The 230,686-nt window shown below is 32.8% G+C and carries 212 protein-coding genes, 1 other RNA gene and 2 pseudogenes (1 of these 215 cut by a window edge); 107 read left to right on the top strand and 108 right to left on the bottom strand.

Features of this window, described 5'->3' with window-relative positions; genetic code table 11:
• Together DKT72_RS03015 and DKT72_RS03010 are read left to right on the top strand one after the other, a co-directional pair.
• Positions 1-263: the final stretch of an NAD(P)H-dependent oxidoreductase gene (locus DKT72_RS03015; protein WP_111307244.1), read on the top strand. Its footprint begins 367 nt before the window's first position; 263 of the gene's 630 nt are visible here — the last part of the coding sequence; its start codon lies beyond the left edge, outside the window; it ends in the stop codon at positions 261-263.
• A gap of 16 nt (positions 264-279) precedes the next feature.
• Complete coding sequence (locus DKT72_RS03010) at positions 280-1,479, top strand: DegT/DnrJ/EryC1/StrS family aminotransferase (RefSeq protein WP_111307243.1); 1,200 nt, start codon at positions 280-282, stop codon at positions 1,477-1,479.
• Here DKT72_RS03010 and ribB read toward each other — a convergent pair.
• The 6 genes from ribB to tpx form a co-directional block, all read right to left on the bottom strand.
• The gene (gene ribB, locus DKT72_RS03005) at positions 1,476-2,633 is read right to left on the bottom strand and encodes a 3,4-dihydroxy-2-butanone-4-phosphate synthase (RefSeq protein WP_370445566.1); all 1,158 of its coding nucleotides are present in this window, start codon (positions 2,631-2,633) and stop codon (positions 1,476-1,478) included. The two genes, DKT72_RS03010 and ribB, sit on opposite strands and share 4 nt — an antisense overlap.
• A 19-nt stretch (positions 2,634-2,652) precedes the next feature.
• Positions 2,653-4,641 (bottom strand): LptF/LptG family permease, encoded by a 1,989-nt coding sequence (locus tag DKT72_RS03000; RefSeq protein ID WP_111307241.1) that lies wholly within the window; start codon positions 4,639-4,641, stop codon positions 2,653-2,655.
• 11 nt (positions 4,642-4,652) lie between these two features.
• Positions 4,653-5,297, bottom strand: a complete 645-nt coding sequence (lolA1, locus tag DKT72_RS02995; RefSeq protein ID WP_111307335.1) for an outer membrane lipoprotein periplasmic chaperone LolA1 — start codon at positions 5,295-5,297, stop codon at positions 4,653-4,655.
• Between the two features lie 8 nt (positions 5,298-5,305).
• The gene (locus tag DKT72_RS02990; RefSeq protein WP_111307240.1) at positions 5,306-7,702 is read right to left on the bottom strand and encodes a DNA translocase FtsK; all 2,397 of its coding nucleotides are present in this window, start codon (positions 7,700-7,702) and stop codon (positions 5,306-5,308) included.
• Between the two features lie 63 nt (positions 7,703-7,765).
• On the bottom strand, positions 7,766-8,137 hold the full coding sequence (locus tag DKT72_RS02985; RefSeq protein WP_111307239.1) for a diacylglycerol kinase: 372 nt from the start codon (positions 8,135-8,137) through the stop codon (positions 7,766-7,768).
• Positions 8,127-8,636 (bottom strand): thiol peroxidase, encoded by a 510-nt coding sequence (gene tpx, locus DKT72_RS02980; protein WP_111307238.1) that lies wholly within the window; start codon positions 8,634-8,636, stop codon positions 8,127-8,129. The genes DKT72_RS02985 and tpx overlap by 11 nt, the downstream gene beginning before the upstream one ends.
• A 238-nt stretch (positions 8,637-8,874) precedes the next feature.
• Here tpx and DKT72_RS02975 point away from each other — a divergent pair, with 238 nt between their 5' ends.
• The gene (locus DKT72_RS02975) at positions 8,875-9,453 is read left to right on the top strand and encodes a fasciclin domain-containing protein (RefSeq protein ID WP_111307237.1); all 579 of its coding nucleotides are present in this window, start codon (positions 8,875-8,877) and stop codon (positions 9,451-9,453) included.
• 81 nt (positions 9,454-9,534) lie between these two features.
• On the opposite strand, the gene DKT72_RS02970 is transcribed toward DKT72_RS02975, so the two are convergent.
• The 4 genes from DKT72_RS02970 to nhaC form a co-directional block, all read right to left on the bottom strand.
• A complete protein-coding gene (locus tag DKT72_RS02970; protein ID WP_111307236.1) occupies positions 9,535-9,792 on the bottom strand; it encodes a DUF6952 family protein in 258 nt (85 codons plus the stop codon).
• A complete protein-coding gene (locus tag DKT72_RS02965; RefSeq protein WP_111307235.1) occupies positions 9,773-10,084 on the bottom strand; it encodes a thioredoxin family protein in 312 nt (103 codons plus the stop codon). Before DKT72_RS02965 ends, DKT72_RS02970 begins: the two co-directional genes overlap by 20 nt.
• Positions 10,085-10,100: 16 nt before the next feature.
• On the bottom strand, positions 10,101-10,739 hold the full coding sequence (locus DKT72_RS02960; protein WP_111307234.1) for a peroxiredoxin: 639 nt from the start codon (positions 10,737-10,739) through the stop codon (positions 10,101-10,103).
• Positions 10,740-10,881: 142 nt separating this feature from the next.
• On the bottom strand, positions 10,882-12,363 hold the full coding sequence (gene nhaC / locus DKT72_RS02955; RefSeq protein ID WP_111307233.1) for a Na+/H+ antiporter NhaC: 1,482 nt from the start codon (positions 12,361-12,363) through the stop codon (positions 10,882-10,884).
• Positions 12,364-12,452: 89 nt separating this feature from the next.
• On the opposite strand from nhaC, the gene DKT72_RS02950 reads away from it, so the two are divergent.
• From DKT72_RS02950 to DKT72_RS02930, 5 genes are all read left to right on the top strand, one after another.
• Complete coding sequence (locus tag DKT72_RS02950; protein ID WP_111307232.1) at positions 12,453-13,079, top strand: CPBP family intramembrane glutamic endopeptidase; 627 nt, start codon at positions 12,453-12,455, stop codon at positions 13,077-13,079.
• Positions 13,080-13,171: 92 nt separating this feature from the next.
• Positions 13,172-13,687 (top strand): hypothetical protein, encoded by a 516-nt coding sequence (locus DKT72_RS02945; protein WP_111307231.1) that lies wholly within the window; start codon positions 13,172-13,174, stop codon positions 13,685-13,687.
• Between the two features lie 74 nt (positions 13,688-13,761).
• Positions 13,762-14,298, top strand: a complete 537-nt coding sequence (locus DKT72_RS02940) for a hypothetical protein (protein WP_111307230.1) — start codon at positions 13,762-13,764, stop codon at positions 14,296-14,298.
• Positions 14,299-15,006, top strand: a complete 708-nt coding sequence (locus tag DKT72_RS02935; RefSeq protein WP_111307229.1) for a hypothetical protein — start codon at positions 14,299-14,301, stop codon at positions 15,004-15,006. It abuts the gene before it with no gap.
• A gap of 31 nt (positions 15,007-15,037) precedes the next feature.
• Positions 15,038-15,835 carry a sensor histidine kinase gene (locus DKT72_RS02930; protein WP_235841588.1) on the top strand — a complete coding sequence of 266 codons (798 nt, stop codon included), beginning with the start codon at positions 15,038-15,040 and terminating at the stop codon, positions 15,833-15,835.
• A 3-nt stretch (positions 15,836-15,838) separates the two neighbouring features.
• On the opposite strand, the gene DKT72_RS02925 is transcribed toward DKT72_RS02930, so the two are convergent.
• From DKT72_RS02925 to DKT72_RS02915, 3 genes are all read right to left on the bottom strand, one after another.
• A complete protein-coding gene (locus tag DKT72_RS02925; RefSeq protein ID WP_111307228.1) occupies positions 15,839-16,531 on the bottom strand; it encodes an RluA family pseudouridine synthase in 693 nt (230 codons plus the stop codon).
• A 269-nt stretch (positions 16,532-16,800) separates the two neighbouring features.
• A complete protein-coding gene (gene panB / locus DKT72_RS02920) occupies positions 16,801-17,619 on the bottom strand; it encodes a 3-methyl-2-oxobutanoate hydroxymethyltransferase (protein WP_111307227.1) in 819 nt (272 codons plus the stop codon).
• A 67-nt stretch (positions 17,620-17,686) separates the two neighbouring features.
• Entirely contained in the window at positions 17,687-19,108 is a 1,422-nt protein-coding gene (locus tag DKT72_RS02915) for an L-serine ammonia-lyase (protein WP_111307226.1), read from the bottom strand.
• Positions 19,109-19,280: 172 nt separating this feature from the next.
• Here DKT72_RS02915 and dnaK point away from each other — a divergent pair, with 172 nt between their 5' ends.
• The 7 genes from dnaK to DKT72_RS02885 all read left to right on the top strand — a co-directional run bounded on the left by dnaK (position 19,281) and on the right by DKT72_RS02885 (position 25,510).
• Positions 19,281-21,185, top strand: a complete 1,905-nt coding sequence (dnaK, locus tag DKT72_RS02910) for a molecular chaperone DnaK (protein ID WP_111307225.1) — start codon at positions 19,281-19,283, stop codon at positions 21,183-21,185.
• A gap of 139 nt (positions 21,186-21,324) precedes the next feature.
• Positions 21,325-22,272 carry an NAD(P)H-dependent flavin oxidoreductase gene (locus DKT72_RS02905; RefSeq protein WP_111307224.1) on the top strand — a complete coding sequence of 316 codons (948 nt, stop codon included), beginning with the start codon at positions 21,325-21,327 and terminating at the stop codon, positions 22,270-22,272.
• 223 nt (positions 22,273-22,495) lie between these two features.
• Complete coding sequence (locus DKT72_RS18155; RefSeq protein ID WP_162623225.1) at positions 22,496-22,636, top strand: hypothetical protein; 141 nt, start codon at positions 22,496-22,498, stop codon at positions 22,634-22,636.
• 452 nt (positions 22,637-23,088) lie between these two features.
• Positions 23,089-23,907 (top strand): RNA polymerase sigma factor, encoded by an 819-nt coding sequence (locus DKT72_RS02900; protein ID WP_220628068.1) that lies wholly within the window; start codon positions 23,089-23,091, stop codon positions 23,905-23,907.
• Between the two features lie 38 nt (positions 23,908-23,945).
• Complete coding sequence (locus DKT72_RS02895) at positions 23,946-24,455, top strand: SRPBCC family protein (protein WP_111307222.1); 510 nt, start codon at positions 23,946-23,948, stop codon at positions 24,453-24,455.
• Between the two features lie 22 nt (positions 24,456-24,477).
• Positions 24,478-25,146, top strand: coding sequence for a DUF2461 domain-containing protein (locus tag DKT72_RS02890; RefSeq protein WP_111307221.1), 669 nt, complete (start codon positions 24,478-24,480; stop codon positions 25,144-25,146).
• Positions 25,147-25,150: 4 nt separating this feature from the next.
• Complete coding sequence (locus tag DKT72_RS02885; protein WP_111307220.1) at positions 25,151-25,510, top strand: TfoX/Sxy family protein; 360 nt, start codon at positions 25,151-25,153, stop codon at positions 25,508-25,510.
• 147 nt (positions 25,511-25,657) lie between these two features.
• On the opposite strand, the gene DKT72_RS02880 is transcribed toward DKT72_RS02885, so the two are convergent.
• The gene (locus tag DKT72_RS02880) at positions 25,658-27,823 is read right to left on the bottom strand and encodes an endonuclease MutS2 (protein WP_111307219.1); all 2,166 of its coding nucleotides are present in this window, start codon (positions 27,821-27,823) and stop codon (positions 25,658-25,660) included.
• Between the two features lie 168 nt (positions 27,824-27,991).
• Between DKT72_RS02880 and sppA the strand changes: the two genes are divergently transcribed.
• From sppA to arsC, 4 genes are read left to right on the top strand one after another with little or no spacing between them, the layout of a single operon-like run.
• Positions 27,992-29,752 carry a signal peptide peptidase SppA gene (sppA, locus tag DKT72_RS02875; RefSeq protein ID WP_111307218.1) on the top strand — a complete coding sequence of 587 codons (1,761 nt, stop codon included), beginning with the start codon at positions 27,992-27,994 and terminating at the stop codon, positions 29,750-29,752.
• Between the two features lie 30 nt (positions 29,753-29,782).
• Entirely contained in the window at positions 29,783-30,892 is a 1,110-nt protein-coding gene (prfB, locus tag DKT72_RS02870) for a peptide chain release factor 2 (protein WP_111307217.1), read from the top strand.
• A gap of 5 nt (positions 30,893-30,897) precedes the next feature.
• A complete protein-coding gene (locus DKT72_RS02865) occupies positions 30,898-31,515 on the top strand; it encodes an HAD family hydrolase (RefSeq protein ID WP_111307216.1) in 618 nt (205 codons plus the stop codon).
• Entirely contained in the window at positions 31,515-31,856 is a 342-nt protein-coding gene (gene arsC, locus DKT72_RS02860; RefSeq protein ID WP_111307215.1) for an arsenate reductase (glutaredoxin), read from the top strand. Before DKT72_RS02865 ends, arsC begins: the two co-directional genes overlap by 1 nt.
• Here the strand turns inward: arsC and DKT72_RS02855 are convergent.
• On the bottom strand, positions 31,853-32,560 hold the full coding sequence (locus tag DKT72_RS02855; protein ID WP_111307214.1) for a hypothetical protein: 708 nt from the start codon (positions 32,558-32,560) through the stop codon (positions 31,853-31,855). The genes arsC and DKT72_RS02855 overlap by 4 nt on opposite strands.
• A gap of 154 nt (positions 32,561-32,714) precedes the next feature.
• Positions 32,715-33,317 carry an acyl carrier protein phosphodiesterase gene (locus DKT72_RS02850; protein ID WP_111307213.1) on the bottom strand — a complete coding sequence of 201 codons (603 nt, stop codon included), beginning with the start codon at positions 33,315-33,317 and terminating at the stop codon, positions 32,715-32,717.
• 75 nt (positions 33,318-33,392) lie between these two features.
• Between DKT72_RS02850 and glmM the strand changes: the two genes are divergently transcribed.
• Both glmM and DKT72_RS02840 read left to right on the top strand, forming a co-directional pair.
• Positions 33,393-34,781: a phosphoglucosamine mutase gene (gene glmM, locus DKT72_RS02845; protein WP_111307212.1), complete on the top strand. Its 1,389-nt coding sequence runs from the start codon at positions 33,393-33,395 to the stop codon at positions 34,779-34,781.
• Between the two features lie 234 nt (positions 34,782-35,015).
• A complete protein-coding gene (locus DKT72_RS02840) occupies positions 35,016-36,146 on the top strand; it encodes an erythromycin esterase family protein (RefSeq protein WP_111307211.1) in 1,131 nt (376 codons plus the stop codon).
• On the opposite strand, the gene DKT72_RS02835 is transcribed toward DKT72_RS02840, so the two are convergent.
• Positions 36,147-37,040: a lysophospholipid acyltransferase family protein gene (locus DKT72_RS02835; RefSeq protein ID WP_111307210.1), complete on the bottom strand. Its 894-nt coding sequence runs from the start codon at positions 37,038-37,040 to the stop codon at positions 36,147-36,149.
• Between the two features lie 55 nt (positions 37,041-37,095).
• Between DKT72_RS02835 and DKT72_RS02830 the strand changes: the two genes are divergently transcribed.
• The 3 genes from DKT72_RS02830 (at position 37,096) to cmk (ending at position 41,205) form a co-directional block, all read left to right on the top strand.
• Positions 37,096-37,746 carry a rhomboid family intramembrane serine protease gene (locus DKT72_RS02830; protein WP_111307209.1) on the top strand — a complete coding sequence of 217 codons (651 nt, stop codon included), beginning with the start codon at positions 37,096-37,098 and terminating at the stop codon, positions 37,744-37,746.
• 154 nt (positions 37,747-37,900) lie between these two features.
• Positions 37,901-40,351: an endopeptidase La gene (lon, locus tag DKT72_RS02825; RefSeq protein ID WP_111307208.1), complete on the top strand. Its 2,451-nt coding sequence runs from the start codon at positions 37,901-37,903 to the stop codon at positions 40,349-40,351.
• A 158-nt stretch (positions 40,352-40,509) separates the two neighbouring features.
• Positions 40,510-41,205, top strand: a complete 696-nt coding sequence (cmk, locus tag DKT72_RS02820; protein WP_111307207.1) for a (d)CMP kinase — start codon at positions 40,510-40,512, stop codon at positions 41,203-41,205.
• A 28-nt stretch (positions 41,206-41,233) separates the two neighbouring features.
• Here cmk and DKT72_RS02815 read toward each other — a convergent pair whose 3' ends face one another.
• Entirely contained in the window at positions 41,234-41,614 is a 381-nt protein-coding gene (locus tag DKT72_RS02815) for a LysM peptidoglycan-binding domain-containing protein (RefSeq protein WP_111307206.1), read from the bottom strand.
• 296 nt (positions 41,615-41,910) lie between these two features.
• On the opposite strand from DKT72_RS02815, the gene rpsA reads away from it, so the two are divergent.
• The 6 genes from rpsA (at position 41,911) to DKT72_RS02785 (ending at position 48,261) form a co-directional block, all read left to right on the top strand.
• Positions 41,911-43,761, top strand: a complete 1,851-nt coding sequence (gene rpsA, locus DKT72_RS02810; protein ID WP_111307205.1) for a 30S ribosomal protein S1 — start codon at positions 41,911-41,913, stop codon at positions 43,759-43,761.
• A 191-nt stretch (positions 43,762-43,952) separates the two neighbouring features.
• Complete coding sequence (locus DKT72_RS02805; RefSeq protein ID WP_162623224.1) at positions 43,953-45,263, top strand: hypothetical protein; 1,311 nt, start codon at positions 43,953-43,955, stop codon at positions 45,261-45,263.
• Between the two features lie 209 nt (positions 45,264-45,472).
• Complete coding sequence (gene pyrR / locus DKT72_RS02800; protein WP_111307203.1) at positions 45,473-46,012, top strand: bifunctional pyr operon transcriptional regulator/uracil phosphoribosyltransferase PyrR; 540 nt, start codon at positions 45,473-45,475, stop codon at positions 46,010-46,012.
• Positions 46,013-46,021: 9 nt separating this feature from the next.
• A complete protein-coding gene (locus tag DKT72_RS02795; protein WP_111307202.1) occupies positions 46,022-46,951 on the top strand; it encodes an aspartate carbamoyltransferase catalytic subunit in 930 nt (309 codons plus the stop codon).
• 3 nt (positions 46,952-46,954) lie between these two features.
• On the top strand, positions 46,955-47,287 hold the full coding sequence (locus tag DKT72_RS02790) for a ribonuclease Z (protein ID WP_111307201.1): 333 nt from the start codon (positions 46,955-46,957) through the stop codon (positions 47,285-47,287).
• A 68-nt stretch (positions 47,288-47,355) separates the two neighbouring features.
• Positions 47,356-48,261 carry a ribonuclease Z gene (locus DKT72_RS02785; protein WP_111307200.1) on the top strand — a complete coding sequence of 302 codons (906 nt, stop codon included), beginning with the start codon at positions 47,356-47,358 and terminating at the stop codon, positions 48,259-48,261.
• Here the strand turns inward: DKT72_RS02785 and DKT72_RS02780 are convergent.
• Positions 48,258-48,671: a hypothetical protein gene (locus DKT72_RS02780; RefSeq protein WP_111307199.1), complete on the bottom strand. Its 414-nt coding sequence runs from the start codon at positions 48,669-48,671 to the stop codon at positions 48,258-48,260. The genes DKT72_RS02785 and DKT72_RS02780 overlap by 4 nt on opposite strands.
• A gap of 91 nt (positions 48,672-48,762) precedes the next feature.
• Here DKT72_RS02780 and pdxH point away from each other — a divergent pair, with 91 nt between their 5' ends.
• On the top strand, positions 48,763-49,407 hold the full coding sequence (pdxH, locus tag DKT72_RS02775) for a pyridoxamine 5'-phosphate oxidase (protein WP_111307198.1): 645 nt from the start codon (positions 48,763-48,765) through the stop codon (positions 49,405-49,407).
• A gap of 165 nt (positions 49,408-49,572) precedes the next feature.
• Positions 49,573-50,067 (top strand): CAP domain-containing protein, encoded by a 495-nt coding sequence (locus DKT72_RS02770; RefSeq protein WP_111307197.1) that lies wholly within the window; start codon positions 49,573-49,575, stop codon positions 50,065-50,067.
• A 565-nt stretch (positions 50,068-50,632) separates the two neighbouring features.
• Here DKT72_RS02770 and DKT72_RS02765 read toward each other — a convergent pair.
• The 4 genes from DKT72_RS02765 to DKT72_RS02750 form a co-directional block, all read right to left on the bottom strand.
• Positions 50,633-52,546 carry an OmpA family protein gene (locus DKT72_RS02765; protein WP_111307196.1) on the bottom strand — a complete coding sequence of 638 codons (1,914 nt, stop codon included), beginning with the start codon at positions 52,544-52,546 and terminating at the stop codon, positions 50,633-50,635.
• A gap of 69 nt (positions 52,547-52,615) precedes the next feature.
• Complete coding sequence (locus DKT72_RS02760) at positions 52,616-54,532, bottom strand: OmpA family protein (protein ID WP_235841587.1); 1,917 nt, start codon at positions 54,530-54,532, stop codon at positions 52,616-52,618.
• 17 nt (positions 54,533-54,549) lie between these two features.
• Positions 54,550-55,470 (bottom strand): PorP/SprF family type IX secretion system membrane protein, encoded by a 921-nt coding sequence (locus tag DKT72_RS02755; RefSeq protein ID WP_111307195.1) that lies wholly within the window; start codon positions 55,468-55,470, stop codon positions 54,550-54,552.
• Positions 55,471-55,482: 12 nt separating this feature from the next.
• Positions 55,483-59,214 carry a T9SS type B sorting domain-containing protein gene (locus DKT72_RS02750; RefSeq protein WP_111307194.1) on the bottom strand — a complete coding sequence of 1,244 codons (3,732 nt, stop codon included), beginning with the start codon at positions 59,212-59,214 and terminating at the stop codon, positions 55,483-55,485.
• 562 nt (positions 59,215-59,776) lie between these two features.
• Here DKT72_RS02750 and DKT72_RS02745 point away from each other — a divergent pair.
• From DKT72_RS02745 to DKT72_RS02730, 4 genes are all read left to right on the top strand, one after another.
• A complete protein-coding gene (locus tag DKT72_RS02745) occupies positions 59,777-60,262 on the top strand; it encodes a SixA phosphatase family protein (protein WP_111307193.1) in 486 nt (161 codons plus the stop codon).
• Between the two features lie 56 nt (positions 60,263-60,318).
• Complete coding sequence (gene ppk1 / locus DKT72_RS02740; protein WP_111307192.1) at positions 60,319-62,382, top strand: polyphosphate kinase 1; 2,064 nt, start codon at positions 60,319-60,321, stop codon at positions 62,380-62,382.
• Between the two features lies 1 nt (position 62,383).
• Complete coding sequence (locus tag DKT72_RS02735) at positions 62,384-63,289, top strand: Ppx/GppA phosphatase family protein (protein ID WP_111307191.1); 906 nt, start codon at positions 62,384-62,386, stop codon at positions 63,287-63,289.
• 180 nt (positions 63,290-63,469) lie between these two features.
• Positions 63,470-64,000 carry a porin family protein gene (locus tag DKT72_RS02730; RefSeq protein WP_111307190.1) on the top strand — a complete coding sequence of 177 codons (531 nt, stop codon included), beginning with the start codon at positions 63,470-63,472 and terminating at the stop codon, positions 63,998-64,000.
• Here the strand turns inward: DKT72_RS02730 and DKT72_RS02725 are convergent.
• Genes DKT72_RS02725 through dnaX form a run of 3 tightly spaced genes read right to left on the bottom strand, consistent with a single transcriptional unit; the run spans position 63,997 to position 66,897 of the window.
• Complete coding sequence (locus DKT72_RS02725; RefSeq protein ID WP_111307189.1) at positions 63,997-64,578, bottom strand: MiaE family protein; 582 nt, start codon at positions 64,576-64,578, stop codon at positions 63,997-63,999. The genes DKT72_RS02730 and DKT72_RS02725 overlap by 4 nt on opposite strands.
• Positions 64,579-64,580: 2 nt before the next feature.
• Positions 64,581-65,153: a hypothetical protein gene (locus DKT72_RS02720; protein ID WP_111307188.1), complete on the bottom strand. Its 573-nt coding sequence runs from the start codon at positions 65,151-65,153 to the stop codon at positions 64,581-64,583.
• Between the two features lie 10 nt (positions 65,154-65,163).
• Complete coding sequence (gene dnaX, locus DKT72_RS02715; protein WP_111307187.1) at positions 65,164-66,897, bottom strand: DNA polymerase III subunit gamma/tau; 1,734 nt, start codon at positions 66,895-66,897, stop codon at positions 65,164-65,166.
• Positions 66,898-66,999: 102 nt separating this feature from the next.
• Here dnaX and rnpB point away from each other — a divergent pair.
• Positions 67,000-67,326, top strand: an RNA gene (gene rnpB / locus DKT72_RS02710) — RNase P RNA component class A.
• Between the two features lie 35 nt (positions 67,327-67,361).
• Here rnpB and rsmD read toward each other — a convergent pair.
• The 3 genes from rsmD to DKT72_RS02695 are packed head-to-tail and all read right to left on the bottom strand — an operon-like array spanning position 67,362 to position 69,461.
• Positions 67,362-67,910, bottom strand: coding sequence for a 16S rRNA (guanine(966)-N(2))-methyltransferase RsmD (rsmD, locus tag DKT72_RS02705; protein ID WP_111307186.1), 549 nt, complete (start codon positions 67,908-67,910; stop codon positions 67,362-67,364).
• Positions 67,910-68,737, bottom strand: coding sequence for a DUF3822 family protein (locus DKT72_RS02700; RefSeq protein ID WP_111307185.1), 828 nt, complete (start codon positions 68,735-68,737; stop codon positions 67,910-67,912). Before DKT72_RS02700 ends, rsmD begins: the two co-directional genes overlap by 1 nt.
• Positions 68,721-69,461 carry a hypothetical protein gene (locus DKT72_RS02695; RefSeq protein ID WP_111307184.1) on the bottom strand — a complete coding sequence of 247 codons (741 nt, stop codon included), beginning with the start codon at positions 69,459-69,461 and terminating at the stop codon, positions 68,721-68,723. The genes DKT72_RS02700 and DKT72_RS02695 overlap by 17 nt, the downstream gene beginning before the upstream one ends.
• Before the next feature lie 130 nt (positions 69,462-69,591).
• On the opposite strand from DKT72_RS02695, the gene DKT72_RS02690 reads away from it, so the two are divergent.
• From DKT72_RS02690 to DKT72_RS02670, 5 genes are all read left to right on the top strand, one after another.
• A complete protein-coding gene (locus DKT72_RS02690; RefSeq protein WP_111307183.1) occupies positions 69,592-71,016 on the top strand; it encodes an ATP-dependent DNA helicase in 1,425 nt (474 codons plus the stop codon).
• A gap of 14 nt (positions 71,017-71,030) precedes the next feature.
• Positions 71,031-71,591 carry a DUF4126 domain-containing protein gene (locus tag DKT72_RS02685; RefSeq protein WP_370445564.1) on the top strand — a complete coding sequence of 187 codons (561 nt, stop codon included), beginning with the start codon at positions 71,031-71,033 and terminating at the stop codon, positions 71,589-71,591.
• A gap of 48 nt (positions 71,592-71,639) precedes the next feature.
• Positions 71,640-72,368, top strand: a complete 729-nt coding sequence (kdsB, locus tag DKT72_RS02680; protein WP_111307181.1) for a 3-deoxy-manno-octulosonate cytidylyltransferase — start codon at positions 71,640-71,642, stop codon at positions 72,366-72,368.
• A complete protein-coding gene (locus tag DKT72_RS02675) occupies positions 72,359-73,063 on the top strand; it encodes an HAD family hydrolase (RefSeq protein WP_111307180.1) in 705 nt (234 codons plus the stop codon). Before kdsB ends, DKT72_RS02675 begins: the two co-directional genes overlap by 10 nt.
• Positions 73,064-73,137: 74 nt before the next feature.
• On the top strand, positions 73,138-74,220 hold the full coding sequence (locus tag DKT72_RS02670) for an iron-containing alcohol dehydrogenase family protein (RefSeq protein ID WP_220628067.1): 1,083 nt from the start codon (positions 73,138-73,140) through the stop codon (positions 74,218-74,220).
• Between the two features lie 163 nt (positions 74,221-74,383).
• On the opposite strand, the gene DKT72_RS02665 is transcribed toward DKT72_RS02670, so the two are convergent.
• Entirely contained in the window at positions 74,384-76,984 is a 2,601-nt protein-coding gene (locus tag DKT72_RS02665) for a zinc-dependent metalloprotease (RefSeq protein WP_111307179.1), read from the bottom strand.
• Positions 76,985-77,177: 193 nt separating this feature from the next.
• Here DKT72_RS02665 and DKT72_RS02660 point away from each other — a divergent pair, with 193 nt between their 5' ends.
• Positions 77,178-77,906: an NYN domain-containing protein gene (locus tag DKT72_RS02660; RefSeq protein WP_111307178.1), complete on the top strand. Its 729-nt coding sequence runs from the start codon at positions 77,178-77,180 to the stop codon at positions 77,904-77,906.
• 9 nt (positions 77,907-77,915) lie between these two features.
• Here DKT72_RS02660 and DKT72_RS02655 read toward each other — a convergent pair whose 3' ends face one another.
• The 16 genes from DKT72_RS02655 to thrA all read right to left on the bottom strand — a co-directional run bounded on the left by DKT72_RS02655 (position 77,916) and on the right by thrA (position 95,855).
• Positions 77,916-78,932: a ThuA domain-containing protein gene (locus DKT72_RS02655; protein ID WP_111307177.1), complete on the bottom strand. Its 1,017-nt coding sequence runs from the start codon at positions 78,930-78,932 to the stop codon at positions 77,916-77,918.
• Between the two features lie 24 nt (positions 78,933-78,956).
• Entirely contained in the window at positions 78,957-79,943 is a 987-nt protein-coding gene (locus tag DKT72_RS02650; protein ID WP_111307176.1) for a Gfo/Idh/MocA family protein, read from the bottom strand.
• 176 nt (positions 79,944-80,119) lie between these two features.
• Positions 80,120-80,839 (bottom strand): YebC/PmpR family DNA-binding transcriptional regulator, encoded by a 720-nt coding sequence (locus tag DKT72_RS02645; RefSeq protein ID WP_111307175.1) that lies wholly within the window; start codon positions 80,837-80,839, stop codon positions 80,120-80,122.
• A gap of 95 nt (positions 80,840-80,934) precedes the next feature.
• On the bottom strand, positions 80,935-81,231 hold the full coding sequence (locus tag DKT72_RS02640; protein ID WP_111307174.1) for a 4a-hydroxytetrahydrobiopterin dehydratase: 297 nt from the start codon (positions 81,229-81,231) through the stop codon (positions 80,935-80,937).
• Positions 81,232-81,280: 49 nt separating this feature from the next.
• Complete coding sequence (locus tag DKT72_RS02635) at positions 81,281-82,117, bottom strand: sugar nucleotide-binding protein (RefSeq protein WP_111307173.1); 837 nt, start codon at positions 82,115-82,117, stop codon at positions 81,281-81,283.
• A 29-nt stretch (positions 82,118-82,146) separates the two neighbouring features.
• Complete coding sequence (locus tag DKT72_RS02630; protein ID WP_111307172.1) at positions 82,147-83,064, bottom strand: glutaminase; 918 nt, start codon at positions 83,062-83,064, stop codon at positions 82,147-82,149.
• Entirely contained in the window at positions 83,064-84,146 is a 1,083-nt protein-coding gene (gcvT, locus tag DKT72_RS02625; RefSeq protein WP_111307171.1) for a glycine cleavage system aminomethyltransferase GcvT, read from the bottom strand. Before gcvT ends, DKT72_RS02630 begins: the two co-directional genes overlap by 1 nt.
• 194 nt (positions 84,147-84,340) lie before the next feature.
• Complete coding sequence (locus DKT72_RS02620) at positions 84,341-85,579, bottom strand: cation:proton antiporter (RefSeq protein WP_111307170.1); 1,239 nt, start codon at positions 85,577-85,579, stop codon at positions 84,341-84,343.
• Between the two features lie 97 nt (positions 85,580-85,676).
• Positions 85,677-86,168, bottom strand: a complete 492-nt coding sequence (locus DKT72_RS02615) for a CIA30 family protein (RefSeq protein WP_111307169.1) — start codon at positions 86,166-86,168, stop codon at positions 85,677-85,679.
• The gene (locus tag DKT72_RS02610; protein ID WP_111307168.1) at positions 86,168-87,271 is read right to left on the bottom strand and encodes an aldose epimerase family protein; all 1,104 of its coding nucleotides are present in this window, start codon (positions 87,269-87,271) and stop codon (positions 86,168-86,170) included. Before DKT72_RS02610 ends, DKT72_RS02615 begins: the two co-directional genes overlap by 1 nt.
• 244 nt (positions 87,272-87,515) lie before the next feature.
• Complete coding sequence (locus tag DKT72_RS02605) at positions 87,516-88,898, bottom strand: GH1 family beta-glucosidase (RefSeq protein WP_111307167.1); 1,383 nt, start codon at positions 88,896-88,898, stop codon at positions 87,516-87,518.
• A 21-nt stretch (positions 88,899-88,919) separates the two neighbouring features.
• On the bottom strand, positions 88,920-90,530 hold the full coding sequence (locus DKT72_RS02600; RefSeq protein WP_111307166.1) for an MFS transporter: 1,611 nt from the start codon (positions 90,528-90,530) through the stop codon (positions 88,920-88,922).
• Positions 90,531-90,713: 183 nt separating this feature from the next.
• Positions 90,714-90,950, bottom strand: coding sequence for a CBU_0592 family membrane protein (locus DKT72_RS02595; protein WP_111307165.1), 237 nt, complete (start codon positions 90,948-90,950; stop codon positions 90,714-90,716).
• A 4-nt stretch (positions 90,951-90,954) separates the two neighbouring features.
• Positions 90,955-92,247, bottom strand: a complete 1,293-nt coding sequence (gene thrC / locus DKT72_RS02590) for a threonine synthase (protein WP_111307164.1) — start codon at positions 92,245-92,247, stop codon at positions 90,955-90,957.
• A gap of 159 nt (positions 92,248-92,406) precedes the next feature.
• The gene (locus tag DKT72_RS02585; protein WP_111307163.1) at positions 92,407-93,327 is read right to left on the bottom strand and encodes a homoserine kinase; all 921 of its coding nucleotides are present in this window, start codon (positions 93,325-93,327) and stop codon (positions 92,407-92,409) included.
• Positions 93,328-93,410: 83 nt separating this feature from the next.
• Complete coding sequence (gene thrA, locus DKT72_RS02580; RefSeq protein WP_111307331.1) at positions 93,411-95,855, bottom strand: bifunctional aspartate kinase/homoserine dehydrogenase I; 2,445 nt, start codon at positions 95,853-95,855, stop codon at positions 93,411-93,413.
• A gap of 338 nt (positions 95,856-96,193) precedes the next feature.
• Here thrA and DKT72_RS02575 point away from each other — a divergent pair, with 338 nt between their 5' ends.
• Positions 96,194-97,732 carry an NAD(P)H-hydrate dehydratase gene (locus tag DKT72_RS02575; RefSeq protein ID WP_111307162.1) on the top strand — a complete coding sequence of 513 codons (1,539 nt, stop codon included), beginning with the start codon at positions 96,194-96,196 and terminating at the stop codon, positions 97,730-97,732.
• 3 nt (positions 97,733-97,735) lie between these two features.
• Here DKT72_RS02575 and DKT72_RS02570 read toward each other — a convergent pair whose 3' ends face one another.
• The 5 genes from DKT72_RS02570 to DKT72_RS02550 all read right to left on the bottom strand — a co-directional run bounded on the left by DKT72_RS02570 (position 97,736) and on the right by DKT72_RS02550 (position 102,024).
• Positions 97,736-98,776: a TlpA family protein disulfide reductase gene (locus tag DKT72_RS02570; protein WP_111307161.1), complete on the bottom strand. Its 1,041-nt coding sequence runs from the start codon at positions 98,774-98,776 to the stop codon at positions 97,736-97,738.
• Between the two features lie 87 nt (positions 98,777-98,863).
• Entirely contained in the window at positions 98,864-99,727 is an 864-nt protein-coding gene (locus tag DKT72_RS02565) for a nucleoside phosphorylase (protein WP_111307160.1), read from the bottom strand.
• Positions 99,717-100,658, bottom strand: a complete 942-nt coding sequence (locus tag DKT72_RS02560; protein ID WP_111307159.1) for a DUF1835 domain-containing protein — start codon at positions 100,656-100,658, stop codon at positions 99,717-99,719. Before DKT72_RS02560 ends, DKT72_RS02565 begins: the two co-directional genes overlap by 11 nt.
• 3 nt (positions 100,659-100,661) lie before the next feature.
• Positions 100,662-100,991, bottom strand: a complete 330-nt coding sequence (locus DKT72_RS02555) for a translation initiation factor (protein WP_111307158.1) — start codon at positions 100,989-100,991, stop codon at positions 100,662-100,664.
• 82 nt (positions 100,992-101,073) lie between these two features.
• Positions 101,074-102,024 carry an isopenicillin N synthase family dioxygenase gene (locus DKT72_RS02550; protein WP_111307330.1) on the bottom strand — a complete coding sequence of 317 codons (951 nt, stop codon included), beginning with the start codon at positions 102,022-102,024 and terminating at the stop codon, positions 101,074-101,076.
• Between the two features lie 133 nt (positions 102,025-102,157).
• On the opposite strand from DKT72_RS02550, the gene DKT72_RS02545 reads away from it, so the two are divergent.
• Positions 102,158-104,161, top strand: a complete 2,004-nt coding sequence (locus DKT72_RS02545; RefSeq protein WP_370445563.1) for an alpha-ketoacid dehydrogenase subunit alpha/beta — start codon at positions 102,158-102,160, stop codon at positions 104,159-104,161.
• Positions 104,162-104,200: 39 nt separating this feature from the next.
• On the top strand, positions 104,201-104,674 hold the full coding sequence (locus DKT72_RS02540) for a 3D domain-containing protein (protein ID WP_317048415.1): 474 nt from the start codon (positions 104,201-104,203) through the stop codon (positions 104,672-104,674).
• An 11-nt stretch (positions 104,675-104,685) separates the two neighbouring features.
• On the opposite strand, the gene DKT72_RS02535 is transcribed toward DKT72_RS02540, so the two are convergent.
• Both DKT72_RS02535 and DKT72_RS18585 read right to left on the bottom strand, forming a co-directional pair.
• Complete coding sequence (locus DKT72_RS02535) at positions 104,686-105,243, bottom strand: ExbD/TolR family protein (RefSeq protein ID WP_111307157.1); 558 nt, start codon at positions 105,241-105,243, stop codon at positions 104,686-104,688.
• 68 nt (positions 105,244-105,311) lie between these two features.
• Positions 105,312-105,446, bottom strand: coding sequence for a hypothetical protein (locus DKT72_RS18585; RefSeq protein ID WP_262510062.1), 135 nt, complete (start codon positions 105,444-105,446; stop codon positions 105,312-105,314).
• A 429-nt stretch (positions 105,447-105,875) separates the two neighbouring features.
• Here DKT72_RS18585 and DKT72_RS02530 point away from each other — a divergent pair, with 429 nt between their 5' ends.
• A complete protein-coding gene (locus tag DKT72_RS02530) occupies positions 105,876-106,550 on the top strand; it encodes a hypothetical protein (RefSeq protein WP_162623223.1) in 675 nt (224 codons plus the stop codon).
• A 292-nt stretch (positions 106,551-106,842) separates the two neighbouring features.
• Here DKT72_RS02530 and mgrA read toward each other — a convergent pair whose 3' ends face one another.
• A complete protein-coding gene (gene mgrA / locus DKT72_RS02525; RefSeq protein WP_111307155.1) occupies positions 106,843-107,856 on the bottom strand; it encodes an L-glyceraldehyde 3-phosphate reductase in 1,014 nt (337 codons plus the stop codon).
• Positions 107,857-108,023: 167 nt separating this feature from the next.
• Between mgrA and DKT72_RS02520 the strand changes: the two genes are divergently transcribed.
• The 23 genes from DKT72_RS02520 (at position 108,024) to DKT72_RS02410 (ending at position 133,801) form a co-directional block, all read left to right on the top strand.
• On the top strand, positions 108,024-109,577 hold the full coding sequence (locus tag DKT72_RS02520) for a DEAD/DEAH box helicase (protein ID WP_111307154.1): 1,554 nt from the start codon (positions 108,024-108,026) through the stop codon (positions 109,575-109,577).
• Between the two features lie 177 nt (positions 109,578-109,754).
• Positions 109,755-110,204: a cold-shock protein gene (locus tag DKT72_RS02515; protein ID WP_111307153.1), complete on the top strand. Its 450-nt coding sequence runs from the start codon at positions 109,755-109,757 to the stop codon at positions 110,202-110,204.
• Between the two features lie 63 nt (positions 110,205-110,267).
• Positions 110,268-111,038 (top strand): polyphosphate kinase 2, encoded by a 771-nt coding sequence (ppk2, locus tag DKT72_RS02510; protein WP_111307152.1) that lies wholly within the window; start codon positions 110,268-110,270, stop codon positions 111,036-111,038.
• Between the two features lie 26 nt (positions 111,039-111,064).
• Positions 111,065-111,979, top strand: coding sequence for an EamA family transporter (locus DKT72_RS02505; RefSeq protein WP_111307151.1), 915 nt, complete (start codon positions 111,065-111,067; stop codon positions 111,977-111,979).
• 16 nt (positions 111,980-111,995) lie between these two features.
• Positions 111,996-112,817, top strand: coding sequence for a DMT family transporter (locus tag DKT72_RS02500; RefSeq protein ID WP_111307327.1), 822 nt, complete (start codon positions 111,996-111,998; stop codon positions 112,815-112,817).
• A 108-nt stretch (positions 112,818-112,925) separates the two neighbouring features.
• Complete coding sequence (locus tag DKT72_RS02495) at positions 112,926-113,933, top strand: glycosyltransferase family 9 protein (RefSeq protein ID WP_235841586.1); 1,008 nt, start codon at positions 112,926-112,928, stop codon at positions 113,931-113,933.
• 67 nt (positions 113,934-114,000) lie between these two features.
• Positions 114,001-115,107, top strand: coding sequence for an alkene reductase (locus DKT72_RS02490; protein WP_111307149.1), 1,107 nt, complete (start codon positions 114,001-114,003; stop codon positions 115,105-115,107).
• Between the two features lie 105 nt (positions 115,108-115,212).
• Positions 115,213-115,632 (top strand): OsmC family protein, encoded by a 420-nt coding sequence (locus tag DKT72_RS02485; RefSeq protein WP_111307148.1) that lies wholly within the window; start codon positions 115,213-115,215, stop codon positions 115,630-115,632.
• Between the two features lie 510 nt (positions 115,633-116,142).
• Positions 116,143-116,745 (top strand): dioxygenase family protein, encoded by a 603-nt coding sequence (locus DKT72_RS02480; protein ID WP_111307147.1) that lies wholly within the window; start codon positions 116,143-116,145, stop codon positions 116,743-116,745.
• A gap of 177 nt (positions 116,746-116,922) precedes the next feature.
• Positions 116,923-117,477: a DUF4251 domain-containing protein gene (locus DKT72_RS02475; RefSeq protein ID WP_111307146.1), complete on the top strand. Its 555-nt coding sequence runs from the start codon at positions 116,923-116,925 to the stop codon at positions 117,475-117,477.
• Between the two features lie 221 nt (positions 117,478-117,698).
• Positions 117,699-120,839 carry an arabinofuranosidase catalytic domain-containing protein gene (locus DKT72_RS02470; RefSeq protein WP_111307145.1) on the top strand — a complete coding sequence of 1,047 codons (3,141 nt, stop codon included), beginning with the start codon at positions 117,699-117,701 and terminating at the stop codon, positions 120,837-120,839.
• A gap of 103 nt (positions 120,840-120,942) precedes the next feature.
• Positions 120,943-121,887, top strand: coding sequence for a hypothetical protein (locus tag DKT72_RS02465; RefSeq protein ID WP_162623222.1), 945 nt, complete (start codon positions 120,943-120,945; stop codon positions 121,885-121,887).
• Positions 121,888-122,088: 201 nt separating this feature from the next.
• Complete coding sequence (locus DKT72_RS02460; RefSeq protein WP_235841585.1) at positions 122,089-123,861, top strand: helix-turn-helix domain-containing protein; 1,773 nt, start codon at positions 122,089-122,091, stop codon at positions 123,859-123,861.
• A 100-nt stretch (positions 123,862-123,961) separates the two neighbouring features.
• Positions 123,962-125,041 carry a serine hydrolase domain-containing protein gene (locus DKT72_RS02455; RefSeq protein ID WP_111307142.1) on the top strand — a complete coding sequence of 360 codons (1,080 nt, stop codon included), beginning with the start codon at positions 123,962-123,964 and terminating at the stop codon, positions 125,039-125,041.
• 29 nt (positions 125,042-125,070) lie between these two features.
• Positions 125,071-125,547, top strand: a complete 477-nt coding sequence (locus tag DKT72_RS02450; protein ID WP_235841584.1) for a hypothetical protein — start codon at positions 125,071-125,073, stop codon at positions 125,545-125,547.
• A 25-nt stretch (positions 125,548-125,572) separates the two neighbouring features.
• Positions 125,573-126,433: an SDR family oxidoreductase gene (locus DKT72_RS02445; protein ID WP_111307325.1), complete on the top strand. Its 861-nt coding sequence runs from the start codon at positions 125,573-125,575 to the stop codon at positions 126,431-126,433.
• 164 nt (positions 126,434-126,597) lie between these two features.
• Complete coding sequence (locus DKT72_RS02440) at positions 126,598-127,230, top strand: CatB-related O-acetyltransferase (protein WP_111307141.1); 633 nt, start codon at positions 126,598-126,600, stop codon at positions 127,228-127,230.
• Between the two features lie 206 nt (positions 127,231-127,436).
• Entirely contained in the window at positions 127,437-128,081 is a 645-nt protein-coding gene (locus tag DKT72_RS02435) for a hypothetical protein (RefSeq protein WP_111307140.1), read from the top strand.
• 454 nt (positions 128,082-128,535) lie between these two features.
• The gene (locus DKT72_RS02430; protein WP_111307139.1) at positions 128,536-130,749 is read left to right on the top strand and encodes a DNA cytosine methyltransferase; all 2,214 of its coding nucleotides are present in this window, start codon (positions 128,536-128,538) and stop codon (positions 130,747-130,749) included.
• Positions 130,746-131,924 carry an MvaI/BcnI family restriction endonuclease gene (locus DKT72_RS02425; protein ID WP_111307138.1) on the top strand — a complete coding sequence of 393 codons (1,179 nt, stop codon included), beginning with the start codon at positions 130,746-130,748 and terminating at the stop codon, positions 131,922-131,924. Before DKT72_RS02430 ends, DKT72_RS02425 begins: the two co-directional genes overlap by 4 nt.
• A gap of 28 nt (positions 131,925-131,952) precedes the next feature.
• Positions 131,953-132,612, top strand: coding sequence for a hypothetical protein (locus tag DKT72_RS02420; RefSeq protein ID WP_111307137.1), 660 nt, complete (start codon positions 131,953-131,955; stop codon positions 132,610-132,612).
• A 137-nt stretch (positions 132,613-132,749) separates the two neighbouring features.
• Positions 132,750-132,953 (top strand): hypothetical protein, encoded by a 204-nt coding sequence (locus tag DKT72_RS02415; protein ID WP_111307136.1) that lies wholly within the window; start codon positions 132,750-132,752, stop codon positions 132,951-132,953.
• A 182-nt stretch (positions 132,954-133,135) separates the two neighbouring features.
• Positions 133,136-133,801, top strand: coding sequence for a hypothetical protein (locus tag DKT72_RS02410; protein ID WP_111307135.1), 666 nt, complete (start codon positions 133,136-133,138; stop codon positions 133,799-133,801).
• A gap of 307 nt (positions 133,802-134,108) precedes the next feature.
• Here the strand turns inward: DKT72_RS02410 and DKT72_RS02405 are convergent, their stop codons facing one another.
• Positions 134,109-134,573 (bottom strand): hypothetical protein, encoded by a 465-nt coding sequence (locus DKT72_RS02405; RefSeq protein ID WP_162623221.1) that lies wholly within the window; start codon positions 134,571-134,573, stop codon positions 134,109-134,111.
• Positions 134,574-134,907: 334 nt separating this feature from the next.
• On the opposite strand from DKT72_RS02405, the gene DKT72_RS02395 reads away from it, so the two are divergent.
• From DKT72_RS02395 to DKT72_RS02370, 6 genes are all read left to right on the top strand, one after another.
• Positions 134,908-135,957: a helix-turn-helix domain-containing protein gene (locus DKT72_RS02395; RefSeq protein WP_111307132.1), complete on the top strand. Its 1,050-nt coding sequence runs from the start codon at positions 134,908-134,910 to the stop codon at positions 135,955-135,957.
• A gap of 129 nt (positions 135,958-136,086) precedes the next feature.
• Positions 136,087-136,569 (top strand): YciE/YciF ferroxidase family protein, encoded by a 483-nt coding sequence (locus DKT72_RS02390; protein ID WP_111307131.1) that lies wholly within the window; start codon positions 136,087-136,089, stop codon positions 136,567-136,569.
• A gap of 12 nt (positions 136,570-136,581) precedes the next feature.
• The gene (locus DKT72_RS02385; protein ID WP_111307130.1) at positions 136,582-137,034 is read left to right on the top strand and encodes a DUF2383 domain-containing protein; all 453 of its coding nucleotides are present in this window, start codon (positions 136,582-136,584) and stop codon (positions 137,032-137,034) included.
• A 410-nt stretch (positions 137,035-137,444) separates the two neighbouring features.
• A complete protein-coding gene (locus DKT72_RS02380) occupies positions 137,445-138,062 on the top strand; it encodes a YqaA family protein (RefSeq protein WP_111307129.1) in 618 nt (205 codons plus the stop codon).
• Between the two features lie 65 nt (positions 138,063-138,127).
• The gene (locus tag DKT72_RS02375; protein ID WP_111307128.1) at positions 138,128-138,424 is read left to right on the top strand and encodes a DUF3817 domain-containing protein; all 297 of its coding nucleotides are present in this window, start codon (positions 138,128-138,130) and stop codon (positions 138,422-138,424) included.
• Complete coding sequence (locus DKT72_RS02370) at positions 138,417-139,679, top strand: mechanosensitive ion channel family protein (protein WP_111307127.1); 1,263 nt, start codon at positions 138,417-138,419, stop codon at positions 139,677-139,679. The genes DKT72_RS02375 and DKT72_RS02370 overlap by 8 nt, the downstream gene beginning before the upstream one ends.
• 193 nt (positions 139,680-139,872) lie before the next feature.
• On the opposite strand, the gene leuB is transcribed toward DKT72_RS02370, so the two are convergent.
• The 5 genes from leuB to DKT72_RS02345 all read right to left on the bottom strand — a co-directional run bounded on the left by leuB (position 139,873) and on the right by DKT72_RS02345 (position 145,708).
• Entirely contained in the window at positions 139,873-140,931 is a 1,059-nt protein-coding gene (leuB, locus tag DKT72_RS02365; protein ID WP_111307126.1) for a 3-isopropylmalate dehydrogenase, read from the bottom strand.
• A gap of 12 nt (positions 140,932-140,943) precedes the next feature.
• Entirely contained in the window at positions 140,944-142,467 is a 1,524-nt protein-coding gene (locus DKT72_RS02360; protein ID WP_111307125.1) for a hydroxymethylglutaryl-CoA lyase-like TIM-barrel protein, read from the bottom strand.
• A complete protein-coding gene (gene leuD, locus DKT72_RS02355; RefSeq protein WP_111307124.1) occupies positions 142,468-143,064 on the bottom strand; it encodes a 3-isopropylmalate dehydratase small subunit in 597 nt (198 codons plus the stop codon).
• Between the two features lie 47 nt (positions 143,065-143,111).
• A complete protein-coding gene (leuC, locus tag DKT72_RS02350; protein ID WP_111307123.1) occupies positions 143,112-144,506 on the bottom strand; it encodes a 3-isopropylmalate dehydratase large subunit in 1,395 nt (464 codons plus the stop codon).
• 314 nt (positions 144,507-144,820) lie between these two features.
• A complete protein-coding gene (locus DKT72_RS02345; protein ID WP_111307122.1) occupies positions 144,821-145,708 on the bottom strand; it encodes a DUF72 domain-containing protein in 888 nt (295 codons plus the stop codon).
• 128 nt (positions 145,709-145,836) lie between these two features.
• On the opposite strand from DKT72_RS02345, the gene DKT72_RS02340 reads away from it, so the two are divergent.
• Together DKT72_RS02340 and DKT72_RS02335 are read left to right on the top strand one after the other, a co-directional pair.
• A complete protein-coding gene (locus DKT72_RS02340) occupies positions 145,837-146,253 on the top strand; it encodes a glyoxalase (protein ID WP_111307121.1) in 417 nt (138 codons plus the stop codon).
• Positions 146,254-146,259: 6 nt separating this feature from the next.
• Positions 146,260-146,706 carry a hypothetical protein gene (locus DKT72_RS02335; RefSeq protein WP_111307120.1) on the top strand — a complete coding sequence of 149 codons (447 nt, stop codon included), beginning with the start codon at positions 146,260-146,262 and terminating at the stop codon, positions 146,704-146,706.
• On the opposite strand, the gene DKT72_RS02330 is transcribed toward DKT72_RS02335, so the two are convergent.
• The 14 genes from DKT72_RS02330 to hisG form a co-directional block, all read right to left on the bottom strand.
• Positions 146,699-147,376, bottom strand: coding sequence for a DUF2461 domain-containing protein (locus DKT72_RS02330; RefSeq protein ID WP_111307119.1), 678 nt, complete (start codon positions 147,374-147,376; stop codon positions 146,699-146,701). The two genes, DKT72_RS02335 and DKT72_RS02330, sit on opposite strands and share 8 nt — an antisense overlap.
• 83 nt (positions 147,377-147,459) lie before the next feature.
• Positions 147,460-148,008, bottom strand: a complete 549-nt coding sequence (locus tag DKT72_RS02325) for a hypothetical protein (RefSeq protein ID WP_111307118.1) — start codon at positions 148,006-148,008, stop codon at positions 147,460-147,462.
• Between the two features lie 122 nt (positions 148,009-148,130).
• Positions 148,131-148,907, bottom strand: coding sequence for a tRNA pseudouridine synthase A (locus tag DKT72_RS02320; protein ID WP_111307117.1), 777 nt, complete (start codon positions 148,905-148,907; stop codon positions 148,131-148,133).
• 29 nt (positions 148,908-148,936) lie between these two features.
• Positions 148,937-149,899, bottom strand: coding sequence for a DUF6807 domain-containing protein (locus DKT72_RS02315; protein ID WP_111307116.1), 963 nt, complete (start codon positions 149,897-149,899; stop codon positions 148,937-148,939).
• A 16-nt stretch (positions 149,900-149,915) separates the two neighbouring features.
• The gene (gene hisIE, locus DKT72_RS02310; protein ID WP_111307115.1) at positions 149,916-150,509 is read right to left on the bottom strand and encodes a bifunctional phosphoribosyl-AMP cyclohydrolase/phosphoribosyl-ATP diphosphatase HisIE; all 594 of its coding nucleotides are present in this window, start codon (positions 150,507-150,509) and stop codon (positions 149,916-149,918) included.
• A gap of 104 nt (positions 150,510-150,613) precedes the next feature.
• Positions 150,614-151,369, bottom strand: coding sequence for an imidazole glycerol phosphate synthase subunit HisF (hisF, locus tag DKT72_RS02305; protein WP_111307114.1), 756 nt, complete (start codon positions 151,367-151,369; stop codon positions 150,614-150,616).
• A gap of 71 nt (positions 151,370-151,440) precedes the next feature.
• Positions 151,441-152,175 (bottom strand): 1-(5-phosphoribosyl)-5-[(5-phosphoribosylamino)methylideneamino]imidazole-4-carboxamide isomerase, encoded by a 735-nt coding sequence (gene hisA / locus DKT72_RS02300; protein ID WP_111307113.1) that lies wholly within the window; start codon positions 152,173-152,175, stop codon positions 151,441-151,443.
• 46 nt (positions 152,176-152,221) lie between these two features.
• Entirely contained in the window at positions 152,222-152,590 is a 369-nt protein-coding gene (locus DKT72_RS02295) for a four helix bundle protein (RefSeq protein WP_111307112.1), read from the bottom strand.
• A gap of 14 nt (positions 152,591-152,604) precedes the next feature.
• A complete protein-coding gene (gene hisH, locus DKT72_RS02290; RefSeq protein ID WP_111307111.1) occupies positions 152,605-153,198 on the bottom strand; it encodes an imidazole glycerol phosphate synthase subunit HisH in 594 nt (197 codons plus the stop codon).
• Positions 153,199-153,265: 67 nt separating this feature from the next.
• Entirely contained in the window at positions 153,266-154,399 is a 1,134-nt protein-coding gene (gene hisB / locus DKT72_RS02285) for a bifunctional histidinol-phosphatase/imidazoleglycerol-phosphate dehydratase HisB (RefSeq protein ID WP_111307110.1), read from the bottom strand.
• 138 nt (positions 154,400-154,537) lie between these two features.
• Complete coding sequence (gene hisC, locus DKT72_RS02280) at positions 154,538-155,590, bottom strand: histidinol-phosphate transaminase (RefSeq protein WP_111307109.1); 1,053 nt, start codon at positions 155,588-155,590, stop codon at positions 154,538-154,540.
• A 53-nt stretch (positions 155,591-155,643) separates the two neighbouring features.
• Positions 155,644-156,927 carry a histidinol dehydrogenase gene (gene hisD / locus DKT72_RS02275; protein WP_111307108.1) on the bottom strand — a complete coding sequence of 428 codons (1,284 nt, stop codon included), beginning with the start codon at positions 156,925-156,927 and terminating at the stop codon, positions 155,644-155,646.
• 11 nt (positions 156,928-156,938) lie between these two features.
• Positions 156,939-157,331 (bottom strand): GNAT family N-acetyltransferase, encoded by a 393-nt coding sequence (locus DKT72_RS02270; protein ID WP_235841583.1) that lies wholly within the window; start codon positions 157,329-157,331, stop codon positions 156,939-156,941.
• A 52-nt stretch (positions 157,332-157,383) separates the two neighbouring features.
• The gene (gene hisG, locus DKT72_RS02265; RefSeq protein WP_111307324.1) at positions 157,384-158,241 is read right to left on the bottom strand and encodes an ATP phosphoribosyltransferase; all 858 of its coding nucleotides are present in this window, start codon (positions 158,239-158,241) and stop codon (positions 157,384-157,386) included.
• A gap of 311 nt (positions 158,242-158,552) precedes the next feature.
• On the opposite strand from hisG, the gene DKT72_RS02260 reads away from it, so the two are divergent.
• On the top strand, positions 158,553-159,071 hold the full coding sequence (locus tag DKT72_RS02260) for a thioredoxin family protein (RefSeq protein WP_111307106.1): 519 nt from the start codon (positions 158,553-158,555) through the stop codon (positions 159,069-159,071).
• Between the two features lie 57 nt (positions 159,072-159,128).
• Here DKT72_RS02260 and DKT72_RS02255 read toward each other — a convergent pair whose 3' ends face one another.
• From DKT72_RS02255 to DKT72_RS02210, 10 genes are all read right to left on the bottom strand, one after another.
• Complete coding sequence (locus DKT72_RS02255) at positions 159,129-159,944, bottom strand: prohibitin family protein (protein ID WP_111307105.1); 816 nt, start codon at positions 159,942-159,944, stop codon at positions 159,129-159,131.
• Positions 159,945-159,956: 12 nt separating this feature from the next.
• Positions 159,957-161,990 (bottom strand): VWA domain-containing protein, encoded by a 2,034-nt coding sequence (locus tag DKT72_RS02250; RefSeq protein ID WP_111307104.1) that lies wholly within the window; start codon positions 161,988-161,990, stop codon positions 159,957-159,959.
• 17 nt (positions 161,991-162,007) lie between these two features.
• Positions 162,008-162,754: a 3-oxoacyl-[acyl-carrier-protein] reductase gene (fabG, locus tag DKT72_RS02245; protein ID WP_111307103.1), complete on the bottom strand. Its 747-nt coding sequence runs from the start codon at positions 162,752-162,754 to the stop codon at positions 162,008-162,010.
• 192 nt (positions 162,755-162,946) lie between these two features.
• Positions 162,947-163,819, bottom strand: coding sequence for a succinate--CoA ligase subunit alpha (sucD, locus tag DKT72_RS02240; protein WP_111307102.1), 873 nt, complete (start codon positions 163,817-163,819; stop codon positions 162,947-162,949).
• Between the two features lie 63 nt (positions 163,820-163,882).
• Positions 163,883-164,827 carry a UDP-3-O-(3-hydroxymyristoyl)glucosamine N-acyltransferase gene (locus tag DKT72_RS02235; RefSeq protein ID WP_111307101.1) on the bottom strand — a complete coding sequence of 315 codons (945 nt, stop codon included), beginning with the start codon at positions 164,825-164,827 and terminating at the stop codon, positions 163,883-163,885.
• Positions 164,828-164,901: 74 nt separating this feature from the next.
• The gene (gene efp, locus DKT72_RS02230; protein ID WP_111307100.1) at positions 164,902-165,468 is read right to left on the bottom strand and encodes an elongation factor P; all 567 of its coding nucleotides are present in this window, start codon (positions 165,466-165,468) and stop codon (positions 164,902-164,904) included.
• Between the two features lie 101 nt (positions 165,469-165,569).
• On the bottom strand, positions 165,570-166,355 hold the full coding sequence (lpxA, locus tag DKT72_RS02225) for an acyl-ACP--UDP-N-acetylglucosamine O-acyltransferase (RefSeq protein ID WP_111307099.1): 786 nt from the start codon (positions 166,353-166,355) through the stop codon (positions 165,570-165,572).
• A gap of 46 nt (positions 166,356-166,401) precedes the next feature.
• Complete coding sequence (locus tag DKT72_RS02220) at positions 166,402-167,808, bottom strand: bifunctional UDP-3-O-[3-hydroxymyristoyl] N-acetylglucosamine deacetylase/3-hydroxyacyl-ACP dehydratase (protein ID WP_111307098.1); 1,407 nt, start codon at positions 167,806-167,808, stop codon at positions 166,402-166,404.
• Positions 167,795-168,823, bottom strand: coding sequence for a UDP-3-O-(3-hydroxymyristoyl)glucosamine N-acyltransferase (gene lpxD, locus DKT72_RS02215; protein ID WP_111307097.1), 1,029 nt, complete (start codon positions 168,821-168,823; stop codon positions 167,795-167,797). Before lpxD ends, DKT72_RS02220 begins: the two co-directional genes overlap by 14 nt.
• A 57-nt stretch (positions 168,824-168,880) precedes the next feature.
• Entirely contained in the window at positions 168,881-170,107 is a 1,227-nt protein-coding gene (locus DKT72_RS02210; RefSeq protein WP_111307322.1) for an HD domain-containing protein, read from the bottom strand.
• Positions 170,108-170,143: 36 nt separating this feature from the next.
• Here DKT72_RS02210 and porX point away from each other — a divergent pair, with 36 nt between their 5' ends.
• The 4 genes from porX to DKT72_RS02195 all read left to right on the top strand — a co-directional run bounded on the left by porX (position 170,144) and on the right by DKT72_RS02195 (position 173,008).
• The gene (gene porX, locus DKT72_RS02205; protein ID WP_111307323.1) at positions 170,144-171,706 is read left to right on the top strand and encodes a T9SS response regulator signal transducer PorX; all 1,563 of its coding nucleotides are present in this window, start codon (positions 170,144-170,146) and stop codon (positions 171,704-171,706) included.
• A gap of 81 nt (positions 171,707-171,787) precedes the next feature.
• Positions 171,788-172,237 (top strand): tRNA (adenosine(37)-N6)-threonylcarbamoyltransferase complex ATPase subunit type 1 TsaE, encoded by a 450-nt coding sequence (gene tsaE / locus DKT72_RS02200; RefSeq protein WP_111307096.1) that lies wholly within the window; start codon positions 171,788-171,790, stop codon positions 172,235-172,237.
• 155 nt (positions 172,238-172,392) lie between these two features.
• On the top strand, positions 172,393-172,524 hold the full coding sequence (locus DKT72_RS18580) for a hypothetical protein (RefSeq protein WP_262510060.1): 132 nt from the start codon (positions 172,393-172,395) through the stop codon (positions 172,522-172,524).
• Complete coding sequence (locus DKT72_RS02195; protein ID WP_235841582.1) at positions 172,487-173,008, top strand: hypothetical protein; 522 nt, start codon at positions 172,487-172,489, stop codon at positions 173,006-173,008. Before DKT72_RS18580 ends, DKT72_RS02195 begins: the two co-directional genes overlap by 38 nt.
• Here the strand turns inward: DKT72_RS02195 and DKT72_RS02190 are convergent.
• The gene (locus DKT72_RS02190) at positions 173,005-175,446 is read right to left on the bottom strand and encodes an outer membrane beta-barrel family protein (RefSeq protein WP_111307094.1); all 2,442 of its coding nucleotides are present in this window, start codon (positions 175,444-175,446) and stop codon (positions 173,005-173,007) included. The two genes, DKT72_RS02195 and DKT72_RS02190, sit on opposite strands and share 4 nt — an antisense overlap.
• A 170-nt stretch (positions 175,447-175,616) precedes the next feature.
• Here DKT72_RS02190 and DKT72_RS02185 point away from each other — a divergent pair, with 170 nt between their 5' ends.
• Both DKT72_RS02185 and DKT72_RS02180 read left to right on the top strand, forming a co-directional pair.
• A complete protein-coding gene (locus DKT72_RS02185) occupies positions 175,617-176,816 on the top strand; it encodes an alanine dehydrogenase (RefSeq protein ID WP_111307093.1) in 1,200 nt (399 codons plus the stop codon).
• A gap of 38 nt (positions 176,817-176,854) precedes the next feature.
• Positions 176,855-177,229 (top strand): DUF4258 domain-containing protein, encoded by a 375-nt coding sequence (locus DKT72_RS02180; RefSeq protein ID WP_111307092.1) that lies wholly within the window; start codon positions 176,855-176,857, stop codon positions 177,227-177,229.
• A 117-nt stretch (positions 177,230-177,346) separates the two neighbouring features.
• Here DKT72_RS02180 and DKT72_RS02175 read toward each other — a convergent pair whose 3' ends face one another.
• Positions 177,347-178,522: a proline dehydrogenase family protein gene (locus DKT72_RS02175; RefSeq protein WP_111307091.1), complete on the bottom strand. Its 1,176-nt coding sequence runs from the start codon at positions 178,520-178,522 to the stop codon at positions 177,347-177,349.
• A 193-nt stretch (positions 178,523-178,715) separates the two neighbouring features.
• On the opposite strand from DKT72_RS02175, the gene aroB reads away from it, so the two are divergent.
• Together aroB and DKT72_RS02165 are read left to right on the top strand one after the other, a co-directional pair.
• A complete protein-coding gene (aroB, locus tag DKT72_RS02170; protein WP_111307090.1) occupies positions 178,716-179,783 on the top strand; it encodes a 3-dehydroquinate synthase in 1,068 nt (355 codons plus the stop codon).
• A 60-nt stretch (positions 179,784-179,843) separates the two neighbouring features.
• A complete protein-coding gene (locus DKT72_RS02165; protein WP_111307089.1) occupies positions 179,844-180,590 on the top strand; it encodes a tyrosine-protein phosphatase in 747 nt (248 codons plus the stop codon).
• A 34-nt stretch (positions 180,591-180,624) separates the two neighbouring features.
• On the opposite strand, the gene DKT72_RS02160 is transcribed toward DKT72_RS02165, so the two are convergent.
• Genes DKT72_RS02160 through DKT72_RS18150 form a run of 3 tightly spaced genes read right to left on the bottom strand, consistent with a single transcriptional unit; the run spans position 180,625 to position 183,582 of the window.
• On the bottom strand, positions 180,625-181,395 hold the full coding sequence (locus tag DKT72_RS02160; protein WP_111307088.1) for a polysaccharide biosynthesis/export family protein: 771 nt from the start codon (positions 181,393-181,395) through the stop codon (positions 180,625-180,627).
• 37 nt (positions 181,396-181,432) lie between these two features.
• Positions 181,433-183,370 carry a polysaccharide biosynthesis protein gene (locus tag DKT72_RS02155; protein ID WP_111307087.1) on the bottom strand — a complete coding sequence of 646 codons (1,938 nt, stop codon included), beginning with the start codon at positions 183,368-183,370 and terminating at the stop codon, positions 181,433-181,435.
• Positions 183,367-183,582 carry a hypothetical protein gene (locus tag DKT72_RS18150; protein WP_220628066.1) on the bottom strand — a complete coding sequence of 72 codons (216 nt, stop codon included), beginning with the start codon at positions 183,580-183,582 and terminating at the stop codon, positions 183,367-183,369. The genes DKT72_RS02155 and DKT72_RS18150 overlap by 4 nt, the downstream gene beginning before the upstream one ends.
• Positions 183,583-184,175: 593 nt before the next feature.
• Between DKT72_RS18150 and DKT72_RS02150 the strand changes: the two genes are divergently transcribed.
• Positions 184,176-185,171 (top strand): SDR family oxidoreductase, encoded by a 996-nt coding sequence (locus tag DKT72_RS02150; protein ID WP_111307086.1) that lies wholly within the window; start codon positions 184,176-184,178, stop codon positions 185,169-185,171.
• A 16-nt stretch (positions 185,172-185,187) separates the two neighbouring features.
• The gene (locus DKT72_RS02145; protein ID WP_111307085.1) at positions 185,188-186,468 is read left to right on the top strand and encodes a nucleotide sugar dehydrogenase; all 1,281 of its coding nucleotides are present in this window, start codon (positions 185,188-185,190) and stop codon (positions 186,466-186,468) included.
• Positions 186,469-186,530: 62 nt separating this feature from the next.
• Here DKT72_RS02145 and DKT72_RS02140 read toward each other — a convergent pair whose 3' ends face one another.
• Positions 186,531-187,010 carry an Lrp/AsnC family transcriptional regulator gene (locus DKT72_RS02140; protein WP_111307084.1) on the bottom strand — a complete coding sequence of 160 codons (480 nt, stop codon included), beginning with the start codon at positions 187,008-187,010 and terminating at the stop codon, positions 186,531-186,533.
• 70 nt (positions 187,011-187,080) lie between these two features.
• Entirely contained in the window at positions 187,081-188,232 is a 1,152-nt protein-coding gene (locus DKT72_RS02135) for a M14 family metallopeptidase (protein WP_111307083.1), read from the bottom strand.
• 290 nt (positions 188,233-188,522) lie between these two features.
• On the opposite strand from DKT72_RS02135, the gene DKT72_RS02130 reads away from it, so the two are divergent.
• Complete coding sequence (locus tag DKT72_RS02130; RefSeq protein WP_111307082.1) at positions 188,523-188,900, top strand: helix-turn-helix domain-containing protein; 378 nt, start codon at positions 188,523-188,525, stop codon at positions 188,898-188,900.
• Positions 188,901-188,942: 42 nt separating this feature from the next.
• Positions 188,943-189,317 carry a DNA topoisomerase IV gene (locus DKT72_RS02125; RefSeq protein ID WP_111307081.1) on the top strand — a complete coding sequence of 125 codons (375 nt, stop codon included), beginning with the start codon at positions 188,943-188,945 and terminating at the stop codon, positions 189,315-189,317.
• Here the strand turns inward: DKT72_RS02125 and DKT72_RS02120 are convergent.
• Together DKT72_RS02120 and DKT72_RS02115 are read right to left on the bottom strand one after the other, a co-directional pair.
• The gene (locus DKT72_RS02120; RefSeq protein ID WP_111307080.1) at positions 189,314-189,814 is read right to left on the bottom strand and encodes a hydrolase; all 501 of its coding nucleotides are present in this window, start codon (positions 189,812-189,814) and stop codon (positions 189,314-189,316) included. The genes DKT72_RS02125 and DKT72_RS02120 overlap by 4 nt on opposite strands.
• A 9-nt stretch (positions 189,815-189,823) precedes the next feature.
• On the bottom strand, positions 189,824-190,585 hold the full coding sequence (locus tag DKT72_RS02115; RefSeq protein WP_111307079.1) for an MBL fold metallo-hydrolase: 762 nt from the start codon (positions 190,583-190,585) through the stop codon (positions 189,824-189,826).
• Positions 190,586-190,793: 208 nt separating this feature from the next.
• On the opposite strand from DKT72_RS02115, the gene DKT72_RS02110 reads away from it, so the two are divergent.
• On the top strand, positions 190,794-192,272 hold the full coding sequence (locus DKT72_RS02110) for a TonB-dependent receptor (protein ID WP_111307078.1): 1,479 nt from the start codon (positions 190,794-190,796) through the stop codon (positions 192,270-192,272).
• A gap of 28 nt (positions 192,273-192,300) precedes the next feature.
• Here DKT72_RS02110 and bcp read toward each other — a convergent pair whose 3' ends face one another.
• A complete protein-coding gene (gene bcp, locus DKT72_RS02105; protein ID WP_111307077.1) occupies positions 192,301-192,753 on the bottom strand; it encodes a thioredoxin-dependent thiol peroxidase in 453 nt (150 codons plus the stop codon).
• Positions 192,754-192,788: 35 nt separating this feature from the next.
• Between bcp and DKT72_RS02100 the strand changes: the two genes are divergently transcribed.
• Positions 192,789-193,451: an endonuclease III domain-containing protein gene (locus DKT72_RS02100; RefSeq protein ID WP_111307076.1), complete on the top strand. Its 663-nt coding sequence runs from the start codon at positions 192,789-192,791 to the stop codon at positions 193,449-193,451.
• A 23-nt stretch (positions 193,452-193,474) separates the two neighbouring features.
• On the opposite strand, the gene DKT72_RS18340 is transcribed toward DKT72_RS02100, so the two are convergent.
• Together DKT72_RS18340 and DKT72_RS02095 are read right to left on the bottom strand one after the other, a co-directional pair.
• The gene (locus DKT72_RS18340; RefSeq protein ID WP_220628065.1) at positions 193,475-193,621 is read right to left on the bottom strand and encodes a hypothetical protein; all 147 of its coding nucleotides are present in this window, start codon (positions 193,619-193,621) and stop codon (positions 193,475-193,477) included.
• Positions 193,622-193,684: 63 nt separating this feature from the next.
• On the bottom strand, positions 193,685-194,269 hold the full coding sequence (locus tag DKT72_RS02095; RefSeq protein ID WP_111307075.1) for an RNA polymerase sigma factor: 585 nt from the start codon (positions 194,267-194,269) through the stop codon (positions 193,685-193,687).
• 235 nt (positions 194,270-194,504) lie between these two features.
• Here DKT72_RS02095 and uvrA point away from each other — a divergent pair, with 235 nt between their 5' ends.
• Positions 194,505-197,288, top strand: a complete 2,784-nt coding sequence (uvrA, locus tag DKT72_RS02090; protein ID WP_111307074.1) for an excinuclease ABC subunit UvrA — start codon at positions 194,505-194,507, stop codon at positions 197,286-197,288.
• Between the two features lie 6 nt (positions 197,289-197,294).
• Here uvrA and DKT72_RS02085 read toward each other — a convergent pair whose 3' ends face one another.
• Positions 197,295-198,389, bottom strand: a complete 1,095-nt coding sequence (locus DKT72_RS02085; protein WP_111307073.1) for a DUF3667 domain-containing protein — start codon at positions 198,387-198,389, stop codon at positions 197,295-197,297.
• A 302-nt stretch (positions 198,390-198,691) separates the two neighbouring features.
• On the opposite strand from DKT72_RS02085, the gene DKT72_RS02080 reads away from it, so the two are divergent.
• A complete protein-coding gene (locus DKT72_RS02080) occupies positions 198,692-199,312 on the top strand; it encodes a hypothetical protein (RefSeq protein ID WP_111307072.1) in 621 nt (206 codons plus the stop codon).
• A gap of 113 nt (positions 199,313-199,425) precedes the next feature.
• On the opposite strand, the gene DKT72_RS02075 is transcribed toward DKT72_RS02080, so the two are convergent.
• Positions 199,426-200,310, bottom strand: coding sequence for a sugar phosphate isomerase/epimerase family protein (locus DKT72_RS02075; RefSeq protein WP_111307071.1), 885 nt, complete (start codon positions 200,308-200,310; stop codon positions 199,426-199,428).
• A gap of 234 nt (positions 200,311-200,544) precedes the next feature.
• Between DKT72_RS02075 and DKT72_RS02070 the strand changes: the two genes are divergently transcribed.
• Positions 200,545-201,798 (top strand): hypothetical protein, encoded by a 1,254-nt coding sequence (locus tag DKT72_RS02070; RefSeq protein WP_220628064.1) that lies wholly within the window; start codon positions 200,545-200,547, stop codon positions 201,796-201,798.
• Between the two features lie 82 nt (positions 201,799-201,880).
• On the opposite strand, the gene DKT72_RS02065 is transcribed toward DKT72_RS02070, so the two are convergent.
• The 3 genes from DKT72_RS02065 to DKT72_RS02055 form a co-directional block, all read right to left on the bottom strand.
• Positions 201,881-203,167 (bottom strand): glycosyltransferase family 4 protein, encoded by a 1,287-nt coding sequence (locus tag DKT72_RS02065; RefSeq protein WP_111307070.1) that lies wholly within the window; start codon positions 203,165-203,167, stop codon positions 201,881-201,883.
• Positions 203,168-203,238: 71 nt separating this feature from the next.
• On the bottom strand, positions 203,239-205,647 hold the full coding sequence (locus DKT72_RS02060; protein ID WP_111307069.1) for a YfhO family protein: 2,409 nt from the start codon (positions 205,645-205,647) through the stop codon (positions 203,239-203,241).
• A gap of 28 nt (positions 205,648-205,675) precedes the next feature.
• Positions 205,676-205,957: a DUF4834 family protein gene (locus DKT72_RS02055; RefSeq protein WP_111307321.1), complete on the bottom strand. Its 282-nt coding sequence runs from the start codon at positions 205,955-205,957 to the stop codon at positions 205,676-205,678.
• Between the two features lie 157 nt (positions 205,958-206,114).
• Here DKT72_RS02055 and DKT72_RS02050 point away from each other — a divergent pair, with 157 nt between their 5' ends.
• Both DKT72_RS02050 and DKT72_RS02045 read left to right on the top strand, forming a co-directional pair.
• A complete protein-coding gene (locus DKT72_RS02050; protein WP_111307068.1) occupies positions 206,115-207,119 on the top strand; it encodes a transporter in 1,005 nt (334 codons plus the stop codon).
• 20 nt (positions 207,120-207,139) lie between these two features.
• On the top strand, positions 207,140-208,255 hold the full coding sequence (locus DKT72_RS02045) for a GNAT family N-acetyltransferase (RefSeq protein WP_111307067.1): 1,116 nt from the start codon (positions 207,140-207,142) through the stop codon (positions 208,253-208,255).
• 50 nt (positions 208,256-208,305) lie between these two features.
• On the opposite strand, the gene capB is transcribed toward DKT72_RS02045, so the two are convergent.
• The 3 genes from capB to DKT72_RS02030 form a co-directional block, all read right to left on the bottom strand.
• On the bottom strand, positions 208,306-209,565 hold the full coding sequence (gene capB / locus DKT72_RS02040; protein ID WP_111307066.1) for a cysteate-C-fatty acyltransferase: 1,260 nt from the start codon (positions 209,563-209,565) through the stop codon (positions 208,306-208,308).
• Between the two features lie 223 nt (positions 209,566-209,788).
• Positions 209,789-210,829, bottom strand: a complete 1,041-nt coding sequence (capA, locus tag DKT72_RS02035; RefSeq protein WP_111307065.1) for a cysteate synthase — start codon at positions 210,827-210,829, stop codon at positions 209,789-209,791.
• 81 nt (positions 210,830-210,910) lie between these two features.
• Entirely contained in the window at positions 210,911-212,971 is a 2,061-nt protein-coding gene (locus DKT72_RS02030) for a S9 family peptidase (RefSeq protein ID WP_111307064.1), read from the bottom strand.
• 84 nt (positions 212,972-213,055) lie between these two features.
• Here DKT72_RS02030 and DKT72_RS02025 point away from each other — a divergent pair, with 84 nt between their 5' ends.
• Together DKT72_RS02025 and DKT72_RS02020 are read left to right on the top strand one after the other, a co-directional pair.
• Positions 213,056-213,379 (top strand): YbaB/EbfC family nucleoid-associated protein, encoded by a 324-nt coding sequence (locus DKT72_RS02025; protein ID WP_111307063.1) that lies wholly within the window; start codon positions 213,056-213,058, stop codon positions 213,377-213,379.
• A gap of 186 nt (positions 213,380-213,565) precedes the next feature.
• Complete coding sequence (locus DKT72_RS02020) at positions 213,566-216,082, top strand: TonB-dependent receptor (protein WP_111307062.1); 2,517 nt, start codon at positions 213,566-213,568, stop codon at positions 216,080-216,082.
• Positions 216,083-216,159: 77 nt separating this feature from the next.
• Here DKT72_RS02020 and DKT72_RS18335 read toward each other — a convergent pair whose 3' ends face one another.
• Both DKT72_RS18335 and DKT72_RS02015 read right to left on the bottom strand, forming a co-directional pair.
• Positions 216,160-216,333, bottom strand: coding sequence for a hypothetical protein (locus DKT72_RS18335; protein WP_220628063.1), 174 nt, complete (start codon positions 216,331-216,333; stop codon positions 216,160-216,162).
• A 94-nt stretch (positions 216,334-216,427) separates the two neighbouring features.
• Positions 216,428-217,070, bottom strand: a pseudogene (locus tag DKT72_RS02015) (peroxiredoxin).
• 201 nt (positions 217,071-217,271) lie between these two features.
• On the opposite strand from DKT72_RS02015, the gene fumC reads away from it, so the two are divergent.
• On the top strand, positions 217,272-218,657 hold the full coding sequence (fumC, locus tag DKT72_RS02010; protein ID WP_111307061.1) for a class II fumarate hydratase: 1,386 nt from the start codon (positions 217,272-217,274) through the stop codon (positions 218,655-218,657).
• 325 nt (positions 218,658-218,982) lie between these two features.
• On the opposite strand, the pseudogene DKT72_RS18865 reads toward fumC, so the two are convergent.
• Both DKT72_RS18865 and DKT72_RS02005 read right to left on the bottom strand, forming a co-directional pair.
• A pseudogene (locus DKT72_RS18865) lies at positions 218,983-219,081 on the bottom strand (IS982 family transposase); the annotation flags it as partial.
• Between the two features lie 552 nt (positions 219,082-219,633).
• Positions 219,634-220,338 (bottom strand): RNA polymerase sigma factor, encoded by a 705-nt coding sequence (locus tag DKT72_RS02005; protein ID WP_111307060.1) that lies wholly within the window; start codon positions 220,336-220,338, stop codon positions 219,634-219,636.
• 127 nt (positions 220,339-220,465) lie between these two features.
• Here DKT72_RS02005 and DKT72_RS02000 point away from each other — a divergent pair, with 127 nt between their 5' ends.
• The 6 genes from DKT72_RS02000 (at position 220,466) to DKT72_RS01975 (ending at position 230,511) form a co-directional block, all read left to right on the top strand.
• Positions 220,466-221,629, top strand: coding sequence for a FecR family protein (locus DKT72_RS02000; protein WP_111307059.1), 1,164 nt, complete (start codon positions 220,466-220,468; stop codon positions 221,627-221,629).
• Between the two features lie 223 nt (positions 221,630-221,852).
• Positions 221,853-225,320, top strand: coding sequence for a SusC/RagA family TonB-linked outer membrane protein (locus DKT72_RS01995; protein ID WP_162623219.1), 3,468 nt, complete (start codon positions 221,853-221,855; stop codon positions 225,318-225,320).
• Between the two features lie 27 nt (positions 225,321-225,347).
• Complete coding sequence (locus tag DKT72_RS01990; RefSeq protein ID WP_111307057.1) at positions 225,348-226,739, top strand: RagB/SusD family nutrient uptake outer membrane protein; 1,392 nt, start codon at positions 225,348-225,350, stop codon at positions 226,737-226,739.
• A gap of 6 nt (positions 226,740-226,745) precedes the next feature.
• Positions 226,746-227,864, top strand: a complete 1,119-nt coding sequence (locus DKT72_RS01985; RefSeq protein ID WP_111307056.1) for a TlpA disulfide reductase family protein — start codon at positions 226,746-226,748, stop codon at positions 227,862-227,864.
• A gap of 260 nt (positions 227,865-228,124) precedes the next feature.
• Positions 228,125-229,252, top strand: coding sequence for a TlpA disulfide reductase family protein (locus tag DKT72_RS01980; RefSeq protein WP_111307055.1), 1,128 nt, complete (start codon positions 228,125-228,127; stop codon positions 229,250-229,252).
• A gap of 8 nt (positions 229,253-229,260) precedes the next feature.
• Positions 229,261-230,511 carry a thioredoxin family protein gene (locus DKT72_RS01975; RefSeq protein WP_111307054.1) on the top strand — a complete coding sequence of 417 codons (1,251 nt, stop codon included), beginning with the start codon at positions 229,261-229,263 and terminating at the stop codon, positions 230,509-230,511.
• Positions 230,512-230,686 lie beyond the last annotated feature (175 nt).

The raw sequence follows: 230,686 nt of genomic DNA, 5'->3' as shown, positions 1-230,686 counted from the left end.
CTGCTAAAGAACAACAACAATGGTCCATGAATCAAGCCTATATCGCGTTAGGAAATTTAATGACCGTTTGTGCTATTGAAGGTATAGATTCTTGCCCAATGGAAGGATTCATTCCCGAGAAATATGATGATGTTCTTAATCTGAAAGAAAAAGGGTTAAAATCTGTTTTATTATTGCCTGTCGGCTACAGAGCTGAAGATGATATGTTTGCAGGGTTTAAAAAAGTGAGAAAAGCTATCTCAGATACCGTTTTTGAATTATAATTTATAAAAATATATTATGCCAGGATTTGAATTATTTGGTGACGCAGAAAGAAAAGAAGTAAATGACGTTTTAGAGAACGGGGTTTTAATGCGTTATGGCTTTGACGGCATGCGTAATGGGCATTGGAAAGCAAAAGAATTAGAGATAGCATTACAAAAATCATTTAAAACTAAATATGCACAACTCGTGTCTAGTGGTACGACGGCTGTAACACTTGCATTGGCATCTGCTGGAGTTGGGGCAGGTGATGAGGTGATTATGCCTACGTTCACATTTGTAGCCAGTTTTGAAGCCATCATGGCGTTAGGAGCCATTCCTGTTTTGGTTGATATTGATGAAACCTTAACATTAAGTCCAAAGGCAGTCGAAGCTGCTATCACATCCAAAACGAGAGCCGTTATGGTGGTTCAAATGTGTGGTAGCATGGGAGATATGACTGCATTGCAAAAAATATGTCATGAACACAAATTACTTTTAATTGAAGATGCTTGCCAGGCCATTGGAGGAACCTATAATAACAAACCTTTGGGCAGTATTGGTGATTTGGGCTGCTTTTCTTTTGATTTTGTTAAAACCATTACCTGTGGAGAAGGGGGAGCTGTTATTACTAATAATGAACAGTATTACACCAATTGTGACCATTACAGCGATCATGGTCATGACCATATAGGACAAGATAGGGGGGCAGAAACACACCCATTTTTAGGATATAATTATAGGATATCAGAATTGCACGCTGCTGTAGGTTTAGCGCAAATAAAGCGCCTGCCAGAGTTTTTATACCTTCAAAAGAAAAACTATGGTATGCTTCGTGAAGCATTATCTCAAATTCCGGAAGTTGTTTTTAGAACGGTTCCAGAAGGCGGTGAAGAAAGCTATGCCTTTTTAAACTTCTTTTTACCAGATTTAGAAACCGCGACTCAAGTAGCGCAAGAGTTTAAAACAAGTGGCATAGATGGTTGTTTTCATTATTATAACAATAATTGGCATTATATAAAAAAATGGGATCATTTAAAAGAATTAAAATCGCTTTTCCCAATTTCGGCTGAAGTTAGAACAGGATTAGAATATCTAAAAACTAAAGAATTTCTTCAATCTGACCATTATATTGGTAGAAACTTATCTTGTTTAATTAAACTATCTTGGACAGAAGAAGAAGTTAAAATGAGAGCAAATAAAATGGTAGAGGTTATTAAAAAGGTTTTAAATACTTAATAAGTAACATAATCCACAATTTCTAATCCATAGCCAATCATACCCACACGCTTGGTTTGCTGGCTATTGGATATTAATTGTAGCTTGTGGATGTTTAGGTCGTGTAATATTTGGGCACCAATCCCAAAATCTCTGATATCCATATTGATTTTTGGTGCTTTTGTGACAATATTATTTTTTTGATTTTCTTTTAAAAAAGTTAATCGGCTTAATATATCAATAGACTGAATTTCTTGATTAATAAAAATAATAGCCCCTTTCCCAGCATCATTAATGACTTTAAACATATTGTTTAATTGCTGGTCAACATTGTTTGTTAAGGTTCCTAAAACATCATTATTAACCAACGTAGAATTTATTCTGGTTAATACAGCTTCATTAGTTTCCCACAAACCTTTTGTTAAAGCAATATGTATTTGATTATTAGTAGTTTGTTTATAGGCTCTTAATCTAAAACTTCCAAAGCGAGTTTCAATATCAAAATCTTCTTTTTTCTCAATTAATGAATCATGTTGCATTCTATAGGCAACTAAATCTTCTATAGAAACTATTTTAAGGTTTAGCTTTTTAGCAACTTCAATTAAGTGAGGTAAGCGGGCCATGGTACCATCTTCATTCATGATTTCTACAATAACTCCTGCAGGTTTTAATCCTGCTAACCTCGCAAAATCTATGGCAGCTTCGGTATGCCCCGTACGCCTTAATACACCACCTTCTTTGGCAACTAAAGGAAATATATGGCCTGGTCTAGATAAATCGTGTGGCTTGATATCTTCATTTATTAAAGCCTTTACTGTTTTGGCTCTATCGCTTGCGGAAATACCTGTAGTTACACCTTGTCCTCTTAAATCAACAGAGACCGTAAAAGCCGTTTCCATATGGTCTGTATTTACGCTGACCATCATATCCAATTGTAATTCTTTACAACGTTTTTCTGTAAGAGGTGCGCATATAAGACCTCTTCCGTGAGTGGCCATAAAGTTTATCATTTCAGGAGTCGCTTTATCTGCGGCGGCTATAAAATCACCCTCATTTTCTCTATTGGCATCATCTACAACTATAATTACTTTACCATTTCTAATGTCTTCAATGGCATCATGTATGGTATTAAGTTTAAACTGTTTCGAGCTATATGTGGTTTCAGTTTCAATCATCATAATACAAAGATATTGCTTATTTTAAAGACTCTAAACAATTTTGTTTTAGATCTTCTTTGATTTTAGATTTTAAAAAGGGATAGGTTATCATATATAATGGTAATCCAACTATCAATAAAATCAAATGTGATATTTTTAATTTCTTATTAATGTACTTATAAAAGTTGGATAAATTCAACATGGATTTCAAGTAGTAAACCACAAATAAAAACAATGATATTAAGCTTAATTGTATAGATGCTGACGCCAAAGATGGTAACTTATTATTTCTAAAAACAAAAAACAATACCAATAAAATAACGCCTATACTATAAAGCACAATTGAAAATTTTGAGTGTACATTAAAATTTTTGACTATAGTTTGAGACATACCAAAATTCTTATTGAATTTAATGTTGTCATTTAAATCTTCAGTTTTAATGCCTCTACTGTTCAATAAATTAATAGCTTCAAACCGAATACCTTCTTGATACCCCAATGCCTCATAATTATTTATGGCGTCTTTAAGCCTATCGTTAGTAAACGAGTATAGAAATTTATAGTCTACACTATCACTATCTTTTATGTTCAACATTTTCTTTATAGGATCCATAATGCTGTCCATTTCAAACAAACCTCTATCTTCGGTTGCCCTTTTAGTAAAATATACACCTAAGGGTAACATGATTAATGTTGAAAACCAAGGGGCTAATACGGGATTTAATCCCCCACTTTTAGCACTATTGGTGGCGAAAATACCAATAAAATGATAGGTTAAAAAAATCAAAATAGCTACTATCATAGGGAGTCCAATACCTCCTTTTCTAATCAAAGCACCTAAGGGAGCACCAACAAAAAATAAGATAATACAAGCAAACCCTAATGCTAATTTCTCATGTAATGAAATAATATGCCTGTTGTAATTAATAGTATCAGTTTTTATATTATTTTTTTTAGTTTCAATAAATTGTTCAACACTACTTATGGTGCTAACTGATGTTCTAAGAAATTGAACTTTTTTATTTGTAGGATACAAATCTAAAATGTTTCCTGTAAAGATGGAATCAGATTTTACTTGTTCTTTGTTCTCTGGAATTGAGCTTATAACATCTGAACTGTGATTTTTCTCAATATTACTCCGTTGATAGAGGGATTTAGAAAATAGTTCCTGATTTTCTTGGTGTTTTTTAGAAAGCGAATCTAAAGTATAATTCAATCCGCTTATATTAAGCATGTTATATTTGTCAGTTAAAGATTTATCGTCAAGGTCTACATTATCTACTTGAGATAAATCTATGTTGATGGTATATGTTTCAAAGGTGCTTTTTGCGAAAGGCTTTTTTTGTCTTTCAGTAATATCCTTAGGTTGTAGATCATTATAATAGTTACCATCTTTAAGAACCAATTTTAAAACATTCGATTTTTCACTACTTATAAGTTCACCTGTTTTTGATTTTATGGTTTCAGCATACCTTGTACCATTGGCAGCTTTAATGTGAATGATCACATTCTTAAGATATTGGCCTTTATCCCCACTTTTATTATCCACTTTAATATTATAGTCCCCAACTTCATTAAATTGTCCTTCGGCAATAGCCATAGCAGGTTTTAGTTTTGCAATATTTTTACGAAGATTGAATGAGTTAAATTCTGCCCATGGAATCACATTATTTGCAAATAAAAAGGTGGTAAAACCGAGTATAACTATAAAAACACTTAATCCAGACATGGCTCTTTGTAAAGAGATTCCGGTAGATTTCATAGCGGCAAACTCGTAATTTTCTGCAAAACTCCCAAACACCATAATGGAAGCTAATAATATAGTAAGTGGTAATACTAGGGGAATAAGTTTAGGTAAAAAATAAATTAAAAATTTAATTATAACAGCAATATCTAAATCTTTTCCAGCTAACTCCCTAATATATAGCCAAATGGTTTGTAGCGCAAAAATTAGTATGAGAATAGAAAACACACTAATAAAAGTTTTAAGATACGTTGTTAGTATGTAACGGTCTAATATTTTCACACGAAATTTACCTAATCTAGTTTATTGATGTAATAGTCTTTGTACTTATTGGCATCAAAGGTAAATAAGGTTTTTGATAAAGGCTCATTTGTTTTAAAAGAATTAACGGTAAGTGTTGTTTTAGTACCATTTTTTCCTATTTGTATGAGTGAGTAGATATGTTTTGTTTGTGCATCTATTCCTAATAGGATATATTTTATTTCAGAATTTGAGTCTATAGGCGTGAGCTTGACATATTGAATTTTTCTGCCTTGTACATTTTGTTCAATATCTAAAGCATAGGTATAACCATCTTCATAAAAAGACAGCATTTTACTTGGTGTTATATTGTCTTCTGAATCTTCATTATGTGATGAAATGGTCACTTCTTCATCTTCTGGGCTAATACTGTAAAGCTTTTTACCATCAAAAAGACGTGTAGTACCTAATATATTTAATTTATATTTTTCCCCTTGTAAAACCACATCTCCTCGAGTTTCTTGCTTTATTTTTTCTGCGGTATTCTCTAAAACATATTTGAAATCAATAGAAATGTTTTGATAGCTTTTTACTTTTTGGGATACTTCATTTAAAAGTGCTTTTCCTTTATTTTGTGAAAAGGAACTACTAATCGTAATTGATAGTAATAAGAATGTTATGATGTTTTTAATTTTCATTTTTATCATTATATGTTTTCATTTTCTAAAAACTTATCTAAAGTCGTTAAATCTGTTATTAATACTTGTCTAGCTTTACTGCCCTCGAACGGACCAACAATACCCGCAGCTTCTAATTGATCAATTAATCGCCCTGCTCGGTTATAACCTAATTTTAGTTTACGTTGGAGTAGGGAAGCAGAACCTTGTTGCGCTTGAACTATGACAATGGCTGCATCTTTAAAGAGTTTATCTCTTTCCGATATATCTATATCAATACTCATGCCACTTTCTTCTCCAATATATTCTGGTAACGCATAGGCTTCAGGATAGGCCTTTTGTGATCCAATAAAGTCTGTCAATTTTTCAACTTCTGGTGTGTCAATAAATGCACATTGCACCCTAGTCACATCATTTCCTTGTGTAAATAGCATATCACCACGACCAATAAGTTGGTCAGCCCCCGAACTATCCAAAATAGTTCTGGAATCTATTTTTGATGTTACTCTAAAAGCTATTCTAGCAGGGAAATTAGCTTTTATAATACCTGTAATCACGTTTACAGAAGGTCTTTGTGTAGCAATAATTAAATGGATGCCAATGGCACGTGCTAATTGTGCTAATCGTGCTATTGGGGTTTCAACTTCTTTTCCAGCCGTCATAATTAAATCTGCAAACTCATCCACCACCAACACAATGTATGGTAAAAATTGATGACCTTCATTAGGATTTAATTTCCGTGCTTTAAATTTTACATTATACTCAGCAATGTTTCTGCAAAGAGCATTTTTAAGTAATTCATAGCGATTATCCATTTCAATACATAAAGAATTTAATGTATTGATAACCTTAGTGTTATCTGTGATGATAGCATCTTCGCTATCGGGTAGCTTGGCTAAATAATGGCGCTCAATTTTATTGAAAAGTGTAAGCTCTACTTTTTTGGGATCAACTAATACAAACTTAACTTCTGCTGGATGTTTTTTGTAAAGTAACGACGTTAAAACAGCGTTTAATCCAACCGATTTTCCTTGGCCTGTAGCACCTGCCATAAGTAAATGGGGCATTTTTGCTAAATCGACCACCAGTGTTTCATTGCTAATGGTTTTTCCCAACGCGATAGGCAGTTGCATATCTGAACTTTGAAACTTCTTTGAAGCAATCACTGAACGCATGGAAACTACAGTAGAGTTTTTATTTGGTACTTCAATACCTATAGTTCCTTTTCCTGGAATGGGTGCTATAATACGAATACCAAGTGCTGAAAGAGATAATGCAATATCATCTTCTAAATTTTTAATTTTAGAGATACGAATCCCAGCATCTGGAACAATTTCATAAAGCGTTACCGTTGGGCCAATAGTAGCTTTAATATTGGCAATACCTATACTGTAATTTTTTAAGGTATCTACAATTTTATTTTTATTGTCTTCTAATTCTTCTTGGTTAATGGTGATGCTCTCCGAATCGTATTTTGTCAAAAGGTCTAGAGGAGGAAATTGATAGTTAGCAAGCTCTAAAGTGGGATCAAATTGTCCAAAATCTTCAACCAATTTATTGGCTAAATTATCGGTCTCAGAAAGTTCTTCTTTAACTTTAACAACTTTCATTTCCAAAGATTCTAATTCTATATCTTCCTCATCTTCAATAATATTTACTTTTAAAGGGGAAATATTATCTCTTGTATTAATTTTTTGCTTAGTAGGTAATTCTTCGTTATCTAAAGATAAATCAAAAGCAGATTTAATATCTTCCGCTTCAGCCGATAAATTATTATCAAAAATTATGGATGGTTCTTTTTCCTCACTATCGGAAAACTCATCCTTAATATTTTTTTTAGCAGAAGTAAATAGTTTGGCAAAACTTTCAAAAGTTAATTTAAAACGAATAGCCAAATAGGTTATTAAGCAAAATAGAAGTAGAAGTACAATACCAATAACACCTATGTAATCTTGCAAATATGAATTTACCTCAAAACCAATAACACCACCAAGATTATCATTTAGATTAACAAAAAAACCAAAGAAAATTGAAAGCCAGATAATTACTAAAAGCCCCCAAAACCAATGGCTTCTTAATTTAGCTTTATTAAGATCCATTAAGACATAAACGCCAGAAAGAAAAATAAGTATTGAGAGTATAAATGAAGAAATTCCAAATCCACGATGTATAAAAAAATCACTCAACCAAGCACCACATTTACTTAACCAATTTTTTGATACCGTGTCCCTTGATGTAAAATCAGACAAGCTACTTTGATCTGCTTCTCCAGTAAAAAAGAATGACACAAAGGAAATGAATAATAATATACCAAATATAGCTAAAAAGCTACCTAACACCAGTTTTTGTTGGTTAGACAACTTAAAGCTTGGCATTTTAAAAGGTTTTTTAGGTGATTTTTTAGTTTCGGTTTTTTTCTTCGCCATTAATGCGCTGTTAGTTTAAACAAAAATACAAATTACTAACGTTTATCCTAAAGGTAATAGTATTTAAAAAAATTTAGGAATGTATATAATTAAACCAATAGCTATAGCGAATAAAGAAGCTATAAAAACGGCACCAGCTGCTATATCTTTTATAATACCTATTTTTTTGTGATGCTCTGGATGGATAAAATTTGCCATTTCTTCAATGGCAGTATTAATACCTTCCATACTCATAACCAATCCTATAGCTAAAAATTGAATGATCCATTCCATATTAGTTATATGGTTATAAAAACCTGCAATTGTTACTAAAATACCAATAGCAAATTGCACTTTAATACTAGCTTCTGTTTTTAAAAGGAGCAAAGCACCTTTATAGGCATAACCAACACTTTTAATTCTATTAGCTAAAAAAGATTCTTTTTTATGCCTCATTTTTTATCGCTTTTAAAGCTGCTTCATAATTTGGTTCTTGACCAATTTCAGGGACTTGCTCTGTATAAATAATGGTTCCTTTATTATCAATTACTATAATACATCTTGAATGTAAAGCATCAAAAATACCAGTAGTTATAGTTAAGCCATAAGTTTTACCAAAAGCGCCTGTTTTAAAATCTGACAGCATAATAACATTTTCAATGCCTTCGGCAGCACAAAACTCTTTTTGCGCAAAAGGTAAATCTCTAGAAATACATAGTACTTTTGTATTATTTAAAGAAGCAGCATCTTTATTAAATGTTCTAACAGACGCTGAACAAACTCGAGTGTTAACACTTGGGAAAATATTTAAAATAAGGTAACTTCCTTTAAAATCTTCCATTGTTTTTGTAGAAAGGTCAAGTGATACCAATTCAAAATTTGGGGCTTTAGTTCCAACATATGGTAAGTTTCCCGATGTTTCTATTTGATTTCCTCCTAATGTTATAATAGCCATATTGATGTTTTTAAGGTCTAAAATTAGACATTACTACTTAATAAACAGATTTTTTTAAAAAAATATTTAATTCCGATTTTATAGGGATTATACATTGTAAAAATTGTATGTATTTAAATCATGATTTTTCCAATCTGTCAACTTAATGTAAATAAATGTACTTTTTTAAAACCGATATTTAAAATTTTTCGTTTGTCTAGGTATAATCTAAAATTGTTTAATAAAAAAATTAAAAATCATGAAAACATTAAATGTATTAAAATCAAGCGTATTCACAATCGTCCTTATTGCTTCAATATCTGTTTTTTCACAAACAAAAATGATGAAAGAAGATACTAAAATGGTTGGGGGTGCCGCTATGTATCCAACCAAAAATATTGTAGAAAATGCTGTAAACTCAAAAGATCACACAACTTTAGTTGTTGCTGTTAAGGGTGCCGATTTAGTGGATGTTTTAATGAGTGAGGGACCTTTTACTGTATTTGCTCCAACGAATGCAGCTTTCGACAAATTACCTAAAGGAACTGTGGAAACATTGGTTAAACCAGAAAACAAAGAAACTTTACAAAACATTTTAAAATATCATGTTGTGGCTGGTAAATGGAATGCCAAAGATATCCTCAACATGATTAAAGACGGACATGGTAAAGCCATGATAAAAACTGTAAGTGGTGGTACATTAACAGCTTGGTTAAAAGGTAAAGATGTTTATATTACTGATGAAAATGGTCATTCGGGAATGGTTACTATAGCGGATGTTTATCAATCTAATGGTGTTATCCATGTTATTAATGCCGTTCTTTTACCAAAATCATAAGACCTTACATTTGAATTTAGTTAATAGCAAAAAGCCACTTCAATTTATTGAAGTGGCTTTTTGCTTATCTGTTTTTTTTAATTATTTATCAATAGACCCTAAAACACGCTGCATAAAAGCATTTAAAGCCTCTTTTTTTGGCGTGCCTTCTTTTATCATTTTATGGACTTCAATAGCACCATACATATTCGATATGAGTTCACCTATAACGTCTAGTTCTTCATCTTTAAGTGAAGGTACTTCTGTTAAAGCTTCCAATGTTTCAATGGTTTCCCCCACAAAGTCCTCGTCATTATCCTCAATAAATTGAGTCAAATGTTTAATTACTGGTAACTTCATCTACTAGTTCTTTTAAAACCTCAAACTTATTTGTTTGAACTTGATTTAAGAATGTACCATTTTTAAAAGTGGCAAAGGTTGGTAAATTGTCTACTGTTGCTAATTTTCTAGATTCTGGAAATTTCTCAGCATCAGCTATTACAAATTTAGCATTCTCATGTTCTGAAGCTAATTTTTTGAATTTAGGCTTCATGATTCTACAGTTTCCACACCAAGTTGCCGCATATTGTACCACAACTAAATCATTATTATTTATGATATCCTGTAAGTTATCTTCTGATAATTCTTCCATTTCCTTAATTTGTTTTTTAGTGATTTGCTAAATAATTAGCCACACCACTTCTGTTAGCACTCATAGCATCTTTACCTTCTTCCCAGTTTGCAGGACAAACTTCACCATGTTTTTGATTATGGGTCAATGCATCAATAAGACGTAAATACTCATTTACATTTCTCCCTAATGGCATGTTGTTAATACTTTCATGTTGAACTAGACCATCTTCATCAATTAAATAAGTAGCTCTATAAGTGACATTATCACCTTCTAATTCTAAAACTCCGGTTTCTTCGTTATAATTTTCGCCAGTGATATCTAGAATACCTAACGCACTTGAAAGATTTCTGTTGCTATCTGCCAAAATAGGATAAGTAACGCCTTCTATACCTCCATTGTCTTTAGATGTACTTAACCATGCAAAATGTACCTCTGGAGTATCACAAGAAGCACCTATTAAAAGCGTGTTGCGTTTTTCAAATTCCCCGATAGCCGCTTGAAATGCATGTAATTCAGTTGGACAAACAAAGGTGAAATCTTTAGGATACCAGAATAATAATACTTTTTTCTTGTTTTTAACAGCCTCTTCCAGAACGTTTACTTTAAAAGTATCGCCCATTTCGTTCATTGCGTCTACATTCAAATTTGGAAATCTTTTACCTACTAATGCCATGTTTTTTTATATTTATTTGTTATTAATTTTTTACAATACAAATATAAAAGAGAGATAACGATTAAATGAGAAACTAAAATTCTTATTATTTATTTTATTATAGATTTTTGTTATTGATTTAATGATACCTCATAATTTTATTCTATTTAGAGGCTAGTTGCTTTATTTTAATTGAAAAAGCGGCAAATAATAGTGTCATAAACGGACTTAACCAATTGAAAATAGCATAACCAGCATAATGTAATGTATCCACCCCTAATACACTGCTTTGGTAGGCACCACAAGTATTCCATGGAACTAATACGGATGTTACTGTGCCACTATCTTCTAATGTTCTCGAGAGGTTTTCTGGAGCAAGTCCTTTATCCCTAAAGGCTTTCTCATACATTTTCCCCGGTACTACAATAGCCAAATATTGGTCACTTGCGGTAATGTTTATGGCCAAACAACTAGCAACAGTACTTGCAAATAACCCAAAGGTAGTATGGAATAATTTTAAAAGGGCTTTACTGATGGTTGTTAGTGCGCCTATGGCATCCATAATACCACCAAACGCCATGGCACATAGTATTAACCATATGGTTCCCATCATTTTAGCCATACCTCCAGAAGTAAATAATCCTTTTAAAGCTTCATTATCTGTAGGTATTGATGTTTCAACCGTTATAGCATTCATGATACCTTTATATCCAGTAGAAAAATCTAAATGGGTTCCTCCACCGATGATTGTTACAATATTAGGTTGAAATATAAGTGCAGCTATACCTCCTAATAAAGTACCTATTAGTAATGCGATCAATGGAGATGTTTTTTTTACAATTAAAAAAATAACTATTACAGGAACTAAAAATAGCCAAGGACTCACATTAATGGATTTTTCAAGAGCTTCTAAAATAATATGGGTATCTGCAACACCTTTTGTTTCTAGATTAAGACCAATCATGATAAAAGCTATTAAAGTAATTATAATGGTTGGCGTTGTGGTGTAAAGCATATATCGAATATGCGTAAACAAATCGGTTCCAGCCATAGCGGGTGCCAGATTGGTGGTATCACTCATTGGTGAAATTTTGTCACCAAAATAAGCTCCAGACAAAACGGCTCCTGCAGTCATCCCTAGTGGAACTCCCAAAGCTTCAGCAATACCTATTAATGCGATACCAACGGTTGCAGAAGTAGTCCAACTACTTCCGGTAGCTACTGATATAATAGCGCAAATAATAACACAGGCGGCCAAAAATATGGTAGGATTTAAAACTTGTAAACCGTAATAAATCATGGTTGGAATAATGCCGCTAATAAGCCAAGTGCCTGCTAAGGCTCCAACCATTAAAAGAATGAGTAAAGCTCCAGCTGTAGATTTTATATTTTCAGCAACCTCTTCCATCATTTGGTCAAAACTAACTTTATTGAAAAAACCAACAATAGCTGCAACGGCACCTCCCAATAATAATATAAATTGGTTAGAGCCACTCAAAGCATCATTTCCAAAAACGAATACATTATAAGCAAGCATTCCCACAAGTATAAATACAGGTATTAATGCTTCCCAAATATTTAGTTCTTTGTTCTCTACAATATGTTCGTCTTGTGGTTGTGTAGGCTTAATATCTTGGCTATCCATATAATTGAAAATTTATAATTGTAATAATACGATTTTCATGAACGCTACGCAAATGGAAATAGTTCCTTACTTTTACTAATAAATGCAATATGAGATCAATAAGTTATAAGTGGATTGAATTTTTGATTTTATTTATATTCATTCCAATAAGCTATACTTTTAATTACCACATTGTTATTAAAATGATTATTGGCATTTTAGGTTTTGTCTATGTTATTTACATCCTTTTAGAGATTGAGAAAAAAGCATTTAAAATGTCTAGGAATATTAATTGGAAATTATTTCTAAAAGAAACGCTTTTAAAATTCTTAATTATTGCTGTTTTAACTACTTTGTTTGTTTATTTTAATAACAAATCATTATTATTTAGTGTTATGCTTAGCAAACCTTTATTGTGGGTTTTTATGCTATTTGTTTATAGTTTTTTATCTGTATATCCACAAGAATTAATTTATAGAACCTTATATTTCCAGCGATATAAAAGTTTATTTAAATGTCAACACGTTTTCATTTTAATAAATGCGCTCGTTTTTGCTATGGCCCATATGTTTTTTAAAAACTCTTTGGTTTTAGTTATAACTTTTTTGGGAGGACTTTTATTCGCGATAACCTATTATAAAACAAAATCTACTCTTTTAGTATCCATAGAACATGCCATGTATGGATGCTGGTTATTTACTGTGGGAATGGGAGGGATGTTAGGTTTTCCAACATAACCTTTATTTAAGAAGATGTTCTTAAAATAATATCTTTGGAATCTTTTTATTATTTTTAGCCAACTGAATATTTAATCTAACCAAAATTAATTATGAAACAATTAAGCTACATTATTTTAGGGCTTATTATCGGTGCTCTTTTAACTTATTATTTTTGTCCAAGAATGATCAATCAACCTCCAGGTAAAATTGTAAAACCAAAAGGTGTTATTACCGTAGAACAAGCGAAAGCATTAAACGATAACTGGACTAAATACCGAAAACAAGCTGTAGATTCTGCTGCTAAAGAGCAAGGGAGGGAAGAGGACGACCGTTCTACGTATTGGTCTTTAGAAGATATTGAAAACTATTTAGATTATGCTAAACATTACTCTGATAGTATAGGGTATAACATGACTGGTATTCGGGTGTATCTTGGAGTATATGGCGAAAATGCGGGGCAAACTAAAAAAAACCTAACGACCATGTTTATGGTGCCCACTTTACAAAAAGCGAAATCCCTGGCTAGCAGTTTTTATATAAATATGCAAGGTGGAGGTGGCTCCAATGTACCGCCATTGAATGAGGGAGCAGGCGGTCAAGGTGGATATATTCCACATAATGATTAATGAACCCTTTATTTTACAACGTATATTTGTTTGTAGGTTAAATATTATTTTTTCATAAATTAAAAATTTAATTTATGAAACAAACAATGAATTTAAAGATGGTGCTTATATACGGATGTATGTTTGCACTAATATATGTTGTAGCTTCTAGTTTTAAAACAGAAGGTACTAAAATGTCAAACACGTCTAAATTTTATAAGCCTTCTGGGGTCATTACCCAAGAAAGAGCTATTGAATTAAGAAAAACTTGGCATTCCAAAAATGAAGCTTTATTTAATAAAGCAGGTCATGCTAAATTTGATGATGAAATAATCTCATTAGGATGGTCATTAGAGGATTTGCGTAACTATTTAGACTATGCGGAACATGAAGCAAAAGAAAAAGGGTATAACATGACGGGGGTAAGGGTTTACTTTGCAGCATATCCAGAAAAGGGTGGCCAAAACACGCTCTTTTTTGCACCGACAGGCTATAAATCTGCCTCGCAAGCATCTGTGTTTGGTTCGCTCTTTACGGCAGATGATGAAGCGGTTATACCTGTTTCTCCTTTAAATAAGGGTACAGGGGGGCAAGGTGGAGATGACCCACCGCCACCACCGCCAAATGATTAAATGAATGAATTTTTATTAGAATACAATAATACCATTACATTTTGTGTGGAAATTTTAGCAGCTGTTACAGGTTTAGTGCTTTATAATAAGTATAAACCAACAGCTGCTACATATTTTATCTACTTTTTGGCGTATTTGTCTATTTGCGATGTATTTAATACCTATGTGTATTATATAAAAGATGGTTTTTTGTATTTTTTGAGAGGTACTGTTTTTATTAGAAATTTTTGGTGGACTACTTTGTATTGGAAAATCGGAGCGATTCTATTTTTTTCATTTTATTATCATGGCATCTTAGCGAATAAAATATTTAAAATGATTTTAAAATACAGCGGTTATTCCTTTTTGATATTTTCTAGTATTTACGTATTGTATAATTGGGATGCTTATTTTGTTCAATTTTTCCCCATAATAAGTATTCTAGGAGCGGTCATTGTTTTTTTATGTACAGCATTTTATTTTTTTGAAATATTAAATAGCGAAAAGATATTAACGTTTTACAGATCCATTAACTTTTACATTAGCGCGGCTATTTTTATTTGGTGGCTTATTATTACGCCTTTGGTGTTTTACGATATTTATAATTCCCGTTACGATTGGAATTTTATCTTCTTAAAATGGCAAATCTATTTGTTTGCAAATATAGTGATGTACTTAACGTTCACATTTGCATTGATTTTTTGTAACCCTGACATTGATATCCAATAAAATGAATCAATTTATATTAAAAATAACATTAATGCAAGAACCTGAACGATTAGTTAGTACCGCTGCCGAGCGTTATTTGCTAATTTATATGATTGCTGTTTTAGTGATTGTAACCTCATTGGTTATCTTGTTTTTTGTGGTCTTTTTAAAACGAAAAAATAAATTGCTTTTAGACCAAATTAAACAACAACAAGCTTTTGAAGCTGAAATTGCCCAAGCTCAAACAGAAACTCAAGAACAAACCTTAAAAAATATTGGTTGGGAACTTCATGATAATGTAGGGCAGTTACTATCGTTTGCCAGTATGCAATTGAGTATTTTAAAAATGCAAGTTGCTGATGATGTAAAAGAAAAATTTAAAGAAACGTCAGATGCTCTGCGAGATAGTTTAGCAGAAGTGCGACAACTTTCTAAAACATTAAATAATGAAGTTATTTTAAATATTGGTTTTGAAAAATCGATTACCAATGAACTTAATCGATTGAAGAAAATGAAATTCACCACAGCGGAACTTGATATTATTGGTGAAAGTGTTGAGTTTAAGGACAGGAAGCATGAGATTATTATTTTCAGAATTCTTCAAGAATTTTTATCCAATTCCGTCAAGTATTCCGAAGCTCAAAACTTAAATGTTATTTTAAACTATCAAACAGACAATTTGGTGATAACTATGAAAGATGATGGCAAAGGGTTTAATATGGATGAAGTTGAAAAAGGTTCCGGCTTGATAAATATGAAGAGTAGGGCCGCTTTAATTAATGCTAAATTAGAACTTACTTCTAAACCTAACGAAGGTGTTACTTTAATTTTAATTTATCCATTTAACTAATTTCTAGCAAGCATCCCAAATGATATCTTTTGGTAAAGGAGCGGTTATCTCTATGATCTCATTTTTTACAGGATGCATAAAACTAATATGTCTAGCATGAAGATGAATACTCGCATCTGGATTGCTTCTATCGAACCCATATTTTAAATCCCCTTTAATGGGGCAACCTATACTTGAAAGTTGTGAACGTATTTGGTGATGTCTTCCTGTTTCTAAATTAACCTCTAGCAAACAATAATTATGTAGTTTTTTTAAAACTTTATACTGAAGAATCGCTTTTTTACTTTCGGGAACTTCCTTTAAATGCGCAACGGACTTGTTGTTTTTTTGATTCTTTTTTAGCCAATGAATTAAAGTGTCACTTATTTTTGGAGGTTCATTTTTAATGATCGCCCAATAGGTCTTATGAATATCCTTAGAAACAAATAGTGCATTAAGTCTCGGTAAAACTTTACTGGTTCTTGCAAAAATTACAAGACCAGTGGTTGGTCTATCCAATCTATGAACAACACCTAAATAAACATTGCCTGGTTTGTTGTGTTTTTCAGCAATATATTCTTTTACAACGTCGCTTAAAGGCATATCACCCGTTTTATCACCTTGAACAATATCACCAGCACGTTTGTTGACTATTATAATGTGATTGTCTTCGTAAAGAACTTGTAAATTAGACTTATTAGATAAAATCTTAGACATTTTTAACTAGTTAGATTTTTAGAGTTGATTTGACTTTGGAAATCATTTTAATCATTTATTCCAATTGTTTGGAAGTTTTATTTAATTCAATGACTGTTATAAACGTCAAGCCCAAAGCAATTAGCAACTATGTTTTATTAGCATGGCTCTAAAGTAATTTCTAAAAACCTTGAAAAATCTTTATTTGATTTTCGTGAATACCCATCTTCAACTCTTTAAATCTACGCATTTAAAAATCTAATAATTCTAACCCCTCTAAGAAGCTTGAACTAATATTGCTCATTTTCATTAGGAAAGTCGACCGATTTCACATCATCAACATATTGTGTGATGGCGGTAGTCATATCATCATATAAATTCATATATCTTCGTAAAAATCGAGGATGGAATTCATGCGTCATGCCCAACATATCATGAAGCACTAAAACCTGTCCATCAACACCATGTCCAGCACCAATGCCAATAATAGGGATACTGACGCTTTTAGCAACTTCTTCAGCCAATTTAGCAGGTATTTTTTCAAGTACAATTCCAAAACAACCAATACGTTCCAACATTTTTGCATCTTCAATCAAATCTGCAGCTTCTTGTTCTTCTCTTGCTCTAACGGTGTAAGTTCCAAATTTATAAATAGATTGCGGTGTTAATCCTAGATGTCCCATCACAGGAATACCAGCATGTAGAATACGTTTTATAGATTCTTTAATCTCTTTGCCACCTTCCATTTTTACGGCATGTCCACCACTTTCCTTCATAATTCTAATTGCAGAACGCAACGCTTCTTTTGGATCACTTTGATAACTGCCAAAAGGTAAATCAACCACTACCAACGCCCTATCTATAGCACGAATTACAGAAGATGCATGGTAAATCATTTGATCCAAGGTAATAGGCAATGTTGTTTCATGTCCAGCCATGACATTGCTGGCAGAATCACCAACAAGAATAACATCGACACCGGCGCCATCCACAATTTTCGCCATGGTATAATCATAAGCCGTTAGCATCGATATTTTTTCACCATTGGCTTTCATATCAACTAAGGTTTTAACAGTAATGCGTTTATATTCTTTTTTAGCAGTAGACATAATTATTTAGTTTATTTTGACAGAGAGCAAAAGTAATAAAACAAATTTGAAGGAATAAAAATATAAGCTAACAATCTGACATGTTTACTCCGATTGCCAACCCGCCTTTAGAGGTTTCTTTGTATTTAGAGTTCATATCTTTTGCAGTTTCCCACATGGTATTTACAACTTTATCCAATGGTACTTTTACATTTTTTGGATTGGTTTCCAAAGCCAATTCTGCGGCATTAATAGCTTTAATGGCTCCCATGGAATTACGCTCGATACAGGGGACTTGTACCAAACCACCAATAGGGTCGCAGGTTAAACCAAGATGATGTTCCATAGCAATTTCGGCAGCCATTAATACTTGTTCCGGTGTGCCTCCTAATAATTCTGTTAACGCACCAGCAGCCATGGCAGACGATACACCTATTTCTGCTTGACAACCACCCATAGCCGCTGAGATGGTAGCACCTTTTTTGAAAATACTTCCAATCTCTCCTGCAACCAATAAAAATTTTTTAATATGCTCAAAATTTGCATCGTGGTTTTCAATAACCATATAATACATGAGTACTGCTGGTATGACACCAGCACTTCCATTTGTTGGTGCAGTAACAACTCGACCCAAAGAGGCATTAACTTCATTAACACTTAACGCAAAACAGCTTACCCATTTTAATATCTGTCTAAATTTAACTTCAGATTTACGAATAGTTTCTAGCCATTCTTGGGGATTATTATAGGTTGCATCGCTTATTAAATTTTTATGGATATCGTTTGCGCGGCGTCTTACGTTCAATCCGCCAGATAAATTGCCTTCCGTATGGCAACCAATATACATGCATTCTAGCATGGTATTCCAAATCCGTTTTAGCTCAAAATCTATAGTTTCATTAGTTCTTAATGATTTTTCATTTTCTAAAACAACTTCAGAAATTGACATATTAAGATTTTTACAATAGGAGAGTAATTCTGTCCCTAACTGAATAGGGTAAGGAAATGTTTTAAATATTTCTTTATTCTTTTTAGCATTTTTACGTTCTTCTTTAACTACAAAACCACCACCAATGGAGTAGAAGGTGGATTTTTGCTTTCTATCATTAATCATTGCTGTGAAAATTAAACCATTGGCATGAAATGGTAGAAATTTTTTATTGAAAACAATTTGGGTTTCTGGATTAAAAAGGATGCTAAATTCATTATTAAAAACAATTATGTGTCTCTCTTTGATAGTACTAATAATTGAATTAATCGATGCTATAGGAATTAATTCTGGATTTTCACCGCTCAGTCCTAGCATAATAGCTAAGTCTGTAGCATGTCCTTTGCCTGTTAAAGATAAAGAGCCATATAAATCGACTTGTATTTTTTCAATCTTATTAAAATTATTGGATTCTTTCAATTCTTTAATCCAGCGTTCGGCGGCACGCCAAGGGCCTAATGTATGGGAGCTGGAAGGTCCAACACCTATCTTAAGCATATCAAATACCGAAATACATTCCATGGTTAACTGATTTGAGTCAAATATAAGATGTTTTAAATATTAGGTCGGTTAACTAGTAGGTAAAATTAAAAATAATGACATGATGTCATATTTTTTGTCATGGCATAATCATTGACATATTGAACTTGAATTTAAAAACGAATATTAAACACAATTAATAAAATATACTATTATGAGTAAAATTATTGGAATCGATTTAGGAACAACCAACTCTTGCGTTTCTGTAATGGAAGGTAATGAGCCTGTTGTAATCCCAAACGCAGAAGGTAAGCGTACTACGCCATCGGTGATTGCTTTTGTAGAAGGAGGCGAAATTAAAGTTGGTGATCCAGCAAAACGTCAAGCAGTAACAAACCCTACAAAAACAGTTTATTCAATTAAACGTTTTATGGGAAATAAATATTCTGAATCTAAAAACGAGGCAGAACGCGTACCATATAAAGTTGTAAAAGGAGATAACGACACGCCAAGAGTTGATATTGATGGACGTTTATATACGCCACAAGAATTATCAGCTATGATTCTTCAAAAAATGAAGAAAACAGCTGAAGATTATTTAGGAACTACAGTAACAGAAGCTGTTATCACAGTACCTGCTTATTTTAATGACTCACAACGTCAAGCAACTAAAGAAGCTGGTGAAATTGCTGGTCTAAAAGTTCGTAGAATTATCAATGAACCTACAGCTGCGGCATTAGCTTATGGATTAGATAAAAAAGGTAAAGATCAAAAAATTGTTGTATTTGACTTCGGTGGAGGAACACATGACGTCTCTATCCTTGAGTTAGGAGACGGTGTGTTTGAAGTGCTTTCTACCGACGGTGATACCCATTTAGGTGGTGATGATGTGGATGAGAAAATCATTGGTTGGCTAGCAGATGAGTTTAATGCTGAAGAAGGTATAGATTTACGTAAAGATCCTATGTCTTTGCAACGTTTAAAAGAAGCTGCTGAAAAAGCTAAGATTGAATTATCATCTTCGGCTCAAACAGAAATTAATTTACCATATATCACGGCTACTGCTAGTGGACCAAAACACTTAGTACGTACTTTAACACGTTCTAAATTCGAACAATTAATTGATGATTTAGTAAAACGCACGATTGCGCCTTGTGAATCCGCTTTAAAAGCAGCAGGTTTATCAAAAAGTGATATCGATGAAATTATATTAGTAGGAGGTTCTACGCGTATTCCTGCAGTACAAGCTGCTGTAGAGAAATTCTTTGGAAAAGCTCCAAGCAAAGGAGTGAATCCAGACGAAGTAGTATCTTTAGGTGCTGGTATTCAAGGGGGTGTGTTAACAGGAGATGTTAAAGATGTATTGCTTCTGGACGTGACGCCATTATCATTGGGTATTGAAACCATGGGGAACGTTATGACAAAACTTATTGAAGCGAATACGACCATTCCTACTAAAAAATCGCAAGTATTCTCAACAGCAGCTGATAATCAACCTTCTGTAGAAATACATGTATTGCAAGGGGAACGTGCTATGGCAGCTGATAACAAAACAATCGGACGTTTTCACTTAGATGGTATTCCACCAGCAAGAAGAGGAACGCCTCAAATTGAAGTAACGTTTGATATTGACGCTAACGGAATTATTCACGTAACAGCAACAGATAAAGCAACTAATAAAACGCAAAATATCCGTATTGAAGCATCTTCTGGATTGACAGAGGAAGAAATCAAAAAAATGAAAGCAGATGCAGAAGCCAATGCAGAAGCGGATAAACAAGCGAAAGAAAAAGCAGAAAAATTAAATGCTGCTGATGCTATGATTTTCCAAACCGAAAGTCAGTTAAAAGAATTTGGTGATAAATTATCAGATGATAAGAAAAAACCAATCGAAGAAGCATTAGAAGAACTTAAAAAAGCTTACGAAACTAAAGATATCGCTGTTATAGAGCCTGCTTTAGATAAAATAAACGAAGCTTGGAAAGTGGCTTCTGAAGAAATGTACAAAGCACAAGCTGATGCACAACAAGGTGGTGCAGCTCCAGGACCAGATGCTAGCCAAAACGGACAAGCAGAAGGTAGCGATGTTGAAGACGTTGACTTCGAAGAAGTAAAATAAATTATCTTTCCTGTGAAGGCAAGACTCCATAAAAAAAGCAACCAGAAATGGTTGCTTTTTTTATGGAGTCAAATTTAAGAATAAAACAATCTATCATGCATGCTTGCTATTTTAGTATATTTGTGTAAATAGAAGTTCCATGTCATCTAAACTTTCACAATTATTACAAATTGAACATCCTATAATCATGGCTCCCATGTTTTTAGTTTCCAATACGGCTATGGTTAAAGAAGCCATGAAAAGTGGCATTGCCGGCTGTATTCCTGCATTAAATTACAGAACGTTGGAAGAATTAAGAAGTGCATTAAGAGAACTCAAAATGGCTAAAGTAGCAGGTGGGGCATTTGGTTTTAACTTGATTGTAAATAAATCCAATTTAAAATTTAAAGAGCAATTACGAGTCATTTGCGAAGAAGGCTGTGATTTCATCATTACATCACTTGGAAGCCCTGAAGATGCTATAAATGAAGCATATAAACATCATATAAAAGTATTCTGTGATGTGGTGGATTTAAAGTTCGCACAAAAAGTAGAAGGTTTAGGAGCCGATGCCATCATCGCGGTTAATAATGAAGCGGGTGGGCACAGAGGTAATATAAGCCCCAAAGATTTAATCACTGATTTGGTGGCACATTGTAACATTCCCATTATATCAGCAGGTGGGGTTGGAAGTAAAGCAGACCTAGATAAGATGCTTGGTTATGGGGCAGCAGGCGTTTCGGTTGGGAGTCCATTTATTGCTTCTGTTGAATCCAGCGTAACTAATGAATACAAACAAGCTTGTGTAGATTATGGTGCTAAAGATATCGTCATGACCGAACGTATTTCTGGAACACCTTGCACGGTTATCAATACACCGTATGTTCAAAAAGTGGGAACAAAAGCCACTTGGTTAGAATCTGTTTTGAACCGACATAAAAAATTGAAAAAATGGGTTAAAATGATTCGGTTTGCTAAAGGCATGAGAGACACTCAAAAAGCAGCCAATGAAGTCACTTATAAAACGGTTTGGGTGGCAGGACCAAGTATTGAGCAGACAAAAACCGTTTTGTCTGTGAGTGATATAGTGAAAAAATTAATTGTGTAGGCATTTATTGTATTTTTAATTTGAATGGATTTACAGCTTTAAGTTGTAATCTTTATGAAAAAAAATCTGATAATTTTAGTTGTTCTTATTTCAAATTTTGCTGAAGCACAGTTTATCAAGGAAAAATCAATAAACGTTCAAATAGGTTACGGGCTTAGACGTACCCTATTACAGCGTAGCTGAAATTGTTGATGATGGTTTTTTTGTGCAAGTGGATTTAGTTATGAAAGTAGCAGGGTGGTTTGAAATTCGTCCATATGCCGGTTTTATATTAACAAGTTCAAATAGAAAAGATTTTCACGACAACCCAACAGATGAAATGGCTGAATCGAAGGCTTTTTTATTGGGAGGTAAAGTACGTTAAGGGCTCCAATTCCTTGGGTAGCACCTTATGCAGAAATAGGAATAGGAACTTCCATTGGGAGATTTGAACTTCGACATATTTCAGCAATTTTGATAAAAGTGGTATCATTTATCATATTCCTTTCTCATTTGGTTTGGAGCTGGGGAGAAATAATAATGTAGATTTAGGAATTGTGTATTACTTTCAGCCTTCTGTTCAACTATATGTTGAAGCTTTTGCGGTTGGTGTAACCATTACATTAAAAAATTAATATAATTGGTTATATCTATTTCTTCACTTATTTTAATCACCTATAATTTTAGATAATTTAGCAGGATTGTTTATAACTTTCTTAAGTTGTTTATACTACATGTTGACTTGCAGGATTTAAAAAATTAACTTCGCTTATCACTACATATGAATCATTGCAACGATTTCATATCATAATAATTGGCGATAATTAAAACTAAATTTTGAAAGAACAATACGAAATAGAATTTATATCCTTTAAAGATAAATTATCCTCTTTTATCTTCAGGCTTGTTACAAACAGACAAGACACAGAAGACATTGTTCAAGAAACCTATCTCAAAGCATTTGAAAAGCTAAATACCTTTAGAAAACAATCATCTTTTAAAACGTGGGTATTTACTATTGCTATGAATACGGCTAAAAACCATTTGGAAAAACAAAAAAGATGGCAGGAAAACGCGCAAGACTATGGAGCCAACCTGCATTCAAAATCCCCCGAATACTGGGAAAGGTTTCAGCATGTTTTTAAAAGCACCCCTGATCAAGAGTATGACATAAAAGAACATATTAGTTACTGTTTCAACTGCATTAATAAAACCTTGCCATTAAAGCAACAGGTGTGTTTATTGCTAAAAGAGGTTTACCATTTTAAGGTGGATGAGATCATACAAATTACCAACTTGACTGAGGGAGTTGTAAAACATGCTTTAGCGGATGCACGTAAAAACATGATTCGCATTTTTGATGGTCGGTGTGCTTTTGTCAATAAAAATGGAGTTTGCCATCAATGTACAGAGCTAACAGGAATATTGAACTCAAAACAAAATGCGTATATCAAAGCCCAAGAAGTGAAAATGGTACAAGAGGGCAATTCAGTAGACAAGGAATATTTGCTGGATTTACGATTGGAATTAGTGAAGGGAATAAATCCTTTAAATTCAAAAAACACTTTAGTAACGACATACTTTTTAGAACACTCTGAAAAATGGGTAATCGAAGGAAAATTAAAAAAAGTTTTAAAAAAACCGTCCGAAAAGTAAATCTAGTTTGTCTAAATACTAAAAAACTCTAAAAAAGTATGCAGACAAAACTAAAAGCACCTCTACAATTAAACCAGAAAATCACCGTCAAGGCTTCAAAAGACAAGGTCTGGAGAATATTTAATGACCAATCTCTTTTACCCAAATGGACACAAGATGTTCAAATATCCCATTATGATGAAGTAATGGCTTCACCAGGTCAATTAAGAAAAAACGAATGCATTGTAAATGGCAAAAAAGGAACCATTGAAACAAGATGTGTTGCCATGTATGGAAAAGACAGAGCCGAGTTTTTCGTAGAAAAAGACACTTTTGGAATGACCAAAATGTTGCTAAATATGTCATTTGCAGCGGAGTTTAGGGAAATTTCTGAAAATGAAACAGAATTTGTAATGCAATCTCATTTCACACCAAAAAACGTATTACTGAAACTGATGAATCCAATTATCAAAAAGAAAATGAGAAAAGAAGTTGATATCATGATTAAAGGATTAAAAAGTTTTATTGAAACAGGAAAGTTGAATCCGTTAAACCCAGCAAATCAATGATTACTATCCTAAAAAAAATACAATGAAATATTTTACTCCAGATTTTGTAGAATTCTTCATGGATTTAGCAAAAAACAACCACAAAGATTGGTTTCACGAAAACAAAAAAAGATATGAATTGAGTGTAAAAAAACCGTTCACACTTTTTTTAACAGACTTGATCACAGAAATTCAAAAATTCGATCCAACATTGGCTATTGAATCCAAAGACTGCATTTTAAGGATTAACAAGGATATTCGTTTTTCAAAAGACAAAACACCCTATAATTTATATTATACTGCATTTATTTCAGCAGGTGGGAAAAATGACAAAAGTATTCCTGGTTTGTTCTTAAGATTTAGCCCAGAAGAAATTGGCATTATGGCAGGTTGTTACGGTGTTTCGGCAACACAACTTTTAGGAATTAGAAACACCATTCAAGCAGACATTGCGATATTCAAAAAGTTGTATACTGATAAAAAATTGATTGACAAATTCGGCTCCATTCAAGGCGAAGAACTGAAACGTATTCCAAAAGAATTTCAGGCAACTTATGAAAAAGAACCTTTGATCGCAAAAAAGCAATTCTACGTTGTAGCCATGCGGGAACCAGAACTATTGACGAGCGACCATCTAATCAATGAAATAATGTTGTATTGGCATACGGCAAGACCATTCAATGATTATTTAACAAAAGCAATAAAATCATAGGGAAATGGCGCATGATGAATTTTTAGCAGACCGGGTAAGACAAGCCTTTAATGAAAGTAACACCTCTTTTGAAGAAAAGAAAATGATGGGAGGTTTGTGTTTTATGGTCAATGGCAAAATGTGCATTGGCGTTGACATTGATAAAAACACAGGAAATTCAAGAATAATGGCAAGAATTGGAGAAGATCATTACCAACAAGCCTTGCAAAAGGATGGGAGTTCTGAATTTAACCTCACCGGTCGACCAATGAAAGGTTTTGTTTTTGTTTCTGCAGAAGCAATTGACAGGCAAGAAGATTTAGCATATTGGATTCAACTGTGTTTGGATTATAATCCATTTGCTAAATCAAGTAAGAAAAAATAATTACGGTTAGCACATTATAAAAATTAATTACTAGTGCAAGTTTACTTATGAAAATGCTCATTTTCTGTTTGGTTTGTATTTGCTAAACTAGGCGTTTAAACGCACAACTAATATTATGAAAAACGATTAAAACTTTAAATTTCATGACTATTTTTTAGCTTCTACCAATTCCAATTGCTCCAAACTTACATTAGTCGTAAACATCCCATAATTAACAACGGCTTTGTTTTTTTCAATTTTATCAATGCTTCCAATAGCACGCCCATCTTCCATGCGTACACGGTCTCCAACTTTTAAAACAGCTTTAGGTTTGGGAGTTTCGATAGCTTTTTTCTTAGCTTCTTTCTTTTTTTCTCTAATAACTTCAACTACTTTTTCAGCTTCTTGTTTAACAGCCGCTTCTTTGGCTTTGATTACTTTTTTCTCTTTAATGGTGACTTTTTTACGTTTGGAATTTTCTATTTGAACCAATTTAAAAAGTTCATCCATCAGAACCTTTTTTTGTTTATCGTTGAAGTACTTATCCGCTAATCCATCCAGTTTTTGTCCTAAATAAATTAATCGCTGATTACTATCATACAATTCTTGATAGCTTTCTAATTTCTTTTGAATTTTAGTATTGATTTCTTCTAATTTATCGGCTTCTTCAATTTTTTTTCGTTCATTTAATTTTAAAGATTCCCCCGTTTTTTCTAGTTTACTACGTTCTTTTTGGAGTTTTGCAATGGTTTCGTCAAACCTCACTTTACTGCGTTCAATTTTCTTTTTAGCTCTGTTAATCAAACTAAAGGGAATGCCATTTTTTTGAGCAACTTCAAAAGTAAAAGAACTTCCTGCTTGTCCAATTACAAGTTTAAACATAGGTTCTAAAGAACGTTCATCAAATAACATATTGGCATTTAGCATAAAGGGCAATTCATTGGCCAACATCTTTAAATTGGAATAGTGTGTTGTAATAATTCCAAAGGCTTCCCGATGATAAAATTCTTCTAAAAATGTTTCCGCTAATGCGCCACCAAGTTCGGGATCGCTTCCTGTTCCAAATTCATCTATTAAAAAAAGGGTATTCTTATTACATTTCTTTAAAAAATAATTCATTTGTTTTAACCGGTAGCTGTATGTACTTAAATGATTTTCAATAGATTGATTATCTCCAATATCACTTAGAATTCTATCAAATAAACATACTTTACTGCGTTCGTGTACAGGGATTAACATACCACTTTGTAACATAACTTGTAATAAACCAACGGTTTTTAAAGTGATACTTTTACCACCGGCATTGGGTCCCGAAATAACTATAATTCTGCCGTCACTATTTAATTCTATAGTTTGTGGATAGGTCGTTTTTTTCTTTTCTAAATGATTTAAATAAAGTAGGGGATGATACGCATCACGCAAAAAAAGGCGTCTATCATCTGTTATTTCTGGAAGAATACCATTTATGGAACGTGCATATTTTGCTTTTGCTGCAATCACGTCTACATCTATTAAAAAAGTTTGATAACTTTCTAATAAAGGCAAAAACGGACGTAAATAATTAGTGACTTCTTTTAAAATCCGAATGATTTCTTCCTGTTCTTCGTACTCTAAATTATTAAGTTCTCTAGAATGTTGTAAAGTCGTTTCGGGTTCAATATATACAATACTTCCTGTTTTACTGCTACCCATAATAGTGCCTTTTACTTTACGGCGATGCATGGCTTTTACAGCTAATACACGTTTATTATCAACTACAGATTCTCTAATATCGTCCAAATAATCAAGACCGTGATACGTATTAAGAGCTGATGCAAAACTCTGATTTATTTTTCCTTTTACATGGTTAATGGATTGGCGTAATTCACAAAGTAAATTGGATGCATTATCTTTGATGTCTCCAAAACGATCGACTATGGCATCTATTTTTTCAATAATGGATTTTGTAACTTCTATATGAGCAACAAAGTCAGCAAATGTTGGGTAATAGTCTTTAAACTTATTAATACATGTCACTATCTCGTTAACAGTAAGAGACATAGAAGCTATTTTTTTTAAGCTGTGAACTTCTAAATATGTATTTTCAATTTTTAAAAGCTTTAATTCTTTGGTAATAGCATCAAAACCATGGTTAGGAATGCGGTTATCGTTATAAAAAGAGGATACATATTCATTGGTTAATTTAAGGGCGTAAAGCAAATCCTCTTTTGTTTTAAAAGGCGCTATTTGCAAGGTACTTTCATTACCTAAAGGCGTAATACAAAGTTCACTAACTTGCTTTAAAACAGTTGAGAATTCAATATCTTTTAATGTCTTTTCGTGAATGTGTATCATTGGGTTTTGTAAAATCTACTAAAAGCGCAAAGTTAAAAATTCTTTAGGGATATCAGGTTTATATTAAATCATACTTTATTTGATATAAAAACTTGTAAAAACTAAAACTTTTAGGTTATTTGTAACATTAATTTCTATTATTCTACAAACATTAAAAATATATAAATAATGAACTTTTTAAAACGTGTATTATCCACCGTAGTGGGGCTTTTTGTGTTTCTATTTATTTGTTTCGGATTACTTATTGTTGTTGGATTGCTATTTGGTTCATCTTCAGAAGAATTTGTGACAGTCAAATCTAATTCTGTACTAGAATTAACCTTAGATTTTCCTATAAAAGACTATGCAGGAAAAACGGAGTTTAAAGAATATACCTTTTTAAATGAAGATAGAAAAAATGGACTTTTCAATATTATTGATGCCATTGAATATGCTGCCACCGATGATCATATTAAAGGGATTACTATTGAAAATAACTTTATTGTAGCTGGGATTACACAAACTAAAGAAATACGTGACGCCTTATTGAAATTTAAAAAATCAGGAAAGTTTATTACTGCGTATTCAGATATCTATACCCAAAAAGATTACTATTTGAGTTCTGTAGCCGATACTATTTACCTAAATCCTGCTGGCAGTTTAGAGTTTAAAGGTTTATACTCAGAACAATTATATTTAAAAGATATACAAGAAAAAACAGGCTTAAAAATGGAAGTGATTCGCTACGGAAAATATAAAAGTGCCGTAGAACCTTTTTTGGCTAATGAAATGAGTGCCGAAAACAGAGAACAAATAAGTGTTTACTTAAATTCTATATGGAAACAAGTAAAACAAGATATTTCGGAAAGTAGACAGGTCTCTATGGAAAATCTGGATAGTATAGCTGATAATTTATTAGCCAGAAATGCCATATTGGCAAAAAAATCTAATCTAATTGACAAAATCGCTTATCATGACCAATATATTTCAGGACTTAAACATGCATTACATCTTGAAAACGAGGATGATATTGAACGCATCACTATTGAAGACTATGCCATTCATACGGCTGATAAACTAAAATCAAATAGTAGTAATCAAATAGCCGTTATTTATGCCGAAGGGGATATCATTTATGGTGAAGGTGACGAAAATAATGTTGGACAAGGCACGATGAGAACGGCTTTTAAAGAAGCTAGAGATGATGAAAAAATAAAAGCGATTGTATTGAGAATTAATTCACCTGGAGGTGATGCACTGGCCAGCGAGCTTATTTGGAGAGAGATAGAATTGACAAAACAAATAAAGCCAGTGATAGTATCTATGGGAGATTTAGCAGCGTCAGGGGGGTATTATATCGCTTGTAACGCTGATAAAATTATTGCAGAACCCACAACCATTACAGGAAGCATTGGTGTGTTTGGGATGCTGCCTAATGGAAAGGAGTTAGCGGACAATATCGGTATAAATGCAGAACAAGTGGTCACTAATAAAAATGCCGTGGATTATAGTTTTTTTGAGCCATTAAGTGAACAACAACATGATTTTATCAAAGAAGGTGTTATAGATATTTACGAATTGTTTACAAAACGAGTCGCTGATGGTAGAAAGATGACGCAAGACGACGTTAAAATAATCGCAGAAGGGCGAGTTTGGACTGGAGCAGATGCTATAAACATTGGTCTGGTTGATGAAATAGGTGGTTTAGATTTGGCATTAAAAACAGCTGCTGAAGCAGCTAATATTAAAGATTACAAAATAAAGGAACTTCCGGTTTTTCAAAAAGATTTGGATAAAATATTGAGAGGTTTTGGTTTAGTAAAAACTAAAGAAGCTATTTTAAAAGAAGAATTGGGTGAAGAAAATTATAAGATGCTCAAAAAAATAAAATCAATGACAGAAAAAAAAGGTGTACAATTATTGTTCCCTTATAGCACAGATATAAAGTAAAATAATTTCTTTTAATGTATTTTTGCCATTATGATTACAAACGAGCAACTTGCAGACCTTACTAAAAGAAGTAAAAAGCTAAAAACATATTTAGAGATTGACAAAAAGCAAATTCTTATTCAAAACGAAGAAGAGAAAGTTGCCAATCCAAGTTTTTGGAACGATCCAAAAGAAGCAGAAATTGTTATGCGGAATTTGCGTTCATTGAAAAAATGGGTGCAAGATTATCATACAATTACGACCCAAATTGAAGAGTTGGACATTCTTTTGGAATATTATAAAGAAGGGGAGGCTACCGAAAAAGAGATAGACGAATTACAAAATAAAGTAGTGTTACTTTTGGAAGAAGTCGAGTTTAGAAACATGCTTTCTGATGAAGGAGACAGCTTAAGTGCTGTTTTACAAATTACAGCAGGAGCAGGAGGGACTGAAAGTTGTGACTGGGCAAGTATGTTAATGCGTATGTACTTAATGTATGCTGAAAAAAGTGGATATAAGGTTAAAGAACTTAACTTTCAAGAAGGCGATGTTGCGGGTATTAAAACGGTGACTTTAGAAATTGAAGGTGATTTTGCCTTTGGTTGGTTAAAAGGTGAAAATGGAGTGCATAGATTGGTACGCATATCCCCGTTTGATAGTAATGCCAAACGCCATACCAGTTTTGCTTCTGTTTATGTGTATCCATTGGTCGATGACACTATAGAAATAGAAATCAATCCTGCAGATATTGAAATTACCACAGCACGTTCTAGTGGTGCGGGAGGACAAAATGTTAATAAAGTAGAAACCAAAGTACAGTTGACCCACAAACCTACGGGCATTCAAATTTCTTGTTCAGAAACGCGTTCACAACACGACAATAGAGCTAGAGCCCTTCAGATGTTGAAATCACAGTTGTATGAAATAGAACTTCAAAAACAATTGTCTCAACGAGAAGATATTGAAGCAGGCAAAATGAAAATAGAGTGGGGCAGCCAGATTAGAAACTATGTATTACATCCTTATAAATTGATAAAAGATGTAAGAACAGGACATGAAACTGGTAATGTAGACCCCGTTCTTAATGGTGAAATCACCCCGTTTTTAAAAGCCTATTTAATGATGATGGGGCAAAAAGAAGAAACACCAGATACATTATAAAATATATGAAACATATTGATACTATTATTTTCGACTTGGGGGGCGTGTTGATAGATTGGAATCCGGAGTATGTTTTTCTGGATGTTTTTAATGGAGATAGACAGAAAATGCAATGGTTTTTTGATACGATCTGTACTCATGATTGGAATGAAAATCAAGATGCTGGCTATCCCATAATTCAAGCGACACAAGATTTAGTGAATCGTTTCCCTGATTATGAAACAGAAATACGAGCTTTTTATGGCAGATGGGAAGAGATGCTCGGTGGTGCTATCCATGGCACGGTTGATATTCTTGAGAAACTCATTGCATCAAAAAAATATAAAATGGTGGCGTTGACCAATTGGAGCCATGAAACATTCCCTATAGCTTTAGAAAGATTTGAATTTTTACATTGGTTTGAAGGTGTTTTAGTGTCTGGCGAAGAAAAAACCAGAAAACCTTTTGACGAGATTTATCATTTAACGCTTAAACGTTTCCATATTAAAGCAGAAAATGCTGTTTTTATTGATGACAATTTACGCAATATTGAAGCAGCCAATAATCTAGGTATTAATGGTATTCATTTTAAAAATCCAGAATTGCTTTTAGAACAATTAAAAGCTTATAATATTCATATATAATGATTAAAATATATCACAATAACCGTTGCAGCAAATCTCGCAGCGGATTGGAAGTTCTAGAAAAATCAGGAAAACCTTTTGAGATTATTAAATATCTTGAAGATGTACCTTCGGAAAAAGAATTAAAGGATATCATTAAACTGTTAGGTATTAAACCAATAGATTTAGTTAGGAAAAACGAACCTATTTGGAAAGAAAACTATAAAGACAAAAGCCTAACCGATACAGATATAATAAAAGCTATGGTAGACAACCCCAAATTAATTGAACGCCCCATAGTTGTTAATGGGAACAAAGCTGTGATTGGCAGACCAACAGAAGCGATTTTAGATATTATCTAGTAGGTTTCAATCAATTCTATGTCTAACCCCAAAAACAATAATTTATGGAAGGTTGGGAGTATGGCACCTGTTTCCGCAGTTTTCCAATCTGTCCAAGTAGCTTCCAATCCATCTATAGGTAGTATGGATGCCCAAATTTTAAAACTTTTTGGTTTTCCATCTTTATCAAATTCCCATAAATAAGAATCTCCAGGAGTCACTCCACCGGAATTATAAGTGACTAATAAAGAATTGTTATTGACTAGTTTACGCTCAACATCCTTATTGAAAACAGTGTAAGGTGCTGTTAACCAGAAGGAATCGTTGTAAAAATATTTCAGAGCTTTTTCTTTAAGTTCTTTTGCCATATCACCCTCTATTTTAAAGCTATGGACATAGGCTCTACTTAAATCTGGATTCTTTAAATTGAGAGTCACTCTAAATTCCTCCCAATATACATCACAGATATTCTCTTTTTTTTTCCATTTATAATGATGTCTATTTTTAAAATCCCACTCAATATAGTTGGTGTTTTTGTAAGCATCATAGTCTAAAGCATCAAGCATTTTATATGCCAAAGCATCTGCTTTTTCTCCAGAAATTCCAATAGGCAGCTCTTCGTTGTATTTAAAAAAAACATATCCAAAAAGCAATAAACTTGGTAAGGTGAAAAAGATAATCACTCCAGTTATTATTTTTAATATTTTTTTAGATTTGGCAGTCATTAAAAAGAATCGTTTTTTGTTGAATAACTGTTTCAGTGTCTCAAAATATTAAATACTAATGAGTTGCTAAAGGAAAAGTGTTAAAATCCGATAGAGGTAGTATGACTTCGATTATCGGTAAATACATTTACATTTAATCCTTAAAATTAGAATTCTATCGAACCCATTTTTTAGTCAATTCATTTAGTTTTTGTTTTGAAAAAACAATAAGTTCTTCAAAAAAATGAGTAAATTCGGATTCAAACTCCATATAAAAAACTTCTAATTCTTGAACAGCCTCATTCATGCCGGAACGGTTTTTGGTACGTCTGTTCATACCATCTAAAACCTTAGCAATACCCTCAATAGAAGCATAACTTAAAAGCCAATTATCCGCTATCATATAAGGCATCATTTTTTTTATTCTCAAGGGGAGTAAATCATAATGTACTTCTAAAGAAGTATAAAAATTATCCACATACTCAACTAAAGGGATATGGCAATATAAATTCCAGTTTTTTGCCAAAAAATGGTCATATAAAATATCTACTATAACTCCAGAATAATGTCCGTACTTTTCATGTAATCGCTTGGTGCTTTTTCTAACTGTTTCATGAGCATCAGTAAAGGTGTCAATATGTCTGTGAAGCATGATACCTACTTGAAAATCATTGCTAAATGTCTTGTAATCATTACCCTTAATGCCATCAGCTATAAAATTGCCTATAGTAATTAGTTCGTTGTCTCCAGAGAGATAAATGTGTGCTAGAAAATTCATTGGTGTAATTTACAAATTACGATTTTACATTTCCAATTTATAACTATTATATTTGTTAAAAAACTAAATTAAAATATGACACTTATAAAATCAATTTCAGGAATCAGGGGGACTATTGGCGGACAGGTTGGCGATAACTTAACACCAATAGATGCCGTTAAATTTGCAGCAGCGTATGGGGTTTGGATCAAGCAACAACGCCAAAAAGAAGATTATAGGGTTGTTGTGGGCCGTGATGCTCGGATTTCTGGGGAGATGATTCAAAATTTAGTGATGAACACCTTGGTAGGACTTGGTATCCATGTGATCGACCTAGGATTATCCACCACGCCAACCGTAGAAATGGCTGTGCCGATGGAACATGCCGATGGCGGGATTATTTTAACGGCGAGCCATAACCCCAAACAATGGAACGCCCTAAAACTATTGAACAACGATGGTGAGTTTTTGGATGCCGTTGAAGGAGCCAAAATTTTAGAAATAGCCGAAAGTGACGATCTTAATTTTTCTGATGTGGATAGTTTAGGAAAAATAACAAAGAATAAAGCTTATTTTGATTTACATATCATTGAGGTTTTGGATTTGGATTTGGTTGACATGCCAGCTATTGAAGAAGCCAAGTTTAAAGTGGTAGTCGATGGTGTGAATTCCACGGGAGGGATTGTTATTCCGTTACTTTTGGAACGTTTGGGTGTAGATGTCATAAAACTTTACTGTGAACCAAATGGACAGTTCCCACATAACCCAGAGCCCCTTAAAGAACATTTGACCGATTTATCTAAAAAAGTGGTGGAGACAGGTGCCGATTTAGGTATTGTGGTCGACCCAGATGTAGACCGTTTGGCATTTATGGATGAAAACGGCGAGATGTTCGGGGAAGAATATACCTTAGTGGCCTGTGCCGATTATGTGTTGAGCAGAACACCTGGAAACACCGTAAGTAATATGAGTTCGACCAGAGCCTTACGAGATGTGACCGAAAAGCATGGTGGCAAATATGAAGCCAGTGCGGTAGGGGAAGTCAATGTGGTAAGTTTAATGAAGAAAAACAAAGTCGTTATAGGTGGCGAAGGTAATGGCGGCATTATTTATCCAGAATCCCATTATGGACGTGATGCCTTGGTTGGTATTGCACTATTTTTAAGTTTATTGGCTGATAAAAGAATGCGAGTCAGTGAGCTTAGAAAAACCTATCCTAACTATTTTATGAGCAAAAAGAAAATTGAATTGACACCGGGCTTAGATGTCGATGGAATTTTAAAAACTATGGAAAACCGCTATCAAAATGAGCAATTAACCACGATTGATGGCGTTAAAATAGATTTTGCTGACAGCTGGGTGCATTTGCGTAAAAGTAATACCGAACCTATTATTAGAATTTATACGGAGGCCAAATCGCAACAAGAGGCAGATAATTTGGCGGATAAATTTATTGACGAGATAGGGGCGATTGCGAAACTATAACGTTATTACAAGGAATGAATGACTGAAGTCATATTATAATAAGGAACTCATAGTAAACCGATTGCTTCCATGCATTTAAAGTGATGGAAAGATTAACGTATATTCTTATTCTTGTGATTTTGAGTTTATAAAGTCATACCTTAAAAATTGGTAAAAGGTTAATTAATTGATAAAACCATTCTTGATTACAATTATTTTAAGCTTATTTGTAATTCATTTCGCCAATCAGAAAGTATGAAAAGAGTAATCTCTATCGTTTTTATAATTTTTGGACTACATTCTATTTTAGCTCAAGTTGAGAAAAATGTCCATGACTTAAATGCATTAGGTAATTTACTGACGGAACCTGTTAAAGATATAATAAATAAAAATCTAATTGATAAAAGGGTCGTTTTTCTAGGTGAATCTGAACATCACATCGGTTCAGAATTTTTAGTTAAAACAGAATTTATTAAGTATTTAGTACTTGAAAAGGGATATAAGGACATTGCTTTTGAAAGTGATTTTTTTGGATTATTTTTTGAACATGATAAAAAGAATATTTTGAGTGTTTGGTCTCATTCGGTACAATGCCAAGAACTCTTTAGCTTTTTAGAACAAAATAATGTCACCATTTGGGGCTTTGATAATCAACTGTTTTCTCCCTATGCCAATTACAATTTTTCAAAAAAATTAGATGAATTTTTAAATGAAAATAAAATTGAACATGACGCTAAGTTCATACAACTGTCTGATTTAGTAGTTAAAAGTAGGTTTACGCTTAAGGGAAAAATAAATAAAAAGGATTTAAAATATTTAACAGAAACGATTGATACGTTTTTAAATGATTTAAAAATACGATCCAGCCCAATTTGGTTTCAAATTTTGAAAAGTTTAAAAACCACTATTCCAATGTATACTGCAAAAAATGATATCAGAGGAATAGCCATTAGAGATGCTCAAATGGCAAAGAACCTAGACTTTTTAGTTAAAACTATGCCTGGCAAAAAGTTTATAGTTTGGTTGGCAAATGCCCATATGGCAAAATATGAATACGACTTTATGAAAGGACAAACAATGGGTGGGCAATTTGTAAAGCTAAATCCTGACATTTCATATCATATCGCTGTTTCTTCAATATATATGCCATATAGAAGCGGTATTGAAAAAGCCAGTAATGACAAAGAAAATTTGCTCCATTTTTTGCCTTCAACAAAGAACAATTATTTTATTGATGCAAAACAATTAATTATTGATAACCCAGAATTTGCAGAAAAAGAATATCATGGTATGTTTAATCTTAAAAAGAATAAAACAAATTGGTTTAAGCATTTTGATGCCCTTGTTTTCATTTCAAAAGGAGAAAAAATTGAATTTATGAACTAATCAACTGTTTTTCACTTTTTCACTCTTCTTCCGATGCTTCCAACGTTTATGCGTCCAAAAATAATATTCGGGAGCTTCATAAATTTGCTTTTCTACCTCACGCAAAAACATATCGGTCAATTGGTAGTCTTTATAATCTTTAGGATTTTCGGCTAGTGTCATAATTTCTGCTTCATAAAATCCCCGTTTCACTTTGGTTACTTTGAGATAAGCAGTCGTTAAATCTAATTTTTTAGCCAATCGTTCTGCACCAGTAAAACAAGGCGATTTTATGCCCATAAAGTCACCCCAATACACATCTTTCGTCAGTCGTGGCGATTGGTCACTTAAAAAGCCCGTAATGCTTTTAATACCGTTAATTTCATTATTATTAATAACATTAATGGTTTCTTTGGTACTTATTAAATCGGTATTAAATTTAGAACGAATATTTTTTACCAATTTATCAAAATGTTTGTTGGCTAAGGGTTTATAAACAGCCAAACCTTTAAAATTAATATAATTTTGCAAAACTATAGACCATTCCCAACTGGCATAATGCCCGAAAATTAAAATGATACTTTTATTTAAAGCTTCCAATCGTTTAAACTCTTGTGGATTGGTAACTTTAAAACGTTTCTTGAGTTCAGTCTCAGAAATGGTCATGGTTTTCGCCATTTCCAAAAACATGTCACATAAATGGTGGTAAAATGCTTTAGTAATAATTTTGATGTCATTCTCGGATTTTTCAGGAAAAACCAACTTTAAATTGTTGTAAACGGTTTTCTTTCTATAACCAATAATATAGTAAACTAACACATATACACAGTCTGAAACGAAATACAACAATCGAAACGGCAATATGGAAATAAGCCACAAAAGGGGATAAACTAAAATATAAACTAGAAATTGCATGAATTAATTTTAGATTTGCAAATATATACCATTTAGAATTTAAACATTTATACCTATGGGTGATTTAAATATCATGACTATTGTAATTATAGCTGCTAACGTTATCATTTCCTATAAAGGATACGGAGATTTTTCTTTTTTTGAAAAATATAAATTTCAAGTAGGTCCTATACAAAGAGGAGAAAAGATAAGGCTATTTAGCTCTGGTTTTTTACATGTCGATACACAGCATTTACTTTTTAATATGTTGACATTGTACTTTTTCGCCAATGTTGTTATTGGATATTTAGGGTCATTTAATTTTGTTATTATTTATGCTGCAAGTTTGCTGTTTGGTAGCTTATTGTCTCTTTACTTTCATAAAAACGAATATTATTATAGTGCTGTTGGTGCCAGTGGTGCTGTTACAGGTATTCTATATTCTGCTATTTTATTAAAACCTGATATGGAATTAATGATGTTTTTCATCCCTATTCCAATTCCTGCCTATATTTTTGGGATTGGCTACTTATTATATTCCATTTATGGTATGAAAAATAGGGTTGGCAATATTGGTCACGATGCCCATTTTGGTGGTGCTATCGGCGGTTATGCCATTACATTATTATTATCGCCTTGGTTATTTCAAACCAATTTATTGATGATTGGTTTATTGGCGATTCCTATTGTGTTATTATTTATTTTGAAGAAAACAGGGAAGATGTAATTCTCTATTATGGCACAACTATTGAATTTATAATAATAATAAAAGCCTTATTATTATTGTAACTTTCTGATAATTAATACTTTTATTGTTTTTAATAATCAACATTATAAATAGTTCGGTTTGTTTTTAATGACAGATTGACTTAAATATATCTATGAAAAAATCTAATTTTATAAGTCTTGACAGTTTGTCATTGCAGGAATTCGATGAAAACTCAGAATTAATTCCCTTAATGACTCCTGAAGATGAAGAAGAAATAAATAACGAAAAACTACCAGAAACATTACCAATTCTCTCTTTAAGAAATACGGTTCTGTTTCCAGGTGTGGTGATTCCTATAACTGCTGGCCGCGATAAATCTATTCGCCTTATCAATGATGCTAATAAGGGCAATAAAGTTATTGGTGTGGTGTCTCAAAAAGATGAATCTTTAGAAGATCCTTCAGTTAAAGATATTTACGAAACAGGTACGGTTGCCAAAATTTTACGTGTTTTAAAAATGCCCGATGGGAATGTTACCGTTATTATTCAAGGTAAAAAGCGTTTTAAAGTTGCTGAAGTTATTACGGAAGAGCCGTATATGAATGCCACGATTCGCGAATTACCAGAAGCCAAACCAGCGACTTCAAACAAGGAATTTTATGCTATTATAGATTCTATAAAAGAATTGGCACTTCAAATAATTAAAGAAAGCCCAAACATTCCAAGTGAAGCCTCTTTTGCTATTAAAAACATAGAGAGCAATTCGTTTTTAGTGAATTTTGTATCATCAAACATGAATTTATCGGTTGCTGAAAAGCAAAAGCTTTTAGAGATTGATGATTTGAAGAAGCGTGCTATGGCTACACTTAAATTTATGAATGTTGAGTTTCAAAAATTAGAACTTAAGAATGATATTCAGTCTAGAGTTCAAATGGATATGAGCCAACAGCAACGTGAATATTTCTTGCATCAACAAATGAAAACCATTCAAGAAGAATTGGGTGGCGTTAGTCATGATGAGGAAATTGAAGAGATGAAATTGCGCTCTGAGAATAAAAAATGGGATGAAAAGGTGGCCAAACATTTTGAAAAAGAATTGGCTAAAATGCAACGCATGAATCCGCAAGTGGCTGAATATTCTATCCAAAGAAATTATTTAGACTTGTTTTTGGATTTACCTTGGAATGAATTCAGTAAAGATAAATTCGATTTAAAACGTGCCATGCGAATTCTAGACAGAGATCATTTTGGACTAGAAGATGTTAAACGCAGAATTATAGAATACTTAGCGGTTTTAAAATTGCGTAACGATATGAAATCGCCGATTTTGTGTCTGTATGGCCCTCCTGGAGTTGGTAAAACGTCTTTAGGAAAATCTATAGCTGAAGCATTGGGTAGGGAATATGTGCGTATTTCATTAGGTGGTTTGCGGGATGAAGCAGAAATTCGAGGACATAGAAAAACTTATATAGGAGCTATGCCAGGACGTATTATTCAAAGTTTGAAAAAAGCGGGGACATCAAATCCGGTATTTGTTTTAGATGAAATTGATAAACTATCTAATTCTCATCAAGGCGATCCATCTTCTGCGATGTTGGAAGTGTTAGACCCGGAACAGAATAATGAGTTTTATGATAATTTTTTAGAAATGGGTTACGACCTTTCTAAGGTGATGTTTATAGCAACATCCAATAATTTATCAACCATTCAGCCTGCATTAAGGGATAGGATGGAAATCATCAATGTGACTGGCTATACTATTGAAGAAAAGGTTGAAATAGCAAGACGTCATTTATTGCCAAAACAATTAAAAGAGCACGGTTTAACAGATGCACATTTAAAGATTGCAAAACCGCAATTAGAAAAAATCGTTGAGGGTTACACTCGTGAATCTGGTGTTAGAGGATTAGAAAAACAAATAGCAAAAATGGTACGTTATGCTGCCAAGAATATTGCTATGGAAGAAGAGTATAATATTAAAATTTCTAACGAAGATATTATTGAAGTATTAGGCGGACCTAAAATGGAACGCGATAAATATGAAAACAATAATGTAGCGGGTGTGGTGACTGGTTTAGCTTGGACGAGTGTAGGAGGTGATATATTGTTTATAGAATCCATCCTTTCAAAAGGGAAGGGGACGATGACTATTACAGGAAACCTTGGTACTGTCATGAAAGAATCGGCTACCATTGCTATGGAATATATTAAATCAAATGCCGATGTATTTGGTATTGAATCTTCCGTATTTGAAAATTACAATGTGCACATTCACGTACCGGAAGGTGCTACCCCAAAAGATGGTCCGAGTGCCGGTATTACTATGTTAACCTCCTTAGTATCCTTATTTACTCAAAGAAAAGTGAAGAAAAGCTTGGCAATGACAGGGGAAATCACACTTCGTGGAAAAGTATTACCTGTTGGTGGTATTAAAGAGAAAATATTGGCTGCAAAACGAGCTCGTATAAAAGAGATTATTTTATGTGAAGAAAACAGACGCGATATTGAAGAGATTAAAGCCGATTATTTAAAAGGATTAACGTTTCATTATGTGACAGATATGAGTGATGTCATTAAATTGGCAATAACAAATCAAAAAGTTACAAACGCTAAGACATTATAAAAATTAATGATATTTTTTTAAAACCTCGATTTCGTCGAGGTTTTTTTGTTTTAAGATAAAATATACTTGTTGTCGTTTTAATATAGATTTACGATAAATAAGTTAAAAGTTAAAAGTTTAAAAGTTAATTTTGTTTAACCAACAACAATCCATAACCAATGAACAAAATAACCATAGCCATAGACGGATTTTCATCTACCGGAAAAAGTACCGTAGCCAAGCAATTGGCTAAATATTTAGGGTATGCTTATATAGATTCTGGTGCTATGTATCGGGCGGTCACTTGGTTTGCTATGAAACAGAATATTATTAATAAAGAAAAATTTGATGTTGATTCTTTAGTTTCTCATTTAGATGATATCCATATCAGTTTTATTTTTAATAAAGAGGTTGGTTTTGCTGAAGTGTATTTGAATGATGAAAATATTGAAAAAGAGATACGGACTTTAGAAGTTTCCAATTTTGTAAGCAAGGTTGCGGAGGTTTCTGAAGTTAGGAAACTATTGGTTAAACAACAACAAAAACTGGGGAAAGGAAAAGGTGTTGTTATGGATGGCAGAGACATTGGAACGGTCGTTTTTCCGGACGCAGAGCTAAAATTATTTATGACGGCTTCCGCAGAAACCAGAGCCGAAAGACGTTTTGAAGAACTTACCGAAAAAGGTGACACGGTTTCGTATGATGCTGTTTTAAAAAATGTTCAAGAGCGTGATTATATAGATTCACACAGAGAGGATTCTCCTTTGATTAAAGCTGATGATGCCATTGAAATTGACAACTCAAACCTGTCTTTGGAAGAACAATTCAATCTTATTTTAGAGTTAGCTAATAACGCATTAGAAGAGAACGCATAAAAAAAGAGGTGTAAACCTCTTTTTGAATTTATAAGTTTGGAATAATCAATTCCTGTCCAGGGTGGATTAAATCAGGATTTTTAAGAATATCTGAATTTGCTTTGAATATCACTTGATATTTAGAAGGACTATCATAATACTGTTTAGCAATTTTACTTAGAGTTTCTCCACTTTTTACGGTATGTCTATGATACACACTTTCATCGGCTACTTTTATGTTAGCCATGATATCAGAAGGATTTTGGCCTCCTATTTCTTTAATTTTATCCCAAAGCAGGTTTTTTTCATATTGGGTTTTAGCGGTACCTTTAACTTTCAAAATGCCATTTTCTTCAATAACATCGCCATCTTTAATATCTAAGGCTTTCCCTAAATCAAGTACTGGTTGATATTTTTCTTTTGCTGTCATAATTTTGTTTTAAATTATTTTCATTAAATATACTAACCATTTATAAATTTTCAAATTAAATTATCACAAATATTCTTACATAAAAATATTTTTCATATTAGGCTAAATCATTCAAATTGTGTATTTTTGCACTCCTTTTGGCAATTCAACGGAAAGAGAAAAGGAATGAGACTAAAATATTTATAACACTTCTGTGTGTAAATTGCTTAAATCTTCCGAAGCATACAGAATACAAAACGTAATATAATAAGGCCTCCTTTAATACGGAGATTATTTATATTACTTCTTATTTTTAAATGGCTGAAAAAGCAAATCAAGCTGAAGTTGAAGCAGTAAATGCAGCAACAGCAGAAGCTCCAGTAGTATCTGAAGCTCAAGCAAATCCTGAAAAATTCTTAGCAAACTTTAACTGGCACAATTACCAAGAAGGTATTGATGAAGTTGATGACAAACAATTAAAAGAATTTGAAAAATTAGTAGCAGAAAACTTTGTTGACACACTTAATGATGAAGTTGTCATTGGTACTGTAGTACACATTTCTGATAGAGATGCTATTATTGATATCAATGCAAAATCTGAAGGTGTTATCTCTTTAAATGAGTTTCGCTACAATCCAAACTTAAAAGTTGGGGACAAAGTAGAAGTATTAATTGATGTTCGTGAAGATGCCACAGGACAATTAGTATTATCTCACAGAAAAGCACGTGTTATTAAAGCATGGGATCGTGTTAATGCAGCGCATGATTCAGGTGAAATCGTTAATGGTTTTGTTAAATGCAGAACTAAAGGTGGTATGATTGTAGATGTTTTTGGCATCGAAGCCTTCTTACCAGGTTCTCAAATTGATGTAAAACCAATTAGAGATTACGATCAATATGTAAATAAAACTATGGAGTTTAAAGTTGTGAAAATCAACCACGAATTCAAAAACGTAGTTGTATCTCATAAAGCACTTATTGAAGCTGATATTGAAGTACAGAAAAAAGAAATCATTGGTCAATTAGAAAAAGGTCAAGTATTAGAAGGTATTGTTAAAAATATCACATCTTACGGTGTCTTTATTGATCTAGGTGGTGTTGATGGCTTAATCCATATCACAGATTTATCTTGGTCTCGAATCAATCATCCAAACGAAATTGTAGAATTAGACCAAAAACTTAATGTGGTAATCCTTGATTTTGATGAAAACAAATCAAGAATCCAATTAGGTCTTAAACAATTATCTAAACACCCATGGGAAGCCTTAGCAGATACGGTTACTGTAGGTGATAAAGTAAAAGGAAAAGTTGTTGTTATTGCAGATTACGGTGCATTTATTGAAGTAGCTGATGGTGTTGAAGGTTTAATCCACGTTTCTGAAATGTCATGGTCTACTCATTTACGTTCTGCACAAGATTTCGTTTCTGTTGGAGATGAAGTTGAGGCAGTTATCTTAACTTTGGATAGAGAAGAGCGTAAAATGTCGTTAGGTATCAAACAATTAACGTCTGATCCTTGGACAGATATTACTAGTAAATATCCATTAGGTTCTAAACATGTTGGAACCGTTCGTAACTTTACAAACTTTGGTGTTTTTGTTGAATTAGAAGAAGGTATTGATGGATTGATTTACATTTCCGATTTATCTTGGACTAAGAAAATTAAACATCCAAGTGAATTCTGTGCTGTTGGCGATAAATTAGATGTGATTGTATTAGAGTTAGATGTTGAAGGACGTAAATTAAGTTTAGGTCACAAACAAACAACTGTAAATCCTTGGGATGAATACGAAACAGATTTCGCTTTAGAAACTGTTCATACGGCTCAAATTACTGAAATCGTTGATAAAGGTGCTACTGTAGAGTTTAACGAAGATATCGTTGCTTTTGTACCTACCCGTCACTTAGAAAAAGAAGACGGCAGCAAACTTAAACAAGGTGATACAGCCGAATTTAAGATCATTGAGTTCAATAAAGAGTTTAAACGTGTTGTAGCATCTCATACTGCTGTATTTAAAGCAGAAGAAGTAGCAAACGTAAAAGCAGCTGTTAAAAAAGCAGAAGCTCAAGCAGCAGAAGCAAAACCAACTATAGGTGATGCTAATGAAGCTTTACAAGCTCTCAAAGATAAAATGGATGGCAAACCTGCCAAAAAAGCAAAAAAATAATTTTTTTGTCATTGACTTTGTCGAATCTTCGATTTCCTGTATAGACAGGAGTCCATTAAAAAACGAAAGCCTTCAAGAAATTGGAGGCTTTTTTATTTCAAATAGATTTGTTTAGCCTGTTTTTGATGACATTTTTAATGTAAGTCGATGTTTTGGTAATATTAACCAAAATTTCATAAAATATGATAAAAATGTTGAATGTCTTTAAAAGAAAATGGGCGGGGCTATTTCTTATTAGTATTTACGTCTTAAGTTGTAGTACTGAAGATAACCATCAGGGCAAGGTAAAACTTTCATCGCCTACAGTAGAACCTGGTGGAAGCTTATCCATTAATGCATCCGCTCGTTTTAATGCAGAGGTAATGGATGTAGCAGATAGCTTTAACCTAATTTACGAGTGGTCTCTTGGTGAAGGCAGGGGAGCACTAGTTGTTGATGATCAAGTAAAAGAAGGGCAAATGCAAACTACGATGCCTTTCGTAGTCGTGCGAGGAGTAACAGCGGGTGAAGAAACCATCACAGTAAAAGTATTGGATAAACATACTGGAAATTCTTTAGGAGAAGATAGCATAACATTCGAAATTACTGAACCATCGGGTATTTCCAAATGTTTTGATGAGCCATTGCTTTTTTTTAGAAATAACAATTGGGATAGTCCTGCCGTGACGGCTATTGGATTGGGTACAGACACAAGAAAAACAAACAATCCATCGTCTCAAAATTGGATCACTGATATTTCCAAAAATGGAAATTGGTTTTTGAGAGAAGATTATTCTGATTCAGGGAATAATTTTTCCATTTGGATGGATGCCTGTGATGGATCAGAAAGCAAAAAATTGGCAGAAGGGCTACACATATACAGTCCAACGTTTGGCCCGAATGACCAATACGTTTATTTTTCTCAATACGTAAGTTATCCTGCCCAACCAGAGGATCCTCGTTCTTATGAAATCGCACGAGTTAATATAGAAACAGCAGAAAAGGTCTTTATTTCATCGTTTGGAGTGTTTTCAGAGGAACCAAAGATTTCTCCCGATGGTAAATGGATAGCTTTTAAACATGGTAAGGAAACATTTAATGCCAATGGGACATATGCAGGGAGCATTGATCATTTAGCCATCATACCTAGTGAAGGAGGTCCTGCTCAATTTCTAGTTCAAATTGAAGGAAATGATCTTGCAGGATTCGACTGGTCTCCAGATTCAAAAGATATAATTTTCAACTGGCACAAACAAAGCGGTAGTTCCGCAACACATACTAATGGAATTTATAGGGTTTATATTGATGGGGGAGGATCACCATCATTAATTTTTCCTGAACCTCAAGGAAATGGGAGTCCCATATATTATGCTAATGGTGCCCGAATTGCATTTCATGGTCATCCTTCTGGCAGTACTGATACACAATATGATATTTGGAGTATTGATGCTAATGGGGGCGATTTGCAACGTATAACTGATGAAAAATACAATGTGTTTTTACAGTTTATTTGGGAGCCTTGAATCGAAAAATGAGTCAGTGTGTTATTTTTAAAATGAACATAAAGCAAATAATGGATTAAAATAATTAATAATATTTTTTTTGGATTAGTTAGTTGATTTTATGAGGTTGTGACTTTAAAGCCTTCAAGAAATTGGAGGCTTTTTAATTTTAAAGTAAAAATTTTAAAATTTTACATTACCTTTGTACTCCAGATACGTTTGGACAGCATATGAGTCAAAAAGTTTTACTTAACGCAAAAGAGGTAAACATCATTCTTCATCGATTGGCTTGTCAACTTATTGAAAAACATAATGATTTTTCCAATACCGTTTTAATTGGTTTGCAGCCACGGGGTGTTTTTTTAGCCAATAGAATAGCAAAAATATTAAGAGAAGATTATAAAGTTAAAAATATCCAATTGGGTCATTTAGACATTACGTTTTATAGAGATGATTTTAGAAGAGGTGATAAGCCTTTAGAAGCCAATAAAACTGAAATCAATTTTATAGTAGAAGATAAAAATGTGGTTTTTATTGATGATGTTTTATATACAGGCAGAAGTATTCGTTCTGCACTTACGGCCATACAATCCTTTGGAAGGCCAAAACAAATTGAGCTATTAACATTAATTGATAGACGCTTTAGTAGACATTTGCCCATTCAGCCTGACTATAGAGGCAGACAAGTAGATGTTATTAATAATGAAAAAGTAAAAGTGCATTGGTTGGAAAATGAAAACGAAGACTCTGTGTACTTAATTGAAAAATAACCAATACCTATGAGCGAATTAAGTGTAAACCACTTATTGGGGATTAAGTATCTTAATAAAGAAGATATTCAACTCATTTTTGAAACAGCCGATCATTTTAAGGAAGTTATAAACAGACCCATTAAAAAAGTACCTTCGCTAAGAGATATTACCATTGCTAATTTATTCTTTGAAAACTCCACCAGAACCAAATTATCTTTTGAATTAGCCGAAAAAAGATTATCTGCCGATGTACTTAATTTTTCGTCATCCCAATCCTCGGTTAAAAAAGGAGAAACACTTATAGATACCGTAAATAATATCTTATCGATGAAAGTAGATATGGTAGTCATGCGCCATCCAAACCCAGGAGCAGGTGTATTTCTGTCAAAGCATGTTAAGGCGAGTATTATAAATGCTGGTGATGGTGCACATGAACATCCAACACAAGCCTTATTGGATTCGTATTCAATTAGAGAAACATTAGGTGAGGTGAAGGGTAAAAAAATAGTTATAGTTGGTGATATTTTGCATAGTCGTGTAGCATTATCAAACATATTCGCTTTGCAACTTCAAGGTGCTCAAGTCATGGTTTGTGGGCCAAAAACTCTTATACCTAAATATATTGACAAGCTTGGAGTAAAGGTTGAAACAGATTTAATTAAAGCTTTGAATTGGTGTGATGTAGCAAATATGCTTCGTGTACAAAACGAACGTATGGATATTAATTATTTTCCTTCAACCAGAGAATATACCCAACAATTTGGGGTCCATAAAGAACTTTTAGATTCTTTAAATAAAGAGATTGTTATCATGCACCCTGGGCCTATAAATAGAGGTGTAGAGATTACCAGTGATGTGGCAGACTCAAAACAATCTATTATCCTAAATCAGGTGCAAAATGGGGTCGCTATTAGAATGGCTGTGATATATTTATTAGCCTCAAAAATTAAACAATAAATTATGATTTTAGATCAGGACGGACATATTTCAATAATCACGCAAGAGAAAGCAACTATAATAGAATTAGTAAAAAAGATTCAAAGCTTATATCCTAAATTTAAGAATAATAACGTTATCATTGTTTTATCAGTTCTAAGCATGTTAACGATTGAAGATATTCTTGAGTTTCTAGAACTATCCAATAATCACAGGGCAGCAAAGCATTCTTTTGTAATTGTTTCAGATAAAATTGATTTAGAAACTGTTCCAGAAGAAATTATAGTAGTTCCAACAGTTCAAGAAGCATATGATATTATAGAGATGGAAGATATGGAACGTGATTTAGAATTATAAAGATTTGTTTGTTAAGTTGTTTGTCGTTAGGCCAATGCAACTTAATAGCTTAACAATATTCATCATACATGAAGTTAACCATTCTGGGTTGTTACAGTGCCACCCCAAGAGCTCTTACAAATACCACATCGCAAGTATTGGAAATAAACAACCACATGTTTTTAATAGACTGTGGAGAAGGGACTCAAATTCATTTAAGAAAAAATAAAATAAAATTCAATCGCATTAAGCATGTTTTTATTTCTCATTTACATGGCGATCATTTTTTTGGATTGGTTGGTTTAATTTCTACCTTCAGATTATTAACACGAGAAGCAGATTTGCATATTTATGGTCCGGAAGGCATTAAGGAAATTGTAACACTTCAAATGAAACTAGCAGATTCATGGACGAACTACAATTTAATTTTCCATGAACTAAAATCAAATACCTCAGAGTTAATTTTTGATGACGAGAGTGTTGAAGTGTATACGATTCCTCTAAATCATAGAGTTTATACCAATGGGTTTCTTTTTAAAGAAAAAGAAGGTGATCTTAGATTAGATATTGATGCGGTTGAAGAAGCTCATATAGATTTAGCTTATTATAGAAAACTTAAACAGGGCTTTGATGTTGTTAATGAAAAAGGTGAACTTATAAAAAACAAAACCGTTACCCTGCCCGGGGCTAAGCCAAAAAGTTATGCATTTTGTAGTGACACTATGTATAAAGAAGACATTGTTCCCATAATTAATAAGGTTGATGTATTGTATCATGAGTCGACCTTTTTAGAAAAGCATGCAGACCTCGCTCCAAAAACAAAGCATTCAACCGCAAAAGAAGCTGCTAGAATCGCTAAAAAAGCTAAAGCGGGGATTTTGTTGCTTGGGCATTATTCAACACGCTATGATGGTTTAAATGCTTTTAAGGAAGAGGCGCAAGAAATATTTGAGAATGTTGAATTGTGTGAGGACGGAAAAGTGTTTGAATTTTAATTCATTTCTTTAATGTTTAGTATCCAATCAACTGCTTCATCCAAAGAAAGACATCTTTTCAGGCTTTTTTTATAAAATTTCTTTTCAAGTGTGGCATTCATAAAAGCCATATTGTTATAAGTAACGACAGCACTGGCAATAATAACATCATATTCAGTATCTACTTTGAACCACGTTTGAGGATTTATAGAATAAGAGTTTATTCTATTTGATATGTAGCCCAATTTGATGCCTTTACCATAAAAATCAACTAGATTATCCATGACTTTTTTTATCATTTCCCAATCAAAATGAATGCCTTCATGTACTTCAGCAACAAAAAAATTTTCACAGAAGTAAAAATTTCCAAAAGACATTTCTAGTTTAGGTGTTTTTATAGGGTTGAAATATTTGGATTCTTCAAATTTCATAAATACAATTCTTAGAGTTGGTTAAATTAGTGAGTTTTTTATTGTCATAAAAATTTAATTTTAGAATTTAAATTTTTGTTATTTTGTATATATGAATAGTGATTTAAGCCATTACCGAAAATCTTATGAAAAGCATGAATTACTGGAAAGTAATGTGCCAGAAAACCCAATGGAATTATTTAAAAAATGGTTTCACGAAGTGGATGATTTTTTTGCAGGGGAAACTAATGCCATGACCGTTTCTACAATTGGTTTGGATGGTTATCCAAAAAGCAGAGTCGTACTACTTAAAAAATACACATATGAAGGTTTTATCTTTTACACAAATTATGATAGCGAAAAAGGTAAGGCAATAGAAGCAAACCCAAATGTTTGTTTATCTTTTTTTTGGCAAGATGCTGAAAGACAAATTATCATTAAGGGACAAGCAGAAAAAATAGCGGAAAATTTAAGCGATGGCTATTTTGAATCAAGGCCAAGAGGCAGTCAATTAGGGGCTTTGGTCTCAAAGCAAAGTCAAGTTGTCGAAAGTAGGGAAGTCCTTGAAGAACAATTGATACGTCTTGAAAGTGACTATGAAGGGAAAGAGATTCCAAGACCAAAAAATTGGGGAGGATATATTATCAAACCTATTGAAATGGAGTTTTGGCAAGGGAGACCCAATAGGCTCCATGATAGAATTAGATATAGACTTCAAGTGGATTACAACTGGTTAATAAATCGATTATCTCCATAAAATATCGCTGTAATACCATTTTTTATTTTATTTTTAATCATTTCATCGATTAAATGCACTATGTAACGATTAAATGATTGTTTTTAATCGATTTTAACATTTTTTTAACATTCACTTCATGGTTAGGGTGGTAAATTTATAGTACCAAATCTAAATACTTAACCTATGAAGTTATTAAATAAACTGCCATTAGTGGCATTGTTTGCTGTATTGAGCTACTCTTGTTCAACAGACAGCATGGATGATAAATCGGATTTAATTACCGCAGATCTTGTAATTCCAGCAACGACATCATTCGAATTAGAAATTCTAGAACTTATCAATGATCATAGATTATCGGTAGGTTTAAATCCGTTACAAAATATGGATTTAATAAAATCCCAAGCATTTAGCCATACAGATTATATGGTTGAAGCACAGGAAGTATCTCACGATTATTTTTATGATAGAAGTAATTTCTTAAAAAAGAACGCAGGGGCCGTAAAGGTATCCGAAAATGTAGCTTACGGTTATACATCGGCACAGTCTTTAGTGAACGCTTGGTTAAAAAGTGAAGGACATAAAGCAAATATTGAAGGTGACTTTACCAATTTTGACATTTCGGCAGAAAAAGCAACAGATGGTAAATGGTACTATACCAATATATTCATAAAAAAATAGAAAATAATATAATCAAAAATTAAAAATATAACTCATTAATATTAATGAGTTATCGATAACTTTATTGTTATTGAATTTAGCTTTTGGTATAAAATCCTCCTAGTAATTGGGAGGATTTTTGTTTTAATTCTAAAAGAATAATGGATGTAAGCATCTGTCTGAAACCAAAGTAAAACCCACCTCCAATTATGACAGCTCTAAAAAGAGTGTAATAGTCATTCTACGTTTATGCTTTTTTAATTGCTATATATGTAGGGAAGAGCATAAATAGTTAAAAACCTAAATCTATGAATCCAATCAAAATAATTTAAAATTCAGTATCAGCGAGCAGGCATAACTAATGTTATTGTTGCGGTAAAAAACATTAAAATCATATAAATCCGTCCTAACCTTCTATGAATGATTGTGTCTTTTTTATTAGCAATTAGGAATATTGCAATGAAAGAACAAGGAACAACCAGTATCTCAAGCATAAACTATTTTAAATAATTATAAAAAAAGAACCCATTAGCGACTTATATTCCTAATGGGTTTTAACACTAATTATTATTGAATTTTGACTTGTTTATTTTATTTCAATTACAATAAACCGAGTACGTCTATTTAATTGATGCTGTTCTTCGGTACAAGGTTTAGTCCCATCACAGTCATTTACCAGTCTATGCTCTCCATAACCTTTATATTCTATGATTCTTGAGGGTTCTATACCTTTTGATATCAAATAATCATAAGTTGATTTTGCCCGTTCTTGTGATAATATATCGTTATAGGGTTCAGGACCTCTGGAATCTGTATGTGATTCAATTTTTATAGACATAGTAGGATAAGTATGCATCATCATCTCTGCAATTTTATCCAATTCTTTTGAGCTATCTTTATTAATATTATATTTATTGAAATCAAAATAAATGGTACTTAACTCTTTAATAGGTAGTTCTTTATTTATAGGGTGTAATTGAAAGTCTTTTGTAATGCTAGTTATATTATCTTCAATTCCTTTAGATGTTATAGATACAGTCATGTCTTTATAATCATCTTTATTACCTTTTAAGTAATAATCCGACTCTCTATCCATATTGATATCATAATGACCATTTTCGTCTGTAAATACTTTAGCAAGTTCGTTGCCATTAGCATCAAATAAACTAACGGTGGCATTTGGAATAGGTTTGCCAGTAATAGCATCTGTTATAGTTCCTTCAACTTTAAGTTCGGTCAATTTGTAATAGGCATAAATATCGTCATCGCCAACACCACCGTCTCTATTTGATGCCATGTAACCAGTTAGTCCATCTTCATTCATAAAAAACGAAAAGTCATCCTTATTTGAATTAACAGGAACACCTAAATTTAAAACACTGATTATATGGTTGTCCTTATCTGAAACCGTTCCGAAAATGTCTAAAAGACCTAGACCTAAATGTCCATCAGATGAAAAGAAAAGTACATCTTCATTATTAATAAAAGGAAATACTTCGTTTTTATTGGTATTTACAATACTTCCTAAATTTTTTGGAGTTCCTAAAGAACCATCTGTATTAATATCTACATAATAAATATCAGTGCCCCCTAAACCACCTGGCATATCAGAAGCAAAATACAATTTACTATTATCAGTATTTAATGCTGGATGACCTACTGAATAATCATCACTATTTATGCTGAGTTCTTCAATATTTTCCCATGAATCTCCTATAAGAGTGGCTTTGTATATTTTTAAATTACTGATTCCATTTTTATCTGTCTTTAATTCATTTTTAATGAAATTAGTTCTAGAAAAATACATGGTTTTTCCATCTTTTGAAATCGTTAATGGGCCATCATGGTAATTGGAGTTTATTTTTCCTTTAATTTTAGATTTATGATGAATTATCGAATCACTATCTTTTGCAGTAACATAAACATCTAAAAAAGGTTGGTTATTCCATCCATACACGTGTTTTGTCGATACACCTTTATCTGCAGAAGATGTAAAATAAATAATACCATCACGCTCATAAGCGCCAAAATCACTTTGCTTTGAGTTGAAATTTACTTCAGAGAAAAAATATTGTTGTTTAGCATTGAATATAGAGGCTATAAAATCGGAATCTTTAGATAAAGTATCATCATTTAAAACACCTCCAGCATCTTTAAATTTTTTTATCCAAATACGAGATTCATTATAGTCTTTAATACCTCTTAAAGCTTCGCTGTATTTATAATAATATTCAATAGGCACATTGGATTGTTCAACTACTTTTTTATAATGAATAGTAGCGATTTCCGGATTTCTCAAATACATATAACAATCTGCTAATTGTCTGGTGTTATAATCTGAATTATAATTATTGTTTATTAATTCTTCATAGACTTCAATAGCATTATAAAATGAAAATTTGTTATATAAATTATCAGCTTTTTTTTGTTTACTTGATTGTGCAAATAAGCTAGAAACGCATAATATAATACAAATAAATATATGGTTTTTTAATTTCATTTGGACTTATATTTTAATTAATACATTTTTGCTTATTAGTCATTAAAACTATATATTAAATCATATTCATTATTCCATTTTAACAACAATAAACTCAGTACGTCTGTTTAATTGATGTTCTTTTTCTTCGCATTTTTCTCCATCAACACAACCATTTGTTAATCGACGTTCGCCAAAACCTTCATGTTCAGTAATTCTTGATGGATTTATACCTTTAGATATTAAATATTCATAGGTTGAATTAGCCCTATCTATAGAGAGTTTATCGTTATATGATAATTCACCTCTAGAATCTGTATGGGATTCTATGCGTATTATCATTTCTGGATAATCATTATTCATTAAATTAACAATTTTATCTAGCTCTAGAGCAGCGTCTGGCCGAATATTATACTTATCATAATCAAAGTAAATAGTGTTTAATTCTGCCAGTTTCACAATATTCTGTATTGGATTTAAAATTAAATTAACGGTAATAACAGACTCTACGGTTTTTAAGTTTTTAGAAGTGAATACTCTATAATCATCTATATATTTATCTTGGCTACCTACAATTTTGTAATCTTTATTTCTATCAATATTAATTGAATAGTTTCCATTTTCATCAGTGACCATATAGACTATTTTATTTCCTTTATCATCATAAAGTGAAATAAGAGCATTTGGAATTGGCCTAGTGTTTATAGCATCGATTACAGTTCCTTTTACTTGTAACAACGGTACTCTGTAATAGCTATAAATATCATCATCTCCTTTACCGCCTTCTCTATTGGAAGAAAAATAGCCAGTAAGTCCGTCAGCATTCATATTAAATGAAAAATCATCTTTATTTGAATTAATGGGAACCCCAAGATTAAGTACATCCGTAATGTTTCCATTTTCATCGGCAATAGTTCCAAAAACATCTAATAGACCAATACCCATATGTCCATCAGATGCGAAGAATAGCGTACCTTCATTGTTAATAAAAGGGGTTCCTTCTGTATTCTTTGTGTTTACTACGCTTCCTAAATTTTTTGGGATACCAAGCGAGCCATCAGGGCTAATATCCACTACATAAATATCTGAACCGCCAAAACCTCCAGGCATATCCGAAGAAAAGTATAACTTGGTATTGTCTGGGCTTAATGCAGGATGCTGTGTGGAGTATTCTTTATTGTTTATAGATAAATCTTCAATATCCGTCCATAAATCATCCCTTAAAGTAGCTCTGTAGATTTTAACATTGCTAATGCCTTTTTTATCATTTTCTTTCCCTAATTCATTAGCATTATTTCTTGAAAAATACATGGTATGACCATCATTCGTTATGGCTATTGGACCATCATGATAGATAGAATTGACGTCTCCTTTTAGTTTTGATGAGAAGTCTACTTGCTTTTTGGAATCTTTAGGTGTTACATAAACATCTAAGAAAGGTTGTTCATTCCAACCATATAATCGTTTTATTCCTAAGCCTTCATCTCTAGAAGATGTAAAGTATATTTTATTATTATATTCAATAGCTCCAAAATCACTAAACTTGGTGTTGAAGGGTACTTTATTTAAAAAATATTGTTGTTTTGAGTTAAAAACATGGCTAATAAAATCAATATCTTTTTCAAAATCATCTGTATTAGCGACACCTCCTGAATCTTTAAAGCGTTCCAGCCAAATTCTAGATTCATCATAATCTTTAATACCTCTTAAAGCCTGTGCATACTTATAATAATAATCTATAGGCACATCTTCTTGATTTACTACCTGTTTATAATATAAAGCAGCTTTTTGTGGATTTCTTAAATAAGCATAACAATCTGCTAATTGCCTAGTAGCATAGTCTTTATTATAATTGTTTTTTATAAGGTCTTGATATACTTCAGCAGCTTTAACAAATGAAAATTTATTAAACAACGTATCAGCTCTTTTTTGCTTTCCTTGTTGTGCAAATAGCACCAAGTTTAGCATTAAAGCAAAATAAATTAATATGTACTTTTTTGATTTCATAGTTGATTGATTCTTTTTTAAAAGTATCTAGGTGATTTTAACTTAGAACTTAAGAATTTGAATTCGTAAATAATTAAAGCTTCATGAGTGCCACTTGTGTAAGCTCTTATATCTGAGATGGGTTTTTCATAAGAGTATCCAATACGTAATTGTCGGGATATCTGAAAATCTATAAGGCCTCCAATGGCAGCAGTCTCTTTGTTCAATCTGTAAGAGGCTCCAAGCCATAACTTTTCATTAAATAAAAAGTTTCCTGTAAAATCATATGATACAGGGGCACCATTAGTGGCTTTAACCATGATGGCTGGTTTGAATTTTATGGCTTGGCTAAAATCAAACACATAACCAGCAGTACCATAGTAACTAATACGTTCCAACGCTTCAAAACCTTGTTCTTTATTTCTGTCTGTATTTAATAATCTCGGAGCAGATAAACCAAAATATAGTTTATTTGTACTGTAATAGACGCCTAAACCTATATTGGGTGTCCAACGGTTCTCAATACCTAAAATTAACGGATCAAATTTTTCATATTCTCTAAAATCTGCATCTAAGCTATATTGTGTAAAACCAGCTTTAATACCAAAGGCTAATTTTCCGGTTTTTCCCGTAGGAATGGCGTATGAAAAATCCCCATACAAATATGAAAAATTTTCAGGTCCCAAATCATCTTCGATAAATGATAAACCTAAACCAATTCTATCATTTCTTAATGGTGTATGAATTGATAATGTTTGAGTGGTTGGACCACCATCAAAACCAACCCATTGACTTCTGTGCAATGCAATGATACTCAAGGCATCTCTACTACCTGCGTAGGCAGGGTTTATAGAAATGGTGTTGTACATATACTGTGTAAATTGTGGCAATTGTTGTGCCATCCCAACCGTACAACTAAACAGTGCTATAGCTATTATATAATTTTTTATAAGTTTCATAGGTTAATGTTTTTATTTGGTTGCTAAGTAAATTGGGCCTGTAAATGGTTTGAAGCCACTATTTTCGAAAGTTATTATGTAATAATAAGTCCCGTTTGGTAATTTATCGGCAGCTCCTATATGCGATTTAGAACTTCCGTCCCAACTATTCGCGGGAGGAACTTGTACATCTTCAATATCATCTACAACAGGATAGTTATTGGATTCAAAAACTAATGCTCCCCATCTATTGAATATTTTTACGTGGGCTTTGAATCCACAAAACCCATTCAGTGAAACAAATAACGCATCATTTCTAAAATCTCCATTAGGTGTTACGGCTTTTGAAATTATAACATCCGTATCTTGGCAAGGTAGCACATCACAATCAGCATTGATATTCATCGTTAATTCTGTAATACTGATACAGCCATTTTCAATTGTTGTGTATCTAAATACATAATCGATACCTCCATCTTGTGGAAGGAAATTAGCATTAATAGATAATTTTGTTGGATCAAAAACACTGTCGGTTAATGTAGCTGTTAAATCTCCTTGAATAATCTCCCAAGTACCGTTTAAATTAGTGCCACTTAAATAATTATTTAAATCTACAACACCATCATCGTAACATCTGTCTTCTGCTGTAATTTGTGAAACGACTTCTTCCATAGTTACATTAACTGTTTGAATGAACGTATCAAAATTACCACAGGCATCTGTTGCTGTCCATGTTCTTACAATTTGATAATCAGAAATTGACGTTTCATTAAATGAATTTGTTTCCTCAAATGTAACTGTTACATTCCCTGAACAACCATCCGTAAATTCTAAAGATGGTACCTCTGGAATATTAGCGCAACTTACATTTAACACCTCGTCAAAAGGAGTCGTAACTGTTGGTGCTTTTGTATCCTCAACTGTTATTGTTTGCGTATAAGTTTCGGTTAATCCAGAAGCATCTGTCGCTGTCCACGTACGCTTTAAAATATAGTTAGAAATACAGCTTCCATCAATTTTTTCTTCATTAAAAGTAACACTAGCAGTTCCACAATTATCGGCTGCTGTTAATATTTCTGCTACAGGAATAGCATCACATTCTACAGTAATATCAACAGGTAAGGACTCAACAAAAGTTGGTTTCGTCATATCTGTTACAATAACATTCTGTTGAACAGTGACACTATTGTCGTTACCATCATCAAAGGTCCAGTTAATAATAAAGGTCCCTTGGGTTGAATACGTTAAAGGATCAGTAGTGGTTCCAGTAATAGTTCCAGCACAATTGTCCGTTGTAGTAGGAGCGATCACGGTTACAGAACACTCACCAGTTAAGTCGGCAAGCGTTGGTGCAACAGGAGCAGTTGTATCTTTAACGATAACATTCTGTTGAACAGTGATACTATTGCCGTTACCATCATCAAAGATCCAGTTAATAATAAAGGTCCCTTTGGTTGAATACGTTAAAGGATCAGTAGTGGTTCCAGTAATAGTTCCAGCACAATTGTCCGTTGTAGTAGGAGCGATCACGGTTACAGAACACTCACCAGTTAAGTCGGCAAGCGTTGGTGCAACAGGAGCAGTTGTATCTTTAACGATAACATTCTGTTGAACAGTGATACTATTGCCGTTACCATCATCAAAGATCCAGTTAATAATAAAGGTCCCTTGGGTTGAATACGTTAAAGGATCAGTAGTGGTTCCAGTAATAGTTCCAGCACAAGTGTCCGTGGTGGTAGGAGCGGTTGCGGTTACGGAACACTCACCAGTTAAGTCGGCAAGCGTTGGTGCAACAGGAGCAGTTGTGTCCTTTATTGTGATTGTTTGCATAACATTTATTGAATTCCCACAATCATCGGTAACACTATAGGTTCTTGTTATTATTTCGGGATTATTACCTCCATCTGACACATCAGAAACGAAAGTGACTTTGGGGGCTATGCCTGAATTATCGGCTTCACCTATCACCACATTTGGATCTGGGGCAGGTATATCACCAAAACATTCTACAGTAATTGATGGTAATGGGTTTGAGGCTGTTGGTGCTTCATTTATATAAGCATCGGAATCTATGATGATGATTTTTGGAGCTGGTATAGATTCACCTATACATTGCCCCGAAGTTTCATATCCTTGAATTAGATTACGGTTGAATGATACATTTGAAGTTGCACCTACACCAGTAATAACGCCATTCAGGCTAATATTCAAACCATCATTTGGATCACTTAAAATAGCACAATTTGTTGTAGAAGTAAGTCTAAATTCAATATCAGCTAACACTTTCTCTACGTCCTGTAAAAGAGGTAAGGTACCAAGATTCCATACAATAGATCCATTTACTCCTAAATTAGGATCATAAGTTGGTTCGTTTACAGTTGAAAATGGTGCATAAGTATTATAATCTATAATTAAGGCATCTGGATTTACCGATACAGGTAGTGGTATCGTCATGACGGCATTATTTAATGCTTCAGTACCTTTGTTTTTTATTTCAATTTTATAATCTACATATTCTCCAGGTTGTACGGACTCAATAGGAGGATTGGCATTGCCATTAATGGAGGTAGTGGTTAAAACACCTTCCGGTTCTGGAACATAAGAATCTATTGCAAAGGTTAGATTAAATATAGTATATGTATCCAAAGTCGAGCCATATCTAAATCTTGTTGATGTTTGGTTATTTGCAATAATACCATTATTGGTATTATCAATATTAAACATTGCTATATCTATACCTGTATTATTTTTCAAATTGGGGTTACGAGGGTTGCCTCCTGTTTGTATTGAGGAATTGAAAAAATTTGTTTCTGTATTACCAGTATGACTTAAATTTTGATAAGTATCATTATCTTGTCTTAAAATTTGGAAATAATCTTCAGTCCAAGGAACATCACCTTCACCAGCCATTAAACCAATTTTAACATTTACATTTCCGCTTTTTACCGCATTAAAACCACTAATGGTTATATCATAATTATCCATTGTTTCATTATTATTTACAAATGCATGTCCATCAAAAACTGTCACATCCCTCCATTTCATCTTTGAGTTTTCATAAACAACAACTAAACCCCAACCTCCAAAAAAACCAGTAGCATCAGCACTACCTTCTCTCGTGGCTATATCAGCCACAAAATATTCTCCAATACCATTTTCAATAACATAATCGGTAATTTCCGCATAAGCAGAATATATATTTTTATCTTCTCCAGATGGGAAATAGATGTTTTTGTTATCCGTCGTAGTATTAATAGCTGAGATTTGTGTATAATTTGCAGAACTTGGACCTTTTAATAAAACGCTACGTTTATCAAGAGTTTTTGTTAAACTATTTTTAGTTACTTGAAATGTATTGGTATCAGTTTGTCCTTCTGCAAATGCTCTTCCTGTCCAATACAAACCCGCATAAATAATATTAGAACATTCAGGGATAGCACCGTCTTCATTAGATAAGGTTAATGTAGCTGAAGATGAGTTCAAAGTTGTATCATCATCATCTACATCAACATACTCCATATTAGATTCATTGGTGCCCTCATCAGAATAAGTTTCAAGAGTTAGATTTGTATTTCCAATCATTGTAAAATCCCCTTTCACATGATAAACTGTTGATGATGGAGTTGTTATAGAAGTTCTTGGTGTAAAAGGCACTCTTACTTGACCATAACTTTTAAAAGTACATGTTAAAATCAAAACAGCTAACAATACCAGTCTAATTGAATTGCTATTAGTAAATGTGTCTTTATTGTAAAGTTTTTTCATTGGGTTTAATTGTTTTAATTGACTTTATAGATCGTGTTCTTGTGACCAAGTTTTTCAGTTAAAAAAATATGTACTAAATATTAATAGAAAACTGTAAAAGTTTGTTAATGATCGTTTTTTTATGATGTGATTCATTTTTAAATAATTTAAAACATAATTAATTTAACCAGTTATTTTTTAACTAATTCAAAACAAAAAATAAAGTTTTTGAGGGAAAAACTGTGAGGAAATAAGAACCTTCTTAACAATGTTCTTAGATATGAAATTAGATTTGGGGTCATAATTTTCAATTATATCTAGAACAAAGCAACGTATATGTTAGAATTAAATCAAAAAAAAATGTTTAATGCCTAATAAATCCGATAAAGAGAATAGCGCTTTCATTTTAACGTTAATTGCCTACCATTTATCCATTGTTAATTATTAATCATAAATTTAACCCCTCTTATCTTTATATCATAATCTTTTTATTTTAAATTTAATAGCTAAATTATATAAATAAATTGAATTACGTCGATAAAAACAACTTTTAATCGACGTTAATTGCATTTAATCGAATTTTATGAAAAAATTAATTATTGCCAGACATGCAAAATCCTCTTGGGAATATGATGTCGTTGACCATGAGAGACCTTTGAATGATAGAGGTTTAAAGGACGCACATAAAGTATCCAATGAACTTAAAGACAAATTAAATCCAGAATTGGTATTATCAAGCGATGCTTTAAGAGCAAGGTCGACAGCCAATATTTTTATATCAAACCTAAACATTGATACGGATAAATTGTATTTAAATCATGATCTATATGATTTTTCTGGAGAGAAGTTAATTAAAGTGATTAAATCTTGTAATGATATATATAAGGAATTAATGATTTTTGGTCACAATCATGCCATTACATATTTTGTAAACAAATTTGGAGACAAGCATATAGATAATGTACCAACATCTGGTGTTGTAATTATTGAATTTGATATTCTTAATTGGAAGGATTTAAAATTAGGAAAAACAATTAATACTATTTTTCCAAGGGATTTAAAACATTAAGCTTTAATATTAAGTTTAAAATAGAATATATTTGTAATATATTATACAAATTGCTAATGATTACAAATGAAAGCCTTAATAATACTTACATAAACAGAGAGATAAGTTGGCTGCAATTTAATGGAAGAGTTCTTCAAGAGGCTTCCGATGAAAGAGTTCCATTAATAGAGAGATTGCGATTTTTAGGGATTTTTTCGAATAATCTAGATGAGTTTTTTAAAGTTAGATATGCTACCGTAAAGCGTATTGTTGAAGCTGGAAAAGGGGCGAAAAATGAACTCGGGGGTATTAGAGCCGAAGAATTGCTTGAAATTATAACCAGAATAGTTATAGACCAACAAACGGAGAGTTTAGAGGTTCTGTCTGCTATAGAAAACCGCTTAAAAGATGAAAATATCAATATCATTGATGAAACAAATATTAGTTGGAAACATCATGATTTTATAAAAAAATATTTCATTCAAAAAGTAAGTCCAGCTTTAGTAACTATTATTTTAAATGATTTAGTGACACTTCCTAATTTAAAAGATAGTGCGGCCTATTTGGCGGTAAGAATGCTAATGAATGATGATTCCAACCAATTTGCACTCATAGAAATTCCAAAATCAATAAATCGTTTTGTTGAACTTCCAAAATACGGAGGAAAGGATTTTATTATCATGATAGATGATTTACTTCGTTATTGCCTTAGCGATATTTTTAATATTTTTAATTATAAGAGCATTTCTGCTCATATGATTAAAATTACCCGAGATGCGGAACTTGATTTTGAAAGTGATTTAAGCAAGAGTTTTATTGAGAAAATTTCAGACAGTGTAAAGCATAGACAAATAGGAGAGCCTGTTAGATTTGTTTATGATAAAACTATAGAAGACGAAACCCTGCGCTTTTTAATGAGTAAAATGGGTATTACAGAAACGGATAGTATTATTCCTGGAGGACGTTATCATAACAGGCGTGATTACATGAAATTCCCCAGCATGGGAAGGCAGGATTTACTATATCAAAAAATCGAATCATTACCCATTCAGGGATTAAGTCTAGAAAATAGTATTTTTGAAGCTATTGCTAAAAAAGATTATTTACTTTATGCGCCTTACCATACATTTTCTTATGTAGTTAAATTTTTAAGAGAAGCCGCTTTAGACCCGAAGGTAAAAACCATTAAAATCACCATATATCGTTTAGCTGAAATATCACATATAGCCAGTTCTTTAATTAATGCTGCCCTAAACGGAAAAAGTGTAACGGTATCTATAGAACTTCAAGCGAGATTTGATGAAGAGGCTAACATTAATTATGCACAGCAAATGCAAGAAGGTGGCGTTAATTTAATTTTTGGTGTCCAAGGATTAAAAGTACATAGCAAAATGTGTGTTATTGAGCGAGAAGAAAGTAAAAAAACAGTACGTTATGGTTTTGTAAGTACAGGTAATTTTAACGAATCCACAGCAAAAGTTTATACAGATTATACATTATTTACATCAAACCAAAGTATTTTAAAAGATATTACAAAAGTGTTTATGTTTTTTGATACGAACTATAAAATTTATAGATATAAACACATTATTACATCACCACATTATACTAAAAAAGCTATTTTTAAATTGATTGATGAACAAATTATTCTTGCCAAAGCAGGTATGGGAGGTTATATAAGATTAAAAATGAATAGCATCACTAGCTATCTAGTTATTGATAAATTATATGAAGCAAGTAAAGCTGGGGTTAAAATAGATATGATAGTAAGAGGTATTTGTTGTTTAATTCCTGGTATTGAAGGCATGAGCGAACATATAAGCGTAATAAGTGTCGTAGATAAATTTCTAGAACATTCTAGGGTTTATATTTTTGGCAATGACAGAGATGCTAAAATTTATATCTCATCTGCAGATTGGATGACAAGAAATATAGACAATAGAGTAGAAGTCAGTTGTCCCATTTATGATGAAGATATTAAAAAAGAAATTATTGATACGTTTAATATATGCTGGAGGGATAATGTAAAAGCTAGATTGATTAACACACCACATGTCAATGAATATAAAATTAATAACGATCAAGCAGTGAGATCTCAAATTGCTACTTACGACTATTATTTAAAAAAGATAGAAAACTAATATGCTCTCAATAAAAAAATATGCTGCCATAGATATTGGCTCTAATGCTGTAAGATTGCTTATTTCAAATATCATTGAGCAAGAAGGCATACCAACACAATTTAAGAAAAACTCCTTAGTGCGAGTTCCAATACGTTTGGGAACAGATGTTTTTTTGTCAAATAAAATTTCTGTAGAGAATACAGAACGCTTAATAGACACCATGAAAGCTTTTAGACTCCTTATGAAATCCCATAAAGTAGTTAAATACAAAGCTTGTGCGACGTCTGCAATGCGAGAATCCTTAAATGGAAGAGAGGTCGTTGATTTAGTGCTTAAAAAATCAGGAATTCAAATAGATGTTATTGAAGGTGAAGAAGAAGCTGCTATTATTGCTGCTACAGATTTAAATAAGTATATAGATAACAATAAAACGTATTTATATGTCGATGTAGGTGGTGGTAGTACTGAATTCACAGTTATTCATGAAGGACATCCAGTAGCTTCAAAATCTTTTAAAATAGGCACCGTTAGGTTGCTAAATGACATGGTTCAAAAAGAAGCCTGGTTAGAATTAGAAGAATGGATTAAATTAAAAGCCAGACCTTATGATAAGATTGATGTTATTGGTTCTGGCGGCAACATTAATAAAATTTTTAAGGTGTCTGGAAAAGCCATTGGAAAACCATTGACTTATTTTTATTTAACGTCCTATTTCAATACTCTTCAAAGTTATTCTTATGAAGAGCGTATAACCGTTCTAGATTTGAATCAAGATAGGGCCGACGTTATAATTCCCGCTATGCGTATATATTTATCATCTATGAAATGGAGCGGCGCAAAAAACATATATGTTCCCAAAATAGGGTTGGCTGATGGCATAATTAAAAGTATCTATTACGATACGGTTTCTAGCAATACACAGTAAAATTATGCACTTCACCTTTTAAAATATTTATATTTTGATTATATCATATATATTCGCTTCAATAAAATTTTAACCCAATCCTATTAATTATAAATAAGGTATAAAACATAAGTTGATATCAACCAAAAATGTTTTATGTGGGATTACATCCTATAATTAATTGTTAATAAAAGATCACAGATGAAACGACTATTACTTTTAGTATTCCTTCTAATAACTTCTATAAGTGGGTTTTCACAAAGTGGGACCTTCGGAGTCAGAGGTGGTTACAATATCTCTAATTTAGATTTTGATGTCTTACCTGCTAATACGGTAAACAAACACAGAAATAGTTTGTATATTGGTTTTTTTGCAGATTACGGCTTATCTAATTCAGTATCCATTGTGCCTGAGTTACAATTTTCTGCTGAAGGAGCTAATGATGAAAAATTGCATTTAGATTATATTCAAGCTCCCATATTCTTTAAGTTTAAATTAAGTCCGAGAGTTAAAATAGGAATAGCTCCCCAAGTTGGAATAAAAGTATACAAGTATTTAGATGGTATTAGGGAATTTGCTTATTCTGGAGTGGCTGCAGCTGAATACAAAATAAACGAAGTCTTATTTGTAGATGCTAGATATACCTACGGTTTTTCAAATATTTTTGATGAAGAACTAAATATAGAAGCTAAAAACAGAAATATTCAAATAGGTATTGGTTATCAATTTTAACCATGTATAGCTTCACTTTTTCCTAATTCAGCTATTATTTTCGATTCGTATTCAAGAAGTTGTTGCCATTTGGCATCAACTTCTTTTTTTTCGCCATATTGTCTGGCAAACCCTAAAAACATAGTGTAATGATTTGCTTCACTCACCATAAGGTTTCTGTAAAAAGCAGCTAACTCTTTATCTTGAAGTTCTTCTGAAAGCAACCTAAAACGTTCACAACTTCTAGCTTCAATTAAGGCAGCATACAATAAACGATGCACCAATTGAGTTGTTCTGCTTCCGCCTTTTGGAAAAAAAGTTACTAGTTGTAGGACATAATCATCACGTCTATCTCTACCCAGAGTCCAGCCGCGTTTTATTATTATATCATGAACCATTTTAAAATGACTAATTTCTTCTTTAACCAGAGCGACCATTTCTTGTACCAACTCGGTGTATTCCGGAAAGCTCACAATAAGTGAAATCGCCGTACTTGTCGCTTTTTGTTCACAAAAGGCATGATCGGTAAGTATATCTTCTATATTTTTCTCAACAATATTAACCCAGCGAGGGTCTGTTGGTAGTTTAAGTCCTAACATAGTTATATGGTTCTCTCGGAGTTTAATTTTTCTATTAGATAGTGTCCCTGATTATCAACTTTTAGTTTAAAAATAACAGATTCATTATTATTTGGATAGGTATAACCAGCAAACAGATTAATATAATCTTTTTCTATTGAGGTTTCTTCATCTATCCAAATCCTAGTATTTATAGATTCTGACAGGTTCTTATCAATATTTTTAGCATGTTTGATAAAAAAATCCTTATCAATTATTTCATTAAAAATCAATACATTATCTTTTTTTATTTTAACTTCAGAAATCCAATCCCTATGGATATCTATATGTGTTATGGTATCAACTTTATATTTTTTAGAAACAGATTCATTCATATTTGCATAGGTTTTTAGATGAATTGAAAAGCCATTGCTTAAAATACTATCAGTTTCAATTTCGCTATAAACTTCTGGAATATATTTAGTTATTTCTATAGGTTCTAAAGTGTCTTTGAATTTTTCGACAGATAGCTTTAAAGCTTCTCCTTTATTTTTTCTTCCATCACAGCTTATTAAGCTAATAATAATTAACAAAAATAAAAACACTAACTTCTTCATAAATAACAGTTTAAATATCTAAATCGAAAGTTTTTCTTAAAATATCTATATTAGGGTTTTTCGCTTTCAGCTTTTCAAATTTTTCTAATGTTGAATAGGCATATTGCTTTTCTTTTTCTTCATTAACGGAAATAGATAAATCAATACTATAGTTGTTTAAGGATTTTCTTAAAAAAATCAAAAGATCATATTGTTGCCGTTCCAATTCAACCTTATTTGTAGCATTTGGAAATTCTAAATAAACGGTAGAACCCACAACTTTTGGTGTATCAATGGATAAAATAGAAGCTAAATTATGTCTTCCTTTATCTTGTAATTGTTTAACGAATTGATTCCAAAATTCAATAAGTGCATGTTGCGTGAATGGTTCATTAGGTAAATTTTCTTCATCTAAAACAACATCCATCTGTTTTATTTGATGTTCTTTTTTTGCTTTAATACTACTTAAAGAAAGTCCAGAAGGACGTTTGTTGTCTTGGTTTAGAACAATTTTAGGAGGTTGTTTTGCTTGTAAAGCTTCTACAGCCCTGGGTTTTGATGGCGACGATGCTTCTTTAATTCCAATTTCAGAAGAATGACCTTCTTTAGAAATCTTAGCCTTAGGTAGATTTACAGAAATAGGAGTGATGCCTTTACTTTTAAAATAAGATGGCGGAATTATGTAATGTTTACTATTTTTTTTTTCTCCATCAAAAGTGATAGAGGCAAGCTGCATGAGACAAAGTTCAACTAATAAGCGTTGATTTTTACTGGTTTTGTATTTAAGGTCACAATCGTTAGCAAGGTTGATACCTTGCATTAGAAAGTCTTGTGGGGCTTTTTTAGATTGTTCTAGATATTTTTCTTTGGTTTGATCCCCAACCTCTAACAAATCTATAGTTTCTGGAGTTTTACTGACCAATAAATCCCTGAAATGTGACGCTAATCCGGCAATGTAATGATGTCCATCAAATCCCTTAGAAAGCGTATTGTTAAATTGCAGCAAGAGATCTGGTATTTTATTTTCTAAAATGAAGTCTGTACTAGTAAAATAAGTTTCATAATCCAACACATTCAAATTCTCAGTAACCGCTTGTCTGGTAAGGTTTTTACCTGAAAAACTTACTACTCTATCAAAAATAGACAACGCATCCCGCATGGCGCCATCAGCTTTTTGAGCTATAATATGAAGCGCATCATCTTCAGCATTCACATCTTGTTCTTTAGCGATATATTTTAAATAATCTTTAGCATCTTTAACGGTTATGCGCTTAAAATCAAAAATTTGGCAACGTGATAAAATAGTTGGAATGATTTTATGCTTTTCAGTGGTTGCTAAAATAAAAATGCAATGTTTTGGTGGTTCTTCTAATGTTTTAAGAAAGGCATTAAAAGCCGCTTGAGATAACATATGTACCTCATCAATAATATAGACTTTATATTTTCCAACTTGTGGTGGTATTCTAACTTGATCGGTTAAGCTTCTTATATCATCTACAGAGTTATTAGAAGCGGCGTCTAGTTCAAAAATATTAAAAGCAAAATCTTCATCACCGGTTTCCGTACCATCACTATTAATCATTTTAGCCAAAATTCGGGCACAAGTTGTTTTACCAACGCCCCGAGGCCCTGTAAACAATAAGGCTTGTGCTAAATGATTGTTTTCAATGGCATTTAATAAAGTGTTGGTAATAGCCTGTTGGCCAACAACATCCTTAAATGTTTGTGGTCTATATTTTCTAGCTGATACAACAAAATGCTCCATGGAAATATCTTGAATAACAAAGTTAAAAATTCAGTCTAAAATTAGGCATTATCATTATGAAATTTAAAAGTAGTTATTAACAATTAATTGTATTTTTGTGGACAAGTAAATCGCCTTATCGATCCGTTTTACGGGTAGGAAAGTCCGAACACCATAGTGCAGCATAGTGGCTAATAACCACCAGTCGTGAGGCTAGGAAAAGTGCAACAGAAAGTATGTACAGGTCATGCTGTAGTGAAACCAGGTAAACTCTATGCGGTGCAATGCCATGTATACCAACGTTTGAGGGCGGCACGCTCGATTGTTGGAGGGTAGGCAGCTAAAGTGTATTGGTAACAATGCGCGCAGATAAATGATAAGGGCTTTTTGCTCTTGTTTCTAAAACAAGTTCAGAATGTACAGAATTCGGCTTATAGATTTACTTAAATAAACAAGCTCTTTGTTAATTCAAAGAGCTTTGTTTTTTAATCGTTTTCACTTATTTCAAAAAAAGAGAACACACTTCCGCCATAGCCTTTGGAATAGCTGTAATATGCCGATGATGATAGATCGGTCTGTTTGGCATGCTCAATAATTAATAGCCCCTCATCTTCCAATAATTTATTTTGAAATACTAATTCTGAAATTGCGGAAAATTGTTCCAAAGTAAATGCATAGGGTGGATCTGCAAAAATTATATGAAATTGCAAAGATGCTTTTTCTAAAAACTTAAAAACATCACTCTTAATGGTTTTAATAGGCATCTTGAAAGTTTGGGCAGTTTGATTGATAAATTTTATACAACCAAAATCTTCATCTACACATAAAATATCTTCTGAACCTCTGGACGCAAATTCATAACTGATGTTTCCCGTACCTGCAAAAAGATCTAATACAGATACCTCATCAAAGTAAAAATGATTGTTTAAAATATTGAATAGCCCTTCTTTGGCCATATCGGTTGTTGGTCGAACGGGCAAATTCTTTGGGGCTACTATTTTTCGGCTTTTATATTGCCCAGAAATGATTCTCATTAAAAGCTATTCAGAATTGTAAAATTGGAATGATTACTTTTTGGCTGTGCATCCAAGCTATATTTGTAATGGTCTTGACGTTTACCAAAAAAGACGAACTGCACGTATTTATAAGCCATGGCATATAGTTCATCCTTTGAATCAATATCTCCAATAAAAATTAATTCAAACAATTCAGGGTTAAGTTGCAATTGTTCCGTAGTAAACAAAATATAATAAATAAAATCTTCTTTGGTAGTATACTCAAAGGTGTTATATAATAAGAGTTTTGATTTGTCTATAACAATCATTTCAAAATGATTACTATTTACATTTATATATACTTTAGTATTGGTGGCATTTTTTTCAATAACTAAAATTTGTTCCATTAAAATTGTTGAAATATGCTTATAGGTAAACGCCCCAAATACATCATAAATAAAGTTATTGATATTTACATAAGGAATATAAACATTAACACTGTCATTTATATCAATAGTATCATAAGCTATAAAATCTGATTTTAAAATTTTAGAATTGAATTTCAAATAATCAGCTAAAGAATTTTCATCAAACAATGCTTTAGGAACTAAGGTAGAAAGCTCATTTGAATGAATTACATGGACGCTATCAAAATGAGATAGCAAAAAAGATTCGGTATTAAACAACTGTTTTAACTTGTCTAATACTTCATGATGATTTAATTTCTTTTCAAATGTATAATTTCTTAATACAGATATGGTTTTTAAATCTCTCTGTAGGATACAAAAAGAAAGTCCACTCAAACTTATTTGAATGGACAATGCTTGTTTAGAGGGTATATTGTAACTATTACTCGTTATTGCCATAGGTTTTAGACCAATTCCCATTTGTGGTTGATTCTTCCATGGAGCCGACAGTTATAGCGTCACCAGCTACACCGACAACAGAAGAAGGAACTTGGTTTTCTTGAATTATAAGGTCTTTATCCAAATCGTATAAAACTATATCTTTTTTTACAGAAGCTTCAAACACTGGAATTTTTAAATCATCTTGTTCTATAAAACCAGCTTTAAGTTGAAATTTTTCTCCTGGTTTGCCTGCAGGCACATTCATCATCGTTTTATATCTATTTGAATTTTTAAACAAAGAATCTTTTATTGTAACATATCCTAAAGTATCAGTAATAACAATGTCTTTAGTCATATCCACACCAAACTGTTTTGATGCAACTTCATCTCTTACAGTAGAATCTCGGCGTTGTGTAATCGTAAATTTAGCTTCTTCTATAAATTTAACTAAATTATCAAAGTTGTCAGTGAATTTACCAGTAACTTGTCTGTGAGCTAACTCAGCATTTCTGATGTCAACTAAGTTTTTTATAACAGCTGTATAACGTTTTTCTTTTTCTTGATTGAAAAGTATTGGGTTATAAATAGATTTAAACGTGCTATATCCTAAAAAAGCAATTAGCACCCAAAGGGCAATAATTAAAATAGGTTTAAATTTTGTTGGTATAAATTTATCTACCAACTTAACCAAGCCAATGGTTAATAATATTACAGCAATTACAATTAAAATTATTGTCCACATAATTTGTTTAGTTTATTATATATGTTATTAAAGGTCTTTCGCAAATCTACAATTTTTTTTTAATCACAAAAACCAATGTTGGTAAAAATCATTTCTATATTTGAATAATTTATAATTTTCCACTTAAATAATGACTTCTTCCGAATTTTACACGCTAATAAAACAACAATTCCCATTCACTCCAACTGTAAAACAAAATATTTTATTACAACAATTATCCGAATTTATTTTCAGTAAAACCCAAAACAGTCTTTTTTTGATAAAAGGATATGCGGGTACAGGTAAAACAACCATTATAGGAACTATGGTTAATAATCTTTGGAGAATAAAAACGAGTGCTGTTTTAATGGCACCAACAGGTAGAGCCGCTAAAGTCATTTCAAATTATTCGGGCAAAGAAGCATTTACTATTCATAAAAAAATATATTTTCCAAAATCAGAAAAAGGAGGAGGGGTGAAGTTTGTTTTACAACCCAATAAACATAAAAGCACTATTTTTATAATAGATGAAGCCTCCATGATACCAGATACGCCAGGAGACTCTAAACTTTTTGAAAATGGCTCTTTATTAGATGATTTAATACAATATGTGTATTCTGGTCACCAATGCAAATTGATTTTAATAGGGGACACTGCGCAATTGCCTCCTGTAAAGTTAGATGTAAGCCCAGCACTGGATGAAAACACGCTTCGATTACACTATAATAAAGAAGTTATTAAAATGGAATTGGATGAAGTGGTGAGGCAAGAACAAGATTCTGGTATCTTAGCAAATGCTACCGTTTTAAGGGAAGCGTTATCAAATGCATTTTACGATGGTTTTAAATTTGATTTAGTAGACTTTAAAGATATTATCAGGCTTATTGACGGCCAAGATACTATGGATGCTATAAATGATGCTTATAGTGCTTTGGGGAATGAAGAGACTGCCATCATAGTAAGAAGTAATAAGCGAGCCAATCTATACAATCAGCAAATACGAAGTAGAATTTTGTTTAATGAGAATGAATTGACTGTAGGCGATTATCTCATGGTCGTTAAAAATAATTATTTTTGGATTAAACCAACCACCGAAGCTGGCTTCATAGCAAATGGTGATATTATTGAAGTTTTAGAAATTTTTAAAATAGAGGAATTATATGGTTTTCGGTTTGCAGAAGTCAAAGTACGCATGGTAGATTATCCGAAAATGAGTCCCTTTGAAACGGTTTTGTTGTTAGATACGGTGGAATCTGAAACACCATCATTATCTTATGAAGATTCAAATAGATTATACCAAGAAGTCATGAAAGATTTTGAAGCCGAAACTACTAAGTATAAAAAGTTCTTAAAAGTAAAAAACAACAGACATTTTAATGCTTTACAGGTTAAATTTTCTTATGCTATTACATGCCATAAATCCCAAGGAGGCCAATGGAACACCGTTTTTGTAGAACAACCTTATTTACCAAATGGTATTGATAAAGATTATTTACGATGGTTGTACACGGCCATAACTAGAGCCAAAGAAAAATTATATCTTATTGGTTTTAAAGATGATTTTTTTGAGGAATAATTAATCGTATTAATATGGAAACATTTATAAGTATTTGTCTTGGAGTTGGTTTAGCGGCATCGGTTGGTTTTAGGGTATTTTTACCATTGTTTGCATTAAGCTTAGCATCCTATTGTAATGTTTGGGAACTCAACGACTCCTGGCAATGGATAGGAAATTTAACGGCCTTGATAACTTTTGGTGTTGCTACCTTAGTTGAGATTTTTGCCTATTACATTCCTTATATAGATAATTTATTAGATAGTATTTCGGTACCCTTAGCGGCTTTTGCCGGAACGGCGGTTATGATGTCTACTATGGTAGATTTAAGTCCAGTCATAACATGGTCACTCGCCATCATAGCTGGTGGCGGAACGGCAGCAGCAATTTCAAGTTCCTCAAGCATCATGAGGTTAACATCAACCACAACGACTGGTGGATTAGGGAACCCTATAGTATCAACTATAGAAACAGGCACGTCTATATTCATGTCCATTATGTCTATTTTTTTACCGATTTTGGCTGTTATTTTCGTCATAGTGATCCTATTCATAATCTACAAAATTTATAAAAAGTTTAAAACATCCAAAGCCTAATACATTATATATTTATCTTATTTTTGATCTAGAATAGATTTACATCATATGAAAATAATCTCCATGATACCTGCACGATATAGTGCAACAAGATTTCCAGGAAAATTAATGCAAGACCTAGGTGGGAAGTCGGTGATACGCCGAACTTATGAAGCTACGGTTGCTACAAATCTATTTGACGATGTTATTGTGGTCACCGATAGCTCCATTATTTATAATGAAATTGTAGATCATGGGGGTAAAGCCATCATGAGTATAAAAGAACACGAATGTGGAAGTGATAGAATCGCGGAAGCTGTTGAAAATTTAGATATAGATATTGTAATAAATGTTCAGGGAGACGAACCTTTTACAGAGGAAGCTTCCTTGAGAAAACTGATTGAAGTTTTTAAAGAAGATCATGATAAACAAGTTGATTTGGCATCTCTTATGGTGCATATTACTGATGAAGACGAAATCAATAATCCTAATACGGTCAAAGTCATTGTAGATCAGAATAACTTTGCGCTTTACTTTTCCCGCAGCCCGATACCATATCCAAGAGATAAAAATGTTAACACAACATACTATAAGCACAAAGGGGTATATGCCTTTAGAAAACAAGCCATTTTAGATTTTTATAGATTACCTATGTTAACTCTTGAAGCTTCTGAAAAAATTGAATGTATTCGTTATTTAGAATATGGTAAGCGGATTAAAATGGTTGAAACCCATGTGCAAGGTGTCGAAATTGATACACCTGAAGATTTAGAGCGCGCCAAAAAATTATGGAAATAGATTATAAAAATATACGGGTTATAGGTTTTGATGCCGATGATACCTTATGGGTAAATGAAACCTATTTTAGGGAAGCAGAGATGGAAATTCAAAAACTTCTATCGGTGTATGAAACCCCCAACAAAATAGATCAAGAGCTTTTTAAAGTAGAAATACGGAATTTGCCAATTTACGGTTATGGTATAAAAGCATTTACCTTATCTATGGTTGAAGTGGCTTTGGAATTATCAAACTATAGTGTACCCAATAAAACGATTGAAGCCATATTGAATATAGGCAAACATATGTTAGAAAAGCCCGTAGAGTTACTGGATGGGGTAGAAGATGTTTTAAAAGAATTATCAAAGAATTACCGACTCATTTTGGCTACAAAAGGTGATTTATTAGACCAGGAGCGTAAATTGAAAAAGTCTGGGTTAACTGATTATTTTCATCATATAGAAGTGTTAAGCGATAAACAAGAAACTAATTATTCTAAACTATTAAATCATTTAGATATTAAGCCATCTGAGTTTTTAATGATAGGGAACTCTTTAAAATCGGATGTATTACCATTGGTAAATATTAAGGCCCATGCCATCCATGTGCCTTTTCACACCACTTGGGCTCACGAGGAAGTAACTGAAAATGAAATAACAGGAAAAACCTATAAAACCATAAAAAGTTTAAGAGATATTTTAGACTTATTAAATTAAAATACAAGAATTTTAACACGATTTAAAATTAAAATAGTAGTAATTTTAACGTTTGAAAAAGAAAAACATATTAAATGAATTATAAAAACTTTCCCATGGTACCAAGAGTTGTTTTTGGTAGAGGTAGTTTCAATCAATTAAGTGAAATATTAACCCCAAAACGCTTGAACTTAAATGCCCCATTTATTTTTTTGGTAGATGATGTGTTTAAAAATAATACTTGGATAACATCAAGAATTCCCTTGTCTTATGATGATAAAATTATTTATATATCAGCAGCCGAAGAACCTAAGACATCTCAAGTTGATGAATTAGTTGAAGATATTATATTAACGACCAAAGAACGCCCATCCGGAATTATTGGAATAGGAGGGGGGACGTTATTGGATTTGGCAAAAGCCGTTTCCATCATGCTTACCAATGAAGGAGAAACAAAAGATTATCAAGGATGGGATTTAGTCAAAAATCCAGCCATATACCATGTTGGAATACCTACAATTTCCGGGACAGGAGCAGAAGTTTCAAGAACGACTGTATTGACGGGACCAACGCAGAAATTAGGTATCAATTCAGATTTTACGCCTTTTGATCAGGTGGTATTGGACTCTGAACTTGTTAAAAATGTACCAAAAGACCAGTGGTTCTATACGGGTATGGATTGCTTTATTCACTGCGTGGAATCGCTAAAGGGTTCCTATTTAAATACATTTAGTGAAACCTATGGCAATATGGCATTTCAACTATGTAAAGAGATTTTTCTTGGAAATAATTTAAGTGATGTTGAATCTCAAGAAAATCTCATGATGGCATCTTGGCATGGAGGTATGAGTATTGCTTACTCCCAAGTTGGAGTTGCTCACGCTATGAGTTATGGATTATCCTATTTACTAGGCATTAAACACGGTATAGGGAATTGTATAGTTTTTGATCATTTAGAAGAATTTTATCCTGAAGATGTCGTTCTTTTTAAGGATATGAAAATGAAACATAACATTGAATTACCGCAAGGTATTTGTTCAAATTTAAATGATGAAGAGTTTGATATCATGATTGGTGTTGCTCTAGGATTAGAACCCTTATGGGAAAATGCTCTAGGCAAAAACTGGAATAAAATAATAACACCAAAAAAACTTAAAGAATTATATCAAAAAATGTGATTTCATTCAAGTAATGGCATGAAAATTGAATTTAAATAAGCATAGCAATGAAACATAAAGTAAACAATCATTGTTGTCAATAAAAAGAAACATTTGCTATTAGAAAAAGTAAAAGCTACCATAAAACATGGTAGCTTTTTATTTTATTAAAATAATCACTTTTTTATTTGACTTCTTTTAATGCATTGTCTATTAAAGCTTTTAAATGTTGTTTGTGAGCTCTTGATATCATATCTCCCGATGGAGTTGCCATCATTTTAATAGCATTTAAATTATATAATGCCATGGACTTTGCAGTATTAGTATATCGATCCGTTTGTTTTCCTGTTAATATGTCAATTAAATCATTGGTATATTCCAATTGAAGATTTTGTCTGAAGGAATTCACATTCCCATAAATATCTGCTTTAAAGATAGCATTGTTTAATTCGGACATAAAACTAGCTAAATTGTATTCGTTTCCGTATAATTCAGAATCAGAAATTCTTTGCAATGTGTTATAATGCAATAATTGATCCAATACATTTTTTTGATAGCCCAATACTTGGTCGTGGATTTTAGGATCTTCTGGTAACCTAAAATTAAACCCTCTACGTTGCATGGCCAAATAGTTGTATAAATCGTTTGGGGCACTAAAAGCATCTGGAGCAAACACATACTTGCTCAACGCTGTCATGGCTCTTTTTTGGTCTCTTAAACTAACCGGCGTATAAGGTTTGGTTCCACCTTCTTGACCAGCCATGGCGCGATCGACATAAACACCACCAATAAATTTGGAAATAGTATTTGCTGCAGATCCTTTTTGATTACTTAATATATAATAAACGCGTCTTAATTCTTGATAAGATTCACCGGTTTTAGTAAACCTCATTTTTATATCTTTTATCAAGTCGTTTGATAATTCAATTCTATCTATTGCCCACGCTATCTGGTCATTGGATTGATCGGATACGTTTACTCTTGGATCTATAGCTTTACCAGCAGAACGCATATCATCGGCATCGTTTCCAAAAATATGTTCAGGTTTGGTAGATTCATTTAGTAATGCTTCGCGTTCAGCTTCCGTTTTAAAGGGCTTGTATCCTAATTCAATAGCCCAAAGATCATATGGTCCCACTGCGACATCATCATACTGTCCTTGTTTCGTTCTATCTCTAGTAATGTTTAATGCGGCATAATCCATAACCGAAGCCGTTAAACATTTACCTTTAATAAACTCAGCATCGTTTAACTGATCAGGGGAAAACAACTGACTAGCTTTCATGTTATGATTTAATCCTAAAGTATGTCCAACCTCATGCATGATTAAAGCCATCATGGATTCTTTTTTAATACGTTCCATTTCTAAATCTGTAGCACCAGTAGCTGAAACAACAGCATTTGCAAACATAACTTCTTCATGTAGTTCGTTTCCTAAAAAACAGAATTCGTGGTCACTTCTATGGGAGTTAGAATTGTCGAAAGGCTTATTTAAAGAACTTAATTCAAAAATCTTATCATATAAAACCCGATTGGTAAAATGCACGAACTCAAGCATGATGTCTGCACCTAGAATTTCACCTGTTCTGGGATTTACAAAACTTGGGCCATAGCCACCAAAAGGAGGTTCTGGAGATGATGTCCATCTTAAAACGTTATATCTAATATCTCCAGCATCCCAATCGGCATCATCAGGCTGAACCTCAACAACCATCGCATTTTTAAATCCAGCTTTTTCAAATGCCACATTCCATTGTAAAACAGCTTGTTTTATAGTTTCCCGCCATTCTATTGGGGTTGAGTTTTCTATCCACCAGGTTATGGGCTTAACAGGCTCTGATATAATAGAGTCTGGATACTTTTTAACTAAATGCCATCTATGGATTAAATCTCTGTAAGCAATTGATTTAGTAGATGTTTGATCGTTAACCTCTGTTGTAAAATAGCCCACTCTTGGGTCATCAAATCTTGGTTGATAATCATTATCAGGCATGGCTATCATACTATGGTACACCTTAACGCTGACGTTTCTGCCATCAGCCAAGGCATTAGACCCATTGTTTAGAACAGAAGGAGAGGAATACACATATTCTACTTCTATATTGGTGTTTTCAGGATAATTTTTAATGGCATTAATTTTTGTTTTGGATTTATCTAAATTGCCAAGTTTAAATGCTGTTGGAGAACTGTTAGGTGAAGAGGGACTTTTTACTTGTGAAAACGTTTCATTTAAAAACAAATTATCAGCAGGAATTAGATAAAGCCCTTTGTCTTTATCATAAGCAGCGATTTCTATACTGGCCACATTACCATTGCTAATATTAGCATCTTTTGATTTAGATAACGGATTATTAGGGTCAAAATAAAAAGAGGTATTTTGTGTTATAAATTCAATCTTATTGAAATACTTTTCTATTTTAAATACTTTAGAATCGTCATAAGAGCCCCTGTTCATTCTACCTGCATCCATTATTCCATCAGCTATTTGGCTGAAATAAATATAATCCTTACCAATTTGATCTTCTCTAATAAGTATTAGCAAAGATCCCTTGATAGTGTCTTGGTAAATTTCAAATAAACCATCCATTTTTTTACTTGATTTTACAAGCTCTTCAATGGTTTTTTCCTTCTCTTTTTTGGAACTAGCAGTAGTAATTTCTGTTTGACCTTCCTTCTCTTTTTTCTTTTTTTTGGTTTGTGCTTCTGAAAATTGGAATGGAAAAAATAAAAGTAATACAAAAGCAACACAAGTTACTTTGTGGATTTTTAAACAATAAGATGTCATGTTAAACAACGATTTTAGGATATAATCCTGTTAGTAAATTTGAATTAGTCGCTCTAAATATATAAAAAAATTATTAGCATGAAGTAAGGTTCAATTTTTAAAAGATTGATTATTTATTGTTTAAAAAGCATTTTCTATTTATTATTTATAATAACTGAAATTTTCCCTACCAAATTTCAGTACCTTTATAACCATGATTAAAGACATAAAAATAGCCGTCTTAATAGATGGTGATAACATCCCTTCCAAGTACATCAGTGAAATGATGGAAGAAATCACAAAATACGGTACTCCAACAATAAAACGAATCTATGGAGATTGGACAAAGCCTCATTTATCTAAATGGAAAAGTGTTCTTTTAGAAAATGCCATAAGTCCCATGCAACAATACGGTTATACCGTTGGTAAAAATGCCACGGACTCTGCCATGATAATCGATGCAATGGATATTTTATATTCAAGTAAAGTAGATGCTTTTTGTTTGGTGTCTTCTGATAGTGATTTTACTAAACTGGCAACACGTTTAAGAGAAGCAGGTATGCATGTTTATGGGATAGGAGAGAAGAAGACACCGGATCCATTTATTGTAGCTTGCGATAAATTCATTTATTTAGAAATATTGGGATCTTCAGATGAAGACAAAGACACTAAAGGAAAAAGCAAAAAAGACAATTTATATAATATTACCCCCAATGTCATTCGACTTTTAAAAAATTCTGTGTCTGATGCCGCCGATGAAGACGGATGGGCTTTTTTAGGGGATGTGGGGTCACTTATTATAAAAAAGCAACCCAACTTTGATGCTAGAAATTTTGGTTTCGAAAAATTAACACCTCTTTTTAAATCTTTAAATCAGTTTGAATTAGAACAGAGAGATCAGCCTAATGCTAGGTTTAAGTTGATTTATGTGAAGAATAAATAGTTTTTAAAATTATTTATTCCATTTTCTAATACTTACAGTATCTTCTGTTGGAAAATCTTCGGGAATTTTCTGAGTTACTTTTCCAGTAGCTGCCCATTCACTTCCGCGTTGTAATGTTGTAATAAAGCCAACACATTCCATAGAATAATCCATGTGACCTAAAATGGTATGAAAAATGCGTCCTTTACCATAATCAATAACCATTAGGGCTGGCTCATGTCTTCCTGTTCTTCGTTTATCAATAGAATTATCTGAATAAGCGGTTGCAAGAACCGTCATATCTTCTGCTGTTCCGCGTAAACGTTCGTATAATTCATCTTTATTATGTAACCATACCTTAGGAAGTCCTTTCATGATAGGATGTTCTGGCGCACGAGTTTCGATTAAGAATTCATGTTGAGCACCATGCGAACCTGCACCTCCTTTAATAGTATCATGGACTTGTTGATTATCATCATTGTAATAAACATAAGGGCCTGTTTTTTCGTTTCTGCCGCCCCAACCACCAAGACCAATCATTTTATTGAAGGCATCCCATTCGCCCCAAGAATTATCTCCTGAATGAATGACTACAAGTCCGCCACCTTCAAACATATATTTTTCAAAATTAGATTTGGTCTCTTCAGGAAGATCGGTTGCTTGCCAACCAAAATTAGAAACAACTAAATCATACTTTTTGAAATCTGGATTAAAGTTGGGATCATAGGTTGGTTTTGAAACAATGGTTCTTTCTACGCCATCATTCAAAGGGTATAATGTAACCAGTTCGTTTTTATCGTTAACTCCTTCTACCTTATCATAAGCATTACCCAACAACAAGAATTCTTTTCTATAAACATCAACCTCAAACAAACCCGTTTGTTCAAGATAATCTTTAATCATAAAAGTTGATTTAGGCCAAATACCATGATTGCTTTCACCATCAATAATAAGTGCTTTTAATTTTTTAGACAGGCTTTGCGAATGTCCAACATTAAAGTTTAGTAAAGCTATTAAAATTATGAAAAGGGTTCTTTTTAATGTCATTGTATGGTTTGTTTAGTTAGTAATTTATACTTTCCCAAGTATTTTATCCATCACCCAACTAGTGTGTAATGCCGTCTCACCCGTGGAAGGATGCGTAAATGCATCATTAAATAAAGCATGCTTTAAGTTTTCCACATGATTTATTTGAATGTGTTTTGGGTTTTCTATAAAAATTTCTTCAGTGTTGGTATCACTTTTTAATAGGATGGGATGATCCTGAAAAATGGGGAATTCAATCTGACCTTTGCTTCCATAAATAACAACATTGTCTTCATAACTATTACAACCAAAATTCCATGTTCCGGAGCCTGTAATACCATTTTCATGAATCCAACAGGCTGTTATGGCATCTTTGGCAGTATAGAGTTTTTGCTGATTTAAACTGATACCCTTTGCATCTTTAATATTTCCTAAAAGAAACGTGAATAAATCAAGACCGTGGCTAGCTAAATCATCAAAATAGCCACCATCTGCAATGTTTATATCCGTTCTCCAATTATAGTCACCAGACACATCTGTTGCACTCGGATATTTATTTAGTTGCCAAGAGATGTGGCGAACCTCTCCAATAAATCCCTCATCTAACCATGCTTTTACTTTAAGAAATCTGGGCAAAGAACGCCTGTAGTAAGCAACAAACAGGGGCGTGTTGGTTTCTTTAAAAGCGTTATAGATTGCCAAACTATCTTTATAACTAGGCGATAAGGGTTTTTCTATACAACAAGGCTTATTGACTTCGGCAACTTTTAAACCATAGAATAGATGTGTATCTGGAGGTGTGGCAATATAAATAGCATCAATATTGGGATCGTTAATTAGAGCATCTGCATCGGTATAATATGTTTCTATGTGATGTCTATTGGCATAATCTTCAGCTTTTTCCTTATTTCGTCTCATAACAGCGCTTAATTTAAAGCCATTTGTTAATTGATAAGGTGGGCCACTTTTAATTTCGGTAACATCTCCACAACCAATAATTCCCCAATTAATAACTTTTTTACTCTCTAGCATTATTTTAATATATTGATTATATATTGTTTTTAATTTAATAGAAATAAAATCTATATAAAACGTTCAAATTTAATCAAATACTTACATAACTCTAGTAAATAACAGAGCTTACGTTATAAAAAAAGAAAAGACCACCAGTTAACTGATGGTCTTTATAAATATATCAAATACAAAAATTAATCTTCACTTTCCTCCATAGTGTGATACACGTTTTGAACGTCATCATCATCATCCAGTTTCTCTAAAAGTTTTTCAACATCAAGAACTTCTTCTGGTGTTAATTTTTTTGTGACCTGAGGGATTCTTTCAAAACCTGAGGATAGTATTTCAATACCCTTTTCCTCTATTGCCGCTTGAATTGCTCCAAAACTTTCAAAAGGGGCGTAGATTAAAATACCATCTTCGTCAGCAAATACCTCTTCTGCACCATAATCTATAAATTCCAGTTCTACTTCTTCTGGATCTAATCCTTCTGCATTGATTCTAAAATTGCAGGTATGATCGAACATAAAAACCACGGAACCAGATGTACCTAAACTACCATCACATTTATTAAAATAGCTACGGACGTTGGCCACGGTTCTGGTATTATTATCCGTTGCCGTTTCAACTAATATAGCAATGCCGTGTGGTGCATAGCCTTCAAAAATCACTTCTTTATAATCACCTTGTCCCTTTTCACTCGCTTTTTTAATAGCCCGTTCCACATTATCTTTAGGCATATTTACTGCCTTGGCATTTTGTATAACGGCTCTTAAACGCGAATTTGCAGCTGGATCTGGACCACCTTCTTTTACAGCCATAACAATGTCTTTACCAATACGAGTAAAGGCTTTACTCATGGCAGACCAACGTTTCATTTTACGTGCTTTTCTAAACTCAAAAGCTCTTCCCATAATCTTATATTATTATTCCTGTAAACAGGACAGTTGTTAATGATTACTGATTTTTAAATTTTCGCAAAGTTAAAAACCTTCAAATCAAAAACAAATTATTCTTCCTCATCTGGTTCAACAATACGTTCAATAGCTTCAGCCAATTTAAAATCTAAATCGGTGACACCCTTCGCACTGTGAGTTGACAAAGAAATGGTTAGTACATTATAAACATTAGACCAATCAGGATGATGATTAAGTGCTTCACATTCAAAAGCAATCCGACTCATAGCACTAAAGCAATCTTTAAAATTCTCGAATTCGAATTCTGCATGAATGGCATCATCATAATAATCCCAATCAGGAAACCGTAATAAACGTACTTTTATGTCTTCTTCTGAAAGTGTATTCATCTTTTTAAATTTTAAGTGTTATTGTAAGTTCACAATTTAATAAATATAATCAATTATACTTTAATTCAGATATTATTTCTTGGCTTACTAATTGTAAATGTTTTGGTAACAGATTGTGTTTTGGCAATACAGCTAAATACCTATCTTCATTGGTAGTGAATACTTTTTTATAAATGGCTTTATTATTTTCGTCAATTGAATCTATAATTTCTTTAATAAAATCATCATGATGCACCAAATCATTACTTCCTAAATGAAAAACACCAAATTTATTACGGTTAATAATGTAATGGATTTGTTGGGTTACTTTAGAATCATTTGTAACGTTAATAATTAGATTAGGAAACACTTCAACTGGCTCATTATCTTTTAAATTTTGTAAAACGTCCAATATTCGGGGAGATTGCGCTCCAAAAACCATAGGAAGCCTTAAAATAGTGGTTTGCTTTTTAGGTAATCTTAAAAGCATATTTTCAATTTTTATTTTGAAATGTCCATAAATACTATGGCTTAATGTTTTATCGTCTTCGTAACTTGGATATTTGCTGTAAGCGTCAAATACATTGGCTGAGGACAAAAAAATTAACCAGGTTTTATGTTCCAAAATATATTCTGCTATGTGTTTGTGAGCTATGACTTGCGCTGAAAAATCACCTCGTAAAGCTGAAATGATAATGGTTGGTTTAACAGCTTCCAAGATTTCATAAATATCATCTTCTTCAACAGCATACTGAAAAAAATGTTTGTTCTTTTCAAAATGTTTGTTTTGGGTATGATAGGTTCCAAAGGTTTTAAAATAGGAGCAGAGTTCTTTATAAATGGCACCGCCCAAAAAACCACTGGCCCCTAAAATTAATATGGTATGTTTATCTTCCCGTTTAATCATTCAGCATTCTTATTTAAAGCCATAACGTACTAAAAAATAGATAATTTTGTTTTAGAGGTAAATTGCTCTAAAGCAGTCATCCCTAATTGCGAATTACCTTTTTTATTTAACCCAGGAGACCAAGTTGTAATGACAAATTTATCTGGCAGCAAAGCTACAATACCACCACCGACACCACTTTTACCAGGTAAACCAACCTCAAATGCAAATTCTCCAGCTTCATCATAAAAGCCACAGGTAAGCATGATGGCGTTTATTCGTTTTATTATAGATTCATTAAGGCGTGCTTTGTTTAATAAGCAATGACCTTTATTTGCAAATAAGTAAAAGGCTTTCGTTAATTGTTTACAAGACATCTCGATGGAACATTGATGAAAGTAAAAATCCAGAACCTCGTCGACACTGTTTTCTAAATTATTAAAAGACTTTAAGAGATTGGCCGCTGCATAATTTTTAAAGCCCGTTATTTTTTCAGAATTAGCTACATCTAAATTGAAATTTATAGAATCATCATCCGCTAAATCTCTAACAAAATTGAGAAAGTCTTCTTTTGGATTTTTTAAATTGGAGATTAAAATATCAGCAATAACAATCGCTCCTGAATTAATTAAGGGATTTCTGGGAATCCCATTTTCAATTTCCAATAATGCTAATTGATTGAAAGGATGACCAGAAGGCTCTACATCTACCCGTTTTAAAATGTCATTGCTCACGAAACTAGCAGCTTGCGCCAGCGCCAATACTTTAGAGATACTTTGTATTGAGAAAGGCTTATCAAAATCACCCACACCATATTCATTGCCATCTAAAGTTCTTAAATGAATTCCGAAATGATGCTTATTGATTTTTGCTAATTCTGGAATATAAGATGCGACCGTTCCCTTATCATCAATAGCGGTTACTTTTTGATGGATTTTATTTAGAATGTGTTCAAAATCTATTCGCATTATTTTTTATAAAATGGCAATTTTACCACCGTAGCAGGTACAGCATTTTTACGAATTTGGATATATATGTTACTTCCAATCTCTGAAAAAAGAGTAGGTACATACCCCAAACCAATACCTTTATTCAAGCTAGGTGACATGGTACCGGAAGTTACTTCTCCAATTTTATGACCGTTAGCATCTACTATATCGTAGCCATGACGAGGTACGCCACGTTCATCTAATTCGAAAGCGATTAATTTACGTTTTGGCCCCTGTTCTTTTTCAGCCTTTAAAGCTTCAGAATTTGTAAAATCTTTAGTGAATTTGGTGATCCAACCCAAACCAGCTTCCATAGGTGAGGTCGTATCATCAATATCATTTCCGTAAAGGCAATATCCCATTTCCAATCGCAAGGTGTCACGGGCCGCCAAACCAATAGGTTTTATGCCATAAGAAGCTCCGGCTTCAAAAACTTTGTCCCAAATTTGTTTGACTTCGCTGTTTTTACAATAAATCTCAAATCCGCCACTACCAGTATATCCTGTTGCCGAAATAATAACATGCTCAATACCTGCAAAATCACCTACGATAAAATGGTAAAAATCAATAGCTGCTAAATCATGACTTGTTAAAGATTGCATTGCTTCCACTGCTTTTGGGCCTTGAATAGCCAACAGGGAATAGTCATCACTCAAATTACGCATGGTGGCACCTACATCGTTTTTAGATTGAATCCAATTCCAGTCTTTGTCAATATTACCAGCGTTAACCACTAATAAATAGGAGTCATCTTTAACCTTATAAACAATTAAATCATCTACAATACCACCTTCTTCATTTGGTAAACAACTGTATTGTGCTTTGCCGATGGTTAATTTGGAAGCATCGTTGCTTGTTACTTTTTGTATCAATGCCAAGGCATGGTCTCCTTCAATTAAAAACTCTCCCATGTGAGATACGTCAAATACGCCAACGGCATTTCTAACAGTGTCGTGTTCGGCATTGACACCTTCATATTGCACAGGCATATTAAAACCTGCAAAAGGGACCATTTTAGCTCCAAGAGCTTCGTGAGTTGATGTTAAAGCGGTATTTTTCATTTAAAATTATATGTGTTTTTGAATTCCAGCGCAGGCGGAAATCCTATTATTTTTTAACGAAAACAAAAGTATTGAAATTATATGGATTTGTTTTTTAAGAGTGCGTTAAATTGGGAGTGTGGGATTTTGGATGGTTAAGGAGTTTTATTTATCAACTTAATGATGTGAATAGTTTGAATATATTATACCAGATGTTAAACAGACTTATTTTTAAGTACCGCTATATTTCTAGCACCCTTTTGTGCAGAAAAAGTCGCAATGGTACAGGTTACTAAAATCATGACAATAGTGCCATTTAAAATAGTTTCATCTAGCAATCTAATAGGTTCACCCAAACTGGTCTTTCCTATAATAGTATTATATCCAACCAATACCGCTGCTAAGGTTGCTGCGGCTTGCGCATTACTCAGTCCGAAAATAATGCGTCTTTCATCTCTGGAAAAGTGTAATGATTTTTGAGTGATCCAAGCGGCTATAAATTTGGACGATGTGGCAATCATTGTCATAACCATCGCCACTTTTATGGTTTCAAAATCGGTGAAGAAGGCTCTGTAATCCACCAACATCCCCACGCTGATAAGAAAAAAAGGAATGAAAATGGCATGTCCTACAAATTCCACTCTATTCATTAAAACAGAATCGTTGGCTATTAATCTATTCATTGCCAAACCCGTTAAAAAAGCACCGATAATACCTTCAATACCCGCACTTTCAGCCAAAAAAGCTCCTAGAAACACGATGGCAAGTACAAAAATATATTGAGAGATGCCATCATGATAGCGCTTTAAAAACCATTTGGCTATGATAGGAAATACAAACATGGTTATTAAAAAAAAGACTATGATATACAGAGATAATTTTAACCAAAACATCAAATTAACATCTCCTTTTTCCATTCCAACAATAATGGCTAAAACCAATAATGCTAAGGTATCTGTAATAACGGTGCCACCCACAGTAATATTTACGACCTTAATTCTATTAACTCCCAATGCACTTAAAATGGGGTAAGCTATTAAGGTATGAGACGCGTACATACTCGCTACTAGAATAGAGGAGGGTATGGAGAGTTTTAAAATATAAATACTTGAAAACGTTCCTAAAATCATGGGAATTACAAAGGTTAGCATACCGAACCATAAGCTTTTAGATCGGTTTATTTTAAATTCTGCCAAATCAATTTCTAAACCTGCCAAAAACATAATATAAAGCAAACCAGCGGTACCAGATAGAATGATGCCACTATCTCTCAATAACAAATTAAAACCGTTCGGGCCCACAATGGCACCAGCAATAATAAGTCCTAAGATGTGCGGAATTTTTACCTTATTTAAAAATATAGGCGTTAATAAAATAATAATAAGTATGATAAGAAACTTAAGAATTGGGTTAACTATGGGAAGCTCAAAAACCAGCAGAGGCATTAAAACCATATCTTATCATTTTATAATGTAAAGATATATAGGAAATGGTTATGATATGTATGCTAAAATTAATTTTAAGTAAAATTATGGATTGTTTTTAATCGCTCTAGAATAATTCCATTTTGTCTATAACAAGTTTAAAGTTTTCTGCTTTTTTGTTTCCTATTAAAAACCCTATGTCTTCAATAGAATCATTTGAAAAATTGGGTTGATCGAGCTGTTTGCCTCGAAACCAAGGATACATATCATTTAGAGGAATTTCAATGGTTTGCCAGATTCCAGAAGTTGAAAAATATGAGATATAAGAATAATTATCTTCTGTGTCTGACTTTATTCTGAATTGATACTTTTTGCCATCACCAAGAAGTATGATACGGATTTTAGTAAAATGCTTTACTTCTATTTTTTCAAACCGATAGCGTAAAGATGAGAACCCGCCATTATTTTCTAATGAAATATGACCTTCGAAGATACCAAAACCTTCATCATTTATTTTGAAGCTTCCAGAGGATTTACCTCCCATAACTAAATCGTTTACCACTCTCCAGTCTTGAATATTGGATTGAGGAGAGAAGTCAAAAATGGTATGAAAATTCATTAATCCTTTTTAACAGAAAACTTATAAACGGTTCTGGATTTATAAGGTTTGTCTGGTGTTAATACTGTTGAGGGAAATTGTGAGTGATTTGGGCTGTCAGGATAATGTTGTGTTTCCAGTGCAAACGATGACCTGGAATTTTCAGGCATCGTGCCAGTTTCCTTAAATTGATTCCACGACCTGCTATTTCCTGAATAAAATTGTAAACCGGGTTCGTCGGTAAATACTTCCATATAGCGGCCACTTTCGGGAGAATAAACTGTGGCTGCTATTTTTGCATTCGCATCCAATACATAATTATGGTCGTAACCTCTAAACGCTACCTCTTCGAACATACTGCCTATGCGCTCACCAATGGTGTGTGGGGTGGTAAAATCAAATGGTGTATTTTTTACAGACTTTATCTCGCCTGTTGGGATGCTCGTATTGTCAACAGGAGTATAGTTACTGGCATTAATAGTTAACACATGGTCTTGTATAAAACCTTTGCCAGTACCATTCAAATTAAAATAAGCATGATTGGTAACATTGATAATCGTTTTTTTATCGGTGGTTGCTAGATAATCAATGATAATCTCATCCTTGTCTGTCCATGTATAAGTAACAGCCATAGTAACCGTCCCTGGAAAACCTGCTTCCATATCGGGGCTTATATAAGTAAATTTAACTACATTCTTTTTTTTAGTCGTTAAAATCTCTGGACTCCAAACCTGTGCATACCACCCTTCTGGTCCTCCATGCAAGGTGTTTGGTTTGTTGTTAATAGGCAAGTTATACTCCACACCATCGAGTGTGAATTTTCCATTGGCAATTCGGTTTGCGAAACGCCCCACAGTAGCACCTCCAAAAGCATCTCCTTTAACAATAGTTTCTAGAGTTTCGCCACCTGTTGTTATATTTTCAATAGTACCTTGTTTATCTGGTACCTCAATTCTAACAATTCTGGCGCCATAATTGGTAAGTTTTAATATATGCCCTGATTTGTTTTTGAGCGTAAAAAGAACAATCTCTTTTCCATTATGATCTCCTAAAACTTCTTTTGTGGTTTGTGCCAAAATAATATTGCTTATTAATAAAGTAACAAGTATGAATGCCTTTTTCATGTAAAATTTAGTTTGCTAGTTTGATGATGTTTAATAAAAGCTGTGGTACATTTTTATATTTTAATCTTTGTTGATGTCAGTCAGTTCAAATGAATTTCAAACTTTTTCTGTTTGAAATTAGTATCGAGAACAAAATTTTTATTCAGGAATGGTTACGATACAAAATTCTGAAAAAGAATCTCATTCAAACAGATATACAATATCGTTATAAGTATCAAAATGCACAACGAGTTTAACATATTTATCAAATATCAGCACTATTGCATTTTATCACATCACTAAACCAATCCGCTGATTTTTTAGGAGTTCGCTTTAAAGTATTGAAATCGACATAGTGTAATCCGAAACGTTTCTCATATCCAGACGCCCATTCAAAATTATCCATAAAGGACCATGCAAAATAGCCTTTTAGTTTTATACCTTCATCAATGGCTTCTTGACAAGCTTTTAAATAGCCCTTATAAAAATCTAAACGTTCCTGGTCATTCACTTGTCCATTAACAAGTTCATCATTGTAAGCGCAGCCATTTTCGGTAATATATATATCTGGCTTATGATAACGTTCATCTATCCAGGCTAGCATTTTTTTACAGCCCCAAGGAACTACGGCCCAATTCATTCCTGTAAGTTTCCATTTTTCATCTAAAGACAAGTCAACATCTTGATCTTCAGAAATCCCTCCATTCCCATACACACTTTGCTCTTTTTTAGTGCCGTCATTATGTGCTGCATACATGGTTGTATAGTGATTCAATCCAAAGAAATCAGAAGTGCCTTGTATCATAACTTTTTCTTCAGATGTAAATTCAGGAAGTCTATTACCCAACCTTTCTTTCATAGATTTTGGATAATCTCCTTTATAAATAGGGTCTGCAAACCAGGCTAAGAAAAATTCGAGAGCTCTTTCGGCAGCTTGTTTATCGTTTTCACTATTAGTTAGAGGTTCTCTCCAATCACAATTATTGGTAATTCCTATGTTGCCATTTTGGTAGCTATATTTTTCTCTGTAAATATGAACCGCTTTAGCATGCGCCAATATAAAATGATGGCCTGCCAAGTAAGGCTCAGACGTTGAAACTCTGCCTGGTGCAAAAACTCCTTGCCCATAGCCCAAAATAGAGGCTACCCAAGGTTCGTTTAAAGTGATCCAATTTTTAACGCGATCTCCAAAATGCTCAAAACATACATCGGCATACGCAGCGAAATAATCGGGCAGGGAAGCTCCTAGCCAACCATCATCTTCTAATTGTAAAGCCAAGGGTAAATCCCAATGGTATAAAGTAACCCAAGGTACAATATCAGCCTTAATTAATTCATCAATTAAAGCGGAATAGAATGCAATACCTTCTTCATTTATAATGCTTTTGCCCGTCGGCATGATTCTTGCCCAGGCAATTGAAAATCTATAGGCTTTGACGCCCATATTTTTCATTAACTGAATGTCATCCTTGAATTTATGGTAATGATCGCAAGCAATCTCACCAGTTTCTCCGTTATGAGTTTTTCCTGGAATATTTGAAAAGGCATCCCAAATAGAGGGCCCTTTGCCACTTTTTAATGCTGCTCCTTCAATTTGGTAGGAAGAGGTAGCTGTACCCCATATAAAATCGTCTGGAAATGTTTTCATTTGTAAACAATATAATATGAATTAATCTACTGATTGCGCTAATCGTTTGGCATTTAAATCACTCGTAATGAGATCCATTTTTGTTTTATCAAGGGGATATAATAACATAATGCCAGCTGCTCCAAAAGCAATAATAGCAGGTATCCAACTCATGAGCATAATCATGCCAGGAATAGCGCCTTCAATGGCTACGGCATCTTGACCATTATAATGAAATGATGACAGAACAAAACCTATAATAGCTCCGGCTATACCACCTCCAAACTTGGTCGCTAATGAACCCGCAGAATAAATAAGTCCTGTGGCTCTTCGTCCATTTTTCCATTCTGAAAAATCTGCTGCATCGCCCAGCATTACGAATAATAATGTTGGGAACATGGCAGAAGCTGCTTCAGAGATAATTCCTATTATAAAAATAGCGGTTACATCTTGGGGACCACAAAAAACAAACAGGCAGTTAACCGCTGCGGAAAAAATCAAGGCATATATGAATAATTTTTTCTTCCCCCATTTTCTACCTAAAGGAGCGACAAGCATAGCGCCTCCAATAGATGCCAACGTTAAGGCAACCATAAAACTGGCGGCTAGTAGCTCTTTATGCAAGTAATGCGCAAAATAAATGACAACGATACCTTGTTTTATAGCTGTATAAACGTTGAACAACAAACCTATAACAAGTAATACTGCCCAAGGACGGTTACTAAAGAGCTGCTTTAAATCTTTTTTAATATCGCTTTTCTGATTTTTAGGAGGTTTTACTCTTTCTTTTGTAGTTAAAAATGTGATGATCATAAAAATAGCCAAGAAAACAGAAAGGAGATAAATAGATTTGCTATAGCCTTCTTTTTGATTTATGACGGTGACATTCTCTGTATTTAGATTGTTAATATCTGAAACAATAAATTGATATGTTTTATTAGCTTCCATTGGAAAACTCTTGCTTGAGGTCGCTTCTTGATCGGTATTGTTCGCATCAACCCAAGTGAACTTTCCAAGGCCATTATCAATTTTTATACGAGCACTTTCAACATCTATGGGTGCTTTAACAGTCACTTCATAATTTGAAGTATCTTGTATACTGTTTACCTGTATTTCAGGATTCACATTTCCAAAATACAGCACCAAATAAAGCAGAGCACCTTGAACGAGCATACCCCCCGTAAAAGCACCAACCATACGATAGGAACCAAGAGAGGTCCGTTCTTTATCATCCCCAGTCATCACAGCCATAAGGGCTCCATACGGGATATTATTGGCTGTGTAAATAAGTGTGAAAATAATATAGGTTACATAAGCGTAAATGATTTTGTTCTGTTCTCCTAATTCTGGAGTTGTGAATAGAAGAGATAAAATAAGAGCGAGTGGAACCGCAGTCCATAAAATCCAAGGTCTAAATTTCCCATATTTGGAATCGTATCGGTCTCCTATTATACCCATGAGGACATCGCTAATACCATCACTAGAACGTGCCACCAACATGAGTAATCCTACGGAAATAGGGTCAATACCAAAAACGTCTGTATAAAAAATGAATAAAAACGTAGAAACACCTCTCCAGGCTATGTTTGCTGCACCATCACCAAGTGCATATCCAATTTTTTCTTTTAACGAAAGTTTTTTAGCTATTTCCATTTAAACATGCTGTTTTTAAAATTTGTGCCGAACGAAGTTAGCAGAAATTTTAACATAAGCAAGCATAAATGATTTTTGTAAGAAAATTTAAGTCCATAAAAAAGTATTGTATTTTCAAAAACATCAACAATAATGGACTCTGATAAGTTGTTTACTGGTAATAATTTAAACTTAAAAAAAGTATCAGGTTTTTTTCAAATTCAGTAATGAATACAAAGACACTAAAGTCCATACACCTTCTAAAATAATAAAAGGCCAATATATCAATAGAATGGAGGCGATACATGCCATGGCCGCACCTATAAGATTCAATAATATGAATATTAGATTTTTAGTGGTTACTTTACCTGTTACATTTAAAAAATAGGCGAGCAGTATTTGAGAAACACCTATAAATCCAATCCAATCCGTTAGTCCCATATATTTATTTCAGTAAATAACTTTTCAAATCTTCATAAGTAGAAATTGTAACAGCTACTTTTTCTTTCCCCATAACAGATTGTATTTGCCTAGGAAGTGGTTGCTTTTCTTTAATGACTTCCTCTACCACATCTAAGAATTTAGTAGGATGTGCTGTTTCCAAAAACACACAATGCGACTCTGGGCGTTCTTTTAAATAGGTCTTACAACCTAAATAACCCACAGCACCATGCGGATCTGCCACATAGTTATAAGTAGTATAGATTTCTTTTAAAGCTTCTCTAGTTTCATCATCCGTAAAGCTATAAGAAGACACATTATCTTTTAAAAATTCAAAGTTGTTTTTATAGATTTCTTGAATACGAATGAAGTTACTAGGCGCCCCAACATCCATAGCGTTGCTAATGGTTTGAACCGATGGTCTTGGCTCGTATAACTGTGAAACCAAATAACGTGTCACTACATTATTGGCATTGTTGGAGGCAACAAAATGATGTATTGGTAAGCCTAATTGTTGAGCCATCATACCGGCACAAATGTTTCCAAAATTACCACTTGGCACCGAAAATACGATGTTTTTATACTTATTATGTAGTTGTTTGTAAGCAAAAATAAAGTAGAATAATTGGGGTAACCAACGCGCCACGTTAATAGAATTAGCTGATGTCAATTGCATTTGGCTTGTTAAACTGTCGTCTAAAAAAGCCGTTTTCACCATTGCCTGGCAGTCATCAAACGTGCCATTAACTTCTAAAGCAGAAATATTTTGACCTAGCGTTGTTAATTGCATTTCTTGAATATCACTTACTTTTCCGCTAGGGTAGAGGATGACTACTTTTACACCTTTAACTCCTAAAAATCCGTTGGCTACAGCCCCACCAGTATCACCGGATGTCGCAACTAAAACAGTCACTTCTCTATCATTTCCTTGATTAAAATAACCTAAACATCGTGCCATAAAACGGGCCCCAACATCTTTAAATGCCATCGTTGGGCCATGAAACAATTCTAATGTAGATATGTTTTCATTTAATTCCACAACAGGAAAATCAAAAGACAAGGTTTCTTCTATAATTGTTTTTAAAACATCCTCCGGAATCTCAGGTAAAACAAATTGTTTGATAGTTTCAAAAGCAATTTCAGAGTGTGATAGATTATCAATGCTTTCAAAAAACTCTTGTGATAAAGGTGTGATGCTTTCTGGAAAGTATAATCCTTTATCTGGAGCTAATCCTTTAATGACTGCATCTTTAAAAGATGTGTTTGGCGCTTTATGGTTTAATGAGTAATAGTTCATATTTTTTAATTGACCGATGACTGAGAACGGATGCTTTATTTAATATTTTTTTTAAATGCATTCATCATATTCATTAGATGAAAAGCTCCATCATAGAATTCAATAAATTTTGTTTCATTAATATAGTTTCTTCTTTTAGCCTTAAATAAGTCTTCCGTCTTATAAAATTTTAATTCCTTCCACATTAATTTTAGATACATGAATATCAAATTCAATATCTGTTTTCGAATATATATTCTCCATAGCATCTTTCACATTGTTAGCTATTTCAATACTCTTATTTAATGAGAATATTGAAGGTCCAGATCCCGAGATGCCACAGCCCAATGCACCTGCTTCAAGCACAGCATTTTTCACTTCATTATAGTAGGGAATCAATGTACTTCTATAGGGTTCAATAATAGCATCATGAAGAGATTTTTGCATCAATTCATAATTATTGGTATGCAAGGCATGTATTAGGCTTCCAACATTTGACCATTGTATGATAGCATCACTTAATGGAATATCTTTAGGTAAAATAGCTCTCGCTTCTGAGGTTTTTATTTCGATTTGCGGATGAATGATGGTGGCATACAAGTCATTTGGAGTAGGTATTTCTAATATCTCTAACGGTTTTATACTCTTTACCAACGTAAAGCCACCAAACAAAGCAGGGGCAAGATTATCGGCATGCTCACATTTGCTAGCCAAAGCCTCACCTTTTATAGCAAATTCAGTCAGTTGTGTCTTATTATATGGCCTACCCAAAAGTTCGTTCATACCAAAGACACTTCCTACGGCACTGGCAGCACTACTACCAATACCACTTCCAGGTTTTATGTTTTTGTAGATTTCTATTTCGAATCCGCAATCAGGTTTCAAAGTGTTATACATAGCAAGAGCAGACACCCCAGCAACATTTAATTCTGCCTCATAAGGCAAATCGAAACCTTCAATTCTAGTGATATAAATGCCTTTTTTATCAATTTTTCTAATCACCATTTCATCACCCACACTGTCTAAACAGAATCCCAATACATCAAAACCACATGCTACATTTGCAACGGTAGCCGGAGAGAATATTTTTATTTCATTCATTTTTTATAGATAATAGAAAATAGATACTAGAAGAAAGACTAACTATAGATTCTTTATTCTTTTTCTCTATTCTCAAGTCTTTTTTAATCATTTCCAATTCTAATAATATCAGCAAATAATCCAGATGCTGTTACTTCGGCACCCGCACCAGCTCCTTTAATAATCATAGGTTGTTCTGGATAGCGTTGTGTATAAAACATCACAATATTATCTTTTCCTTTCAGATTATAAAATGGATGATCGCTTGGAATTTCTTGCAAGCTAACACTCGCTTTACCTTGATTTAGCTGGGCAACATATTTTAACTGACAACCTTTCGCTTTTGCGGAAGCATATAAATTTTGATAATGGGCTTCATCTGCAATCAATGTTTGGTAAAAATCATCAACAGAGTCACTTTTTAATCCGGATGGAGATAGGAACGATGAATTTGAAATATCTTCCAAATTCATTTCCATACCACTTTCTCTGGCAAGAATTAATATTTTTCTCGCCACATCAACACCACTTAAATCGATTCTTGGGTCGGGTTCTGTATACCCTTCTTTTGCTGCTTGTTTAACAACATCATAAAACTTAGTGGTGTCATCAAAATTATTGAAAACAAAATTCAAACTACCAGACAAAACCGCTTGAATAGAGGTTATTTTATCACCAGAAGCTATTAAATTGCTAAGGGTATCAATAATGGGTAAGCCCGCACCTACATTGGTTTCAAATAAGAAAGGTACATTGTATTTTAATGATAAACGCTTTAGTAGTTTATAATTTTCATAATCACTAGAACATGCTATTTTATTGCAAGCCACCACACCAATACTTTGACGTAAATACTTAGCATATAAACCTGCAACGTCTTTATTGGCGGTAACATCCACAAAAATACTGTTGCGAAGGTTTAAGGCTTTCGTTCCTTCAAAAAAACCATCTAAGGTCGCTTTTTCTCCTTTTGCCAATTGGTCTTTCCAATCACTTAAATCGATACCTTCTTCATTGAAAATCATATTCCTAGAATTGGATAATCCAGAGATTCTTAGATTAATCTTGAGGTTTTCCTTCAAATATTTACGTTGTTGCTTAATTTGCTCAACCAATTTTTCACCTACATTTCCAACGCCTGTAATAAATACATTGAGCTGTTTTGTTTTGCTTTCAAAAAATTGTTCATGCAAGGTATTAAGCGCTTTTTTTACATCACTTTGTAAGATAACAGCTGATATATTTTTTTCTGAAGCCCCTTGTGCAATCGCTCTAATATTGATATTATTTTTCCCTAACGTGCTAAACATTTTACCACTGATGCCTTGATGGTTTTTCATATTATCACCAACTAAAGCAATGATAGAGAGTTCATTTTCAACTATGATGGGGTCAATTCTGTGTAACGCAATTTCGTTTTCGAAAGTAGCATCAATAGCAGTTTTAGCCAGTTCAGCATCATTTTCATCTATGCCTAAGCAAATAGAATGTTCTGAAGATGCTTGCGTAATTAAAATAACATTGATTTTCTCTTGCGATAAGGTTTCAAACAAGCGTTTAGAAAATCCTGGAATTCCAATCATACCACTGCCTTGAAGTGTTAATAATGCGATGTTTGAAATATTACTAATACCTTTAACTGGCGATGTTGAATTCGTGATTTCGTTTGAAATAATGGTTCCAACAGCGTCAGGCTCTAAGGTGTTTTTTATATGAATGGGTATATTCAAATTTAAAACAGGCTGAACCGTTGGCGGATACAATACTTTAGCACCAAAATGAGATAGCTCCATAGCTTCTTGATATGAAATCTTTTCAATAGGGTAGGCTTGTTTTACCAATTTCGGATTGGTTGTAAACATTCCGCTAACATCGGTCCAAATCTCAAGTTGTTCTACTTTTAAGGCAGCGGCGACGATAGCCGCAGTAAAATCAGATCCCCCACGACCCAAAGTGGTTTGTTCCCCTAGTTGTGATTTAGCAATAAACCCAGGTAGGATGGTTATTCTTTGTGAAGCATTAGCAAAATAATCCTGAATATTTTTATTGGTAATATTGTAATTTACTTCTGCTTTAGTAAAGTTAGAGTTTGTAACAATTAGTTCTTGGGAATTTTTACATTCTGTTGATAAACCACGATTTTTCATGGTTTCAGCAATAATAAATGATGACAACAACTCACCAAAACTAACCAATTTATCAGATGTTTTAGGTGATAGTTCATTTATTAAATAAATTCCATCCAATAAGCTTTTAAGGGCGTTTAACCTAACTATAACATGTTCAGTAATCGAAGTGTTTTTATTTGGGTTTAACTCATTTATAATATTAAAATGAATGTCTTTTATTAAGTTGAATGTGTTAATGTACTCAGCGTCTTTGTTTTGAGCCTGTTTTCCAGCCAAAAGTAATTTATCAGTGATACCTCCAACAGCTGAAACCGTACAGATTATATAATCGTTTTTAGAATAATTTTCTAAAATATTTATAACGTTATTGATGTTTTTTGCAGAACCTACAGACGTTCCGCCAAATTTTAAAACCTTCATTTTTAATGAATTAAAGTTTAAATACATGTTTTAAGAAGATGTGATTATAAAAATCACACAGATAGACCGAAGAAAAATATACTAGCAACCCCAAAGGGTTGTAATGGTTGTAGCAATTCCAAAAATAGACGTAATGTCTTCTTTAGGAGAAGATGTATCAATACGTGTATTTTGGTTTAAAAGCTTCATTTTTTATTTGAATACATTTCAAAAGTATTACTTTTAGACATATAAAAAAACAAAAAAATGTTTTTTACGTAATTCTTATGTAGAATTGATTTTTTTTAAATTAATACCATCCAAATTATTTAGAAATAGAAAATCTTTAATGAATTAAAATGAAACTATTTTCAAAAGAACAAATATACGAAGGTGACAAGTTAACAACAGAACGCCAAAATATATCTTCAACCGATTTAATGGAACGTGCAGGCACTCAAATTTTTAATTGGATGCATCTGCGGATGCAAGGCGTACAAGTACCCATCCATATATTTTGTGGTATAGGAAATAATGGAGGAGATGGTTTGGTTTTGGCCAGACATTTAATTCTTGATGGCTATAACGTCCATATTTATATAGTTAATTACAGTGACAAGCGCTCAAAAGATTTTTTGATTAATTATGAGAGAATAAAAAATGTCACTAAAAAATGGCCTTTGTTGTTGAATGATGCTGAAGATTTTCCGGATATCAATCCTGACGACATCATTGTAGATGCCGTTTTTGGAATAGGATTAAATAGACCCGTGGCCGATTGGGTTAAAAGCTTGTTTCAGCATATTAAAATAAGTAAGGCTTTTACATTATCTATAGATATTCCTTCTGGTTTACGAACTGATAAAGTGCCTTCGGATGAACATGGCGTTGTATGGGCTGGATATACTTTAAGTTTTGCATCACCTAAATTGGTGTTTTTTTTACCAGATACAGCAAAATTTACGGAACACTGGGAAGTTTTAGACATTGGTTTAGATAGAGACTATTTGTATACAACGACTACTGAAGCCGATTTAATTGGTAAATCTGAAGTTTTAAGCATGTACATGCCTAGAGAAACATTTTCCCATAAAGGACAATTCGGACATAGTTTAATTATTGGTGGAAGTTACGGTAAAATAGGAGCGGTCGTTTTAGCGAGTAAAGCAGCGTTATCAGCAGGAGCAGGATTGGTAACGAGCTATATTCCAAAATGTGGTTATACCGTTTTGCAGGCTGCTTTTCCAGAAGCGATGGTGATTACAGATGACCATGAAAAAATTATTTCAGAAATTAGATTTGATATACAACCAACGGTTATTGGTTTTGGAGTAGGCATAGGAACCGATGATAAAACCATGGCAGCTTTTGAAACTTTTTTAAAAACAAACAAGACGTCTTTAGTTATTGATGCTGATGGGATTAATATACTATCTAAAAAAACTGAGTTGATTGAATTATTGCCAAAGGATACTGTTTTAACCCCTCATCCAAAAGAATTAGAACGCTTATTAGGACCTTGGAAAAATGACTTCGATAAATTAGAAAAAGCGAAAGTATTCTCAAAAGCACATAATGTTATTTTAGTCATAAAAGGAGCCAATAGCATCACCGTTTATCAGGATAAATTATATGTAAACACCTCGGGGAACCCTGGTTTGGCAACAGGAGGCAGTGGTGATGTATTAACGGGTATCATTACAGGTTTAATATCGCAAGGATATAATCCTTTGATAGCAACAGTTTTCGGGGTGTATTTACACGGAAAATCAGCCGATATTGCCATAGAAGATTATGGCTACCAAAGTTTAATTGCCAGTCATGTTATAGATTACTTAGGAGCCGCTTACTTAGATTTGTTTAAGCAGCCGGAACAACCCATTCAAGAAAATAAATAATATTTAAATACTTAATTCATTAAATAAGTCTACTAATCTAGGATCTGAAGGCCTAGGCGCATCGGCACTTACTATATTTCCATTAGGATCTATTAGAATGAATCTTGGAATGCCATTGATTCTGTAATTTCTAATAAAATCTGATTGCCATCCGTTTGGAGCAAATACTTGGATGCCGCCTAATTCTTTATCCGTGACCATGGCTTTCCAGCTTTCTTTAGCTTTTTCCCAAGACCCTTGATGGGTTCTATCATCGTCGATGGACACACTTACAAACTGAATGTTTTTGTTATGATATTCTTTTTCTAAATTTTTAAGAGAAGGTATCTCAGCTTTGCAAGGACCGCACCATGTTGCCCAAACATCTATATACACATATTTCCCTTTTAAATCGTTCAAAGATGTTTTGGTACCATTATGATTTTCATAATCTTCAAATACAGGAGAAGGTGAGCCTTTTGGAAGATTCGTTCTTAAAGCAACGACATCCGCTAAATAGGATTTATAAGGTTGAAGCATCGGTTCAACTTCATTTATATATTTATTAGTGATAAGCGTATCAATATTTTTATCAGAATTATAATATGAAATCAATTCATTTTTAATTTCTGAAAACTTATGTTCCAATTGAATGGAATCCAAATTAACCAACTCATCTAAATTTAAAAGTTTTTCTTCTAATAAATATTTTTTGGCAATAAAGTTGCTTTGTTCTGCCCCAGTACCTGAATATGTAATACTTTCATCAAATTCATCTGTATTTAAGGTTAAATGAATATCAAAACCATTTTTTAGAAACAAATTACTGGACTCACTACCATCATATAAGTTATAAATGCCTGTTTCTACTTTTAACGTATCGCTAAAGGTGCCATCTTCATTAACATGGATTGTTTTTGAATATGGACGATAGCTCGAACGGATTATTAATGAATCACTGTTTTTATTAGTTATTTGCCCTGAAAAGGAGACATAATCTTTTGGTTCTTCTTTACAGGAAAATATTAAAGTAGAAGTAATGGCTAGAATTAATAGTTTTCTCATTAGTTATATGTTTTTTCAAAAATAATTATTGTGAATGGATTGGATTAAATTTTAACAGTAGTTTATGTATCATAATAATAAATTCCTTCAAATACGTTTCAAAGCATAAACAATTAAATCATCAATAATCTTATTTGGGTTTTCGCTAAAAGTGCCATTGGCTCTGTTGGCAATAATAGCATTTAACGATATCGCATGATGTCCCAATAATTTTGACAAACCATAAATGGCAGACGTTTCCATTTCTAGATTGGTTATTTTAATACCATTAAAATTAAAAGTATCCATTTTATGATTCAATTCAGAATCTTCAATTTCCAATCGTAAGATCCGCCCTTGAGGCCCATAAAAACCTCCAGCCGTAGCTGTTAATCCTTTATCGATAGTAGCACTATCAAATTTCTTTTCTAGAACTTCGCTATTTGAAATTACAATGGGTGTTGGCTTATCTTTATTCCAGTGTGTATGTTTTACAAAAGCTTCTTCAATGTCTGGATGGTTGATTGTTTTTACTTTATATGCATGTAACATACCGTTCAAATCTAAAGCATGTGTACTTATCAACATAGAATCGATTGGAATATCTTTTTGAAGGGAACCAGAGGTGCCAATCCTAATTATATCTAAGCTGGTTAGTTTTTCTTTTACTTTTCTAGTTGTAAAATCTATATTTACTAATGCATCAAGCTCGTTAAGGACAATATCTATATTATCCGGCCCAATGCCTGTAGAAATAACCGAAATACGTTTCCCTTTATAAACTCCAGTTTGGGTTTTGAACTCTCTTTTTTGGGTCTCAAAATCTATGGAATCGAAGTGTTTAGTGACTTTTCCAACTCGATCTTGGTCTCCAACAAAAATAACAGTATGGGCGATATCCTCCGGTTTCAGATTTAAATGATAGATACTGCCATCTGGATTTAAAATAAGTTCGGAGGCTTTAATAGGCATTTAAATTTGTTTTTATTAGTTTATTGTGTTCTTTACTAAATTGAAAATCGGCATTACTAACCCCACCATAATACATTTTATTGTTGATTTCTGAATAAAAATGATGTTGATTTAATAGAGCTTCATGACCTTTTCTATTTAGTGTATAGCCAGATTTGTCAATATTAAAAAACAAGGAAAGCTTGTCTATAATTCTCAACAATTGAATATCCCCAAAACCATAATAGCCTTGGTAATTCAATGCATAGCCAAGTAAATGATGTTCAGATTTTATAGTGTTGTTTTTTACGATTTCAAGAATGTTTTTTTCCAAAACGTTTAATCCGCTTTTAGAATCAGGAAAACGTTCTAAATGTGCTTTTAAACAATTACTTAAATATTTAAACGAAGAACTTTTAACAATAAAAGGCTTGAACAAATTATGATCAATCCCACAGTAAATTTGCCATAGAGACACAGCTAGTTTTATATCATCGTCGTTAAGCAAAATACGGTCTTCGTAATGTTTTATTAATTGAGATGATGAGAGTTCAGATAAACCAACCAAATTTTTATTACCCTTAATTCTGCCACTACAAACCAAATATATAGGTAAAGATATCTTTTTTTGCTGAATAAGGCTTATCACTGCAATCATGTTAATGTGACAAAACAAATCATATTCAAACCAAAGGACGATTTCTGAGTAATCTTCAGAATGATTCAATTTTTTCAACTCATCTTTAAAGGCGTATACATCCAATTCCAATTGATAGAATGAAGCAAAAAAAGCTTTCCGGGTTTTAAAAAAAGCTTCAGAATCGATATCTACAAAAGTAGAACCTTCACAGAGCATTTCTTCCCAAGTGAGGATGTCCCCAGAAAATTCCAGTTCAAGAAGATATTTGGTCAAACTACTTCCGTTGGTAATATGAAGAGGTTGTTTGTTCATAAATTATCCGCCAACACGTTTTACTTTAAATCCTTTATTTTTAAGAATTTGCATGATTTTATCTCTATAATCCCCTTGGATAATTATTTTGTCTTCTTTAAAACTTCCGCCAACACTCAATGCGGTTTTAATATCTTTCGCCAATAATTTAAAATCTTCGGAGGCACCGGTATAGCCTTCTAAAATAGTTATGGGTTTGCCTTTTCGTTTTTCATATTTACAGATAATAGGGGCGTCTTGCATCCAAATACCATGTTCTTCAGAATCATTGTCATCTGAAGGTTCTGGGGTGTGATCTGGAAATAAGTTTTTTAGTTGGTCTTGTAAATCCATGTTTTTTTAGTTTACAGTTTCAATCGCAGTTGCAGTAACTTCAAGAATAATTATGCAGAAAACTACCACTGAGACTGGAAACTTATTTTTTAATTAAACCCAGTTCAATCAAACGCTCTGTTAAAAATTCGCCTGCTGTAATATCATCATATTGTTTTGGGTTACTGTCATCAATACAATTATCTAAAACATCCAGTTTCATATCACTAATAGGATGCATAAAAAATGGAATCGAGTACCTAGAGGTTCCCCAAAGTTCTTTCGGTGGATTTATAACACGATGTATTGTGGATTTTAATTTATTGTTGGTGTGTCTAGACAGCATATCGCCCACATTAATCATTAATTCATCTGGTTCAGCAATAGCGTCAATCCATTCGCCTTTATGGTTTTGTACTTGTAAACCACGCCCTTGAGCACCCATTAATAAGGTAATTAAATTAATATCACCATGCGCTGCTGCCCTAACGGCTTCTTTAGGCTCTTCTACAATAGGCGGGTAATGTATGGGACGTAAAATAGAGTTCCCATTTTTTATATAATCATCAAAATAAGTTTCTTCTAAACCCAAATGTAAAGCCAAAGCACGTAATACATATTTAGCCGTTTTCTCCAGCATTTTATAGGTTTCTTTTCCAACTTTATTGAATTCAGGAAGCTCTTCAACAATGACATTTTTAGGATATTCAGCTTCTAACTTCGGATGATTCTCAACATATTGCCCAAAATGCCAAAACTCTTTTAAATCACCTTCTTTTTTTCCTTTAGCACTTTCTTTTCCAAACGACACATAACCGCGCTGACCGCCAATGCCTGGTATTTCGTATTTTTGTTTGGTTTCTAATGGCAGATTGAAAAACTTCTTAACTTCAGAATATAGATTTTCAACTAATGCATCATCTAAAAAATGACCTTTTAAAGCTACAAAGCCAATGTCTTCATAGGCTTTCCCAATCTCATTTATAAATTTCTGTTTCCTTATTGGGTCTTCAGAAAGAAAATCATTTAAGTCAACACTTGGAACTATTTTCATAGAATTAATTTTATTTAGCATACTTACAAATGTACAAAAACATTACAAAGATTTTATATAGCATTTTACGCCTTTACATACATCTTTTTGCCTATTTGTACTATATTTGATAAACTTTGAAAAAGAATGATTAATGAGTAAATCCCATACTCCTCAAAATATATCTTACAATATTAACCATTTGGATCCGAGTTTGATTATGGGCTTGTATAAAAACATGCTAAAGCCCAGAATGGTAGAGGAGAAGATGCTCGTTTTATTACGACAAGGAAAAATCAGTAAATGGTTTTCTGGTATTGGACAAGAAGCTATTTCTGTTGGAGTTACTATGGCTATCAGACGAGAAGAGTATATTTTACCCATGCATAGGAACCTGGGTGTTTTTACGTCCCGCAACATACCATTACATAGATTATTTGCGCAATGGCAAGGAAAGGCTTCCGGTTTTACTAAAGGCAGAGACCGATCGTTTCATTTTGGTAGCCAAGATTATAAGGTTGTTGGTATGATTTCACATTTAGGCCCACAATTAGGCGTGGCAGATGGCATCGCATTGGCTTCCAAATTGAATAAAAAACCATCTGTAACGGCTGTTTTTACGGGAGAAGGTGGCACTAGCGAAGGTGATTTTCATGAAGCACTAAACATTGCCTCTGTTTGGCAGTTGCCCGTTATATTTTGTGTGGAAAATAATGGCTACGGATTATCTACACCAACACATGAGCAATATAATTGTAAAGACATTGCCGATAAAGCTATAGGTTATGGTATGGAATCCCATATTATAGATGGAAATAATATTGTAGAGGTATTTACAAAAGTCAACACCCTTGCTAACAGCATGCGAAATACACCAAGACCAGTTTTATTGGAATTCAAAACCTTTAGAATGCGTGGACATGAAGAGGCTAGTGGTACAAAATATGTTCCTAAAGACCTTTTGAAGGCTTGGGAAAAGAAAGATCCATTAATAAATTTCCAGAATTTTTTAATTAATGAAGGCATTTTAACAGAACCCCTTATAGCTTCTATAAAAGATGATTTTACCAGAGACATCAATAAACATTTAGATATTGCTTTCGCTGAAGATATTATAATTTCAAATGCAACTAACGAATTAAATGATGTATTTAAACCATTTAATTATGAAGACGTTAAAGAAAATAATAACTCTACAGAATTGCGTTTTATTGATGCCGTTTCCCAAGGGTTAAAACAGAGTATGGAACGGCATGACAATCTTGTTATCATGGGCCAAGATATCGCCGAATACGGAGGGGCTTTTAAAATGACTGAAGGGTTTTCAGAGCAATTCGGAAAAGAACGTGTTCGCAATACGCCCATTTGTGAATCTGGAATCATTGAAACGGCGATGGGACTTTCCATTGCAGGCATGAAAAGCGTGGTGGAAATGCAGTTTGCGGATTTTATTTCCTCTGGATTTAATCCCGTAGTTAATTATTTAGCGAAATCACATTACAGATGGGGACAGCATGCCGATGTCGTTTTAAGGATGCCTTGTGGAGGTGGTGTAGCTGCAGGACCATTTCACTCACAAACCAATGAAGCTTGGTTTACAAAAACACCTGGGTTAAAAGTGGTTTACCCTGCGTTTCCTTATGATGCTAAAGGACTACTAAACACGGCTATTAACGACCCTAATCCTGTATTGTTCTTTGAGCACAAAGGCTTGTATAGAACCATTAGCCAAGAAGTTCCAACAGATTACTACACTTTACCATTTGGTCAAGCCTCTGTTATCAGGGAAGGAACAGATATTACGATTATTAGTTATGGTGCGGCTGTGCATTGGGTTTTAGAAGTATTGGATAACAATAAAGACATTCAAGCAGATGTTATTGATTTAAGAACCCTGCAACCTTTAGATACTGAAGCTATCTATACTTCCGTAAAAAAGACCAATAGAGCGATTATACTGCATGAAGATTCTTTATTTGGCGGTATAGCCAGTGATATTTCTGCACTTATTATGGAAAACTGCTTTGCTTACTTAGATGCACCGGTAAAACGGGTGGCCAGTTTAGATACCCCCATTCCTTTTGCAAGTGCATTAGAAACACAGTATCTTCCTAAAAACCGGTTTGAAACTGAATTAAAATTACTTTTAAAGTATTAATATTATATTTATAAATCCAACACCGCTAAAATTATTGCTTTGAGAAGTTTATTCATTATTTGTGTTTTGCTTTTCTATGGCTGTAAAAAAGAGCCACGCTTTGAAGATGATTATGATTGGCATACTATAAAAGTAACCGCTTCAGCATATAATTCTACAAAAGCACAAACAGATTCTAACCAACATATTACAGCGTTTGGAGATAGTTTAAAACCAGGATTAAAATATATAGCCGTATCAAACGATTTATTCAGAAAAGGTCTAAAACGCGATACCCCCGTTAAAATTGAAGGCTTTGATAGTCTCTATTTCGTGAAAGATCGCATGCATTCCCGCTGGAGAAACAAAATAGATATTTATATGGGCCTTGATATAAAAGCAGCAAGAAAATGGGGCAGAAAAAAAGTATCTATTTCTTATGGAGTCCCTAAACCAACTGAAATCGATACTATTTCTAAGTCTTTAACACCCAGAGAAAGACGCTACCAAAACAAAGTGTCAGATAATAATTAAACGCTTCCCATTTATTTCATTTCAGTTTCCGATAATATAAAAGGGTAGGCTTGTTTTACTTTAATAACCTCTTCGTCCGTTAAATCATTTGATGCTTTTTTAAGCATGGTATTGCTGTAAGTATTTCTAAGTTCATAATACGCTTTCGTTAATTCGTCTTGAACAGCAATAAATTGATTATATGAGGTTTGCTTATCTGCCTGAAGTGAAAGCACGGCTGATTTTGGATTATCTGATGACGTTGAAGATCTTTCGCCGTGGCAATAGTCGCAACTACCATCTCCATTATTATCGACAAATTTTTTGGTCATATCTTTAAGCTCATAAATAGAAACCACCTCATTATCAACCATAATGGCATCATGATTATTGATAACTATTCGCATGACATTTCTATCTCCAATGTCTTTGGTACAGTCTACATGAGGAGGGCATTCCCCTGGTAATTTTCTATTAAAACCTTTGTCCTTCGGGATAGCCGAGGTTACAAGAAAGAACATAAGTAAAAGGAATGCAATGTCTGCCATAGACCCAGCATTAACTTCTGGTGATGATTTTGAATGTCTCATGGATTGTAAGTTTAAATGTTAATAAAAACTTAAATCACAAAAATAATACCAGAGTTATTTAAAAGCTTTTAATAGCTCTTAGTTTGAGAGTCTTTCCAAATGATATCTTCATGATGTTCTGGAGTATGATTCGCTCTGTAAAAAGACCATATTTCTTGGGTTATATGGTCTGTATGTTTTGAAATTCTTAAAGTTGAGTTCATTTTTTGAAAGATGATGAATTGATGATGTTTTATTTCGGAGACGTTACTTATCTGTAACGTCTCTTGTTGTTCCAATTAAAACTTTTAGTATTAACTGCTGTGCTTGTAATTTGGTTGTTGTTTAAAGTTCTCATGATATTTTGTTATTTTTAATTGATTTATACCTGATAGACGACCATAAATCAGATTTGTTACAGTACTATGCATAACATAATAATAAATTAACATAATTTTAGGAATAGGGCAGGTATTTTGATCATTAAATAGCCAAAATGTATGCTCAACATGTGTTTAGGAATGGTTTTTGTGTTAAAACAATGCAAAAAGACATTGGCTTAGTTAAACGTTTCAGATAAAGAAATATCTTTGATAACTAATTAAGGTAATGATTACATACAAACCCCATTCATTTAAAATATATTTAAGTCTGTGAAGTTTTATTTTTCATTTTTCGTTTTTATGTTCTTTTTAGCATCTATGAATGCTCAAATTGATAGTAGAAATAAGTCCATTTCAATTCCTGCCATAGAGAGTCCGAAAGATTCTTTAGATTCAAAAAGTATCTTACCATCTAAACCTATTGAAAGTAATAATACCTTTAAAGGTTTTTCTACCCCAAAAACATCCCCTCAATTCAATTTTCCTAAAAAAGAATTTTCAATGACTGGTGGCGAGGTCTTTGGAAACCCAGGAGAATTATATCAAAAGAGATTTGATAAGATAGAAGAAGATTTGAAACCAGAAGAAAATGGAGAAAATTCTGGGTTAAAAGAAAATGCTTTTTGGGGAGATTATAGAACAAAATCTGATTATATTGATATTTCTTATAGAGATTTTGGACTAGTTGATGGTGATTATTTAAGAGTTTTAGTTGATGATGATATTATAAGATCGAACGAACTTTTGATCGCAAATTTTACTGGTTTCAGGTTGAAATTAAAAGAAGGTATTAATAAAATTGAATTCTATGCAATCAATGAAGGTTCTGTACTTCCAAATACTGCTGAATACAGAATTATTGATCAGTGGAGTTATTTAATTACTGGAAAAATATGGGCTCTAGCTGCAAAGGTGAAAGTGACTATAATTATTGTAAAAGAATGATAAACAGGAAAAATACTGCTCATTCTCAGTGAGGAGATAATTATCATAGCTGGGCGTTTTTAGATAAAAATACTTATCCATCAAATTGGAATCTGTACCCATCTCAACCAAAGAAAAGTTGCATTTCCACACTAAATCACAACAGTTTTTTTATATTTTAAAAGGTCAAGCCACTTTCTACATCGAAAACCGTATAGAAATTGTAAATGAGAATGAGGGTACTTATTATTTCTAATGAAAGTAATATCCCAACCTTCAACAAATCAGGATAGGAAAACTATTAAACGTTGAATTATTTAAGGATTTTATCTATCAACGTTAATTCCTCTACAGTAAAACTCAAATTATCCAACGCTTTCACATTTTCTTTTAATTGATTGGCAGAACTAGCACCGACAAGCACAGAAGCTACTTGTGGCTGTCTTAAGATCCAAGCAATTGCCATTTGCGATAATTTTTGTTCCCGCTTTATAGCTAAAGTATTTAATGCCTTTACTTTTTCAATAGTATCATTTACCGTATCCGTATTTAAATAGGAAAAGGCTTTATTGGCTCTAGAATTTTCAGGAATACCATGTATATATTTATCGGTAAGCATCCCTTGTGCCAATGGAGAAAAGGCGATGCATCCCACACCATGCTCATGTAATGTGTTCAAAAGACCATCTTCAACCCAACGATCAAACATAGAATAGCGGGCTTGGTGAAGTATAAAAGATGTATTTAAACTTTTAAGAATCTTAGCGGCTTCTTGCGTTTCTTTTGGTTGATAATTGGAAATCCCTACATATAATGCTTTTCCTTGACGCACCATATCTGCCAAAGCACCCATAGTCTCTTCTAAAGGAGTTTCGGGATCGGGTCTGTGGTGATAAAAAATGTCTACATAATCTAAACCCATACGCTTCAAGCTTTGGTCTAAACTTGCTATTAAATATTTTCTAGAACCAAAATTCCCATAAGGTCCTGGCCACATATCATAACCAGCTTTACTGGCAATAAACAATTCGTCTCTATACTTTTTAAAATCTTTTTTAAAAATAGTTCCGAAGTTTTCTTCGGCAGACCCATACGGAGGCCCGTAATTATTTGCCAAATCAAAATGGGTGATTCCTAAATCAAAGGCACATCGTAATACCTCTCTAGCATTTTGTAAACTATCAACGAATCCGAAATTATGCCATAACCCTAAAGAAATGGCAGGTAAAAGAATACCACTTTTTCCGGACCTCTTATAGTCCATTTTATGATAACGCTCTGGGAATGCTGAATACTCTTTTATTTCGCTTTTGTCGTTGATTTGCATCGTTTTTTGAGAAAAATTATAAGGTAAAAGTAAAAATTTAATGAGACAAAAGCATACACATTAAAAAACTATTGATTTTCATTAAAACTTTAAATAAAATTTTAGCACGAATCATTCGTCATAAACCCTTTAAAGGTGTTATTTTTGCAAGCCATCAATTATCACGTATGTCAGTATCAAAAACAGAATTAGAAGAAAGAAACGCGGGCAAGGATCTATATAGTTATCAAAAAGGGGCTATAGATAAAATTTTTAAAAGCTTTGAAGAATCTCCAGACGATTACCACTTACTGTATCAATTACCCACAGGGGGAGGGAAAACCGTTATTTTTTCTGAAATTGTTAGACAATACCTAAAACATCACAAAAAAAAGGTCTTGGTGATGACGCACCGTATCGAGCTTTGTAAACAAACATCTAGTATGCTTACGGAGTTTGAGGTTGTAAATAAAGTGATTGACAGTAAGGCCGATTTAAGTGACCAAGCAGAGTATAGCTGTTTTGTAGCTATGGTGGAAACTTTGAATAACAGACTGAATGATGACAAATTGGATATTTCTGATATCGGCTTAGTTATTATTGATGAAGCTCACTATAATTCTTTCACAAAACTATTCAAGTTTTTCAGTCAATGTTTCATTCTGGGCGTTACAGCAACACCTTTAAGTTCTAGTATAGAATTGCCAATGACCGATAATTACGACGAATTGATTGTGGGCGAAAGTATAGAATCCTTAATCCAGAATGGCTTTTTAGCACGTGCCGAAATGTTCTCATACAATGTGGGCTTAACCTCTTTGGTGGTAGGTGCTAACGGTGATTATACAGTTAAATCATCAGAAGACTTGTATACGGCTAACGACATGTTAACCAAATTAATACAAGCTTACGAAGAACGCTCAAAAGGTAAAAAAACCCTAATCTTTAATAATGGAATCAATACATCTTTACACGTGTATGATACGTTTAGAAAAGCGGGATATCCGATAGCGCATTTAGACAATACCAATACCAAAAAAGAAAGAGCACAAATTTTAAAATGGTTCAAGAAAACACCTGATGCCATTTTAACATCTGTAAGTATTTTAACAACAGGTTTTGATGAGCCAACTGTAGAAAGTATTATTTTAAATAGAGCAACCAAATCATTAACCTTATATTATCAAATGATTGGTAGAGGCTCTCGTGTTTTAAAAAACAAAAAAACCTTTGATGTTATCGATTTAGGAAATAATTTCCATCGATTCGGTGCTTGGGGGGAAGATTTAGATTGGCAACGTATCTTTAGATCTCCAAATTATTATTTGGATTCTCTTTTAAGCGATGAAGATTTAGAAAGCAATTTTAGATACGAAATGCCAGATGAATTACGGGCTGAGTTCTCAAAATCCGAAAACGTTCATTTCGATATTCAGAAAACCTATGTAGAATCTGTAAGAAACGGTGAATCTTCCAAAGTAGTATTAGAGCGTTCCATAGAACAACATGCCAAAATTTGTATAGAAAATAGTGAAGATGTATATGATGCATTGGCATTAGCAAAAATGCTTGGAGACGATATAGATTTTAGAATCAACCGCTATACGAAGTGTATTAGCAAAAGCACATTCAATTTTGTGGAGTGGCTAAAAGGCGAATACAGAAAGAAATTAAATGCTTATTTAAGATCTAATTTCGACGAGGTTTTTGAGGCTATTCATGGCTATCCTCCAGAAGACTAAATCTCTATTAGGCTTTTTTTATATGATATTGCTCAAATAAGCGTATCTTTGTAGTCAATATGCATGTTTAAGCATTTTTTATAATTTTTTGATAAACAGGTTCTCGTTAATAAGATTTTATATAAAATTAATTGCAATGCAGTAATTTTTAATAATTAAAACCCTTTACCGTAAACTATGGCAAAATCACAAGTAACTTTTAACAAGATTGAGAAAGAAAAAAAACGATTAAAGAAACGAGAAGACAAGCAAAAAAAGAAAGATGCTAGAAAAGCAGAAGCTAAAGAAAACCCTCAAGGGATTCAATTTGCTTATGTAGATTACAATGGTAATTTAACAGACACGCCACCAGATCCTTCTATGAAAGTTAAAGTAGAAGCAGAAAGTATTGAAATCGGTATTCCAAAGAAAGAAATAGGAGATGATGAGCCTACCGCAAAAGAAGGAAAAGTATCCTTTTTTGACACTTCAAAAGGTTTCGGATTCATTATAGACAGTATCAATCAAGAAAAATATTTTGTTCATGTGAGTGGTTTACTTCAACCAATAGCTGAAAACGACAAAGTAACTTACGAACTAGAACGAGGACAAAAAGGAATGAATGCTGTTCGGGTTAAAAAGATTTAATTTTAATCCAAGTCCATCAACTTTTCATAGTTTTAATTCATTTTTGAGACATCATAGTGCCTTATGAGTTTGCATGCCATAGAAGAAGATCAAGAATACATTAATCTACAAACAGAATTAGTTAGGTTACAGCAACACATTAAAGCAACAAATAAACGCGTAGTCATTCTATTTGAAGGCAGAGATACCGCTGGAAAAGGAGGAGCCATTATGCGTTTTATTCGTTTTTTAAACCCTCGACTCTTTAAAGTCGTAGCATTGTCTAAACCAACAGAAAGAGAATCAGGACAATGGTATTTCCAACGTTATATAGAACATTTACCAGGTCCAGGAGAAATGGTGCTTTTTGACCGTAGTTGGTACAATAGAGCAGTGGTTGAACCTGTGATGGGATTCTGTAGCAAAGCACAATACCGTCTATTTAATAAACAAGTGGTTCAGTTAGAAAAAATGCTTATTGAAGACGGCATACACCTCTTTAAGTTTTGGTTTTCTATCGATGCACAAGAACAAAAAAGACGCTTGGAAGACCGTGTGCATAATCCTTTAAAGCAATGGAAATTGAGTAGCGTAGACGTAGAAGCCCAATCAAAATGGGAAGACTTTACAAAATACAAGGAAGCCATGTTCAAAAAAACAGGGACACCACAATCCCCTTGGATTGTTATAAAAGGAAACGAACGTGACGTTGCTAGAAAAGAAGTGATTCGCTATGTGGTTAACCGATTTGAATATGATAAGAAGGGGGAGACTAAAGAGCGTTTATCACTGGATGATTCGATAGTTACAGAAGTATTCGATTTAATTAGTTTAAAAGCATGTTTAAACAAATAATTTAAACCTGCTAGTTCATAAAAAATATGGCTATTCCACGTAAAACCATTATCGTTATATTAGCTTTTTTTGCTATCTATGTTATTTGGGGTTCTACATACCTTCTTAATAAAATAGCCGTAGCTCAATTACCGCCCTTTTTTCTAGCCTCATGCCGCTTTATCGTTGCAGGTGCTATCATCTTCGTTATTGCTAAATTCATGAAACTTAATTTAGCCATTACGAGAAAACAACTTATCAATTGTGTGTTTTCAGGATTTTTGTTTCTTGTATATGGAAATGGCGTATTTGTTTGGGCATTAAAATATGTAGACAGTGGCTTCGGAGCTTTAGAAGCCTCCACACAACCTTTATTCATATTGCTATTAATGCGCCTTATCGATAATAAAAAGATGAAAACCAATTCATTAATTGGTATTGGTTTAGGCATCATTGGTATGTATATTTTAGTAAGCCAAAGAGATTTAGTAACCCAAGAAGGCACCCTTTTAGGCATGTTCATGATTTTAACCTGTGTATTAAGTTGGAGTTATGGCAGTGTATTTGTTTCTAAAGCAGATTTACCAGGCAACTATTTTGTAAGTACAGCCTATCAAATGATGAGTGCCGGAATCCTTTTGGCTATCACCAGCTCAATACTTGGAGAAACTTGGATAGCTCCAATACATTGGGATCCGTCTGTAAGATGGTCCATGATACTGTTGAGTGTCTTTGGTAGTGTCGTCGCTTTTACCTCATTCAATTATTTGTTAAAAGTGGTATCGCCTGAAAAAGTATCAACATCAGCTTATGTAAATCCAGTGATTGCCATTGTTTTAGGATGGTATGTCTTAGATGAGGCCATCTCTTTCCAAACGATTATTGCAGCTGGTATTCTTTTAACGGGCGTGTATTTTATAACAACCAAAAGAAAAATTAAAATAAGACCATTTGGACGTTAAACTTGCCATAAAATTTATGCTGATAAGCACGCTTTCTTTTGCCTGCATGAATAGTGTTGTAAGGTATTTAGTGAACATCAGTGCTTATCAAATAGTATTTTTCAGATCCATCAGTTCTTTGTTTTTAACCGTAGGGTTTCTTTACAAAAACAAGATTCCAATGCTTGGAAATAATAAGAAGATATTGATTTTAAGAGGATTTGTTGGGGTTATTTCTATGACATTGTTTTTTATGGCAACAAAATATATTCCCATAGGCACCGCCGTATCCCTACGATATTTAGCCCCGATTTTTGCTGCTGTTTTTTCCATTTTTCTTCTAAAGGAAAAAATTAAATTTTGGCAATGGATTTTCTTCTTGTTGGCCTTTTCTGGTGTTTTGGTTTTAAAAGGCTTAGATAGAGAATTAAACAGTTATGGATTATTACTAGCGGTTATTTCAGCTGTTTTTAGTGGTTTGGTTTACATTATAATTAGTAAAATAGGGAAACGAGAGCACCCTGTAGTAGTGGTTAATTATTTTATGTGTATTGCCACATTAGTAGGAGGCATACTGTCTATTAATAATTGGGTAAATCCTGAAGGATGGCTGGAATGGTTATTAATATGTAGTTTAGGGGTTTTTGGATATTTTGGGCAAGTGTATATGACGAAAGCCTTTCAAGTAGCATCCACAAACCAAGTAGCACCCTTAAAATATTTAGAAGTGATTTTCACTGTTCTGGTAGGCTTGTTTTTATTCGGTGAAATCTATACCCTTTGGAGTATTCTTGGCATGTTCATGATTATTCTAGGACTGATTTTAAACGTGTGGTACAAATCAAATAGATTAAATTAAATTGTAAAGCAAGCCATGTCTTTGTATTTTTGTACGCTTTATTAATTATACATAGCAATAGAATTAATGACCTTTAAAACCCGTATCAATATAATAAGAAGACGGATTATGCACAGCATAACCAAGAATATTGGCAGTAATTATTCCGAACCAAAAGTTGGCGACCTTAACCTAGTTGATATAAAAAAAGTACTGATTATAAGACCCAATCATAGATTAGGCAACCAATTATTACTCACGCCTATTGTTCAAGAAGTTATAAATACATTCCCCAATGGCGAGATTGATTTATTTGTAAAAGGAGGTGTTGCCAATCCCGTATTTGAAAATTATAATCAAATCCGTAGAATCATTCAACTTCCCAAAAAACCATTCAGCAATTTATTGAAATATGCCAACGGCTGGATATCTATAAAACAAACCCATTATGATTTAGTCATTAATGGTGATAAAAACTCATCTTCAGGAAGGTTGTTAACGCAAATCTCTAAAGCTAATTTTAAAATTTTTGGTAACGATCACGAAGACATTCGCCTAAAGCATCATGATTACGAACATATTTCAAAATATCCTGTTTATAATTTAAGATACTATCTCACAAAGTTAGGATTGCCAGAGAACAATGCACCCATACCTCTATTGGACATTAAATTGAAGGATTCTGAAATAGCTGTAGGAAAGAAAATCTTAGATAACATTATAAAAAACAATAAAAGAACCATTTGCTTATATACCAATGCTACGGGCGATAAGTGTTATTCAGAAGATTGGTGGAACACCTTTTACACACGTTTACAAAACGACTATCCCGATTACAATATTATTGAAATGCTACCCATTGAAAATATTTCAAAAATAAACTTTAAAGCCCCCCATTTTTATAGTCAGGATATCCGAGAAATGGCTGCCATCATTAAAAACACCTCTATATTCATAGCAGCAGACAATGGGGTGATGCATTTGGCGAGTGCCTCATTAACGCCAACCGTAGGCTTCTTTTCCGTAACAAGTATGGATATGTATGCACCTTACGGAAATGGCAGCGTAGCCTTGCAGACCAATGAAACCTCAATGGATGATTGGCTTAAAGCCATCAATAACATCCTGATTTTTTAACAAATCCTTATCAAAACATACTTTAATTTCCCACAGCATATTCGTAAATTGTCGAAAAAATATTTATATGAGCAAACAAGCATTATTAAGCCCTTATAGCAGTGAAAATTTAAGTCTTAAAAATAGAGTCGTTATGGCACCTATGACACGTAGTAGAGCCAATAACGAGGGGAAGGTACCCACCGATGAATTAGAAGGCGTTTATTATGAACAACGAGCTTCCGCTGGTTTAATCATTACCGAAGGCTCACAAGTATCACCAAGAGCCGTTGGTTATATAAATACCCCTGGTATTCATACCAAAGCACAAGTAGAAGGTTGGAAAAAAATTACCAAACGTGTGCATGACAAAGGTGGCAAAATATTTATTCAATTATGGCATGTAGGTCGTGTATCCCATTCATCTTTCCATAATGGAGAGTTACCATTAGCACCCTCAGCTATCAATCCCCATGAACAAGTATATACCAAAGATGGTCTCAAAGAAACACCCACACCAAAGGCAATGACCTTGTCTGATATTAATGAAACAATTAACGATTTTAAACATGCTGCCAAAAATGCTGTAGAAGCTGGATTTGATGGTGTCGAAATTCATTCTTCCAATGGGTATTTATTTCACCAATTCTTTAGTGGAACAACCAATCATAGAACCGATGCTTACGGAGGCAGTACAGAAAACAAAGCCCGTTTTTTCTTTGACGTGCTAGATGCCATTAAAGAAGTGATTCCAGAAGAAAAAATAGGAGCCAGGTTTAACCCCTCATTAAATAATGTATTTGGTATGACTATGGATGAACAAACCATCCCAACCTTTGAATACATCATTAAAAAATTAAACGATTACAATTTAGCCTATGTGCATTTATCGGAACCATTTACAGATGTCTCAAATATTCCGTATGCCGTGACTGAAATTGCAAAACATTTCAGACCATTATACAACGGTACCTTAATGATTAATGCGGGCTTTACACAAGAAAAAGGAAATGCCGTAATAGAAGCTGGTAATGCCGATTTAGTATCTTTTGGGAAGCTGTACATTTCTAACCCCGATTTGGTGGAGCGTTTTGAAAACAATCTAGATTTAGCAGACTACAATCCAGACACGTTCTACACCCTAGGAAAAGAAGGCTATATAGATTATCCAAAAGCAACCAACACACACGTATAACAATTAAACTTGATCCTATGATATCGCCATAAAAGTTTACATCTAAATACGAATAAAAATAAGGCGATAACAGATAACCTTTATAAACAAATAAATTACTTACATATGAAATTTACAAGAAAAGCAAACGCACAATGGAAAGGTGCAGGAAAAGATGGAAAAGGCTATTTAACAACAGGAAGTGGTGTGCTAAGCAATACACAATACTCTTTCCATACCCGTTTTGAAGATGGTGAAAAAGGAACCAACCCAGAAGAATTAATCGGTGCAGCACACTCAGGATGTTTCGCCATGCAACTAAGCTTTTTATTAAACGAAGCTGGTTTTACAGCAACAACACTAGATGTAGCAGCAGTAGTTACTTTTGAAGACGGTAGCATTACCAAAGTAACCTTAACTTTAGAAGGTGAGGTGCCAAATATCGAAGCAGCCCAATTTCAAGACATCGCAACAAAAGCTAAAGAAGTATGTCCAATTTCAAAACTTTTGAATACAACAATCGAACTTACAGCTACTTTAAAATAACGTTTAAAACATATAAAAAACCAGTACACATTTATGTGTACTGGTTTTTTTATGGAGAATTTTAATATACCTTAAGGTAATCATCCCCAATACACCTGTCAGTTCGAGTGATGCAACACAGGAGCATCGTATCGAAAACCCATAAATCACTCATACTCTTTAGTCACCCTGTCAGTTCGAGTGACATATCGAGGCACGAGATATGTTGTATCGAGAACCAGTTCGAGTGATGCAACGAAGGAGCATCGTATCGAGAACCCATAATCACTCATACTCTTTAGTCACCCTGTCAGTTCGAGTGGCATATCGAGGCACGAGATATGTTGTATCGAGAACCAGTTCGAGTGATGCGACGCAGGAGCATCGTATCGAGAACCCAAAAAAGCAAGTCATTCATCGGCAATTTTTACACTTAAAAACATTTTATCGTAAAGTTTGGGTATTCATAAGATTTTTAATGCACAGTCAATATAAACAACTAATTTTAAACAAATTAATCCATAACCCCTGATGAAAAAGATTATCATAACCTTAAGTTTGGTGAGTTTTTTAAGCTCAAATGTTACCGCTATCGCCCAAGATGTTGCAAGTAGTAAAGACAATAACCCTATTTTCGATTATTCCGAACGTTATTTAAACAATACAGACAGTATTCCAGATTATGAAGCCAAAGCCGAAAAACTAATAATCACAGGAACGATTTACCAAAGCGATGGAAAAACACCCGCAAAAGATGTCATTTTATATATTTTCCAACCAGACGAAAACGGTAATTATAACCTAAAACGGGATGCCAACCGCAAACGATATGTATACCACAGAGCATGGATTAAAACCGATGCCGATGGCAAATACACCTTTTACACCTTCATGCCCGGTAAATTAATCCGTTCCAAAGAATTAAAACAAATCCGCCGTATTATAAAAGAACCAGGAAAAGACGCTTACGACATGGCACCCTTCTTTTTCAACGACGACCCATTAATACCAGATCTAACACTAGCATGTCGTGCCGAAGCCGTTAAAAGCATGCTAAGAATCAACGAAAAAGACGGTGTATACACATCAACAAAAGATATTAAACTAAGTAAATCAACCACTACAGAGCTTTAACAGAGTTCAGTATCAGTATATAAATTGCTATTTTAAAACAGACCAGCATGCTTAAAAAACATGCTGGTTTTTTTTATGAGTTTAACAAAAAATTAAACAATTTAGGATAAAAAATGTCTATATTTAGTTAACAACCAACAAGTATAAACCAGTTCAATATCAAACATTTGTAAAATCATGAAAAATAGTTTATTAATAAGTATCATAGTAACTGTTTTCCTAGCCTGTGGGTCGAGTAGCCAAAAACAAGCTCATAGCAGCAGTAAAGAACTGGACACTATGATTAAAAACCAATCCTTCGAAATCACATCCCATGCCGCACAACCATTAATGACCGCAGCCATGCAACAACTAGCAGATTCCAGACTATTTACCAATGGCAGTACAGCGGGAAACATAAACATAACCTCACATACCAACTATCTAAGAATGAAAAATGATTCCGTAATGGCCATCCTGCCATTTTATGGAGAACGCCAGTTTGGAGGTGGCTATAATAGCCCATCAGGCATAGAATTTGAAGGGGTTCCAAAAGATTTACAAATAAAAAAAGGCAAAGCATCCTCATATGACATCCGCTTCAGCATCACAGACAAACATTCAAATACCGATAACTACCAGGTATATATCAAACTATATCCCAATTTATCCAGCACCATCCAAATAAATAGCGGCAGCCGTAGCAATATCCAGTTTCAGGGAAACGTTCATGCACTAGATAGCATACATTAAAAACCTATATACAATTTATTACAGCCCCATACACTTCAAAAAGGATATGAGCTATTAGGCGTAAATGCTGTTCAAATAAAAACCAGCTCATAACAATACCCTTTCTATTTGTAAATCAAAACCTGTACCTGAAAATTTATACAGTTAATCTTTTTTAAGTAATTTTACGAGATAACATTTTCAAACCAACGATTCATAACCAAAATTAAGACCACCACACTATGTTACTTTCCAATCACATCACGAGCTCAAAAATTTTAAAAATAGCAGGCATGTTCCTGTTTATGGTAGTATTTGGCTGCGCAAACAAAAATATCCCCTCTAGAAATCAAGGCCCCGGAGATATTTATGCCGCAGCAGGTTTTACGCCCATAACAGCCCATAGCACCACGCGCGCATTGTTTGCCGATTACAATGGTCCCCTATATCAGTTAACCCGTGAATCCGATGGAAAGACCTTAGATATCGGAGTCGTACAACCCAGTGCAGGCGATCCAGGAGGCTATGCAGATGCAGCAGCCCAAGATGCATTCGCAGCCAATGCCATTTGCTGGATAAGCATCATTTACGACCAATCAGGACATGGCAACGATTTGAAACAAGCCCCTCCCGGCACCTTCAGAGGCGTTGCAAAAGGAGGCTTTAACAGCCTGCCAATAGCCGATATGGCACCAATAACGCTGAACGGCCATAAAGTCTATGGCGCCTATATCATGCCCGGAGCAGGATTGAGAAATAACAATGCCGTAGGTCTAGCCATCAATGACGAACCAGAAGGAATTTATATGGTGTTAGATGGAACACACTATTCCAGTGGCTGTTGCTTCAATTATGGAAATACATCCACCAACAGTACCGCAGTAGGAACAGGCACCATGTCAACGGTCTATTACGGAACAGCAACCGCCTGGGGAAAAGGAGAAGGAGAAGGCCCATGGATCATGTCCGATATGGAAGCCGGACTATTTTCAGGATATGAAACCAAAGAAAACGCAGCCAATCCATCCATAGACTCTTGGCGTTTCGTTACCGGCATGGTAAACGGGGGCGGAGGTAACCAATGGGAAATATGGGGCGGCGATGCACAAAAAGGAGAGTTGCAAAACTTCTACAAAGGCCTTCGTCCACAATCAAAAGAAAAAGACACTTATTTTCCAATGAGCCGTAAAGGCTCAGTACAAATGGGAAATGGGGGCGATAATGGAAATGGATCCGCCGGAACATTCTACGAAGGCATCATGACCGCTGGCTATCCAACAGAAGACGTCGTAAAAGCCGTTCAAGCCAATATTGTAGCCGCCAATTATAAGGTGCCAAGCGTGGCCTTATCACGATTAACAAGCTTTACCCCAAGCTCTAAGCAAGAATTGAATGTCACATTTACAAATACCACGGCAAACCCTATTTCAAACCTGACATTGACCATAAACTTACCAAAAGATTGGCCCACTGTAGAAGCCAAAACCTTTAGCAAACCCATCGCTCCAGGAACCACGGTAGAAGCCACCTTTAGCATCCAGTCACCAACAACCATCGCCGCAGGATACCTAAGAACCAAAGCAACATGGGAAGATGACACCTATACAACATCACAAAGAATACGAAATGTCCTGCCTGTTAAAATTAACGAAGCCAGTTTCAGCGGTGGCGACCATCCCACCAATCAATTTTTAGAGCTTTACAATACCTCAGATACCGAAGTAGACATGTCCAACTGGTCGGTGATCAACACCCCAGGCGAGGGCGCCCCCATAACATTAGCTAAAATTCCAAAAGGCACCACATTAGCACCAGGTAAATTCTACCTTTTCGGTTTAGCAGCGTCCGGCTTGCTAGCACCAGTAAAAGCAGGAGACAACCTCCTGAATGTACGCAGTACCGAAGGTCTAAAAGTAGGTCAGCAAATAAAGATAGCAGGCGACCCTATAACCATTGCCAAAATAGGCACCCCAGCAACTCCACAAACAAAAATATTCGTACCCGTCACCACAGGACCATGGCTAAACCTTCCAGTCGGCACCACCAATCTTCCAGTAGCAAATGCCGACGGTTTTGCCGTAGGCGATAAGATAGGCATTGACTTAGGAGGCAATTACGAAGTAGCCACCGTCACCAAAGTCGGAAAAGGAGCTACCCAAAGCAGTCTGGCAAAAGCTGCAAAAGCTGGAGACACCACCATCAAAGTATGGCAAAACGCCAATATGACCCCAGGAGATACAATAACCATCAACACAGGAACCCGTGTAGAATACGCCCTGGTTAAAAAGATCATCAACACCGTACAAGCCCCATTAAGAGGCCGCTTTACAGGCGACCCAGGAGAAGTAGAACTAACAGCACCACTTAAAAAAGACCACATCTTGGCAGCCGATGTCGCTACCCCAGGAACAGGCATCAGCTTTTCGCCAGCCACACGCTTCCCCCATAAAAGTGGCGATGCCGTACAAGCCCTTGGTAGCGGAATCACCTTAAAAGAAAATCTAAACAAAAACTATGATACAGGAACCCCCATAAGCATACCAGGCAATAAAACAATAGGATATCAAGGAGCCGTTCAAGCCAATCAATATTACGGACTCCCCATGTCTATCTACGCAGGTACCGTGGCGCTGATGGATGCCAGTGGCAACGTGCTGATGGATGCCATGATTTACGGATCAGAACAAGGCAACTCAAGCTCACGAGGCTCCGTAGCCACTCCAGAAATTGCGACGCTGGAAGGCGACCAAAGCCAAGGAGGATGCATCGCCATACTACCCGGTAGCAGTCAAGGCTCCTTTACAGATGCATACGACCCCATGATTAGAAGTATAGGACGTTTTCCCGATGGTGCCGATAGCGATAGCAATTGCGAAGACTTTAAATCACAAGCCATCCTGACTTCAGCCAGTCCAACAACACTAGGCTCCAAAAACATTAAAGTCACCAGCATAGAAGGCTTTAAGGAGGGACAATCCATAGTTATAGGGACAGGCCCCAATGCCGAAAAAGTAAAAATCACAGAAGTAGGAACACCAGGCGCTACCAAGCTAACAACGTCCATAAAAGCAGGAGCAACCACCATTCCTGTAGCGAACGTATTTGGTTTTAGCGAAGGGCAAACCGTGATGATTGGTAACGGCACCAGGTTGGAAACCGCCGTAATTACCACAATAACAAGACCCCGTCGTAATTTTGCAAACCCCAGTGAAAGCCAGGGAGCCACAATCACCCTGAGCAAAGGATTAAGCCATCCACATACCACAGGCGAACCCCTGTCAGGAAGCGGAATCACGCTGAGTGCCGCTTTAAGTAAAACCCATCAGCAAGGAGAGCAGGTGTCCAGTAGTTTACCAACACCAGGAAAAGCAAATGCCTATTAGTAACAAGTCAAAACATGTCAATAAGAAGATAAATACAACCCAAAATCATAAAAAAACATGTATCTTTAAGATTCATGATATAAGCTAAAAGCACCTGCCGTTTATGAAGTATTTGATGTCCAGCCTCCTAGTTTTACTCTGCTTTGCCTGCAATGAAGTGAATCCCAAAGGCGAAAAAGAAGTACAACAATTTGTAAAACAATGGAACGAAGACCATACACCCCTAAAGTCCCCGTACTTAGAACGTGACTATATGGATGTCGTTACCTATTACGGAAAAGAACGCACCAAAAACCAGGTACAACAAGATAAAAATTTGCTCTTTCAACAATTTCCAGACTATACACAACGCATATTAAATGACAAATTGCAGATTACCAAAGAAGCAGGCAGCTATTTAGTCACCTTCACCAAACACGTCACATACAACGGCATCACAGCAGATTACGTCACCTATCTTTCCCTAATAACTAAAAACGGTACGTTCAAAATACTCCGGGAAGAAGTTGCCGAAAATAGTAAAGATCTGGAGGCACCCATTTTCCCCAGTACACGCGAAAATAACATGCTAATCTCCCATAACAGGCAAGTATTTGGCGATTTTAATGGCGATGGCCTATCCGACTACGCCTCAGTAATCCCTCCAGAAATACAATCCACAACAAAAACCAACGCCCAAAGCAAAGATACAGTAGCATGCAAAGGCGAATGCAACAGTACTATCATATTCAGTAATAAAGACCTCAAACCCATCACAATTAAAGGCGCCTACAAATCCCAATTAGAAAACCTCAAGGACCTTAACAGCGACGGTGCCGACGAAATTGGATTTTGGGATATAAAACCCACCACCAAAAGCCTCTATGTATTTAACGCCACAACAGGAGCCTTACTTACAGAACCCATCGTGATTAATACCAGCGTCCATAAAAACCTCAAGCTAATTGACGTCTTTAAAAAAACAGGCACCAATAAAATTACAGTAACACATAGCGAAGAAGTAAATGGAAAGTGGATTTTACAAAGCGAAGTGGTTTTGTTGGATTAATTATAATTCTACAATTTAATCGAACCCTTTGTATGCGACGACGTAGGAGGGAAGCATAATAGGAGGAGAATGGGATATGTTAGTGTTATTTTGTTTAATTCCTTATACCAAGTGAATGAGCAATGAATTGTTAAAGAATGCCCTCAGATAATTTCCTTAAGTTTTCATTCTTTTCTAAATTTGTTCAAATTAAATAATGCTTTGACCAATCAAAAATCTATCGCAGTATTACCCTTTGTCAATATGAGCAATGATATGGACAACGACTATTTTTGTGATGGCATCACAGAAGAAATAATTAATGCACTAACAAAAATCAATCAACTTAAAGTTATTGCAAGAACCTCTTCATTTGCCTTTAAAGGTAAGGATATTGATATAAGAGACATTGGTAAGCAATTAGGGGTAAATACAATTCTAGAAGGAAGTATTAAAAAATCCTCGGACAGAGTTAGAATAACAGCACAGTTAATTAATGTTGCTGATGGAACACATTACTGGTCTAAAAGGTTTGATAGGGAATTAGTCCATATTTTTGATTTAGAAGATGAGATTAGTCTTGCCATAGCAGATGAAATCCGAAACAATTTTGGACATTTTGAAGTGCAAAACCATTTAATTAAACAGCCCACAAACAATATAGATGCGTATCAATTGTTTTTAAAAGGTCGCTCACAGCAATTACTTTGGACGCCAGAAAGTTTAACGCAAGCCATTTCATTTTACGATAAAGCCATTGCTTTAGATAAAAACTACGCTAAAGCCTATTATGCCAATTTACAATGCTATGGATTATTGGGCATGTGGGGCTATATGCCACAGCAAAAAGCCATAGACCTAGCCATTACCAATCTATTAATGGCCAAAGAAATAGACACATCTTTACCAGAATACCCACACTCTTTTGTAGGGAAGTTTCTCTGGGGAGAATGGGATTTTAAGAATGCCTATATTCATATCAATAAAGTCTTGGCAATAAACCCAAACCATATAGATGGCCTAGAAGCTATGGCAGAAATGTGCTTGGCACTTGGCTTCTTTGACTACGCCTTAGTGTATGCAAACAAATTGGTAGACGTAGATCCACTTTCCGCAAACAATCGATACACATTAGCCCATATTCTCTACTATCAACGCCAATTTAATAAAGCCTTGGAAACTGTAGAATATGCCATAACCCTAAATCCCGAATTGGCATTGGCGCACCATTTAAAATGCTTCTGCTTAATATGGCTCAACAAAGAAGAACTCTTTTATGAATTTATTCAGGACACCCCATTAGAAGAAGAGAAAAACCTACTGTTCAAGCTTATTAATGAAAAGGATTTTGAAATTTCTAATCAAATCATTACAAAATGGTCTGAACCCAACAATAAAGAATCCCTGATAGTCCCCTATAGTGTATATATCCTGAGCAATTCCAGTCATAAAGAGCTTGGTTTTTTATACCTAAAAGAAATGATAGACAAAAAACGGGGTCAAATCATAAACTATAGGCATGACCCATTTTTACAACCATTGCACAAAATAAAGGAGTTTACAGATTTACACCATGCCAACTTGTATCTCTCAGATATAAAGCCCTTAAAAGAAGATGAAGAAAAATCAAACTCGACTATTTTAGACGATAATCAAATAGAATTGCTAAAGGAAGAACTGCTCACCCATTTTAAGGAAGAAGAACCATTTTTAAATCCACAATTGAATTTAAAAATGGTTGCAGATGTGTTAGGATTAAATACCAATAAAATATCATACTTAATCAATAAAGCATTTAACCTTAATTTTAATGACTTTATAAATTCCTATCGCCTAAGTCACTTTAAAACTATTGCCCTAGATCCTAAAAATTCACATTTAACCATTCTTGGCTTAGCCTATGATAGCGGCTTTAATTCTAAAAGTGTGTTTAATAACTATTTCAAAAAAGTAGAAGATATAACCCCTAGATCTTGGTTAAAAGGAAATTCGTAGGAAATCGCTATTAATTCGTTTCAGATTATAATTCAGAACGATTGCTTATTAAATCTGATGAATCTTTGCATCAAAATTAATAATCAAAAAACGAACAATTATGAAAATTTTACAAAAACCCGTGGTCGTATGTATAATATCCATCTTAGGGCTTTTTACATCGTGCTCAAATGACGACCCTACAAATGCCCTAATAACTCACTACACATCCGTTGAAAACCTATTGAATAAAATTGATTTTCAAGGATATGCCATTGTAACCAAAAACGGTAATGACTTACTACGTCAAGGTTTTGGATTAGCAAATGAAGACACAGGATTACCACAAGATTACAATCTAGCTTATCGTATAGGTTCAGTTACCAAAACTCTAACAGCCGCAGCGATAGTGCAGCTAAAACGAGACGGAATTATCAACAATTTTAATCAAACGTTAAATGAATTTGATGCCCAATTTCCCAATGGTGACCAAATTACCATTGCACACCTACTATCACATCAATCAGGAATTCCAGACTATCAGTCAGTAGCTGAACAAACTTTCGAAGATGGGCAAACATTAGATGAAATAGATATTTATAATATCATAACAGAATTAATTGCCGAAGATGGTCTCAATTTTACACCAGGATCAAACAAACAATACAGCAATTCAAATTACCTCATTGCAGCATTGTTGGTGCAACAAGTATCAGGAATACCATATCATCAGTACATCCAACAGAAAATTTTCACCCCTTTAGGAATGCTAAATTCATTTAAAGGAACAGATGAAATAGAACTTGATACGCACGCACAAGGCTATCTAGACCGAAACGCAAATAGCACATATCCTATGTCCATTCCGTTTGGTGCAGGCGATTTCAGTAGTACCCCAAAAGATATGGAAACTTGGACAAACGCCGTAAAAACAAATTGGTTTTCACAAAGTGAAAAAATCGAAATATTCGCTCAAGATGTCCCAAGCGGATATGTTGATTTTGGGTTGGGATGGTTCACCACACAACAAGGAAACACCACATTATATTGGCACGGAGGAGATATTAATGGTTATTGGAGCATGATTGGTTTTGTGCCAGAATACAATGCAACAATTGTACTATTAAGCAATCAACAAGACGATACAGGAACACAACGTAATACGATTATTGAACAATTATTAACAAACGAGTTTAATTAAAACTACACAATAACTTAAACTATTCAAATATGAAAAAGTTAGCTTTAGCATCAATAGTAACAACATTCACATTATTTACAACCACTCTCTTCAGTCAAGAATCAATAAAGCAAGCATTTGAAATTAAAGTCATTACAAGCGTAGAATCTATTGTTCCAAGTGGATTGGGTAGATCACGTATAGTCTCAGCAAACGATGAAAGAGACTATGCCCAATTCTCATCAGAACAAACAGAAGAGAACCATACCCGCAATACGTCCAAAAGAAAAGATATTAGAGTTAAAAACTTTGAAGAGACCAAATTATTGAACTTCTATAATTTAGGAGGAATACGCTTTCAAAATATAGTAGCCAATGATGCCGTCATTTCATCAAAACTAACAACAATGCTTTCAGAAGGTTGGGATTTGATATTTGTAACAAGTGCAGTAGAAAGTGACGCAGGTGAAAATGATGATAATGGAATTTTTATCACACGTTATATTTTTAAAAGAAAACGGAACTAAAAAACAACAAAATACCTTATCAATAATGAAACATATCAATATATTATTAGCAGGAGCAACAGGCTATTTAGGTAGTTATATATTAAAAGCACTCGTTGAAAGGCAAAATCAAGTCGTCGCTATTGTGCGTAACCCCAAAAAGTTACAAAACCAGAATGAGAATTATTTAGAAATAAAACAAGCCGAAGTAACAAACCCAAAAACCTTACGAGATATATGCAAAGGTATTGACACGGTAATTTCTACAGTAGGTATCACCAGACAAAAAGATGGATTAACCTATATGGATGTCGATTATCAAGCCAATATGAATTTGCTGGAAGAAGCAAAAAAAAGTGGCGTAAAACACTTTGTCTATGTATCTGCCATAAACGGAGATAAGTACCGAAATCTAAAGATTTTTGAAGCCAAGGAAAAATTTGTCGATGCCTTAAAAGCCTCGGGGTTAAACTATACCATCGTGAGACCCAATGGTTTCTTCTCAGACATGAAAGACTTTTTACAAATGGCCAAATCGGGTCGCGTCTATCTGTTTGGTTCAGGCAATCAAAAATTCAATCCCATCCACGGTGAAGACTTAGCAAGAGCCATTATAGACTCATTAGACGATAACAACAAAGAATTAACCATTGGTGGCCCAGATGTTTTAAGCCTTAATGATATTAGTAAACTCGCTCTAAAAGCTTTAAACAAACCTGAAAAAATCGTTCACTTACCCGATTGGATAAGAAAAACAACCATTTCCCTTCTAAAAACCTTTACAAGTGTCAAAACCTATGGACCAATTGAATTCTTTCTAACCTTAATGGCAGAAGATAATATCGCGACAACATATGGTAACCACCATTTAGAAGATTTTTACAAACAAGAAGCCAAAAAACAATAAAGTTCAAAAAGAAACAAAATGAAAGCTTTAGATACAATAACTTTATACATTCATTACACTCGGTAATTTGCTGGCGGAAACTATTTTAGAAACAGCACAAGCCATTATAAATCGGTAGTCAGGTGTTGACCTATTAAATATACCAAAACAAACCACACACCCCTATGAAAATACCCAATCCAAATACACAATTCCCCTTACCAAACTACAACAAACTTTGTTTTCTCAAAAACAGGATTAAAAATCCCAATATTATTGTGGGAGACTATACCTATTACGATGATTTTGAAGATGTATTAAACTTTGATAAAAATGTTAAATACCATTTTGATTTTATTGGAGACAAACTCATCATTGGAAAATTTTGTATGATTGCATCAGGAGCAACCTTCATAATGAATGGAGGCAACCACCTAACAGAAGCCACATCAGCATATCCATTTGCCATATTTGGTGGAACCTGGCAAAATGCCATGAAAGGCAAAACCTATCCCTCTAAAGGAGATACCGTGATAGGCAATGATGTATGGATAGGTCACGACGCAACAATCATGCCTGGCGTACATATAGGAGATGGTGCCATTGTTGCAACAAAAGCCGTAGTTACAAAAAACGTAGAACCCTACACCATTGTAGGAGGCAATCCTGCCGAAGCCATAAAAAAACGTTTTTCTGAAGAAACAATCACAAAACTACTCCAATTAAAATGGTGGCATTGGGATATAGATAAAATTACTCAAAATCTAGATAAACTTACTTCACACCCAGAAGCCTTGCTTCAAAACAAAAAAGCATAATATATAGCCAGGCTTAACACAAAAATGTTAAGCCTTTTTTGTGCACTTCATGATGCCATTACATTTCATAAAAAAACCATGAATAGTATTAAAAACCAAAAAAGGTTTGAAATCATAATTTAGGACGATGCGCCTTGCCTTAGGGCGTTTCTTTGTCCCATAAAATAATCAGTAATTAAAAAACAACCAATAAAAAACAAATCAAAATGAAAAAACTATTAATCATAAGCCTAACACTTTGTACAATAAATATTTTTGCGCAGAATAATACAAAATCAATAAAAAACAATAACACAGACTTCAAATACAGAGTCAGCTTTCCAGCAATCATCTTAGGAAATATTGGCAAAGGAGGCGAAAGAACAAATACACAACACTTTGAGTTTCATATAAAGCGTGAATTAGATTCAAAAAACATCATAGGTATAAAATTTGCCACATGGAGATTATTTCAACCAATGGGAATTCAGTGGTGGGACGGACTAAAAGACAAAATAGATTCAGAAACAGAATTTTACCCTGGCTATCTACGCGAAACAGGCCTAGGATTTTCTTATCAGCGAATGCTTTGGAAAGGATTATTTGCCTCAGTAGAAGTATTACCGCAATACAAAACCTATTCAGACTTAAACAACAAAAAAATAGCAAATGGGTTTAAACTATACACGTCTTATCACCTTGGTTACCACATAGCCATTGGTCAAAAAAAACGAATCTTTATCGAACCCCAAATTCATTGTCAAAATTGGATGATAGATACAAACACCCCAGAAGCATTCAAACAAATAGATAATAGATGGAAAACCTATTTTCTTTTTGAACCAAACCTCTATATAGGTTTCAAACTTTAAAAAGAGCAAACAACTATAAAGCCGTCGCTACAAGTCTAAAACCTTATCTTCCAGTACGTAAAGGTTTTTTAGGATATAAAACCCAACACCAAAAGCCTCTATGTATTTAACGTCTCAGCAGGAGCCTTACTTACAGAACCCATTGTAATTAATACCAGCGTCCCTAAAAACCTCAAACTGATGGACGTCTTTAAAAAAACAGGCACCAATAAAATTACAGTAACACATAGCGAAGAAGTAAATGGAAAGTGGGCTTTACAAAGCAAGGTCGTTTTGTTGGATTAATTGATAGTCCTACAATTTAATCGAACCCTTTGTATACGGCGAGGTAGTAGCGAAGTGGAATGTGTGTGGAATGGAATAGTTTAATAAAATCTTTAATTTTTAATAGGATTATTTTAAAACTGTCCGTAAATTTGTCCGTGTCCGTAAAAACGTCCGTAAATCATTCTATATGGCAACAATCAATTATTATTTAGATAAAGCTGATAAAAAAGGTTTATCTCCAATTCATTTAAGGATTAACTGCAATGGTAAACAAATAAAGATTTCTACTGGAGAAAAAATTGCTTCAAATGATTTTGATAAAGAAATTCAACAAGCCAAAAACACTTCCGATAAACATATAGAAATAAATCATTATTTAACTTATTTGAAAGATAGAGCCAATGAGTTATTTAATAAGTCTTACAAAAAAAAATATACTAATAAAGAAATAAAAGAAACACTAAATAACTATGTCAGTGCTTATAAAGAAGACCATAATGTAAATATTTTAAGAGAACAAATTTCTCTCTATGGCAAACCTTTTACGTTTGTCGACTTATTTGCTGGTGCTGGTGGTTTTAGCGAAGGTTTTATTCAGGCTGAACATAATAATAAGTTTTTTGATTTTCTTGTTGCTAATGATATAAATGAAAACTGTGAACTCACTCATGTGGTAAGATATAATCATCAACTAGGGCTTGATGCCGAGTTTTTATGTCAAGACATAACAGAACCAGATTTTTTGGATAATTTATTATCAAAAATTAAAGGCAAAAAAGTTGATGTTGTTTGTGGTGGGCCACCTTGTCAAAGTTTTAGTTTAGCAGGTAAGAGAAAAAAATTCGATAAAAAAGATGACTTATTTTCTCATTATTTAGAAGTTATTAAAGTTTTACAGCCTAAATATTTTGTTATGGAAAATGTAAAAGGTATTTTAACAAAAGAGAAAGGTAAAATTAAAGAACTAATACTTAAAGAAATTAACTCTATTGTTGATATCAAAGAAATCCCAAAATTAACTGACTTTATAAACGGATTAAAAAAAACAAAAAAAGAAGATGATTTTCTATTAGATTGTTTAGTGAAGCGTATTGAAATTGAACAATACAGTGAATTAAAAGCTGAAAATGCTAAAGAAGTTTATATTAAAACTGTTGAAGCTAAATTCCGTAAACTAACCCCTGAAATTGTAGATTACAAAACAAGTAAAACCGATGAAAGAATTAGCACTATTCGTCACGGTTTTAATTTGTTAATTAGAAATAAAGAATGGGAAAAACTGAAACGAGATATTATAAGAGAGAAAGATTATTGTAATATTGATAATGACTATTTTGTAGATTCTTTTACAAATTTTTTAACTGAATTAGATGCAAATGAAATCATACTTAAAATTGAAGAGGCTTTTAAACAATTAAAAGTTTCTACCATCCATAAAAAAACATGTAATGATATTCTAACCGCTTTAAAAATATATACTTTAAATACTGATGATTGTTTGAATTTAGCAAAAGAATTTTGTGATGAAACACAAAATTTAGAGCTAAATAATATTGTAAGTGATATAAGACTATATAAAATTGAAGCTCCTTTTGTAGTTAATTCTTCTAATTATGGAGTACCACAAAATAGAGAAAGAGTTTTATTTATTGGCTGTAGAAAAGACCAGAATTTTATTTCGGAAATACCTGCAACAGTTAAGGAAGAAGAGAAAGTATCCGTTTTTGAAGCATTATATGATTTAGATTTTATTGGTAACGATGATGAAGCTCATAGATATGAATTAGTTGATATATCTAAACAATATAATGGAACTGCAAAAAAAATGAGTGGCCTTTTAAAACATAGAAATATTGATGGAAAACCAAACATAACAAATGGAAAGACTTTTTCTGACTGGAGTAAAAATGGAAGGTTAAATGGAAGATTCAAAAATGCATCAAAACCGTTTTATGTAAAAAGTACAGAAGCTTTAAAAAATGGAGAAAAAGTTTTTGATGTCCTTCACAATCATAAAACAAGTAAGCAGAATGATGATGTTTTAAAACGTCTTGAAATTATTTTAAAAGAGGGAGATTATAAAAAAGCGCAATCTAAACTTAATAAATGTGGGTTATCATCAAACAAAAGAAATTATAATGTTCTTTGTCCAGAAAAGCAGAGTCCAACTGTCATGACTATTCCTGATGATTACATACATTATAACACACCAAGAGCATTGACTGTAAGAGAAATGGCAAGGTTACAATCATTTGATGATTCTTTTGTTTTTCAGGGCAAGCGTTCTACTGGAGGGAATAACAGAAAAACAGAAGTTCCTCAATACACATTAGTTGGTAACGCAGTTCCACCGCTTTTAGCAAGAGCAGTTGCAACCGAAATCTTGAAAAATATTAAATGAGACAACTAACAACTAAAGAAGAAGAAAAGCTTAAAGTTTTAACCGAAAATTCAATCTCACTAACTTTAATTGAACCTACAGAAACTGGCTTAAAAAAGTCCATATTGGATGCTACAGGAACAGTTAGAAATTATTTAAAGACAAATAATTTTCACGATTATAATTTACAATCCCAAGGTCCTGAAAGTAAAATTATTATTGATTCTATTATATATGAAGTAGATAAAGTATACAAATCAAAAACATCATTATATAGGCCAAACACTAAAAATGGAGATCCAAGAATATGGTTTTCAGGGTTAAGTAAATTTTCAAACCCAAGCGATATTTTGGCTTTAATTGGTTTTGAAAATAAATTACACGTTCTTAATTTAACTCAATTACCAATTGAAAAATTAATAGATTCAAGAATAGCAAATCCTGTTAAGGAATTAATTGAAGAGATTAATTATATTGAAAATGCCATATCAAAAGAGTTGTTAAATATGTTAATGAACCTTGCGAAAGGTGGTCCTATTTTATCGATGTTAGATGCCGATACTTCAGTGGGGAGAACATTAGAAACTGCTTTAGGTATTAATATCAATTCATCCAAATCACCAGATTACAAAGGAATTGAATTAAAATCTTTTAGAAGTAATAAAGGTAACCGAAAAAATTTATTTGCTCAAGTACCGGATTGGAAATTGAGTAAATTTAAAAGCTCTTCAGAAATTTTGAATGCTTTTGGATATTGGCGAGATGAGGATTATAAATTGTATTGTACAATTTCAGCAATTACAACTAATTCGCAGGGTTTATCTTTAAAAGTTAATACAGATATTAACCATCTTATTGAATATTCTGATGATAAGAAAGTAGGGGATTTTGTAGTTTGGACTTTAGATATATTGCATAAAAGATTACTTGAAAAACATAGAGAAACATTTTGGGTTGCGGCAGATACAATTTATGAGGATGGAAAAGAATATTTTAAATACAAACAAGTTGAGCATACAAGAAAGCCAATTGTATCTCAATTCGATATATTATTAGAACAAGGAGTAATTACTTTAGACCATTTAATTAAAAGAAACTCAAAAGGAAAAGTCGTTGAAAAAGGTCCATTATTTAAGATAAAACCTAATAGTTTAGATTTATTATTTCCACCAAGTAATATTTATTCTCTAATTTAAATTTATATCTTGGTGTAAATTATTTTTTATGCCTAATAATAGAGAAAACGCAATTAGATTTTTAGAGACACAATGGTCTTCTATTAATACTAACAAAGTAATTGGCATAGAAGCTGAAGTAAGGTTTGAAAATCATTTAAATACTGCCCCATTAAGAAGCCTCTACCAGTTTATTATTCCTGGCGGATGGATTATTTCACCAGGTAATATTAATATAACAAATTTACCAACAAAAAACAGGATTGCTGTTTTACCAATACCAAAGGCATTTACGTGGTCTGGAATTATTACCCCTCCTTCATTTTCAGGACAAGTATTAGCACATTCATACTTTCAACAAGCTGGTATTAGAGTGTATTTTGCAGAATGTAATACTATTTTGAATGCTATTAATGAAAACTTATTCATTATACCTGCAATAGGAAATTATTTAAGAAGTTATGATATAAACTTTAAAAAAGTTGGAGATCAAGGATTAGTTCCTGTTCCCATTACAACAGTAATGAATAATTTTTCACCACGAACGGGAGCATTAGGCATGAGAGCATATGCATTACATAGGATCGATAGGACTCTTCCTATTTGGAATGATAATCACATTGTTACTAATTTATTTTGGAAAGATTATGTTAGATATTTTTTACAAAGAAATTACGTGGTTTCTAATAATGATTTAGATTTTTTTTAGTTAGTAATTCAGGCAAATCCTATCCTGTAGAATTTAAAAGTAAAACAGCTGCTAATGACTCACAAATTGGTGACTGGTTTGGAATTGATGTTGGACCTTTTGCTAAACTTTCATATTTTATTTCATTGAGCAATAATATGGATGCTATATATGTTGTAGAAGAAGTAGATGCACATAGATCAACTGTTGATTGGTGGGCAATTAAATTTTCCGACCTTCTAAAAGGCTGTAGTTGGATACAACAAGGTGGTGGTGCTGGAATGGGCGGTGGTAGAAGTTCTACTTTGAAAGTCCCTAAAGCTATTTTTACACAGTTAAATACCTTTCTGACTACTATATAATTCATTTATGTAAAACAGAATCTCGATATTTAACTTGACCTCACAAAATTTTAGTAAAACAATAGATGAGTGAAACGTCCACATTTTAGGGGTCTAGTAAATGCCATTTATTTAGAACTTTAAAGATAACCTAAATTCAAATTTTTTAATACCTTAGCGTAGTAAAAATAACACGCTTCTACATGCCTAAGCAAAAAGGGCTTATAAAAATAAAAGGCACGCTTAATGGGGTAAGCTATTACCAACTTAACGGAATAGATGTGGCCCGTCGTGCGGTCGGGCCCTCCAAAGAACGCATCCAAACAGACCCAGCATTTGTAAAAGTAAAACATAACAACCAGGAGTTCGGAGGAGCCTCCAGCCTCTCAAAAGCCATCCGTCAAAGCTTGGGAGACACAGCCACAACATTCAAAGACAGCTATATGGCAAGTCGCTTAACAGGAGTATGTCATAAAATAATCCAAAAGGGGAGTGGCACACACGGTCAAAGAGAAGCCCATATACATAACAATCCAGAAGCCCTTATAGGCTTTCAATTAAACAAAAATCAAGCGTTTAATCAATTATACACAGCAAAACCAAGCATGACAGGCCATCACAACCAAAATAATATCACCATAACCCTCCCAAAAATTTCAGAAGAACACCTTAAAAAAATTCCTAAAAAGGCCACACACGTACAGTTCACAGCAGTACTAAGTATGCTATCCAACCTCCAATGGCAATCAAAACACCAAAGCTACCAACCAGTACAACCAGAATACCATGGAATAAGCACAAGCCAACAAACCATCCCATTATTATGTAAAATAGAACACACAAACATTCCTAAACCATCTCATAAATAGTAAATCATAAATAATAAATCATAAATAGTAAATCATAAATAGTAAATCATAAATAGTAAATCATAAATCTATTACATATAAAAATCTTTTATCTAAATTAGCCACCATTAGCAGAGTTGCAAAATGGCTGTCGCTATAAGTCTAAAAAACTTATCCATAAGCATACAATGGCACTACCTACTAACAACACAATATGTACTATAATTTATATTATGTAAAATAGAATTATATATACTACTCTTATTAACAATAAACACGCTATCAAATAGCGTGTTTATAAATTTACCATTTAAGTTCACAAAATATTTTAAAAAGATTGACAACCTTTACTAACTAACCCACATCTTATGGAAATATAATCTGGTTCATAACCACATCTTTCTTGTTCAATCTGCCAATAACAATAAGGATCGCCGGAAACATTCGTTTGATTGATTTTAAAGGATGGGAAAAATTCCTTTTCAACATTCTCTTTTGACGTTTTGAACAGCTCTATCGTCTTTTTGTTATCCTTCAAGCCATAGACAGCATAATAATAAACGTTCTGTTTATTTAAATGTATGTCTATTTGATAGACTTCATCAAATAAATCACTAAAATCCTCTTTCATAACAGTTTTTAACTTTTCCGAATGCGATGAGCTTATATACTCACTCTTAATAAAATCTAAAACGGGATCTGTTGGATTGGTGCCTTTAGAATCCATGCTCTTAAAAGCTGAAAAAAATAGCACTGAAACACATGCAAACATGATTACAAATTTAATTTTCATAATAAATAGTTTAAGGTCCTACTCTCTTTTAATATTAAGGATTTTCGGTAACTCCTTCATTATAATTGAGTTAAAATAAAACATATTATTTGTTTTTGCAAACTTTTTCTGTATTAATTGTAAGTATAGATAATTAATTGTAAGTGTAAATAATATAAAAACAGCTTTCTTATTCCAACCACAATAGTCAGTGGTTGCTGGCTTTTTTAGATATTTAGTGCATCTAACATGGTAAACTATGTGCATAAATTTTGCAGGTTGAAACCATATATTGATTGCTATAACCACATTTTGATATGACTTTTTGATGTATTACATTTAAAACAAAAAATACATGATTAAAATAGAAGTTAAGTCTCTGCCTCTGGGGGATGTCATTAGGGACATCGCCAAAGCATTTAGCACCAACTACTCCGGTAGCTGCGGTGAATATTATTTAGACATTCCAAAACATTTAGGCACAGGATACATTAAAGGGATTAATTTTGATGGCGGCATGGGATTAATAGAATACAATTGTCTCTTTAATGAAGCCGTAGAATTTCATTTCACATTAAACGAAGTCCATCCCTTAAAATTTCTATACTGTCTAGAAGGCTCATTAGACCACAGATTCGAAAATTCCAGCACCCTCAATACCATTACAAAATATCAGCAAGTTATTGTAGCCAGCAGCTTATTAAATGGCCACATACTATCCTTTAAAGAAAACGAACAATTTATCATTAACAGCCTTGAAATTGTACGAAGTGTCTTTAAAAGTAAAATTGAATGCGACCTTATTACCATGAACTCCAAACTACAAGACCTGTTTAATGACATTTTGGCTAAAAAACCATTTTATTACAACGGTTTTTACAGCCTAAAGCTGGCAAGTTTATTTAGAGACATGCAGATTTTTGAAGGTAAAGATTTTTTAAAAAAGCTGTTTTTAGAAGGCAAATCATATCAAGTCCTTACCGAACAAATCATTCAATTTGAAGACGATTTAGTAGAAGCCCCCAAAAGAAGCATTCTTAGACAATCAGAAATCGACCAAATAGACACCGCAGCTAAATTGATTTCCCATCAAATTTCAGAAAAAATCACCATCAAAGATATTGCCACAGCTGTAGGATTAAATCCCAATAAATTACAAGAAGGCTTTCAATATCTATATGGCACGACAGTAAACCAGTATATACAACGAACCCGATTATCCCTAATCAGCAACCTAATTATAAATACAGACTACTCCATATCAGACATTGTCCATTTAACCGGCATCACCAGTAAAAGTTACTTGTCTAAGATTTTTAAAGAAGAATACGGCAAATCACCATCCGACTTCAGAAAAGAATATTTAGATGCCTGGCTAGAAAAAAAGAAAAACCTAAAAAGCTAACCTATATGAATAATTTCCCCCCTCCTGTCATGCACTCTGCTCCTTTGTGTTAGCATTCATGTGGATTGTGTTACACGTTTGTTTAAAGACCTAATACATTTACACGATTAATCCTAAACAAAAAATCCCATGAAAAATTTAGAAGACCTTTTTGAACATCAATTAAAAGATCTGTACAGTGCAGAATCCCAACTTATTGAAGCTTTACCAAAAATGGTAAAAAAAGCCACAGATACAAAGCTAAAAGATGCCTTTGAAAGCCACTTAGAAGAAACCAAAGAACATAAAGAACGATTGGTTAACATATGCAAAACCCTAGATATTAAGCCCGGCGGTGAAACATGCAAAGCTATGGAAGGCCTTATAAAAGAAGCCGAAAGTTTTATGAAAGAAACCACTAACCATGAAGTGATGGATGCTGGCTTAATCGCTGAAGCACAACGAGTAGAACATTATGAGATTTCCGGTTATGGAACCGCAGCCCGATATGCCAAAGAATTAGGACACGATGACATTGCCAAAATCCTTAAAAAAACCTTGGATGAAGAATACAGTGCCGATGAAACCTTAGATCAATTAGCAGAAGGCAGACTCAATAAAAAAGCCATTTAATTGTTTGATTGTATGAGTATTACAAAAGAAAAACTATATAGTTTAGTTAAGGATATCTATGAAAGAAATGTGGATGCTCATAAAGGATTCTTGAAAGCAGCAGAGATGGCTAAACAAAAGGATATTAAATTATTTTTTACACAAAAAGCGCATCATAGAGGTTTGTTTAATGATAGATTACTATCCGAGTTAAAGACCGCCTTCAATGTCCCCAAGATGGAAGGCACTTTAACAGAAACCATTCAAACCCCAGCCTGGATAGATCCCAACATGTTTTTAGATGCTAGTGAAGAAGCCATGCTACAAGAATCACTGAGGGGTGATACCGCGGCATTGAAAGATTACGACAATCTATTAAAGCATCCCAACCTGCCTTCCAACATCAGATTTATCATAAAAGAACAGGTTACCGTTATTAAATTAGATAGACTTAAAATGGACCAACTAATTAGTTTTTTCAAATAATCCAATAGGCATAATATCCATATTGTTGTGCCATTTCATTTCTAAAATCCAATGCATTGTCAGTTCGATAACTAGTTTTTGATAGAAAAGTGTATCAAGACCCATTAAATTCTTCATACTATTTCCTCATTTTCAATGCTAAAATCCTTTCGAACTGACAAATTTTATTCAAAATACATAATTATGGCCTCAAAATATTATTACATACCATATTTTACGACATTTTTTATATATTAGTACCAACTAAACCAACCCACTAAACTTTATTTGATATTAAGGCTCGAAAATTCATGTTTCGAGCCTTTTTATTTTACAAAAGCCCATATTAAATGTTTGTTAATTACAGTTTCTAATATTTAAAGCCTCTTAGTAAATACTATCTTTGCAGCTTAAAACGTTTGCTATCATTAATGAAGTCAAAAACAAAAACCAATACAGGAAAATCACGTTCAAAACTACTACACCAGTATTATCAATACACTGGTTTTTACTCTTTTGTGTGGAAAAGTGTTTTAAAAGCATTACCCTACATTATTGTTTTAGTAGCTGGTGTATTTGTTTTCAATCATTATTACAACATTAATACCCTATTGGTACGTATGACCGATACCCTACCAGCTTGGGGTGTTTTAAGCGTATTTTTTATTTCCGAAACCATTTTAGGTTTAGTCCCTCCAGAAATTTTTATTGCCTGGTCTGCAAAAATGGATATGCCTTGGGTGTTTCTTGGCATTTTAGGAAGCCTATCATATGTTGGAGGACTTTTATCCTATTGGATTGGGATAGCCATTACAAACATACCAGTAGTACATAATTACCTAGAAGTCAAAATGGCCAAACAGCTAAAAAACTCCAAAAAATGGGGCGGCTTTTTAATTGTTGTAGGGGCTTTGCTTCCTTTACCATTTTCAATATCCTGTATGGCAGCAGGCCTTATTAAATTCCCCTTCAAAAATGTCATGCTGTTTGGATCTTTGCGCTTAGTGCGTTTTCTAATATACGGACTGATCCTGTTCCATGTATTTTAAAAATTTATAAGATAAAACCGTTAAATAATCTAGATACCCTATTTTTGTAAATTAAAATAAAATGTATGTTTTCACTACTAAATATCTTTCGTGCCATTGCCTTTTTAGAAGGAATATCCTATATATTATTGCTGTTTATTGCCACGCCCATTAAGTATTTTGCCGAGGATCCACAATATGTAAAACTACTAGGCATGCCTCACGGTTTGTTGTTTATCACTTATATCGTTTTAGCCATCATGCTTAAAAGCGAATTAAAGTGGAACACAAAACAATTTACGACCATTTTATTGGCTGCCATCATTCCTTTTGGAACATTTTATATTGATAAAACATATTTAAAAACCCAAAGCAATGGATAGTATAAATCACCTAGTTTACAAATACTTAAAAGAACTAGGGGCAACAGATACTTTAGCAATTAATTTAAATGCATTCGTGCTGGTCTTAGCGCTTTTACTCCTAGTTTTTATTGTAGATTTTATAATTAAAAGGCTTTTAATTACAACATTTAGCCAATTTGCAAAACGAACTAAAACCAATTTTGATGATTTATTAATCACCAACAGAGTACCTACAAATGTAGCCCATATAGTACCATTATTAATTGCCTTAGAATTCATACCACTGGTATTTGTTGACTTCCCTGCCTTTGAAAACTTTTTTGAACGAGGCTTAAAAGTCTTTGCCATTGTCTTAGCATTATGGATCGTTAGAAGCGTCCTACATACCCTAAAAGATTATTTTAAAACCCTACCCAATTTAAGGGACAAACCCATAGATAGCTATATACAAGTATTTATGATCTTTATTTGGGTCATTGGACTATTTTCAGCGATTGCCATCATTACCCGCATTCCTTTTTTAAATTTTGTAACGGGCTTAGGAGCAGCTTCGGCAGTCATCATTTTAATATTTAAGGACACTATTCTCGGTTTTGTAGCCAGTATTCAAGTCTCTATAAACGATATGGTACGCATTGGCGATTGGGTAACCTTTGAAAAATATGGTGCCGATGGCGATGTGATTGAAATTAACCTAGCTACTGTTAAAGTCCAAAATTTCGATAAAACCATTACCACCATCCCTACCTATGCCCTGATTTCAGATTCGTTTAAAAACTGGCGAGGCATGACGAATTCTGACGGCAGACGGATTAAGCGCGCTTTGTTTATTAAACAGGAATGCATTAAATATTTAACCCAAGACGACGTGAATCAATTAGCAAAGATTCAACTTATCACCTCTTATTTGGAAACCAGACAAAGCGATATAAAAAAATACAATACAGAAAACAATGTTGATAAAGGTCTCCTGTTAAATGGCAGAAACCTGACCAATATTGGTGTTTTTAGAAAATATATTGATGTGTACTTGAAAAATCATTCCGCCATCAATAAAGACATGATGATTATGGCGAGACAATTAGCGCCAACATCCCAAGGGATTCCTATGGAAATCTATGCTTTCAGCAGTGACAAACGTTGGGAAAATTACGAATACATCATGTCTGATATTTTTGATCATTTATTAGCAGCCCTTCCCTATTTTGGACTAGAGGTTTTTGAACTCCCTAGTGGCACGAGTTTTAAACAAACACCTACGCGACGAGATTAATTTATGAGGTGAAGCAATCTCATTATTTAGCTGAAGGTATAACTTTGTCATTCCGCACGGGATGCGGAATCCATTCTTTACTGAGATTCCTGCCTTCGCAGGAAATTAAAAATTAGACGAAGTCAGTGATGACAATAAAACAAAAAGGTGAACCATATCTGATTCACCTTTTTGTTTATATAAAGTATACTTGTTAGATATTAGCAGCTAACCAGTCCCCCACTTCTTTGGTTCCATAAGCTTTCCCGCCATCCGCTAAATCTTCAGTCACCATACCTTCAGCTAAGGCTTTGTTTACAGCATCCCTTATAGCTTTACCTTCTTCCTGTAAATTAAACGCCATTTCAAACATCATAGCAGCCGATAAAACAGTCGCCATAGGATTGGCAATATTCAATCCCGTAGCTTGAGGATATGACCCGTGAATAGGCTCAAACAATTGGTTATCCGTTCCCACAGAAGCCGACGGCATTAACCCCATAGACCCCGAAATCACAGAGGCTTCATCTGTTAAAATATCTCCAAATAAGTTTTCAGTAATCAAAACATCATAACTATTAGGCCATTGGACCAAACGCATGGCTACAGCATCAACAAACTCATAACTTACTTTTACTTCAGGATAATCTTTTTCCATGGCTTGAACCGTTTCTCTCCATAAACGAGAGGTTTCCAAAACATTGGCTTTATCGACACAACACAATTTTTTAGAACGTGTCATCGCTAATTCAAAACCTTTTTTAGCTAAACGCTCCACTTCTTCCCTGGTATAAACACAATTATCGAAAGCGGTTTCACCTCCATCTCTTCTACCCTTTTCACCAAAGTAAATACCACCGGTTAATTCACGTAAAATCACTAAATCAGTGCCTTCAATACGCTCTCTTTTTAATGGTGATTTATCAATCAATGATGGAAATGTAAATGTTGGACGGATATTTGCAAACAACCCTAAAGCTTTACGCATTTTAAGCAACCCTTGTTCTGGACGCACTTGGGCTGAAGGATCATTATCATATTTTGGATGACCTATAGCACCAAACAATACAGCATCCGCATTTTTACAAATATCGTGTGTGGTATCTGGATAAGGTTCACCAACAGCGTCAATAGCTGCTGCGCCTGTTAAAGCTGGAATCCAAGTAATATCGTGTCCGAATTTTTTAGCAACAGCATCACTTACTTTTACCGCTTGATCTATAACTTCTGGTCCTATACCGTCTCCGGCTAAAAGAGCAATATTTAATTTCATGTATGTATTTTCTTAATTAGTAATAATGTTTAACATTTTCTCTGTGGCTTTAATAGCAGAAACCGTTTGATCGGAGTCCAAGCCACGTGTTTTGAACTCTTTCACCGAGTTTTTCCAAGTAATAATAGTTTCACACAATGCATCAGAGTGACTACCTGGCGGGATTCTCACGGCATAATCTATAAGTTCCGGCAAGTCCTTTTTCTTGGCTTTATAGATGCCACGAAGCGCATTCATAAACGCATCAAATTGACCATCTCCCTGTGCATTTTCTTCGTATGTTTTCCCTTTAATAGTAATGGAAATGGTTGTAGATGGTTTTAGTCCTTTAGCATGTGTTAACACATAAGAATTCACCTTTACATTTTCCAGATATAAATGACTATCCAAGATATCAGAAATGATATAAGGCAAGTCTTCTTTGGTTACTACTTCCTTTTTATCACCTAACTCGATAATACGCTGCGTTACTTTTTTTAAATCTTCGTCATTAAGTTGTAACCCTAATTCCTGTAAGTTCTTTTGGATGTTGGCCTTACCAGAGGCTTTTCCTAAAGCATATTGTCTGGTTCTTCCAAAACGTTCAGGCAACAAATTACTAAAATACAGGTTCTTTTTATTGTCGCCATCTGCATGAATACCAGCTGTTTGTGTAAATACATTGGCACCAATAACTGGTTTATTGGCAGGAATCATGATTCCTGAAAACGTTTCCACCAACTTGCTGACTGTGAATAATACTTTTTCATTTACACCAACTTTTAAGTTCGGCAGAAAATCGTTAATCACCGCAATGGTACTTCCCATAGGTGCATTTCCAGCACGCTCCCCCATCCCATTTATAGTTAAATGTAAGCCGTCTGCGCCAGCTTTTAATGCTTCAACAACATTGGCAACCCCTAAATCGTAATCATTATGCGCATGAAAATCGAAATGTAAATGCGGATATGTTGTTTTAATTTCTGAAACAAATTGATACGATTCCCACGGCGTTAAAATACCTAAGGTATCGGGAAGCATAATACGCTCTACAGGTTGTGTAGCAATAAATTCTAAATACTCCAAAACATAGTCTTTAGAATTACGCATACCATTACTCCAATCTTCTAAATAGACATTTGTTTTAATCCCTTTCTGAGACGCTAACAAAATAGATTCTGAAATCTCTTTAAAATGCTGACTAGGAGTCTTTTTAAGCTGATGGGTTAAATGATTTAATGAACCTTTAGTTAGTAAATTTTGAACCTTTGCTCCTGCTTCAATCATCCAGTCAATAGACACGCCATTATCCACAAAAGTCAATACTTCAACTTTATCTAAATAGTAGTTATTACTAGCCCAATTAGTGATGCTTTTTACGGCTTGAAACTCCCCTTCTGATACTCTAGCAGAAGCTATTTCGATACGATCCACTTTTAATTCTTCCAGTAAAAGCTTAGCGATTGTTAATTTTTCAGAAGCAGAAAACGACACACCCGAGGTTTGTTCACCATCGCGTAATGTCGTATCCATTATTTCAATTTTTTTGAAAGTCATTTACAACAATAGTCCATTAGCAAATGATTCAATATCAGATTTCATGCTTTGTAAATAATCGATATCATCAAAACCATTTAGCATATTGTCTTTTTTATAACTATTGATATCAAAAGATTCTTTAGCACCTGTTGATAAAATGGTAATGGTTTGTTCTGGAAGATTAATCTCTATTTCAGTATTAGGATCATCGTAAATAGCATTGAATATTTGTTCTGAAAACTCTGCACTCACTTGTACTGGTAGCACTCCAACATTTAAACAGTTATTTCTAAAAATATCAGCAAAAAAACTAGATACCACGCAACGGAATCCATAATCGTAAACGGCCCAAGCCGCATGCTCTCTTGAAGATCCAGAACCGAAATTCTTGCCTCCAACAAGGATTTTACCGCTATAAATTGGATTGTTTAATATGAAATCTTTTTTTGGAGAACCATCATTATTATATCTCCAGTCGCGGAATAAATTATCACCAAAACCTTCACGCTTTGTTGCTTTTAAGAAACGAGCAGGGATGATTTGATCGGTATCCACATTTTCTAAAGGTAATGGAACCGCTGTACTTGTTAATATATTGAATTTATCGTATGCCATTTTGTTATGTTTTTTGTTTAATCGTTAATTTGTTTATAAATCAATGATTATAATAAATCTCTTGGGTCTGTAACCACACCAGTAACAGCAGCAGCAGCAGCCACTAACGGACTCGCCAATAAAGTTCTTGAACCAGGACCTTGACGACCTTCAAAGTTTCTGTTAGAAGTACTTACCGCATATTTCCCAGCTGGTACTTTATCATCATTCATCGCCAAACAAGCAGAACAACCAGGTTGTCTCAATTCAAACCCCGCTTTGGTAATGATATCCAAAATACCTTCTTCCTTAATTAATGCCTCCACTTCATGAGATCCAGGAACTAACCAAGCAGTTACGTTATCTGCTTTTTTACGTCCTTTAACAATAGAAGCAAATGCTCTAAAGTCTTCAATTCTACCATTGGTGCAACTTCCTAAAAACACATAATCTACAGGCTTACCAATCATGGCATCATCTTCATGATAGCCCATATATTCCAATGATTTTTTATAAGTAGCAACACCACCTTCAACAGCCTCTGCATTTGGAATGTGTTTAGAAATACCCATACCCATACCTGGATTCGTTCCGTAGGTAATCATAGGCTCTATATCGCTAGCATTGAATGTTAATTCTTTATCAAAGGTTGCATCAGCGTCAGTTTTCAACGTTTTCCAATACGCGACTGCTTTATCCCAAGCATCCCCTTTAAGGGATAACGGTTTTCCTTTTAAGTAAGCAAAAGTGGTTTCGTCTGGAGCAATCATACCACCACGAGCACCCATCTCAATTGATAAGTTACAAACCGTCATACGACCTTCCATGGTCATATTTTCAAAAACATCTCCAGCATATTCAACAAAATAGCCGGTAGCACCAGAGGTTGTTAATTGAGAAATAATATATAATGCCACATCTTTAGGAGTCACCCCTTTACTTAGGTTCCCATTCACATTGATGCGCATCTTTTTAGGTTTTGGCTGCATGATACATTGCGTAGACAATACCATTTCCACTTCAGACGTTCCAATACCAAAAGCTATAGCGCCGAAAGCTCCGTGTGTAGATGTATGCGAATCACCGCAAACAATAGTCGCACCAGGAAATGTTATCCCGTTTTCTGGGCCTACAACATGTACAATACCATTTTTTTGATGCCCCAATCCCCAATGGCTAATGCCATATTCGTTAGAGTTATCTTCAAGTGCTTTTAATTGATTGGCTGATAACGGATCTTCAACAGGTAAATGCTGATTTATTGTTGGTGTATTATGATCTGCCGTAGCAAATGTACGCTCTGGATATAAAACGCTTAACCCTCTACTTTTTAGACCTAAAAAGGCTACAGGACTGGTTACTTCATGTATAAAGTGTCTATCAATAAAAAACACATCTGGTCCTCCTTCAATCTTTCTTACAACATGCGAATCCCACACTTTGTCAAACAATGTTTTACTCATATAATATTTTAATTTTAGAATTATAGCCTTAATTAATACTTAAAAAGGTATTATTTCAGCTATTTTGGACAGCAAATTTACGAAAAACTCTATTTTATTGAAGAGTTTTAAAACTATAAGATTCATTTTATTATATTTTTATAAAATAACCAATAGATAGTATTTTTTTTAGATTTAATGCAATAGAATATGATAATCACTTATTAAATTTCAAATCCAAAACAGGTTAATGTATTTAAGTCTATATATAACACCTCCCTGTTTGGTTTTAACAAATGGTTCTGTATTTCACTAAGCTGTAAAATCAGCTGATTCTATAATAATTTTACTTGTGAATCTTCGTTTGGTATTTTTAAAGAATACCCCAATTCTGAATTCAGTTTTTTAATAAAATAAGTTGATAGCAAAGGAGATTCTTTTTCAATATTTTGATGAATAAAAAAGTCTATTTCTTTAATACCTTCCTCTTTCCAAACCTTCAAGCGTTCTATCCAATCATCTAAGCGGTTATAATCACTTTCATGATTAGCACCCACATAACGCACAAAAGCAGTAGCATTGGTTAATCTCATGTGCATAATATCCCTTCTTCCCGCGCTATCAACGATCACATTAGAGATGTTATTAGTTTCCAAAAGGCTATACAAATCATTTGCTACCGATGCATCATTATACCAATTGGTATGTCTAAATTCTACAGCCAAAGCAATATCCTTAGGCCAAGATTCCACGAAATTCACCACTCGATTAAAATCTTTTGGAGAAAAATTATCATGCATTTGTAAAAATATGGTCCCTAATTTTTCTTTTAAGTTTGAGGCATTATATAAATAATTTTCAACAACCTCTTTTACATCTTGCAAGCGTTTCCAATGACTTATTTCTTGATTTAACTTTGGGAAAAATTTAAAACCTTTTGGTGTTTTATCATACCAATTAGCAAATTGTTCTGCAGGGAAAATTCTATAAAATGTGGCATTCAATTCAATGGAATTAAACTGACTTGAATAATAAACTAACTCATCTTTGGTTCCTTTTGGATAAAACCCTTTTAAGTCAGCTTTATTCCATTTGGCACAGCCCACATAGATTTCAGGAATCGTATCATCTTTAAATCTATTTAAAATCCTTTTTGTTTCAAGATGGTCTGGCGGCAATGTAAAGTCTATGTTTTCGGGATTGTCTGTACTTCCAAATTTCATATTATTGGCATATTATAATTAAAATTAAATATAAAAATATTAATTGTTAATAACCTAGTTAACAAGTAATAAGTTCCAGCATTTTTCAAGGTTTATAAATCCATAATTTTATTAAAACTCTTTAAATCATGACCTCAAGACAACTTAGTTTAAATAGTATTCGACCAGAAATTTCTACTGACACCCTTAACGATAACATGAGCAGTGACGAGCGTTTTCAGAATTTAGTGTTACGTCCCATTGCCAAGTTACAAAACGATTTATTGGTTGAAGTTTTTAAAAATTATGTTGAAAAACATAAATGTGTATTTTATGGTTTATCTTTGGAAAAGCGTTTAATTTACATCGAAAACGCCATTAACAAAGACATGAAATTTCGTAATTCCCTAAAAGGCATTATTATAGGTATGTTTACGGTTGAAGAATATTTAATTTATATTCAAAACTCATCTGCCTTAAATAAGCGAATGATGCATCTTGTAAAAGAACGCTTGATCAGCAACATTATTCTTTTTGAGAAACCCGAAGTGCTAAAAGCCGTTTAAACTTTAATGAATACAAAACAAAGACTATTAGAAGTATGTAATGAATACGTTGATAAACGCATTAATGATTACAAAAATGAAATTCAATTAATAAAAGAATCTATTGCCAGCAATGACAAAGGCAACTCTGAAGATGATGATTCAGGTCATGGCAAATTATTGAATGATTTAGAAAAAAATATGGGCTATTTAAATGATGCCCGAAATACGAAAGACTATTTAAAACAAATAAAAACCAATGTAGAAAGCAAAGAAGCTATTATTGGTAGTATTGTAAAAACTAACGTGATGAGTTTTTATATTTCAACTAGCATCGGTAAAATAACTATTGATAACCATGATTATTATGCTATTTCAGTCAATTCCCCCATTGGCCAATTACTGATTAATAAGCCCGTTAACTCTAGTTTCGAGTTTAATAAAAATAAATACGTAATCAACGAGATTATATAATAGACTCCCCATTCAAATCGGTAGTAAGCACATCGCTCATATAATCAAAATATGGGCGAATGGCTTTAAATGACAAGTCGATATCTTTTAAAAAATCAGGGCTTAAGACTTGTTTGTCTGTATATTTTTTCGTGAAAATATACTGCTTCTTTTTTATTAAATCGATGGCTTTGTGGTCTTTATTAAAGCCTTTAGGAGCTGATTTTACTTCATCACCCACAAAATCTCCCCAAATGGCTTTAAACATATTATCACTAATTATGCTACGGATTTCTTGATCGTCCATTTCAAATTCTTTTCGGATTCTCAATAAATCTGCTGGTACTGGCTCCCAAAACCCAGTTGCTATAAAGCTTTCATTATTAGGCTGAATATGAAGATAATAACCACCTCTAAGCTTTGGTTTTGTTCTATGAAAAGAACCTCCAAAATGTGTCTTGTAGGGAGCTTTATTTTTAGAAAAGCGTACATCTCTATAAATCCGGAACATTTTCAAACCATCAATATCATCATGCTTTTTTAAATTTTCCAAAACAGCTTGATATACTTTTTTAATATCAGATTCAATGGCTTTAAATTCAGTTTTATGGTCATTGAACCAATCTCGATTATTATTTTGCTCTAATTTTTTAAAAAAGTCTAAAGCGTCTTGGGATACCGTTGGAGTCATAATTATTAAAATAAATAAGGTTCTAAAATACAAAAAGTCCTGTTAAAAACAGGACTTTTAATACTTTGAATTGTTATTTTAGTTTACTTTCTTAAATACGTTTTAATTTCAACTTGTTTGGTGTCTTTATTATAATATTCGGTTACAAAATTCCCATTTTTGTCGAAATAACCAATACCAGAATGTGAAGTCCCGTCTACAATATAATAACCTTTAATACTAGCAGCCCATGATTTACCAATTTTTTCAGACTGATTGTTATCCATACTATGTGACATTTCAAATCCGTTATCGCTTGGAGAAAACACATAGTTTCCATCGGCCATTTTATAGGATGTTTCTTTAGTTAAAACATCATAAGAGTCACCTCCATCATTATCTATATAAGTCAATTTTTCAACTTTTGTAGCTGTAGGTATGCGCTCTTGATTGGTTTTATTTTTATCATTTTCATTTAGCTCAATGTCATTCGTTTCTCTTGTGACGACTTTAACTTTGTTTTCGGTCGTTTTTTCGTTGTCTTTTATTTTTATAGTTTTTACTTCTACTTCTTCTTTTACTTCTTTTGGTTTTTCTTGTGCAAAAACAGTTCCTGTAAACAGGAATAAACAGATATAAATTACATGTCTCATCTTAAAAGTTTTTAATTATTAATATGAAGTAAAAGTAACCAACTTGTAGACTTGGTATGTTATAGAGTTTTGTGAATTCTTTGTATAATTCTCACATATGCAATATGATAGATTATATGAGATTAATCAAACTCTATATTGTTAAGAATTAAGCCGGAAGCCGGAGCGATGTAATTCATTTTAATACTATTTTCTGGAAGTAAACTGTTTTTAATATCTTCTAGTGATACATTACCCTTTCCTAAATCAATCAAAGTCCCCATCATCAAGCGAATTTGGTTACGCATAAACCCCTTGCCTCTTACTCTTAAAATATAGGATTTTTTTGGAAAGTAATTAGCCGTGTAAATGGTATTCTCGACCAATTCGCATGTTAAAATCTCTCGGTTATAGATACCATTGTCAGTTGCTCTAAAGCAATAGGCTTTAAAGTAATGCTCCCCCTCGAAAAGTTTGGCCCCTTGTTTCATCAGCTCTATATCTAAATTTTCAAGAATGGTAGTCATAATAGGCGCACAAAACGGATGGCATTTTTCCCCATACGTGAATAAATAGATGTATTCCTTGATTTTAGAGTGTTTAATGATATTGAATTTTTTATCGACTTCTTGAATATTTACAGCTCTAATATCTTGTGGTAAATTATGATTGAACAGTTTCAAAAAAACAATTAAATCTTCTATGGGTTCTTCTAAAAATAATTCAAAAGCAGCACATTCCGCAGACACCATGGCATCCGTTCTACCAGAACCCAAACTTTTAAAAGGTTTTCCTTCCAAAATAAAATTTAAAGTTCGGTCAACCATCAGATGTAATGTTTTCACATCAGGTTGCTTTTGCCATCCGTGAAAACGATAGCCTAAATATTGAATGTTTATAAGGTAAAAAAATGATTTCATTGAGATTTATTGTGGCAAATTGCGAACCATTACTTGGTGTAATTATTCCAAAATGCTTCTGCTTGTTGCGGTGAAAATTCACCATCAAAAATAATCAGTCGATATTTTAAAGTATAGGTTTTATTAGGTTCAAACAACCAATCTTTGGTTTTAGTAGGCGAAAAATTAACAAAAACAGAACCTTTGTGTTCTCCAATGGGCCAAACACGAATAGGTTCTGGATGATTATAATTTTGAGAATGGGATAATAGGATAAAACCTCCTGAATCAGTACCTAACTTTCCTTGGCAAAGCATCCACTTAGCCATGGTGTTATCAGCATCTTTTCTGGTCTTTCCTTCAGAAGTTAGTACGGTACTATTAGCATCATTCCAAGCTTCAGTAGCTCTTAAAGACAATCCTTGATAGCGATATGCTAGGATTTTAAACTCTTCTTCTGTAGCGCAACTATAATCAAATTGTAAATCTATAATGTAATAAGCATCCTTTGGATTGTAAACTTTTACAGTTTGTATTTCGTTTAGGGCTACTTTGTTTTTATTGTTTTTTAAAACAACATGTTCATGTAGAACTTGAAACTCGACAAAGTCCTCTGTTGTTTTAACATACTTGAATTCTGCATGGCGAACGGTTGCTTTTTTATCTCCAATATTCCAAAAATCGAGCGTATCACCTTCAAACATGGTTTTTGTCCAAGGATTCCACATACCAAAATGGTGGTAATGGTCTTCTGGATGAATTCTTGTTAGTCTGTGCCCCTTTAACGTATTGATGGGATGGAAAAAACCACTGCGTTTATAAACAGAGTCAACGCCTTTTGGCGGATATAAAACACCATATTGATACCCGAAAAGGGTTTGATTATGATTTTTAACCTCTAACAATCCGTTTTCTTTTGTAACAGATAGCGTTTTTTCTTCTTGTGAAAAAGCTATACATGAAAACAAAAACAATGCAAAAAGCACTAAAATAGATTGTTTGGTTCGTTGCATCAGTTTTGTTTTAGAATTATTTGTGCCTGCCTTTTAATTCTTTTACAATATCACTTAAGGTAAAGCCTTTAGCTTGAAGTAAGATTAAATAGTGAAATAATAAATCTGCGGATTCATATAAAAACAAATCATCCTTAGTATCCATCGCTTCGATAACGGTTTCAACAGCCTCCTCGCCTACTTTTTGAGCGATTTTATTGATGCCTTTTTTGAATAAAGATGCTACATAAGAGGTTTCAGAGTCAGCATTCTCTTTTCTGCTCTTAATAACCTCTTCAAGCTGGGATAAGAATCCATAACTTTCAGAATTTGCTTCTCCCCAACAGGTATCGGTTCCTGTATGACAGGTGGAACCGACTGGATTTACTTGAATCAAAAGTGTGTCATTATCACAGTCATTTTTTATATCCACAAGATTTAAAAAATGACCACTTTCTTCTCCTTTTGTCCATAAACGTTGCTTACTTCTACTAAAAAAGGTAACTTGTTTGGTTTCTATGGTTTTTTTATAAGCGTCTTCATTCATGTAGCCCAGCATCAAAACCCTTTTTGTTTTGACATCTTGAATGATGGCTGGAACTAATCCGTGTGCGTCGTATTTAATAGTCATAATTTATCTTGTCATTGCTAATCGCTTGTTGTGATCTGGCAATCTGTTTAATGTTTAGCTTTAATTTAATGAATCACTTCGTCATTTCTTCCTCGTAATGACGATTACAATCTAACTTCTATATTATTATTTTTTAATGCTCTTTTTAATTCTGGAATGGGAATTTCACCAAAATGAAATACACTGGCTGCTAAAGCAGCATCGGCTTTACCTTCCTTAAAGGTATCAATGAAATGTTGCACATTTCCAGCACCGCCGGAAGCAATGATTGGAATATTCAACTCCCTTGATAATTTAGCCAATGCTTCATTAGCAAAGCCATTTTTTGTTCCATCATGATCCATCGAAGTAAATAAAATTTCCCCGGCACCCCGTTGTTCCACTTCTTTTGCCCATTCAAACAAATCAATATCGGTTGGAATACTTCCGCCTGCTAAATGTACTTTCCAGTTGCCATCAATCTGTTTTGCGTCAATAGCCACCACAATACACTGACTTCCAAATTTATTGGAAAGCTCGTTAACCAATTCGGGGCGTTTCACTGCAGATGAATTGATAGATACTTTATCGGCACCATATTTCAATAAATCATCCACATGTTCAATGGATGAAATACCGCCGCCAACCGTAAACGGAATATTAACTTGCTCCGCCACATGCATCACCATATCCAAAGTCGTAGCACGTCCTTCTAAAGTGGCAGAAATATCTAAAAACACCAATTCGTCTGCACCAATATCCGCATATTGTTTTGCCAATTCAACGGGGTCGCCCGCATCACGCAAATCCACAAAATTAACACCTTTAACAGTACGTCCGTTTTTAATATCTAAACAAGGGATGATTCGTTTTGTTAACATCTTTCAAAGTTAAAAGCTAAAAGTTAAAGTTAAAAGTTGGCTGCTTTTAAAATTTCACTTTTAAACGTTTGTTATACAAATTTTTCTAATTCTTTTAAGCTGATTCTGTTTTCATAAATCGCTTTTCCAATAATAACTCCTTCACAACCTAATGCCTTAAGTTTTGGTAATTCATCAATAATTGAAATCCCGCCTGAAGCAATAAGTTTGACAGATTGTCCAGTACTACTATTTGTACATGCTTCAATAATTTGGCTATACAAATCAAAAGACGGCCCTTCTAGCATACCATCTTTAGCGATATCGGTACAAATAACATATTGAATACCTTTTTTCTGATAGGCTTTAATAAATGGAATCACATCTTCTATACTATCTTCTTGCCAACCACTAATGGCGATTTTACCATTATTACTATCGGCTCCCAAAATGATTTTTTCACTGCCATATTTAGAAATCCAACCTTCAAATGTTTTGGGATCTTTAATAGCAATACTACCACCTGTAATTTGTTTTGCTCCAGAATTAAAAGCGATATGCAAATCTTCGTTGGTTTTTAAACCACCACCAAAATCAATTTTCAAACTGGTTTTTGTTGAAATTTGCTCCAATACTTTAAAATTCACAATGTGCTGTGCTTTGGCACCATCTAAATCTACTAAATGTAAATATTCAATCCCAGAAGCTTCAAACATTTTGGCAACCTCCAATGGATTTTCATTATATATTTTTTTGGTGTCGTAATCGCCCTTTGTTAATCGAACACATTTCCCGTCTATGATGTCTATGGCTGGTATGATTCTCATTTTCAATATTAAATATTAAAAGTTAAAAGTTAGAAGTAACTAACCATCAACCATTTGATTTATGTTTATTATTCTTTTTTGCTGTATTAATAGAAGCTACAGTAATTGCTAATAATTCTTTGCCTTCTTTTTGAAGTTTTAAAATTTCTTCTGAAAATTCAGGCAAAACCTCATTGAAAATTTCCAACCAATAGACACTTTCATCAACCTCTTCCTCAACGATTTTCAGTTTATTAATGAAATCTAAAGTAGATTTGGCTCGCTGTGAAGCTCTATAATTAGCACCAACAGAGCTTGAACAACGAATCAATTGATTTACAAAGGCGTTATATTCTCTTGATTTTGGTACTTTAAAACAAAACTGCCAACAATCTAAAGCAAATTGTTTTGTTCTATATATTAATTCGTTCTTCAAACTACTTCTAATATTTAACTTTTAATATTTAACTTTAGGAAGTTCTCTAATATTTTCTCTCCTGCAAGGCTGCTTTTTTCTGGATGGAATTGCACTCCATAAAAATTATCGTGTTGCAAAGCAGATGCATAATTGATTCCGTAATCTGTTTTAGCGATGGTTTGCGGACAATGTTCTGCATAATAGCTGTGAACCAAATACATGTATTCACCTTCTTTAATTCCAGTAAACAACTCTGATTTTAAATCTTTTATAACATTCCAACCCATTTGTGGAACTTTCACATCGTTTGAAAACCGTTTTACATCTGTATTAAAAATCCCTAAGCCTTTTGTATGACCTTCTTCGGTTGAATTGCAAAGTAATTGCATCCCCAAACAAATCCCTAAAACAGGTTGTTTTAAGGTAGGGATTAAAAGATCCAAGCCACTTTCTTTTAGCATGCTCATAGCTGTACTAGCTTCACCAACTCCAGGAAATATGATTTTATCAGCAGCTAGAATCTCTTCTGCATTGTTGGATAAAATTGCATCAATCCCCAAGCGTTTAAAAGCAAATTGAATACTTTTAATATTTCCAGCACCGTAATTTATTATGACTAATTTCATTTTTTGTTGTTAGTTGTTGGTTATTAGTTGTTGGCAAAACCAACAACCAAAAACTATAAACCATAGACTAAAGCATTCCTTTTGTTGATGGTAAAATCATTTTATCAATATCACGCTTCACCGCCATTTTAAAAGCTTTTGCAAAGGCTTTAAAAATAGCTTCTATTTTGTGGTGCTCATTAGTACCTTCTGCTTTAATATTAAGGTTACATTTAGCACCATCGGTAAACGATTTAAAGAAATGATAAAACATTTCCGTTGGCATTTTTCCAACCATTTCACGTTTAAAATCGGCTTCCCAAACCAACCAGTTTCTACCACCAAAATCAATAGCCGCTTGTGCTAAACAATCGTCCATTGGCAAGCAGAAACCATAACGTTCAATGCCTAATTTATTACCTAACACATTGTGAAACAATTCTCCTAAAGCAATGGCGGTATCTTCAATGGTATGGTGCTCATCTACTTCTAAATCGCCATCCACTTTGATATTTAAATCTATTTGTCCGTGACGCGCAATTTGATCCAACATATGGTCAAAAAAAGCAATGCCCGTATCTATTTTACTTTTTCCAGTCCCATCCAGATTTACTTGAATGGCGATTTTAGTTTCATTGGTGTTTCTTATAATGCCACCAGACCTATCATCAGCTTTTAAAAATCCGTATATTTTACTCCAATCGTTAGTTTCTAAAGCAATATATGTATCTAATTCTTCCCGTTTAACAGTGATTTCATTAGTTCCTAAATGGGTATTATCATTTATAAAAATGCCTTTAGCCCCTAAATTTTTAGCCAATTCTATATCTGTTAGCCTATCCCCTATTACAAAAGAATTTTCTAAATCATAATCCTCAGAAAAATACTTAGTCAATAAACCCGTATTGGGTTTTCTCGTCGGTGCATTATCTTTTGCAAAAGTTCTATCAATAAATTGTTCTTTAAAAACAATGCCTTCATCTTCAAAACATTTTATTATGAAATTATGTACTGGCCAAAAGGTGTTTTCAGGAAAAGAAGATGTCCCCAAACCATCTTGATTGGTAATCATAACAATTTCATAATCCAATTCTTTAGCAATTTTGCTTAAATATTGAAATACTTTAGGGTAAAACTCTAACTTTTCAAAAGCATCAATTTGCTCATCAGAAGTTTCTTTAATTATGGTGCCATCTCTGTCTATGAATAATACTTTTTTCATATAACTTTTGTTATAGGTCCTGAATTTATTTCCAGGACCTTTTTAATTTAATATTAATGTCTCTAATTTCGGATTGGTTTGTTAATATGTAACAATATACTTTTTCATTCATGATAATTCTCCTTCAATAAAAAGTTCCTAATTCTGAATTGATAAAAGGGTTTTTATTAATTTCTTATTCTCTTCTGGAGTTCCAACTGTAAACCTCAAACAGTTTTCGCAACCCACCTGAGTCGTTCTATTTCTAATCACAATCCCTTTTTCCACAAGCTGACTATAGCGCTTATTGGCATCATCTACTTTAGCCAAAATAAAATTGGCATCAGATGGATATATTTTTGAAACGAAAGTAACATTTTTAAGTGCTTCCATCAAAAGGATTCGTTCCTTTAAAATATCCTGGATTTGATTTTTTGCCAGATCTTTGATGCTTAATAATTCCATAGCCTTTTTTTGTGTCAACTCATTGATATTATATGGCGGCTTGATGGTGTTTAAAACTGAAATAATTTCTGCGGAAGCAAAACAAAGACCTAAGCGAATCCCCGCCATGGCATAAGCTTTAGATAGGGTTTGTGTGATAACTAAATTCGGAAACTCATCCAATTTACTCAACCAACTCGCTTCGTTTGAAAAATCGATATAAGCTTCATCAATAACCACTAACCCATTGAAATTTTTAATCAGTTTTTCTATGTTTTCACTTTCAAAACTGTTTGCCGTCGGATTATTGGGCGAACAAATGAATAAGATTTTACTCTTAGTATTTCCTGCCGCTAAAATGTCATCAACTTTTGGTTGAAAGGTTTCATCTAAATCAACTTTAATAATATCGATGGCATTTAAATTTGCCAACACTTCATACATACCGTAGGTAGGCGGTAAAATGATGACATTGTCTTGATTGGGTTCGCAAAAGGCTCTAAAAATCAAATCTAAAACTTCGTCACTACCATTTCCTAAAAGGATGTTTTTTGAAGACACCCCTTTAATCTCAGATAATATAGCTTTCAATTTTCCTTGTTGTGGATCTGGATAACGATTCACGCCATTTTCAAACGGGTTTTCATTGGCATCTAAAAATACCATATCGGCTGGCACACCTTGAAACTCATCTCTTGCAGAGGAATATGGTTTTAATGCCTTTATGGTTGGTCTTATTATATTATTTATGTCAAAATTTATTTTCATAATCATTTATGAACTAAGTTCATGAGATTCCTACCTTTACAGGAATAACAAATTTATTTTAAATCCTTTAATCGTATTGAAACTGCATTTTTATGAGCTTGTAATCCTTCCGCTTCTGCCATCAACTCAATGGCATTTCCAATATTTTTCAATCCTTCTTCTGATATTTTTTGGAAGGTCATGCTCTTTAAAAAACTATCTAAATTGACTCCTGAATACGCTTTAGAAAAGCCGTTGGTTGGCAATGTATGGTTCGTTCCAGAAGCATAATCACCTGCACTCTCTGGAGTAAAATTTCCAATAAAAACAGACCCAGCATTGGCAATACTATTTATATAATAATCTTCATTTTCAGTACAAATAATAAAATGTTCTGGACCATATTCATTTATCATTTCCAAAGCTAATGTATCGTTTTCAACATAAATCAATTTTGAATTTGCAATGGATTTTTCAGCAATCGCTTTACGTGGCAGTAGCTGTAACTGACTTTCAACCTCGTTAGATACAGAATCAATTAGTTTTTTTGATGTCGATACCAAAATAACCTGACTATCTGATCCGTGCTCTGCTTGACTTAATAAATCGGAGGCCACATAAGCAGCATTGGCAGTCTCATCGGCAACTACCAATAATTCACTGGGGCCCGCTGGCATATCGATAGCCACACCGTATTTTGTAGCTAATTGCTTTGCAACGGTGACAAACTGATTTCCTGGTCCGAAAATTTTATACACTTTAGGAATTGTTTCTGTCCCAAATGTTAAACCAGCAATGGCTTGAATACCGCCTACTTTAATGATTTTGGTCACGCCACATAATTGTGCAGCGTATAAAATCTCTGAGGCTATTTTACCTTCTTTATTAGGAGGTGAACATAATACAATCTCTTTACAGCCTGCAATTTGTGCTGGAATTGCCAACATTAAAACCGTTGAAAATAAAGGAGCTGTGCCTCCAGGAATATATAAACCTACTTTTTCAATGGGACGTTTTTCTTGCCAACAGGTCACACCATTTGTAGTTTCTAATTTAATCCCTTTTGTTTTTTGAGCTGAGTGAAAGGCAATAATATTTAACTTTGCTAGGTCAATAGCGTTTTTTAATGCATCAGAAATCAATAGTGCTGCACCTTGAAGTTCTTCAAGAGTTACTATATTTGAATCTAATGTTACCCAATCAAAACGTTCGGTATATTTTTTTATGGCTTCATCTCCTTCATCTCGGACTTCATTGAAAACAGATATTACGGTCGTTTCAATATCATCCACCGTTTGGGTCGGTCTTTTTAATATGTCTCCCCAAGTATTTCTTTCTGGATTGTATATTTTATTCATTTTAAAATTCCTTAAAATTTTTTAATCATATGATATCCTAGTGCATCAAAGCCTTGCGATTCCCAAAACTTTTTCCCTTTAATATTTTTAGCGTAACAATTAACTTCCAATCCTTCACAACCCAGCTGTTTTCCATATTCAGCCAACCAGTTCATCATCAATTCACCAATGCCTTTACTACGATATTCTGGTTTAACATACACATTGTCTGGTTCTATATGTTTGCCTGCATACAACTTATTTAGTACCCAGAAACCAGAAATCCCTATTAATTCCATGTCGCGATAAACACCTATGCATTGATAATTACCCATAGCTAACATATCAGCAAGACGTTTTTTTAAAATTTGGTATTCGAATCTACCCTCATTAAGTAAAATTACTAATGGAAGAATGGTTTCCATTTTTTTGTATGAAATCAATTCTATTTTAAACTCTGAGTTCACTGGACTAGGATTATAAAACCATTTTCTCTATAGGACAAACCAAAATGCCTTGTGCCCCATTTTTTTTCAACTCGTCAATGACATTCCAAAATTCGTTTTTACTTATTACAGAATGTACAGAACTCCAGCCTGCTTCTGCTAATGGTAAAACCGTTGGGCTTTTCATGCCTGGTAGCACGTTTATGATATCTTGAATTTTATCGTTAGGAGCGTTCAAAAGAATATACTTTGATTGCCGTCCTTTTAAAACCGATTGAATTCTGAATTGAATGGTATCTAAAATAGCTTGTTTTTCTTCACTTAAAACTGGAGATACTGCTAAAACCGCTTCCGATTTTAAAATCGTTTCAACCTCTTTTAAATTGTTTTTAAACAAGGTGCTTCCACTAGACACAATATCACAAATAGCATCTGCAAGTCCGATATTTGGGGCAATTTCTACAGAGCCATTAATAATATGCAAATTGGCAGTAATGCCATTCTTATCTAAATAGTTTTGAACGGTATTTGGATAAGACGTTGCAATACGCTTGCCTTCTAAATCTTTAATACTAGTATATTTAGAAGATTTAGGTACGGCAATACATACTTTACATGTTGAAAACCCTAATTTTTCAGCAATGGTGATACCTTCCCCTTTTTCTATCAAAATATTTTCACCTATGATAGCGGCATCAACAACGCCATCTTTAAGATATTGTGGAATATCACCATTTCTTAAATAAAACACTTCTACAGGAAACCCTTTAGCAGATGCTTTTAATTGATCTTTTCCGTTATCGATATAAACACCGATGTCTTTTAAAATGTCCATGGATTCGTCGTGTAAACGACCCGCTTTTTGAACTGCAATTCTTAATTTACTCATTGTCTTGTTTTTATGAGTTTGAAACAATCTAGTTGGCATTAAAATTAAAAAACCCGCTTGATTGTCTCAAACGGGTTTATAAAATATGTTGAATTTATTCAATACATTTTCAGTTCGCTTGAGTGCAAATTTGAAAATGGTGATGATGTAATTGAATAAAAATCATTTTTGTTTTAATTTGAAGCAAATATCTAAAATATATATTTATAATTAAAAGTTTTTGTATTTAAATTTATAATATTATGGTTTATTTATTATAAAATGAATAAAATTAAATATTTTCACAAAATAATCCTTCTAGAATAAAATATATGAAATTTAAATTCAGAATCATTTCTTTAATAGTCTTTTTCATGGTTATAGATTTTGCTTTTGCACAAGAACCAGCCGATATAATTTTAAAAAGAGCTACCGAAAAAGCCAAAATTGAAAACAAAAATGTATTTGTAATGTTTCATGCCTCATGGTGTGGTTGGTGCAAAAAAATGGATGCTGGGATGAATGATGTGGCTTGTAAAAGCTTCTTTGATGATCATTTTGTGATTGAGCATTTAACGGTTCAAGAGTCTGCGGAAAATAAAAAACTTGAAAATCCTGGAGCTCAGGAATTATTAACTAAATATAAAGGAGATAAAAGCGGGATTCCTTTTTGGTTAATTTTTGATACCGAGGGTCATTTACTAACGGATAGTTTTGATAACAATGGACAGAATTTAGGATGTCCTGCATCAAAAGAAGAAGTTGCCGTTTTTATTGAAAAATTGAAAAAGACTTCTTCAATGAAAGATGAAGAATTGAAAATTATCTCAAACGTTTTTACACTTAAATAAAAAACTGAGCAATTAAAATGAATCACTCAGTTTTATAATGTCTTTAAAAGTTTGTTTTTATTGATTCCCTAAAATTACGGGCAAACCACTATCGCCTGCACCAATCACTATAACTTTACTATTGGGTGATTCTGCCAGTTTCATAGTGGCATCAATTCCTTTGTCCTGTAAAATTTTATCTGTTAAAGAAGCACTTAATATTCTGTTAGATTCTGCTTTCCCTTCTGCTTCAATGATCACTTTTTCAGCTTCTTTTGATGCGGTCACTAATCTAAATTCATATTCTAATGATTCTTGTTCTTGTTTTAGTTTACGTTCAATGGCATCTTTGATGGTGGAAGGCAATGTTACATCCCTCACCAAGACTTCATTTAATTGAATATACTGTGATTCAACTATTTTTTTTGTTTCTTCAAAAATCTCTTGTTGTATAGCGTCTCTTTTGCTTGAATACAATTGTTCTGGTGTGTAACGACCAACAACACTACGTGCAGCGGAACGTATAGCAGGAAGTAACACACGTTCTTTATACATTTCACTTTTTTCTTGGTGTAATTTTCCTAAATTTTTAAAATCTGGTTGAAACCAAACGGAAGCTTCTAATTTAATATCCAATCCATTAGAAGACAGAACATTCATTTTTTCAAGTATTTCTTGTTGACGAACTTCATAGATAAATACTTTATTCCAAGGTGCTACTAAGTGAAAGCCTTCACCCATTGGGGGTTCATCGGTTACCACACCTTCACCGAAAGTCTGAAACAGTACTCCAGCTTCACCTGAATCTATAGTTACTGCAGATTTTGCTAGTATAATAATAAGGATAATCGCTGCTATGATAGCAGGTATTGCAATTTTTGGTAATCTTTCCATTATATATTTAGTTTATATTAATCCGTTATATTTCCTTAAAAACCATTCAATAGCAAGAGTTAAGGCTATTAGGAAGAGTAGATATTTCCAATCTATCAAAGGTACGGTATTTTTATTACTTTTTTGGATGGCTACAAAACGAGTGTCTTTTAATAAATCATTCACTAAACTATTGGTAGTATTAATAAAATAACTTGCCCCTCCACTATGAGTGGCTAAACGCTCTAGTTTTGTTACGTCGGCATTTAAGAATTGCTGCTCTACGTCGTATTCCAAGATTTGAAAATTACCAGATTGCGATATATTTTCATTTTTAGCAAAAACTTTAAAAGTATATTCAGAGGGTTTTAAATTACTTAAGTCTACTTGATAATTATTGTTTTTCAATATGAACGGGAAGCTTTTTTCTTCATTTGATATCTTATCTTTTACCGTGATGGTAAGGGTTTCTCTAGCATCAAACTCAAAATTTTTATCGAAAAACTGTGCCTTAATGATAATGTTACCTGAACCATTATAAAATGATTCGGAATCAACATTTAACCGGTTTCTCTTTTTGTTGGATGCTAAATATTGAACCAATTTCCCCATAAAATTATCGAAACCATTAAAAGACTTGGTATTTAAATAACTTTGGGCGCGCCATTGCCAAATATTTTCTCCAAACAAAACAGCTTCTCTCCTACCACTATTCTCAAAAGTCACTAATAATGGTTCTTTTGTAGGAATATTGTTAAATTTTTTATACAGAATCGTTTCAAAAGGAATCGAAAAAGTTATTTCTCCATAATTTGATTTTAATGGCGGAAAAGACTCAAAATCAATGTCATCTATTATAAAAGGTGAATAATTTAAGTTTCGTTCAGCTTGGTAATCTTCGGTTTGATTTGTTATTTGTTGGTCGTAATTAGAGCTGATAGTATTTAAAAAATTCAAATCTGTTTTTGTACCAACAATGACCATACTGTTCTTGTTCTCCTTATTTAAAATATCAAATAACTGATTAAACTTATTATTTGGCTGGTATAATATAAATAATTGAAAATCATTAATTTGATTTAAAGATTCGCTTGATTTTAATATCGTAACGTCTCGTTGCTCATTACTTTCAATACTCTTTTTTATAACCCCTAAATCAGGATGTAAAAAGTCACTAATTAAGGCTACTTTTGTTTTTTGATCAATAACTTCTACCGCAAAGTTTTTTGTATTGTTTACAATATTCTTTTCATTATCTAAAGGGACAAGTGTTGCTTTGTATACACTTACCCCAACACTATTTGCAGGTAATGTAAAATTAATAACCTTAGAATTGTTATTTTTTGAAAAAGTAATGGACTGTGAATAAAGCGTAGCATTACCATTGGTAACAATAAATTGGGAATTAACATTACTGTTTCCATTATAAACTAAAAAGACTTCAATAGGAAAGCTGTTTTTTAGAAAAGCATATTTATTAACGTTTAACTGCTGAATTTTTAAATCGGTATACGTAATGGTATCTCCTAAAATGATAGGATAAATAGGTTGCTTATATAATTCGGAACTAAATTCATAATCACTTCCATAAGTTTGATTACCATCTGTAATTAAAATAGTTGGCGAAATAGATTCTTTATAAATTTGAGATAACTGATTGATAGCGTTACTAATATTAGTCTGTTGCTTATTAAAAACCAAAAAATCTTCCGAATTCAGATCATCACCAAAAGAATAAAACTCCAAATTAAATTTATTATTTAATTCGGTATTCTGGGTTAATGACTCCACTAATCTTAAGGTGTTTTTATCTTGCTTTAAGTCTTTTACTGAACTTGAATTATCAACAGCCACTAACAAATTTGGCTTTTCCTTATAAAATTCAACATGCTCAAACTTAGGGTTGATTATCAATAATAAAATAGAAAAAATGGTCGTAAATCTTAAAAAAACAAACATCCAAGTGAGTTTGGATTTTCTTTTCGATGTATTCCAATACTGAAAAAGCGCTAATAATAGCGCTAATATTCCTGCAAGTATGATAAATATAAGAGTTATAGAACTCATTAAAGTTTTTACCTAATTTATGTTAACATTCCACCATCAACATTGAGTGTTTGTCCTGTAATGTAAGCACTCATATCGCTTGCTAAGAACACACAAGCATTGGCTACATCTTCAGGAGTTCCTCCACGTTTTAAAGGGATTCCGTCTCTCCATCCTTTAACAATATTTTCATCAAGTTTGGCAGTCATCTCCGTTTCAATAAAGCCAGGGGCAATCACATTACTTCTTATATTTCTAGAACCTAATTCTAAAGCCACGGATTTTGAGAACCCAATAATTCCTGCTTTTGACGCAGCATAGTTAGTTTGACCTGCATTTCCTTTAACACCAACTACAGAACTCATATTAATAATGGAGCCTTTACGTTGTTTCAACATGGTTCTTTGAACCGCTTTTGTCATATTAAAAACCGATTTTAAATTAACTTCAATAACGGAATCAAAATCTTCTTCACTAATACGCATTAATAGGTTATCTTTGGTAATACCTGCATTATTGACTAATACGTCAATACTCCCGAATTCAGATACCACATCATCTGCTAATTTTTGAGCTTCATCAAAATTAGCCGCATTACTTTTATAACCTTTCGCTTTTACACCTAAGGCATTTAATTCTTTTTCCAATTCATTGGCTGCTTCAACAGAAGCACTGTATGTAAATGCGATATTGGCACCTTGTTCAGCAAATACTTGAGCAATTCCTCTACCTATGCCTCTACTTGCACCCGTTATAATAGCTGTTTTTCCTTCTAATAATTTCATTCTGGTTTTATATTTTTTTTAGTTTTCATATGTAACATCCATATAATCATTCCTGTAGACAAATTGATTTTAGGAATGGATGTTTCATTTAGTTATATAAAAAAGTTGTTTTTCAAATATAGTAATTACAAATTGTATCAAATAAAAAAACCTCACAAAATACTGTGAGGTTTTTAATCTGTATAAATCGTTTTAAGCTAAAACCTCGGCTACTTTTTTACCAATTTCAGCAGGAGAATCTACTACATGTATGCCACATGCTCTCATGATTTTCTTTTTAGCTTGCGCTGTATCATCACTACCTCCAACAATAGCACCAGCATGCCCCATGGTACGACCAGCTGGAGCCGTTTCACCAGCAATAAACCCTATAATTGGTTTTTTACTACCACTCGCTTTGTACCAATGAGCAGCATCTGCTTCTAACTGACCTCCTATTTCGCCAATCATAACAACAGCTTCAGTTTCTGGATCGTTTATTAATAACTCAACGGCTTGTTTGGTCGTCGTTCCTATAATGGGATCACCACCAATACCAATAGCAGTCGTAATTCCTAGTCCTTGTTTTACAACTTGATCTGCTGCTTCGTAAGTTAAAGTTCCAGATTTAGAAACAATACCTACATTTCCTTTTTTGAATACAAACCCTGGCATAATCCCTACTTTGGCCTCTCCAGGAGTAATAACTCCCGGACAGTTAGGGCCGATTAAACGACAATCTTTATCTTTAATATAATCTGCGGCAGTAATCATATCTGCCACAGGAATACCTTCTGTAATAGTAATAATAACTTTAATACCTGCATCAGCAGCTTCCATAATGGCATCGGCTGCAAAAGCTGGCGGCACAAAAATAATGGTTGTATCTGCTCCAGCTTTTTCCACAGCTTCTGCAACTGTATCAAAAACAGGTCTATCTAAATGCATTTGACCACCTTTACCTGGGGTGACACCACCAACCACATTGGTTCCATACTCAATCATTTGACTTGCATGAAATGTTCCTTCGCTACCTGTAAATCCTTGTACTATTATTTTTGAATTTTTATTTACTAAAACACTCATTCTATATTATTTAATTTTTAAATAAAGCAGTGCAAAAATACTTTATTGTGGTTAGTTATACGTTTAATTTTTGTTATTTTTTTTGATTTCATTTAAAATATCAGGAATCTGTTTGATAGATGCCATTTCTTTTAATTCAGTTCTAGCTTCTTGCGCCGGTGTTCCCCAATAGGTTTTATGTCCTTCCAGCGATTTACTAATACCTGCCTGTGCATGGACAACAGCTTTTTTCCCAATAGTCACTCCACTAGTACAACCTACTTGACCCCAAAAGGTCACTTCATCTTCAACAACCACACAACCGGCTATTCCTACCTGAGATGCAATCAAACATTTTTTTCCAATAACAGTATCATGACCAATTTGTATTAAATTGTCCAACTTTGAACCTTCTCCAATTATCGTATCACCCGTAACACCTCTATCGATGGTACAAGATGCACCAATATCTACATGATCTTCAATCACTACCCTACCACCAGAGACCAATCTATCAAATCCTTCGGGCCGTTTTTTGTAATAAAAAGCATTAGCACCTAAAACTGTATTTGCATGGATGGTCACATTATTTCCAATGACAGCTCCATCATAAATACTAACATTTGAATGAATCATACAATTATCTCCAATAGTAACATGATGCCCTATAAAACAATTAGGTTGAATTACAGTGTTTTTTCCAATGATGGCGGAATCTGAAATGGATTTATTAGCAGACTGAAAAGGCTTAAAATGATTGGTTAGCTTATTAAAATCCCTAAATGGGTCATCACTAATAAGAAGTGCTTTTCCTGTGGGACATTCCACTTGCTTATTAATTAAAATAATGGTTGCTTTAGAATGCAACGCTTTGTCATAATATTTTGGGTGATCTACGAAAACGATGTCACCAGCTTCAACCACATGAATTTCATTCATGCCTAAAACTATAAAATCATCAGCACCAACAAATTCGCAATCAATTAATTGAGCTATTTGCTTTAGAGTATGGGGGTTTGGGAATTTCATTTATAAATTGAGGTGTTTAGTTGTTTAATTGTTGAGATGTTTAAACAGATAAACGCATCAACGAATAAGCCTTATTACTCTTTTACACGTTCTTTATAAGTCCCTTTTTCAGTTTCCACTTTAATTTTGTCTCCTTCATTAATAAATAGAGGCACATTAATAATGGCACCAGTTTCAACAGTTGCAGGTTTGGTGGCGTTTGTAGCTGTATTTCCTTTAACACCTGGCTCTGTAGCAGTTACTTCTAAAACAACACTTGCTGGCATTTCCACGGAAAGAGGCATGTTATCTTCCGTATTGATAATGACAGTTACCACTTCGCCTTCTTTCATAAGTTGAGGACTATCGAGTGCCGATTCACGTAATTGTATTTGGCTAAAATCTTCTGTATTCATAAAATGATAATATTCACCATCATTATATAAAAATTGAAATTTATGGGTTTCAACACGAACATCTTCTAATTTATGACCTGCAGAAAAGGTATTATCCAAGACTTTTCCGTTAGTAACGCTTTTCATTTTTGTTCTTACAAACGCTGGCCCTTTCCCTGGTTTAACGTGTAAAAATTCTATTATTTTATATATATCATTGTTGTAGCGGATGCATAATCCGTTTCTAATATCGCTTGTAGTTGCCATTTTATTGTTTTGTTATTAAGTTGTATGCTATTCAGTCGTTTATTGTTTAATCAATTGTTGTTAAGTGGGAAGGACAATTCCACAAAAAACGATTTTACTTTTTAATTTGATTTAAAATATCCTTTCATAATACCTCGATGTGAATTTTTGATGAATTGAAGAATTTCATCGCGCTCTGGCGTTGCTTCCATTTCTGCTTCAATAATTTCTGCAGCTTGTGTATTATTATAATTTTTTTGATAAAGAATTCTGAAAATATTCTGAATTTCCCTTATTTTTTCTGTTGTATATCCACGTCTTCGCAACCCTACTGAGTTAATCCCAACATAAGATAATGGTTCGCGAGCTGCTTTTACATATGGGGGAACATCTTTTCTAACCAAAGAGCCTCCCGTTACAAACGCATGATTACCTACAGAACAAAATTGGTGTACAGCCACCATACCAGCTAAAACAACATAATCTCCAATAGTTATGTGTCCTGCCAAAGTGGTGTTATTTGAAAAAATACAATTGTTACCAACAATGCAATCATGGGCAATGTGACAATAAGCCATTATCAAACAATTATCTCCAATAACGGTTTTCATTCTGTCTGAAGTACCTCGGTTGATAGTGACACATTCACGAATAGTCACATTATCCCCTATTTCAACAGTTGTATCTTCATCATTATATTTTAAATCCTGAGGAATCGCAGATATGATAGCGCCTGGGAAAATATTACAGTTTTTTCCAATTCTAGCACCTTCCATAATAGTTACATTACTACCAATCCAAGTACCATCTCCTATTTTTACATTATTATGAATGGTCGTAAAAGGCTCAATAACAACGTTTTTTGCAATTTTTGCACCTGGGTGCACGTATGCTAGAGGTTGATTCATTTATTAATTTTGTTTAAGTTCTGAAATATTAGCAAACATATAATAATTATTTCACTTTAGATATTTGAGCCATAAGCTCTGCTTCGGCACATAATTTTCCATTAGCATATGCATAACCTTGCATATGACATATCCCACGACGTATGGATGTTATTAAACTACACTTAAATATTAAAACATCGCCAGGCACCACTTTTTGTTTAAATTTAACATTATCCATTTTCATGAAAAAAGTTAAATAATTTTCTGGGTCTGGAACAGTATTTAACACTAAAATCCCACCCGTTTGCGCCATGGCTTCAACAATTAAAACTCCTGGCATTACTGGGGCTCCTGGAAAATGACCCGCGAAAAAAGATTCGTTCATGGTGACATTTTTTTGAGCTATCACATAATCATCCGTAAGTTCAAAAACTTTATCTATTAACAAAAACGGTTGTCTGTGTGGCAACATGGCCATAATTTGATTCACATCCATTAATGGTTGTTGATTCAAATCTATATTAGGGACATTATTGCGTTTCTCGTTTTTAATAATTTTTGAAAGCTTTTTAGCAAACTGTGTGTTAATAAAATGCCCTGGCTTATTGGCTATTACTTTTCCTCTAATTCTAGTACCTATTAGGGCTAAATCCCCCAAGACATCCAGAAGTTTGTGTCTCGCAGCTTCATTAGGATAATGCAATGTAAGATTATCCAATATACCATTGGGTTTTACAGCAATAGAGTCTTTTTTAAAAGCTACTTTCAGTTTCTCCATAGTTTCAGGAGATAAAGGTTTATCTACATAAACAATAGCGTTGTTCAAATCACCTCCTTTTATCAATCCATGCTGTAACAACATTTCTATTTCATGCAAAAAACTAAAGGTTCTAGAATTAGAAATATCTTTTTTAAAATCTGAAATCTGATTTAAAGTAGCATTTTGCGTACCTAATACTTTAGTGCCAAAATCTACCATTGTGGTGATTTGGTATTCTTTGGATGGCATTACTAAAATTTCACTTCCTGTTTCTTCATCTGTATAAGAAACAATCTCTGTGATAACATATTCTTCCCTGCAAGCATCTAGTTCTATAACCCCAGCATTTTCAATAGCTTCCACAAAAAACTTAGAAGATCCATCCATGATTGGAGGCTCAGAAGCATTTAATTCAATAATAACATTATCAACATCTAACCCAACTAAAGCGGCAAGCACATGTTCTGAGGTTTGAATGGTGACACCATTTTTCTCTAAACAAGTTCCACGTTGTGTGCTAGTTACATAACTAGCATCGGCTTCAATTATAGGGGTTCCTTCTAAATCAACACGTTTAAAAGCTAATCCGAAATTTGCTACAGCTGGCTTAAATGTTAAGGTTACATTTTTCCCTGTATGCAAACCAACACCTGTTAAAGATATGTCTTTAGATATTGTTTTTTGTTTAATGTCTGTATTAACTATTCCCATTTATTTTTTTTTCTAAATCATCAATATTTTTAACAATTTTGGGCAAATTTTTAAAGTGCACATAGGATTTATTATAATCTATGATGGAAAAAGCAGGAGACCCTTGTATAATCTCATTATCCTTAATGCTTCTACCAATTCCTGATTGTGCCTGTATTTTTACGTTATTTCCAATAGTAATATGCCCCGCAATACCTACCTGCCCTCCTATTTGACAATTTTCGCCAATTTTAGCAGATCCCGCAACGCCTGTTTGAGCGGCTATAACAGTATTTTTTCCGATTTCAACGTTATGTGCTATTTGAATTTGATTGTCTAACTTAACACCTTGTCTTATTATGGTTGAACCCAAAGTGGCTCTATCAATGGTGGTTGCAGCTCCTACATCAACATTATCCTCAATAACCACATTTCCTATTTGAGGTATCTTACTGTATGTACCATTATCATTGGGTGCAAAACCAAATCCATCTGCACCAATAATGACTCCAGAATTTATCACACAATTATTTCCGATAATAGTATCGGCATAAATCTTAGCTCCGGAAAAAATAGTGGTATCATGACCTATAGACACATTATCTCCGATATAAGTATTCGGAAAGACCTTCACGTTATTTCCAATGGAAACATTTTCACCAATATAAGAAAAAGCGCCTATGTATATATCATCCCCTTTTTTACAAGACTCTGATATAAAAGAAGGCTGTTCTATACCTTGTTTATTGAATTTTACCGAGTTGTAATATTCTAATACCTTTGAAAAAGCCTTGTATGCATCATCTACTTTTATAAGAGTGGTTTTAATACCATTTTCAGGTTTAAATGTTTTATTAACGATTGTGATAGAAGCATTTGTTGAATATATAAAATGATTGTACTTTGGATTTGAAAGAAATGTTAAAGAACCTTCTGATCCTTCTTCTATTTTTGATAATTTAGAAACTTCAACATCTGGATTCCCTTCCACATCACCTTCTAAAATCCCTGCTATTTGTTGTGCTGTAAATTTCACACGCTTAATCTTTATTGTTTTTTTATTACTTAATCCGGCAAAAATAGGAAAAATGTACTAAAGTTTTTCCTTAGGATAACATATAAAATATTTTGTAACAGGTTTGGCCAAGGCTTTTACATTAAGCTGGTCTGATGCTTTTACTATATCTTCAATCTTTCCAGATTTATGCAAAATATTAATGCTATGGTGATTAAGTTGATAGGCTTGATTAGAAATTTCTCCCATAAATACAAAATATTCAGCTTCTTTCTTTGTAAGTTTTAATCGGTCCATTACATGCTGAATATGTGATTTTAATTCCTCTTCTTTTATTTTTTTATTCTTCAATTTAATTTTCAGCAAGTTTCTATTTATTATCATTTCAGATAGATGACTCAATACAAAATCGTCATGATGTTGCCATTCCTTTAGCGCTAAAATAATATCATAATCATCTAATCGAGAAAATATTTCTAAGGTCTCATCATTAAAATTTTCAATAGAAATTTCATTGTTTAAAAAGTACTCCAGTGATTTACTTGTATTGAGTTTTTTTATTTTGTTTAATTCTTTTGCCCGCTTTAAAGTTCTAATTAATAGTTGCTCGGCAACTAAACCTGTTTTATGTAAATAGACTTGCCAATACATAAAACGCCTGGCAACAATAAATTTTTCAACACTATAAATACCTTTTTCCTCAATAACCAACTTATCATCTACCACATTCAGCATGGTAATTAATCGTTCACTGTTTATGTTGCCTTCAGCAACACCCGTGTAAAAGCTATCTCGCTTTAAATAATCTGCCCTATCCATATCTAATTGTCCAGAGATAAGTTCACACATAAAAGGCCTGTGATAATCTCCTTTAAAAATTTTAATGGCTAGCGTTAAACTTGAGTTAAATTCAGCATTCAACTTCTCCATAAATAATAGAGAAATTTGCTCATGAGACACATTATTTACAATACTATTTTCCATCGCATGAGAGAAAGGGCCATGACCTATATCATGCAATAAAATAGCACTATAAAGCGCATCTTCTTCTTCTTTAGAAATGACAATACCTTTAAAACGAAGCACATTAACCACTTGCTGCATTAAATGAACACAACCTAGAGCATGATGGAAGCGTGTATGATGAGCACCAGGATAAACCAGATAAGACATACCCATTTGAGTAATTCGTCTTAAGCGTTGAAAATACCTATGCTGTATTAAATCGAAAATAAGAGGATTTGGAATAGTAATAAATCCGTAAATTGGGTCGTTTAATATTTTGAGTTTGTTATTAGTCGGCAAACTTTGATCTTTATTAATTATTACAAACAAATATACATGAATAACATAAATATACTTTGGGTTGATGATGAAATTGATTTATTAAAACCACACATTTTATTTCTTGAGAAAAAAAACTACACCGTCACTACATGTAAAAGTGGCACGGAAGCGATTGAAATACTTGAAGATAAAAATTTTGATATTGTTTTTTTAGATGAAAACATGCCAGGTTTAACTGGTCTTGAAACTTTAAATGAAATTAAAGAACGTAGAGATAATTTACCTGTTGTCATGATTACAAAAAGTGAAGAAGAATATATCATGGAAGAAGCTATTGGCAATAAAATAGCCGATTACCTCATAAAACCTGTAAACCCAAATCAAATTTTATTAAGTTTAAAAAAGAATCTAGATCATTCTAGATTAGTTTCAGAAAAAACGACTTCCAATTATCAACAGGAATTTAGAAAAATAGCGATGGAATTGGCTATGGTAAATTCTTATGAAGAATGGGTTAGTTTGTACCAAAAACTTATTTATTGGGAAATTCAACTTGAAGATATTGAAGACATTGGCATGGCTGAAATTTTAGACTCCCAAAAAATTGAAGCCAACTCCCAATTTGGCAAGTTTATAGAAAAAAATTATTCCAACTGGTTTCAGGGAAATGCAGAAGCCCCGATAATGTCCCATACCCTCTTTAAAGAAAAAATAGTACCCGAATTAAGCAAAGAGAAACCAACACTATTAGTAGTTGTTGATAATTTACGATATGATCAATGGAAAGTTTTTGAACCCATTATTAGCAACTATTACAAAAAAGAAAAAGAAGAAGCTTTTTTCAGCATTTTACCAACTGCCACACAATATGCGAGAAATGCTATTTTTTCAGGCTTAATGCCGAGTGATATGGAAAAATTATTTCCAAAGTATTGGAAAAATGATACGGATGAAGGGGGTAAAAACCTATTTGAAGCTGAATTTTTAGAAACTCAAATGAAACGGCTTGGACTGAATCATTTAACACACGAATACCATAAAATAACCAATTTAAAATCTGGTAAAAAATTATTGGAAAACTTTAAATCGTTAAAAAATAATGATTTAACTGTGGTTGTATATAATTTTGTAGATATGCTTTCACATTCAAAAACAGAAATGGATGTTGTGAAAGAATTAGCGGCTAATGATAAAGCCTATAGATCGTTAACACTGAGCTGGTTTAAAAACTCACCTTTATTAGAAATGATCAATCAAGCCCACCTACTGGGTTTTAAACTTATATTAACTACAGACCATGGCACTATTAATGTTAAAAATCCGTCTAAAGTCATAGGAGATAGAGATACTAGTTTAAATCTCAGATATAAAACAGGCAGAAGTTTAAGTTACGAATCTAAAGATGTTTATGTTGTAAAAGATCCTAAAATAGCCCACTTACCTTCCATTACTATGAGTAGTTCTTTTATTTTTGCTAAGAATGACATATTTTTAGCTTATCAAAATAACTATAACCACTATGTAAGCTATTATAGAAACACCTATCAACATGGAGGTATCTCCCTTGAAGAAATGATTATTCCATTTATAGTCTTTAATCCCAAACAATCCATGTAAAGCAAAAAACATCGTCAAAATACATTTTGCACTAGTTTTATTAAAATATTATTTATATTATTGTAATCATATTATATAACCTTGGAAATAATTTACAACATTGAAAATATCAATGATGTTGCAAAACAACTCATTGCCAATTTAACAACAAAAACAATATTAATTTATGGGGATATGGGTGCTGGTAAAACAACCATTATAAAATCCATAGTTAAATTACTGGGTAGCAATGACGACGTTAGTAGCCCAACATTTTCGATAGTTAATGAATATGAAGCTGACAATATATTAATTTACCATTTCGATCTTTATAGAATTAAAAATATTGAAGAAGCTTATAGTTTTGGAATTGAAGATTATTTGTTTTCAGACAATTGGTGTCTCATTGAATGGCCTGAAAAAATCGAAAGTATAGTGCCAATATATTATGATCGAATTGATTTGGTACAAAATCCAGACAATTCTAGAACATTAAAATTGAATAACAAAAACGAGTTTAACCTTAAAAATATGCTGAGCAACCAAAAATAAACAACTATAATTTCTCCAAATTTTGTGTTTTTACGGTAAATCCACAGGTAAAATTTTAAAAATCAATGTTTTTAACATAATTTTAACATTTTAATCAAATCTGCGATTTAGGCTTTATCTAAATTTGGGTATTAATTAATTAATCCCTTATAGAAATGAAAACTAAAAATTATTTAATCGCAATCGCAATCTTCGGAGGAATTTTGTTTACAGCTCAAGCAGTAAATGCTAGCCCAAATGGAGCAAAAATTGAAAAAGCTAAAATCAAAGTTCCACCAGCAGGATAGGAAGAGTTTAATATTAGGAAGTATTATTGCTACATTAATTGCAATAACACCTTATTTATTTTACTTATATGAAAGTGTTCCAGTTAAAAAAACTTGGAACACTTTTTTATTTACTTATAATAGTGGATTTTATCAGGATGCCAATGCATCCATGTGGGTTCTTACCAGTAAAATAGTTCCTTTACTTCTTTTAATAATTTGGTTTTTTACATGTCGTCATTGGTGGTATCATTCATTATTAGTTCCAATTTCAATGTATTCATATCAAATATTTATCACTATAGGTTCTGATTTTGAATATATTGATTCCAATCAACTTATTTATTTAATACCAATTATGGCAATAATTGTTCCTTCAATTTATTTAATAAGAGCTAAAATATTCAATGAAATAAATACAGTATCAAAAACCATGGAAGAACTAGAGGATGAATTTAAAATATCTCCAAAAAACTTTTGGGATAGAATTAGACAATATTTTTAGAAGCTAGATGATTTTTTAGTAAGTCTTTCCAATTCCTCTAAATCCATTTCTTTAGTGTTGTTTTTTAATTTTGAATTACCAAATTTATAATTAAAACCAAATACAAATAGTCTATTTTCCATTTTTGTTTTAAGAAACACATCTTGATTTAAATACTTTGTAGAAGTGCTAAAATTTTGAGTATTAAAAATATCTTCGACACCTAAATTTAACGACGCTTTCCCTTGCCAAAATGTTTTTTTAATGTTAACATTTAATCCCAATCTTTCACTAGTTATATTAGCTCCATCTGCTATTGGAGATATATAAGTATATGAAAGATCCAAAGTCAAACTTTCATCTTTTAAAAAACTAAAATAATTATTTATTTGGGTATACAAAGACCATTTATTATTAGATATCAATTCATTATTGCTTTCTAATGCATAAAATTTATTATCGTAATAAAAAACGGAAGCTAGCCCATATAAATACCATCGTGGTGCTATTTTGGTATATGTGATAAAATCCAAGCCATAAGTGATGCTATGATCTATGTTTGTATTTATATATTTTAAAATGTTATTGTTATTTTCTTGAAATACTATTTCTAAAGAGGGATTGTTTTCATAGCGATAATAAAGCTCAAATGTGTAATTTTTATTGAATGTGTAACCCAATGTAAAAACATCGTCAATTTGAGGTTTTAAATTAGGGTTGCCTGTACTATACGTATTATCATTAAAATAGTATTTAAAAGGGTTTAACTCGCTATATCTCGGTCTGGAAATACGCTTTTTATAATTAAAATAAATGCTGCTATTTTCATTGAGATGATTTAAAATATAAATGGATGGGAAAAATTTTGCGTATTCACTTGTGTTCAATTCATTATTTAGCAACGAATTACCAGTGATATTGGTATACTCCGTTCTTAATCCAGTTTGTAAACTCCAACGCTCCCAATCTTTAGAATATGAGATATACGCTGCATAATTCATTTCATCATATAAAAAGGTATCCGAATTTAATAAATCTTCAACCTTATCACCATTCACAAAATTATATTGTTTCAAAACACTTTCTGAATCTATACTCGAAATTTTAGCTCCCGCTTGTAATTGAGAGGATTCATTTATAGGTAATTCATAGTCAACCTGTACTGTATATAGTTTTATGTATTGACTGGAAAATGTTTGAAATTTATTGTACCTAAAAGACGTTTCTGTATTGGGGTAAAAGTAACCTGTGTCAACATTTTGATAATCAGAATAATCATAATTGGTATGGTGAGCACTTAAGGAAAGCTTCTCTCCTTCTCGTTTAAATTTATGAACATAATCCAATGTAAACGCATAATTGATTGTTTCACTAACTAAGGATTTATTGGTTTCAAACAAGGAATCTAATACTTTACTTGAGTGGAATACCTCAGTTATTGAATTAACATCAAATCTAGTGTTTTCTCTTGTTGAAATAAGCATATTTGATGAGAATCCTAAACTATTATTCTCGTCAAAATCATAATCAATATTAGCGTTTATATTATGATCTAAAGATTTTTTGATTCTATTATAATTGGTAATCCAACTGGTGGCATCGTCTCCATTTGAATCAAAAAAGTTAACAAATTCATCATTATGCCTAAAATCCTTCCGAGGACTCACACTATAATTGATATAGGTATTCAGCTTTTCAGTTTTAAAAAAATGACTGGTTCCAGCAGTATATTTTGGGTATTCAAAACCTTGCTTGTAATTTCCAAAAATACTTCCATTATAGCCAGCGATGATGTTTTTGCTTGTTATGATATTAATAACAGCACCGCCCTCTGCTTCATAGTTAGCCGGTGGATTTGTAATGATTTCTATAGATTTTATGTTCGCTGCCGAGGTTCCTTCTAAAAGTTGTTGGACTTCGTACGATGATAAATGTATTCGTCTATCGTTTATATAAATCACAGGCTCACTATTTTTTACGGTTATCTTTCCATCATTAACAAAAACCCCCGGTGAATATTTTAAAACATCAAGCACATTATTATTTGAAAGTGTAGAATTTTCAACATCAAACACCAACCTATCAACCAATCTTTTTACAGTGGGTCTTTTTGCTACTACCATAACACCTTCCAACTGTTCTGTGTCTTCTTCTAATACCATAGTATCAAGACTTATACTAGAACTCAATGCTATATTTTGCATGTATGCTTTAAAACCTAGATAAGTTATTCTCAGGTGATAACTTCCTTTTTTTAGATTATCGATTTTAAAAAAACCAGTATCACCTGTTGTTGTCCCACTTATTATTTTAGAATCATCTTCGGTTAACAAAACAACATTCGCATAGGCTATAGGCTTATTATTGGCATCTATAACTTTTCCACTTAAAGTTAAATCTTGCGCAACCAAAGAAAATGGAATCGTAAAGAACAAACAAACTATTGATTTTATCGGCATAAATACATTTATAATTACAAACTTATAATAATTTATTTAAAAAGCTATCAGTTAATTACATATCCATATTGAAACTTTTTCTTATATTTTTTTTATTGAAATATTTCTTTATTTGTGTTGATTTAACAAAAAAAATATTCGTAATTTCATTTTTCTTTAAAATAAAAAAAATGTCAGATTTACCATCTCCTTTTACCAAGCAACAATTGTTGCCTCAAGAAGAAAAACTTGAAATATTTAAACGTAAAGGAGAACTATATATTGGAATCCCAAAAGAGACCGCGTTTCAAGAAAAAAGGGTTTGTTTAACTCCTGATGCTGTTTCTGCTCTTGTAAGTAATGGCCATAAAGTTTTAATGGAATCTGGAGCTGGTGATGGTGCCAGCTTTACAGATAGAGACTATAGCGAAGCTGGTGCCGAAATAACTAAAGATACCGCAAAAGTATTTGCCTGCCCCATGGTACTTAAAGTGGAGCCCCCTAGTTTAGAACAAATAAAGCTGTTAAATCCTCAAGCCATACTAATATCGGCATTACAGATTAAAACACAGACTAAAAAGTACTTTGAAGCTTTAGCTTCTAAGCGCATTACGGCTTTGGCATTTGAATTTATTCGTGATGAAGATGGCTCATACCCTGCCGTAAGATCGTTAAGCGAAATTGCAGGCACGGCATCCGTCTTAATAGCCGCTCAATTATTATCAAATGACGTAGAAGGAAATGGTTTAATGTTTGGAAATATAAGTGGCGTCCCCCCTATTGAAGTGGTTATTTTAGGTGCGGGAACGGTAGGTCAATTTGCTGCAAGGAGCGCTTTGGGATTGGGTGCAAATGTAAAAATATTCGATAACTCTATTACTAAGTTACGTAGAATTCAAACCCATCTAGGCAGACCACTTTACACCTCTACAATACAACCAAAAAACTTAACAAAAGCATTGAAGCGTTGCGATGTCGTTATAGGAGCTGTTAGAGGAAACAATAGAGCTCCCATTATAGTGTCTGAAACACTTGTACAATCCATGAAGAAAAGATCTATTATAATAGATGTTAGTATTGATATGGGGGGATGTTTTGAAACAAGCGAAGTTACTACGCACAAAAGCCCTACATTTATAAAACACGGTGTTATTCATTATTGTGTACCTAATATCCCTGCGCGATATTCACGAACAGCCTCTATATCAATTAGTAATATTTTCACTCCATATCTATTAAAAATAGCCGAGGATGGTGGTATTGAAAATTCTTTACGATTTGATAAAGGTTTAAAAAATGGATTGTATTTTTACCACGGTATTTTAACAAGTAAATCTGTTGGTGAATGGTTTGATTTAAAATATAATGATATTAACCTCTTAGTATTTTAAATTTTAGAATAACTATTTCCATTTTTTAAAAACATTACATGACATTATTACAGCGATTTGGGTATTACCTCGGTGGATTTTCTATTGGATTAATCATATTAGCCTTCTTTTTAAATGGAAAAAAAGCATCCTGTAGTTATGGTCCAGATGCCCGAGTTCTTAAAAACATACATTCAAAAGAAATGATTTACAGTGATGATGTTCAATTATTTATGAATACGCATCACTTGGATACATCTGCAGTAAATGATGTTCTTAGAAAAGGAGATGTCAATTTTTCTAAAAGCGATACACACAAAAAACCTTGTGCTATTTATACTATTGAAGGGGATTACAATGAAAAAAACCTGATTCTATCCATTGAAAACTGTGATAGCATAGCTACATTATTAAATATGTCCATTAAAGAATGATAAAGCGTAGTTTTGACATTGTTTTTCTACAATTGTATTACTGATACTTTCGCCTATTTCTAATATTTCAAGGCTAAGTTGTACTTCAAAAATTAAAGACATTCTTGTTCGCTGTATTTAATCTTGTTTTCTACGTTGCTTTTCTTTGCTTATTAAATTTAATTCCCTGCCTGTTTGACCAGCTACAGATGTGTTTTCTTCAGCTCTGCGTATTAAATAGGGCATAACGTCTTTTACAGGTCCAAATGGCACATATTTGGCTACATTGTAACCTTTATTAGCCAGATTAAAACTTATGTTATCGCTCATGCCATACAGTTGCCCAAACCATACGCGAGCATCATTATTTTCTAATTTGTTTTCATTCATTAATGACATTAAAAAATAAGAGCTTTCTTCATTGTGTGTCCCTGCAAAAAGGGATATGGTATCTATGTTTTTAACAATGTATTCCACGCCGTTATTAAAATTCTCATCTGTGGCAGATTTACTTTTACATATGGGTGATTTGTAATTATGATCCTTAGCTCTGTCATTTTCCTTTTCCATATAAGCACCACGAACTAACTTATAGCCTAAATAAAATCCTTGAGATTTAGCCAATGCATGTTGATGTTTCAAAAACTCAAGCCTATCATGCCTATACATTTGTAATGTATTAAAAACAATAGGCTTATCTGTATTGTATTTTTGCATCATATGTGTAACCAAGTTATCTGCCGCATCTTGCATCCAACTTTCTTCCGCATCAATCAACACAGCCATATCATTAGCTTTTGCTTTTTTACAAATAGCGTCATATCTAGCAACAATATTATGCCATTCTTCTTGCTCTTTTGGCGTTAATGAATCCCCAGCCCCCTTTTTTTCATAGAGAGACATACGACCAAGGCCTGTTGGTTTGAAAACAGCTATCGGAATGGCTTTTATCTCTTTTGCGAAATCAATTATTTTTAAAATAGTTTGCATGGCAGAATCAAATTCCGCTTCACTTTCTTTACCTTCCACAGAATAATCCAATACAGAGCTAACCCCTTTTTCAAACATTTTATGAATAACAGGCAAACAGTCCTCTTCATTTACACCTCCACAAAAGTGATCAAAAACCGTCGAGCGTATAAGCCCTTCAATAGGTAAATGAGCCTTTAATGCAAAGTTTGTAGCGGCAGTTCCAATTTTAACTAAAGGCTCTATAGATATCATTTTAAATAAAAAATAAGCACGCTCTAATTCGGTATCACTTTTTAATGAAAAAGCAATTTTTGTATTATTGAAAATTTTTTCTGAAATCATTTTGGGAAATTTATGCAAAGATAATTATCTCTTAAGGATTCATTTGCTTAAAAATTCTTAATTTCGCCCAATTGTGAAAATTTTTTTTCGTAAAAAAATATCTTTTATAATTTAATTATTATTCTATTGATTAAATTATTTAAATATTGAAGATTTTATAAGCTATCTGATATTAAAAAAACATTTTTTATAGATGAATTCCATTACTGCAAACGATTGTATCATTCATTTTAATGAAACATGCTATACTTCACTAAATCAATACATTCAAAATAATAATTTTTCTAAAATATTTATTTTAGTTGATACCAATACCCACACTTATTGCCTACCAAATTTCCTTGCTAAACTGGAAACAAATTCAAGTATAGAAATCATAGAAATTGAAGCGGGTGAAATCAATAAAAATATTGACACTTGTGTTGGAGTTTGGAATTCACTTTCTGAATTAAATGCCGATAGAAAAAGTTTACTCATAAATGTTGGTGGTGGTGTTGTAACCGATTTAGGTGGCTTTGTAGCGTGTACATTTAAACGTGGAATTGCTTATATAAATGTTCCAACTTCATTGTTATCAATGGTTGATGCATCTGTTGGTGGAAAAACAGGTGTGGATTTAGGCAATTTAAAGAATCAAATAGGTGTTATAAGTAACCCCGATATGGTGCTTATTGACACCGTCTTTTTACAAACCTTACCTCAAAACCAAATGAAATCTGGTTTAGCTGAAATGCTTAAGCACGGATTAATCAGCAGTGAAACTTATTGGAATAAATTTAAAGACCTGTCAAAATTAAAAATTGATGATTTAGATGATTTAATTTACGAGTCCGTACTAATTAAAAAAGCAGTTGTAGATGAAGATCCTTATGAAAATGGCTTGAGAAAAACACTTAATTACGGACATACTTTAGGCCATGCCATTGAATCTTATTTTTTGACTAATCCAAATAAAACATCATTGCTCCATGGGGAAGCCATAGCTATAGGAATTGTTTTGGCTAGTTATATATCAACCAAATTAGTTGGTTTTCCTGAAGAAACCACTAACGGTATTAAACAATTATTCGGTAATTATTATGGGAAAGTTGACATAGCAAAAAGTGATTATCCATCAATCATTGAACTTCTTAAATATGATAAGAAAAACAATCATGGAAACATAAATTTTGTATTGTTAGAATCTATAGGAAAACCAAAAATTGATTGTTTGGTAGACGAGTCCATCATTATTGATTCTTTTAAGTTTTATTCTGAATAATTTGAGGTAAATTACTGGATTTTTTTTATATTAATATTTACCTACTAAATATATTATACTATGCTCCAAGTATTTACTAAAAAACAATTTCTAAAAGACTTACTTGAAGATTTTGTCGATATTCATAATCATATTTTGCCTGGTATTGATGATGGCGCAAAAAACATTAAAGAATCCATAAACTTAATAAATAAATTAAAAGACCTTGGAATTAAAGAATTTATTCCAACACCTCATGTCTATGAGGATTTTTATCCCAATACCGATGAAACCATAGGGGATTCTTATTTTAAATTATTGGAAGCATTAAAACCTAAACTATTATCTAGTATAAGAATTAATCCAGCAGCGGAATATATGATGGATTATAACTTTGAAAAACTTATAGAAGATAAAAATTTATTTACTTTAAAAGGTAATTATGTACTTGTTGAAATGTCTTATTTTCAAGCACCTATTAATTTAGAAGACATTATATTTAAAATAAAAACCAGAGGTTACATTCCTATTCTAGCACATCCAGAAAGATATCCTTACTATCATAATAATAAAGATTTTTATAATAAACTTAAACAGTTGGGCTGTTTTTTTCAATTAAATTTGCTCTCGTTAACTAATTATTATGGAAAGCATGTTGAAAAAACAGCAACTTATTTAATAGATGAAAATCTTATAGATTTTGTTGCAACTGATGCCCATAATAAAGACCAAGTTGCTATACTTTCTAATTTAATTTTAAATAAAAATCAAAAAACTCTATTACACAGTATAATAGAAAACACTAAAAACAATTTTAGCATCCTTTAAAAATTATATGCCTGAGTTTTTAGCTAAAACATCATTAATTTCTTGTAACAAAAATAAGAGCAGTTGTTAAAATAAATGACGTAATTGTAATTATTGTAGAAATTCTTAAATCACCAGAAGCCGCACTAATAGAAGAATTATTAGGTTCTACATAAATGTAATCGTTTTGGGTTAAATAAAATACAGGAGAATTAAATACCTCTTTATTAGTCAAATCTACTCTTGTATACGTTTTAGTACCATTGAAATCCCTAACCACTAATACATTGTCTCGCCTACCTTTAATAGTTAAATCTCCAGCTAAGCCTAATGCTTCGAGTATTGATACTCGTTCTCCGGATACAGGATATACGCCAGGTGATCTCACTTCGCCTGCTACAGTAACTCTAAAATTTAAAACCCTAATAATTATTACAGGATCCTTTAATAGTTGTCCCTCAGAGAATTTCTTCTTAAATAATTCTTTTGCTTCCTCTACGGTTAAACCTACTAATTTAACTTTACCTAAAATAGGGTAATCTATGTTGCCATCTACATCAATTAAATAATCAATTAAACTTCCCATGCTACCACTTTGTATTACTATATTATAAGGTACGGCATCTTGAGGATTTATAGTAGAAACATATATACTTAATATGTCTCCAATTTTTAATTTAGCTTTAAAAGTTTCAGTATCAACCATAGTTTCAAAATTTTTAGCATTTTGAAAATAAACAACTTCCTTTTTGCTTACACATGATGATAGAATAAAACTAAAACACAATAAAACAATTAATTCTTTTTTAAAAAAAGTAATATTCATATTAAAAATTATTTGGGGGAAAATACTAATTTATTTATTAATTTATATTTACTTGATTGTTTTTTTCAGGCAACATGCCTTTTACTTTTTTATAAGACTGAACTCGTTTATATAAACGGTCATATTCAGAATTATCAGGTTGATTTTCAGGGATTAATTGCTTCATCTTCAACATAATATCATTATGCTGAAAACGGTTAGCAAAACACAATTCTTCAATTTCTGATTTTATTTTAGCATGATTAAGTTCCAATGAAGTAAAAATTAATATTTTTTTATGGTATGTATATGCTGGACTTTCAATAGTAGACGTGAATTCTTCATGAATTTTTTCTCCCAAGGCTAATCCAGTTTCTTTTATGTCGATGTCTTCAGGATAGTTTAGACCTGCCAAATTTATCATTTTTTTGGCAATATTGTATATTTTTATGGATTCACCTGTGTCAAACACAAATATTTCACCTCCCTTACCCATGGTTGCTGCTTCCAAAACAAGCTCAACAGCCTCAAAAATTGTCATAAAAAATCTAGTCATCTCTTTATGAGCAATAGTTATTGGATTCCTATTTTCAATTTGACTTTCAAAAACAGAAATTAGTGAGTTTTTAGAGCCCATTACATTGCCAAAACGGGTTATTACAAATTTCGTCTTACTTTCTTTTTGCAAACAGGTTATATAAAGTTCGGCCAATCGCTTTGTAACCCCAATTGAACTGGTTGGATTTATGGCTTTATCAGATGATACAAATACAAATTTTTTCACATGATACCTCGATGATGCGTCTGCTAAAAACTTAGTACCATTGACATTTATTTTAATAGCTTCGTATGGCGACTTTTCCATTAACTGTTCATGCTTATATTCAGCTGTATGAAAAACAAAAGTAGGTTTATACTCTTGAAAAAGCATGTCAATTCTTAAACTATCGCTAATATCCGCCACAACAGCTACAAAATTATGTTTTCCTTTTAGTTTTAAATCTAGCTGCAAATCATACAGTGCGGATTCTGAATGATCTATTAAAATCAACTTTTTTACATCAAAATTAATAAGTTCTCTAACCAACTCTTTACCAATAGAACCAGTAGCACCTGTTATTAACAGCGTCTCTCCAACAAATTCTTTTGCAACATTCGTGTTGTTTATTTTTATTTGCGTTCTTCCCAATAAATCTTCAATTTGAATTTTTTTGGTTTTATTAAAAGTAAAATCTCCACTAACCCAAGATTCCAAAGACGGAACTTTAGTTAGTTTGATATTTAATGCCTTTAAAATCAGACACCTATTTTCATCAATATCTTCTATGGATATTATAATTTCGTCAATGTCAAAAGATTTGATGAATTCTTTATTTATTTTGTTTAATGGTAAAATTGATATGCCATTTATAGATTTTCCTTTATTTAAAACGTTGTCATCAATGAATCCTAGAACATTAAACCTTTGTACTGTACTATTAATTAATGCATTATAGGTAATCACAGCCGAATCATCCGTTCCGTAAATAAGCACTCTTTTCGATGATATATACTTATTATTAAAATAATTAAAATACATTTTAAACAATAATCTGCTAGTGCTTAACAAAACAAAACTTAATAAGGAATGTATTACCAATATTGATAATGGAATTGTAAAACCATTAATTAAATTTACCTCGTTATTTATAAAAACAGACAAAGCGGTTAAGGTCGTCATGAATACAACAGACTTAAACAAATTAACAATATCAGAAAATGCTGTATATCTTATTACACTTCTAAATGATTTAAAAAACAAAAAGCTAACGGCGGTACATGCCAATACAAAAGGAATTTGTATAAGAAATTGATTTAAATCGAAATTTAGCCTAAAATTAAATCTTATTATATAAGATATAGAAAACGCCAATAATACAATGGCTATATCTATAGCAAACACCATCCATTTGGATGCATGTTTTTTCGAATGATTGGTAAAGTATTTCTTTATCATAAACTTGGGGTTTTTGTGATAATATTGAGAATTCTATATAAATCATTTTGCATTAAATATGAAGCACTAGTCAAACAAAGTCCTTTTACAAAACCTTCTATGTTAGAAACAAAAAAAGAAATCCAATTGGCATTTAAGGCTTCGTTAACAAATTTTTGTTCTGAGTCTCCCATATGCGGTAATGATAAATATATTTTTGTTTTAGTCAACATACTATAATTTTCAGGTCATTATATTGGAGATTCATCCAATTAACAATCAAATAATTAAAATGTTTTTGAAGATCCCCTTCGTGGATAAACAAAAATCAAATTTCACTAATTAATAACCATACATTACATTTAATAATCACAATAATTTTCAGAAGTACATTAATTTTTGAGGGAAGAGTTTTAAATGTATATCTTTTTTAAATCATTTTAGACATTAAATTTTAAATTAATTTACAGCTATTAATCAATTTAATTTTTCGTTTAACAATGTAAATTTAGTAATTGTTTTAGTGTGAAAAGAGAAGAATTAAGTTAATTCGCTAAAAGAGTAATTAAAATCGGTTAAATACCTTTTTTTTGTTATTCAATAAAAAAAAAGACGATTATATGCATAATCCCCAAATATTACCTACTACTTTATGTCTTAAAAGTAATATAATTGTGAATATTACAATATTGAGATTTTTATTATGGGGTATAAATCACATATTATTTCAATTTATAAACAAAAGTAAAAGCCGACTTAATTAGTTAACTTTGCTTAATATATTTTTTCATTTTACTAATATTAATTAAGCAAAATTTAAATTTAAATGACTTATCAACAATTAGAGGCATTAAAAGGGAAAAGAATTCTAATTACTGGAGGAGCTGGATTTATTGGTTCTAATTTATGTGAAATGTTATTAAAAAGCAGTAACGTAGTATGCTTAGATAATTTTTCTACAGGTAAAATAGAAAATATCAAGCCATTTTTATCAATATCCAATTTTACACTTATAGAAGGAGATATAAGAAATTTTGTTGATTGCCAGAATGCTTGTAAAAACATTGATTATGTACTGCATCAAGCTGCTTTAGGTTCTGTGCCACGATCCATTATAGATCCCATCACTACGAATGAAGTAAATATCTCTGGTTTTCTCAATATGCTAGTGGCATCAAAAGATGCCGGTGTTAAAAGGTTTATTTATGCAGCCAGTTCCTCAACTTACGGCGACCATAAAGCACTCCCTAAAACAGAGGATGTTATTGGAAAGCCCTTATCTCCTTACGCTATTACAAAATATGTAAATGAATTATATGCTGAGATTTTTTATAATACCTATAAATTTGACACTATTGGTCTTAGGTATTTTAATGTTTTTGGTAAAAGACAAGACCCTGATGGAGCTTACGCTGCTGTAATTCCAAAATTTGTAAAACAACTTATAAATCATGAGTCTCCCGTTATAAATGGAGATGGAAGTTATTCTAGAGACTTTACATATATAAATAATGTTGTACAAATGAATATAAATGCCTTAACTATTGAGAATAAAAAGGCATTGAATACTATATATAATGTTGCTTACGGACAGAGAACAACGCTTTTAGAATTGGTACATTTATTGAAAGATTATCTATCTGATTTTGATTCCGAAATTAAAAACATAGAAATAAAACATACTAATAACAGAATTGGAGATATCCCCCACTCGTTAGCATCCATTGATAAAGCAAAACAGTTACTAAATTACCATCCTAAATACGATATTAGTACTGGCTTAAAAGAAGCTATTTCTTGGTATTGGGAACACTTAAGATAATTACCATAAAATAATTATGAAGAATATAAAAATTGCCGTTATTGGTCTGGGGTATGTCGGTTTACCGTTAGCACGCCTGTTTGCAACAAAATACAATGTCGTGGGTTTTGATATTAATGAAAAAAGAATTTCTCAACTACTTAAAGGCATAGATAATACTCAAGAAATTGAAGCGGATATGCTACTGTCAGTATTAAAGAAAAAACCAAATAATGATATTGGTTTGCTTTGCTCATTTAACATAAAAGATATTAAAGATTGCAATTATTATATTGTAACAGTACCTACACCTATAGATAAAAATAATAGACCTAATTTAAACCCCTTGTTCAAATCCAGTGAAACCGTTGGGAGTGTTCTTAAAAAGAATGATATCGTCATTTATGAATCAACTGTTTATCCTGGAGCTACCGAAGAAGAATGCGTCCCTATATTAGAGACATTAAGCAACCTCAAATTTAACATAGATTTTTATGTAGGTTATTCCCCCGAACGAATAAACCCTGGTGACAAATTGCATACTGTAGATAAGATATTAAAAGTAACTTCTGGATCCACTCCTGAAACAGGAAAAAAAATCAATGAATTATACGCAAGTGTTATAACTGCTGGAACCTATTTGGCTCCATCCATAAAAGTTGCTGAAGCGGCCAAAGTTATAGAAAATTCACAAAGAGATATAAATATTGCATTTGTAAACGAGTTAGCTAAAATCTTCAATCTTTTAGGTATAGACACGCATGAAGTATTAGAAGCTGCCAGTACAAAATGGAACTTCTTACCATTCAAACCAGGTTTGGTAGGTGGCCATTGCATTGGTGTAGACCCATACTACTTAGCTCAAAAGTCTATAGCAGTTGGTCATCATCCTGAAATAATATTGGCAGGAAGACGTGTTAATGATGGCATGAGCTTATATGTTGTATCACAAGTTATTAAACTCATGCTACAAAAAGAGATAGCTCTAAAGGATTCTAAAATACTAATTCTAGGCTTTACTTTTAAGGAAAATTGTCCAGATGTTAGAAACACAAAAGTAGTCGATATTGTTACCGAAATTAAAGGCTATGGAATTGATGTAACTATTTTTGATCCATGGGCAAATCCAGAAGAAGTTGAACTCGAGTATGGGCTTGAAACTACAAAAATTTTGCCTAAAACGATTTTTGATGCTATCATACTCACAGTAGCACATAGTGAATTTCAAAATTTAGACTTAAAATCTTTATTAAAACCGATTGGTGTCTTATACGATGTGAAAGGAGTTATAAAACAGAATGTTAGTGGGAGATTATGATTAAGTTTTTACACAAAAAAACCCTTTAAATAAAGGGCTTTTTTATTATATATGAGTGGTTTTTACATTTCATTAAAAATGGAATGCATCAAACGTTTTTTGTCATTGATACTTTCTTCAAGAGAAATCATGGTTTCTGTTCTGTAAACCCCTTCTATATCATCTAATTTAAAAATAACCTCTTTAGCATGTTCCGTACTTCTTGCTCTAATTTTGCAAAATATATTGAATTTGCCAGTAGTTATATGAGCAACAGTAACAAAAGGGATTTCATTAACACGTTCTAATACAAACTTTGTTTGAGAGGTGTTGTTTAAAAATATGCCAACATATGCAATAAATGAATACCCCAGCTTTTTGTAATCTAAAGTTAAAGAAGATCCTTTTATAATACCTGATTCTTCCATTTTTTTCACACGTACATGTACCGTTCCAGCTGATATTAAAAGTTTCTTTGCTATATCTGTAAAAGGAATTCTAGTGTTATCTATTAACATATCAAGAATTTGGTGATCGATTTCGTCTAATTTAATTTTCCCCATAATTAATTATTCTTAATTAAAAACCAAAATTAATACATTTTCATCAATAATAAGGCATAATTACATCATTTTATTTCGATAATATTGATGTTTTTTTATTATTTATCATTACGAAATCGTTTTCGTAGTTCAGTTCAATAGTATTAAAATGAGTATCCAATACTAAATCGCTATTAGCATTAATCTCTTTATGACCATAATACAAATCTAAATTTTCAATTTTTTCAATTTTAGGAACAAATTTAACGACTCCATCAATTAATCGCTCTTGATATTGAATACCTATATCTGTTGTATCTGAATGCATTTTCAATTTCGCATTTCTAATAATAACATCTAAAAAACATTTATCATTTTCAGGAATATTAAAATAAGATTTATACAAACTGCCATCTACATCGCCCTCGGATATATAACATAAAGATGTTAATAAAGAAATATAGATATATTTTCTGGTATGTTCTCGCTCATAGTCATCAAAATAATGCCCCGCTTCAAATAATATCGTTGGAATGTTTTCACTTTGAAACGTATCCCCGACACAATTTAAATTAAAAGCATCATCATATACCCCTACTTGATTTGGAATTACTTGCTGAAGAGCTTCATTCATTTTGCCAATAACCTCCATAGCAATCATCCTATTGGATGTTACAGCACATAATTCATCTTGTGCCGGAGCCAAAAAAGATACTGTTGCTGGTTTATTGGTTTTACCAGCACTAAAAATAGTGCGTTGCCCATGAAGATTATAACAAAAATCCGGATTAAAATCTTCAAAAACAGCTCTTAAAATCTTGCTTTCCGGTTGCGTTCTTAATTGTGCATCCCTATTTAAATCCACGTTATTAGCATTGACCCTAGTGTAAGCTAAAGCTCCATCTGGGTTTAATATAGGAATGATGCATATAGTACAAGTGTCTAATATGCGTTTTACTGATTGATCTTCAGAAAGAAAAGTATTCAAAAGATCGAAAATAGCCTTCGTGGTGGTGGATTCATTTCCGTGCATTTGAGACCACATGAGTATCTTTTTTGGACCTGTACCAACTTTAACAGCATGAATAGGACTGTTTAAAACAGAGTGTCCTATAATTTTAACATCTACCAAATTCCCCCATTTTTTTATAAGAGGTTCTATGTGATTGTTGGTGATATACCTATGATATAATGTGCTTTCTTTAAATCTAGAAAACAGTATTTGAATAGCTTCTACTTTCATTAAAAATAATTATTCTACAAATGTAAACAAATACAATTTTACATTTGTAAACAAAAATAAACCCTACAATCGTTTACATTATTAAACAAAAAAACACTGTTTAATACATTGGTAACACTACGGAAAAGTACTTTATGAAAAAATAAGTGTAATTATGTATATTTCAGAATATTAAATACTATTACGTAAAGTTTTTATTTATACAAATAGCATATTGTTTAAGATTGTTTATGAATTTTAAATATATATATTTACATTTGTAAAACCATAATTCATTTCAATGGTTTACAATGATAAACAGCGAGGATTTTACTAAAAGACTACAAAAGATTATTGACTTTTATGGAGAATCTGCGTCTTCTTTTGCTGAAAAAGTAGGCGTACAACGCTCGAGTATTTCCCATATTCTTTCAGGAAGAAACAAACCTAGTTTAGATTTTGTTTTGAAAATTTTGTCAACCTATCCCGAAGTAGAATTATATTGGTTGTTAAATGGAAAAGGCTCGTTCCCTGCTTCAAATAACATATTACATCAAGAAGATTCGAAAAAAAAAGAAATCCCTTTAGATATCCAAACCAAGTTAAATTTAGAATCTAATGATGGAAAACATATTGAACGGATTGTTATCTTTTATTCGGATGGCACTTTTAAAAACTTCCAAAACTAATATTGTAAACTTAGTTTAGTAATTTTGCAATAAATGACATGTATGAATAAGTTTTTTATATTGATTAGCCTGCTTAGTTTATTTGGCTGCTATAATAGCGAAAGAAATTGTAAAGATTATAAAACAGGCCATTTTTATAGTGAAGTCACTATTGATGGTAAATTGTACACATCTACTTTTTCCAGAACGGATAGTTTACAGGTTGAAACTTACAATCAAAAAAAAGATTCCTCGCATGTCAGATGGATTAATGATTGTGAAATGATTTTTAAAACCATACATCCAAAAAACAGGGTTGAGCAGAAAGATATTCATTTAAAGATTTTAACAACAACTGATTCGTCATACACCTATGAATATTCATATATTGGAGAAACAAAAAAGCAGAAAGGAGTTGCTTTTAGAATTAAAAATTAATTGAATGGATATAAGAAAGATTCCACCAATTTAAATTTTAATTCTTTTGAGTCAGTTATTTCATAAGTTAAAAAAAGTTCTCCCCAATAGTCTCCATCCGAAAAATCAGCTATAATCCATTTATGATTAAGAAGTTTTACGGTATTAATCATCATGCGCCTTCCTTCGCTGGAGGCATAAGGAATTATGGGGTGTTCGCCTTTTGCTTCATTTAACTTATAAAGTTCATCTTTTATGAGTGGAATTAATTCATCTATCTTATAACCTTTGTTTTCAAAATAAGAAATGGCATCTTCATTCCTATCTAAATTAAAATGGGATACATCCAAAATGTCATTTTGAAGTGTAGCAAGAGAGTCTTTATACTTTTCCAATTGATTGGTGTATGTTTCTAACTTTTTATTTTGAATTTCAATGATTCGTTTAGAGTTTACATACAGAAATAAAGCTAACAATATGGAAAAAACAAATAGATACATGAAAATTTTTTGCTTCATAATAAACTTTTAAATGGTGATTTGTAAATTATCATATGCCAAAAATACATTTTTCGGCAATGTTTTTTCTACCTCTTCATGAAAACCCATCATGTGGCTTATATGTGTCAAATAGGCTTTTTCCGGATTAACTCTTTCAATAAACTGTAAAGCTTCCTCTAAATTCAAGTGCGAATAATGAGGCTCTATACGAAGCGCATTGACCACTAAAACCTTAAGATTTTTTAGCTTTTCTACTTCTTTATCTTGTATGGTTTTCATGTCTGTTATGTAAGCGAAATCATTAAACCTAAATCCAAAAACTTGTAGCTTTAAATGTTTTACATTTATGGGGATAATCTCCTGACTATTAATTTCAAAAGGCTTATTTTTAATACGATTAGGTAGAACAGTTGGGGCTCCGGGGTACTTGTGTTCTGTTTTGAATATATAGTCAAACTTCTTCTTTAAAGATTTTAGCACACGCTTATGCCCATAAATGGTGATATCTCCTTGTTTAAAATAAAAGGGTCTAATATCATCCAATCCCATAATATGGTCTGAATGTTCGTGAGTGTATAAAATAGCATCAATTTTTTCACAACCACTCATCAACATTTGCTGTCTGAAATCGGGCCCACAGTCAATTAAATATGTAACCCCATTAAGTTCTACTAATACAGAAGCTCGCAATCTCTTGTCCTTAAAATCTTTACTTAAACATACAGGATGATGACTCCCTATAATTGGAATGCCTTGGGATGTGCCTGTACCTAAAAATGTTACTTTCAAAAAAAATGTTTTAAATCAAATTAATACTGTATAAAGTCTAAATCATAATTTTTAATCTGCTTTTTAAAAAAAACCATAAAATAATTATGTTCATTTTATCTTCAAACAAAAAGCTATAGAATTAGATTAACAAAATTAGACTTAATTTTTTATTTGCATCCAATATTTGATACCTTTGTTTTGTTCACTAAAGTAACCTAAAAATAATATGGAAATAACCATCAAAGGAGATAAAGAGTTTGATGACATTCCCTCTCTAAAGACGAAAGCCCTTCGCATAAATTTAAACGAAAACATTTACGGAACATTTGCTGAAATTGGTGCAGGACAAGAAACCTGCAGACATTTTTTTAGAGCTGGTGGCGCATCTGGTACCATAGCAAAAGCGATGTCTGCTTATGATAAAGATTTTAGTGATGCCATTTATGGTGTTGAAGATGATGGTCGTTATGTTACTGAGGCTCGACTTAGAAAAATGCTAACGCATGAAATGAGCCTTATTGAAAAACGTCTTACAAGAGATAAAAACCCAAATAAAATATTTTTTGCTTATGCCAATACGGTGGCCACAATTGATTTTGCTAAGCAGTTTAAAGGTCATGGATGGGTAGGTATTAAATATCAAATTGAAGCTGGCAAAGATTATAATGAAATTATTCTACATGTTCGCTTCAAAGAAACAGATGCCAGATTACAACAAGAAACATTGGGTGTTTTAGGTCTAAACCTAATTTATGGCGCTTTTTACAAATATAATGAACCAAAAAAATTGCTACGTTATCTATATGATCATCTAGATAAAGATCAATTAGAAATAGATACCATAAACTTCTCTGGCCCCGCTTTTAAAAATGTTGATAATAGGCTGATGAGCTTACAACTAGTAAAGAATGGCATGACAGATGCCGTGATGTTTGGTCCAGATGGTAAAAATATCTTGCCGGCTAAAATTTTATACAAGAAAAATATTTTGGCTTTACGTGGTAGTTTTAGACCCGTAACGAAAGTAAATATGGCCATGTATGACAAGTCATACGAAATGTTTATAAATGAAAATAAAGTTGACAAAGAAAATACAGAGGTTGTCTTTGAAATTACCCTATCCAATTTACGTGCAGAAGGAGAAATAGATGAGCAAGATTTTATGGATAGAGCCGATTTGCTATGCTCACTTGGTCAATCGGTAATGATTTCTAATTTTCAGGAATATTATAAAGTTGTTGAATATTTTTCAAATTACACGAAAGCCAGAATGGGACTTGCCATGGGTGTGAACAATTTGGTAGATATTTTTGACGAAAAATATTATCGTCATTTAAGCGGTGGTATTCTCGAGGCTTTTGGAAAATTATTCTTTAAGGATTTAAAAGTATACTTATACCCTATGCTTGATCCAGAGACAGGTGAGCTTATAGATAGTGAAAATTTAAAAGTATATCCTCGTATGAAAGAATTATATAAATTCTTTAAATACAATGGTAAAGTGATTGACATTAAGGATTATGATAAAAGCATCATGAACATCTTCTCAAGACAAATTCTGCAGATGATTGATGATGGCGAAAGAGGTTGGGAAGATATGGTGCCTGAAGGAACGGCCGATTTAATTAAAGATTATCGTCTGTTCGGATTTACACGTAAACCATTGCAAACATTAAAACCTATTACGCTTAAAAAAAGAAAATAATAAAAGCCTCATTACGAGGCTTTTTCATTTATTCTAATATTTGAGAAGCATGATTTTTCGCTTTAACATCGTGAATAACTTTTGAAATAATACCTTTTTCATCTATAACAAAAGTGATTCTGTGAATACCATCGAAGGTACGTCCCATAAATTTTTTAGGCCCCCAAACCCCAAACGCATTAATAACATCTTTATTTACATCAGCAATTAATGGATACGGAAATTTATATTTCTTTTTAAAATTTGTCTGAGCTTTTTGACTGTCAGCACTAACTCCAATTACTTCAAAGCCTTCATCTACAAGGGTTTTGTAATTATCACTTAAATTACAAGATTCAACCGTACACGTTGGTGTATTTGCTTTCGGATAGAAAAAAACAACTAGTTTTTTGCCTGCATAATCACTTAAGGAAATCGTTTTACCTTGTTCATCTAAAGCTGTAAAATTTGGAGCTTTATCTCCTACTTTTAATGTGTTCATATTTTCTAACTTTGTAATTGCTAAATTACAACGGAATGACCAAACAAGAAAGCGTAAACTTTATTATTAATACTTTAAATAAGCTATATCCTGAAATACCTGTCCCATTAGACCACAAAGACCCTTACACATTACTTATCGCCGTATTAATGTCCGCTCAAAGTACAGATGTTCGTGTAAACAAAATAACGCCTTTATTATTCGAGAAAGCTGACAATCCGTATGATATGGTTAAACTTTCGGTTGAAGAGATAAGAGAGATCATTAAACCTGTTGGTTTATCTCCTATGAAAAGTAAAGGGATATATGGATTATCCAAAATACTTATTGAAAAACATGAAGGACAAGTGCCTCAAAGTTTTGAAGCTTTAGAAGCACTTCCTGCTGTAGGACATAAAACAGCAAGTGTGGTCATGTCTCAAGCCTTTGGGGTTCCCGCATTTCCGGTAGATACACATATTCACAGGTTGATGTACAGATGGAATTTAAGTAATGGTAAAAATGTGGTTCAAACTGAAAAAGATGCAAAACGTTTATTTCCAGAAGAATTATGGAATGATTTGCATTTGCAAATTATTTGGTATGGCAGAGAATATTCACCTGCTAGAGGTTGGAATTTAGATAAAGATATAATCACAAAAACTATTGGCAGGAAAGCGGTAATCAATGATTATTTAAATAAGAAAAGTCCTAATTAAAAAATTAGGACTTTTCCAAAGATTTAGTTTAATACTAATTCAAACTCTACCTTAGCCGACTTTAAAACACTCAAAGCTTTTGAATAGTTAAGAAGAAAATCAATAGTTTCATCTTTAGGTTTTAAATCATTTGATGTTTCAATAGAAATTTTAGTGTAATTTTTTGCCATTTTAATAAATTATACGTTGATAAATTAATAACGCAGCAAAATTTACTTTATTGTGTATCTGTATTAATTTGTTAAAACAATATTGTGTTTATCAATTATCTTCCTCAAATTAATTAGCGCATAACGCATACGCCCTAAGGCCGTATTGATACTAACACCTGTTTTATCTGATATTTCCTTAAAACTCATATCGTTATAAATCCGCATTAGCAACACCTCCTTTTGATCTTCAGGAAGTTCGTCTACCAAACGTCTTACATCATATTCTACCTGCTCTTTTATAATACTGTTTTCAGCATTTAAACTAGTATCACTTAATACCGAAAAAATGCTAAACTCACCGCTATTATCAAATTTTGGTAACCTGTTGTTTTTCCTGAAAAAATCAATGACTAGATTATGGGAGATTCGCATCACCCAAGGCAAAAATTTACCCTCTTCATTATAATTACCTTTTTTAAGGGTGCGTATGACTTTAATAAAAGTATCCTGAAAAATATCTTCGGCGACATCTTTATCATATACCTTTGAATAAATAAAACTATAAATTTTTTGCTTGTGTCGCTTTATTAATATTTCTAAAGCGCTTTCATTTCCTTTAATGTAGGAGCTAACTAAAGTGGCGTCTGTTATGAGTTCTTCTTGCATAATAATTACTTTTATTGCCGCGAAGTAGCCTTCGTTGCTTGGGGTTAATAGTTTAAAAGTAATGTTATGCTATAGGCTGTTATTTATGTATTTGTGTAATTATGAGTCAAATATAACAACAATCATTCCTAAAAAACAAAAAATAATATTTTTTTTTAATATTTCTTTAAGATAAAATCTATTTTTTAGGTTGTTATACTTGTATTATCTTTACAAGATTATACGCTTACTATATATGATTACTAATATTTCCGAAGTAAATCCAAAAGAAAATATCATCATTAAAGGTGCTAAACTGCATAATTTAAAAAATATCGATGTTGTCATTCCCAGAAATAAATTAGTGGTTATAACAGGCTTATCGGGCTCAGGAAAATCAAGTTTGGCTTTTGATACTCTATATGCAGAAGGACAAAGACGCTATGTGGAAAGTTTATCGAGTTATGCCAGACAATTTTTAGGCAGATTAGATAAACCCAAAGTAGATTATATAAAAGGCATTGCTCCCGCCATTGCTATAGAGCAAAAAGTAAATTCCACCAATCCACGTTCAACCGTTGGTACAAGCACGGAAATTTACGATTACCTTAAATTACTATTTGCTAGAATAGGCAAAACTTACTCACCCGTTTCTGGTAATGAAGTAAAAAAAGATACCACTACAGATGTTTTGGAATATTTAAAATCGTTTCCTGAAGGTGAAAAATTATTGCTTCTCGCTCCTATTCACTTGGAAGATGGGCGTTCAATAGCTGATAAAATTAAAGTACTGAATCAACAGGGCTACGCAAGATTAAAAGTTGGCGATGATGTTTTAAGAATTGAAGACGCGAACATTGATAAAAAATTAGAATCCAGCACATATCTTGTTGTTGACAGAATTATTTTAAAAAATGAAGAAGATTTTTTAAACCGATTGGCCGATGCCATTGAAACTGCTTTTTTTGAAGGCAAAGGAGAATGCATCATAGAAACCCTTTCCGATAATACACAACGTCATTTTAGCAACAAATTTGAATTGGATGGCATTACTTTTTTAGAACCAAACGTACATTTATTTAGTTTTAACAATCCTTATGGCGCATGCCCTAAATGTGAGGGCTATGGTGATATTATTGGCATTGACGACGATTTGGTAATCCCTAACACAGCGCTTTCCATATATGAAAATGCCATTTTTCCGTGGCGTGGCGAAAGCATGAGCTGGTACAGAGATCAATTGGTTAATAATTCCCACAAATTCGATTTCCCCATACACAAACCTTATTTTCAATTAAGCGATGCCCAAAAACAACTTATTTGGGACGGAAATGCACATTTTGAAGGTCTGAATTCATTTTTTGCGGAGTTAGAAGCCAAAGCTTATAAAATTCAAAATCGTGTCATGTTATCTCGTTATCGCGGAAAAACGAAATGTAAAACCTGTAATGGCAAGCGTTTACGAGTTGAAGCTGGTTATGTCAAAATTGCTGGTGCAACTATTACAGATTTAGTGGAAATGCCACTAGAAAAGTTACGTAGTTTTTTTAAACAACTAGAGCTAAATGATTATGATACCCAAATAGCTAACAGATTATTAAAAGAGATTAATAATCGCTTATTATTTCTAGCTAATGTCGGACTAGACTATTTAACGTTGAATAGAAAATCGAACACGCTTTCTGGTGGTGAAAGCCAAAGAATCAATCTTGCAACATCTTTGGGAAGCAGCCTCGTAGGGTCTATGTATATTTTAGATGAACCTAGTATCGGCTTGCATCCTAAAGACACCGAGCGTTTAATTTTAGTTTTAAAACAATTACGGGATTTAGGAAATACGGTTATTGTAGTTGAACATGATGAAGATATTATGAAGGCAGCAGATTACATCATTGACATTGGCCCTGAAGCGGGAACGTTTGGTGGCCATGTTGTTGCCACAGGAACCTATGCAGACATACTGAATTCAAATTCTTTAACCGCTCAATATTTAAACGACACATTAAAAATTGAAGTCCCTAAAAAAAGAAGAACCTCAAAATATTATATTGATATTATTGGAGCTCGCGAGAATAACTTGAAAAATATTGACGTACGTTTTCCTTTAGAAATGCTGACTGTAATTACGGGTGTTTCTGGAAGTGGAAAAAGTACGTTGGTTAAAAAAATATTATTTCCTGCTCTTCAAAAAAAATTAACCGATTTTAGTGATAAACCCGGTCAATTTAGTGCCTTAGAAGGTCATTTTAGTAATATAAAACATATAGAATTTGTAGACCAAAACCCCATTGGTAGATCGTCTCGTTCAAATCCTGTCACCTATATTAAAGCGTATGATGATATAAGAACGTTGTTCTCTAATCAGAAACTAAGCATGCTTAGAAACTATCAAGCCAAGCATTTTTCTTTTAACGTAGATGGTGGACGCTGTGAGACTTGCAAAGGCGAAGGTGAAGTAACCATTGAAATGCAATTTATGGCCGATGTGCATTTAGAATGCGAAACTTGCAAAGGAAAACGCTTTAAAAAAGAAGTGCTTGAAGTCACTTTTGCCGATAAAAATATAGATGATATTCTTAATTTAACTATTGATGATGCCATTGCTTTTTTTGAAGCAAACAAACAAAATAAAATAAAAACCAAACTCCAACCTTTACAAGATGTTGGTTTAGGATATGTAACTTTAGGACAAAGCTCTTCTACCCTGTCTGGTGGCGAAGCACAACGCATTAAATTAGCCTCATTTTTAGGAAAAGCAAATAATAAAGATAAGGCCCTTTTTATCTTTGATGAGCCAACAACTGGTTTGCATTTTCATGATATTCAAAAATTATTGAAATCATTTAAAGCTTTAATTGAAATAGGTCATTCCATCATTGTTGTTGAACACAATATAGATTTAATCAAGTGTGCCGACTATATCATTGATTTAGGACCCAAAGGTGGTGAAACAGGCGGACATCTCGTTGCCATTGGAACCCCAGAAGAGGTTATAAAAACCAAATCTGAAATCGGAACGTACTTAAAAGAAAAGCTCTAATCCTTTTTAATAAAACAAAAAGGCGAACATGGCTAAAATAAGCACTGTAGTAGGCGCAACAAACGATAAAAATAAAAAGGAAGCCATACTGCCTTTAATAAAGCTTTTGAATTTGCCTTGCTGATAAAATTTACTAAGTGCCAAACATAAATAAATAAAGGTAGAAAGGGCTATTAGCCAATCTATACCATCTGGTATATCCACTATAAAATTAACAATTATAATAATAGTAAATACCGTAAATAAAAACGCAAAATAGTAGAAGCTAAACACTAAATGATACGAATACGAACCTCGTTTTCTATATAATAACTTTAAAATTAAAGCGAAAATTGGCAATAAAAAGAACATAGCAATGGGTACAGCATCATAAAACGTTTTTAAAATACCTCCACCTTGTCTAGTTTTGTAAATTTTTAACCCTTGCGTATACAATCTTTGTTTAAAATAGCCATCCCCTTCCTTAAGACCCATAGCTTTATAAATAATATCATTACTAGCACCTGCGTCTATTAAAGAATCTACTTCAGCTTTTTTAAAATCAAAATCCCCGTTTTCCCTATTGTCAACTTTCCTATTTAAAGAATCTATAGCTAGATTAGAAAAATGAGTGTATTTTTCAGTTCCCGCCAAAGCTTTGGTTATTTCTACTTTTGCTATGGAATCTGCTATATGTTTTTTGTTCTTTTTATCTAGTAATAAGGAATCTTTGGTATTTTCCCCTATATCATTATTTAATTCTCTTTCTTTTTTAAAGCTTTCAGAAAAAGTTCTATCCAAGCTTTCTACTTGTTCCCGTTCTATAAAAGAAAAGAAAAAGAAAAACACCACTGAAACAAATAAATACATCTGTGCAGGATGTAAATACCGCAAGCGTTTACCTTCAACAAATTTACTTGCTAAATAACCAGGTTTAGCCATTAATGGCCAAAAACTTTTAAAAAATCGAGCATCTACGGAAAAATAATTAGAGATGGTATTACTAAACAAAACACCCAATGTTAATTCTTCTTTATCGTTTTGTCCGCAATACGGGCAAAAATTATAGTCATCTTTAAATGTGCGTTCGCAGTTCTTGCAGGCAACGTGTTTTATGGACATGCAGGTTGAATTAGTCACTATAAAATTATGAAATTATTTTTAGCAAACTCAAATGCCATAAATAATAAATCAAAATTTATTAACACATAAACAGCTCAAAATCAGACATCAAACAAATGATTATATTTTTGGCACGCAAATTGAATTCACTAAAACAACAGCGAAAGCCGAAAAGCTAAAGAGTAGGCGGAATTTTAATTTTTGAGACTATGAAATGAACATACCTAAAAATTAGGGTAATACCTAAAATTTAGCTATGTGAATTGCATAAGACCATTATTTAAAGAAATAATTAAGAACTCATGAAAACAATACTACTTTTATTTACAGGTATGCTACTTAGCATACATACTGTAACAGCAGAAAATCCTAACAAGGATCATAATGTAGATGCCACAAAACACTATCGTTTTGCACAACCTATTACGTTTATGGAACGTGGGGTGGAATTTTTAATATTCCCTGATGGTAGTTTCGATTTTAACACAAATTATATGGTAAACTCTAGACGAAATACAGTGAACGTCACTTATAATGGCCCTAAAACTACGATTAACTATACCTCTAGTCGCCCTATAAAAACCAATATCACACGAGATAGAAACGGTATGATACGAAGTATTAATAACATATTTATAAATTATGATAGATTTGGAAAAGTCACCCGAATTGGCAATGTTTTTATGGACTATGAACATGGAAAAAAAGGGATCTTAACACATGTTGGCAATTTACGTGTCAAATTTAACCGTTGGGGTGAAATCGTTGCCACTCGTGGTTATGTAAACCGAGAAAACCGTTTTGTCGCTTATAATACTGTACGTCATAATGATTATGTCAATAATAATGAGCGTTATGATAATGACAATAATTACTACTACTTTAAACAAGATGGTAATGTTAAAAAACAGAAAAAGAGATAAACCTTTTTAATTCAAATGTCTTATTTAAATAAAAATCCCAAAACGCTTTAATGCGTTTTGGGATTTTTAATGAATTTGTTATGTGTAATTTTATAAATTGATTTAATCAAAACTTACTCAAAGCCAAATCTTTTTAATCCTTCGTGACTTATCTTTATAGCCTCCATAGGCTTCATATTGAAAGTCAAGTCTTGCTCAACTAAATAAAATTCCATTCCAGACAAATCTTTTTTATCAAGAATCCCATAAAAATCAATATTTCCATTGCCTACTGGTGCAAAATTACCTCGCTCATCCATATCCTTTATATGCCAACTTTTAAATCGACCAGGATATTTTTCAAAATAAGAGATAGGTTTGGCACCTGCTTTGGTCACCCAATATAAATCCATTTGAAAATTAACATAATTAGGGTTGGTGTTTTCTAATAAATAATCTATTGTAACAATACCATCTTCATTCTTTTTAAATTCAAAATCATGGTTGTGATATAATAATTTTAGTCCTGCGTTATAACATTTTTCACCTAAGGCATTCAATATTTTAGCAAGATTAGTCGCCCCTCCCGTCATGCCCATACTTTGGGTTTCTGAATAATATTTGAATAAGCCCATAGGAGGCACTGGAATCACAAAATATTTAAATCCCGCAGCCTTCACATCTTCAATCATTTTATCAGCGTTTTCAAAGGTTACTGTCCCTTGATGAGCACTCATGGGTATCAATCCAATTTCATTTAGGTAATTTTTGAACTCTAGCGGACTCATCCCGTAAAATTTACCATCACTATATTCGGCAGATTCAATGTATTTATAGCCAATATTAGCAACTTCTTTGAGAACATCTTTTGGGCTTAAAGCCATTTCGTCTCGTAATGTATAAAGAGCTAGACCACCAAATTTCTCCTGAGCGAAACTAACCATTGAAACGAAAGAGAAAAAAGCAAATGTTATAAAATATAATTGTAAAGTGCTTTTTATTTTAGATCTATTTTTCATAAAGCATATTCTCATTATTAAGAATTGGTTCTACATTTTAAATATTATTATAAACAAAGTTAACTCTTTTTCCTTCAATTAAAATACAATACATTTCAACTTTAAAAAGTTATCAACTTTTGTTTGTTGATTTACAAGGTTTTAAATATAGTCATTGTTTTTTGGCACGCTGTTTGTAAATACTAATGTGTATAACAAATTACCAACTGGTTTGGTACTTAAAACTCACAAATCATGAAAAAATATATATTCTTATTAGCAAGTATCCTACTTACTGGGTTTACTGTTAATGCCACTACAACCAACTCAGGAAACACAAATACTATTATTAACAATGGTTACGGTAACTCTTTCATTTTTGTTGAGGACGGTATCGAGTTTTCAGTGTTCCCTGACGGGCAATTCGATTTTAATATTTTACGTGGAAATTCCAATTTAAATGTATCGATTGGTACGCCTAACGTAAATATTAGTTTTAACTCTGGTTACGATTATAATGCTTATGTACAATATGATGAGTATGGTGCCATTATTCAAATAGAAAACACACCTATTTATTACGATTATTACGGGCGTATTTCCCAAGCTGGAAATGTAAATATTTATTACAACAACAATGGTTATGTATCTCGTGTAGGCGGATTACAGGTGTATTACAATAACTACAACGTTTTTACACACTGCTCAGGATATATTAATGTGTATAACAGACATTATGTATACAGACCTTGGCATCGTTATTATAGTGTTCCTGCATATGATTACTGTGTGGTTTATAACAGACCTTACAGACAATATTACAAGCCTGTGCGTTACGTTTATAATAGACCTTTCTATAACAATTACAGACCTAAAACCGCCATTTATAGCCGACGAGGTGATGTTATAAGTAGAAATAGAAGTTATGCAACCGTAAACAGAAGTTCTAGAAATATCAGTGAGATCAATAGAAATTCCAGAAGAGATTATGCAGATAATAGAACCTCACAAAATTACAATCGTGATAATTCCAATGATAATAGATTGTCTCAATCTAGATCCCAATCATCCAATAACAATAATAGAAGAGATAATGGTAATCTCAATAATTCTAGAAGTAATACCAATATGGCTTCAAAAAATGATACTGGCAGAAGAGATAATAATATATCTAGAAACAATACAGAAACCATGACTAACAACAGAACTAGAGAGTCTGTTAACAAAAACATGAGCCCAAATAATAATTCGAGAATTGAAAGTTCAAAAAATAATAGAAATAATTCATATAATAAAAAACCAGAAAGCTCAAATTCTCGTATATACACAGAAAGAAATAATAATACTAGAAGTACACCACAAGTAAACTCCAGACCAGCTCAAAGTAGTCAGTCTAGAAATGTGCAACAAGCACCAATTAGACAAGCTCAGAGTCAGGCGAGAGTTTCAGAAAATAGAAGTCATTCTAGTAATAACAATAAACAGTCTAATACAAAAAGAAGACTATAAAGATTTTGGTTGGTTAGTTGGAAAGCCCTGCGATATGTTTGCCTCAAAGCAAAATTCGTGGGGTTTTCTCTTTTACTGACTATTAATTATTTAAAACGTCTGCCAATTGCTTTGTTAAGTTTTTTCGACTAAATTTTTGAAGTCCAATAGCATGAGATTGTAATGTATTGTTTTGAAACGCTTTATAATAATTTGTGATAGTTTCTTTTAAAGCTTGGTAATCATTATAATAAAAATAGCTTCCGGTATTGCTTTCTTTAATGATTTTTTCAACATCGGAATCTTTTGGTCCTAAAGCAACAATAGGTCTATTAGAAACCATATATTCAAATAATTTACCAGGAATGATACATCTGGTTTCTTCTGAATCTATTTCAATCAATAATAATACTTGGGATTTTTTTTGATAAGCAACTGCTTCTTTATGTGACACATACCCTATATTATTTACACTATCAGTTAAATTATGATTATTTATGGATTCTATTATATTTTCACTCACCGAACCTATGAAATTCACTTGTAAATCTTCCTTAAACCCCTTTAATTCTTCCGATAAATCCTGTAAAACTTGCCATAAAATTTCTGGATTCCTTTCCGACAACAACGATCCAATATGAGATAAAGAGAATTTAGTATCCAATGAAACATAGTTCACCGTTTCATTATCGTATCCATTCGTAATTACAGAAATGGGTTGGTTAGTTATATTTTCAAATTCCGTTTTGGTAATATAACTGGTCACAATAATGGTATCAGCACTATTTAGAACCTCTTTTTCTAAAGCTTTATGTTTTTCTTTTGAAGTTTTGGAAAGTTTTAATTTTTTATGGTAGCCTATGGTTGTCCATGGATCTCTAAAATCGGCTAACCACCTCACCCCTAGTGTTTTTTTTAATTGCAGCCCAATAAGATGCAGACTGTGCGGCGGTCCCGTGGTAATAATGATTTCAATATTGTTTTTTAATATATAGTCTGAAAGATATAATACAGAAGGTTTTACCCAAGCAATCCGCGCATCTGGAATGAAAAAATTACCTCTTATATAAATCAATAACTTCTGAATTAAGCTTTGCTTGCTTTGAATGGGGATAATACCCTTACTTATAGAACTTGATGACTTTTTGGAAAACAAACGGGCCAATTTATAAGGTTCTTTTATGGGCTGTTTTAAAATAACCAAGTCCTTAGAAACTTCAGAATTTAAACTTATATCCGTTATAGGATAATTAGGATTTTCTGGAATATAAACTATCGGTTCAATATTGAATTCTGGCAAATACTTAACAAATTTCAACCAACGCTGTACACCAGGGCCTCCTGCTGGTGGCCAATAATAGCTTATGATTAAAACTTTCTTTTTATCCATTTTTTATTCCTTTCTAAAGGGAAAATAGAATATCAATAATGGATTCCTGCTTTCACAGGAATGACAAAAACTTATTTTTTTCTGAATTCGTAAAACAAACCTCCCAATAGTAATAGCCCAACTAATATAGAACTTGCTAAAGCAATGCTGCTTCCTGTTTTAATAACACCTGGTTCAAACTTAAATTCAATAACATGATCTCCTGCTGGAATTTCCATGCCTCGTAAAACATAATCCAATCGAATATGGGTTGTTTCCTTTCCATCAATAAATGTTTTCCATCCTTTTGGATAATACACCTCAGAAAAAACTGCAAAGCCTTTTCTTGAATTTTTAGATTGATATTTTAAATAGTTAGGCTTATGTTTTAATAATTTAATAGACGCTGTGGAATCTACTTTAAAACTGGTAGTTGCTACCTTAAAATCATTTTTATTTAAAACAGCTATATTTTTATTGTCCAAACTATCAAGTGCTTTTATTTCTTCATTTGCAGAATCTACAATTTTAAAGTTTTTAATAAACCAAGCATTACCATTGGCATCTGTATTTGTATAAGGAAATATATTTCCTTTTTCATCTTGTGCAATAATATATTTAGTATTAAGCATATTAAGCACATTAATGTTGTTTTTAGAAACATAAAAGTCAAACACCTCACTGTAACGTTTCAATTCTGCTGCATTATATCCGTTTAGTGAATTGTGAAAATATGATGCTTTTGATGGCCCATTCACTAGATCAAACACCCTATAATAGGTTGTGTCTTTTAAAATATGGTTATCAACTTCATCTGCCACAAATGGCTTATTTACTTTAATCGCAGATACAAAATCATCATTATTCACGTAACGTTTATCAACCACAACTAAATCAAATAAAATAAGAGAACCAAAAACAACAATAACCCACTGTTGTTTAAGTTTATCTTTTAAAAATAAATAAATAGCTCCCGCTGAAAGTATGACTAAAACTAGTGTTCTTATAGTATCTGCAGTGAAAATAGACTTTCTGTCTGATTTAATAGCATCAAGAAATTCTTGTCCGTAATTCTGACGATATACCCCATCATTAACACCTACAAAATCAAAAGAGGATTTAAATACTAAAAAAAGTATAGCTAAGCCACCCGTGATGATGGCTGAATATTTTAATGCTTTTAGTTTTTCTTCTTTCTTATCAAAATCATTAAATAATTTAACCAATCCGAAAATAGCCAGTATAGGAATACATAATTCTAAAATAACTTGAATAGAGCTAACAGCTCTGAATTTATTGTAAAGTGGCACATAATCAATGAAAAAGTCTGTTAAAAATCCTAAATTCTTCCCATAAGACAATAATAAGGACAATATAGTTCCTCCAACAAGCCACCATTTCAATCGTCCTTTTACTAAAAACAAGGCAAACACAAATAAAAACAAAACAACGGCGCCAATATACGCAGGCGCTTCTACAATGGGTTGTTCTCCCCAATACATAGGCGCCCGTTTTGATTCTTCTACTGCTTGACTAGTTGTAGCGCCTAATTTTCTAAAAGCTTCATAGGTAGCTGAATCTTGACCAACATCTTCACCATTTCCACCACCCATAAACCTTGGGATATAGAGATTGAAAGTTTCTAAAATACCGTAACTAAACTGGGTAATATAATCCTTATCTAAACCTGATGTGACTACTTTTGGCGACCCATCAGGATTTATAGTAAGTTCACTTTTACCACGTGTGCTTTCTTTTACATATTCTTGTGTGGCTAAAATATTCGTGGCATTTAAAGCTACTGCTAAAATAACAGCACCTACCAATATTCCAATAGATTTAAAATAATGAGGAAGAATTTTCTTTTTATAGGCATCCACCAAATAGGCAACTCCTAAAATAATGACCAAAAACATCAAATAATAAGTCATTTGGAAATGGTTAGCTACTATTTCCAAGCCCAAGGCTATGGTTGTTAGTAAAAAACCAGCTATGTATCTTTTTTGAAATGTGAGTATAATGCCACTTAAAACCAATGGCATATAAGCAATGGCATGCGCTTTACTATTATGACCAACCCCTAAAATAATTATTAAATATGTTGAAAACCCGAATGCCAAAGAGCCAAGTATGGCGAGTTTATAATCTACCTTTAAAACTAACATCAAGATGTAAAAACCTAGAAAGTATAAAAAAAGATAATCTGCGGGTCTTGGTAAAAAACGAAGTGCAGAATCTAAACTTTTAATATAATTATGAGGATATCTAGCACCTAATTGATAGGTTGGCATACCTGCAAAGGCACTGTTGGTCCAATAGGTTTCTTCGCCCGTTGCCTCTCTAAAATCATTTTGCTGTTTACTCATGCCTATGTATTGCATGATATCACTTTGAAAAATTTGTTTTCCTGATAGAACTGGACTAAAATAGGCTAATGACATCACAATGAAGCCAAGGATAACTAATAAATGGGGAAGAGTATTTTTTATTGAAAATGGCATGAATACAGATTAAAAATGATTGTGAAAATTAGTCAATTTCTTCGTAATCCACATATTCACCAACGTCTTTATTCGAAGTTTTAGTATTTGGCATTTTATCTATGGTTACTTCACCCTCTTTTTTCGCAGCTTCTTGCTGAGATTTTTGAAAATCGCCAAACTGACCACCAAAACGTTCAGAAGCTTTTTTTGCTACATATTTTATGAGTATTGGCGCAAATATTCTTGACATTACTTTTACTACATAGTAAATTACCAATATAATTAGTATGGTTCTTATTAACCCAGTTGCAGATGCTTGTTGTAGCATAAAAAATATTTTTTGCAAAAATACAATTCTAATCATTTAAAAAACGTTGAAAAGACTTAAAAAAAGTATAAAATATCTATATTTGAATCCCATTTAGATATTATTTTACAAATATGCACGATGAAATTATATTTAGAAATTATCTAAAATCTTAGTTATGAACCAAATCAAATCTACTTTCATTTTAACCTTAATTTTAATTTCAAGCAAAACATTCGCCCAATATACGGATGTGATTAACTCTAACAGACCTGGCATATCCAGAAGTGCCTTTTCTGTGGGGGTGAATGTTATTCAGTTTGAGGTTGGCCCATATATCATTAAAGAAAAACGCACACCAGCTTTAAAAACGGAAGTTTCTGGTTTTGGAGTTGATTTCGCAGCACGATATGGCCTCCTTTGGGAACAACTTGAATTAAATATTGAAGGGACGTATCAAAATGACACAAAAACGTATTTTTCCAACATTCCATTTGATGAAGATAGGGCTAATTTTAAAACGTTAGCCATGGGTGCTAAATATTTGGTTTTCGATCCTTATAAAAATGCAGAAGATGACAAACCAAACTTGTATAGCTGGAAAGCAAACCATCGCTTTAAATGGAAGTATCTAATACCTGCTGTATCTCTATATTTAGGAGCTAATTATGATACTAAAAACAATCTTTATGTAGCACCAGGAATTGAAGGTTTTAGTCCAAAAGCCATGCTAGTTACCCAAAATAATTTTTCGGGTGGCTGGGTGTTTGTGATGAACTTGATCAAAGACAGAATTGGAACTGACCAATCTGACTTTTCATATATATTAACGCTTACGCATTCATTTAATCCGAAATGGGTTGTTTTTGGAGAAACCCAAGGTATTAAAAGTGATTTTTATGCCGATAATCTTTTTAGATTTGGTGGTGCTTACTTATGGAATAAAGATTTCCAACTGGATACTGCTGTAACTTTCAATACAAAAGACACACCTTCAGTTTTCAGTGTTAATTTTGGAATGTCTTACCGATTGGATTTCCATAAGGATAAAGAAATAAAAAGTGAAGATAATGGAATGTCAGTTATGGAAGAAGGCAATCGAAAATCCAGAAGAACTAAATCTGACAAAAACGACGACCAAGATATTAAAAAACCTAAAAGAGAGGCTGTAGATTTCAATTAAGACTCTTTATCAATACATATATGCTAACATTAAAAGAAGTAAAAACCAACAAAGACTTAAAAGCCTTTGTAAAGTTTCCGTTTAAATTATATAAAAATTCAAAGTATTGGGTACCTCCTATTGTTAGTGAAGAACTAAAAACATTCAGTAAAAAAGATAATCCTGTATTTAATGATGCCGAAGCTACCTTATTTTTAGCTTATCGAAATAATGAAATCGTTGGTAGAGTTGCATGCATTATTAATTGGTTAGAGGTCAAAAATCAAACTAGAAAGATGAGATTTGGATGGTTTGATTTTATTGATGATTTAGAAGTCTCTCAAGCACTTTTTAATAAAATAGAAGCCATTGGGAAGAATCATAATTTAGAATTTGCTGAAGGTCCAGTAGGATTTTCCAATTTGGATAAAGTAGGTGTGATGACTGAAGGATTTGATTCTATTGCGCCTATGGTTACATGGTACAATCATCCTTATTATGTTAAGCATTATGAAGCAGCTAACTACGACATAGAAAAATCATATTCTGAAAGTAGATTTCCTTTTAAAAATGTAAAACCTGAGTCCTTCTTAAAAGCCCAAGAACTTATAAAAAAGCGTTATCAACTTAAAGCTTTAAAGTTTACAAAGACCGAAGAAGTCATGCCTTACGCAGATAAAATGTTCGATTTATTCAATGAAAGTTATGCTTCATTATCATCATTTGTTGCCATAACAGATATTCAAAAACAATATTTCAAGAAAAAATTTATAAGTTTTGTAAATCCAGAATACATCAAATTTGTAGTTGACAAAGATGATAAACTGATTGGTTTTGCCATTGTCATGCCCGCATTTGCAAAAGCTTTACAGAAAATGAAAGGAAAACTATTTCCTTTCGGATTCCGGCATATTTTACATGCAAAAAAACACAGTAAAGATGTTATCTTTTATTTGATAGGTATCCATCCCGATTATCAAAACAAGGGCGTTCATGCAGTTATTTTCAATGAGTATTACAACACGTTTAAAGAAAAAGGTATAGAAACTTGTTTTAGAACTCCAGAATTAGAAGATAATTATGCGATTCACCAAATTTGGAAACATTTTGATCCTGAAGTCTATAAAAGACGAAAAACATTTAGAAAAGAGTTATAAAAAAGAGCCGCTATTCTGCGGCTCTTTTTTTTTTACACTAATATGATTATTTATTCACCCATAGCGGCCATTACCGCAGCAGATAAACGTTGGTAAGTACCATTTTCAAGTCTAGCTCTAATAGCTTCAAAAGCATCCAATGTGATTTTTACATCCTCTAACGTGTGCGTAGCAGTTGGTATTAAACGTAACAATATTAATCCTTTAGGAATTACTGGATACACTACTATAGAACAGAAAATACCAAAATTTTCCCTTAAATCTTTTACCAAAGCCATGGCTTCAGGAATACTTCCTTTTAAATAAACAGGAGTTACGCAACTTTGAGTGGTTCCTATATCAAAACCGCGCTCTTTAAGTCCGTTTTGTAAAGCATTGGTGTTTTCCCAAAGTTTGTTTTTTAATTCCGGCATGGTTTTAAGCATTTCTAAACGCTTTCTAGCACCAACGACCAATTGCATTTGCAATGATTTTGCAAACATTTGAGAACGTAGATTATATTTTAAATAATCTATAATTTCTTTATCAGCAGCAATAAAAGCTCCTGTTCCTGCCATAGATTTAGCAAACGTTGCAAAATAGACATCTATATCATCTTGAACACCTTGTTCCTCACCTGTTCCAGCTCCTGTTTCACCTTGCGTACCAAAACCATGTGCATCATCAACTAAAAACCTAAAATTGTATTTTTTCTTTAAAGCGGCTATTTCTTTTAGTCTTCCTTGTTCACCACGCATTCCAAAAACACCCTCAGAAATTACTAAAATCCCACCTCCAGTTTGTTCAGCCATTTTAGTAGCTCTATCTAAGTTTTTTTCTAAACTTTCTATATCGTTATGTTTGTATGTAAAACGTTTTCCCATATGCAAACGCACACCATCAATAATACAAGCATGAGCATCTACATCATACACAATAATATCATCTTTTGAAACCAACGCATCTATGGTAGAAACCATGCCTTGATAACCAAAATTCAATAAATAAGCGGCTTCTTTATTAACAAACTCAGCAAGTTCATTTTGTAAAACTTCATGAAGATCTGTATGACCCGACATCATTCTTGCCCCCATGGGATATGCAGAACCATAATCAATTCCCGCCTGAGCATCAACTTTTCTAACTTCTGGATGATTTGCCAAGCCTAAATAGTCATTAATACTCCAAGTGATAACGTCTTTTCCTTGAAACTTCATTCGGTTAGAAATTTGACCTTCCAACTTTGGAAACACAAAATAACCTTCTGCTTGTGACGCCCATTTACCTAAAGGCCCTTTATCTCTATAAATTTTTTCAAATAAATCTTTCATCTATTATAAATCTTATTGCAATTAATGTTTGACATGAGAAACTATTAGGGATATATTACGCTTGCTTTTAGGGAAGCCTATGGTCCGTAGTTAGTCCTTGCAAAATTAAATATTTATATTGTTTGTACATAATTTTTACCATTCAATTATTGATGAAATAAAAAAAGAGATAGCTTTTTGTGATTACAACAAAACTATCTCTTTAAAACATATTGTTTTTGTACTATTTTATATACTGAATTGTTTGGGCAGACTCGGCATTGACACTATCAAAAAAGCCTTGTTCACTCATCCATTTATCGCTATAAATTTTACTCATGTAACGAGAACCATGGTCTGGGAAGATAACAACCACATAGTCGTCCTTCTTAAATCTTTTTTCTTCAGCTAGTTGCTTAATAGCCTGCATAGCTGCACCAGATGTATACCCAACAAATAAGCCTTCTGTTTTGGCTATTTCTCTTGCTGTATGAGCACTTTCTTCATCAGTTACTTTTATAAATTCATCTATAACATCAAAATCTGTAGCCGTAGGAATTAAATTTTTACCAAGCCCTTCAATTCGATAAGGATAAATTTCTTCCTCATCAAACTCTCTAGTCTCATGATATTTTTTAATTACCGAACCATAAGCATCAACGCCTATAACTTTAATGTTCGGATTTTGCTCTTTTAAATATTTTGCTGTTCCTGAAATGGTTCCCCCCGTTCCGCTACAAGCAATTAAATACGTTATTTTACCTTCAGTCTGTTTCCAAATTTCTGGTCCTGTAGATTTATAATGTGCATCAATATTAAGTTCGTTAAAATATTGGTTTATATAAACCGATCCTTTAATTTCTTCGTGAAGGTGCTTTGCTACTTGATAATAAGATCTTGGATCGTTGGCACTGACATGAGCAGGACACACATAAACTTTTGCGCCCATGGTTTTTAACATGTCTATTTTATCTGTGGATGATTTTGAACTAACAGCCAGAACACAATCATAACCTTTTATAATACTCACCATAGCAATACTAAAACCTGTATTGCCAGAGGTCGTTTCTATAATTGTGTCTCCTGGTTTTAATATACCTTGCTTTTCAGCCTGTTCAATAATGTAAAGAGCTATTCTGTCTTTTGATGAATGTCCTGGATTAAAAGATTCTACTTTTGCATAAAAGCTACCTTTAAATTTGGATGTTAATTTATTGATTCTAATAAGTGGTGTTTTACCTACTAAATCTAATACATTATCAAAAACCTGATTTCTGTGTTTCATAAATGCTATTTAATCAGCTAAGTCAATATTACTAAAAATAATTGAGACCTAAAACCTAACAAAAATAAACATTTTTTTTTATTAACAATGAATTCCTTCCAAATCTAATAAAAAAGCATACTCCATCGCCACTTCTTTTAAGCTTTCAAAACGCCCTGAAGCCCCGCCATGACCAGCATCCATATCTGTATGTAACAATAATTTATTAGAATCTTTTTTTAAATCCCTTAATTTAGCAACCCACTTAGCTGGTTCCCAATATTGCACTTGTGAATCATGCAAGCCCGTTGTAACTAACATATTAGGATATTCGCTTTCAATAATGTTGTCGTATGGAGAATACGATTTCATATAATTATAATATTCCATATCATTCGGATTTCCCCACTCATCATACTCACCAGTTGTTAATGGAATGCTATCATCTAACATAGTTGTAACAACATCAACAAATGGAACTGCTGCAATAACCCCATGATATAATTCTGGATTCATATTTACAATAACTCCCATAAGCATGCCTCCTGCAGATCCCCCATACGCATAAAGATGGCTATTCGATGTATATTTTTGTTCAATGAGATATTTGGAACAATCTATAAAATCATAAAACGTGTTTTTTTTATGCAACAATTTTCCGTTTTCATACCACTGCCTACCAAGATATTCCCCTCCTCTTACATGAGCAATGGCATATATAAACCCCCTATCTAATAAACTTAAACGGAGACTTGAAAAGGATGGGTCTATGGTTGAGCCATAAGAGCCATAGGCATACTGTAATAAAGGACTATTGCCATCTAACTTTGTAGTGTTTTTATATACTAAAGACATGGGGATTTTTTCACCATCTCTGGCAGTCACCCAAATACGTTTTGAAATATAATTTTCTTTTTTAAACATTCCTCCCAACACCTCTTGTTCCTTCATTATCTTGCTTTGCTTCGTTTGGAGATTATAATCTACTACTGCGCTTGGCGAGGTCAGCGAATTAAAGCCATACCTTAGGATATCACTGTCAAAATCTGGGTTATTACCTATATATGCTGTGTAAGTTTCACTCTCAAAAGGCAGATAATAGTCTTCTTCATTATTCCAGCTCATGATACGCAATTTATTTAAACCGTTTTCGCGTTCATTTACCACCAAATAATCTTTAAAAATTTCAATATCTTCTATTAAAACATGGTCTCTATGAGGTATAACATCTTTCCAATACTTCTTTTCGGTTAAATTTTCACTGGTTTTTAGCAACTTAAAATTAGTGGCACCATCGCAATTAGCAATAATATAAAAGCAATCATTATAATGAGCAATACTATAATCTAATTCTCTTTGTCGTTTTTGGAATATTTTGAATGAATCATCTGGCGTATCAGCATTCAAAAATCTATATTCTGAAGTTAATGTGCTTGACGACCCTATAACAATATACTTCTTAGACTTGGTTTTATAAACAAAGGTATTGTACGTTTCATCTTTTTCATGAAAGACTTCAATATCTTCTTTTGTATCTGTGAATAATGTATGCTTGAAAATTTTATGGGACCGTAACGTAACGTCATCTTTCATGGTGTAAAACAATGTCTTACTATCATTTGCCCACGTAGAACCGCCTGTAGTATTTAATATGGTATCTAAATAAATTTCACCTGTTATTAAATTTTTAATTTGAAGCGTGTATTGTCGTCTTCCTAAAATATCTGTTGAAAAACTAGCTAAAGTATTATCTGGACTGATGGAAATACTTCCTAAATTGAAATATGCTAAGCCTTCTGCCATTTTATTGCAATCAAACAAAAGCTCTTCATCGGCATCCAACGTTTCTTTTTTCCTTACATAAATAGGATAATCTTTTCCTGTTTCATAACGTGTTATGTACCAATAACCATTAAGTTTATATGGAACGGTGGTATCATCTTCTTTAATTCTACCTTTCATTTCTTCAAATAATACTTTTTGAAAATCTTCGGTATGTTGCATACTTTGCTTAGTATATTCATTTTCAGCAATTAAGTAGTCTAACACTTCTTGGTTTTCTTTGTCATTTAGCCAATAATAATTATCAACCCTTATATCCTTATGGATATGAAGTTCTTTTGGCTTTTTATTTGCTATTGGAGGTTGAATTGTATTTTTCAATGAAGTTATGTTAATTCTAATTTATTAGGTGGGCAAAAATATAAAATTTAAATAGTTTTGTAATGAATAAAAAAATATAAAACTATGTTTGGAGATATGATGAATATGATGGGTAAACTTAAAGAAACCCAAAAGAAAATTGAAGACACAAAAAAGCGTTTGGATACTGTTTTAATAGATGAAAAAAGCCATGATAATTTATTAAATGTTACTATAACGGCTAATAGAACTATAAAATCCATAAGTATTGGCGATGACTTACTAAATGATAAAGAACAACTTGAAGATTATCTTATACTAACACTTAATAAAGCCATAGAAAAAGCTACCCAAGTTAATGAATCTGAGTTGGCTTCTGTGGCTAAAGAGGGTATGCCAAACATTCCGGGAATGGATTTGTTCAAGTAATAATCTATTAAAATTAACTTCCTTTAATTTTTAATTAATTCTTTAGGGGATATTTTACTCTACAAATTGTTTGTAGGGTAACATGGTCATGTCCTCAAACTAGATAATTTTCTTTTAACAAACTTTTAACTTCGACTAACTAAACCATACTCCAATTTTGCCATCTAATACATTAAAACCAAAAAAATGAACAAAAACCTCATTATTGCATTTACCATACTGGTAAGTTTATTATCATTTAAATCAATAGCACAACAAAAAGAAGTGACAATTACAGGTAAAGTTATTGATAAAGAAACCAACCAGCCTCTAGAATATGCTACAATATCCTTTTTCAGTAAAAAAGAAAACAAAATAATTACTGGTGGTATCACAAATCCTGAAGGGAATTTTAGCATTCCTATTGAAACAGGAACCTATGATATTTCAATAGAATATATTTCCTTTAAAAAAATAACTATAACTGATAAAAAAATTACCGCCTCTCAAAACTTGGGATCATTTTCATTGCAGATAGATGCAGAAGCTCTTGGAGAAGTGGAAGTTATAGCAGAAAGAACTACAGTTGAAATGAAACTTGATAAGAGAATATATAATGTTGGACAGGATCTTACCGTTAGAGGAGGAACTGTAAGTGATGTTTTAGACAACGTTCCCTCTGTTTCTGTGGACGTTGATGGAAATGTTGCCTTACGTGGCAACCAAAATGTTACCATATTAATTAACGGAAAACCTTCTGGGTTGGTAGGGTTAAATTCTACTGATGCTTTACGCCAACTTCCTGCTGATGCTATTGAACGTGTTGAAGTTATTACGGCACCTTCTTCACGTTACGATGCTGAAGGAACTGGAGGTATCTTAAATATTATTTTAAGAAGAAGCAAATTACAGGGTATGAATGGGGCTGTTACAGTTAATGCTGGGACACCTACAAACTATGGTGTTTCTGGAAATATAAATTATAGAACTGGTAATTTTAATTTTTTCAACACATCAAGCTATAACTATAGAGAAAATCCAGGAAACGGATTATCTGAAAGAGAAACATTTAATGGAGATCAACCTAGCACTTTCTTTAATGAATATAGAAATTCAGATAGAACCCAAGACGGCTATACCATAAGTAACGGTGTGGAATGGTATATTAATGATTCATCATCATTAACGGCTGCATTTGTATTAAGAAATAGTGATAATGAGAATGAAACTTCAAATGAAACCTTTCAATTAGACGAGAATAAAGATTTAATAAGACGGTTTGTTAGGTTAAATCCTGAGAAAGAAGACGATAAAACATTTCAATATTCCGTTAATTTCGATAAACAATTTGGAGGCAATTCTCAACATAAATTAACATTTGATTTTCAATATGAGAATAGCCAAGAAGACGAATTCTCTCTTATTTCAAACGATGGAAACCCTTCTCAAAAAGTTCAAACCTTAGAAGACCAAAAACGTATATTACTACAAACTGATTATGTACTGCCCATTGGAGAAGCTAGTCAGTTTGAATTTGGATATCGAGGTAATTTTAATGTTTTAGATACAGATTATAGATTAGAAAATTATATAAATGATGATTTTGTTTTAAATACAGGTTTAACTAATAATCTTATTTACACAGAACATGTTAATGCGGCATACACCCAATATGGAAGTAAAATAACTAAATTCTCTTATTTATTAGGCCTACGCTTAGAAGAAACCAGAATTACTGTAGATCAAGTGACTACTGGCGATTTTAGTAAGAGAAATTATCTAGGGCTCTTTCCTACTCTTAATTTATCCTATGAAATTACAGAAAATCAAAGTTTGACACTTGGATATAATAGAAGGATCAGTAGAGCTCGGTCTCGTTTTATTAATCCGTTCCCTTCTCAATCAAGTCCTACCACTCAATTTATAGGAAACCCTAATTTAAATCCTAGTTATTCAAACACTGTAGATATAGGTTACCTTAACAAGTTTGGAAAACTTACTTTAAGTTCTTCACTTTATTATCAAAGAGCAACCGAAACCTTTAATTTTATACAGCAAGGTACTGGTGATTATTATTTCCCTGAATTAGATCTTACAATTAATGAAAATAATCCTAATTATGATAATCTGGCTTCTCAATATAATGATGAAGTAGAAGTATTACAAAGCACACCTATAAACTTAGCTTCTAATACCCGTGTAGGTTTTGAATTCACCTTAACTTATAGACCTACTAAAAAATGGAATTTAAACGGTAACTTCAATATATTTCAGTTTAAGAACAAAGGCGACTATAATGGTACCAATTTTGATGCAGAAAATGTTAGTTGGTTTGCCAGAATTAATAGCAAATACACCTTACCAGGCAATATAGATTGGCAAACACGTGTTTTTTATCAAGGTCCTAGTGAAGATGCTCAAAATAAATCTAAAGGCATGTTTTCTACAGATTTGGCATTTAGCAAAGATATATTAGATAACAATGCTTCCATTGCGTTTAATATAAGTGATGTATTCAACAGCCGAAGAAGAATTTCTGAAACCACGACTCCAACTTTTTACACTTATAGTGAAAATCAATGGAGACAGCGTAGTTTCAATGTGTCTCTTACATACAGATTTAACCAACAAAAAAGAGAACAAAACAGACAACGCCGTCAAGGAAACCAAAATGGAGAAGGAGGCCCTGATGGAGGTGGTTTTGACGACATGCAGTTTGAATAACAAACTCTTACTCAAATAAAAAAGGGAGCTAAATTAAATTAGCTCCCTTTTTCTATATAAAAATTATGTTTTTTTAATTAAGCTTGTTTTTTAGCTTTTTTTGCTTCTCTCATCTCTTTTAATTTTTCAATTATAGAACCACCTATCCAATAAGGAATTGCAAAAGTTAACAAAAATATCATTAACCAAAAACCTATTGTAAGAATAGTTAAAAACGCTAAAAAACCTAAATACTGATCAAATTCAAACATAATTATATGTGTCTATTTAAAATAATAATGCAAATATACTATATAGCTTTTTGTTATACAATACAAAAATTAAGATTTATCAACAGACTTATTCCTAATTTAAATTAGGCTGAGGCGTCATTCTCAAATAAGGTTTTACTTCTTTAAAACCTTTTGGGAAAACACTTGGAATATCTGAGGTAGCTATAGAAGGCACGACCACACAATCATCCCCATTCTTCCAATTTGCAGGTGTTGCTACTTTATAATATGCTGTTAATTGCAATGAATCTATAACACGCAGTAATTCATCAAAATTTCTCCCTGTGGATGCAGGATAAACAATCATTAATTTTACTTTTTTATCAGGTCCAATAACAAATACAGACCTAACCGTTAATTTATCATTTGCATTAGGATGAATCATATCATAAAGTTCAGAAACCTTATGGTCTTCATCTGCAATGATTGGAAAGTTTACTGTTGTATGCTGAGTTTCGTTAATATCTTTTATCCATCCTTTATGGGATTCCAGTCCATCTACACTCAATGCTACAACTTTTATATTCCGTTTATCAAATTCCGCTTTATATTTTGCTACAGTCCCCAATTCCGTAGTACAAACAGGCGTGTAATCTGCTGGATGCGAAAATAAAATTCCCCAGCTATCTCCCCAACCACTCGTGAAAGTTAATGGTTCCTTCTGATGATTGTGCTGTAAAATTTGGAGCTATATCTCCTAATCTAATTGTTGCCATAATTTTTAATTTAATTTATTATAAAATATGTTTTCGTAGAAATATTCAATTTGTAGTCTTGCTAAGATACCGATTTTTATCAAATTAGCATTTAATGAAAGCGTTATATCTATGTTAAAAAGGTGTTTAAAAACTAACAACTATCATATAATTAATCACAAAAACCGCTAACTTTGTAACACAAATTAAACCATTATAAAAATGAATTTCAGAATAGAAAAAGATACCATGGGCGAGGTAAAAGTACCCGCAGATAAACTTTGGGGAGCACAAACAGAACGTTCTAGAAACAATTTTAAAATTGGAGCTCCAGCATCCATGCCTTTAGAAATTATTTACGGATTTGCATACTTAAAAAAAGCGGCTGCATATACCAATTGTGAATTGGGTGTACTACCTATTGAAAAACGTGATTTAATAGCTAAGGTTTGTGATGAAATCTTAGAAGGGAAACATGACAGTGAATTTCCTTTGGTTATTTGGCAAACGGGTTCTGGAACTCAAAGCAATATGAATGTGAATGAAGTGATTGCTAATAGAGCTCAACAACTTGCAGGAAAAGAGATTGGCTTAGATGAAGCTGTAATTAAGGCGAACGACGATGTTAACAAGTCTCAATCTTCCAATGACACCTTCCCTACTGGTATGACCATTGCAGTTTATAAAAAGATTATAGAAACGACATTACCTGGAGTTAAACAATTGCGAGATACATTAAAAGCTAAATCTGAAGCATTCAAAAATGTTATTAAAATTGGTCGAACTCATTTAATGGATGCGACACCTTTAACATTAGGTCAAGAGATTTCTGGATATGTGTCACAATTAGACCATGGCATGAAAGCTTTAGAAAACACGCTAGCACATTTAAGCGAATTAGCTTTAGGAGGTACAGCTGTAGGTACAGGTTTAAATACTCCTAAAGGTTATAGCAAGCGCGTTGCAGAATATATAGCTAAATTTACTGAATTACCATTTATAACTGCTCCTAATAAATTTGAAGCTCTGGCCGCACATGATGCCTTAGTCGAAACGCATGGAGCATTAAAACAATTAGCTGTTTCTTTGAATAAAATTGCAAACGATATCCGTATGATGGCATCTGGCCCAAGAAGTGGGATTGGAGAAATTATCATTCCAGCTAACGAACCAGGAAGTTCTATCATGCCTGGAAAAGTAAATCCTACGCAGTGTGAAGCTCTTACTATGGTTTGTGCCCAAGTAATTGGCAATGATGTTGCCATCAGCTTTGGTGGTGCTCAAGGACATTATGAATTAAATGTTTTTAAACCTGTAATGGCTGCAAACGTCATGCAATCGGCACAATTAATTGGTGATGCCTGCCTAAGTTTTAATGAACACTGTGCCATTGGGATAGAACCTAATCATGCTGTTATTAAACAACTTCTGAATAATTCTTTAATGTTGGTTACAGCGTTAAACACAAAAATCGGCTATTATAAGGCTGCTGAAATTGCAAATACAGCACACAAAAACGGAACAACCTTAAAAGAAGAAGCTATAAATTTAGGTTATGTAACTGCTGAGGATTATGACGAATGGGTTAAACCAGAAGACATGATATAAAGCACGAAGTAAATAATTTTATCAAATACTATAAATAAAAAAACAGGTATAAATTTATACCTGTTTTTTTATTTATAGTATTGTCCCGTCCTGAAATTCATTATCTCAGAATCTGATAATTCTGCCTTTCTATTTCGCCTTTTAACCTGTACGTCCACTAATCTTGGAGATTTTTCATGTTTTGAGTGAATTCTTGCTGAAAATCATCCAATTTTACAAAGAATTCTGTAACTTTATCTATAAACATTTAAATATTTTTATAATATTAAAATTCTGAATATCAGTTATTAACAATATAAAAACACTCTTTTTCTTATCCATTATTCACGCTAATTAATTCAATGTCTGATAATTTAGGTTTTACAGGTTTGAAATAGAAATTTTCAGTTTGGGTTAGTTTTTCGTAATTTGCCTCTAAGTGGCTCTTAGGTGTAGTTGACTGGTAATCACTTCAATTTAGTACTTTTTAATGTTTTGAGGAACTTCTTTTTATAATACACTACGGCATTACTATTATAAATATTACATAAAATAATCTAGCTATGTGCCAAAATATTTCCTTTTATCGACACAAACCTAGGCTAAATCACCCCGTGAATAGGGTTTAATTTTTGTTTTCCATCACCAAAAAGATAAACTCGGCCACCTTTAGCCATGTTTAAGAAGTATTTCATATCAGAAAAAAACCATTGGGAAGTATATTACAACTTCAAAAGGCAGATGCTTTTAATTCATCTAAAATTTTTATTTGGCGTCAAATATTTTTAATTGCCTTAATTTGCCTCCTTTGATGACCGAAAGATATTGGAAGGCTTCTTTTAATAATTTGGAATTACCTTGATAACCAACATCTATGTAGGTTAATCCATGCTTTTTGGCGTGTAATATCCTCTGTAGAAAACACCCAGTCTATATTTTGTGTCACACCTTTAAGAGTATGGAGTTTGTTATTTCTCCAATAAAAATATCATCTACGTTACCAAACAATTTTTTTTGAGCCTTCTTGCGGATTAATACGCGTACCCAAAAGCCTCTCTTTTTGAGTTCTTTGATTAAAAATTCTTTCTTTACCTAGTCGACATTTCCTTTTAAAAAAATCTATATCATGACCAAAAATCATTAACAACATTATATCTATTTTATTGTCAATTTTTTGGCGAATTATATTTAAAGCTTTACCTATTTGGTTTTCTACGGTTTTAACAGAAAGGCCTAAATGTTCGGCTATTTCTTTATAGCGCATTCCACTTTGCTTGTTAAGCAAGAATATTTCTTTACAGCGAGGAGGAAGTTGATCTATTGCACTTTTTACTTTTTGTAATCTTTGATTAAATAAATCATCATCATCTAATAAGTTAGATAGGACATGTACTCTTAGGTTCTCAAGTTGGTTGTCCTGTTTCTTTTTTTCTCTACAAGCATCAATGAAATTATTATATGTAATTCTGTAAAGGTATCCGCTTAAAGAACAATCGACACGTAATGTTTCACGATGATTCCATAATTTAAAAAATGTATCTTGAACTATATCTTCCGTAAGGTCTCTGTCACCAGTAAAATTTAAAATATAAACACACAAACGTTTATAATAATAAATATAGACAGACTTAAAGGCCTCTTCACAGCCATCTTTTATATTTGCAATTAATTTTTTCTCATCAGTTTTAATATAGTCTATCATTTTCCGCAATGAAAATACATGTTTTATTAGATAAAATGTAAAGATATGATAATATATATAAAAAAAAAGTTTGTTTGATGAGGGTTTTTTATAAATCTCCGTATTATATATAAATAACAACTGAATTATGAAACAAGCCACTACAAAACTTATAACTAAGTTTTTAGGTAATAAACTTTCTCAAGAGGAATCTGAAAGTTTAAAAAAATGGATGGAGCTTCCAGAAAACAAATTGTTTTTAAAACAGGAAATAGAGCTTCATCACTTAATCAATAACTGTTGTGTTTCTTTTGATGCAGAAAAAGCATATAGTGAACATGTTAAGAGTGTGAAAATTAAAAAAACAACAAAAGTTATAAATATACGCAAGCCACTATTTAAATATGCTGCAGCTATTCTTATTGTTACGTTAGCTACAAGCTATCTTTTTAAGGACACATTATTTAACAGCCCACAATACCATACTCCTATTGTAATAAATAATACTATAGAATCTGGAACGGATAAAGCAACTTTAACCCTAGAAGATGGCACTAAAGTACTCCTAGAAGAAGGTACAAATTTTCAAACCCCAAACATAATTAGTAACGGAGAAGAAATAGTATACAAAGCTAGAGAAACAAATACAGAAGAAATGGACTATAACTACTTAACTATTCCTAGAGGGGGGCAATTTTTTGTGAATTTGTCTGATGGTACAAAGGTGTGGCTCAACTCAGAAACTAAGTTGAAATATCCGGTGAGTTTTGTTGAAGGTGAAACACGACAGGTTGAGTTGATTTATGGAGAAGCTTATTTTGAAGTTTCTCATAGTACGGAACATCTTGGTTCACACTTTAAAGTATATAACAAAAATGAAGAGGTTGAGGTTTTAGGTACTAAGTTCAACATTAAAGCTTATAAAGATGAAACAGATATCTATACCACATTAGTTGATGGTAAAGTAAAAGTAAGAGCACAAAAGACAGAACTTGTTTTGCAACCAAAACAACAAGTAAAAGTAAGTAAAATATGTAGCGAATTGTCTATCAAAGAGGTAAATGTAAATAATATCATTTCTTGGAAAGATGGAAACTTCGATTTTAAAGATGTTCATTTAGAGGATATTATGAAAGTATTGTCTCGTTGGTATATCATGGACGTTACATTTGAAAATGAAGAATTAATGAAAGAACGATTTAATGGTAGAATAAGTAAGCATTATGGTATAGAAGAGATTCTATCTAGTATAAAGGAGTCTGGGATTATCAATAATTACGAGATTAACAATAAAAAACTCACAATTAAATAAAGAGAAATTTTATAGAATGTTCAATAAAAAAACAATATGATTATGATGTAAAAAAAAGAATAAATAATTGCAAAAAAAGAGGAAAACAGTTTACACCCTGAGAAGTACAAAACTGATATTCCTCCATTTAACCGTATTAATTAAAGATTAACTAATAACAAACAAATTTATGGAAATAAAATTAACTAATAGCCTTTTAAAAAAATGGCTTCTAATTGTGTTTATGAAAACATTTATACTCCTATTAAGTACAGCAGCATTTAGTTTGTCTCCCATGCATTTAATATCTCAAAATGCTAAAATTGTTATAGAGAAAGACCAAGCTGTTAAGGTTGATGAGGTGTTTGATATTATAAGAGAACAAACAAAAGACTACATGTTCATTTATAGAACAGACTTATTTAAAGATCTTCCGAAAGTTCAGTTAAAAAAAGGAGTTATACGTATGGATGCTCTTATAAATAAAAGTCTTAAAGGGGCAGATTTAAATGTTATTGTTACAAAAAATAAAACCATTATTATAAAAGAGCTTAACACAATACGACAATTAAAAATTAAAGGGACTATTTCAGACCAATCAGGAATACCTATTCCAGGAGTAACAGTAATTATTAAAGGAACAAATAAAGGAACAACAACAGATATGGATGGAAATTACACCCTATTTGTTTCATCTCCGGAAAATGTTTTAGTGTTTTCTTTCTTAGGCTATAAGAAGAAAGAAATAGTGGTAGGGAATCAAAGTACAATAAACATTGCGTTAGAAGAAGATATTGCAGAGTTAGATGCTGTAAAACTGGTTACAACTGGTTATCAAAAAATTAGACCAGAGCAAACCACAGGAAGTTTTGCTACTATTGGAGCAACAGAATATGAAAGCCGAATTAATACTACAGATTTTTTAACAGGTCTTCAAAATAAACTGCCAGGAGTTCTCATTAATACTGATGTAGATTTTGAAGGAAATAGCTTGTTTCAAATACGTGGTATTTCAACCATTGAAGGAAACAGGTCGCCACTAATTGTAGTAGATGGTTATCCAACAGAACTATCGTTATCATCAATTGATCCTAATGATATAGAATCTGTAACTGTTTTAAAAGATGCCGCAGCCGCAACTATATATGGTGTGAGAGCCTCTAATGGCGTTGTTGTTATAGAACGTAAAAAAGGAAAAGTAGGTAAATTAAAGGTTGATTTTAGAAGTACAGTAAGTATGAATCCTAAAACAAATTATAATCGTTTTCGTTGGGATGATGATGTATCAGCACAACAAGTAGATTATATGTTAGAAAGAAACCAATCTAATGCAAGTTTGCTTTATTTTTACTATACATTTCCAGGTTTAGGACAGTTATTTACAAATCCGAAACCAGTAATAATATTAGCTCAACAAGCAGCTGGTTTAATAACAGAAGATGAAGCCCAAGCTCAATATGCAGAATTAGGAGCCTATAATAATACCAAAGATTATAGTAAACATTTTTTACGAACATCAATGACTCGAACACATAATATGAATGTTTCGGGTGGTAGTGAAAAAGCCTTATATTATTTAACAGCGAACTATAATACGACAGATTCAGAGATTAAAACAAATAGTAATGATGGTTTTAGATTATCGGCGCGTGCTAATTTTAAGCTTTCAGATCGCTTATCGCTAAGATTGAATACAGATTTCCAAGAATCTAAAAGCAATTCGTCACCTGTGCCAGGTATAAACTCATTATATCCATGGGAACGCTTGCAAGATGAAGATGGCAACCCAGAATCGGTTTTTCTAGGTTCTGTTGTTAATCCTTTTTATAATCAAACATTATTAGATGCAGGCTTGTACGATAATATGTATTATCCTCTTATAGATATGAATGCTATAAATGATGAGCAACATCAAATAAGTAATCGTATAAATGCCGACCTAACTTACGATTTAGGTAAAGGTTTTAATATAAGTGTTGGCGGTATATACGAGATTTCTAACAGAGATAATAGTCATCTCGCAACTGATGAATCATCAGAAGTAAAACAGTTACTAAACAGATATGCAGAAAGCAGTATAAATGGTCCAGTGTTTAATGTACCAAAAGGAAGTTTTTTAAAAAAACAAAATACAAATACCAATTCTTATACCCTAAGAAATCAACTAAATTATAATAAAATACTAGCCGAAAACCATTCGGTAAATATGATTTTAGGTGGAGAAATAAGAAGTATGATAAATAAAAGCCATACATCATCACTTTTTGGTTATAATGATCAAACATTAACACATCAGCCAGTTGATTATTCTAGGTTAAGCTCTGGGTATGTACCTAAATATGCAAATAGTAATCCGTCATTAGCATATAATAACTTGTTTAACGAGACTTATACTCAAGATCGTTTTGTTTCACTATACTCTAATTTAGTATACTCTTTTAAAAATAAGTATTCCGTAACAGGAAGTTTTCGCATAGATCAATCAAACCTTTTTGGAACCGATCCAAAATATAGATATAAGCCATTGTGGTCTGTAGGTGCAGCTTGGAACATTCATAAAGAAAACTTTTTGCAAGATACATATTGGCTAAAAAGTTTAAAATTACGCGGCGCTCTAGGTTTTAATGGTAATGTGGCTAAAAATTCATTACCACGAATAATAGCATCAGATGGTTATAATGTAGATTATAATGATATGCGTAGATTGTCTCTATTATCACCTGCTAATAGTAAACTGCGTTGGGAGCAAACATATAACACAAATATAGGTTTAGATTTTAGTGTATTTAAAAATATATCAGGAACAATAGAGTATTATGTTAAAAAAAGCACCGATGTTTTAGCAACAAACGCTATAGATAATTCGCGTGGGGTAACATATGCAAAGGTAAACGAAAGTGCATTAAGAAATAATGGTTTAGAGTTTTCTATACATGCCGACTGGATAACACGCAAACGTTTTAACTGGAATTCTGGAATCGTTTTTTCTTATAACACAAGTAAAATTTTAGATGTTTATAATAAAGATGTAAAACCAAATGGCGAGTCTTGGAGTTACACTAATTATAATACAAATTATTTGAAAGGATACTCTATTGGTGCTGTATTTAATTATAGATATGCAGGTTTAGATCCTGAAGATGGTCGTACCTTAATTTACGGAATTGACGGTAGTAAAAAGCATTTTGATGAAGATAACGATGGTATTAACGATGTCGTTTATAGAGGTACAACAATACCAAAATACAGTGCAGGTTTTAGCAATCGTGTAGATATAGGAAACTTTTATTTTTATGCTATGATTAATTATTATGGTGGTTTTGTAACTAAAATACCTGTTCCCGATCCAACAACACCCAGACCTTTACAAGGGGCTTATAATTTTTGGAAGGCACCAGGAGATGAGTTAGAACCAGGTATGTTACCTAATTTAACAGAGCTATCTAGTGGTTATGGTAGTTATATAAGAGCTTTAGATACTTATACAGTAGATGGCACGTATTTTACTATTGGAGATATTACAGCCAGTTATAGTTTAAGAGAATCACAGGCTCTTAAAAATATAGGTATTGCTAATTTAGAGTTTCAATTTCAAGCATCAAATGTCTATACATTCGCATTAAATGATAAAAATTATAGCAAAGCCATGGGAAGTTATGAGAAAAACTATATAACACCAACCTACATATTTGCAGTAAACATTTCTTTCTAACAATTAGAAATTATAAAATTTAAAAAAATGAAACAATATATATTAAAAAAAAGTATATCAGGTATTCTCGCAGTAGTATTATGTGTAATAGTGTCCTGTGATGATTACTTGGGGATTGAACCTAAAGGACAACGTTTATTAGAATCTACCGAAGATTATAATCTTTGGTTAGATAGCGAAAGACTACATGAATCTGCGATTTATGAATTAAACTATTTTTCAGATGTAACAGATCTGCCCACTATAGATGATTTATGGGAAAATGTTTCAGAAAGAGCCTATACTTGGCAACCTCAATTAACAAACGAACCTTTAGATTCTTCTCCAATATGGGCATATTCATATGGAAACATGTATTATTATAATGCTGTAATTAATGAGGTGTTAGAATCAATTGGTGGTACTGAAAATGAACGCTTGTCATTAAGAGCAGAAGCTTTGTTAGGACGGTCTTTAATTTATTTAAACCTTGTAAATTTATATGGTAAAGTGTATAATGAAACTACTGCGAGTCAAGATTTATCGGTGCCATTTGTAACATCTATTGATGTTACTGATGAAACCCCTCAGCGATCAACAGTACAGCAAATTTATAATCATATTATAAGCGATTTAGAAGAAGCCATACCTAATTTACCATTAGATAATAGCGGTAATCGTTTTCGTGGCAGTGTAGCAGCGGCTTACGGTGTGTTGGCAAGAGCTTATTTATATATGGGGAAATATGATTTGGCTTCCCAAAATGCACAACTAGCTTTAGATAATGGGCCTAACGAAATTCTTATGAAATTGCCAGGGCAAGTAATAGATTATAAAACAAGACCAGATATTATTTTAGCAAGAAAAGGAGGCGGATTCTATTTTTCTACAATAATACCAACATTAGATTTATTGCAATCTTTTGATGTTGATGATCAACGTTTAAAATTAAACTATAAAGGTCTTTCTTCTCTACCTTATCCCTATACATTTACAACGCGTGGTCAAATAACTTATGAACCTCATGGATTACTTTCAGGTGCAAAAGATTATCCTAACTGGGGTATAGATGTAGCCGAAATGAATTTAATTATAGCAGAAGCTGCTGCACGATCTGGAGATACATCTACAGCATGCGACCAGTTGGATTTATTAAGAAGTAAACGCTTTTTAGCAGCAGATTATGTTCGTTTTGATTCAACGGACCCAGAAGAGGTTTTAGAAAAAGTACTGCAAGAACGTATTTTCGAGTTTCCTTTTGTAGGCTTACGCTGGTACGACATGAGAAGGTTAGCTGCAGAAGGACGTATGTCCACTGTTTATAGATATGATGGTTTAGGAAACATCATAGCAACGTTAGAACCAGATAACGATAGGTATACACTACAAATACCCATGCAGATTATGTCTTATAATGACGATTGGGAACAAAATCCATAAAATATTATGAATAAACTATTTTTAAATATAATATTCCTTTTAACCACTGCGGCTTATGCGCAAAATGGAGCGTATAAACTTATAGGAAAAATAGGAGATTTAAATGCACCAGCCAAAGCAATTCTTGTTTGTAATGATGAAGGCTTTGAAGAAACCGTTGACATTAAAGAAGGCCATTTTCAGATTTCTGGTACACTAGAACAACCAGCAATAGGTGCTTTGTTCATTGATTTAAAGGGAACAGGTAATCTTTTAGGAGCCAAACGGTTTTTTATTTATTTGGAACCTGGCAACATTGAAGTAAGCAGTAAAACATATCCCGCAGATAAATTGGTTGTAAAAGGCTCAAAATACCATACAGGACATGAAGAGCTAGAGGCTGCTTTGCTACCTTTAAAAGAAAAGAAAGCTGTTTTAGATTCAGAATATAAAGCCTTAACAGAAGCGCAACTTAATAATGAAAATATAATAGCAGGTTTTGATGAAAAAGATGCACTTATTGATGAGGGAAAGAACAAGGTTTATTTAAAATTTATCAAATCGCATCCAAATAGTTTTATGAGTTTGGAAGCGCTTAATAAGTATGCAGGTACTTCACCAGTATATTCTGAAATTAAACCTTTATTTGAAAGTTTATCAGAACCCATAAAAAGCACAAAAACAGGAAAAGATTTTTCAGAGTATTTAGAGCGTAGAAAAGCTACAGATATAGGCACATTAGCACCAGATTTCACTATTAATGATACCAATGGTAATCCAGTTAAATTATCAGATTATAAAGGCAAATATGTGCTTATAGATTTTTGGGCTTCTTGGTGTGGCCCTTGTCGCAAAGAAAATCCGAATGTTTTAAAAGCATACCAAACGTTTCACCCTAAAGGGTTAGAAATTCTTGGAGTGTCTTTAGATATAGAAATGATGAAAAAAAATTGGTTAGATGCTGTTGAACAGGATAATCTGCCATGGGTTCAAGTATCTGATTTAAAAATAGATAATGTGGTTTCTGGTTTGTATGGAATTAAGTTTATTCCTCAAAATGTACTAGTAAATCCCCAAGGAATCATTGTAGCTAAAAATTTAAAAGGAAAAGAGTTACATTCAAAATTAGCTGAAATTCTAAAATAAAATGAATGATAAGCACTTCTATAAAAATTAAGGAAGTGCTTATCAATTCTAATTATTTCTTATTAAAATTTAATAATTGTCCATAAATACTGCTTAAATGTAAAATAGCAGCGAGATATTTTATTGTCCAAACTTTCTTTTGGGAATTATTAATTAATAAACTATATGAAATCGCCATTAACAAACACCCATGAAAATAAAGTGATACCCTATGTCTCGATAGAATCTATCGGGATTAAAAAAACAATAAATATTTACATATGAAAAAAATAATTTTTTACATCATACTCATGCTCCCAGTACTGGTTTTAGCACAAAATAAAACGTATAAAATTACAGGTACCTTAAAACCTATAGAGAAATTTGCGAAAGCACATATACTTTATCTTACACAAAATGAGCAATTTATATTTAAATCTTTTGATATAAAAAATGGATATTTTGAGTTTAATGGAGATTTAGATGTCCCTGTTAAAGCAGATCTATATGTACAGCACGACTCTATAAGTTTTAACCCGAATGCAGCAGATAAACTTTCTATTTATTTAGAGCCAGGGCTAGTAAAAATAATTAGCAATACAGACTCTATTTATAATGCAAAAGTAAAAGGAACAAAAAACACAGAAGATTATGCTGTGTTACAGAAAGCTTTAATTCCTTCTAACAAAAAGTTGTCAGTTTTTAAAAGTCAGTTTGCATCTTTGCCATCAGAAAAAATGAAGGATACCGTTGTGAAACTTGAATTAGAAAGAAATGAAGAAACTGTTTTTGAAGAACAAAAAATAGTACTGTCAAATTTTATAAAGTCGCATCCTAACTCAATAATTAGTATTGATGCTCTAAAAACCTACGGAGGCTATATACCTAATTTAAATGAAATAGCACCTTTATATGAAAGCTTGTCTTTACAGGTTAAAAACTCCAATTTAGGACAAGAATATGGAGCAAGCTTAGCAAAATTAAAAGCTACGGCTTTAAATGTAATTGCACCTAACTTTACCCAAAATGATGTTGATGGTCATCCTGTTAAATTATCAGACTATAAAGGAAAATTTGTGTTAGTAGATTTTTGGGCATCGTGGTGTGGCCCTTGTAGAAAGGAAAACCCCAATGTATTAGCTGCCTATAATAAGTTTCATTCAAAAGGGTTAGAAATATTAGCCGTGTCTTTAGATCATAAAGAAGATGCTTGGTTAAAGGCTATAGAAAAAGATCAGTTGCCGTGGAAACAAGTATCAGATCTTAAAGGTTGGAAAAACGAGGTTGCTATTCAATATGGAATTCAGGCCATTCCTCAAAATATGTTGATTGATCCTGATGGTAAAATTATAGCAAAAAACCTTAATGGAGAAGAGTTACATACCGAACTAAAAAAAATATTTAAATAAAAAACATAATGAAAAGCAGAATCCTATTAGTATTATTTATAATGTTTTCAATAGTTACATCCGCACAAACAAATATGGATGGCATAGCGTTTTCTCATGGCAACTGGGCAGAAATAAAAGCAAAGGCAAAAAAAGAGAATAAATTAATTTTTATTGATTGTTATACGTCATGGTGTGGGCCTTGTAAAAAGTTAGATAGAGAAATCTTTCCATTAAAAAGTGTTGGCAAAGTTTTTAATGAAAACTTTGTGAGCTACAAGCTAGATATGGAAAAAGGAGAGGGTATCGATTTAGCAAAAAAGTATCATGTTGGTGCTTACCCAACCTTATTATGGGTAGATCATAATGGAAATTTAGTGCATAGGGTTGTAGGTTATATGAAAGAAAATGAATTGATTGAACAGGTTAATAAAGCTACTGAAGGAGGTAATTACAATAAGAATCTTGAAAAGCGCTACCACAAAAATAAAAACAATCCTGAAATTGTTAAACAGTATTTAGATTACCTACTACTAACAGCCGATTCACGATCGATAGAAGTAGCAGAACAATACCTATCTATTATACCAGAATCAGATTATACGACCCCCTATGTATTTAAATTATTATCTAATAGTGTAACTAATCCCTTTTGCGATGCTTTTACTTATGTTGTGAATAACCGTGAAATTTTTAATGATACCTATCAAAAAGAATATGTAGATGTTATGTTTACCAATGTGTACGATAAATATGCAGGATCCTTATCCAATAATGTACGTTCGGGAAAAGAATTTGACGAAGCAGCCTATAAAAAGCTTTTAGACCTTATGGAAAAAAGTGATTATGAACACAAAAATGAATTGGCAGAAGATATACTTGTAAAGGTATTATTGTACCAAAAAAACTGGAAAAACTATGCGGCAAAAATAAATTCAATTATAAAAAATAATTCCTACAAAAAAATTACTTATAGAAATTATGTTGATTGGTATAAACCTGTAGTTGAAAGTAATTGTGAAGACCCTGAGGTTTTAGAAAGTGTTTTAAATTGGATAGATAATGCTATAGACGTAAACAAGGTTTTTAGCATGAGTTTTATTAAAAAAAATTGGGAAGCTAAAATAGTTATTTTAGAAAAAATGAAACGTAAAGAAGCTGAATTATTGAAAGCCAAAACAGAGCTAGAGCTATTAAATAAGCTAGAAACTAAGCAAGAAGAAGCGCAAAAAGAAAAAGAGAAAACAGAAGAGATATTGAGAAAATTAATGAGGGGCTAATCTTATTGGACTTGAAGTAAATGGTTGCTCACCGATTTGTACACCTTTTATATGATTTTAATCCGTTTTATTTATTATCAAATAAAATGGCTAAAACAACCAAAAATTGTAAATCAAATAATTAAAAGTATTTTGTTGTAGCCTATTACTAGGTTCGTCGGGGTGGCAGGATTTT

Origin of the sequence: Confluentibacter sediminis (assembly GCF_003258355.1) — a bacterium.
GTDB lineage: Bacteria > Bacteroidota > Bacteroidia > Flavobacteriales > Flavobacteriaceae > Confluentibacter > Confluentibacter sediminis.
This window is presented reverse-complemented; position numbering and strand designations above follow the sequence as displayed.

Bases quoted from the DNA above. Each gene is read 5' to 3' on its own strand.
- DKT72_RS02605 (WP_111307167.1), bottom strand. From the start codon at position 88,898: ATGAAAACATTTCCAGACGATTTTATATGGGGTACAGCTACCTCTTCC.
- DKT72_RS02120 (WP_111307080.1), bottom strand. From the start codon at position 189,814: ATGAAGCAAAAAATTTTCATGTATCTATTTGTTTTTTCCATATTGTTA.
- DKT72_RS02125 (WP_111307081.1), top strand. From the start codon at position 188,943: ATGAATAAGTTTTTTATATTGATTAGCCTGCTTAGTTTATTTGGCTGC.
- DKT72_RS02790 (WP_111307201.1), top strand. From the start codon at position 46,955: ATGATTTTAGATCAGGACGGACATATTTCAATAATCACGCAAGAGAAA.
- DKT72_RS02535 (WP_111307157.1), bottom strand. From the start codon at position 105,243: ATGAGACATTCAAAATCATCACCAGAAGTTAATGCTGGGTCTATGGCA.
- DKT72_RS18150 (WP_220628066.1), bottom strand. From the start codon at position 183,582: ATGTTGACTAAAACAAAAATATATTTATCATTACCGCATATGGGAGAC.
- DKT72_RS02925 (WP_111307228.1), bottom strand. From the start codon at position 16,531: ATGTCTAAGATTTTATCTAATAAGTCTAATTTACAAGTTCTTTACGAA.
- DKT72_RS02385 (WP_111307130.1), top strand. From the start codon at position 136,582: ATGAGTATTACAAAAGAAAAACTATATAGTTTAGTTAAGGATATCTAT.
- DKT72_RS02545 (WP_370445563.1), top strand. From the start codon at position 102,158: ATGAGTAAATCCCATACTCCTCAAAATATATCTTACAATATTAACCAT.
- DKT72_RS02145 (WP_111307085.1), top strand. From the start codon at position 185,188: ATGAAGAATATAAAAATTGCCGTTATTGGTCTGGGGTATGTCGGTTTA.
- DKT72_RS02935 (WP_111307229.1), top strand. From the start codon at position 14,299: ATGAATGAATTTTTATTAGAATACAATAATACCATTACATTTTGTGTG.
- DKT72_RS02780 (WP_111307199.1), bottom strand. From the start codon at position 48,671: ATGAAATTTGAAGAATCCAAATATTTCAACCCTATAAAAACACCTAAA.
- DKT72_RS02470 (WP_111307145.1), top strand. From the start codon at position 117,699: ATGTTACTTTCCAATCACATCACGAGCTCAAAAATTTTAAAAATAGCA.
- DKT72_RS02695 (WP_111307184.1), bottom strand. From the start codon at position 69,461: ATGTGGACAATAATTTTAATTGTAATTGCTGTAATATTATTAACCATT.
- ppk2 (WP_111307152.1), top strand. From the start codon at position 110,268: ATGAGTTTGCATGCCATAGAAGAAGATCAAGAATACATTAATCTACAA.
- lon (WP_111307208.1), top strand. From the start codon at position 37,901: ATGAAAAAATCTAATTTTATAAGTCTTGACAGTTTGTCATTGCAGGAA.
- DKT72_RS02985 (WP_111307239.1), bottom strand. From the start codon at position 8,137: ATGAGGCATAAAAAAGAATCTTTTTTAGCTAATAGAATTAAAAGTGTT.
- DKT72_RS18340 (WP_220628065.1), bottom strand. From the start codon at position 193,621: ATGGCAAAAAATTACACTAAAATTTCTATTGAAACATCAAATGATTTA.
- leuD (WP_111307124.1), bottom strand. From the start codon at position 143,064: ATGGCATACGATAAATTCAATATATTAACAAGTACAGCGGTTCCATTA.
- DKT72_RS02505 (WP_111307151.1), top strand. From the start codon at position 111,065: ATGGCTATTCCACGTAAAACCATTATCGTTATATTAGCTTTTTTTGCT.
- DKT72_RS02890 (WP_111307221.1), top strand. From the start codon at position 24,478: ATGAAATATTTTACTCCAGATTTTGTAGAATTCTTCATGGATTTAGCA.
- DKT72_RS02435 (WP_111307140.1), top strand. From the start codon at position 127,437: ATGAAAAAACTATTAATCATAAGCCTAACACTTTGTACAATAAATATT.
- DKT72_RS02965 (WP_111307235.1), bottom strand. From the start codon at position 10,084: ATGGAAGAATTATCAGAAGATAACTTACAGGATATCATAAATAATAAT.
- hisG (WP_111307324.1), bottom strand. From the start codon at position 158,241: ATGAGTAAATTAAGAATTGCAGTTCAAAAAGCGGGTCGTTTACACGAC.
- DKT72_RS02550 (WP_111307330.1), bottom strand. From the start codon at position 102,024: ATGAAAATAGTTCCAAGTGTTGACTTAAATGATTTTCTTTCTGAAGAC.
- DKT72_RS02140 (WP_111307084.1), bottom strand. From the start codon at position 187,010: ATGGGGAAAATTAAATTAGACGAAATCGATCACCAAATTCTTGATATG.
- DKT72_RS02755 (WP_111307195.1), bottom strand. From the start codon at position 55,470: ATGAAACTTATAAAAAATTATATAATAGCTATAGCACTGTTTAGTTGT.
- DKT72_RS02615 (WP_111307169.1), bottom strand. From the start codon at position 86,168: ATGAATTTTCATACCATTTTTGACTTCTCTCCTCAATCCAATATTCAA.
- DKT72_RS02520 (WP_111307154.1), top strand. From the start codon at position 108,024: ATGTCAGTATCAAAAACAGAATTAGAAGAAAGAAACGCGGGCAAGGAT.
- DKT72_RS02495 (WP_235841586.1), top strand. From the start codon at position 112,926: ATGCACAGCATAACCAAGAATATTGGCAGTAATTATTCCGAACCAAAA.
- DKT72_RS02430 (WP_111307139.1), top strand. From the start codon at position 128,536: ATGGCAACAATCAATTATTATTTAGATAAAGCTGATAAAAAAGGTTTA.
- DKT72_RS02085 (WP_111307073.1), bottom strand. From the start codon at position 198,389: ATGTCCATAAAACACGTTGCCTGCAAGAACTGCGAACGCACATTTAAA.
- gcvT (WP_111307171.1), bottom strand. From the start codon at position 84,146: ATGAAAAATACCGCTTTAACATCAACTCACGAAGCTCTTGGAGCTAAA.
- DKT72_RS02515 (WP_111307153.1), top strand. From the start codon at position 109,755: ATGGCAAAATCACAAGTAACTTTTAACAAGATTGAGAAAGAAAAAAAA.
- ribB (WP_370445566.1), bottom strand. From the start codon at position 2,633: ATGATTGAAACTGAAACCACATATAGCTCGAAACAGTTTAAACTTAAT.
- ppk1 (WP_111307192.1), top strand. From the start codon at position 60,319: ATGATTACAAATGAAAGCCTTAATAATACTTACATAAACAGAGAGATA.
- DKT72_RS02665 (WP_111307179.1), bottom strand. From the start codon at position 76,984: ATGACATCTTATTGTTTAAAAATCCACAAAGTAACTTGTGTTGCTTTT.
- DKT72_RS02005 (WP_111307060.1), bottom strand. From the start codon at position 220,338: ATGATAGACTATATTAAAACTGATGAGAAAAAATTAATTGCAAATATA.
- DKT72_RS02455 (WP_111307142.1), top strand. From the start codon at position 123,962: ATGAAAATTTTACAAAAACCCGTGGTCGTATGTATAATATCCATCTTA.
- DKT72_RS18335 (WP_220628063.1), bottom strand. From the start codon at position 216,333: ATGTTTGAATTTGATCAGTATTTAGGTTTTTTAGCGTTTTTAACTATT.
- pyrR (WP_111307203.1), top strand. From the start codon at position 45,473: ATGAGTCAAAAAGTTTTACTTAACGCAAAAGAGGTAAACATCATTCTT.
- DKT72_RS02190 (WP_111307094.1), bottom strand. From the start codon at position 175,446: ATGCCGATAAAATCAATAGTTTGTTTGTTCTTTACGATTCCATTTTCT.
- DKT72_RS02075 (WP_111307071.1), bottom strand. From the start codon at position 200,310: ATGAAAAATAGATCTAAAATAAAAAGCACTTTACAATTATATTTTATA.
- DKT72_RS02685 (WP_370445564.1), top strand. From the start codon at position 71,031: ATGGAAACATTTATAAGTATTTGTCTTGGAGTTGGTTTAGCGGCATCG.
- DKT72_RS02640 (WP_111307174.1), bottom strand. From the start codon at position 81,231: ATGAATACACTTTCAGAAGAAGACATAAAAGTACGTTTATTACGGTTT.
- thrC (WP_111307164.1), bottom strand. From the start codon at position 92,247: ATGAACTATTACTCATTAAACCATAAAGCGCCAAACACATCTTTTAAA.
- DKT72_RS02445 (WP_111307325.1), top strand. From the start codon at position 125,573: ATGAAACATATCAATATATTATTAGCAGGAGCAACAGGCTATTTAGGT.
- DKT72_RS02405 (WP_162623221.1), bottom strand. From the start codon at position 134,573: ATGAAAATTAAATTTGTAATCATGTTTGCATGTGTTTCAGTGCTATTT.
- glmM (WP_111307212.1), top strand. From the start codon at position 33,393: ATGACACTTATAAAATCAATTTCAGGAATCAGGGGGACTATTGGCGGA.
- DKT72_RS02610 (WP_111307168.1), bottom strand. From the start codon at position 87,271: ATGAAAAAGGCATTCATACTTGTTACTTTATTAATAAGCAATATTATT.
- sucD (WP_111307102.1), bottom strand. From the start codon at position 163,819: ATGAGTGTTTTAGTAAATAAAAATTCAAAAATAATAGTACAAGGATTT.
- DKT72_RS02700 (WP_111307185.1), bottom strand. From the start codon at position 68,737: ATGGCAATAACGAGTAATAGTTACAATATACCCTCTAAACAAGCATTG.
- DKT72_RS02630 (WP_111307172.1), bottom strand. From the start codon at position 83,064: ATGCGAATAGATTTTGAACACATTCTAAATAAAATCCATCAAAAAGTA.
- DKT72_RS02805 (WP_162623224.1), top strand. From the start codon at position 43,953: ATGTTGAATGTCTTTAAAAGAAAATGGGCGGGGCTATTTCTTATTAGT.
- DKT72_RS02135 (WP_111307083.1), bottom strand. From the start codon at position 188,232: ATGAAAGTAGAAGCTATTCAAATACTGTTTTCTAGATTTAAAGAAAGC.
- uvrA (WP_111307074.1), top strand. From the start codon at position 194,505: ATGATTACTAATATTTCCGAAGTAAATCCAAAAGAAAATATCATCATT.
- DKT72_RS02975 (WP_111307237.1), top strand. From the start codon at position 8,875: ATGAAAACATTAAATGTATTAAAATCAAGCGTATTCACAATCGTCCTT.
- prfB (WP_111307217.1), top strand. From the start codon at position 29,783: ATGATTACAAACGAGCAACTTGCAGACCTTACTAAAAGAAGTAAAAAG.
- DKT72_RS02380 (WP_111307129.1), top strand. From the start codon at position 137,445: ATGAAGTCAAAAACAAAAACCAATACAGGAAAATCACGTTCAAAACTA.
- DKT72_RS02915 (WP_111307226.1), bottom strand. From the start codon at position 19,108: ATGGAATGTATTTCGGTATTTGATATGCTTAAGATAGGTGTTGGACCT.
- DKT72_RS02465 (WP_162623222.1), top strand. From the start codon at position 120,943: ATGAAGTATTTGATGTCCAGCCTCCTAGTTTTACTCTGCTTTGCCTGC.
- DKT72_RS02235 (WP_111307101.1), bottom strand. From the start codon at position 164,827: ATGAAATTCCCAAACCCCCATACTCTAAAGCAAATAGCTCAATTAATT.
- DKT72_RS01995 (WP_162623219.1), top strand. From the start codon at position 221,853: ATGAAAACATTTATACTCCTATTAAGTACAGCAGCATTTAGTTTGTCT.
- DKT72_RS02340 (WP_111307121.1), top strand. From the start codon at position 145,837: ATGACCTCAAGACAACTTAGTTTAAATAGTATTCGACCAGAAATTTCT.
- DKT72_RS02555 (WP_111307158.1), bottom strand. From the start codon at position 100,991: ATGGATTTACAAGACCAACTAAAAAACTTATTTCCAGATCACACCCCA.
- leuC (WP_111307123.1), bottom strand. From the start codon at position 144,506: ATGAGTAAAACATTGTTTGACAAAGTGTGGGATTCGCATGTTGTAAGA.
- DKT72_RS02850 (WP_111307213.1), bottom strand. From the start codon at position 33,317: ATGAATTTTCTAGCACACATTTATCTCTCTGGAGACAACGAACTAATT.
- DKT72_RS18155 (WP_162623225.1), top strand. From the start codon at position 22,496: ATGAAAGTAGCAGGGTGGTTTGAAATTCGTCCATATGCCGGTTTTATA.
- leuB (WP_111307126.1), bottom strand. From the start codon at position 140,931: ATGAAATTAAATATTGCTCTTTTAGCCGGAGACGGTATAGGACCAGAA.
- DKT72_RS02415 (WP_111307136.1), top strand. From the start codon at position 132,750: ATGGATGCTATATATGTTGTAGAAGAAGTAGATGCACATAGATCAACT.
- DKT72_RS02020 (WP_111307062.1), top strand. From the start codon at position 213,566: ATGAACAAAAACCTCATTATTGCATTTACCATACTGGTAAGTTTATTA.
- DKT72_RS02835 (WP_111307210.1), bottom strand. From the start codon at position 37,040: ATGCAATTTCTAGTTTATATTTTAGTTTATCCCCTTTTGTGGCTTATT.
- DKT72_RS02050 (WP_111307068.1), top strand. From the start codon at position 206,115: ATGAACCAAATCAAATCTACTTTCATTTTAACCTTAATTTTAATTTCA.
- DKT72_RS02840 (WP_111307211.1), top strand. From the start codon at position 35,016: ATGAAAAGAGTAATCTCTATCGTTTTTATAATTTTTGGACTACATTCT.
- bcp (WP_111307077.1), bottom strand. From the start codon at position 192,753: ATGAACACATTAAAAGTAGGAGATAAAGCTCCAAATTTTACAGCTTTA.
- DKT72_RS02960 (WP_111307234.1), bottom strand. From the start codon at position 10,739: ATGGCATTAGTAGGTAAAAGATTTCCAAATTTGAATGTAGACGCAATG.
- DKT72_RS02130 (WP_111307082.1), top strand. From the start codon at position 188,523: ATGATAAACAGCGAGGATTTTACTAAAAGACTACAAAAGATTATTGAC.
- DKT72_RS02345 (WP_111307122.1), bottom strand. From the start codon at position 145,708: ATGAAATTTGGAAGTACAGACAATCCCGAAAACATAGACTTTACATTG.
- DKT72_RS02815 (WP_111307206.1), bottom strand. From the start codon at position 41,614: ATGACAGCAAAAGAAAAATATCAACCAGTACTTGATTTAGGGAAAGCC.
- DKT72_RS18580 (WP_262510060.1), top strand. From the start codon at position 172,393: ATGAAAACTAAAAATTATTTAATCGCAATCGCAATCTTCGGAGGAATT.
- capA (WP_111307065.1), bottom strand. From the start codon at position 210,829: ATGAAACACAGAAATCAGGTTTTTGATAATGTATTAGATTTAGTAGGT.
- DKT72_RS02675 (WP_111307180.1), top strand. From the start codon at position 72,359: ATGGAAATAGATTATAAAAATATACGGGTTATAGGTTTTGATGCCGAT.
- DKT72_RS02950 (WP_111307232.1), top strand. From the start codon at position 12,453: ATGAGATCAATAAGTTATAAGTGGATTGAATTTTTGATTTTATTTATA.
- DKT72_RS02595 (WP_111307165.1), bottom strand. From the start codon at position 90,950: ATGGGACTAACGGATTGGATTGGATTTATAGGTGTTTCTCAAATACTG.
- DKT72_RS02990 (WP_111307240.1), bottom strand. From the start codon at position 7,702: ATGGCGAAGAAAAAAACCGAAACTAAAAAATCACCTAAAAAACCTTTT.
- DKT72_RS02885 (WP_111307220.1), top strand. From the start codon at position 25,151: ATGGCGCATGATGAATTTTTAGCAGACCGGGTAAGACAAGCCTTTAAT.
- rsmD (WP_111307186.1), bottom strand. From the start codon at position 67,910: ATGAGAATCATTTCTGGGCAATATAAAAGCCGAAAAATAGTAGCCCCA.
- panB (WP_111307227.1), bottom strand. From the start codon at position 17,619: ATGTCTACTGCTAAAAAAGAATATAAACGCATTACTGTTAAAACCTTA.
- DKT72_RS02660 (WP_111307178.1), top strand. From the start codon at position 77,178: ATGATTAAAGACATAAAAATAGCCGTCTTAATAGATGGTGATAACATC.
- DKT72_RS02095 (WP_111307075.1), bottom strand. From the start codon at position 194,269: ATGCAAGAAGAACTCATAACAGACGCCACTTTAGTTAGCTCCTACATT.
- DKT72_RS02450 (WP_235841584.1), top strand. From the start codon at position 125,071: ATGAAAAAGTTAGCTTTAGCATCAATAGTAACAACATTCACATTATTT.
- DKT72_RS02180 (WP_111307092.1), top strand. From the start codon at position 176,855: ATGACATTATTACAGCGATTTGGGTATTACCTCGGTGGATTTTCTATT.
- DKT72_RS02420 (WP_111307137.1), top strand. From the start codon at position 131,953: ATGCCTAATAATAGAGAAAACGCAATTAGATTTTTAGAGACACAATGG.
- DKT72_RS02560 (WP_111307159.1), bottom strand. From the start codon at position 100,658: ATGAACAAACAACCTCTTCATATTACCAACGGAAGTAGTTTGACCAAA.
- lpxA (WP_111307099.1), bottom strand. From the start codon at position 166,355: ATGAATCAACCTCTAGCATACGTGCACCCAGGTGCAAAAATTGCAAAA.
- DKT72_RS02945 (WP_111307231.1), top strand. From the start codon at position 13,172: ATGAAACAATTAAGCTACATTATTTTAGGGCTTATTATCGGTGCTCTT.
- rpsA (WP_111307205.1), top strand. From the start codon at position 41,911: ATGGCTGAAAAAGCAAATCAAGCTGAAGTTGAAGCAGTAAATGCAGCA.
- DKT72_RS02690 (WP_111307183.1), top strand. From the start codon at position 69,592: ATGACTTCTTCCGAATTTTACACGCTAATAAAACAACAATTCCCATTC.
- DKT72_RS02315 (WP_111307116.1), bottom strand. From the start codon at position 149,899: ATGCAACGAACCAAACAATCTATTTTAGTGCTTTTTGCATTGTTTTTG.
- DKT72_RS02150 (WP_111307086.1), top strand. From the start codon at position 184,176: ATGACTTATCAACAATTAGAGGCATTAAAAGGGAAAAGAATTCTAATT.
- DKT72_RS02155 (WP_111307087.1), bottom strand. From the start codon at position 183,370: ATGATAAAGAAATACTTTACCAATCATTCGAAAAAACATGCATCCAAA.
- DKT72_RS02500 (WP_111307327.1), top strand. From the start codon at position 111,996: ATGCTGATAAGCACGCTTTCTTTTGCCTGCATGAATAGTGTTGTAAGG.
- DKT72_RS02000 (WP_111307059.1), top strand. From the start codon at position 220,466: ATGAAACAAGCCACTACAAAACTTATAACTAAGTTTTTAGGTAATAAA.
- DKT72_RS02575 (WP_111307162.1), top strand. From the start codon at position 96,194: ATGAAACTATTTTCAAAAGAACAAATATACGAAGGTGACAAGTTAACA.
- DKT72_RS02760 (WP_235841587.1), bottom strand. From the start codon at position 54,532: ATGAAATCAAAAAAGTACATATTAATTTATTTTGCTTTAATGCTAAAC.
- hisC (WP_111307109.1), bottom strand. From the start codon at position 155,590: ATGAAAATAAATTTTGACATAAATAATATAATAAGACCAACCATAAAG.
- hisB (WP_111307110.1), bottom strand. From the start codon at position 154,399: ATGAAAAAAGTATTATTCATAGACAGAGATGGCACCATAATTAAAGAA.
- DKT72_RS02865 (WP_111307216.1), top strand. From the start codon at position 30,898: ATGAAACATATTGATACTATTATTTTCGACTTGGGGGGCGTGTTGATA.
- hisD (WP_111307108.1), bottom strand. From the start codon at position 156,927: ATGAATAAAATATACAATCCAGAAAGAAATACTTGGGGAGACATATTA.
- DKT72_RS02490 (WP_111307149.1), top strand. From the start codon at position 114,001: ATGAGCAAACAAGCATTATTAAGCCCTTATAGCAGTGAAAATTTAAGT.
- hisIE (WP_111307115.1), bottom strand. From the start codon at position 150,509: ATGACTATTAAATACGACGCACACGGATTAGTTCCAGCCATCATTCAA.
- DKT72_RS02485 (WP_111307148.1), top strand. From the start codon at position 115,213: ATGAAATTTACAAGAAAAGCAAACGCACAATGGAAAGGTGCAGGAAAA.
- DKT72_RS01980 (WP_111307055.1), top strand. From the start codon at position 228,125: ATGAAAAAAATAATTTTTTACATCATACTCATGCTCCCAGTACTGGTT.
- DKT72_RS02570 (WP_111307161.1), bottom strand. From the start codon at position 98,776: ATGAGAAAACTATTAATTCTAGCCATTACTTCTACTTTAATATTTTCC.
- DKT72_RS01985 (WP_111307056.1), top strand. From the start codon at position 226,746: ATGAATAAACTATTTTTAAATATAATATTCCTTTTAACCACTGCGGCT.
- DKT72_RS02670 (WP_220628067.1), top strand. From the start codon at position 73,138: ATGAATTATAAAAACTTTCCCATGGTACCAAGAGTTGTTTTTGGTAGA.
- DKT72_RS02250 (WP_111307104.1), bottom strand. From the start codon at position 161,990: ATGAGTTCTATAACTCTTATATTTATCATACTTGCAGGAATATTAGCG.
- hisF (WP_111307114.1), bottom strand. From the start codon at position 151,369: ATGTTAACAAAACGAATCATCCCTTGTTTAGATATTAAAAACGGACGT.
- capB (WP_111307066.1), bottom strand. From the start codon at position 209,565: ATGAAAGATTTATTTGAAAAAATTTATAGAGATAAAGGGCCTTTAGGT.
- DKT72_RS02100 (WP_111307076.1), top strand. From the start codon at position 192,789: ATGACCAAACAAGAAAGCGTAAACTTTATTATTAATACTTTAAATAAG.
- DKT72_RS02480 (WP_111307147.1), top strand. From the start codon at position 116,143: ATGAAAAAGATTATCATAACCTTAAGTTTGGTGAGTTTTTTAAGCTCA.
- mgrA (WP_111307155.1), bottom strand. From the start codon at position 107,856: ATGCAAATCAACGACAAAAGCGAAATAAAAGAGTATTCAGCATTCCCA.
- DKT72_RS02635 (WP_111307173.1), bottom strand. From the start codon at position 82,117: ATGATTAAACGGGAAGATAAACATACCATATTAATTTTAGGGGCCAGT.
- DKT72_RS02425 (WP_111307138.1), top strand. From the start codon at position 130,746: ATGAGACAACTAACAACTAAAGAAGAAGAAAAGCTTAAAGTTTTAACC.
- DKT72_RS02370 (WP_111307127.1), top strand. From the start codon at position 138,417: ATGGATAGTATAAATCACCTAGTTTACAAATACTTAAAAGAACTAGGG.
- DKT72_RS02855 (WP_111307214.1), bottom strand. From the start codon at position 32,560: ATGACTGCCAAATCTAAAAAAATATTAAAAATAATAACTGGAGTGATT.
- DKT72_RS02475 (WP_111307146.1), top strand. From the start codon at position 116,923: ATGAAAAATAGTTTATTAATAAGTATCATAGTAACTGTTTTCCTAGCC.
- DKT72_RS02645 (WP_111307175.1), bottom strand. From the start codon at position 80,839: ATGGGAAGAGCTTTTGAGTTTAGAAAAGCACGTAAAATGAAACGTTGG.
- DKT72_RS02070 (WP_220628064.1), top strand. From the start codon at position 200,545: ATGAAAAAATATATATTCTTATTAGCAAGTATCCTACTTACTGGGTTT.
- DKT72_RS02785 (WP_111307200.1), top strand. From the start codon at position 47,356: ATGAAGTTAACCATTCTGGGTTGTTACAGTGCCACCCCAAGAGCTCTT.
- kdsB (WP_111307181.1), top strand. From the start codon at position 71,640: ATGAAAATAATCTCCATGATACCTGCACGATATAGTGCAACAAGATTT.
- DKT72_RS02330 (WP_111307119.1), bottom strand. From the start codon at position 147,376: ATGACTCCAACGGTATCCCAAGACGCTTTAGACTTTTTTAAAAAATTA.
- DKT72_RS02025 (WP_111307063.1), top strand. From the start codon at position 213,056: ATGTTTGGAGATATGATGAATATGATGGGTAAACTTAAAGAAACCCAA.
- DKT72_RS02895 (WP_111307222.1), top strand. From the start codon at position 23,946: ATGCAGACAAAACTAAAAGCACCTCTACAATTAAACCAGAAAATCACC.
- DKT72_RS02065 (WP_111307070.1), bottom strand. From the start codon at position 203,167: ATGGATAAAAAGAAAGTTTTAATCATAAGCTATTATTGGCCACCAGCA.
- DKT72_RS02735 (WP_111307191.1), top strand. From the start codon at position 62,384: ATGCTCTCAATAAAAAAATATGCTGCCATAGATATTGGCTCTAATGCT.
- DKT72_RS02750 (WP_111307194.1), bottom strand. From the start codon at position 59,214: ATGAAAAAACTTTACAATAAAGACACATTTACTAATAGCAATTCAATT.
- DKT72_RS02060 (WP_111307069.1), bottom strand. From the start codon at position 205,647: ATGCCATTTTCAATAAAAAATACTCTTCCCCATTTATTAGTTATCCTT.
- DKT72_RS02725 (WP_111307189.1), bottom strand. From the start codon at position 64,578: ATGTTAGGACTTAAACTACCAACAGACCCTCGCTGGGTTAATATTGTT.
- hisA (WP_111307113.1), bottom strand. From the start codon at position 152,175: ATGAGAATCATACCAGCCATAGACATCATAGACGGGAAATGTGTTCGA.
- efp (WP_111307100.1), bottom strand. From the start codon at position 165,468: ATGGCAACTACAAGCGATATTAGAAACGGATTATGCATCCGCTACAAC.
- DKT72_RS18585 (WP_262510062.1), bottom strand. From the start codon at position 105,446: ATGAACTCAACTTTAAGAATTTCAAAACATACAGACCATATAACCCAA.
- DKT72_RS02335 (WP_111307120.1), top strand. From the start codon at position 146,260: ATGAATACAAAACAAAGACTATTAGAAGTATGTAATGAATACGTTGAT.
- DKT72_RS02905 (WP_111307224.1), top strand. From the start codon at position 21,325: ATGTCATCTAAACTTTCACAATTATTACAAATTGAACATCCTATAATC.
- hisH (WP_111307111.1), bottom strand. From the start codon at position 153,198: ATGAAATTAGTCATAATAAATTACGGTGCTGGAAATATTAAAAGTATT.
- fabG (WP_111307103.1), bottom strand. From the start codon at position 162,754: ATGAAATTATTAGAAGGAAAAACAGCTATTATAACGGGTGCAAGTAGA.
- DKT72_RS02770 (WP_111307197.1), top strand. From the start codon at position 49,573: ATGAAGTTATTAAATAAACTGCCATTAGTGGCATTGTTTGCTGTATTG.
- DKT72_RS02325 (WP_111307118.1), bottom strand. From the start codon at position 148,008: ATGAGACATGTAATTTATATCTGTTTATTCCTGTTTACAGGAACTGTT.
- sppA (WP_111307218.1), top strand. From the start codon at position 27,992: ATGAACTTTTTAAAACGTGTATTATCCACCGTAGTGGGGCTTTTTGTG.
- DKT72_RS02765 (WP_111307196.1), bottom strand. From the start codon at position 52,546: ATGAAATTAAAAAACCATATATTTATTTGTATTATATTATGCGTTTCT.
- DKT72_RS02620 (WP_111307170.1), bottom strand. From the start codon at position 85,579: ATGGTTTTAATGCCTCTGCTGGTTTTTGAGCTTCCCATAGTTAACCCA.
- DKT72_RS02220 (WP_111307098.1), bottom strand. From the start codon at position 167,808: ATGGGAATAGTTAATACAGACATTAAACAAAAAACAATATCTAAAGAC.
- DKT72_RS02185 (WP_111307093.1), top strand. From the start codon at position 175,617: ATGTCAGATTTACCATCTCCTTTTACCAAGCAACAATTGTTGCCTCAA.
- DKT72_RS02360 (WP_111307125.1), bottom strand. From the start codon at position 142,467: ATGACTTTCAAAAAAATTGAAATAATGGATACGACATTACGCGATGGT.
- DKT72_RS02720 (WP_111307188.1), bottom strand. From the start codon at position 65,153: ATGAAGAAGTTAGTGTTTTTATTTTTGTTAATTATTATTAGCTTAATA.
- DKT72_RS02160 (WP_111307088.1), bottom strand. From the start codon at position 181,395: ATGAATATTACTTTTTTTAAAAAAGAATTAATTGTTTTATTGTGTTTT.
- DKT72_RS02270 (WP_235841583.1), bottom strand. From the start codon at position 157,331: ATGGAAACCATTCTTCCATTAGTAATTTTACTTAATGAGGGTAGATTC.
- dnaK (WP_111307225.1), top strand. From the start codon at position 19,281: ATGAGTAAAATTATTGGAATCGATTTAGGAACAACCAACTCTTGCGTT.
- lolA1 (WP_111307335.1), bottom strand. From the start codon at position 5,297: ATGAAAATTAAAAACATCATAACATTCTTATTACTATCAATTACGATT.
- thrA (WP_111307331.1), bottom strand. From the start codon at position 95,855: ATGAAGGTTTTAAAATTTGGCGGAACGTCTGTAGGTTCTGCAAAAAAC.
- DKT72_RS02390 (WP_111307131.1), top strand. From the start codon at position 136,087: ATGAAAAATTTAGAAGACCTTTTTGAACATCAATTAAAAGATCTGTAC.
- DKT72_RS02830 (WP_111307209.1), top strand. From the start codon at position 37,096: ATGGGTGATTTAAATATCATGACTATTGTAATTATAGCTGCTAACGTT.
- pdxH (WP_111307198.1), top strand. From the start codon at position 48,763: ATGAATAGTGATTTAAGCCATTACCGAAAATCTTATGAAAAGCATGAA.
- DKT72_RS02255 (WP_111307105.1), bottom strand. From the start codon at position 159,944: ATGGAAAGATTACCAAAAATTGCAATACCTGCTATCATAGCAGCGATT.
- aroB (WP_111307090.1), top strand. From the start codon at position 178,716: ATGAATTCCATTACTGCAAACGATTGTATCATTCATTTTAATGAAACA.
- DKT72_RS02175 (WP_111307091.1), bottom strand. From the start codon at position 178,522: ATGATTTCAGAAAAAATTTTCAATAATACAAAAATTGCTTTTTCATTA.
- DKT72_RS02410 (WP_111307135.1), top strand. From the start codon at position 133,136: ATGCCTAAGCAAAAAGGGCTTATAAAAATAAAAGGCACGCTTAATGGG.
- cmk (WP_111307207.1), top strand. From the start codon at position 40,510: ATGAACAAAATAACCATAGCCATAGACGGATTTTCATCTACCGGAAAA.
- DKT72_RS02260 (WP_111307106.1), top strand. From the start codon at position 158,553: ATGAAATTTAAATTCAGAATCATTTCTTTAATAGTCTTTTTCATGGTT.
- DKT72_RS02600 (WP_111307166.1), bottom strand. From the start codon at position 90,530: ATGGAAATAGCTAAAAAACTTTCGTTAAAAGAAAAAATTGGATATGCA.
- DKT72_RS01990 (WP_111307057.1), top strand. From the start codon at position 225,348: ATGAAACAATATATATTAAAAAAAAGTATATCAGGTATTCTCGCAGTA.
- DKT72_RS02880 (WP_111307219.1), bottom strand. From the start codon at position 27,823: ATGATACACATTCACGAAAAGACATTAAAAGATATTGAATTCTCAACT.
- DKT72_RS02970 (WP_111307236.1), bottom strand. From the start codon at position 9,792: ATGAAGTTACCAGTAATTAAACATTTGACTCAATTTATTGAGGATAAT.
- DKT72_RS02440 (WP_111307141.1), top strand. From the start codon at position 126,598: ATGAAAATACCCAATCCAAATACACAATTCCCCTTACCAAACTACAAC.
- DKT72_RS02045 (WP_111307067.1), top strand. From the start codon at position 207,140: ATGCTAACATTAAAAGAAGTAAAAACCAACAAAGACTTAAAAGCCTTT.
- DKT72_RS02795 (WP_111307202.1), top strand. From the start codon at position 46,022: ATGAGCGAATTAAGTGTAAACCACTTATTGGGGATTAAGTATCTTAAT.
- tpx (WP_111307238.1), bottom strand. From the start codon at position 8,636: ATGGCTATTATAACATTAGGAGGAAATCAAATAGAAACATCGGGAAAC.
- DKT72_RS02930 (WP_235841588.1), top strand. From the start codon at position 15,038: ATGCAAGAACCTGAACGATTAGTTAGTACCGCTGCCGAGCGTTATTTG.
- dnaX (WP_111307187.1), bottom strand. From the start codon at position 66,897: ATGGAGCATTTTGTTGTATCAGCTAGAAAATATAGACCACAAACATTT.
- DKT72_RS02655 (WP_111307177.1), bottom strand. From the start codon at position 78,932: ATGACATTAAAAAGAACCCTTTTCATAATTTTAATAGCTTTACTAAAC.
- DKT72_RS02565 (WP_111307160.1), bottom strand. From the start codon at position 99,727: ATGCCTATTAAAGCCTCCGAACTTATTTTAAATCCAGATGGCAGTATC.
- DKT72_RS02165 (WP_111307089.1), top strand. From the start codon at position 179,844: ATGCTCCAAGTATTTACTAAAAAACAATTTCTAAAAGACTTACTTGAA.
- fumC (WP_111307061.1), top strand. From the start codon at position 217,272: ATGAATTTCAGAATAGAAAAAGATACCATGGGCGAGGTAAAAGTACCC.
- DKT72_RS02585 (WP_111307163.1), bottom strand. From the start codon at position 93,327: ATGAATGAAATAAAAATATTCTCTCCGGCTACCGTTGCAAATGTAGCA.
- porX (WP_111307323.1), top strand. From the start codon at position 170,144: ATGAATAACATAAATATACTTTGGGTTGATGATGAAATTGATTTATTA.
- DKT72_RS02730 (WP_111307190.1), top strand. From the start codon at position 63,470: ATGAAACGACTATTACTTTTAGTATTCCTTCTAATAACTTCTATAAGT.
- arsC (WP_111307215.1), top strand. From the start codon at position 31,515: ATGATTAAAATATATCACAATAACCGTTGCAGCAAATCTCGCAGCGGA.
- DKT72_RS03010 (WP_111307243.1), top strand. From the start codon at position 280: ATGCCAGGATTTGAATTATTTGGTGACGCAGAAAGAAAAGAAGTAAAT.
- DKT72_RS02395 (WP_111307132.1), top strand. From the start codon at position 134,908: ATGATTAAAATAGAAGTTAAGTCTCTGCCTCTGGGGGATGTCATTAGG.
- DKT72_RS02940 (WP_111307230.1), top strand. From the start codon at position 13,762: ATGAAACAAACAATGAATTTAAAGATGGTGCTTATATACGGATGTATG.
- DKT72_RS02375 (WP_111307128.1), top strand. From the start codon at position 138,128: ATGTTTTCACTACTAAATATCTTTCGTGCCATTGCCTTTTTAGAAGGA.
- nhaC (WP_111307233.1), bottom strand. From the start codon at position 12,363: ATGGATAGCCAAGATATTAAGCCTACACAACCACAAGACGAACATATT.
- DKT72_RS02110 (WP_111307078.1), top strand. From the start codon at position 190,794: ATGGAAATAACCATCAAAGGAGATAAAGAGTTTGATGACATTCCCTCT.
- DKT72_RS02320 (WP_111307117.1), bottom strand. From the start codon at position 148,907: ATGAAATCATTTTTTTACCTTATAAACATTCAATATTTAGGCTATCGT.
- DKT72_RS02650 (WP_111307176.1), bottom strand. From the start codon at position 79,943: ATGCTAGAGAGTAAAAAAGTTATTAATTGGGGAATTATTGGTTGTGGA.
- DKT72_RS01975 (WP_111307054.1), top strand. From the start codon at position 229,261: ATGAAAAGCAGAATCCTATTAGTATTATTTATAATGTTTTCAATAGTT.
- DKT72_RS02745 (WP_111307193.1), top strand. From the start codon at position 59,777: ATGAAAAAATTAATTATTGCCAGACATGCAAAATCCTCTTGGGAATAT.
- DKT72_RS02055 (WP_111307321.1), bottom strand. From the start codon at position 205,957: ATGCTACAACAAGCATCTGCAACTGGGTTAATAAGAACCATACTAATT.
- DKT72_RS02080 (WP_111307072.1), top strand. From the start codon at position 198,692: ATGAAAACAATACTACTTTTATTTACAGGTATGCTACTTAGCATACAT.